Here is a 230686-nt window from a genome sequence, read left to right on the forward strand (position 1 = left end):
AGGTGATGGACGTGCCCTCCCAGGAGGTCATCACCAAGGACAATGCCACCGTCACCGTCGACGGCGTGGCGTTCTACCAGGTGTTCGACGCGGCGCGGTCGAGCTACGAGGTCACCAACCTCACCCATGCCATCCTCAACCTCACCACCACCAACATCCGCACGGTGATGGGCTCGATGGACCTCGACCAGCTGCTGTCGCACCGCGACGAGATCAATGAGCGGCTGCTCCGGGTGGTGGATGCAGCGGCGGCGAACTGGGGCGTCAAGGTCAACCGCATCGAGATCAAGGACATCGTGCCGCCGGCCGACCTGGTGCATGCGATGGCCCGCCAGATGAAAGCCGAGCGCGAGAAGCGCGCGCTGGTGCTGGAGGCCGAGGGCCACCGCCAGTCGGAGATCCTGCGGGCCGAAGGGGCGAAGCAGTCGCAGATCCTGGAGGCCGAGGGCCGGCGCGAGGCCGCGTTCCGCGACGCCGAGGCGCGCGAGCGCCTCGCCGAGGCCGAGGCGGTGGCGACCAAGATGGTGTCGGACGCCGTGGCCCAGGGCGACCTCAATGCGCTGAACTACTTCATCGCCGACAAGTACGTGAAGGCCTTGGAGTCGATCGCCTCGGCGCCGAACCAGCGCGTGCTGGTGCTGCCGGTCGAGGCCACCGCCATTCTTGGCTCGCTCGCCGGGGTGTCGGAACTGTTCAAGTCGGCCGAAGCCGCCAAGGAGGCGCGCAAGCCGACACGGCCGACCGGTCCGGCCACCAGCGGCGGCAGCAGCGGCGGCCCGATGGTCGGCCCGATCGGGTGAGGCCGCGATGTCCGCCCTCTCCGCTCTCGGCGTCTGGAGTTGGTTCATCCTCGGCCTGGTTCTGCTCGGCGTCGAGGTGGCGATGCCGGGCTTCTTCATGCTGTGGCTTGGCGCCGCCGCCATCGCCACCGGCCTGATCACGCTCGCCTTCGGGCTTTCCTGGCAGGCCGAGTTCATCGTGTTCGCGGTGGTGGCGGTGGTGGCGCTGGTGGTGTGGCTGCGGCTCGCCAAGCGCTCGACGGAAGCCCCCGCCGACAATCCGTTCCTCAACCGCCGGGCGGCGAGCTATGTCGGCCGCGAGTTCGTGCTGGAGGAGGCGATCGTGCGCGGATCGGGCCGGGTGCGCATCGACGACAGCATCTGGCGCCTCTCGGGCCCCGACCTGCCGGCCGGCGCCAAGGTGCGCATCACCCGCGCCGATGGCGGCCTGCTGCATGTGGAGGCGGCGGCGGGGTGATGAGGCGCCTTCCCTCCCCGACGATGGAGGGAAGCGATCGACCTGCGCGCCAGCATTCCCTTACGTCAACCCGGAGCGCAGGATGTCGTGCAGGTGCAGGATGCCCTCCGGGCGGCCGTCGGTCACCGCGAACAGCGCGGTGATCTTCTTGGCCTCCATCAGCTCCAGCGCCTCGGAGGCGAGCTGGTCGGGGCGCGCGGTCTTGGGCGAGCGGGTCATCACCTGATCGACCGGCCGCACCATCAGGTCCGCCGCCATGTTGCGGCGCAGGTCGCCGTCGGTGACGATGCCCACCAGCCGGCCATCCGCGCCGACGACGCCGACGCAGCCGAAGCCCTTGGCCGACATGGTGACGATCGCCTCGGACATCGGCGTCCCCAGCGCGATTAACGGTATCTCGGAACCTGCGTGCATCAGGTCGCGCACGAACCGCAGATTGGCGCCGAGCTTGCCGCCGGGGTGGAACACCTTGAAATCGAGCGGGGTGAAGCCGCGCGCCTCCAGCAGCGCCACCGCCAGCGCGTCGCCGAGCGCCAACTGCAGCAGCGTCGAGGTGGTGGGCGCCAGCCCCATCGGGCAGGCCTCGGTGACCTTGGGCAGCACCAGCGCCACATCGGCGGCGAGGCCGAGCGTGCTGGCGGGATTGGAGGTAATCGCCACCAGCGGCACACGAAACCGGCGCGAATAATTCACCAGATCGCGCAATTCGGTGGTCTCGCCCGACCAGGACAGGCCCAGAATGACGTCGTCGCGGCCGATCATGCCGAGATCGCCGTGGCTGGCCTCGCCCGGATGGACGAAATGCGCCGGCGTGCCGGTCGAGGCGAGGGTCGAGGCGATCTTGCGGCCGACATGGCCGCTCTTGCCCATGCCGGTGACGATCACCCGCCCGGCCGCCGCCTGCATCACCGCCACCGCCGCCGAGAATGCGGCGCCGAGCGCGCCGTCGAGCGCCTGGGCGAGCGCCGCGAGCCCTGCCGACTCGGTGTCGATCGTGCGCCGGGCGGAAGCGATATGATCCTGAATCACATCGCTTTTTTCTGTGCGCGTCTGGCCGGTCGCCGCTGCCGTCATGCCGACTCGCCTCCTTCCGATCTCAGGGACCGGCATAGCACGCGGCCCGCCCCCTCTCCACACCGCCAGGAAGGGCCCGAAAAGGTTGCGTTAACCGAACCGGTTTTAGGTTTGTTAACCATACCGGAGCCGTCCGTTCGTGCCGCACACCCGTTTCACCCTGCTCTGCTTCGCCGCGCTCGGCGCGCTGGCGGCCGCCTGCGGCCAGCCGCAGGCGCAGGAAGCGCAGGCGGCGCGCGAGCACGCGACGGTGGCGTTGCGGCGCTCGATCGACGACACTCCATCGGTCCAGGCAAGCGTTGCGGCGCCGGATGACACCGTTGCTGCGCCGCCGTCCGGCGCCGGAACCACCGGCTTCGTGGCCGAGGGCACGCGCCGGAAACCCCAGCGGGCGGCCCAGGCGGCCCGTCCCGTGCAGCCGGCCGGCCGGGTACGGCCGGAGCCGAAGCTGAACCGCCGCGCCTTCGACGACACGATCAACGCGGTGACCGCCCGGTCGTCCCAGTTGCGGGCGGCGCGTCTGCAGGCCTGGGGCGATACGCCGGTCGAGCCCACCGAGCCGTTCGACCCGCTGGGCATCCGCGCCGGCAGCTTCCTGCTCAAGCCGTGGTTCGAATCCGGCATCGGCTACGACACCAATCCGCTGGCCGCCAACACCAATCCCAAGCCCTCTCTGTACCAGCAGTTCGCGTCGGGCCTGAGCGCGCAGTCCGACTGGTCGCGCCATGCGCTCGCTGCCGATATCCGGGGCTCCTACACCCAGTACGACACTGTAAGCGGCAACAACCGGCCCGAGGTCGATGCCATCCTGCGCGGCCGCATCGATGTCAGCGATCGTACTCGCTATGCGCTCGAAGGGCACTTCCAGCTCACCACCGAGAGCGCCGGCAACCCGGACGCGCCGACCGACGTGGTGCGTCCGCCGCCGATCGTCACCACCGGCGGCAGCGTCGGGTTCGCCCACCGCTGGAACCGGCTCGATGTGGCCGCCGCCGCCGGGCTCGACCATGTCGTCTACGAGAACGGCGAGCTGCTGAACGGCGAGACGCTCGACCGCTCGGACCGCAATTACGACCAGCCCTCGGTGCGGCTGCGCACCGGCTACGAGCTCAGGCCCGGCGTCACGCCGTTCGTGGCCGCCGAGTTCGACAGCCGCGAGTTCGCCAACGAGATCGACAGCTCCGGCTATCAGCGCGCCTCGACCGGCATGGAGATCCGGGCCGGAACGAGCTTCGAGCTGTCGCGGCTGCTCACCGGCGAGGCGTCGCTGGGGTGGATCGCCCGCAACTATGTCGACCCGCGGCTGGCCGACATTTCCGGCCTCCTGGTCGATGCCTCGCTGGTGTGGGTGGCGAGCGGGCTGACCACCGTGCGCTTCACCGCCGTGACGACCATCAACGAGACGTCGTTCGAGGACACCACCGGCGTGCTGGAGCGCATCCTTGCGCTGCGGATCGACCACGCCTTCCGGCGCTGGCTGATCGGCACAATCCGGCTCGGCTGGGAGTTCGACGACTACGGCCAATCCGGCCGCCGCGACAACCGCTTCGTGGTCGGGGCCCAGGCCAGCGTCAAGCTGGCGCGCGAGCTGTGGCTCACCGGCGAGGTCCGCCAGGAGACGCTGGACTCCAACGAGCCGGTCAACGACTACACGGCGAACATCATGATGGTGGGGCTGAGGCTGCAGCGCTGACCGGAACGTGTCCGGGCCAACCTTGCCCCGCCGCTCCCGGCGGCGCGGCGTTTTCATCGCCGGCGGGTCGGGTTATGCGGGCAAACCGAGACCGGTTCACGCCGATTTCTGGGTTCTGGCTTCGCTGCGCCCCCTCGAAGCCTCCCACCCCCGACCCCTCCCCACCATTCACTGCGTTCATGGGGGGAGGGGAGAAGAGGCGCCCCTTTTCTCCCCTCCCCCCGCGAGCTTCGCGAGCGGTGGGGAGGGGTCGGGGGTGGGGGGCTTTGAGTGCGCGGAACGTCCCGGCGCTCGTCGTCTCTATCCCGCCTCGCCGTCTGCCTCGCCGCGTTTCCGGCCGGTCGCTTCAGGGTTCCCAGCCTCCAACGCATTCTCCGCAAAAGCGGTACCCACTCTTGCGGAGAATGCTCTAAAAATGTCTTTGGAGACAAAGCCCTGGATGGCCGGGACAAGGCCCGGCCAGGACGACGGCGGGTCAGCGGCAAAGGCCGCAGGCATGACCCGTCGAGACGACCCTATCCCCGCCACGGCTCGACGCTGCTGGCGCGGCGGAAGAACCAGACCAGGGCGGCGACGCCGAGCGCCAGGCTGAGGGCCTCCAGGATCCAGGTGCCGATATCGCCAAACCCGAGCCAGCCGGCCATCGCCCAGCCGAAGGCAAGCGCGGCGCCCACGGTTTCTGTGCCGAGCAGGATGGCGGCGCTGACCACGGTGATGAGGTTCGTCCAGTTGATGCGGCCCGAGGCCGGGGCGCTCGCCGTCTGCGACATCCGATGCTCCAACGTCACGTTTGATTTCGGTTCCGGTCGATCGGGCCGGCCCCTCCCCTCTCCCCTTGTGGGAGAGGGTGCCGAGCGATCGAAGATCGCGAGGCGGGTGAGGGGTGATATCGAGCAGCTTGTGAGAAGCCCCCTCACCCGGCTCGATCTCGCTTCGCTTGGTCTCGCCACCCTCTCCCACAAGGGGAGAGGGAAAGAAAGAGCGCGGCGTCCACGTCGCGGCGCGATGCCGCCGGCCGCCCTGCCCGGTTCGGCGGCACTGTGGCCCGCGCCGCCGCCCTGGGCAAGAGCCGCTCGAGCATTCTCCGCAGAAGCGGGGACCGGTTTTGCGAAAGAGAATGCGATAAACCAGAAACTTAGAGCGTCCGATCTGATGCAGTCAGATCGGATCACGCTCCAGATTACGCCCCTGTCGCCCCGGCCGGCTCCCGGCGCGCCCGCCGGTACAGCAGGCAGGCGCCCAGGGCGAAGGCCCCGGCGCCGAGCGCGGTGAGGCTCTGCTCCAGCCAGTGCAGCGACAGGGTCATGGGCTCGATGCGGGCGATGCGCTGCAGCGCGAACACCATGGCCAGATTCACCAGAAACAGCGGGGCGAGCCACACTGCCCGGCGGCGCCAAGTCTCGCGCAGCAGCAGGACGGTGAGCGTGAGATTCGCCACACTGGCCAGCGCCAGCAGCGGCAGGAACCACCCGCGCTCCACCGCGAGACCCCAGTTGCGCAGGGCGGCGATGCCGTAGGCGAGGCCGATCAGCACGAGCGGCACGAGCCAGGGCCGCCGGGGCAGTGCCGCGCTCCGGCGCTGGGCCCGCCACACGGCGAGCGCCAGCAGGCTGAAGCCCGGCGCCATCAGCGGGAACAGGGCACTGGCCAGCCACGGCAACTCCGGGCCGCCCAAAGCGAGGATCAGCTTCCAGGTGGCCTTGCACAGGCCCGCCAGAACCACCAGCGCCGCCCCGGCCAGGGCCATAAGCGCGCTTGACGGCGCGAGAGCGCGGACCAGACGGGCGATGCAGACGAGGGCCAGAGCGGTGAGCAGCACCGGCACGAAATTGAAGAGGGCCAGATCCAGGCCGTACTGGGGCATTGGGACCGCGGGCATGATGGCGAGGCGGGATGCAGACGACGGGCGCCGGGACGTTCCCTTGTTCAACCGGGAAGATGGTCGACACTTTGGACCGGAATGATGGTCGACAGGTCTGGGTTGGAGTTTGCAGTTTGTTCCGCCGCTTCGCGGAGCCCCCACCCACCCCCGACCCCTCCCCACCGCTCGCGAAGCTCGCGGGGGGAGGGGAGAAAAGGGGCGCCTCTTCTCCCCTCCCCCCATGAACGTAGTGAATGGTGGGGAGGGGTCGGGGGTGGGGGGGCTTCAAGGGGTGGGCCGGAGGCCCGCCGGCTCAGCCCGCCTTCTTCAGCCTTACCAGCTTGAAGAAGCCGATGGGGAAGCAGTTCTCGGGCTGCGACACGGTGAAGTCGCCGCGCTTGGCCGCCCAGGCCTGCAGGCGCGAATATTTGAAGGTCGAGCTCCATCCGATCGCCTTCACCAGCGGCGCGATGGCCGCTTCGAGCTGGGCCTGCACGCCGCTGTCGGCGCCGAGCTTGGAGGCGATGACGATCTCTCCGCCCGGCCGCAGCACCCGCGCCGCCTCGTCGAGCGCGCCCTCCGGATCGGGAACAAGCGTGATGACGAAAGGAAAGCCGACGGCATCGAAGCTGCGGTCGGGGAAGCCGAGCCGGCAGGCATCCATGGCGGCAAGCCCGCGCACCTGCGTCAGCTTCTGCCCGGAGACCTTCTCGATCGCCTTCTGCAGCATCGGCTCGGACAGGTCGACCCCCACCACCCGGGCGGTCTGCGGGTAGTAGCGCAGCACCAGCCCGGTGCCGACGCCGACCTCCAGGATGTCGGGCCCGCAGGCCGAGGCGGCCGCCGCAAGCTTGGTCTGCGAGTCGGCGAGCAGTTGCAGATAGAAGCGGTCATAGAAGGCCGCCCATTTGGCATAGGCCCGTTTCTGGCCGGCAAGATCATAGGTGATGGTCACGGGTCGGGTTCCGGTGTTGATCGGTTAAGCGACGGCGGGAGACAGAGTCGGCTTGGCAAGCTCGGTGCGGCAGATCACGCCGCCGCCGAGTACGCGCGCACCCCCGCCGGGGGAGTCGTAGAAGACGCAGGCCTGGCCCGGGGCGATGCCTTCCTCGCCATCGGCGAGCCGCACCTCGGCGCCCTCGGGGCCGTGCGCCAGGACCGCCCGCTGCGGCGGGCGGGTGGAGCGGACCTTGACATGGACGTCCTGCCCGGCGGCCATCGCGGCCTCCAGCGTGCCGTCGCCCAGCCAATTGACCTCGCGCAGCACGATGCGACGCGCCGCCAGCGCCTCGCGCGGCCCCACCACCACGCGCCGCCGGGCGGCATCGAGCGCCACCACATAGAGCGGCTCGCCGGCGGCAAGTCCCCCTGCGAGGCCGAGACCGCGGCGCTGGCCGACCGTGAAGCGCATGATGCCGGCATGGCGGCCGAGCACGCGGCCATCGAGATGGACGATGTCGCCCGGCTCGGCGGCCTCCGGCTTCAGGCGCTCGACCACATCGCTGTAGCGGCCCTGCGGCACGAAGCAGATGTCCTGGCTGTCGTGCTTCTCGGCCACCGGCAGGCCGATGGCGCGGGCGATGGCGCGGGTGTCGGCCTTGCTCAGATCGCCAAGCGGGAAGCGCAGCAGATCGAGCTGCGTCTGGGTGGTGGCATAGAGGAAATAGCTCTGGTCGCGGTCCTCGTCGCGGGCGCGGAACAGGCCGCGCCGGCCGTCCGGCAGGCGGCGGGTGGAGACGTAGTGGCCGGTGACCAGAACGGCGGCGCCGAGATCGCGCGCGGTGGACAGCAGATCGGCGAACTTGATGCGCTGATTGCAGTCGACGCAGGGAATCGGCGTCTCGCCGGCGGCGTAGCTGGCGGCGAAGCGGTCGATCACCGCATCGCGGAACCGCGTCTCGTAATCGAGCACATAATGCGGGATGCCGATGCGCTGGGCCACCTCGCGGGCATCGATGATGTCCTGCCCGGCGCAGCAGGCGCCCTTGCGGTGGGTGGCCGCGCCGTGATCGTAAAGCTGCAGCGTGACGCCGACCACGTCATAGCCGGCGCGCGCCGCCAGCGCGGCGACGACCGACGAATCGACGCCGCCGGACATCGCGACGACGACGCGATGGTCCTGGGGAGCGCCGCCAAGGTCGAGATCGATCGCGTCGATCATGCCGGGCCTTTCGGAAACGGAGGGCAGCGCCGGCCGCAGCCGCCCGCAACCGCCCTCGCGGGGGAAGCCTCGCTTTATTTACAGGAAGCCTCCCGCCGCCGGCAAACGAACTGAGGCCCGGCAGACGGCGCACGCGGCCGGCGCCCGGCAGATTCTGCCGGGTGGGCGGCTTCTGCACGGGGCGCCGGGCCCGATCGCGGACTCGCACCTTTGACATTCCATGCGTTTTTCGCGTCCGCGGCTGGCACGGGCCATGCTTCGGAGCCGGGGAATGGTGTGAGGTGCGTTGTGGCCAGCGTTGCGAGTATTGGTCGTGAAATCCGCCTGACGGCGGCACAGATGATGTCGGCGTCGACCCCCGGCAAATCCGGCGGCTTCGCCGATCTGCTCGACGCCGTTGCCCCGCCCGACCCCGCGACCTCGAACCCGGCGGCGGCGGCCCCGTCCTCCGTCGCATCGAGCCCGGCGGCGCAGCCCAAGCCCGCGCCCCAGCGCGCGCCCCGCAACGACGAACCGCAGGCCGGCGACGACGCCGAAGAGCCGGCCGAGACCGCCGACGCCGCCCCCGAGGAGACGGCGGAGGGTGCCGAGAGCGCGGAGACGGCCGAGGACGTCGGGACCGACGCCGCCGGCACCGGCGCGCCCCCTGCCCCGCCGCCCGAGACGGTGCCGGCGGACACGATCATCCCCCTCGCCGCCCCAGCGCCCGCGCCCCAGGCGGCCGAGACCGGCGCCGCCACCGCGCCGGCCGCCGATGCGGACCTTGTCGCAGCGGCCCCGGCCGCACCGCCGGCCCAACCGGCCGCGCCCATCGCGCCCGATACCGCCGGTCTGCCGGCAGCGAACGGTGCGGACGCGCCGGCACCCGGCCTGACAGCATCCGGCACCGCCGCGCCGGACGCCGCCACGGCGGACGCGGCCCCGCCGCAGGATACGTCGACCGCCGCGCCCGCCCAGCCGAAGGCGCCATCGACCCAGCCGGCCGCGAGCGAGGCGCCCTCCCCGGCCGCCCAGCCCTCAACCCGGGACGCGGCAAAGGACGCGGCGAAGGCCGCACCGGCCGGCGACGGCGGCACGGCGGCTGCCGCCGCCAGCCCGCAGGAGCGCGGCGCCGATCCCTCCAAGCCCGCCGCCAACACGCCGCCGGCCCCGCACGAGGCCTCGGCCGACACTACGAATCCGTCGACTGATCCGGCCCGCCCGGCCGCCGCGAATTCCGCGCAGCCGGCTTCGGCCGCACCGGTGCAGACCGCGCTCGGCCTCGCCCCCGGCCAGTCGATCGCATTGGCCACCGCGCCGGTGACGACCGATGCCGCACGATCCTCGGCGGTGGCGGTGAGCGATGTCGGGGTGGAGATCGTGGCGCGCTCGAAGGCCGGCGACAGCCGCTTCGAGCTGCGGCTCGACCCACCGGAGCTCGGCCGCATCGAGGTGCGTCTCGACGTCGACAAGGATGGCGGCGTGCGCTCGCGCCTGATCGTCGACCGCGCCGACACGCTCGACCTGCTGCAGCGCGACGCGCGGCAATTGGAGAAGGCGCTGCAGGCGGCCGGGCTCGACACCTCCAAGGGCGGGCTGGAATTCACGCTGCGCGACCAGAGCCAGTCGTTCCAGCAGAACGGCGAGCGCGACGGCTGGAAGACCACGGCGAGCGAGACGCTGACGGCGGTCGAGGAGACCGCGCCGGCCGATCCGCGCGCCAGCAGCTATGGCCGGCTGGTCGGGCGCAGCGGCGGGCTCGATATCCGGGTGTGAAGGCTGCGGCTGTGCGTGCAACGCCAGCATCCGCGACCGGCAACGGCGGTGCCGATTTCCGAATCGGCCGTAGCGAATCGTTCACCTTATGATTGGCGGCGGCGGAATGCCTCTGCTGGGCAGCAAAATGGTAAAGGAGATTTAAATCTTTATTTTCCATCCGCTTAGGGAAATGTTCAGGGTTCATCTTTAGCCTCGGGCACAGTCCTTCAGTTGCGTTGGCGTGAGAGTAACGATGTCCGAGCCGCATCGCCCAAGGGTGAAGTATGTCATCGGCCCAGATGGCAGCCCGCTCACCATCGCCGATCTGCCCCCGCCCGATACCAAGCGGTGGGTGATCCGGCGCAAGGCCGAGGTGGTGGCGGCGGTCCGCGGCGGCCTGCTGTCGCTCGAGGAAGCCTGCAGCCGATATACGCTGACCGTCGAGGAATTCCTGGCGTGGCAGATGTCGATCGACCGCCATGGCCTCGCCGGGCTGCGCACCACGCGCATCCAGCAATATCGCGCCTGATCGCCTCGGCGACGACGCGTTCGAGCCTATCTGAAAAGCGCCGGCCCCTCGGGCCGGCGCTTTTCGTTTTGGCGTTCGTTAAACGGTTTCCGGTTGATCCCTTCGGGATACCGGAAACGACCTCGCCGAAAACCCCTTGTTCGATAACGGGGTTTTCGGCGATCGGAATACGGTTCTCCGGCTTGATCAGCCGGAAACCGTATTAACCGGGCGTGGCCGAAATTAACCGAATGTTAGGCCAACACACGGCATTTTTTGCCCACTGACGGGGCGAATGGGCCGCGGCTGGGGGCTGGCGTGAACGGGATCGTCGCACTACTGAACAATCTGGGACCGGCCCGTCTTGGGGCCATGGCGGCCGTGACGGCGGCACTGATCGGATTCTTTGGATTCGTGATCGTGCGGTTCTCGCAGCCGCCGATGGCGACGCTCTACAACGATCTGGCGCTGCAGGATTCGGCCGCCATCGTGAAGGATCTGGAGCGCGCCGGCGTCGCCTACGAGCTGCGCGGCGACGGCTCGACCATCCTGGTGCCGAAGGCCGACGTGGCGCGGCTGCGCATGAAGATGGCCGAGGCCGGCCTGCCGCGCGGCGGCAGCGTCGGCTACGAGATCTTCGACAAGTCCGATTCCCTCGGCACCACCAGCTTCGTCCAGAACATCAACCAGCTTCGCGCGCTCGAAGGCGAGCTGGCGCGCACCATCAGCGCCATCGAGCGCATCCAGCAGGCGCGGGTGCATCTGGTGATCCCGGAGCGCGCGCTGTTCTCGCGCGACAAGCAGGATCCGTCGGCCTCGATCGCGCTGCGGGTCCAGGGCGAGCTCGATCCCGGCCAGATCCGCGCCATCCGCCACCTCGTCGCCTCCGCGGTGCAGGGCCTGAAGCCCGAGCGCGTGTCGATCGTCGACGAGGCCGGCCGCCTGCTCGCCGACGGCGCGGGCGACGACACCATGACCGATCTCGCCAGCGACGAGCGCACCGCCGCCTATGAGCGGCGCATCAAGAAGCAGATCGACGAGATCGTCTCCAGCGTGGTCGGCCACGGCCGGGCCCGCGTGCAGGTGAATGCCGAGTTCGACTTCAACCGCATCACCCAGACCTCCGACAGCTACGACCCGGAAAGCCGGGTGGTGCGCTCCACCCAGACCCGCGAGGAGACGCAGGTCTCCTCCGAAGGCAACGGCCAGGTCTCGGTCGCCAACGAGGTGCCCAATCCCGCCGCCCAGGGCGGCGCTCCACAGGTGCGCGACCAGAGCAAGAAGAGCGAGGAGACCGTCAATTACGAGATCTCCCGCACCACCCGCACCGAGGTGGTGGAAGGCGGGCGCATCAAGCGCGTGTCGGTGGCCGTGGTGGTCGACGGCGCCTATTCCCGCGACGGCGCCGGCAACGTCACCTACACGCCGCGCACCAATGAGGAGCTCGACCGCATCACCGCGCTCGTGCGCTCGGCGATCGGCTTCGACCAGAAGCGCGGCGATCAGGTCGAGGTGGTCAATCTGCGCTTCGCCGAAGGCCCGCCGCCCGGCCTGCCGGCGGACGAGGGCTGGCTGTCGCAGCTCAAGTTCGGCAAGGAAGACATCATGCAGGCGGCCGAGACCGGCGTCTTCGTCTTCCTCACGCTGATCGTGCTGCTGATGGTGGTGCGGCCGATGGTCCGCCGCATCCTCGCCGGCGACGAGGACAAGGCGGCCGCCGCCCTCCCCGCGCTGGAAGCGGCCGGGCAGCTTCCCGAATCCGAATCGCCGCCGCTGTCGCCGAAGGAGCTGGAGGAGAGCGAGACCGCCCGCCGCATCGCCTACGCCAAGATCCAGGGCCAGCTCCACGCCCAGTCGATCGCCAAGGTCGGCGAGCTGGTGGACCAGAACCCGCAGGAGACCGTCGGCATCATTCGCCAGTGGATGCAGCAGGACGCCAAGCCATGAGATCTGCCATGACATCACCTGCCATGACCTCACCCGCAGCGACCTCGTCCGCAAAGACCACTGAAGGCCGGCCGTCATGAGCATCGTCTCGACCATCGCAGGCGCGATGTCGCGCACCGGCAAGCACCCCGAGGCGGAGAGCGCCGCCAAGACCGGTCTGGCAACCGTTTCCGTGCCGCCGCCGCCGCGCCGGCCGCTGACCGGCGTCGAGCGCGCCGCGGTGCTGATGCTGTCGCTCGGCGAAACCCACGGCGCCAACATCTGGAGGCTGCTCGACGACGACGAGATCCGCACGCTGTCGCTCGCCATGTCGACGCTCGGCAACATCCACGCCGAGGAGGTGGAAGGCGTGCTGGTGGAGTTCGTCAGCCGCCTGTCGGCGACCGGCGCGCTGATGGGCAATTTCGATTCGACCGAACGGCTGCTGCAGCAGTTCCTGCCGCCCGACCGCGTGAACCTGATCATGGAGGAGATCCGCGGGCCGGCCGGCCGCAACATGTGGGAGAAGCTCTCCAACGTGCAGGAGCAGGTGCTCGCCAACTACCTCAAGAACGAGTACCCGCAGACCGTCGCCGTCGTGCTGTCCAAGATCCGGTCCGAGCACGCTGCGCGCGTGCTGGCGATCCTGCCCGAGGAGCTCGCGCTCGACGTGGTCAACCGCATGCTGCGCATGGAGTCGGTGCAGAAGGAAGTGCTCGACCGCCTGGAGGAGACGCTGCGCACCGAGTTCATGTCGAACCTGTCGCAGACCACGCGCCGCGACTCGCACGAGCAGATGGCCGACATCTTCAACAATTTCGACCGGCAGACCGAGGCGCGCTTCATCACCGCGCTGGAGGAGAACAATCGCGAGAGCGCCGAGCGCATCAAGACGCTGATGTTCACTTTCGACGATCTGGTGAAGCTCGACACCGGCTCGGCCCAGACGCTGATCCGTCAGGTCGACAAGGACCGGCTCGCCATCGCCCTCAAGGGCTCGAACGAGACGGTGCGCGACTTCTTCCTCAAGAACATGTCCACCCGCGCCGCCAAGATGCTGGCCGACGACATGCAGGCGATGGGCCCGGTGCGGCTGAAGGACGTCGACGAGGCCCAGGCGATGATGGTCAATCTTGCCAAGGACCTCGCCGCCAAGGGCGAGATCACCATCTCCAAGAACCGCGGCGACGACGAGCTGGTCTATTGAGCGGCAGGGTGGAGGCGAACGTGGCGGCAGCCAAGGCACGATTCCTGTTCGACACCGATTTCGGCGCACCGAAGCGCGAGGCCGAGGTTCGCGTGCCGCAGGCCGACCACGAGGCGGCGCTGGCCGAGGCCGAGGCGCGCGGCTATGCGCGCGGACGCGACGAGGCGACGGCCGAGCGGGTGGCCGAGGCCGAACACCTCGTGGCGCTCGGGCTCGAACGGGTCGCCGGCGAGGTCGAACGCCTGCTCGCGACGCTCGCCGCCATCGAGGTGCGGCTTGAGCGCGAAGCCGTCGATGTCGCGGTGGCGGTGGCCCGCAAGCTGGCCGAAGGCCTGATCGCGCGCGAGCCGCTGGCCGAGCTGACCGCACTGATGACCGAGTGCTTCGGCGAGCTGCGCTCCACGCCGCATGTGGTGGTGCGCGTCAATGACGCGCTGCTGGCGCCGCTCAAGGAACGGCTCGACCGCGTCGCCGCCGACGCCGGCTTCGCCGGCCGTCTCGTCATCCTGGCCGAGCCGACGATCGCCGTCGGCGACGGCCGCATCGAATGGGCCGATGGCGGCATCGTGCGCGACAGCGCCGCGCTGCGCGCCAAGGTCGACGATCTCGTTCAGCGCTTCATTGGCGCCCGCGCCGCGGGCCGTGCCGGAGGACAGTCCTGATGGTGGGCGACAACGACAAGATGCCTCTTCCCAATCTGGAGACCGACCTGCAGCTCGTCACCTCCGACGACGCCGGCGCGATCGCGCCGGAGCCGACCGAGGCCGGCGCGCGCACCGCGGACGATCTCGAAGCGGTGTTCGACGTTCCGGTCCAGGTGTCGGCGGTGCTGGGGCGCACCCGCATGAATGTCGGCGACATTCTCAAGCTCGGCCCCGGCACCGTGCTCGAACTCGACCGCAAGGTCGGCGAGGCCATCGACATCTTCGTCAACAACCGTCTGGTGGCGCGCGGCGAGGTGGTGCTGGTCGAGGACAAGCTCGGCATCACCATGACGGAAATCATCAAGGCCGACCGCTGACGCGAACCGGCCGGCATCTGTCTGACACGCGCGGCCACGCCAGGGAGCAGCGACGCTCGGACACCGCTGAAAGGAAACCTCCGCCATGCGCCTTCTCATCGTCGGATCGCTCAAGGGTCAGCTCAACGCCGCAACCAAGATCGTGATGGATCGCGGCGCGTCGGTCACCCATGCGCTCGACAGCGAGCAGGCGCTGAAGGTGCTGCGCGCCGGCAAGGGCGCCGACCTGCTGATGGCCGACGTCGCCATCGACATCGGCGATCTCATCGCGCGGCTGGAGCAGGAACACATCGTCATTCCGGTGGTGGCCTGCGGCGTCGATGCCGATGCGCGCACCGCGGTTGCCGCCATTCATGCCGGCGCCAAGGAATACATCCCGCTGCCGCCCGATCCGGACATGATCGCGGCGGTGCTGGCGGCGGTGGCCGACGACCGCTGCGAGCTGATCTATCGCGACGAGGCGATGGCCCGCGTCGTCGAGCTGGCGACGCGCGTCGCCGCCTCCAACGCCTCGATCCTGATCACCGGCGAAAGCGGCACCGGCAAGGAGGTGATCGCCCGCCACGTGCACCGCCGCTCGCCGCGCTCGGCCAAGCCGTTCATCTCGATCAATTGCGCGGCCATCCCCGATGCGCTGCTGGAGTCGGAGCTGTTCGGCCACGAGAAGGGCGCCTTCACCGGCGCGGTGGCGCGGCGCGTCGGCAAGTTCGAGGAGGCCGACGGCGGCACGCTACTGCTCGACGAGATCTCCGAGATGGATGCGCGCCTGCAGGCCAAGCTGCTGCGCGCGCTGCAGGAGCGCGTCATCGACCGCGTCGGCGGCACCCGCCCGGTCGCCGTCGATATCCGCGTGATCGCCACCTCCAACCGCAATCTGGCGGAGGAGGTGCGCAAGGGCACCTTCCGCGAGGACCTGCTCTACCGGCTCAATGTGGTGAACCTGAAGGTGCCGCCGCTGCGCGAGCGCCCGGCCGACATCATCGAGCTTGCCAACCATTTCGCCCGGCGCTTCGCCCAATCGAACGGCCTGCCGGAGCGGCCGCTGTCGGCCGAGGCGCGGCGCGAGCTCCTGGCGGCGCGGTGGCCGGGCAATGTGCGCGAGCTCGAAAACACCATGCACCGCGCGGTGCTGCTGGCGGTGGACAGCGAGATCGGCGTCGATGCCATCCGCAATCCGGAGGGCGGCCGGCTCGGCGCCCAGGGCGGCAGCGTCAGCAGCGGCCCGGCGGCGCAGGCGGCCATGGCGGCGGAGGCCGCGACGCGGGTGCTGGTAGGTCAGACCGTCGAGGCGGTGGAGCGCCAGCTCATTCTCGACACGCTCGGCCACTGCCTGGGCAACCGCACCCACGCGGCCAACATCCTCGGCATCTCGATCCGCACGTTGCGCAACAAGCTCGCCCAGTACAGCCAGGAGGGCTACGCCGTGCCGCCGCCCTATCAGGGCGAGCCGCGGGCGGTGCCGGGGTTCTGAGCGGCAGGCGGCGGGCCGCCGGGGACGTCACCCCTCGGCGGTGTCGTAGCGCGTCACGTCGTCCTCGCCGAGATAGCTGCCGGTCTGCACCTCGATGACCTCGAGCGGAATGCGCCCGGGATTGGCGAGGCGGTGCACCGTGCCGGCCGGGATGAAGGCCGACTGGTTCTCGTGCAGCACGCTGTCCTGGCCGTCGATGGTGATCCTGGCGACGCCGCTGACCACCACCCAGTGCTCGGCGCGGTGCAGGTGCATCTGCATCGACAGCGCGGCGCCCGGCCGCAGCACGATGCGGCGCACCTGGAACCGCTCGCCCTGGTCGAGCAGGTCGAGAATGCCCCACGGCTTGTAGAGGCGGCGGTGCTGGTGGGCCTCCACCCGGCCGGCATCGGCAAGCCGGTTGACGAGCGTGCGCACGTCGTCGGCATGGTGGATGTCGGCGACCAGCACGGCGTCGGGCGTGGTGGCGACCACGACGTCCTTGACGCCGATCAGCGCCGTGAGGCGGCCGGCGGCGTGCACCACGCAGTTGCGCGAATCCAGCAGCGCCACATCGCCCGAGACGGCGTTGCCGTCCTTGTCGCGGGCCGAGGCGGCGAGGATCGAGTCCCACGAGCCGATGTCGGCCCAGCGGAAATTGCCCTCCAGCACCACGGCGGTCTTGGTGCGCTCCAGCACCGCATACGAGATCGAGATGCGGGGCGCCTCGGCGAACGCCTCATGGCCGAGCCGCAGGAAGCCGAGATCGTCCTCGGCGCTGGTCACCGAATCCTCGGCCGCCGCCAGCAGCTTGGGGGCCAGATGCAGCAGCTCGCCGCGCATCACCTCGGTGCGGAACACCAGATTGCCGCAGTTCCACAGATAGCCTTCGCCGATATAGCGGGCGGCGCTCGCCGCATCCGGCTTCTCGATGAAGGCGGTGGCCTTGAACGCGCCCGGCTCGTTCAGCGGCTCGCCGCAGCGGATATAGCCATAGTTCGTCTTGGGCTCGCTCGGCTTGATGCCGAAGGTGACGATGTGCCCCTCGATCGCCGCCTCGCGCGCCGAGCGCACCGCGCCCTTGAAGGTCTCGATGTCCTGCTCGGGGATGACGTGGTCGGCCGCCACCATCATCACCACCGCGTTGGGGTCGCGCCGCTCGGCGATGAGCATGCCGGCGGCCACCGCCGGGGCGGTGTCGCGCCGCTCGGGCTCCAGCACGATGGTGGCCTTGAGCCCCATCTGTTCGGTCTGCTCGCGCACGAAGAAGCGGAACGCCTCGTGGGTCATCACGATCGGCGGCTCGAACAGCTCCGGATCGGACACCCGGGCCAGCGCCTGCTGGAAGGTCGAGCGGTTGCCCACCAGCGGCAGGAACTGCTTGGGCATGCCATCGCGCGAGACCGGCCACAGCCGCGTCCCGGAACCGCCGGCAAGAATGAGGGGAACGATACGCGGAATGGCTTGGGACGGGAACACGGCATGCATCCCGAATTGGTGGCGTCGACGAGAAGTAGACCCTGGCGCCGGGCGGCGCAACGGCCCTGACCGATTTTCCGGCCGGGGCGGCCCCTTTTACCATCCGCTTACCATAAAGGGGGTTTTTGTTGCCCGTTACGGCAGGTTTTGTCGGTTTGAAAGCGGTTTCCCGCGATGATCCGACACGAATCCGGGGCCGTGATTATTGCGGGATTTACCATGCCGGTCAGCGAGGCGGCACGCGCCGAACCGCCCGAGGACGATGGGGCCGAGGGAAGCTGCGCCGGCATGGCGCATCTCTCGGCATCGATCGATATTGCGGCAACCATGGCCGCCCGCAATGCCGACGACCTCGGCAAGGCGTCGGGGGCGCTCGGAGTCTGCCTCGAAACCCTCGAATACATGATGGTGCTGTCGACCAGCATCTCCAACGTGCTGGACGAGGTCGCCGCCTCCGAGCTCGCCCGCGCCGACCTGGAGCATCATTTCGAGCAGATCGTCCGCATCATCGGCGCGTTCGCCTCGCTCACCGGAACGGTCGCGCGCGACATCGCCGGCGACGCCACCATGCCGATGCAGGCGCAGGGCTGGGCCGAGAAGGTGAACCTGCTGCTGGAGCGCGCGCGCCAGACCACCGACGACATCTCGCCCGCTTTGGCCCAGGTGACCGAGCAGGTGCGCCAAGTGGCCGGCGGGCTCGACCGCTCGCGCGAGGTCGCCGAGCGCAGCGTGCGCAAGGCGAAGTCGGCGCACGGCTTCATCTCCTCGCTGCGCGACCAGTTCGACCGCAACGGCCGCCACATGCGCGACCTCGCCACGACGCTGAACCGCAGCCTGAGCCAGATCGGCGCCAAGGCGGAGCAGGTGGCGCACACGCCGCCGCAGGTCCGGCGCGGCAGCGTGTTCGCCCATACGGTGATCGACGATGTGGCGGACGCCACCATGTCGGACCTCGAACGGGTGGCGATGTCGGTCACCGATCTGTTCGTGTCGTCCTCCGACAAGCTCGACACCGGTCATGTCGACGTGTTCGGCACGCTGCTGTCGCGGCTGGCCAATGATCTGGCCACCGCCGCGCGCCGACGGCTGTCCGAGCGCCTCGCGCCCATTCCCAACGCCCCGCACGTGGTGGTGGCCAATCTGGCGATGGACCACGACATCGCGGTGGCGCGCCCGGTGCTGGTGCTGTCGGAGGCGCTCGACGATGCCGACCTCGTGCGCGTCGCCCGTGAGCGCGGCGAGGACCACATGATGGCGATCGCCGCCCGCGCCACCCTGTCGGAGGCGGTCACCGACACGCTGGTCGACCGCGGCAGCAGCCGCGTCGTCCGCGTCGTCGCCGCCAATGAGGGCGCGCGCTTCTCGGGCCGCGGCTACGCCGCTTTGCTGGAACACGCGCGCACCGATGCGGTGCTGGCCACCACGCTGCGGGCGCGCCAGGATCTGCCGCCCGCCGCGTTCGAGAAGCTGCTGGCCCAGGCCGCCGCCGTCGCCGCCCGCGACATCGACGCCGGCAGCGACGACGTGCGCGCCGCCGTCGACGAGATCGCCCATCGCGCCGCCGAGGAGATCGAACTGCGCACCCGCGCCTTCCAGGCGGTGCGCGGCGAGGTCCACACGCTTGCGCTGTCCGGCAAGCTCGACGAGTCGGTGGTGACGCAGTTCGTCAATGAGGGCCGCCACGACCACGTGCTGGCGGCGATCGCCGAGCTGTGCAGCGTGCCCGACGACGTGGTGCTGCGCTTTGCGCAATCGAACGGGCTCGACCTGCTGCTGATCGTCGCCAAGGCCGCCCATCTCGGCTGGCCGACGGTGCAGGCGGCGCTGCGCGCGCGCATCGGCGGCGCCGAGCTGAGCGCCAAGGACATCGGTGCCGCGAAGGAGAAGTACCAGCGGCTGATCCCGGCCACCTGCGAGCGCGTCGTCGGCTTCTGGAAGAGCCGCAACGGCGGCGTGCCGGGCGGGAAATAATACCAACGGCCGCGAAAGCGGACCGTTGGTTCCGGTCGCGGATTTTCGCGAAATCTTTGATTTCCCGAGAGAAAATCCGCGAGAGTCAACGACCCCACGCGTCAGCGTCTGGGGCCGTTGGCATAACGCCTTCTCTGCGGACGTGGGAACCGGTTCTGCGGAGAACGCTCTGGAGGCTGGGAAACCTGAAGCGACCGGCTGGAAACACGGCGAGGCGGGATGGAGACGACGCGCGCCGGGACGTTCCGCGCACTCGTGTTCAACCGGGAAGATGGTCGACAGTTTGGACCGGGAGGATGGTCGACAGGTCTGGGTTGGGGTTTGCGGTTTGTTCCGCCGGTTCGCGGAGCCCCGGACGGGGCGGAGCGAAGCGGCGGAACAAACCGCGGCGATCGATCAGGCCGACGTCGTGCGCGCAGAAGCGCACCACATGGTCGCCCGTCTCGAGCTCCTCGAGGCCGAGCAGCTCGCCCGCGAAGGCTTCGCCGATGAAGACGTGCTCGCCCTTCCACTTGATGTCGCCGGCCGGCCGCACCCGGCGCACCTGATGATCGGCGTCGTACCAGGGGTCCTCGACGGTCTCCGGCATCGCCCGCGGGGATGCGACGTAGAGATCGGCCGGGGGATGCTGCGCGATTGCCTCGTGCGGTCGCTCCTCGTTGTAGTGCCGGCGGAACGCATCGAAGCGCGCCTGCTGCTCGGCCGCCGTCGCCGCCGCGGGATCCGTCGTCTGCTCCTTCAGCGTCCGGTGCATGCGCTCGTGCCGGCCGTTCTCCTGCGGCGAAGCCGGCCGAATGAAATGCGGCTCGATGCCGAGCTTGAGCCACCACACCGACAGCCGCGTCAGTCCGCCCGCACCGGTCGAGCCGAACGGCGGCCCGTTGTCGCAGCGGATCGCCTTCGGCAGGCCGTGCTCGCGGAACGCCTGCGCGAACACCGGCCGAACCCCCGCCGTGGTCGGTGGCGCCACCCGCACCTCGATCAGGAACCGCGTGACCCCGTCGGTCAGCGTCAAAGGATCGATCCGGCGCCCGTCCCGCGTGCGGAACCAGCCCTTGAAATCCGCACTCCACTCGTCGTTCGGCGCCACCGCCGCGACGAACGAGCGAGCCTGGTCGATCGGACGCCGCCGCCGCTTCACCGGCGCGACCAGCCCGGCCGCCTTCACGATGTCGCCGATCGTCGAGGCCGCCGGCCACGTCACCTCGGGAACGTCCCGCTGCAACCGCGCCAGAAGCTTGCGCGGCCCGAAATACGGAAACCGCCGCCGAAGCCGCACGATCTCCGCCGCCAGCGCCGCCGGGGTGCGGTGCGGACACCGCAGCGGCGCGTGCGACCGCTCCACGAACCAGTCCGCAGCCCCGCTCGCCCGCCGCGCCCGCCACGCATAGAACGTATCCCGGCTCACCTCGTAGCGCCGGCAGAGCTCCGATACGCTCCATGCCCCTGTGTCGTAATCCGACAGCATCCGGATCCGCTGCTCCATCCGACAGGTCTCCAAGAATGGCATCGAAGGTCCTCCCTCCAATGCAACGTGACCTGTCGACCATCTGCCCGGTCTGAACTGTCAGGACTCTACCCGGTCCGTACCCTCGAAGCCCCCCACCCCCGACCCCTCCCCACCGCTCGCGAAGCTCGCGGGGGGAGGGGAGAAAAGGGGCGCCTCTTCTCCCCTCCCCCCATGAACGCAGTGAATGGTGGGGAGGGGTCGGGGGTGGGGGGCTTCGCGGGGCGCGCGGCGAAGCCGGAAAGCAGAAATTGGCCGGAAGCCGTCTCGGTTTGCCGCCGGAAACCCGACACGTCGACGATGAAAATGCCTCGCTGCCGGGAGCCGTTGCGGTGGGATTGGCGCACACACTTTCTGTTCAGAGCGTCCGCTCAGACTGCATCAGATCGGACGCTCTAAGTTTCTGGTTTGTCGCATTTTCTTTCGCACAACCGGTATCCACTTGTGCGGAAAATGCTCTAGCCCAAACCCTGCCATTCCGGCGCGAGGCCGGCGTCGATATCGAACAGCCGGAGGATGCGCCCCACCGTGTGGTCGATGATGTCGTCGACCGTCTTCGGCCTTGTGTAGAAGGCCGGCACCGGCGGGGCGATGATCGCGCCGGCCTCGGCGAGGCTGGCGAGATGGCGCAGATGCAGCGCGTGCAGCGGCGTCTCGCGCACCGCCAGCACCAGCCGCCGCCGCTCCTTCAGCGCGACGTCGGCGGCCCGCGTCAGCAGGCTGGAGGTCACGCCGGCAGCGATCTCCGACATGGTGCGGATCGAGCACGGCACCACCGCCATGCCGAGCGTCGGGAACGAGCCGGAGGCGATCGAGGCGCCGACATCGGCGGGCTCATGCACGCGGTCGGCGAGTTGGCGCACCGCATCCGGCGTCAGGTCGGTCTCCTGGGCGATGGTGAGCTCGGCCGCCCGCGACACCACGAGATGGACCTCGACATCGAGCGGCTGCAGCACCTGCAGCAGGCGAATGCCGAGCATGGCGCCGGATGCCCCGGAAATGCCGACCACGAGACGCTTTCGAGATGCCATGCTTCCGCCCGCTGTTGAGCCCTGCGACGCGCCATCCTACAGCCGGCGCGCTCAAGGGTCATCCCGGGCGCGACGATCGGCGAGAGAGGGACCGTTCTCGTTGTGATGTCATCCCGGGCGAGCAAAGCGAGACCCGGGATCGTTCTCCGAAAAAGGTCCCCTTCCTGCAGACGGTCCCGGGTCGCGCGGCTGCGCCGCTTGCCCGGGACGACAGTCTCTCCCCCGCGCCGTCCGGGACGACGTGAAGCGGAAAACGGCGCCTCAAATGCTCGAGATCGTCTTCAGCCGGGCGCGCGGATGGATCTCGGCCTGCGACATCACCGGCGTCTGGGCGCGGAAGCGCTCGACGATCGAGCGGATGAACGGCCGCGACGCCGGGCTGGTCAGCAGCACCGGGAACTCGCCCTGGCGGGCGGCATCCTCGAAGCGGTCGCGCACCAGCGTGACGAATTCCTGCAGCCGCGAGGGCTGCATCGCCAGGTGGCGGTCGTCGCGCTCGCCGATGATCGATTCGGCGAAGGCCTGCTCCCAGCGCGGCGACAGCGAGATCAGCGGCAGATAGCCGGCGGGCGAGGTGTATTGCGCGCAGAGCTGGCGGCCGAGGCGCACCCGCACCACCTCGACCATCGCCTGCGGATTGCGGGTGGAGCCGACCGCCTCGGCGATGCCTTCCAGCACCGTGCCGAGATCGCGGATCGACACGCGCTCGGCGAGCAGAAGCTGCAGCACGCGCTGGATGCCGGTGATCGAGATCTGCGCCGGCACCAGATCCTTGACCAGCTCGGCCTGATCCTTCGGCAGCTCCTTGAGCAGCTTCTGGACCTCGGCATAGGAGAGGAGGTCCGGCATGTTGGTCTTGAGGATCTCGGTGAGGTGGGTCGAGACCACGGTGGCGGCGTCCACCACCGTGTAGCCGCGCAAGCTCGCCTCCTCGCGCCGGTCGGCCTCGACCCAGGTGGCCGGCAGGCCGAAGGTCGGCTCCACCGTGTGGATGCCGGGCAGGTTCACCTGACCGCCCTGCGGATCCATCACCATCCACTGGTCGGGCCACACCTTGCCGGTGCCCGACTCGACCTCCTTGACGCGGATGACGTAGGCGTTCGGCTCAAGCTGCATGTTGTCGAGGATGCGCACGGCCGGCATCACGAAGCCCATCTCGCCGGCCACCGAACGGCGCAGCGCCTTGATCTGATCGGTCAGCCGGTCGGCGCCGTCCGGGCTGTTGACGAGGCTGAGCAGGCCGTAGCCCAGCTCGATCTTGAGGTCGTCCATCTTGAGCGAGGCCGAGATCGGCTCCTCGGCCGGCGCCGCGGCCGGCGCGGCCTTCTCGAGTTGCTCGGCGGCGCGGCTCGCCTTGTTGCGCTTGTCCATCATCCAGGCCAGCGCGCCGGCCCCGGCGGCGAGGCCGAGGAACGGGATCATCGGAATGCCGGGCAGGAGCGACATCACCGCCATCACCGCCGAGGACATGCCGAGCGCCTTGGGATAGCTCGAAAGCTGCTTCATCAGCGCTTCGTCGGCGGCGCCGGTGACGCCGGCCTTCGACACCAGCAGGCCCGCCGCGGTCGACACGATCAGCGCCGGGATCTGCGACACCAGCCCATCGCCGACGGTGAGGATGGTGAATGCGCGCGCCGCCTCGCCGAACGGCATGCCCTGCTGCGCGACGCCGATGATCAGGCCGCCGATGACGTTGATGAACACGATGAGCAGGCCGGCGATGGCGTCGCCCTTGACGAATTTCGACGCGCCGTCCATCGCGCCGAAGAACGAGCTCTCGTCCTCCAGCGTCTTGCGCCGCCGCCGCGCCTCGTTCTCGTCGATCAGGCCGGCGGAGAGATCGGCGTCGATCGCCATCTGCTTGCCGGGCATGGCATCCAGGGTGAAGCGCGCCGCCACCTCGGCGATGCGGCCCGAACCCTTGGTGATGACCACGAAGTTCACCAGCACCAGGATGGCGAACACGATGATGCCGATCACGAAATTGCCGGCCATCACGAAATTGCCGAAGGCCTGGATGACGTGGCCGGCGGCGTCCGTGCCCTCGTGCCCGTGCGCCAGGATCAGGCGCGTCGAGGCGAGATTGAGGGCCAGCCGCAGCATGGTCGAGATCAGCAGCACCGTCGGGAACGACGAGAACTCCAGCGGCGTCTGGATGAACAGCGCCGTCATCAGGATCAGCACCGAGAAGATGATCGACAGCGCCAGGAACAGGTCGAGCAGCAGCGGCGGCAGCGGCAGGATCAGCACCACCAGGATGGTGAGCACGCCGATGGCCAGCGCGAGGTCGCCGCGCCGCGCCGCAGTGGCCATCTGGCCGAACGAGGGCAGCCGGAAGCCGGTTCCGCCTGCGCCGGTAACGGTCGTATCGGTCATGCCAAACCCATGCCTTGGCCGGTCTGCGCCGGCTGATCCACCACCCGGCAAAAAATGCCGGCCGCAGGGTTAAGGACGGGTTAAGCCGGTCACGGCAGGTCGTCGATGCGGACGCTGACGCTGTCGGAGGCGCCGCCGGCATCCACCACCGAGATGCGGGCCATGCCGGGGCTGGCGAGCCAGGACGTCTCGCGCCGCAGCTTCGCCAGAGCCACCGGCACGCCATTGACGAACCATGAATAGGGCGGCCGGCCGCCGGCCGCCTTCAGCGCCAGCTCGGCCGGCTCGTCGTCGCCGGGATCGACCCGCATCGTCAGCCGCGCGCCGTCCAGCGGAAAGGCGATGCGCAGCGGCCGCACCGCGCTGCCCAAGGCCGGCACGTCCTTGCGCAACTGACGCAAGGGCGGCGGCAGCTTGGCGGTCGTGGCGACCAGCACGCCCGGCGGGGCGGGCACCGGCTCGATCTCGATGCCGAGCCGGGAAAAGGCGTCGAACAGGATCGGCGCCGCCGCGAGCCGCCCGACCAGCCCGGGCACCGCCGCGCCATCCGGCCGGCCGGCCCACACCGCGACCGTGACGTTGCGGTCGAAGCCGATCGCCCAGGCATCGCGAAAGCCATACGAGGTGCCGGTCTTGAAGGCGATGCGCCCGCCCGCGGCATTGGCCGGCGGCGGCGCGCCGCGCAGGATGTCGGCGACGTACCAGGCGGCGACAGGCTCGACCATGCGGGCGTGGTGCAGGGGCGCCGGCTCGCCCACCCGCCAGACGAGTTCGGGCACGTCGCCGCCGCGGGCGAGGCCGGCATAGAGCCGGGCGAGGTCGGTGAGCCGGGTGCCCAGGCCGCCGAGCGCGATGGCCAAGCCGGGCGGCGCCTCGCGCGGCACCACCAGCTCGACCCCGGCGCCGCGGACCCGCGCCAGCAGGTTGGCCGGGCCGAGCTCGGCGAGAATATCGACGGCCGGGACGTTGAGCGATAATTGCAGAGCGCGGCGTGCCGTCACCATGCCCTGATAGGTGAGATCGAAATTCTCGGGCGCATAGAGGCCGTAGCGCGAGGGCCGGTCGTCGACCACCGTCTCGGGGTGGGCGAGCCCGCTCTCGAACGCCAGGGCATAGATGAACGGCTTGAGCGCCGAGCCGGGCGAGCGCAGCGCCTGGGCGGCATCGACGGCGCCCGCCCGGTCGGCCGCCAGATAGCCGGCCGAGCCGACGTGCGCGCGCACCTCGCCGGTCGCATTGTCGAGCACGACGATCGCCGCCGACAGATTTGGGCCGAGCCGCGCCACCCGGTCGGCGGCGAGGCGCTCCAGCGTCGCCTGCCACGTGGCGTCGATGGCGAGGCGGTGGACGCGCTCGGCCGGACGCGCGGCCACGGCCGCATCGGCGGCGTGGGCGGCCAGCATCGGCACCGGCCGGCGCGCCACCGGCACCGGCTCGTTGCGGGCGATTGCCGCGTCAGATGCCGGGATCAGCTTGCGCTCGGCGGCGCGTTCCAGCACGCGGTCGCGGGCCTTCAACGCCGCCTGCGGCGCACGGTCGGGCCGGCGCGCCTCGGGCGCCTGCGGCAGCGCCACCAGCAGCGCCGCCTCGGCGATCGACAGGCGCTTCGGCTCGCGGCCGAAATAGCTGAGCGACGCGGCGCGCACCCCCTCCAGATTGCCGCCATAGGGGGCAAGCCGCAGATAGAGCGTCAGGATCTCGGCCTTCGAGAACCGCCGCTCAAGCTGCACCGCCCGCACCATCTGGCGCAGCTTGGCCGACAGCGTGCGCGCGCCGCGCGGCTCCAACAGGCGCGCCACCTGCATGGTCAGGGTCGAGCCGCCGGAGACGACGCGGCCATGGCGGACGATCTGGATTGCGGCGCGGCCGAGCGCCAGCGGATCGACGCCGCGATGGTCGTAGAAGCGGCGGTCCTCCAGGGCGATCAGCAGGTCGAGAAAGCGCGGATCGACATCCTCGGGCTCGACCGGCAGGCGCCAGCGGCCGGCGTCGGTGAGGTAGGGACGCAGCAGCCGGCCGTTGCGGTCGAGCACCACCGAAGAGCGGCCCTCGGCGACGGCGAGATCGAGCGGACCGAGCGATTGGACATAGAGCGCCAGCGCGGCGGCGAGCGCGAGGGTGACGCCGGCAAGGCTCGCCGCCAGACCGGCGAGCCGGCGGTGCCTTGAGACCCAGGTCGAGACGCGAGACCGCAACGTCATCATCGCAACCGCTTGTCACCCTGTCGTCCCGGGCAAGCGGCGAAGCCGCGCGACCCGGGACGACGAGTCTCGTAGGGCGCAATAGCGAAGCGTATTGCGCCAATGGGGAAACGGGCAGCGCAAGTGGCGGGATACGCTTCGCTATCCCGCCCTACGTCCGCCCGCCCCTCCTCACCGGGCCGGCAGCACCTCGAGCGTGCCGAAGCCGCTGCGGCCGAAATGCTCGGGCCGGTACATGTCCTCCACCACCGCCGCCGGATGCACGTAGCGGCCGGGCGAGACCGCGCGCGCCACATAGGCCACCGAATAGGTCGCCGCCTTGCCGGAGCGCTCGAACGCCGCGACGAAGCGATCATCGCGAAACTCGGTGTGGACCGGCTCGATGTCGCGCTTGAGCCAGTCCAGCCCCTCGACGTCGCTGCCCTCCACCAGCGACGGGCTGTCGATCTCCAGCCCCGCCGGCAGGCGGTCGACCAGCAGCACGCGGGCGAAGCCCTCCTGGTGCTCGGCGACCGTCAGCACCACCACCACGCGCTGGTTCTGGCGAAGCTCGCGCAGTTCGAGCTTGGTGCCGTCGAGCGCATAATAGGCGCGGTCGATGGTGTAGCCCTCGCTCACCGCCGGCTCGGGCGTCTGCGGATTGCCGTTGACGCCGACCACCAGCCGGATCGTCTCCTTGCCGGTGTTGGTCACCGGGATCGACCGGCCCTGCAGCGCCGCCATCGGCATGGCGCGGTAGAAGGCGCCGGTCTTGGCCTCGCCGGCCACGCTGAGCTCGACGCCCTCGAACGCCTTGGCCGCAGCATTGGCCGCCAGCACCAGCCAAGCGTTCTCCTGGGTGGTGGTGGTGCGGGTGGCGTCGCGGGCCTTCTCGATCACGCTGCCGGCCTCGCGCATCAGATCGCGTTCCGGGATGCCGCTCTCCAGCGCCAGCGCCAACAGGCCCGCGCCGTCGCGCAGCCGCGAGCCGTAATCGGAGCGCGCCTCCGCGCCATCGGTCGCCGCGGCCAGCCGGACCAGCGCCGAGCCGAACGCGCGCTCGGCGCGGCCGCGGTCGCCGAGCAGGCCGAGGCCGGCGGCGATCTGGGCGCGCGCCAGCGGACTGTCGAACGCGCCGATCTTGGTGTCGGCGAGGTAGCGCAGATCGCCCATCACCGGCCGGCCGTTGCGGGCCAGCACATAGACCGCATAAGCGAGGCCGGCGGCGCTCTCCGGCTTCACCTCGGTCTGGTTGACGACGAAGTTGCGCAGCCGGTCGAGCGCGAGATCGAACGCGGTCTTGGGCACGTTGTAGCCGCGCTCGCGGGCGCGGGTGAGGAAGTCGGTGACGAAGGCATCGAGCCACACGTCGTTGCCGCCGACCGACCACAGCCCGAAGGTGCCCGAGGAATCCTGGCGCGCCAGCACCCGCTCGATCGCCTCGCGGATGCGGGCGTCCGAATCGCCGTCGAGCGCCAGCCCCTCGGTCTTCTCCAGCCGGCTGACATAGAGCAGCGGCAGCGCGCGGCTGACGATCTGTTCGGAGCAGCCATAGGGGTAGCGGTCGAGCGCCTTCAGCAGCGCCGGCACGTCGAGGGCGGCAAGCGGCAAGGCCGCGACCGACACCACGCCGGTGCCGGGCACGAGGTCGGCGCCGAGATCGGCGGTGACCTCCAGCGTCTGGCCCGGCTCCAGCGGCAGCACGCGCCGCCGCACCACCGCCAGCGTGCCGGGCTGCACCGGCAGCGCGTAGCTCTGGGCGATGTCGAGATCGGGGCCGGTGATGCGCACGTCGATGGTGGCGATGCCCGGTGCGGTGGCGGTGACCGGCACGGTGACCTCGCGCTTGGCGCGGGCGTCCATGCGGACCTGCCGGCGCACCGGCTCGGCCTTGACCGGGCCGCCGGCCTCCACCGCCACGGTGTAGGTGCCGGCCGCACCCTCGATATTGTCGAGGGCGAGATGCAGCCACGACGTGTCGCCGATGGCGAGGAAGCGCGGCAGCGTGGCGGTGACCGCCACCGGATCGCGCACGATGACATCGGCCGAGGCCTGACCCACCTTGCCGGCGCTCCAGGCGACCGCCATCACCCGCACCGTGCCGTTAAAGGCCGGAATGTCGAAATCGACCTGGGCGGTGCCGTCCGGCCCGACCTTGACCACGCCGGAATAGCGGGCGAGCGGCGCCTGGGCCGGCGGGCTGCCCTCAAGCGCGGCCGGCGGCATGTCGCCGCCCGAGCGGATGGCGCCCTTGGCCGCCTGCATGCCGTCGATCAGGAAGCCGTAGAGATCGCGTACTTCGGCCGCGAGCTTGCGCTGTCCGAGGAAATGGCCGACCGCGCTCGGGCTCTCATAGCGCGTGAGGTTGAGGATGCCGACATCGACGGCGGCGATGGTGACGAACGCCTCCTCACCCGGCGTGAGATTGCCGATGGTGACCGGCACTGAGAGCGCCTGCCGCGGCCGCATCACCGCCGGTACGGCGAGCGACACCGGCAGAGTGCGCGCCTCGCGGTCGATCGAGAACCAGGCAAGGCCGAGCGCGCGGCCGGGCATCAGCTTGGCGGCCGAATCCATCGGCCGGTGGGCCAGCGCCACCACATAGGCGCCCGCACCCCAGTCCGCCTTGACCGGAACGGTGACGGCGGCGCCCGCACGCTCGACAGTGATGACGCGGAGATCCGACACCGCATCGCCGACCACCGCCAGGGTGGCGGTGCCGGCGAAGCGCGGATCGAGCTTCACCGTCATGGTCTCGCCGGCGCGATAGCTTGCCTTGTCCAGCGTCACCGCCAGCAGGTCGGGCGTGTCGGCGGTGGCATCGCCGCCCCAGCCGACATTGAACAACAGGCTGGTCTGGGCCGCGTCGCTGCCCTCCGTCTTGACGTCGAGCCGGTAGCGCCCGAAGCCGCCGACCGGCGCCGAGATGCGCGCGGGCTCCTCCGCCGAAATGTCGAACGTTCCGTCGGCGACGCGGCGCGTCTGCTTCACCGCCTCGTATTCGAAGCGGCCGTCCTGGCGGAACCATTGATAGCGCGTGTCGATGCGCGACAGCGTCCAGCTTGCGCGCGGACGGGCGATGCGGGTGCCGTCGGCGGCGGCGGCAATCACGTCGAAGGTGGCGGCCGCGCCCTCGCCGAGGCTGCCCTCGCCGAACAGCGGCTTGACGCCGATCGCCGCGCCGGCCGGGCGCACCGGCAGCATGACGCTGCGTGAGATCGCGCGGCCGCCCGGCTCGGCGACCGACAGGGTGATCTTCGCCTGCAGCGGCCGGCGGGCCTCGGTCTCCGGCAGTTCGGCGATCACGCTGGCGCGGCCGCGGGCATCGGTCACCGCGTCGATCTCGAGATCGCCGCGCACGGTGTCGAACGCCTGATCCTCAAGCCCGACGGCGTAGCCCTCGAACCCCGGCAGCACGCCGCGCGGCGCCGCCTCCAGCACCACCTCGCCGGTGACGGGAAGGCCGGTGGCGAAGGCGCCGTAGAGATACTTCACCGCGACGTTGATCTCGGCCGGCTCGCCGCGCTTGAGCGCCGCCTGGGCCGGCTCCAGCGTCAGCTCCAGCCGCTCGGGCAGATAGTCCTCGACCAGAAACGTGGTCTCGCCGATCGCCGGCCCCTTGGGATCGGCGAAGGCCGAGATGCGCCACGTGCCATAGGGCACGCCCGCGACCAGCGGCACCGACAGCGACCGGCCGCCCTGACCCTGATCCTCGACGCTGACGCGGCGATATTCGACGCCGTCGGGCCGCTCCACCACCAGCGTCAGCGGCACGCCCTTGGCCGCAGCGCCCTTGGCATCGCGCACCAGCGCGGTGGCATGCACGGTCTCGCCCGAGCGGTAGACGCCGCGCTCGGCATAGACGAAGGCATCGAGCGCGGCCGGCGCGTCGCGGCCCTTGACGCCACGGTCGGTGAGGTCGAGCGGGTTCTGCGCCAGATCGAGGAAGGCGTAGTCGCCTTTCGCGTCCGTGGCGATGGCGAGGCCGGGGGCGAGCCCGCCCTTGCCCTTGGCGAACCCGGCGGCAAAGCTGGCGATGCCGCGCTTGTCGGTGGTGGCGGTGGTCAGCACCTCATTGTTGCGGGCGACGAGCTTGACCTCGACACCGGCAAGCGGCTGGGCGCTGGCCAGCGAGCGCACCAGCACCTCGACGCCGCCCGAGCCGCTGATCGCCGACAGGCCGAGATCGGAGACCACGAACCACTGCGTGGCCAGCGTCTCGTAATCCTCCTCCTCGGCCTTGGCGGAGCGGCCGTCATCGGCCTTGGCCGTCATCACATAGACGCCGGCTTCCAGCGTGCCGACCGCCTCCAGCACCGGGAAGGCGGCGGTGACGTCCTTGTTGAGCTCGTTCGGCAGATCGAGCGTGCCCGACCACACCTTCACGCCCTGCTCGTCCTGGATGCGCGCCTGCTCATAGGGTTCGAGCTGGGTGAGGAAGCCGCCGCCGTGCAACGTCGAGATCAGATTGCGGTCGCCGATGCGGCTGATGGCGATGCGGGCGCGCGGCGCATTGACCGAGACCAGCGGAATGCCGGTCTGGCCGGTGCGCGGCAGGATGTAGCTCTTGCCGGTGAAGCGCACCTGCGGGGCGCGGTCGCGGACATAGATTTCGTAGTCGGCGGCCTTGAGCAGCGCCTCGCCGACGGTCGAGGGCAGGCCCTGGCGCAGCACGATGGCGTAGCGCTCGCCGTGGGCGAGACCATCGACGCACAGCTCCTTGCCCGAGACGGAAACCGCCGGGTTCGGCTGGCCGGAGACCGTGACGAAGCTCGCGAGATCGCGCGAGGCCAGCGCCTCGGAGAACTGGAAGCACACCTGGGGTGCTGCGGCATCGGCCGCCACCGTGTAATCGACGATGCGGAAGCCGTGCTCGGCGCGCAGCGTCTCGTAGGCCGAGCGGTTCTCGGCGGTCTCGACCAGCTTGAGGCTGGCGAGATAGGCGTCCATCGCCGGCCGCCACATCTGCCGCTTGGTCAGCGCATCGCCGAGCAACGTCAGCGCCGCCGCCTCGTCGTTGCGGGTGGTGGCGCGGCGGTAGGCGGCATAGGCGGCGATCGATGCGTTCTCGAGAAGCTGGAAGCGCTCGCGGCCGTCCCCGGGATCGATGGCGAGGAAGGCCCGCGTCGCCGCCAGCCACGCGCCGGCATCCTTGGGCTCGGCCGCGACCGCCGCACTCGCATCGAGCAGCGCGGCGCGGGGATCGGCAATGAGCCGCGACTCGGCGGCGCGCCGCAACTGCTGCACGCTGCGCCCGGCGATCTGCGAGGCGCCCTCGCGCCTGAGCTGATCCTCCAGCCGCAGCGAGGCCGCCGCCAGATCCTGGCGCACCAGCTCCTTGGGCATGACCGGCTGCACGGGGGCGGACTGCACGGGTTTGGGCACCGGCAGCGGCGGCGTCTGGGCAAGGGCGGCAACGGGCAGGATCAGCAGCAGCGCGGCCAGGGCGGCGCGGACGACAGGGCGCATGCGAACCTCCGGGAAAACTTCGCCGCAACGATACCCGTATTTGACGCCGAACGGTCGCGACAGGTTCGGTCAGAGGATACACGTATACCGTTCGGCCGAAACCCCGTCGACATTGCGGCATCCCCTCGGCGGACGCTACGATGGCCGCCTGCCCCACGGACATCGCGCCCTGTGACGCCATCGCCGGAGTTCAAGGATCAAAGCATGCAGCAGATTGGGACGGATTGCGTTGCGGCATCGGCCGGGACGCTGGAGCATGTCGTGCTGCTCGACGCTGCCGACCAGCCGGCCGGCACCGCCGAGAAGCTCGACGCCCATCGCAAGGGCCTCAAGCATCTCGCCATTTCGGTGATCGTGCGCGACCGCGACGGGCGCTGGCTGCTGCAGCAGCGCGCCGCCGGCAAGTATCATTCGGGCGGCCTGTGGACCAACACCTGCTGCAGCCATCCGCGGCCGGGCGAGACCGTGCCCGCCGCCGCCAGCCGCCGGCTGGTCGAGGAGATGGGCATCGCCTGCGCGCTGGAGCCGGCGTTCGTGACCACCTACCGCGCCGCGGTCGATCCCGACCTGATCGAGCACGAAGTCGTGCACGTGTTCATCGGCACCTATGACGGCGCGATCTCGCCCGATCCCGACGAGGTGGAGTCCTGGCGCTGGGTTTCGGTCGAGGATCTGGTGGCCGACATCGCCGCCCGGCCGGACGCCTACACAGTGTGGTTCCGCCACTATGTCGAGGACTTCCTCGACCGGATGACGAGCTGACCGCGCGGATGGACCACGTCGAGGCGATCGTCGTCGGGGCCGGCGTGGTTGGGCTCGCGGCGGCGCGTGCGCTGGCCGAGGCCGGCCGCGAGGTGGTGCTGATCGAGGCCGAGAGCGCGATCGGCACCGGCGCGTCCTCGCGCAATTCCGAGGTGATCCACGCCGGCATCTATTATCCGCCGGGCAGCCTGAAGGCGCGCCACTGCGTGGCCGGCGCCCGCGCGCTCTACGCCTATTGCGCCAGCCGCGGCATCGATCACCGCCGCATCGGCAAGCTGATCGTCGCCACCAGCGACGCGCAGGTGGCGAAGCTCGAAGCGCTCAAGACGCAGGCCGAGGCCAATGGCGTCGGCGACCTCGCTTGGCTCGACCAAGGCGAGGCGCACGCGCTGGAGCCGGAGGTCGCCTGCGTGCGGGCGCTGTGGTCGCCGTCCACCGGCATTCTCGACAGCCACGGCTACATGCTGGCGCTGCGCGGCGACATCGAGGCCGCGGGCGGCATGCTGGCGCTGGCCACGCCGCTTGCCGCCGCCGAGGCCACCGGCCGTGGCTTCATGGTCGAGACCGGCGGCGCCGAGCCGATGCGGCTTTCCTGCGATGTGCTGGTCAATGCCGCGGGTCTCGTGGCGCCCGATCTCGCCCGGCGGATCAGCGGCTATCCCGGCGCGCGGGCGCCGCAGGCGCGGCTCTGCAAGGGCAATTATTTCGCGCTGGCCGGCGGCAAGGCGCCGTTCCGCCACCTCGTCTATCCGATCCCCGAGCAGGCCGGGCTCGGCATCCACGCCACCATCGATCTCGGCGGGCAGGTGCGGTTCGGCCCCGATGTCGAATGGACCGACGTGCTCGACTACACGCCCGACGCCGGCCGCGCCGCGGCGTTCGCCGCCGCCATCCGCACCTATTGGCCGGGCCTGCCGGAGGGCGCGCTGGTGCCGGCCTATGCCGGCATCCGCCCCAAGATCACCGGCCCCGGCGAGCCGGCCGCCGATTTCGTGGTGGAGGGGCCGGCCGACCACGGCGTGCCGGGGCTGGTCAATCTGTTCGGCATCGAGTCGCCAGGGCTCACCGCCTCGCTATCGCTCGCTCTGCAGGTGCGCGACCTCCTCGACGCCGGCCGCTGACGGCCGGCTGCCGACGTGGGGCGGGCCGCCGCCGCAGGCGGGTTTCGCCGCCGCGGCCAAGGCATCGAAGCGGGCCTGCGCCGCCTCGATCTGGAGCGCGTTCTGGCGTGCCCAGTCGCGGATCGCCAGCACCGGCGTCAGCAGCGAGCGGCCAAGCTCGGTCAGCGCATATTCCACCTGCGGCGGCACGGTGGGATAGACGGTGCGGGTCACCAGCCCGTCGCGCTCCAGGCTGCGCAGGGTCAGCGTCAGCATGCGCTGCGAGATGCCGCCGATCTCCCGGCGCAGCGCGTTGAAGCGCATCGGCCCGCGCCCGAGGAAGGTCACCACCAGCACCGTCCATTTGTCGCCGATGCGCGACAGCACCGGCGCCACCCGCGCGCAATCGGCAGTGACGTGGTTGGCGGTGACGTGGTTGGCGGGCGTGCCGCCGTTGGGCGTGCCGCCGGCAAAAGCCTGGGTTGCAGGTACATTGCTGTGACCGGGTTTCATCGATGTGCCTCCTTGCGCCGGCTCCGGGCCGGTCACATAGTCATCGTTGGTTACAATAGTATACCAACCCACCGATCACCAGGAGTGGAACGATGGCCCCTCGCCTGCACATCATCACCACCTCGACCCGCCCCGGCCGCATCGGCCCCTCGATCGCCGCATGGTTCCACGACGTCGCCAAGGCGCATGGCGGGTTCGAGGCGGTGCCGGTCGATCTCGCCAGCTTCAACCTGCCGATCTATGACGAGCCGCAGCATCCCTCGACGCAGATCTACGAAAAGGCCCACACCAAGGCGTGGTCGGCCAGCGTCGCGGCGGCGGATGCCTATGTCTTCGTCCTGCCCGAATACAATTTCTCGCCGCCGCCGTCGCTGATCAATGCGCTCGATTTCGTCTACAAGGAATGGAACTACAAGCCGGCGGGCATCGTCTCGTACGGCGGCATTTCCGGCGGCCTGCGCAGCGCGCAGATCGCCAAGCTGCACCTGACGACGCTGAAGATCGTGCCGCTGGTCGAGGCGGTGGTGGTGCCACTGGCCGGGCAGCAGATCGACGCCAACAAGACGTTTGTGCCCAACGACATGCAGAAGGACTCGGCCACCGCGCTGCTCAACGAGCTTCTGCGCTGGACCGAAGCCCTGAAGCCGCTGCGCGCCTGACCCCCCGAACCATCCCTGCCCCCCGGCTGGACATGCCGCGCGGTCCCCGCGCGGCATGTCTGTTTTCATACCGCATTGCAAACTATTCGTGATCGTAACCCCTCGTTCAGAACCCTTTTGCAATAAGTTTTCTGCTTGTCGCGGGAAGAGGGGATAAGACAGTGGCCAACGCAACCGCTCAACTCAAAGCAGAGCCGGCCGCGGATATCACCGCCGCCGCGGAAAGCCTTGCCGGCATGATCGGCAAGGCCGGCGAGAACGGAGATTCGCTCGCTGCGGTGTGGAAAGATTTGAAGACGACGATCGGCAGCGATCTCGCCGACTTCTACACGGGGCTGCAGCGTCTTCCCCAATTGCAGCCGCTCACCGGCGACGGCAGCGCCACCGCCCAGCAGGTCGCCGCCCGGATGGCCCATCTGGAGGCGCTGTTCACCGGCCGCGCGCCGGCCGCGGCCGAGGCTCCTGCCGGCGCCGAAGCACAGGCGGGGCTGCCGCCGATCTGCCACGTCGCCGCCCAGGGCTGGCTGCTGATGCGGCTGGTGCCACAGCTTACCCGGCGCCACCGGCTGAACCGCCGCGCGCTCGACCGGGTGCTGACCGCGCTGATCGCCCGCCTGTTCGAGGACATCCTGCGCACCAGCGCCGCCGGCGAGGCGCAGACGCTGGCGCACGGCGCGCGCACCATCCAAAGCGAGAGCAATCTTTCCAGCCTGCGCTCGCTCGCCGGCACCGTCAGCGACGTCAACAATCTCGCCTTCGACCTCGCGCATCTGTCGCGCAACACCCGCAACCTGTCGTCGGGCGCGCAGACCATCGCCTCGGCCGCGGCCGAGCTCGTCGCCTCGGTCGAAGACATCGCCCGCAACAGCGAGGGCGCGGCGAGCGACGCCGCCGAGACCAACCGCAACGTGCTGGCCGGGCGCACCGCCGTCGAGCAGGTGAACGGCGCGATCACCAACATCGCCGCCGCGGTGGAGGAGACCGCCCGCTCGGTGGACGAACTGTCCGTGGCCTCCGAGCAGATCGGCCAGATCCTGACGGTGATCGAGAGCATCGCCGGCCAGACCAATCTGCTCGCGCTCAACGCCACCATCGAGGCGGCGCGGGCCGGCGCCGCCGGCCGCGGCTTCGCGGTGGTGGCGAGCGAGGTGAAGAACCTCGCCACCCAGACCTCGAAATCGACCGAGGACATCACCCGCCGCATCGCCTCGCTGCGCGAGGGCATGGGCGTCATCCTGTCGACGATGGAGCGCTCCAAGTCCGCCGTGGTGGACGGCCAGACGGCGATCGCCGAGGCCGCCAGCACCATGACCGTGGTCGCCGATCAGGTCGGCAATGTCTCGGCGCGCATGCAGGGCATTTCCGACATCCTGCATCAGCAGAAGGGCGCCAGCGCCGAGATCGCCGCCTCGATCGACAAGGTGGCGATCATCGCCGGCGACAATCACGATCTCTTGGTGTCGATGGCCGGCCATCTGCACAGCTCCAACAGCCGCTTCTCGGAGAACGCCAAGGCGTGGTTCGCCGCCGGCTCGCACCGCTCGCTGGTGGAGATGGCGAAGATCGACCATGTGATGTTCAAGAAGCGGGTGATGGACGTGCTGATGGGCCGCGACACCTGGCCGGTGGCCGAGGTTCCCGACCATCACAATTGCCGCCTCGGCAAATGGTACGATGCCATCACCACAGCCAACATCAAGGCGCTGCCCGCCTACGCCAAGCTCGTGGCGCCGCACCAGCGCGTGCACGCCGCCGGCATTCGCGCCATCGCCGCCCATGGCGAAGGCGACATCGACGGCGCGCTGGCCGCGCTCAAGGATCTGAACGACGCCTCGATCGAGGTGCTGGCGATCCTCGAGGAGATGTCGCAGGCGCTGAGCGGCCGGCTGGCCCATCTCGACGCCGCGACCCCGCGTGCCCCAGCCTCGCAAATCCCGGCCGCTGGCGCGCCCGCGCCTCACAGCCACGGCAGCGCGTGCTGCGGCGGCAAGCACTGATGGGTTATCCGGTTTCCGACTGATCTACCCGGCTCTCCGGTCCTTCTCGCGGCCGGGCCGGTCAGCCGAAAACCGTGTCAGCCCTCGCCGCGGGCGCGCAGCCGCTTCACCAGCGCGGCGATCTCGCCGACCACGCCGCGGCGGAACAGCAGCACGGCGGCCACGAACACCACGCCCTGGGTGACCAGCACCCACTCGCCGATGCCGGAGAGATAGTTCTGCATCGCGACGATGATGCCGGCCCCGACCACCGGGCCGAACACCGTGCCCATGCCGCCGACCAGCGTCATCAGCACCACCTCGCCGGACATCTGCCAAGCGACGTCGGTGAGCGAGGCGAGCTGGAACACCACCGTCTTCATCGCCCCGGCCATGCCGGCCAGCGTCGCCGACAGCACGAAGGCGAGGAGCTTGTAGCGCTCGACGCGATAGCCGAGCGAGATGGCGCGCGGCTCGTTCTCGCGGATCGCCTTCAGCACCTGCCCGAACGGCGAATGCACGATGCGGTAGATGAGCAGGAAGGCGGCGAGGAACAGCGCCAGCACGATGAAATAGAGCACCGTGTCGTCGGTGGTCGGGATGACGCCGAACAGCGGCCGGCGCGGAATGGCCTGGATGCCGTCCTCGCCGCCGGTGAACGGCGTCTGCAGGCAGAAGAAGAAGAACATCTGCGCCAGCGCCAGCGTGACCATGGCGAAATAGATGCCCTGGCGGCGGATGGCGAGCCAGCCGACCGCGGTGCCGAGCAGCCCCGCGAACGCCATGCCGGCGAGAATGCCGAGCTCCGGCGTCAGCCCCAGCGTCTTGATGCCGTAGCCGCACACATAGGCGGCGCCGCCGAAGAACATGGCGTGGCCGAACGACAGCAGGCCGACATAGCCGATGAGCAGGTTGAAGGCGCAGGCGAACAGCGCAAAGCACAGCACCTTCATCAGGAACACCGGATAGGCGAAGAACGGCGCGACGACGCCCACCGCCACCATCGCCGCGAGCAGCCACAGGAAGGTGGCGCCGCCGCCCTGGCGCCGGGCCGCGGCCGGCGCACCGGCCGGCGTCCCGGTCGTCTCCTCGGCCCTCACCAGCATCGTCTCCATCCTCGAAACTCTCGCGCACCCGTTATTATTTCGCCGTTCCGAACAGGCCCGCCGGCTTGATCAGCAGCACGATCGCCATGATCACGAACACCACGGTGTTGGAGGCCTCGGGGTAGAACACCTTGGTCAGTCCCTCGATCAGGCCGAGCCCGAAGCCGGTGACGATCGAGCCCAGGATCGAGCCCATGCCGCCGATCACCACCACCGCGAACACCACGATGATCAGGTTCGAGCCCATCAGCGGGCTCACCTGATAGATCGGCGCCGCCAGCACGCCGGCAAGGGCGGCGAGTCCGACGCCGAAGCCGTAGGTCAGGGTGATCATGCGCGGCACATTGACGCCGAACGCCTGCACCAGATCCGGCCGCTCGGTGGCGGCGCGCAGGTACGAGCCGAGCTTGGTGCGCTCGATCATGAACCACGTGCCGAGGCACACCACCAGCGACAGCACCACCACCCAGGCGCGGTAGTTGGGCAGGAACATGAAGCCGAGATTCTGGCCGCCCGGCAGCGGGTTCGGATAGGGCTGGCCGCCCGAGCCGAACTGGCTGCGGAAAACTCCCTCCAGGATCAGCGCCAGCCCGAAGGTGAGCAGCAGGCCGTAGAGGTGGTCGAGGTGGTAGATGCGCGACAGCAGGAGCCGCTCGACGACGATGCCGGTGGCGCCGACCAGCACCGGCGCCACCACCAGCGCCGCCCAATAGGGAATGCCGGCGAAGGTGAGCAGCATCCACGCCGCGAACGCGCCCATCATGTATTGGGCGCCATGCGCGAAATTGATGACGTTGAGCAGGCCGAAGATCACCGCGAGCCCGAGCGACAGGATCGCGTAGAACGCGCCATTGATCAGGCCCAGCAGGAGCTGGCCGAACAGCACCGCCGGCGGCACGCCGATCAGCTCGAACATTTTGGCGGCTCCTCAAACGGTCTTCGGCCGACGGTCGCGTAATAATCGTGGCTTGGAGCTTCGCTCTCTTTCCCTCTCCCCTTGCGGGAGAGGGTGGTGAGCGATCCCTAAGATCGCGAGGCGGGTGAGGGGTGACATCGAGCGGCTCGAAAATACCCCTCACCCGGCTCGGCCTTCGCTTCGCTCATCCTCGCCACCCTCTCCCACAAGGGGAGAGGGAAGGCGCGGCGGCGATCCGTGCGTCAGCTCCGCTTGACCAGCGGGCAGTCGCCCTGGTCGAGCGGCCGGAAGGCGTCCGCGGCCGGAATGGTGGCGCGCAGCTTGTAATAGTCCCACGGCGCCTTCGACTCGGCCGGCGTCTTGACCTCGAACAGATAGATGTCGTGGATCTTGCGGCCGTCGGCGCGGACCTGGCCCTTGCCGAACAGCTTGTCGTCGGTGGGCATCTCCTTCATCTTGGCCACCACCGCGGCGCCGTCGGCATCGCTGCCCAGCGCCTCGACCGCCTTGAGATAGTGCATCACCGCCGAATAGACGCCGGCCTGCACCATGGTCGGGTGCATGCCCTTGTTGTCGGCGGCGAACGCCTTGGCGAAGGCGCGGTCGTCGTCGGTGAGATCCCAGTACCACGCCGCGGTGAACACCAGGCCCTGCGCCGTCTTCAGGCCGAGCGAGTGGACGTCGGTGAGGAACACCAGCAGCGCCGCGAGGTTCTGCCCGCCCTGGGTGATGCCGAACTCGGCCGCCTGCTTGACCGAGTTGATGGTGTCGCCGCCGGCATTGGCGAGGCCGATGATCTTGGCGCCGGAGCCCTGCGCCTGCAGCAGGAAGGACGAGAAGTCCTGGGTCTGCAGCGGGTGGCGCACCTTGCCCAGTACCTTGCCGCCATTGGCCAGCACCACCGCCTCGGTGTCGCGCTCCAGCGCGTGGCCGAAGGCGTAGTCGGCGGTGACGAAGAACCACGTGTCGCCGCCGGTCTGCACCACCGCCTTGCCGGTGCCGTTGGCCAGCGCCCAGGTGTCGTAGGTCCAGTGGATGGTGTTGGGCGAGCACGCCTTGCCGGTGAGGTCCGAGCTCGCCGCGCCCGAATTGAGGAACACCTTGTTCTTTTCGCGGGTGATCTGGTTGACCGACAGCGCCACCGACGAGTTCGGCACGTCGACGATCATGTCGACGCCGTTCTGGTCGTACCATTGCCGGGCGATGTTGGAGCCGACGTCGGCCTTGTTCTGGTGGTCGGCGAACACGATCTCGACCTTCATGCCCTTGGCCGCCGCGCCGAAATCCTCGACCGCCTTGCGCGCCGCCCACACCGAGCCCTGGCCGGACATGTCGGCATAGAGCGCGGACTGGTCGTTGAGCACGCCGATCCTGACGACGCCGTCGGAATTCTGCGCGTTGGCCGTGGTGGCCGCGAGCGTCGCCGCGGCCGCCAACAGGATCGTCCGTATGCGCATGTGGTCTCCTCCCGATGGTTGTTGTTGAACGTCTGCTGCGGCGCGCGTCACACGCCGAGATAGGATGCGAGCTTGTCGCGGTTGGCCTCGATGTCGTCGTTGCGGAACATGTCGATCACCCGGCCGTGCTCGACGACGTAGTGGCGGTCGGCGACGGTGGAGGCGAAGTGGAAGTTCTGCTCCACCAGCACGATGGTGAAGCCCTTGTGCTTCAGCGTGCGCACCAGCTCGCCGATCTGCTGCACGATCACCGGCGCAAGGCCCTCCGTCGGCTCGTCGAGCAGCAGCAGCTTGGCGCCGGTGCGCAGGATGCGGGCGATCGCCAGCATCTGCTGCTCGCCGCCGGAGAGCTTGGTGCCCTGGCTGTAGCGCCGCTCCAGGAGGCGCGGAAACAGCTCGTAGACCTCGGCATCCGACAGGCCGCCCGGCTTGACCACCGGCGGCAGCAGCAGGTTCTCCTGCACGTTCAGGCCGGCGAAGATGCCGCGCTCCTCCGGACACAGCGCGATGCCGAGCCGCGCCACCTTGTTGGAGGGCAGGCCCACGGTCTCGACGCCATCGAAGCGGATCGAGCCCTTGCGGCTCTTCAGCATGCCCATGATGGCGCGCATGGTGGTGGTCTTGCCGGCGCCGTTGCGGCCGAGCAGCGTCACCACCTCGCCTTCGGGCACGGTGAAGGTCATGCCGTGCAGCACATGGGATTCGCCGTAATAGGCGTGGAGGTCCGACACTTCGAGCAGCGGCCGGTGCGCCGCCGCCACCGAGCCGGCTACACCGGCGTCCAGCGTGCCTGTCTGCATCGCGCCCGCCTCAGGCATGGCCGGTCCCCATATAGGCTTCCACCACCTCGGGATTGCTGGAGACCTCCGAATAGGGCCCCTCGGCCAGCACCTGCCCGCGCGCCAGCACGGTGATGGTGTCGGAGAGACCCGCCACCACCGACAGATTGTGCTCGACCATCAGCACGGTGCGGTTCTTGCCGCTCTGCCGGGCGACGCGCTGGATCAGCTCGGCGATGCGCCCGACATCCTCGTGGCCCATGCCGGAGGTCGGCTCGTCGAGCAGCAGCATCTCGGGGTCGAGCGCCAGCGTGGTGGCGATCTCCAGCGCCCGCTTGCGGCCATAGGAGAGGTCGGCGGCCGGCACATCGGCGAACTCGGCGAGGCCGACATCGTCGAGCAGCTCCATCGCCCGGCCGTCGAGCCGGCTGAGCGAGGCGTCCGAGCGCCAGAAATGGAACGAGGTGCCGAGCGGCCGCTGCAGCGCCACCCGCACATTCTCCAGCGCCGTCATGTGGCCGAAGGTGGCGGAGATCTGGAAGCTGCGCACCATGCCCAGCCGGGCGACGTCGGCGGGCCTGGTGTGGGTGATGTCGCGGCCATTGTAGAAGATCGCGCCGCGCGACGGCTCCAGGAACTTGGTCAGCAGGTTGAAGCAGGTGGTCTTGCCGGCGCCATTGGGGCCGATCAGGGCATGGACGGAGCCGCGCCGGATGCGCAGCGACACCGAGTCGACCGCGGTGAAGCCCTTGAAAACCTTGGTAAGGCCATCCGTCTCGACAATGAAGTCGCTCATGTCCTGCCTACGCTCTCCGCCGGCGTCTGGCGCGCCGCTGTCTGGAAAGCCCGCGTGTCATCCCATCCGGAAGATTACCATTAGGTCGCCCGGCAAGGTCAAGCCTGTTGCATCTGAAACCTTCGTCGCGGATCGGCGCGGCCAACGGCGGCCCGGGACGGCCTGGGGCGGCCTTTCCACCGTCCTTTGCCGCTCGCGCCCCCGCGATCCGCGCTATACCGGGCGCGCGGGCGAGCCGGCGTTGCCGGCTGGGCCGCGGCGGGGTCGAATGCGCAGGGTACCCGGTTCCGGACCCTGGTTTCATGGTCGTGTCGCGCGGCGGCGGCAAAGCTGCCGCCGGGCGCGTTCCGCGACGGATCGATCGGCGCCGGGAATGGGCGTCAGGAAAGGCCGCATGCCGTTTATCGAGAACAAGACCTATGACGAGATCGCGATCGGCGATTCCGCGCAGCTCGTCCGCCGGCTGACACTGCGCGACATCGAGATGTTCGCCGTGCTGTCGGGCGACGTGAACCCGGCGCATCTCGATCTCGAATACGCCAAGCACACGGTGTTCGGCGATCTGATCGGCCACGGCATGTGGGGTGCGGCGCTGATCTCGACGGTGCTCGGCACCCAGCTTCCCGGCCCCGGCACCATCTATCGCAGCCAGACGCTGTCGTTCAGCCGCCCGGTCAAGATCGGCGACCGGCTCACCGTCAAGGTCGTGGTGGCGCGCAAGGATCCGGAGAAGAAGCGCATCGGGCTCGACTGCACGGCGGTCAATGAGAGCGGCGAGACGGTGATCAGCGGCACGGCCGAGGTGGTGGCGCCGACCGTGAAGGTGAAGCGGCCGCCGGCCGAGCTGCCGACCGTGCGGCTGGAGCACCGGCGCCCGCGCCTGCAGCGCCTGCTCGATCTCGCCGCCGATCCGGCGCCGGTGCGCGCCGCGGTGGTCAATCCAATCGATGCCGATGCGCTCGACCTGGCGCTGCGGGCGGCGGAGGCCGGCCTGCTCAAGCCGGTGCTGGTCGGCCGCGCCGCGGTGATCCGCCGGGTCGCCGCCGATGCCGGCCTCGACATCGCCCCGTTCGATCTGGTGCAGGCCGACGACGAGCCGGCGGCGATCGACGCCGCCTTTGCGCTGGCCCGCGCCGGCAAGGTCGAAGCGATCGTCAACGGCTCGGTGCCGGAGGACGAGCTGATCGCCGCGGCCGCCGGCACGTTCGCCGGGCACGGCGCCCTCAGCCAGGTCATGGTGATGGACGTGCCGACCTATCCGCGGCCGCTGCTGATCACCGATACCGGCGTGCACGTGGCGCCGACGCTCACCGTCAAGCGCGACATCGTTCAGAACGCCATCGACCTCGCGCTCGCCATCGGCATCGCCTGCCCGCGGGTGGCGCTGCTGTCGGCGGGGGAGATGGTGACGCCGCGCGTGCCCTCGACGCTCGACGCCGCGCAACTGTGCAAGATGGCCGAGCGCTGCCAGATCGTGGGCGGCCAGCTCGACGGGCCGCTGTCGTTCGAGACCGCGGTGAACGAGGCGGCGGCGCGCGCCAAGGGGCTCACCTCGCCGGTGGCCGGCAATGCCGACATCCTGGTCGTGCCCAATCTGGAGGCCGGCGACATGCTGGCGATGGAGCTGCGCCATCTCGCCGATGCGCAGGCCGCCGGCATCCTGCTGGGCGCGCGCGTGCCGATCGTGCCGGCCGGCAGCGCCGAGACCGTGCCGAGCCGGCTGGTGTCGTGCGCGCTGGCGCTGCTGGTGGTGCAGGCGCGCGCCCGCGCCGGCTGACCCGCTCTACCCCATGCGGCGGCTCAAGAGGCGCGGCAGTGCGGCGATGTTGCCCGCCGCCAGCGTCTCGATCGCCTCGCGCCGGCGCAGTTGCGCGGCATCGAGCAGCATCTGGCCGGCCCAGCGATAGACGTTGCGGGTGCGCACCAGCGCCCGCATCTGGCGCATGCGCGCCTCCTGCTCGGCCACCGGCATGGTCAGCGCCCGGTTCATCGCGTCCGCCATGTCGTAGGCATAATAGGGATTGACGATCAGCCCCTCGACCAGCTCGCGCGATGCGCCGGCGAAGGTGGAGAGCACCAGCACGCCGCGCTCGTCGTCGCGGGCGGCGACGAACTCCTTGGCCACCAGATTCATGCCGTCGTGCAGGCTGGAGACCACGCAGAAGTCCGCCGCGCGGAACAGCTCGAACACCTCGGACGGCTGGTGGTGGCGGATCGACAGCACGACCGGCCGCCAATCGGGCGTGCCGTGGCGGGCATTGATCTCGTCGGCCAGCGCCACCGCCTCGTCCTGCAACGCGCGGTAGGAGGCGATCTTGCTGCGGGTGGGGGCCGCCGCCTGGATGAAGGTGAAGCGGCCGAGCCATTCCGGATGGTTCTGCAGCAGCGCATCGACGGCGTGCAGCCGGTCGACGATGCCCTTGGTGTAGTCGAAGCGCTCGATGCCGACGCCGATGCGCACGCCCTCGCCGAGGCCGAAGCGGCTGCGCACCGCCACGCCGCAGGCCGCCGCCGGCTTCTGGCCGGCCAGCGCCGAGGGCGGCCATTCGATCGAGATCGGATAGGGACGCACCAGCGTTTCATGGCCGCCGAGCGTGATCGAGCGCCGCTCGCGGTCGATGCGGCTCTCAACGAAGCGGTCCACCGTCTCGAAGAAGTTGTTGCAGTGGAAGTCGGTGTGGAAGCCGAGAATCGACGAGCCGAGCAGGCCGTCGATGATCTCCTCCTTCCACGGGCAGATGCCGAAGGTCTCGGCATTCGGCCACGGGATGTGCCAGAAGGTGACGATGGTGGCCTTGGGCAGGCGGTTGCGCACCATGCGCGGCAGCAGCGCGAAGTGATAGTCCTGCACCAGCACGATGGGATCGGGCGTCTTCGCCTCGCGCACCACGGCCTCGGCGAACATCTCGTTGACCTCGCGATAGTAGCGCCAGTCGCTCTCGCGGAAGGTCGGCCGCACGAAGGCGATATGGCACAGCGGCCACATGCCTTCGTTGGAGAAGCCGTAATAGTAGCCGTCCTGCTGCTCCTCGGTGAGCCAGAGCCGCCGCAGAGCGTAGCTCGGCGCGTCGGGCGGCACGGCAATGCGGTCGGCGGCGTCCACCGTGTCGCGGTCGGCGCTGCCGCTGCCATGGGCGATCCAGGTGCCGCCGCAGGCGCGGATCACCGGCTCGATCGCCGAGACGAGGCCGCTCGCCGGAATCTGGACGCTGATGCCGCCGCCCTCGATGTGGTTGTGGATGTAGGGCTCGCGGTTGGACACCACCAGCACCTCGGCGCCGGGCAGTTCGCTGCCCAGCGCCCGCTGCAGCGTCTCCGGCGTCCAGTCGATGTGGACGCCGTCGATGGTGCGGCGCACGAGATCGTACTGGTCGAGCGCCTCGCGCAACTCCGCCGGCAGGGCGGCCTCGGTATGGGGCGCATCGACCCGGCCGGCCCTGAGATCCTCCAGCGTGGCGCGTAGCGCCGTGCGCCAGTTGCGCACCAGCACCAGCATCGCCAGCCCCACCGCTCCGCTGACCAGCAGCGCCGCGATCACGGTCGCGGCCAGAATGTAGATTCGCGCCTTGTCGGAGCGCGCCTTGGCGTAGGTCAGGTCATGGACGATGACGACATGGCCCAGCGCGCCCTCGGCGAGCGGAAACGCCGAGACCAGCAGATCCTGGCTGTCGAGCCGGATCGGCATCGTGGTCTCGGCCTTGCCGCGCCGAATCGAGGCGCACAGCAGGCGCGACGGCATGGTCGAGGTCGGCGCCCGCATGCGGCCGTCCGGCTCGCAGATGCCGACCGCCTGCAGCCGCTCGTCGGTGATCAGGCGCGCAAACAGCGCCTGAAGCTCGGCGGCGGCCTCGGGCGAGGGATCGCGCGCCAGCTCCTCGATCTGGTCCTTGGCCGACAGCAGCACGATGCGGGCCCGCAACTGCACGTCGCCGCGGCTCCAGGTCTCGACCGCGACGCCGACCAGCGACGAGACGGTGAAGAGCACGCCCGCCCCGGCGATGGTGCCGAGCGCGATGAACACCGCCGGCCGCGGCACCCGCGCCAGCACCCGGTCGCGGAGGAATGACAGCGCACGCCACAGGGATGTCAGCGCCAGTTGAACACTGCTTTTCGAGGCATTCCAAACGTTGTTCGAAATCGTCATCGACCGGCCCCCCTGGTCCTGCTCCGGCCCCGGAGCATTTTCGGATCAGGCATGCCGCCGGTCATCTGCCCTCGACACGGGAGGACGATGACGCCGCGGCTGGCCTCGCGAGAGCCGACTGTCGATCGAGCCCCGGCTTCATGGAGCAATGTCGCCTTCTCCCGGTCACCTTCCTGATCACGTCGGGTCGTCTTATGTCGGGATTGTGGCAGAACGCCGGGCCGGTTCAGCCCAGGCTATGCCCCCGGACGCGAAGCGCCGCCAACAGCGCGGCGGTGCGCGGCGCCCGCCCCCCCGGCAGGGCATGCGCAACCTCCGGTGGACGGCCGGCAAGCTCGGCCGCGAGCAGCGCCAGCGACGGCGGATCATCAACGTCGTACCAGCCCGGCAGTTCGGTCAGGTCGAGCCCCGCCGCCTGCGCCCGCTGCCGGGTCAGCGCCGCCACCTGGCCCGTGCTCCAGGGCATGCCGGAAAACAGCGCCGGGTGCGGCCGGTCGAGCGCCAGCACGCCGTAGCCGCCATCGCGCATCGGCGCCATGGCGATTCGGCCGGGGACATCGAGGGTGCGCACCGCCTGCTCGATGATGGCGTCCGGCAGCGTCGGCGCATCGGTGCCGAGCAGCACCACGCCGCGGTGGCCATGGGCGCACAGCGCCGCCACCACGCCGGCCATGCGGGCGCCGAGATCGCCTTCCCCCTGCGGGATCAGGGGCAGCGGCAGCGGGAGAGCGGCGGCCATCGCCGCAGCCTCGCCGGCCGGCGCATGGGCGACATACGCCACCGCGCCGAGGCGGTGGGCCAGATCCGCCAGCCGGCCGGCGACATCGGCCAGGAACGCCGCCGCGAGCGCCGCCGCATCGGCCGGCGTCAGCGGCGGGCAGAGCCGGGTCTTCACCCGCCCCGGCGCCGGCACCTTGGCCATGATGGCGATGGCGACCGGGCCGGAGGCCGGCACGTCAGCCCCGGGCCGGGTCGGCCGCGGCCTGCTTGAGGTCGAACGACGGGTCGGCGATCTCGGCGGCGCTGAGGCGCGTGCCGGCGGTGACCAGCCGGCGGCCGATCATGTGGTCGGCCGGCTTGTTGAGGGTGTCGACGGCGATCACCCGGCCGCCCCGGAGCAGGAACACCGAGAAGGCGAGGCTGTCGGGATCGCCGCGCACCACCGCCTCCTCGACATCGAAGGCGAGACCCGTCGTCTGCAGCTTCATGTCGAACTGGTCGCTCCAGAACCACGGCACGGCGTCATAGGGCTTGGGCTTGCCGAGGATGGTCGCTGCCACCGCCTTGCCCTGGTCGATGGCGTTCTGCACCGATTCGACCAGCACCGGCTTCGGCGCAAAGCGGGTGGGGAAGCGCGCCACGTCGCCGATGGCGAACACATCGGGCGCCGAGGTGCGCAGAAGCTCGTCGACGACGATGCCGTTGTCGGTGGCGATGCCCGCCGCCTGGGCGATGCCGGCCGCCGGCACCACGCCGATGCCCACCACCACCAGATCGGCCGGCAACTTGGTACCGTCCGACAGCACGACGGCCGAGACCGCCCCCTCGCCCTCGATGCGGGACACGCCGGCACCGGTCCTGATCTCGACGCCCTTCTCGCCGTGGCGGCGCACGATGGCCGACGCCATCACCGGCGCGGTGGAGCGCGCCAGCACCCGCGGCAGCGCCTCGACCACCACCGCCTTCGAGCCGAGCTTGGTGGCAGAGGCCGCCACCTCCAGCCCGATGAAGCCGCCGCCGATCACCACCACCTGCCGCGGCCGGGCCAGCGCCTCCTTGAGCTTCAGCGCATCGTCGAGCCCGCGCAGGTAGAGCACGCCCTCCAGCTCGGCGCCCGGCACCGGCAGCTTGCGCACATCGGCGCCGGTGGCGATGATCAGGTGGTCGTAGGGGATGGTGTCGGGGCCAGCGGTGACCGTTTTGGCGCCGGGGTCGATGGCCTCGACCCGGCGGCCGGTGACGAGGTCGAGCCGGTTGTCGGCGAAGAAGGCAGGGGCGCGCAGCGGCACGGTGTCGACGCCGGCCTCGCCCGACAGGACCGCCTTCGACAGCGGCGGCCGCTGATAGGGCGAATAGGGCTCGGCGCCGATGATGCGGATGGCCTCGCCATAGCCGCCCTGGCGCAGGCTGGTGGCAAGCTGCAACCCCGCCTGCCCGCCGCCGACGATGACCACTCCCGCGCCCATGGCTGAACTCCCCTCACCGGTTTGATGTTGCCCGACGATTAGCGCGCCGCGGCGCGGGGGGGAAGCGGCAGGCGTGCGCAGGCCGCCGCCAATGCCGGTCATACCGCCTGCCTCCTGCTCCGGTCTTGCATCGGCGTGCCAACGGGTGCAGTTGGACATTTCCCCTTTCAAGCGCCCGTGACCGATGCCCACGACCCCCTTCGACGATCTCCACCCCGAGACCCGGCTGGTGCATGGCGCCATCCAGCGTTCGCAGTTCGGCGAGACCTCGGAGACGCTGTTCCTGACCCAGGGCTTCGTCTACGACCGCGCCGAGACCGCCGAGGCGCGGTTCAAGAACGAGGATCCGGGCTACCAATACACCCGCTACGCCAACCCGACCGTGGCGATGTTCGAGGACCGGCTCGCCGAATTCGAGGGCGCGGAGATGTGCTGCGCCACCGCCACCGGCATGGCGGCGGTGCACGGCGCCATGGTCGGCCTCCTCAAAGCCGGCGATCATGTGGTGGCGCCGCGGCTGATGTTCGGCGCCTGCCGCTGGATCATCGAGGATTTTCTCCCCCGCTTCGGCGTCGCCTCGACCCTTGTCGACGGCACCGACCTCGATGCGTGGCGCGCCGCGATGCGGCCGAACACCAAAGCGTGCTTCCTGGAAAGCCCGGCCAATCCGACGCTGGTGGTGATGGACATCGCGGCCATCGCCGAGATCGCGCACGCCGCCGGGGCGCTCGTCGTGGTCGACAATGTGTTCGCCACGCCGGTCTTCCAGAAGCCGCTCAAGCTCGGCGCCGACGTGGTGGTCTATTCCGCCACCAAGCATATCGACGGCCAGGGCCGCTGCCTGGGCGGGGCGATCCTGGGCGGCCGCAAGCTGCTCGAAGAGAAGATTCAACCCTTTTTGCGCATGAGCGGGCCGACGCTGTCGCCGTTCAATGCCTGGGTGCTGCTGAAGAGCCTGGAGACGCTGGTGCTGCGCGTCGAGCGCCAAGCCGCCACTGCCGCCAAGGTCGCCGACGCGCTGGCGGCCTTGCCGGGCGTGACGCGGGTGTTCTTTCCCGGCCGCGCCGACCACCCGCAGGCCGAACTGATCGCCCGGCAGATGCTGGGGCCCTCGACCATGGTGGCGTTCGAGGTCGCGGGCGGCAAGGCCGGCGCGTTCGCCTTCCTCAATGCGCTGAAGGTGGTGCGCATCTCCAACAATCTCGGGGATGCCAAGAGCCTGATCACCCACCCGGCCTCCACGACCCATTCGCGCCTCAAGCCGGAGGAGCGCGCGGCGCTCGGCATCACCGACGGCATGCTGCGGCTGTCGGTGGGGCTGGAGCACGCCGACGACCTGATCGCCGATGTGACGCAGGCGGCGGGGGTGGTGTGAGCGCCGCGGTCATCCCCGGCGAGCACCGCGAAGCGGTGCGAGGGAAGGGGATCCACAAAGCAGACCGGCAGCTTCGAGTGCGCAGTTGATAGGCCCCCTTCCCGACCGCCTGACGGCGGTCGCCGGGGGCGACAGCGAGCGGCTCACCGCCCCCGTTTGCCCGCATCGCGCTGCGCCGCTGCGCGGGCCAGCGCCTCGGCCAGCGCACCGCCGCCCGAGGATTCCTGCCGCTGCTCGCGGCGCGGCGGCTTCGGACCCGATGACGCGGACGGACGGCTGCCGGCGGGCGAACTCGCGGCATCGGGCAGCGGATCGTCGAGCCGCATGGTGAGCGCGATGCGCTTCCTCGCCAGATCGCAGGAGAGCACCTTCACCTTCACCACGTCGCCGGGCTTCACGATGGTCGACGGATCCTTCACGAAGGTCTTCGACATCGCCGACACATGCACCAGCCCGTCCTGGTGGACGCCGATATCGACGAAGGCGCCGAACGCCGCGACGTTGGTCACGCTGCCTTCCAGGATCATGCCGGGCTTCAGGTCCGACAGCTTCTCGACGCCCTCCTGGAAGGTGGCGGTCTTGAACGACGGGCGCGGGTCGCGGCCGGGCTTCTCAAGCTCGCGCAGAATGTCCGACACCGTGGGCACGCCGAAGCGCTCATCAGCGAAGGCGTGCGGCTTCAGCCCGCGCAGCGTGATCTCGTCGCCGATCAGCGCCTTCGCGGTCTTGCCGGTGGCCTTGAGGATCTTGCGCACCACGTCATAGGCTTCCGGATGCACGCCCGAGGCATCGAGCGGATCCTCGCCGTCGCGGATTCGCAGGAAGCCGGCGCACTGCTCGAACGCCTTGGGGCCGAGCCGCGGCACGTCGCGCAGCTTCGCCCGCGAGGTGAAGGCACCGTTGGTGTCGCGGTGGACGACGATGTTGCGGGCGAGCGATTCCGACAGCCCCGACACGCGCGCCAGAAGCGGCACCGACGCGGTGTTGAGATCGACGCCGACGCCGTTCACGCAGTCCTCCACCACCGCATCGAGCGAGCGCGCAAGCTGGTGCTCGTCGACATCGTGCTGGTACTGGCCGACGCCGATCGATTTGGGATCGATCTTGACGAGTTCCGCCAGCGGATCCTGCAGGCGCCGGGCGATCGACACCGCGCCGCGCAGCGTCACGTCGAGCTCCGGCAGTTCCTGCGAGGCATAGGCCGAGGCCGAATAGACCGAGGCGCCGGCCTCCGACACCACCGCCTTGATCAGCTTGAGGTCGGGCTTGTCCTTGATCAGATCGGCGGCGAGCTTCTCGGTCTCGCGCGAGGCGGTGCCGTTGCCGATCGCCACCAGCTCCACCTTGTGCTTCTTCACCAGGGCGGCGAGCACGGCGAGCGATTCATCCCAGCGGCGCTGCGGCTCGTGGGGATAGATGGTGGCGGTGTCGACCACCTTGCCGGTGGCATCGACCACCGCGACCTTGACGCCGGTGCGATACCCCGGATCGAGCCCCAGCGTCGGCCGCGGCCCGGCCGGCGCGGCGAGCAGCAGCGCGCGCAGGTTGGCGGCGAACACGCGCACGGCTTCGGCTTCCGCCATCTCGCGCAGGCGCAGCCGCAGATCGACCGCCAATTGGTGCTGAAGCCGCGTGCGCCAGGCGAAGCGCACGGTGTCGGCCAGCCAGCGGTCGCCGGGGCGGCCGCGGTCCGAGATATCGAAGCGGGCGGCGATGCGCCGCTCATATTCGCTCGGCCCCTTGACGTCGGCTTCGGCCGGCGGCTCCGGGACAATGGAGACATCAAGGATCTCCTCCTTCTCGCCGCGCAGCATTGCCAGCACGCGGTGCGCCGGCAGCTTGGGCAGCGGGTCGGCGACGTCGAAATAGTCGGAATACTTGACGCCCTCGGTGGCCTTGCCGTCGCGCACCTTCGAGACGAAGCGGCCGCGCGCCCACATCTCCTCGCGCAAGGATCCCACCAGATCGGCGGTCTCGCTGAAGCGCTCGACCAGGATGGCGCGGGCGCCTTCCAGGGCTGCCGCGGCGTCTGCCACCTTCTTCTCGGCATCGACGAAGGGCGCAGCCTGGGCGGCAGGATCCTTCTCCGGATGGGCGAGCAGGAGATCGGCCAGCGGCTCCAGCCCCGCCTCGCGGGCGATCTGCGCCTTGGTGCGGCGCTTGGGCCGGTACGGCAGATAGAGATCCTCCAGCGCCGCCTTGGTGTCGGCGGCCTGGATCGCCGCTTCCAGCTCCGGCGTCAGCTTGTCCTGGGAGCGGATCTCGGTCAGCACCGCCTCGCGCCGCGCGTCGAGTTCGCGCAGGTACGTCAGCCGCTCCTCCAGCGTGCGCAACTGCGCATCGTCGAGACCGCCGGTGACTTCCTTGCGGTAGCGGGCGATGAACGGCACGGTCGAGCCGCCGTCCAGCAGCGTCACCGCCGCCTCGACCTGCTGGGACCGGACGGCGAGTTCGGCGGCGATACGGGCGGTGATGGTCGCGGGCATGGCGGCGGTGTCCTTCAGCTTTGTGGATGAAACCCGGTGCCCGCTACCTGCACGGCACGCGGCGCCGGAAAAACTTCATCCACAATCTCAATATCTTGTGAGCCGACTTGGCCTGACATCCGCGAGGGGCAAATGCCAGGGTCGGGCCACGGGGGTCGGCCTGAGTAGTCGATTCGTGTAGAGGAAGAGAGCCGGCCGGTGAACCCCGTCCACAGCGACTGCCTGCCTCGCGCAGCGGACCGTGGCGGGTCATTATGGCGGTTCTGTTTCTGTCGGAGTGTCGGTCGTGCGTGTCGATGTCGTGGTGCTGGGGGCGGGAATCGTCGGGTCGTCGGCTGCGGCCCATCTGGCGCGGCGCGGCGTCAGGACCGCGCTGGTGGACCGCCGCGCGCCGGGCAAGGAGACCTCGTTCGGCAATGCCGGGCTGATCGAGCCCTCCGGCGTGGTGCCGATGGCGTTTCCGCGCGATCTCGCGACGCTGGCCAAGGCGGCGCTGGGCCTGTTGCCGCAAGCCAACTACCACCTCAGCGCCCTGCCCTCGCTGCTGCCGTTCCTGTGGCGCTACCGCCAGCAGTCCACCCGCGCCAACCGCCTGCGCTCAAGCGTGGCGCTCCATCCGCTGCTGTCGCGGGCAGTGGCCGCCCATCGCGAGCTGCTGACGGCGGCCGGCGCCGCCCACCTGCTGCACCCCACCGGCTTCTACCGGCTGTTCCGCGCGGCGGAGAGCTTCGAGAGCTATCTGGCGTTCGAGTTGGCGGTGGAGGCCGGCTACGGCTCGCCCTACGAGATCCTGTCGCCGGCCGAGGTGGCGGCGCGCGACCCGGCGATCCGCCCGGTATTCCACAAGGCGGTGTGGTGGAAGGATGCGGTGGCGGTGCGCTCGCCGGGCGAGGCGGTCACCGCGATCGCCGGGCTGGTGCCGCGCCATGACGGCCTGCTGCTCAAGGGCGATGCCCGCTCGCTCCGCCGCGACGGCTCAGGCTTCCGCGTCGACACCGACAGCGGCCCGCTCACCGCCGACACCGTGGTGGTGGCGCTCGGGCCGTGGTCGACCGACGTCACCGAGCAGTTCGGGCTCAAGCTGCCGTTCGCGGTCAAGCGCGGCTACCATATGCATTTCGAGCCGGGCAGCGACGCGAAGTTCGACACGCCATTCGTGGATATGGAGGGCGGCTATTTCCTGGCGCCGATGCCGCGCGGCATCCGGCTCACCACCGGCGTCGAATTCGCGCTGCGCGACGCGCCGCCGACGCCGGTGCAGATCGAGCGCACCCGGCCGATGGCCAACGAGCTGGTGCCGCTCGGCGCGCCGCTCGATCCCGAACCGTGGATGGGGCGGCGGCCGTGCCTGCCCGATTCGGTGCCGGTGATCGGCCGGCTGAAGGGGGCCGAGAGCGTGGTGCTGGCCTTCGGCCACCAGCATCTCGGCCTGACGCTCGGGCCGATCACCGGACAACTGGTCGCCGACATCGTCACCGGCGCCGAGCCGGTGGTCGATCCCGCCCCCTATCGGCCCGAGCGGTTCGCGTGAGGCGACGCGCCGACCCGCCCATCACGCCGCGCGCACCGTCGCCAGGAAGTTCGCCACTTCGAGGCGCAGGCGCTCCGACTGGCGGGCGAGGTCGCCGGCCGACGACAGCACCTGGGTCGAGGCGGCGCTGGAATCGGAGGCGGCGCGGCTGACCGAGACGATGTTGCTGGTCACCTCGCCCGCCCCCTGCGACGCCTGCTGGACGTTGCGGGCGATCTCCTGCGTCGCCGCCCCCTGCTCCTCCACCGCCGAGGCGATGGTGGCGGCGATCTGATTGACCTCGCCGATGGTGGTGGTGATGCCGGCGATGGCGGCCGCCGAGTCCGTGGTCGCCGCCTGGATCTCGGCGATCTGCGCGGCGATCTCGCTGGTGGCCTTGGCGGTCTGGGTGGCGAGGTTCTTCACCTCGGCCGCCACCACCGCGAAGCCGCGGCCCGCCTCGCCGGCCCGCGCTGCCTCGATGGTGGCGTTCAGCGCCAGCAGATTGGTCTGGCCGGCGATGTCGGAGATCAGCTTCACGATGTCGCCGATCTTCTGCGAGGCGTCGGCCAGCGCCCGGACCTTGGCGTTGGTGTCCTCGGCATCGCGGGCGGCCTGGCTGGCGATGGCGGTCGAGCGCTCGACCTGGCCGCCGATCTCGCGCGTCGAGGCGGCAAGCTCCTCGGTGGCGCTGGCCACCGTCTGCACGTTGCTCGCCGCCTGCTCGGCGGCGGCCGCCACCGCCGTCGACTGGCGGGTGGTCTCCTCCGCCGACGACGACATGGTCTGCGCCGCGGCCTGCAATTGTGTCGCCGCGCTCGACACCGTGCCGACGATGGCGCCGACCGCCGACTCGAACGCATCGGCAAGCTGGCGCATCTCGCCCTTGCGCTGCTCGGCGGCGCGGCGTTCGGCTTCCTTCTGTTCGGCTTCGAGACGTTCCATGTGCAAGAGATTCTCCTTGAAGGTCTGCGCCGAGCGCGCGTTCTCGCCAACCTCGTCCCTGCGGTCGGCATAGGGCACCTCGACCGCCTTGTTGCCGTTGGCGAGCTCCATCAGCACGGCGCCGATGCGGCGGATCGGCACGGAGATGGATCGGCCGATCAGCCATGCCAGCAGCGCGCCGGCGGCGAGCGCGCCGATGGCCAGGAACAGGATCGTCCGGCCGGTCGTTTCAATTTGATCCACCATTTCGCGTTCGATCTTGCGCTCCTCGGCAATCCCGCTGTCCTTGATGAAGCGGGCGTCCGTCGCAATGGCCTCGGCCTGCTTCGGCATCTCGTTCCCCACCAGGGCGGCGATGGCCTGTTCCTCGGCCGCCACCTTGGCGAACGTGTCGCGATAGCTCGCAACCCCGGCCTCGATGGCGGCGAAGCCGCGGCGCACCTCCTCGCCGATGGCCGCGGACCGGAAGGCTGCAGACGCGGCTTCGAGATCGCCGAACGCCTTGTCCACCGCCTTGCGCGCCGCCTCGGCCGCCGCTTCCTCATGCTGGCCGAACACCTTGGCGACGCTGAGCTGGACCAGCGCGAGACGCCGCGCCACCTCATCGGCAAGCGCCGAGACCGCGCCGGCCCCGGCCGTGGCGGCCTGCAGGCGTTCGGCGTCGGCGAGAAGCCTGTCGCCGAGCGGATCGAGCACGCGGTCGCGCAGCCGGTCCTGCTCGCGCCACAGATCGACCAACCGGTCGAAGTCCTTGGCATAGGCCTTCAGCTGCTCGGAGATGGCCTTCATCCGCGCCAGCCGTTCCGGGTTCCTGATGGTCTCGATGCCGCGGGCGATGGCCGCCTGCGCACTGTCGCGGCGCTTCAGCCCGGTCTCGCGCGCCTCTTCGCTGCCGGTGGTCGCGTACTCGCGGACGTAGCGCCGGAAGGCCAGGAACTCGCGATCGACATCGCGCGCGATGCCGACCACCTCGACGCGCTGGGTGTAGTCATGCACGCGGCTTTCGACGTCCTTGAACGCGAAATAGGCGACGCCGGAACTGACCACGGTGAGCACCAGCACGCAGGCGAAGCCCAGCGAGATCTTGGTGCCGATCTTGCGGTCGGCGAACAGGCGGCCGAGCCCGGCCGTTCCGCGCGGCGTCGCGGTCGAGGCAGTCATCGTCATGACGGGGGATCCTTGGGGGTCTGTGGTGGTCGGGAGGACGTGGAACGGGCGCCGTGGCGGCGTCCGCACCTTTGGTGTCGGTTCGGCCGGAAACCCGCCGACCGTCGCGTGGACGTTGCGCCGTAACCTCCGGGCATCGAGCACGGGGTCTCGGCGAAACCGTTTCCGAGGTCGGAAAGGATCATCCGCACGCAGGCGTTCGCATCCGTTACGAACGCAACCAAGCTAGGTGATATCCCCTAAAGGAAACGTAAATTCGCAAATATTCTGGAATCTGACGCCAGCAACCCGCAGCGTCGGCCGCACATCCGTATTGCATCGCAACATTTATGTCATAATAGCGGCCGGATCATCTTTATCTTCGATAGCTGGCCGGCATCTATTCGTGCATTGCGGCAACGGGCCGGCGCCTTCTGCCAATCCGCGTGTACGTTTGACTGACACCGGATGGCGCAATATTGTGCACGCCACAATCATTGAGTGCCGTTCCGTCGCGCCGGAAACCCTGGCCTGCAGCGACGGGCCCTGCGCGGGCCCCGGTCGAAGCCTGGGGCGCTCCCCATAGATTACATTTGCCGCTCAACTGAACGACATCGATGCCGATACTTCAGTTGCGCAGCAGATGCCCCGATGTCCGCTCGCCATCTCGCCGAAGCGCGTGCGAGTCCCGGCACTTGCCGCGCGCTGTGTGAACCGCCGCACAGCCCGGCAAGGCGAAGGCTTGACGGGGCTGGAAGAATTCATTAACGCTCTATTAAGTCTTTTAATCAAATGACGAGGTAATTGGCATGCCCATCGATGAAACCGATACGATCACCCCGCCGTCCTACACTGATGGTAATTTCAGCAATGCTTACCTCCTTACGGTTGTGGGTGGCGATTTTCGTATTCTCGATGGCAACATCTTCTCGCGTGGTATTGACCCCATTGCCACGGATGTCGTTCTTGAGGACAAGGACCAAGGCCGGCACGACGACCCCAGTGTTCTCGGCGATGTCGCCGTTGACCGCGTGACGATCGGCGGCGCCGGTCCGCTGCTCAACGGGCAGTATACGTTCGTGACCGCGGCGACGGTCGGCACCGGCGAGGGCGCCGCCACCGGAATTATTGTCAAGAAGGGCTTGGTCTACCTCTTCCTGACCGACGACGAATACCAGCCCCAGGCGATTGGCGACCGGGTTCTGCAACCCATAGAGGGTGAAGTCTCGCTCTGCTTCATGCCCGGCACGCTGATCCGCACCCCGGCCGGCGATGTCGCGGTCGAGACGCTGAAGACCGGCGACGCCGTGACCACCACCGACGGCCGCGCCGTGGCCGTGCGCTGGATCGGCCGGCAGACCGTCGCCACCCGCTTCTGCGACGAGCTGAAGCTGCCGGTGCGCATCCGGGCCGGCGCGCTCGGCGACAACCTGCCTCAGCGCGATCTTCTGGTGTCCGGCGACCACGCGCTGTTCCTCGACGGCGTGCTTGTCCATGCCGGCGCCCTGGTGAACGGCACGACGATCGTGCGCGAGCGCGACGTGCCGGCCGTGTTCACCTATTTCCATGTCGAGACCGAAGGCCACGAGCTGATCCTGGCCGAGGGCGCAGCCGCCGAGACCTTCATCGACAATGCCGGCCGCCGGGCCTTCGACAATTTCGCCGAGTTCGAGGCGCTCTATCCGAACGGCGTCGATCTGGTCGAGATGCCCTACCCGCGCGCCAAGTCCTATCGCCAGATTCCGTCGTCGCTGCGCCAGCGTCTGTGGGCCGGGTCGGCCGAGCCGGACGCCAGCGTGGCCGCCGCCGCCTGACAGGCTTGGGTTTTCTTCGAGCGGCGCCCCCTCGCAGGGGCGCCGTTCCCGTTTGTCGCGGGGGCCGGTTGATTTCCCTGCAATTTCCGGAAATAGCCCGGCAAATTCGTTGTTCGCGAAAGGGATTTTTGGCGATCGGACTGCAAAACTCCGGCTCGCGGACGGGGTTCGCATCATTGGTTGTAGCCGCGGCGCCCCTCCCGTGTCAGGCTTTCGTCACACGAATTCCGCCGTGCGCGGCCGGGTTTCCGGTCCTGGCGGACGGGCGGGCTGCATTCGAGCCGCGTCATCAAGGCCGGCTGCCGCGCCTGCGGAGAATGCTCACATGAACGCGCAGCGGAGGGCCGCGATGGCTGAGACGAAGCAGACCGAAGGCCGGCCCGCGGCGAGCGCCGCGCCTGCCAAGCGCGTGCTCAATGCCGGCAGCGGCGGCCGCGCCTCGCGCCAGCTTCATCCGGTGTTCCGTCGCAGCGGCTGGGCCGAGGTTCGGCTCGACATCGACCCGCAGGCCCAGCCCGATCATGTCGGCTCGTTCACCGACATGAACGACAATTTCCATTCCGCCAGCTTCGATGCCGTGTGGTCGTCGCACGCGCTCGAGCACCTGCACGCCCACGAGGTGCCGGCGGCGCTGGCCGAGTTCCGGCGCATCCTCAAGGATGACGGCTTCGTGCTGATCCGGTGCCCGGACATCGAGATCGCCGCTGCCCTCCTGGCCCAGCACGGCCCCGACCATGTGGCCTACACCTCGTCCGCCGGCCCCATCACGCCGCTCGACATGCTGTTCGGGCACGGCGCCTCGATCGCGCGCGGGCGCGTGCACATGGCGCACCGCACCGGCTTCACCAGCGCCAGCCTGGCCAAGCTGCTTCTCGATGCCGGCTTCCCGACGGTGGTCACCAAACGCGAATATTTCGACCTGTGGGCGCTGGCGCTGATGCCGTCCTCCGACCTGCCGCGCATCCAGGAGGAGCTCGCCGCCGCCGGGCTCGATCTCAGCGACGCCGAGGATGACGTTCCGTAGGCTGCGGCTGCGCCTCACCCTTTCACACCAGTCGTGCTAGCTTCGCCGCAGCCATGCTGAGCGAAAGTCCGATTCCTCTCGAAGGCGATGTGCTGGCGCGCCGCATCTATGCGCCACAGGCCTACCGGCTGGTGCGCGAGATCCAGATCGTCCCGATCGTCCACACCGAGGCGCTGAAGCTGTCGACGTGGTTTCCGATCGCGTGGCGGCTGGCGGCGCACGGCCCCGAGCTTGTCGTCCTGCGCGCCCTCCTTGCCGACAATCGTGCGCTGCCGCCGCCGGCCCGCGGCCTGCTGCCGCTGCTGCTTTCCGCCTATCCCTTCGTGTTCGATCCCGACACGCTGCCCGGCCCCGATTGCCGCTGGATGTTCGACAATGTGTTCGCCGACGAGCCGACCGACATCGGCGCGCCGATCATCACGCTCGAACGCAAGCCGGCGCTGGCGACGAGGCTGCGCCTCGATGCGCTGGAGACCTTCTCCAACGAGTTCGCCCTCACCCGCGACATCGGGCTGGCGCTGGCCGAGGCCGACCTGCTGGAGCCGTGGAGCCTCAGCTTCGATGTCGAGGGGCAGCGGATCGAGGTGGCGGGCCTCCACATCGCCCTCCAGAGCGCGTTCGAAACCGGCCGCTATGCGCCGCTGCTCGCCCGCCACGGCTTCGCCGCCGCCCAGCTTCTGGGCCTGCATCGCCTGTCGCTGTTCCGCGCCGGCCTGCTGCTCACCATGGCGAAGTCGACGCTCGCCGCCGATCGCGGCCCGCGTCCCGCCGCGCTGGAGCGCCTGCCATGAGCGACACGGCTGCCGCGGGCGCGCCCCCGGGTGGGCTGAAGCCGCTGCGCGGCACGGCCCGCCCACGCCACGCCGTGCCGGCGCACAGCCGCTGGGTGCCGGCGCTTGGCTGGCAACCCATCGCCTATTCCGAACTGCACCTGTGCGCCCACTATTACCCGCTCGCCATCCGCTTCAGCCGCGGCCTGCCGCTGCTCGGCGTGATCCTCGATGAGGCCTATCTGACGCGGCCGCTGGTGGATGCGGCGGGCACGTGGCAGGGCGGCTACATGCCGATGGCGGTGCGGACGTTTCCGTTCCAGGCGACCGGCAACAGCGTCGATCCGTTCGACGATCTGGTGGTGCCGGCCGACACCGACTTTTTGTCGGCCGAGACCGGCACGCTGCTGTGCCGCGAGGACGGCGCCCCGAGCAGTCATCTGCAGACGCTGCACCGGCTGGCGCGCCAGCTTCTGGACAGCCGGCGCAGCCTCGCCGCCGCGCTCGATCATCTGCTGATCGCCGGGCTGCTGGTGCCGCTGCGCCCGCCGCCGAACGGCACCGCGCAGCCCACCACGCCGAAGCTCTATTCGATCGACCGCACGCGGTTCGCCGAGATCGAGCCCGCCGCGTTCGCGGCGATGGCGCGGCAACGGTTCGCCAGCGTCGATATCGCGGTCGCCTGCCAGTTCTCGCTGCACCGCCTGCGGTCGGAGTGCCAGCCCAAGAGCACGCGCTCCGCCCTCGCGGCGTCCGCCGCCGGCGGGCGGGGCCTCGATTTCCTCGGCATGGAGGATATCGCGATCGACGATGGCGACCTGTTCTCGCTCGGCGACCTGGAGGCGACGCACAGCGGCCTCGATGCGCCGGACGGCGACGCGCGCGACGATCTGCCGGTTTGATGCGGCCGGTGCCCGCTCAGCGCTCGCGCATCGACAGCGCGAGATTGTGCAGCATCGGCCCCATCAGATAGCTCAGCACAGTGCGCGCCTCGGTGGGGATCACCACGTCGACCTGCATGCCGGCGGTGAGCTTGTCGGCCAGATCGGGCGGAATCGACGCCTTGTCCACCACCACCTCGGCGGCGAAATACATCTGGCGCGTCGCCTCGTCGGGGATGCTGTCCTGCGACACCGCGCGAAGCTGCCCGGTGATGGGCGCAAGCTGATACTTGGCGAACTGCGGCACGCGCACCTCGACCGGCAGGCCGACATGGACGCGGTCGCGGTCATAGGGCGAGATCTGCGCCCGCACCACGAGACTGTCGGCCGCCGGCACGATATCGACGATCGGATCGCCCGCCCGGATCACGCCGCCGATGGTGAAGATCCGCATCTGCTGCACCGTGCCGGTCACCGGCGCCTTGATGTCGATGCGGCGCAGCGCATCGCTGGCGATCACCAGTTGCTGGCGGGCGTCGCCGATGGTGCGCTGCACGTCGGGCAGCAGGTTCGCGGCCTCCTGGCGGTACTCCTGGCGAAGCTGCTCGATGCGCGCCTGATATTCGCCGGTCTTGGCCTTGCCCTTGTCGATCGACAGCCGCCCATTGTCGAGCGCGCCCTGGGCCTGCGACAGTTCGCGCTCCAGCGCCGTCACCCGCGGCAGCGGCACGAGGCCGCGCTCCAGCAGGCGGCGCAGGTTCGGCAATTCGCGATTGATGGTGGCGACGCGCTCCTGGGCAGACCGCACATCGACCTGCGACTGCTCGATCTCCTGGCGGACCTGCACGATCTGACGCTCGATGACGTCGATGCCGCGCGTCAGCGTCTCGCGGCGGTTCTCGAACTGGCGCTGATTGTCGCTTATCGCGACGGCGACCTGCGGGTCGCCGCGCATGTCGAGCACCTCCTTGGGAAACGCCACCTTGTCGAGCATGTCGCGCTGGGCGGCGAGGCGCGCCTCCAGCGCCAGCGCGATGGCGAGCTGCTGACGATAGGCGCGGCTGGTCGCCTCGCTGCGCGTCGGATCGAGCCGCACCAGCACGTCGCCTTCCTTCACGGCGTCGCCGTCGCGCACCAGGATTTCCTTCACGATGCCGCCTTCGAGGTGCTGCACCGTCTTGCGGTTGGACTCCACCGAAATCTTGGCGGTCGCCACCACGGCGGCATCGAGCCGCGCGATCGCCGCCCAGCCGCCGAGCACGAAGAAGGTGAAGAACACCACGGCGAAGCCGATCAAGAGCAGCCTGCGCCAATCGGTCGAGACGGGCGGCGCCGGAAGAAGCTCGATGCGCTGCTCGTCCATGTCAGGACCTCCGTCCTTCCGCCGATCCCTCGATGACCATCAGGTTCGGCTGGCTGCGGATGCGCGGGATGCGGTCGACGATCTGGTCGCGGGTGCCAAACGCCTGCACGGTGCCGGCATTGAGCACCAGCACGTCGTCGCAATAATTGAGGATGTTGAGCTTGTGCGTCACGATCAGCACCGTGCTCTGCATCGCCTGCAGCTTCTGCAGCATGGTCATCAGCGACTGCTCGGCGAGCGCGTCGAGGTTCGAGTTCGGCTCGTCCAGCACGATGAAGCTCGGCATGCCGTAGACGGCGCGGGCGAGCGCGATGCGGCTGCGCTGGCCGCCCGACAGCACGTGGCCGCCCGGTCCGACGCGGGTATTGTAGCCCTCGGGCAGCAACTTGATGAGATCGGTGATGCCGGCGAGCTCGGCGGCGGCGATGATGCCGGAGCTGTCCTCGGCCGCCTTCGGATCGAAGCGGGCGATGTTCTCGGCGATCGTGCCGGGCAGAAGCTCGACGTCCTGCGGCATATAGCCCATCTGCTGGCCGAGATCGTCCTCGTTCCAGTGGGACAGATCGTGGTCGCCGATGGCGATGCTGCCGCGGCGCGGCGGCCAGACGCCGACCAGCACGCGCGCCAGACACGACTTGCCGGCGCCGCTGGGGCCGACGATGCCGACGGTGCGGCCCTGCGCCACCGAGAACGACACGTCGGTGAGGATCGGCTTGTCGCCGCCCGGCGCGCTGGCGAACACGCGCGAGACCACCAGCGGGCCGGACAGGCCGGGCAGCGAGATCCTGTTTGTCTGCTGGGTGGCGTCCTTGAGAATGGCATCGACCCGGCTGAGCGCCGAGGCGAAGCCGGCATAGGAGCGCCAGTTGGTGATCAGCGAGTCGATCGGCCCCATCGCGCGCAGCATCACGATCATGGCGATGAAGACCACCGACGTCGACACCTCCTGCTGCAAAAACAGGATGATGCCGATGACATAGATCAGCACCATCTGGGCGTTGCGCACGAAGCGCACGACGGCTGCGATGATGTCGTTCGGCCGCGCCGCCGCCTGCTGCCAGCCCAGCATGCGGCCGTGCAGGTCGTACCAGCGGTCGCGCAGGCGCGGCAGCATGCCGAGCGCCCGCACCGTCTCGACATTGCGCGTCACCGCGAAGCCGAATTCGGCCGCCTTGCCGGACATGCGCTGGAAACGCTCATTGTCGTTCTTCACCAGCGCGGCGTTCAGCAGGCTCATCGCCGCGGAGAACACCACCATCAGCAGGGCGTAGAGGCCGAACACCCAATGGACCAGCGCCATCGCAATGATGAACAGCGGCGACCAGAACGCGTCGAACACCGCCGACACCGACGTGCTGGAGAGCGTGTCGCGCACAATGTTGAAATCGTTCAGCGTCGAGGGCGAGGCGTTCAACCCCGCCGCCGGGCGCGGCCGGTGCATCGCGTCGAACAGGACGAGGCCAAGACGCTGGTCGATGTCGGCGCCGATCCGCCGCAGCGCCTTCTGGCGCACCCATTCGAGAAAGGCGTGAACCGACAGCAGGAACAGCGCGATGATGGCAAGGAAGAACAGCGTCAGCTCGCTGCGGCTGGTCGTCACCCGCTCCATGATCTGCGACACGAACAGCGGCGCGGAAAAATAGAGAAACGGCAGGAACAGGCTCAGCGCGAACAGGCCGGCATAGGCCGGCAGCAGCGGCCGCAGGGCGTTGAGCGTCGGCGAAGCGAGCTTCGGTTTCACCCCAGCCTCCCGTAGTGACCGAACCCCGGCATAAACCCTGAAATGGAAACCCCGGCGCGGGCAGCCGCTCGGCGCCCCGCCGGCGGGACCGGCCCTCTCCCGCACGGGACAGGACAGGACGGCTGGCTCCGGCCGGCGGCCGGTCCAAGCCGGTCATCCGGAGACCGTATCATGAAGGATCCGCTGGTCCGCCCCATCCGCCGCGCCACCGCCGCAAATCAAACGACGCACACTACATGCAAGACGATGGTGATCCCATGGTGATCCTTGGCGCCGTCTTGCCACGATCCGCAGCCACGGCGAGATTTTCGACCGCTGGTTTATGAAGTGCTGAGCCGCGGACCGGCATTCGCGTCATAAAATCGCGTCGTACGATACGAACTGTGCACGCGCCCGGCGCGCGATCCGGTCGCGGCGGCGGTGTGACATCCCGCAAGCCGGTCCGGCGGTCACACCAGCCGGCTCTGCACCACCGCCGCCGCGATGAAGGAGGCGAACAGCGGGTGCGGATCGAACGGGCGCGACTTCAACTCGGGGTGGAACTGCACGCCGACGAACCACGGGTGCTCGGGATATTCGATGATCTCGGGCAGGATGCCGTCCGGCGACATGCCGGTGAAGGCGAGGCCCACCTGCTCCAGCCGGTCGCGGTAGGACATGTTGACCTCGTAGCGATGGCGGTGGCGCTCCGAGATTTCGGTCTTGCCGTAGATGGCGGACACCCGGCTGCCCGGCCGCAGCAACGCGGCATAGGCGCCGAGCCGCATGGTGCCGCCGAGGTCGCCGCCGGCCTTGCGCCGCTCCAGGTCGCTGCCGCGCAGCCACTCGGTCATCATGCCGACCACCGGCTCATTGGTGGCGCCGAACTCGGACGAGCCGGCGTCCTCGATGCCGGCGAGATTGCGCGCCGCCTCGATCACCGCCATCTGCATGCCGAGGCAGATGCCGAAATAGGGCACCCGCCGCTCGCGGGCGAAGCGGGCCGCCCGGATCTTGCCCTCGGTGCCGCGCACGCCGAAGCCGCCGGGCACCAGGATGCCGTTGACGTGCTCCAGGAACGGCGCCGGATCCTCGTTCTCGAAGATCTCGCTCTCGATCCAGTCGAGCGACACTTTCACATTGTTGGCGATGCCGCCGTGGCTGAGCGCCTCGATCAGCGATTTGTAGGCGTCCTTCAGCCCGGTGTACTTGCCGACGATGGCAATGGTGACCGAGCCTTCCGGATTGCGGATGCGCTGGGTGATCTTCTCCCAGCGCGTGAGGTCGGGCTCCGCGCCGGGGTCGATGCCGAAGGCGTGCAGCACCTCCACGTCGAAGCCCTCGGCGTGATAGGCGAGCGGCACGGCGTAGATCGAATCGACGTCGCGCGCCTCGATCACCGCCGTCTCCCGCACATTGCAGAACAGCGCGAGCTTGCGCCGTTCCTCCTTGGGGATCGGCCGGTCGGTGCGGCAGAGCAGGATGTCGGGCTGGATGCCGATCGAGCGCAGCTCCTTCACCGAATGCTGGGTCGGCTTGGTCTTGAGTTCCCCAGCGGACGGGATGTAGGGCAAGAGCGTCAGATGGATGTAGACGGCGTGGTTGCGCGGCAGCTCGTTGCCGAGCTGGCGGATCGCCTCGAAGAACGGCAGGCCCTCGATGTCGCCGACCGTGCCGCCGATCTCGACCAGCACGAAGTCGAAATCGTCGTTGCCGGCCAGGATGAAGTCCTTGATGGCGTTGGTGACGTGGGGAATCACCTGGATGGTGGCGCCGAGATAGTCGCCGCGCCGCTCCTTCAGCAGGATCTCCTGATAGATCCGGCCGGTGGTGATGTTGTCCATGCGGGTGCACGGACGCCCGGTGAAGCGCTCGTAATGGCCGAGGTCGAGGTCGGTCTCCGCCCCGTCGTCGGTGACGAACACCTCGCCGTGCTGATACGGGCTCATCGTGCCCGGGTCGATGTTCAGGTACGGGTCAAGCTTGCGCAGGCGGACCTTGTAGCCGCGCGCCTCCAGAGTGGCGGCGAGTGCGGCCGAGGCAAGACCCTTGCCGAGCGAGGAGACCACGCCGCCGGTGATGAAAACGTACCGCGCCATGGGAGTCAGGTTTTAGCCCGCCCATCTCGTTTTGGCGAGCGGCAGGGCCGCTTGCCGGATGAATTTGGAGACCCTGCGGAAGACCCGCGGGCGTTCAGCGCGAGACCGGCGGCTGCGGCGGTCCCGGCGGCTTGATCTGGTCGAGGATGCCCTGACCTTCAGCCGGTGCCGATGCCGGCGCCCCGGCCGGCGCGCCCGCCTTGTCGAGGATCGACGTGGGCTCGCGGCTGTAGCCGGCCAGCATCGACAGCGCCAGGCTGGTGCTGAAGAAGATGGCGGCCAGGATGGCGGTGGTCCGGGTCAGCACGTTGGCGGTGCCGCGCGAGGACATGAAGCCGCCGCCACCGCCCATGCCGAGGCCGCCGCCCTCCGACTTCTGCAGGAGCACGACCCCGACCAGCGCGAGCACGACCATCAGGTGGATGACGATGAGAACGGTCTGCATGACTCAAAGCAAATAGGCCGGGGCGGACCCGATCGGAAGGGCACGCCCGCGGCCGGACCACGGTTGGTGCGGCTCTTACACGATCGCTTCGGGCATTTCCACCCGCGCGAATGCGGTAGCAGGGAGAATGCCGGGATCAGGGACCCGGCACCGGGCATGGGTCCCCTTCCCGCGCCTCGCTGTCGCGAGGCGCGCCGGGGACGACCAGCCGCCTTTACCGGTAGACCCCGGCAATCGCCAGGAAATCGGCCGCCTTGAGGCTGGCGCCGCCGACCAGGGCGCCATCGACATTGGCCACCGCCATCAGCTCGGCCGCGTTGTCCGGCTTCACCGAGCCGCCATAGAGGATGCGGATGCCCTGCCCTTCGGCGCCGAAACGCTCGACCAGCCGGTCGCGAATCATGGCGTGGACCTCGGCCACGTCGGCGGTGGTGGGGGTGAGGCCGGTGCCGATCGCCCACACCGGCTCGTAGGCGATCACCGTGTCGGCGGCGGTGGCGCCCTCGGGCACCGAGCCGTCGAGCTGGCGGCGCACCACCTCCAGCGTGTGGCCGGCCTCGCGCTCGGCGCGGGTCTCGCCGACGCAGACGATGGCGACGAGCCCGGCCCGGCGGACCGCCGCCGCCTTGGCGTGGACCACCGCGTCGCTCTCGCCATGGTCGGCGCGACGCTCGGAATGGCCGACGATGACCGCGCCGGCGCCGGCATCCTTCAGCATTTCCGCCGAGATATCACCGGTGTGGGCGCCGGAGGGCTTGGCGTGGCAGTCCTGGGCGCCGACCTCCACCGCCTCGCGCGGCTCGGCGGCAAACTCGGCCACCAGCGTGAAGGGCGGGCACACCAGCACCTCGGCGCGCCCGGCCGCCCCGCCGGCCACCGCCGCCGCCACCGAGCGGAATTCGGCGATCGAAGCCCGGAACCCGTTCATCTTCCAATTGCCCGCAACCAGCGGGCGGCGCGGCGCCACCATGATGTCTCCCCCACCTCTTTATCGCTCAGGCATAGCCGGTCTTGCGGCCGCGAGCACGTCGGATTGCTCCTGGCGCAGCGTGCCCCTATGGTAGGAACCAAAGGGCGGCGCGCGCCGCCTGTTTTCATTTGGAATCCGGATTTCGGTCAATGCTCCAGTCCTTGCGAAAAGGCGCGGCGAGCTGGGTCGCCAAGATTTTCCTCAGCCTCCTGGTGGTGTCGTTCGCCATCTGGGGCATCGGCGACATCTTCCGCGGCTTCGGCCAGCGCAACGTCGCCACGGTCGGCTCGACCGACATTTCGACCGAGAGTTTCCGCCAGATCTACAATCAGCGGCTTCAGGCGCTCGGCCGTCAGGCCGGCCGGCCGATAACGCCGGATCAGGCGCGGGCGTACGGCTTCGACCGGCAGATGCTCGCCGAAGTGCTGGCCGAGGCCGCCCTGGACGAGCGCGCCCGCCAGCTTCGTCTCGGCATCGGCGACGAGGAGCTGATCCGCCGCATCCACGACAATCCGTCCTTCCGTGGGCCGAGCGGCCAGTTCGACCGCAATCTGTTCGATCAGGTGCTGCGCTCCAACGGCTATTCCGAGCTGACCTACATCGACGCCGAGCGCAAGCTCGCGCTGCGCCAGCAGCTCGCCCGCGCCATCGGCGGCTCGGCCGAGGTGCCGCACACGCTCGCCAGCCTCGTCGACACCTTCCGCAACGAGACGCGCAAGGTCGAGTTCGTCACCCTCGACCGCACCGCCGCCGGCACCATCGCGGCCCCGGCCGACGATGTGCTCAAGGCCTATTTCGAGGAGCGCAAGGCCGCGTTCCGGGCGCCGGAATACCGCAAGGTGGTGGTGCTGCCGGTCACCGTCGAGACGCTGTCGAAGGCGGTCGAGGTGACCGACGCCGACGTGCGCGCCTATTTCGACGCCCACCGCGACCGGTTCGGCGCGCCCGAGCAGCGCACCCTGCAGCAGATCGTGTTCCCCACCGCCGACGAGGCCAAGGCCGCCAGTGCCAAGATCGCCGGCGGCGAGAGCTTCGAGAGCGTGGCGGCCGCCCGCGGCCTGAAGCCGGCGGACATCGAGCTGGGCACGGTGACCCGCGCCGGGATTCTCGACCCCACGGTCGCCGAGGCCGCTTTCGCGCTGGCCGAGGGGACGGTGAGCCAGCCGATCCAGGGCCGGTTCGGCCACGTGCTGGTGCGCGCGCTCAAGGTGCAGCCGGCGCAGTCCAAGCCGTTCGAGGAGGTGTCCGGCCAGATTCGCCAGCAGATCGCCGGCGAGCGCGCCAAGCGCGAGCTGCTCGACCGCCACGACAAGGTGGAGGACGAGCGCGCCGCCGGCCTGACGCTGGCCGAGGTCGGCGCCAAGCTCGGCCTGCCGGTCGAGACCGTCGAGGCGGTCGACCGTTCCGGCCGCGACATGGATGGCAAGCAGGTTCCCGCCTTCCCCGCCCGCGACGAGGTGCTGGAAGGCGTGTTCAAGACCGAGCTGCGGGTGGAGAACGACCCGGTCCAGCTCGGCAGCAACGGCTTCGTCTGGTACGAGGTGGCCGGCATCACCAAGGCCCGCGACCGCAGCTTCGACGAGGCCAAGGCGCAGGTGCTGGCGCGCTGGCAGGAGGAGCAGGCGGCCGAACGGGTGAAGGCCAAGGCCGATGACCTGCTCGAACGGCTCGAGTCCGGCCAGACGCTGGAGACGGCCGCCAAGGCGCTCGGCCTCACCGTCTCGACCGTGGCCGAGGTGCGCCGGGCCGGCACCAAGGAGCTGCCGGAGGCCGCCGTCGCCGCGGTGTTCACCACCGCCCCGGGCACCGCGGTCTCCGCGCCCGGCGAGGACGCGGTGTCCCGTCTGGTGATCCGCGTCGTCGAGGCGCGCACGCCCGATGCCAGCAAGATGCCCGAGCGGCTGCAGGCCGATCTGCGCCGCGCCCTGGAGGACGACCTGCTCGCCCAGTTCGTCACCGGGCTGGAGATCGAGCTCGGCGTGACGGTCAACACCCGGATCCTCAACCAGATCGTCGGCCGCGACGCCGGCTCCTGATCCGCCCCGGCCACGCGCGCGGGCAGGCGATCCGCCCGCCTGCGCCGTTGCGCCCGCGAAGGCGCGACACGCCGCAGCCAAGAAAAGCCTCGCTTCAAGCCCCATTCCAAGCCCAAACCAAGACCAGCCCAGACAAGCCGAAGTCATGCCATGCTGAAGATCGAGCCCGCCATCGAGGCGTTTCCGGCCGACCGGCCGAGCGTGGTGTGGACGACCCTGGTCGCCGACCTCGAAACCCCGGTCTCCGCCTTCCTGAAGCTCGCCGACGGGCGGCCCAATGCGGTGCTGCTCGAATCGGTGGAGGGCGGCGCGGTGCGCGGCCGCTACTCGATCCTGGCGCTGGCGCCGGACGTGATCTGGCGCTGCCGGGGCACGTCCTCCGAGATCAACCGCCACGCCCTCACCCGGCCCGACGCCTTCGAGCCGTGCGCCGAGCCGCCGCTGCAGGCGCTGCGGGCGCTGGTCGGCGAATCGGCGATCGACCTGCCGCCCGGCCTGCCGCCGATGGCGGCCGGCATCTTCGGCTATCTCGGCTACGACATGGTGCGGCTGATGGAGAAGCTGCCCTCCGACAAGCCGGACCCGATCGGCGTGCCCGACGCCATCCTCATCCGCCCGACCGTCGTCGTGGTGTTCGATGCGGTGCGCGACGAGATCACGATGGTGACGCCGGTGCGCCCGGCGGCGGGCGTGAGCCCGAGCCAAGCCTATGCCCGCGCCGTCGACCGGCTGACCGAGATGGTCGAGCGGCTCGATGCCGCGCTCGACAAGACGCCGCCGGCCGCCGACCTCTCCTGCCTCACGGCGGAGATGACGTCGAACACCACGCCGGAGGAGTATCACGCGATGGTGGCGAAGGCGAAGGAGTACATCCTCGCCGGCGACATCTTCCAGGTGGTGCTGGCGCAGCGGTTCGAGGCGCCGTTCACGCTGCCGCCGTTCGCGCTCTACCGGGCGCTGCGCCGGGTCAATCCGGCGCCGTTCCTGGTCTATCTCGCCTTCGACGACTTCTCGGTGGTGTGCTCGTCGCCCGAGATCCTGGTGCGGCTGCGCGACGGCAAGGTGACGATCCGGCCGATCGCCGGCACCCGGCCGCGCGGCGCCACCCAGGCCGAGGACCACGCGCTGGAAGCCGAGCTTCTCGCCGACCCCAAGGAGATCTCCGAGCATCTGATGCTGCTCGATCTCGGCCGCAACGATGTTGGCCGGGTGTCGTCGATCGGCTCGGTCTCCGTCACCGACAAGTTCTTCATCGAGCGCTACAGCCACGTCATGCACATCGTCTCCAATGTCGAGGGGCGGCTCGATCCCAAGCGCGATGCGCTCGATGCGCTGGTGGCGGGCTTCCCGGCCGGCACGGTGTCGGGCGCGCCCAAGGTGCGGGCGATGCAGATCATCGACGAGCTGGAGAAGGACAAGCGCGGCCCCTATGCCGGCGCCATCGGCTATTTCGGCGCGGACGGCGACATGGACACCTGCATCGTGCTGCGCACCTCGGTGGTGAAGGACGGCCGCATGTATGTGCAGGCCGGGGCCGGCATCGTCCATGACAGCGTGCCGGCGAGCGAGCAGGCCGAATGCGTCAACAAGGCGAAGGCGCAGTTCCGCGCCGCCGAGGAGGCGCGCCGCTTCGCCGCCGGAGCCGGCCGCGGGCAGTGAGGCAGCGCCTGGGCGATTGATACGGCCTACTCTTTCCTCTCCCGCCCGGGCGCAGGCGCTTGTGGGAGAGGGAAAGGGAGCGCGGCTCCCGGCCATTAGGCCTTTCGAGCAACTCCGCTGGAAACCGTGTGAAGCTCCGGCCCTTGCGGGCCGGGGCCTCGCACAGTTCGATCACACGAAGCGGAAGTCGTCGGCGGTGAGCTGGGCCGCGGTGACGCCCCACAGCCCCACGCCATTGGTGCCGTAATCGGCCCAGATCGCGAGATAGCCGCTGCCGGTATCCACCATCGCCGCCTGGACCGCGGCGAAGTCGGCGAACACCTCGGTCGAGAACTCGATCTTGTCCGTGCCCGCCGCGAAGTCCTTCACCTGATCGATGCCGAAGCCGGCGTTGAACACGAAGGTGTCCGCCCCCGCATCGCCGATCAGGATGTCGTTGCCGGTGCCGCCATCCAGCCGGTCATTGCCGGCACCGCCCTTCAGCGCATTGTCGGCGCCGTCGCCGATCAGCGTATCGGCGTGCTCGGAGCCGATGACCTGCTCGATGCCGCTGAAGGTGTCGCCCTCGGCATCGCCGCCGCTGCCCTGCGCGGTGGCGAGGTTCACCGTCACGCCCGTGGCCGAGGCGGAGTAGACCACGCGGTCGATGCCCGCGCCGCCATTCTGCGCGTCCGCGCCAGCACCGGCATAGATGATGTCGTTGCCGCCGCCGCCATTCACCGTGTCGTTGCCGGCCCCGGCCTGGAAGACGTTGTCGCCGTCGTCGCCGGTGAGCGTGTCGCCATAGGCCGAGCCGATGATCTGCTCGATGCTGTCATAGGTGTCGCCCTCGGCGTCGCCGCCGCTCCCACGCCCAGTCGCGAGGTTGACCGTGACGCCCGAGCCGGCGGTGGAGAAGACCGCCGTGTCGATGCCCGCTCCGCCGACCAGCACGTCGGCACCGGCGCCGCCGATCAGATAGTCGTTGCCATCATATCCGATCAGCGTGTCGTTGCCGGTGCCGTCCCACAGGATGTCGTTGCCGAGCGCGCCGGTGAGCGTGTTGTTGCCGGCATCGCCGTGCACCGTCTGGGCCGCGGCCTGCAGCACCGTGTCGCCGCGATAGTCGAGGTTCTGGATGCGGGTGTCGTTCGCCCGGTCGGTGTCGGCGACAGCGTAGGGCGTGTCGGAATAGGTCGCCGCCATGTATTCGGCGAACGCATCCTGCTCGGTGCCCTCGGCGGCGAAGGTCGCCACCTGCCCGGCATCCGGCACCAGATCCGGCGTCAGATTGACGACGTTGGCGAAGGCCGGATCCGCGGCGATGAAGCTCGCGAACGGATAGCTGTCGCCGCCGGTGAGCAGGAAGCTCAGGGTGACAACCCGGATCGCCATGTCGGCATCGACGACAAGCTCGCCATTCGCAACCAGGGCGATGGCCGGAACGCCGTCATCGTTGAGAATCGCCGCCGACAGCACGCGGTTGCCGGCCGGCAGATCCTTGTCGAACGAGAAGGCGATGCCGCCGATCTGCGCAAACTGGCCCGGCGTGGCGGTCGCCGTGGTGGCGGCCACCGCGTGCTCGAGAACCAGCAGAAGCTGGGCGGCGGTGACGGTGACCAGCGACAGCGAATTGTTGAAGCGCAGCGAGTTGGCGATGTCGAGCTGCGAGACATCGCCTTCCTGCTTGCCGACCTCCGCATTGGCGACCGGCGGGCTCTCCACCGCATCGTCGCCGACCGCGTAGACGGTGCCGATCGAGTCGCGGATGCCGCCGCCATTCTTGATCGACACCATCACCGTGGCATCGACCTTCTGCGCGTACCACAGATTGGCGTCGGCGGTGAGATCGCCGAGATTGGTCTCCTCGGTGCGCGCCTCCGAGCGGCGGCCTTCGAGATAGACGTCGGTGGAGCCGAAGATGTTGCCGTCCTGCGCGTCGATCACCGCGCCGACCGCCTGGGCGATGTCGTCGACGAGATCGCCGCGGCTGCCCTCGGCGAACGGATTGGCGTCGTCGGCATCGATGTCGCCATCGGCATCGACGTCGATCACGTCCGCATAGAGGCTGTCGACCACCTCGTCGGTGGTGGCGTAGGCGCCGTTGACCGCGGTGTTGGGCGTGTAGACGACGTCGCCATTCTCGTCGAAATCGACCACGAGGCGGCCGACATAGGAGTATTCGCCGTCGGTGTTGACGATCAGCGTGGTCTTGCCGTCGGCATTGGTGGTGACGATCGGATATTCGCCGGCCGCGCTGTCGCCGGTGCGCAGCGTGTCCTGCTCATCGGCCAGCAGCGTGTGCGAGCCGCCGGCGACGATGACGTCGACGCCGTGCAGCAGCGGCGCCAGCTCCTGTTCGAGCGCAAGCTGCTGCAGGTGGCTGACCAGGATGATCTTGTTGATGCCCTGGGCGAGCAGGGCGTCGATGGTCGGCTGCAGGATGGCCGCCAGCGCCGCCATGTCGTTCACGTCATCGCCGATCACCTCGACGCCGCCGGTCGAGGAGATGGCCTCGACGATCTGGGTGGTGGCGCCGACGATGCCGATCTTCTCGCCGCCCTCCTCGATGATGGTGGCGGGCGCGATCTTCTTGCCGATCGTGGCGGCCGGCGGGAAGCCGGAATAGTTCGCCGCATCCTGGATGGTGCCGGTGTAGACCGAGGCCAGATTGCTGTCGCCGGAGAAGGTCAGATTGGCGGCGAGATACGGGAACTGCGCGCCGGGGTAGGTCGCGGTCTGCTTGATGATGTCGGCGAACGCCTTGGTGCCGGCGTCGAACTCGTGATTGCCGATCGCCGACGCCTGCACGCCGATGATGTCGAGCATCGTCATGTCGGCGGTGCCGAAGCCGGGCGAGATGTTCAGCGTGCCGGTGGGCAGGCCGTAATAGGTTTCAAGCGCGGTCTCGTAGACCTCCTTCAGCGAGGCGTCGCTGCCGGCGCTGAAGAACGGGCTGGGGATGAAGTTGTCGCCCGACGACAGGGTGATCGAGTTGGCGTAGGTCTCTTCGAGATAGTCGACGATGGCGGCGAAGTTGCCGGCGCGGTCGACCGCCTTCAGACCGGCCTCGAAGTCCGAGGCGTGCAGGATCTGGAGCGTGTAGGTCACTTGCGGGGTCTCCGTGAGATCGAGTCCAATGATCAGCGGATCGTGGTCGGAGACGCGAACAGCGGTGTCCGCATCGTAGATGGCGGTGTCGCGGCCATAGTCGGTGTTGTAGTCGAGGGCGTCGGCCTCATCGGCATTGATGTGCCAGGTGGTGACGCCGGTGACCTGCGAAGCAAGGCTCGTGCTGGCGAAGATGTAGTCGAGCGTGCCGGTCTGGCCGTCGAACACGTAGGAATAGGCGTTGCCTTCGCGCGCCTGCAGATCCTCGTAGCCGGCGTCCTCGATGATGCCGATCGCATCCTCCATAGCGTAGGCGTTGAAGTCGCCGAGCAGGAGGATGTCGGTATCGCCCGAGCCGGTGGGATCGCTCGCCGCCCAAGCGGTGAGCGCGGTGGCCGCCAGCTCGCGCTGATTCTGCCAAGCGCCCTGGCCGTCGAGCTGGTCGGCATCGGCGCCGGTGCCGCTACCGCTCTTCGACTTGAGATGATTGGCGATGGCGGTGAATTCCTCGCCGGTCGCGAGTTCGGTGAAGGTCACCGCCAGCGCGTTGCGGCTGGTGTTCGCGCCGTCGAAGATGCCGCCGACCGTGCTCAGTCCCAAGAGATCGCCAAGGCCGAGCGCCGCCAGATCGGAGTCGTCGAGGATCTCGATCGTGGTGCCGATCGACACCTCGACCACCGAGGGCTTGTAGATGAAGCCGACGGCGATGGCGTCGGTACCGACGAACTGCTGGCCGGGCCGCACCCAGTCGTAGGTGCCGGCGCCGAGCACGGCGTTGAGCTCATCGACGAGATATTCGATCGCGTTGCCGGACGAGCCTTCGCGGAAGTCGTTCTCCAGCTCGATCAGCGCCAGCACGTCGGCGTCGATGGCGATCAGCGCATTGACCAGCTTGTCGGTCTGGCGGGCGAACTCTTCCGCCGTGTTGGCACCGCGCGGCTCCGCACCGATCGCCGTGGTCGCGCCATTGTCGAGCGTGACGAAGTAGTTCAGCACGTTGAAGCAGGCGACCTTGAGGTCGCCGCCGACATCGGCCGGCGTGTCGGTGCGCGCATTCGCGCCATCCTCGAAGGTGTTGGTGCCGTCCTCGACCGAGCGGACGCGCCAGGTCGCGCCCGAGGCGGAGTTGCCGGCCCACTGATAGTCGAGCACGCCGGTGAGCCCGGTCACGGTGTCGCCCATGCGCGGCGCCGTGTCGGTGTTGTAGACCGGGCCGAAGCCGTCGAGATTGGTGATGGCGGTGTTCTGGACGTTGAGGCCGTCATCATAGGTGATGGTGCGGGCGCCGAGCGCCTGCAGATAGGCCTGGTAGGCTTCGGCGTCCGGCGCGTTCTCCTGGGTGAACTGCTCGGGGCGCTCGCCCGCCACCAGCTTGATCTCGTTGAAGCGGTCGAGATTGTACTGCTCGGTGACGGTCAGCGTCTCGGGAATGGTGACCAGCATGCCCTCATAGGCTTCGAGGTCAGGCTGCCAGTCGCCGTCCTGGCTCAGCGTCGCATCCGCCGCCGGCAGGTCGATCTCGACCGCCATCGTGTTGATGTCGGCAACCGCGTTCGCTTCCAGAACGGTGATGCTGGAGGCTGTGATTTCGGTGAGGCCGTAATACTCGCTCACCTTGCCGGTGACGCGCACGCGGTCGCCGACATTCACGTCCACCGAGCCGCCATAGATGAAGATGCCCTCGGAGGTGAGCGGGTTGCCGTCGGCGTCGAACGCCTCCTCCTGCAGGTAGAAGCCGTTGAGGTTGCGCGCGCCGTCGGCGTCGCCATTCTGGAAGTCGCCGACCACGATGGCCTCGACCGTCACGGTCTGGCCGGCCATGGCGCTGGACGCGCCCTCGCCCTGGATCGCGCTGATCTTGGTCACCGCCGGGTCTTCGAGGTCATAGACGGTGACGGAGCCCGAAACCTCGTTGGCCGTCATCACGAAGGCGCGGCCGGTCGGGCTGTCGGCGGCCGAGACGAAGGTGATCACCTCCGGGCCGTAGTCCTCGCTGGTCGGCGCGAGATAGGTGACGTACTTGGCATCCGACGGCGTGGAGACGTCCCAGACCATGATGCCGCCGATGCGCTCCAGCGCGACGAAGGCGTAGGTCTTGCCATTGACCTCGCCGACCGCGACGCCTTCCGGCTCGGCGCCCTTGTTGTCGGAGCGGGTGTCGAAGCCGCCGCCATTCTCGCCGTTGAACACCGCCGAGGCGTTGGGAAGCGCGGCGATGATCTGCTCGAAGTCGCCGCCGGTCTCCTCGATCTTGACGATGGTGCCGTCGTCATTTTGCTGGAAGATCGAGAAGCCGCGGCCGCCGAACGAATAGAGATCGGTCGCGCTCGACCAGGTGGTGTCGAGATTGAGCCGCGCATAATCCGCCGGCGCCGTGCCGCCGGTCACCGCCGAGGCCCGCGCCTCGTTGTAGCCGTCGGCGCCGCCATTGACGATGCGCGAGTCGCCCTCATTGGCGGTGATGAAATAGGTCACGCCGCCGATCTCGAACGAGGCGATGGCGTCGGGCTGCAGCAGGCCCTTCACCGGGTCGTTGCCGACCGAGATCGAGGCCGTGTTGCCCGCACCGTCGCGGTCGGAGAAGTCGGCCTCGTTGCCGGGCAGGCTGAAATCGACATAGCCCAGCGGCAGGATCGACACCGGCTTGTCGGCCGCGGCGTCGGCGAGGTCGATCACCGCCACCGCATCCACCTCCTGCAGCGTGACATAGGCCTTGGTGCCGTCCGGCGACACCGCGATGTATTCCGGCTCGATGTCCTGCGAGGCGGTCGGCACCGCGCCGGCCGCCGTGCCGGTGTAGGTCTTGATGCCGAGGGTGGCGAGCAGCGCCTCGCTGCCGTCGAGCGCCGTGAAGCCGATGGTGTTGCGCACATCCGCCGTGGCGGCGCCGCCGGACATATCGATGATCGTCACCGAGCCCGAGGCATTCTCGATCACGCCGGCCGCCGTGTCGTTGTAGGGCTCGGCCTCGTTGGCCACCAGCAGCAGCGTTCCATCCTTGTTGAAGGTGAGCTGGTCGGGCAGCACGCCGACCGTGATGGTCTTGATCAGCGTGCCGGTGGCGTCATAGAGCGCGACCAGGCCCGACTCGCCGCCATCGATGTTCTGCACGGCGACGGCGATGATGCCGTTCTTCACCGCCACTGAATTGACCTCGCCATAGGCGGGCAAGGTTGAAAGGTCGATCTCGCCGATCTTGGTCGGGGCGAAGGGGTTGGAGAGGTCGAGGATGGAGACCTTGTCGGCCGCGGCATTGGTGACATAGGCGCGGGCATTGGCGGCGTCGAAGGCGATCGACTCGGCGCCCCCTGCCCCGTCGCCGGAGACCCAGCCGCCCTTGCGCGTCACGGTGAGCGACTCGGTGGCGACCGGGGTCTCGACCGAGCCCTGCAGCGACTCGGCCATGTCGAGAATGGTGATGCCGCCGACATCGACGCCGATCGCCGCGTCATCGTCGAGGATGGTCGCCTGGGCGGTGGCCGCCGCGCTGTCGATCGAGATGTCGATCGCCGCGTCGTCATTGGCGACGGTAGTGAGGGTGAGCGAGAACGACTCGGCGTCCTCCGGCACGGTGTCGCCGGCCACGCTGACGGTGACGGTGGCCGAATTGGCGCCGGCCGGAATCGTGCCGCTGAAGGTGGTGGGCGCGCCGCCCGCGAAGTCGGCGGCATCTGCGCCGGCAAGCGCGACGGTGCCGGAGAAGCTGACCTCGCCGGTGGTGCCGCCGCTGCGCTCGACCGTGAAGGTGAAGACGGTGGTGCCGGCATCGCCCTCGGTCGCGCTGACGCTCAGCGACCCGTCGGCGAAGCCGACCGTCTGGGACGCAACCTCGGATGTCACCGCGAAATCGGCGGTGATCTGGGTCAGGCTGCTGTTGCTGCCGGACCAGTTGGCGGCATTGCCGATCGCCGCGAGAATCTCAGTCTTGGTGCCGCTGGTCGGGCCGGTATAGACGACGTTGTCCCATTCATCGCCCGGCGCGCCGGCGCCACGCGCCAGGGCGGTGACGTTCTCGACGAGCCCGGCCGGCAGCGCCGTCGACTGCGCGTCGGTGGCGTCGCTGAAGGCGTTGCCGTGGATCGACAGCGCGAACAGCAGCGTCGGCGCGGACGAGGTGCCCTGGAAGGCGATGAGCTGGTCGCCGTCGGTCGACAGGCTCAGGCCGGAGGTGCCGACATAGCTGTCATTGGCGGTGGTGAACTGGGCGGCGTCGGCCGTGAAATTGATGACGGTGCCGGCCGAAAGATCGGTCGCGGCAGTCCATTTCTTGGCGCCCTCATTGGCGCGGAACCCGCCGGACGCCTTCCAGCCGGAGTCGGTGAAGGTGATCTCGGTGCCCGCCGTCACGTCCGTCAGCAGAACGAACGAGAAGTCATCCGGGTTGTCGGCATTCATGCCGATGATCGCGATATCGCCGGCGCTGAGGGTCGTGGACATGAGCGGGCCTGTCTCGTCGCATGGCACGCGTCGGGAGAGGGCCGGCGCGCACGCGAGCGCACGCCACCCCGCGCCGACAGCGCACGGTTAAGGAACGGTTAATGCGAACAGACGGTAGGAAAGGCCCGCAACAGATCGATGACCGCAATCTGAAGGATGTATGACGTTGAGCGCACAGGGAAATCCGGCGGGACCGGCCTACCGCCGCGCGTTCGTGCCCGCTCCGGCGGGCGGCGGGCGGCGGTCATGCCGGCCGCCGCCACCTGCTGGTTCAGTTGTCGCGGACCGCGATGCGGCCTTCGACCTTCGGCGCCAGCGTGCCGAGGCTGCGCAGATAGGCCATCACGTCGGCGATCATCAGCTTGCCGTCGCGCGCGCCGGAGAGCGGGCGGGCCGCCTGCAGCATGTCGTAGCCGTCGCCGCCATTCATCAGGAAGTCGTTGGTGGCGAGCCGGTAGCGGGCGGCATCGTCGAGCGGCGCGCCCTTGATACGGATGGCGACGATGCGCTGGCCGGCCGGGCGCGACCCGACCGCCGCGATCTCAAGGCCCGACACCTGCGGGAAGCGGCCGGACGCCTCGCCGAGCTTGCCCAGCCCGTGCTCCAGCGCGGCGCGCAGCTCGGCGCCGGTCACCTCCAGCACCACGGTCTTGTTGCTGAACGGCAGCTCCTTCAGCACGTCGCGGCGGGTGATCTCGGTCCCTGCCTCGTAGCGCCGGTTGCCGCGGAAGCCGCCGCCATTGAGCAGGGCGGCGTCGGCGCCGCTCGCCTTGCGGATGGCATCGGCGAACAGATTGCCGATCGCCGCCTCGCCGGTCCGCACCGTGGCGTTGAGGCTGTCGAAGGGAGCCGCGACCTTGGCCAGCGGCACGTCGAACTCCTGGGAGAGCTCGGCCTCGAACGCCTTCACCAGCGCGGCGACCTGCGGCTCGGCTTCGGCGCCTTTGGTGTCGATGATGCGGAAGTCGGGCCACCATGTCACCGCCCGCTTGGCGGCGCCCTCCTCCACCTCGACCGCCAGATCGATGGCGATGACGTACTCGCCGTCCTGCTTGGCTTCGGCGGCGGCCACCCGGCCGTCATACTGGACCCACAGATCGTGGTCGTCGCCGGACAGCAGGATGTCGGCGGCGCCGGAGGCGTAGAGCTTGAGGTCGATGTCGCGGTTGGCGTGGGCGAGCGCCACCACGAGGTCGACGCCCTTCGCCCGCAGGTCGGCCGCCTGCCGGCGCAGCATCTCGACGCTGTCGGCGAACTGGAGGTCGCCGGGCTGGGACTTCTGGGGCGAGTCGGTCGCGGTCAGGCCGACCACGCCGACCTTGAGGCCGTCGACCTCGAACACCCGGTTGTCCTCGATGCCCGCCAGCGGCCGGCCGTCGCGGTCGCGCAGATTGGCCGCCACCACCGGGAAGCGGGCCTCGCTGACGCGCTGGGCGAACACCTCGGGGCCGAAATCGTACTCGTGATTGCCGGGCACGAACACGTCCGGCCGGATGGCGTTGAGCAGCTCGATGACGTTGCGCGCCTGATCGAAGCCGGACAGCATGGTCGGCGAGAAGGCGTCGCCGGCATGGGCGAGAATGACGTTGCGGCCCGACGCCCGCTCCGCCGCCACCACGCCCGCCACCTTGGCATAGCCGCCGCGTCCGTTCTGCGGCGACAGATTGTACATGTCGCACATCAGAAGAAGCGTGAGATTCACCGTTCTCGCCTCGGCGAAGGAGGCAAGCGGCGCGAGCCAGCCTAGAACCGCAACAAACAGAAGCGCGACAAAACGCATGAATGTCCTCTGGAGAAACTTGCCGGGGCGATGAGACCGCCGGGAATGTCTCGGAATGGCCGGAGTCGAGCCGGCGCACAAGGCGAAAGAAGGCGGAGGACGCCGCAGGCGGCCGGGCGCGCCGGTGGCCGCATCCGGGCTCATGGCCCGCCGTGGCCGGATGAGCCCGGCGATGACGACCGCGTAGCGCTTGCGGGCGCCAAGCCCAGGCGCTACAGCCTGAGAGGGTGGGTAGCGCATGATCCTTCTGATCGACAACTACGACAGTTTTACCTGGAATCTGGTCCAGTATCTCGGCGACCTCGGCGCCGAGCTCAACGTGATCCGCAATGACGAGATCACCGTCGAGGCGGCGATGGCGGCCGATCCCGACGCCATCGTGCTGTCGCCCGGCCCCTGCACGCCCAACGAGGCCGGCATCTGCTGCGAGCTGATCGCCAAGGCCAGCGGCACCATACCCATGCTCGGCGTCTGCCTCGGCCACCAGGCAATGGGGCAGGTGTTCGGCGGCAAGGTGATCCGGGCGCCGGCGCCGATGCACGGCAAGATCAGCGAGATCCGCCACGCCGGCGCAGGCGTGTTCCGCGGCATCAACGGCCCGTTCCAGGGTGCCCGCTACCATTCGCTGATCGTCGAGCGCGATTCCCTGCCGGCCGACCTCGCCGTGACCGCCGAGACGGCGGACGGGCTGATCATGGGCCTCGCCCACCGTCAGCTTCCGGTCCACGGCGTGCAGTTTCATCCCGAGTCGATCGCCTCCGAGCACGGCCACGTGCTGCTGAAGAACTTCCTCGATCTCGCCGCCGACTGGAACGCACGGAGCGGGCGCCGCCCCGTCCGGCAGAGGGGCCACTGATGAACCGCTTGAAGGAACTGATCGGAAAGGTCGCGACCGGCGCCGCGCTGACCCGCGAGGAAGCGGCCCATGTGTTCAGCCTGATGATGTCCGGCGAGGCGACCCCCTCGCAGATGGGCGCGCTGCTGATGGGCCTGCGGGTACGCGGCGAGACGGTGGAGGAGATCACCGGCGCGGTCTCGGCGATGCGCGCCAAGATGCTGCCGGTCGAGGCGCCGCCCGGCGCGGTGGACGTGGTCGGCACCGGCGGCGACGCCTCGGGCTCCTACAACATCTCCACCTGCGCCGCCTTCATCGTTGCCGGCGCCGGCGTGCCGGTGGCCAAGCACGGCAACCGGGCGCTGTCCTCGCGCTCGGGCGCCGCCGACGTGCTGACGGCGCTCGGCGTCAAGATCGATCTGCCGCCGGCCGGCATCTCGACCTGCATCAAGGAGGCCGGCATCGGCTTCATGTTCGCGCCGGCTCACCACCCGGCGATGAAGAATGTCGGGCCGACCCGGGTCGAGCTCGGCACCCGCACCATCTTCAACCTGCTCGGGCCGCTGTCCAACCCGGCCGGGGTGAAGCGTCAGATGGTCGGCGTGTTCTCGCGCCACTGGTGCGAGCCGCTGGCGCACGTGCTGGCCAATCTCGGTTCGGAGCGCGCCTGGGTGGTGCACGGCTCCGACGGGCTCGACGAGATCACCACCACCGGGCCGACCGCGGTCGCCGCCCTCGACAAGGGCGAGGTGACCACCTTCGAGATCAAGCCGGAGGACGTGGGTCTTGCCCCCACCAGGCCGGATTCGCTGCGCGGCGGCGATGCCGCCGAGAACGCCGTGGCGCTGCGCAAGGTGCTGGAGGGCATGCCCGGCCCCTATCGCGACGTGGCGCTGATGAACGCCGCCGCGGCGCTGGTGGTCGCCGGCAAGGCCGACACGCTGGCGCAGGGCTTCGCCCTGGCCAAGACCTCGCTCGATACGGGTGCGGCAGAAGCCCGCCTTGAACGGCTCATCACCGTGTCCAATGGTTGAGGCCAGATGAGCGACATTCTCTCCCGCATCGGCGCCTACAAGCGCGACGAGATCGCCAAGGCCAAGCGCGAGCGGCCGTTCTCGGACATCGAGGGCGAGGCGCGCCATGCCGGGCCGGTGCGCCCGTTCGCCGGGGCAATCCGCGAGAAGATCGCCGCGGGCCACACGGCGCTGATCGCCGAGATCAAGAAGGCGAGCCCGTCCAAGGGTCTGATCCGGCCGGACTTCGATCCGCCGGCGCTGGCCTCGGCCTATGAAGAGGGCGGCGCGGCCTGCCTGTCGGTGCTGACCGACGGCCCCTCCTTCCAGGGGGCGCCGCTTTTCCTCACCCAGGCGCGCACGGCCTGCGCGCTGCCCGCCCTGCGCAAGGACTTCCTCTACGATCCCTATCAGGTGGTCGAGGCGCGGGCGCTCGGCGCCGACTGCATCCTGGTCATCATGGCGGCGGTCGATGACGGCTGCGCGGCGGAGCTTGCCGCCTGCGCCCGCGAGTGGCGGATGGACGTGCTGGTGGAGGTCCATGACGGGCGCGAGCTCGACCGGGCGCTGCGCCTGGAATCCGAGCTTGTCGGCATCAACAACCGCAACCTCAAGACCTTCGAGGTCGATCTCGCCACCTCCGAGCGGCTGGCGCCGGCCATTCCCGAGGGCTGCATCCGGGTCGGCGAGAGCGGCATCTTCACCCCCGTCGACGTGACGCGGCTGGCCGAGGTCGGCATCCGCACCCTGCTGGTGGGCGAGAGCCTGATGCGCCAGGAGGACGTCGCCGCGGCGACCAAGGCCCTGCTCGCCCCGGCAGGCGCCGCCGCCGCGTGAGCCCGGCCGTGGCGAAGGGCTCCTCGCTCACCCATCTCGCCGCCACCGGCGAAGCCCGCATGGTCGACGTGTCGGGGAAGCCCGACACCGACCGGGTGGCCATCGCCGAAGGCCGGGTGATCATGACGGCGGAGACGCTGGCGATCGTGCTGCGCGGCGACGCCAAAAAGGGCGACGTGCTGGGCACCGCGCGCATCGCCGGTATCATGGCGGCCAAGCGCACGCACGAGCTGATCCCGCTGTGCCACCCGCTGCTGCTGACAAGGGTGGCGGTGGATCTCGTGCCCGACGAGACCCTGCCCGGCGTGGTGGTGACCGCCGAGGTCAAGACCCGCGGCCAGACCGGCGTCGAGATGGAGGCGCTGACGGCCGTATCGGTGGCCTGCCTCACCGTCTACGACATGGCCAAGGCGGTCGAGCGCGGCATGCGCATCGAGGGCATCCGGCTGATCGAGAAGTCCGGCGGCGCCTCCGGCCGGTTCGTCGCCGGCGAGGACGCGCCGTGACGCTGATCGCGCTCGACGACGCCCAGCGCCGAGTGCTCGACGGCGCCCAGCCCTTGCCGGCCGAGGACGTCCCGCTTGCCGCCGCCCATGGCCGGGTGCTGGCCGCCGATGTCCGCGCCCGCCGCACCCAGCCGGACCGCGACGTCTCGGCGATGGACGGCTATGCCGTGCGCCACGCCGACCTTGCGGCGCCTCCCTCGCGGCTGCGGCTGGCCGGCGTCTCGGCCGCCGGACGGCCGTTCGCCGGGCGGCTGGCGCCGGGCCAGGCGGTGCGCATCTTCACCGGCGCGGTGGTGCCGGAGGGCGCCGATACCGTGGTGATGCAGGAGGACTGCACCGCCGAGGGCGACGCCGTGCTGATCGCGGCCGTGCCGCACCCCGGCCGCCACATCCGCCAGCGCGGGCTCGATTTTTCCGAAGGCCGGGTGCTGCTGCCGGCCGGGCGGCGCCTGTCGGCCCGCGACATCGGCTTGGCCGCGGCGATGAACCACCCGACCCTGCCGGTGCATCGCCGGCCGCGCGTGGCGCTGGTCTCGACCGGCGACGAGCTGGTGCCGCCCGGGGTGATCCCGGCCGAGGGGCAGATCGTCGCCTCGAACGGGCCGTATCTCGCCGCAGCCCTGGAAGGCGAAGGCGCCGAAGTGGTCGATCTCGGGCTGGTGCCGGACCGGCTTGAGGCCACCGTGGCCGCCGTGCAGGCGGCGCACGGCATGGCCGCCGACGTGCTGGTGACCACCGGCGGCGCCTCGGTGGGCGAGCACGACATGGTGCACCGGGCGCTTGAGGCCGATGGCATCGATCTCGGCTTCTGGCGCATCGCGCTGCGCCCCGGCCGGCCGCTGATCTTCGGCCGGCGCGACGGCATGCGGGTGCTGGGCCTGCCCGGCAATCCGGTCTCGGCCTTCACCTGCGCGCTGCTGTTCCTGCTGCCCTTGGTGCGCGCGCTCGGCGGGCGCGCCGACATCCTGCCGCAGACCGAGCCGGCGCGGCTGGGCGTGAGCCTGCCGGCCGGCGACCAGCGGGCGGAACTGCTGCGCGGCACCCTCGCCCACCAGCCGGACGGCACGCTCACCGCCACGCCGTTCGCCGAGCAGGATTCCTCGCTTCTGTCGCTGCTCGCCGCCGCCGACTGCTGCATCCTGCGCGAGCCGTTCGCCCCGGCGGCGGCGGCCGGCGAGCCCTGCCGAATCATCCGGCTCGGACTTTGATGCGGTTTCCTGAGGATCACTTCGTGATCCCGGAAACAACCTTGACGTGCCTGCGCACCGGCGCGATCACGCTGCCATGACATCGGCGCCCGGCTTCAAGGATCATTTCTCGGGCCACGCCGCCGGCTACGCGGCGCACCGCCCGACCTATCCGCGCGAGCTTGGCGACGTGCTCGCCGGTCTGGCGCCGGGGCGCCAGCGCGTGCTCGATGCCGGCTGCGGCTCCGGCCAGCTCTCGGTGCTGCTGGCCGGCCACTTCGCCGAGGTGGTGGCAACCGACGCCAGCGCCCAGCAGATCGCCCAGGCGGCGCCGCATCCCAGCGTCGCCTATCGCGTGGCGCCGGCCGAAGCCTCGGGCCTGCCGGCGGCGAGCGTCGACCTCGTCACCGTCGCGCAGGCGGCGCACTGGTTCGACCTCGACGCCTTCTATGCCGAGGTCCGCCGCATCGCCCGGCCGAATGCGGTGCTGGCGCTCATCGCCTATGGCGTGTTCTGCGCCGAGCCGGATATCGACCCGGTGCTGCAGCGCTTCTACCGCGAGGACACCGCGCCGCACTGGCCGCCCGAGCGGCGGCACGTCGAGGCCGGCTACCGCACCCTGCCCTTCCCCTTTCCCGAGATCGCGACGCCAGAGCTGGCGATCACCGTCGATTGGCGGCTCGCCAATCTCCTCGGCTACATCGACACATGGTCGGCGGTGCGGGCGATGGAGACGGCCGCCGGCCGCGGTGCGATCGAGCGGTTCGCCGCCGACCTCGCGGCGGTGTGGGGCGCGCCGGAGCGGGCGCGGCCGATCCGATTCCCGCTGTCGCTGCGGGTCGGCCGGGTGGGGTGATACGGTTTCCGGCTGATCAAGCCGGTGAACCGTATCCCGATCGCCGAAAATCCCGTTATCGAACAAGGGATTTTCGGCGAGACCGTTTCCGGTATCCCGAAGGGATCAACCGGAAACCGAATGAGCTACCGCGTGAGCCAGCGCACGAGCGCGGCGGTGACGGCGTCCGGGTTCTCCAGCGGCGACAAATGGCCGGCGCCGGGCACCACCACAAGCTCGGCATCCGGCATGGCATCGGCCATCTCGCGGGCGAGATCGAGCGGCGTGATCTGGTCGTCGGCGCCGACCACCACCAGGGCCGGCACGGTGATGGTGGGCAGGATGGGCCGCGAATCGACGCGGCCGAGGATCGCGCGCTGCTGGCGGACAAAGGCCTCCGCCCCCACCTGCTGCAGCATGCGGCGGACGACGATCTCCAGCCCGCGATCCTCGCGCCGGGCGGGCGCGATCAGCCGCGGCCACATCGCATCGTGGATCTTGTCGAGCTGCCCCTCCTCGCCAAGCTCGATCATGCGCTTGCGCACGTCGGCGGCGGCCGGGGTGTCGGGGCGCGCCTGGGTGTCGATCAGCCCGAACCGGGCGATGCGCTGCGGCGCCTGCCGCCACAGCTCGAAACAGACATAGCCGCCCATCGACAGGCCGGCGACGGCGAAGCGGGGCGGCGCGTCGGCCAATATGGCGGCAGCGATCGCCGCGATAGTGTCGTGGCCGCTGGTGTCGGCGACCACGATGTCGCGGCTGGCGAACGCGGCCGTCTGCGCCGCGAACAGCTCCGCGGTGCAGGCGAGACCCGGAACCAGAACCAGCGGCAGCGTTTCAGACATCGCAACCCCATCATTCTTGGGAATTCGCCCGCAAGCCGAGATCAAGCAATCCATGGATACTGGTGGGCGGTGGCGAAGTCAAATTATACGATCCTGCAATGGCTTGGCGCAGAGCGCAGGAGATTGTAGCGCATCGAGGCAAAAGAGGAATTTTTCACGTGTCCTTCCCCAATCCCGTGAAGGCACACGGTCAACAGCAGGCCCGTGATAGACTTTCAAAATAGCGGCGGATTATGGCGCCTCGCGCCAAATCCGCCCTACGCTTGCTCGCCGCCAAGCTGTTTCCAACCAGCCACCTGGATGAGCCGGGCCGCTGCAGTGTGCTCACCCTGGGGGCGCTTCCAAAGGTCGGAAACAACCCACTAGAATAGGCTCGTCGGGACATAGTGGGCTTCCCAATGGGTATCAGCGACCTAAACCGTCGTCAGTTCGCCGCCCTCACCGCAGCGACTGCCGCCACGTGGCCGTCCGCGGGCGAAGCCGAGCCGGCAACTCCGGTCCTCTATCCGGGCGAGGCGTTGACCGAAGCATCCGGTCATCCGGCGCTGGTGCGCTTCGAACCCGGCCGACCCGGCTTTCCGCTTGTCGTCTTCATCACGGGTGGAGGGGTGCTCGGGCGCATCGCCTATGGGCCGCCCGCCGGAAGGGCCGCCGACTTCCTGTGTCATTGGCTGCACGAGGAGGGCTTTGCCACTTTGGCACTGTCCTATCCGATCGACACGAGGGGCGTGTTCGACGTCGCGTTCCCCCGGTTTTCGATCCTGGACTGGGCGGAGCAGAGCGCCGAGATCATCGCCCGCCACGTGAACGGGAATGGTCTGGCCGGAAACGTCATCGTCTTGGGGTGGAGCATGGGCGGGCGAATCGCCGAGCCGCTTCAGGCCGCGTTGCGGAGGCGCGAAAAGAGCATCGAGCTGTTCGTTCCGATGGCCGGTGCAACCGCGCTCCCCAATATTTTGCCGGGCCTGAAGGGACTGCAACCCTCACCGAGCGGTCTCGCCTCGATCCGGGGAGCCTACTTGGATTGGTTGCTCCTCTGCCTTGCGGATCAGAACCGGATTGCCGGCCGCGTCGTGCTGGACGCGGAGACCTTCACGACCGAGATGACCGGCGACTTTCCGATCGGGCTCGCGGCCTCGGCGATGCGCTTTCGGAACGGAACCTTCGTGTCCGATGCCGCGGCCGACGCTCGTGAGGTCGGCGCCTCGCAATATGACGCCTTTCCGCCGCTCGCGCTGATGACGCACGCCTCCCCCATCGACGCCCGGCACGCCCTCACGGATCGAGCGACGTGGGGCATGTTCATCACCCAGCAGCTTTGCGAAACGCACATCTTCCCTCGCGCGAGCAATCTCTCGGCGCTTGAACCCGAGAAGTGGGCGCTGCTGGTCCAGCACGTCAGAGACGCTGCGGTTCGACTGAGCGTGACGCTGCCGGGCAATCACATGTTCTTTGTCGGGGAGAACGGCGCGAGGCGAACCGTCCAGGCGCTGAAGCAGCTCAGGCAAACCGCTGCTGAGATTGCGCGCGAAACTGCTCGTCTGGCCACATGACCACGGCGGCCGGTTGGTGGGCGGTGACGGGATCGAACCGCCGACCTACTGGGTGTAAACCAGTCGCTCTAACCAGCTGAGCTAACCGCCCGACACTGCGCCCCGCCTGCCGGCGAAGGGGGCCGGATGCCTGCTTTCGGGCGGCATGCCGCCGCCAGCCTCGCGCATCCGTCCGCCGCCTCTTCTCTACCCCCGGCCACGCCGGACCGGCAAGCACATGGCGGCCTTCGTCCGGAAGAGAGTAACGGCCGCCGCAGGGCTTGCGGAGCGGAACGCGGCAGAGCCAGGGCGCGCGGGCGCCTGCGGCAGGCCGGCTCAGCGGTCAGCGGTCGACCATCTGCTTCAGCACCTTGCCCGGCGTGAACTTCGGCGCCTTCGACGCCTTGATCTTCACCGGCTGGCCAGTGCGCGGATTGCGGCCCTCGCGCGCGGCGCGCTTGACCACCGAGAAGGAGCCGAACCCGATCAGCTTGACGTCCTCGCCCTTCTTCAGCGCCTCCGAGATCACGTCGAAGGTCGCCTCAATGGCAGCAGCGGCGGCCGTCTTGGTCGAATCAAGACGATCCGCAACGGCAGTGACCAATTCATCCTTGGTCATACGCGTCATCCTCCATCGAATCACCGGCGCCCGCCGGACCGCCTCTCAAGGATTGGCCAATTCCCCGGAAAATCAAGCGCCGCAACGGTTCGCGGCGGTACTGCCATCCCGCGGCGCGGCGCGCGAAGGTCGTCCGGGCCGCTGTGGCGCCATCCGGGCTCCAAGCATATTTCTTTGATTCGATTTTGATTTTTCTGGAGCGCGCGCGCCAGGCGGCGCGTTCACCTTGCATTAACGACAACGGGCGGCCACCGGCCGCCCGTTGTAAAGGTTTTATACGGCTACCACGTGATCAGATCGGCCTCTTCTTCCCTCTCCCCTTGCGGGAGAGGGTGGCGAGACCGAGCGCAGCGAGGTTGAGCCGAGTGAGGGGTATGTACGGCTCACGCTTGAGAATTCACCCCTCACCCGCCTCGCGATCTGACGATCGCTCGGCGCCCTCTCCCGCAAGGGGAGAGGGAAAGAGGGCGGTTCCCGCACAGACGGCTCTCCCGCCCGCCGGGCACCGCGGCGGCCGGCCGCCCGGTCAGTGCGCCACCATGCCCGCCGGCTCCTCGTCGGCGATCACCTGACCGTCCTTCTCGGCCGCCGCGTTCTCGTCCCAGACGATCGGCGTCGGCTTGGCGGTCAGCGCGTGGGCCAGGACCTCGTCCATCCGCGACACCGGGATGATCTCGAGGCCCGACTTCACGTTCTCCGGGATTTCCGCCAGATCCTTGGCGTTCTCCTCGGGGATCAGCACCGTCTTCAGCCCGCCGCGCAGCGCCGCCAGCAGCTTCTCCTTCAAGCCGCCGATCGGCAGCACGCGGCCGCGCAGCGTCACCTCGCCGGTCATGGCGATGTCGCGCCGGATCGGGATGCCGGTGATGATCGACACGATCACCGTGGCCATGGCGATGCCGGCGGACGGCCCGTCCTTCGGGGTCGCCCCCTCCGGCACGTGGACGTGGATGTCGCGCTTGTCGAACATCGGCGGCTCGATGCCGAAATCGACGGCGCGCGAGCGCACATAGGACGCCGCCGCCGAGATCGATTCCTTCATCACGTCGCGCAGATTGCCGGTCACCGTCATGCGGCCCTTGCCGGGCATCATCACGCCTTCGATGGTGAGCAGCTCGCCGCCGACCTCGGTCCAGGCCAGACCGGTGACGACGCCGACCTGATCCTCGGTCTCCGCCTCGCCGTAGCGATACTTCGGCACGCCGAGATACTCGCCGATATTGGCTTCGCCGACCGTGATCTCGGTCTTCTTGGTCAGCGTCAGCTCCTTCACCGCCTTGCGGACGAGCGTGGAGATCTCGCGCTCGAGATTTCGCACGCCCGCCTCGCGGGTGTAGCGGCGGATGAGCATCAAGAGGCCGGCATCGTCGATCGACCATTCCGACGGCTTCAGGCCGTGCTTGGCGAGAACGTTCGGGATCAGATGCTTGCGGGCGATCTGCACCTTCTCGTCCTCGGTGTAGCCGGCGATGCGGATGACCTCCATGCGGTCCAGCAGCGCCGGCGGAATGTTCAGCGTGTTGGCCGTGGTGACGAACATCACGCTCGACAGATCGTAGTCGACCTCAAGGTAGTGGTCGTTGAAGCTGTTGTTCTGCTCGGGGTCGAGCACCTCGAGCAGCGCCGAGGACGGATCGCCGCGGAAATCGGCGCCCATCTTGTCGATCTCGTCGAGCAGGAACAGCGGGTTCGACTTCTTGGCCTTGCGCATCGACTGGATGACCTTGCCGGGCATCGAGCCGATATAGGTGCGCCGGTGGCCGCGGATTTCCGCCTCATCGCGCACGCCGCCGAGCGAGACGCGCACGAACTCGCGCCCCGTCGCCCGGGCGATCGACTTGCCGAGCGAGGTCTTGCCGACGCCGGGCGGGCCGACGAGGCACAGGATCGGGCCGGTCAGCTTGTTCGAACGCTGCTGGACGGCGAGGTACTCGACGATGCGCTCCTTGACCTTCTCCAGGCCGTGGTGCTCGGCGTCGAGCACCTCCTGCGCGAACGGCAGATCCTTCTTGACCTTGCTCTTGATGCCCCACGGGATGGAGAGCAGCCAGTCGAGATAGTTGCGCACCACCGTGGCCTCGGCCGACATCGGCGACATCTGGCGCAGCTTCTTCAGCTCGTGCTGCGCCTTCTCGCGCGCCTCCTTCGACAGCTTGGTGCGCTTGATCTTGTCTTCCAGCTCGGTCAGCTCGTCGCGGCCTTCCTCGTCGCCGAGCTCCTTCTGGATCGCCTTCATCTGCTCGTTGAGGTAGTACTCGCGCTGGGTCTTCTCCATCTGCCGCTTGACGCGGGTGCGGATGCGCTTCTCGACCTGCAGCACCGAGATCTCGCTCTCCATCTGCCCGAGCACCTTCTCCAGGCGCTGGGCGACGTCGGTGATCTCCAGCACGCCCTGCTTGTCGGCGATCTTGACGGCGAGATGCGAGGCCACCGTGTCGGCGAGCTTGGAGTGGTCGTCGATCTGCGCGACCACGCCCACCACCTCCGGCGAGACCTTCTTGTTGAGCTTGACGTAGTTTTCGAACTCGGTGACCACCGAGCGGGCCATCGCCTCGGCCTCGACCTGGTTGCCGCCGGTCTCCGGCAGCACCACCGCCTCGGCCTCGAAGAATTCGGGCCGGTCGGTGTAATGGCCGACGCGGGCGCGCTCGACGCCCTCGACCAGCACCTTGACGGTGCCGTCCGGCAGCTTCAGAAGCTGCAGCACGGTGGCGAGCGTGCCGACCTGATAGATGGCGTCGGGCGCGGGCTCATCGTCGCCGGCGTTCATCTGGGTCGCCAGCAGGATGTAGGTCTCGCTGCGCATCACCTCTTCGAGCGCGCGAATGGATTTCTCCCGACCGACGAACAGCGGCACGATCATGTGGGGGAACACCACGATGTCGCGCAGCGGCAGCACCGGAAACGTCTGGGTCACGCCTGGAGCGAGAGGGGGGCGCGGCTTTGCAGTGGTCATGGCCCTGTCCTTTCTTGGTCTGGGCAGGTTCCTGCTATGGGGCTTGTCGCGCAGGAGCCCGCGTCGGGCCGGTCGGTCGTAGGGACACTCCTGCTGGGCAAAACGCTCGTGCCGACTCAGGCGTCCTGTTCGAAACCGGATCGTTGACAAATTAGGTGGCGACCCACCCTGGGGGTGTCAAGCCGGCGGCACTCACGCCGGGTCACGCCGCTGTGCGAAGCCGACATGCAGGCCGTGCCGGCCGATGAACCGGCCAAGGCCCCCGCACATGATCCCCGCACCCGATCCAAGAGATGAACACCCCGGACAGGGTCGCCCGCAAACGCATACGCACGAACGAAAACACGTGCAAGTTGGAACGCTTAAACTCTAACACCGGACCGCGCGAGCGCGGCCCGGCATTGGTCGTCGTCACGCACTGGCGCCGGCTTCGGCGCGGTCGGCGTAGATGTACAGCGGCCGGGCGCCCGCGGTCACCACCTCGTCGGAGATCACCACCTCTTGAACGCCCTCGAGCCCAGGCAGATCGAACATGGTGTCGAGCAGGATGCTCTCCATGATCGAGCGCAGGCCGCGCGCGCCGGTCTTGCGCTCGATCGCCTTCTTGGCGATGGCGTTGAGCGCATCCTCGTGGATGCCGAGGTCGACCCCCTCCATCTCGAACAGCCGCTGATACTGCTTGACCAGCGCATTCTTGGGCTCGGTGAGGATCTTCTTCAGCGCGTCCTCGTCCAGGTCCTCCAGCGTCGCCACCACCGGCAGGCGGCCGACGAATTCGGGGATGAGGCCGTATTTCAGCAGATCCTCGGGCTCGACCTCGCGGAAGATCTCGCCGGTGCGGCGGTCTTCCGGCGCCACCACCTTGGCACCGAAGCCGATCGAGGCGGTGCGGCCGCGCGCCGAGATGATCTTGTCGAGCCCCGCGAAGGCACCGCCGCACACGAACAGGATGTTCGTGGTGTCGACCTGCAGGAACTCCTGCTGCGGGTGCTTGCGCCCGCCCTGCGGCGGCACGCTGGCCACCGTGCCTTCCATGATCTTGAGCAGCGCCTGCTGCACGCCCTCGCCCGACACATCCCGGGTGATGGAGGGATTGTCGGATTTGCGGCTGATCTTGTCGATTTCGTCGATATAGACGATGCCGCGCTGGGCGCGCTCGACATTGTAGTCGGCCGCCTGGAGCAGCTTGAGGATGATGTTCTCGACGTCCTCGCCGACATAGCCGGCCTCGGTCAACGTCGTGGCGTCGGCCATGGTGAAGGGCACGTCGAGGATGCGGGCCAGCGTCTGGGCGAGCAGCGTCTTGCCCGAGCCGGTCGGCCCGATCAGCAGGATGTTCGACTTCGCCAGCTCGACATCATTGTGCTTGGACTGGTGATTCAGCCGCTTGTAGTGGTTGTGCACCGCGACCGAAAGCACCTTCTTGGCGTGGTCTTGGCCGATGACATAGTCGTCCAAAACCTTGCGGATCTCACGCGGCGTCGGAATACCATCACGCGACTTCACCAGCGAGGACTTGTTCTCCTCGCGGATGATGTCCATGCACAGCTCGACGCACTCGTCGCAGATGAACACGGTCGGTCCCGCGATGAGCTTGCGCACCTCGTGCTGACTCTTGCCGCAAAACGAGCAGTAGAGGGTATTTTTCGAGTCGCTGCCGCCGACTTTGCTCATTCCACTTGGTCTCCCGAAGCGCCGCCGCGCTTCGCAATATGTCACCCTGCCGACCTGTCACGGCGATCCGTAAATGTCCGGACCGAAGCGACGATTCCGACAACGTACCGACATTCTAGTCGATCACGATATGGCTCGGCGGATCAATACCGCGTTAAAATGACCCGATCGGAACAAGGCTTGTCGACCCCGCCCGCGCCGGATCCATGACAAATACGATGCAAAATCGAGGCCGGTTCATGGCGTTCCGGCCCGGCGAGCGTCAAATTGTTGCGTCGCACGACTTCCGATGCGGAAGTCAGGACCTGCCCAAATGATGCCGAGAGCCGCCGGACGACACGCGTGACCCCGCCTCCGGTTGATCCCTTCAAAGTACCGGAAGCGATCACTTGAAGCAAAGACGCGGATGGCCGGGACAAGCCCGGCCATGACGACGGCAATCAGCAGCAAAGGCCAGAGGTCTCCGGCCCTTTCGCCCGGCTCTTTTCTACCGGCTCTATTTTCAGGGCTTGACCGGCTCTTCGGGGCGCTTGTCGAGCACCTGATCGATCAGGCCGAAGGTCTTGGCGCCTTCGGCGGTCATGAAGTTGTCGCGCTCCAGCGCGTCCTCGATCGCCTTCACGTCCTGGCCGGTGTGCTGGACATAGATCTCGTTCAGCCGGCGGCGCAGGCCCTCGATCTCGCGGGCGTGGATGAGGATGTCGGTGGCCTGGCCCTGGAAGCCGCCGGAGGGCTGGTGGACCATGATTCGCGCATTCGGCAGCGCGAACCGCATGCCCTTCTCGCCCGCCGCCAGCAGCAGCGAGCCCATCGAGGCCGCCTGCCCGACGCAGAGCGTCGAGACCTGCGGCCGGATGAACTGCATGGTGTCGTAGATCGCCAATCCCGACGTCACCACCCCGCCCGGCGAGTTGATGTACATCGAGATCTCCTTCTTCGGATTCTCGGCTTCGAGGAACAGGAGCTGGGCGACGATGAGCGACGCCATGCCGTCCTCGACCGGCCCGGTCACGAAGATGATGCGCTCCTTCAGCAGACGCGAGAAGATGTCGTAGGCACGCTCGCCACGATTGGTCTGCTCGACCACCATCGGGACAAGATTCATGTAGGTTTCGACGGGGTCGCGCATCATCATCCTCGTAAAGGCAAGGCCGCAACGCGGGGGCGATTGAGGAAAAGCCTCAGGCGGCGGGTTTGTCGGCGTCCTCTTCGCGGAACAACTCGTCCTTCGTCACCCGCTTCTCGGTGAGCTGCACCAGACTCAGCAGATGATCGACGACCTTCTCCTCGAAGATCGGCGCGCGCAGGCTGGCCAGCGCGTTGGGATTCTTGCGGTAATAGTCCCAAACCTGCTGCTCCTGGCCGGGGAAGCTGCGGGCCCGCTCCACCAGCGCGCGGGTGACCTCGTCGTCCGTCACCTTGATATCGGCCTTCTGGCCAAGCTCGGCAAGGACGAGGCCGAGGCGGACGCGCCGCTCGGCGATCTTGCGGTATTCGTCGCGGGCGGCCTCTTCGGTGGTCTTCTCGTCCTCGAAGGTGCGGCCGCCCTGCTTCATCTCGCCGGTGATCTGGGCCCAGACACTCTCGAATTCCTGCGACACCAGCCCTTCCGGCAGCGCAAAGCTGTGGCGCGTGTCGAGCGCATCGAGCAGGGCGCGCTTGAGGCGGGCGCGCGACAGGCCCTCGCGCTCGCCGGTCAGCCGCTGGCGGATGGCGTCCTTCAGCGCGTCGATGGTGTCCATGCCCAGCGTCTTGGCGAAGGCATCGTCGATCTCGACGTGGCCCGGCGCGGCGATCTCCGAGCAGGTGACCTCGAAGGCGGCGTCCTTGCCGGCGAGATGCGCCGCCAGATAGTTGGCCGGGAAGGTGACGTTGACGGTGCGGGTCTCGCCCGCCGCGATGCCGACGAGCTGGTCCTCGAAGCCGGGAATGAAGGAGCCCGACCCCACCACCACCGGCACGTCGTCGGCGCTGCCGCCGTCGAAGAGTTCGCCGTCGATGGTGCCCTTGAAGGAGATCGTCACCCGGTCGCGCTGCTCGGCCTTGCTGCCTTCGGGGCGCGGCTCGTAGGGGCGGTTCTGGTCGACCAGCCGGTCGATCGCCTGATCGACGTCGGCGTCCTCGACCGGCGCCACCGGCTTCTCCAGCGCGATGGCCGAGAAGTCGGCCAGCACGATCTCGGGCAGGATCTCCATCGCCACGGTGTAGGCGAGGTCGCTGCGGCCCTCGAGCACGGCCTCGATCTCGCTCTGCTCCTCGGGGAAGGTCACCTTCGGTTCGAGCGCCAGCTTGAAGCTGTTGTCAGTGACGATCTGGCTGTTGGCCTCGGCCACCGCCTGCTCGATCACCTCGGCCATCACCGAGCGGCCATAGAGGCGCTTCAGGTGGGAGGCCGGCACCTTGCCGGGCCGAAAGCCATTGATGCGGACGCGGTCCTTGAGTTCCTCAAAGCGGGAGGCGGCGCGACCATCGAGGTCGCTGGCCTCAAGAACAACGCGAAACTCGCGCTTCAGGCCTTCGTCACTGGTTTTGGTTACCTGCATGATCGCGCTCTTCTCGAATCGACGGTTCGCCCGGCCGCCCCGCGCGGGCCGAGCGTCGGCCGCTCCCCCCGTTGTGCCTGGGCGTCCCGACCGGATTCGCGGGGGTGGTGCGGGCGGAGGGGCTCGAACCCCCACGACTTTCGTCACTGGAACCTAAATCCAGCGCGTCTACCAGTTCCGCCACGCCCGCTAACGGCACGGGCTTGCGCACGTGGCCGGTCGGGACGCGGCTTATAGCACGCGTCCGCCACGACGCCAGCGGGAAATGCGTGGCAGTCCCCCGCCGGACGCGGAACCGCTGGCGGAACGGACATTTTGAAGCCATTTGAAGCGGGCCCGATGCTCCGCAACCCGCCGAACCGAGGTTCGTGATGACCGCATTCCGCCCGACCCGACGCACCGTCCTCGGCGGCACCGTTGTGACCCTCGCCGCGCTCGGTCCGAGCCGGACGCTGCGGGCCGAGACCGGCGGAACGCCTCCCGGCGAGGCACGGCGCCTCACCCTCAAGCCGGGGGCTGCGCAATTGCGCGGCCCCGATCTGCCGCCATCGCCGGTCTGGGGCTTCGACGGTCAGGCGCCGGGGCCGATCCTGCGGGTGCGCCGCGGCGGCGAGGTATGGGTGCGGGCCGAGAACGGTCTCGACCAGCCCACCGCCATCCATTGGCACGGCATCCGCCTGACCAACCCGATGGACGGCGTGCCGCCGCTGACCCAGGCGGCGATCCCGCCCGGCGGCGCCTTCGACTACCGCTTCGCCTGCCCGGATGCCGGCACCTTCTGGTACCACGCCTTCGCCGGCACGCCCGAGCAGCTCGACCGCGGACTGGCCGGCGCGCTGATCGTCGAGGAGGAGACGCCGATCGCCGTCGATCAGGACATCGTGCTGCTGCTGCAGGACTGGCAGTTCGACGACGGCGCGGCCAAGGAGGGCGAGGCCAAAGCCGAGGCCAAGGATTCTGAAACCAAGGGTGCCGAGGCCAAGGAATCGGAGGCCGGCGCCCGCCACGCCACCGTCAACGGCCGCCCGGCCGAGGACATCGCGGCGAAGGGCCACGACCGGATCCGCCTGCGGCTGATCAATGCCGCGGCGTGGCGCATCGCGGCGCTGGCGTTCGAAGGCGGGCTGCGGCCGGTGCTGGTGGCGGTCGACGGCCAGCCGTCCGAGGCCTTCGAGCTCGGCCGGCCGCGCGTGGCGCTGCCGCCGGGCGGCCGGGTCGACCTGATCCTCGATATGCCGGCTGCCGCCGACCCGGCGGCGGAGCCGCCGGCCATCCGGCTCCACGGCTATGGCACGGACAGCGTGCTCGCCACCTTCCGCCTCGAGTCCGGGCCGCCCCGGCGCCCCGAGCCGCTGGGCACGGTCAGCCAGCTTCCCGACAATCCCCTGCCCCGCCATATCGAGCTGAAGGGCGCCCACCGGCTCGATCTGGCGCTGGATGCCGGCAACCCGCAGCCGGCGGCGGCCTCGCTTTGGACCTTCCGCGGCGGCGACGGGCCGGCCGGTCCGCCGCTGTTCCGCGTGGCGCGCGGGCGCACCGTGGTGCTGGCGCTGGTCAACAAGACGCCGCTGCCGCACGCCGTCCACATCCACGGCCATCATGTCCGGCTGCTCGACAGCCTCGACGACGGCTGGAAGCCGTGGTGGCACGACACGCTGCTGGTGCCCGAGGCGAAGACCAGCCGCATCGCCTTCATTGCCGACAATCCCGGCAAATGGCTGCTGCCCTGCCGCGCCGTTGAGCAGCCGGCGGACGGAACGGGATCGGCGAAGGCGGCGTGGTTCGAGGTCACATAGAGCATGAACAATAAGCCACCAACCTTGCTCGAAAAAACCGTCTAGGGTTATTAATGTTATTCTAGGTTGCAATTACCGCATCGAAATCCAAAATAATAACTATATACCAAAATTTATAAAAACCTAATTATAATTATTCAATCTCTATGATTTATAAATATTATTCTCCTAACTATAGGATATTATCATATATTTTTTCTACAAATTTCGAATTATAGAAATAATTATCAATATCTAGCATAACCTTTCCTTTTTTGTTGTTATAAGTTTGATAGCGAATTCCTCGGCCATCCGTATATCCAACGTTCACATTAATCCAAAAACGAAACTCACACGCATCAAAGCAACAAATATTATCGTCAATTGTCTCGGCATTGAATTTTTCCCGAATTCTTTGCAATTTACAGACTGTCATAACGAGATCAACAGGATTATCTCCAGACTCACCCCAAAGGAAATCGTCACAATCAAACGCGTCAAGATCGGCTTCTGAGAATTCCCAGCCACGACAGTCCTTCACCTCCCTTAGATCTCGGTAAGGATGAGTGTGAAAACTGCCAAGAAATGACAGATGTGGGGACCATAAATTAATTAAGGTATTTTTTATTTTAGCCGCACTTTTGTTTGGTGTAACATACCTATTATTTTTTTCTGCAGATATGCTAGTGCTCGACCTATCTAGATAAATAACTATTTCACCATCTCCAATGCATCTTTTTACTCCCCAGATGTACCCAAACGTTTCAACGGACTTATTTCGCTTTCTTGATCCCGCATTCACTGAATCTCCAAGCACGTATGCCTCAAGAGCAGCCAGCGTCATGGATTCGATTAACTTCTGAGAAAGTTGAATTCTAAAGAACACACTCGTACTCCCTGGATTCTAATCCTGCCTTCTCGCACTGTTACATACATAAATTTACATTCCCTTGCGTGCGCGCGCGCAACTCCCAATGCGTTCGCATGCATAGATCAAACGAACATAGGCTATCGGCGCACCGGTGGCTGAATAGGATATAATTTATCACAAACCGTCGACATGAGCTCTCGCAGCGTGAGCCCCGGTAGGACGCGAAATGGTCGCGCTGGGTCTGCGGCCTCAACGCCCGGCCGAAGGCCGCCATCCCGTCGCGAGGTCGACGTCGAGCCGCTCGTAGAGCGCGCGAGTCACGCGCGGCAGCACCTCGGGCAGATCCTCGGCGATCAGGCCGGGGCCGGCCTCGCGGCCGCTTTCGCCGTGCAGCCAGGTCGCCGCGGCCGCCGCCTCGAACGCCGGCATGCCCTGGCACACCAGCGCGGTGGCGATGCCGGCCAGCACGTCGCCGGAACCGGCGGTGGCGAGCCAGGGCGGCGCGTTGTTGGTGATGGCGGCGCGGCCGTCCGGCGCGGCGATCACGCTGTCGCCGCCCTTCAGCACCACGACGGCGCCGAGCCGGGCCGCGGCGCGGCGGGCGCGCTCCAGCTTCGACCCCTGACCGACCTCCTCGCCCGCGAGCAGCCTGGCGAACTCGCCCTCGTGCGGCGTCAGCACCACCGGCCGCTCCGGCTGGGCCTGGATGCGGTGAGCGAGATCGCCGGCGCGGCCGGCGAAGATCGTCAGCGCGTCGGCATCCAGCACGGCCGGGCGGCCCGAGGCCAGCGCGGCATCGACCAGCGCGAGCGCCTCCGGCCCGGTGCCGAGCGCCGGCCCCAGGCCGACGGCCCGGAAGCGGGAATCCGCCAGCAGGTCCGACAGCGCTGCGGCCTCGGCGAGCGGGCGCACCATCACCGCGGTGAGGCCCATGGCGTTCTCGTCCAGCGCGTCGAGGGGGCTTGCCACCGTCACCAGCCCGGCGCCAGCCCTGAGCGCCGCCCGCGCCGCCATGCGGATGGCGCCGGTGCGCCCGCGCGGCCCCGACACCATGACGGCGTGGCCACGGACATATTTGTGGTCGAGCAGCGTCGGCACCGGGAAATGCCCGCCCCACAGATCGGGGTCGTTGGCATAGGCGCGGGGGCCGACCGAGGCCACGGTGTCGTCGGCGATGCCGATGTCGGCAACGCGGATGCGGCCGCAATGCATGCGGCCGGGCAGCAGCAGGTGGCCGGGCTTCCGCCGGCAGAACGTCACCGTCTCGACCGCGCGCACCGCTGCGCCCATCACCGCCCCGGTGTCGCCATTGATGCCCGAGGGCAGGTCGACCGCCACCACCGGCACGCCGGAGCGGTTGATGCGGGCGATGAGATCGGCGGCCGCGCCCTCGACCGGGCGGTCGAGTCCGGCGCCGAACAGCGCGTCGATGATGAAGCCGGCACGCACGCTGTCGAACGCCTCCGGCGGCTCGATGTCGCCGCGGAAGCGCGCGGCCGCCTCGGCGGCGTCGCCCTTCAGGCGCTCGCGCCCGCCGAGAAGGATCAGTCGCACCGGGTAGCCGCGCTGGGCGAGGATGCGGGCGGCGACGAAGCCGTCGCCGCCATTATTGCCGGGGCCACACACCACAAGTGCCGGCGTCGCCAGCGGAAAGCGGCGCGAGGCGGTGTCGGCGACGGCGAGGCCCGCCTGATCCATCAAGGCGATGCCGGGCGTGCCGGCGGCGATGGTGCACCGGTCGGCCTCGGCCATCTCGGCGGTGGTGAGAAGATCGATCAGCATGACACCGGCTCCGGATACCGCTTTGCCCAGCCGCCCGTCAGAATGGCATTGTGCACAAACAAAAGGCGCAAATCAGTTCCCCTGATTGACCGCGGCCGGACGCGAGGCCTATTTTTTGGGCGCCCCGCCTGTTGGTTGGGCAAGCAACTGGGAACAATTGGGCAAGACATTTCGACCGTCCGCGCAAATCATTGTTCCGCAAGCACTATCTTAACCAGCCCCGTTGGCATGGGATCTGCTAACGCGCTGTCGGCCTGACCGGAGCGGGGCCGGCCGGCCAGGGAGACGCGAGCGATGAAAAAAATCGAAGCCATCATCAAGCCGTTCAAGCTCGATGAGGTGAAGGAGGCATTGCAGGAGGTCGGTCTCCAAGGCATCACTGTCACCGAAGCCAAGGGATTTGGACGCCAGAAAGGGCATACCGAACTCTATCGGGGCGCGGAATACGTTGTGGACTTTCTGCCGAAAGTGAAGATCGAAGTGGTCCTTTCCGACGACATGGTCGAGAAGGCGATCGACGCGATCCGGCGGGCGGCGCAGACCGGCCGCATCGGTGACGGCAAGATCTTCGTCTCCGACGTCGAGGAAGCCATCCGTATCCGGACCGGGGAGTCCGGGCTGGACGCTATCTAATGCGACAGCTCATTGCCTATTTGCGCGATACCTTTTTGCGCAATCTCTCAATCCTGCCACCACGACCCGTCGAAATCAGAGGAACAGACATGAAGACGGCACAAGATGTGCTCAAGACCATCAGCGACAATGACGTGAAGTACGTCGATTTCCGCTTCACCGATCCCCGCGGCAAGTGGCAGCATGTTACCTTCGACATCTCCCAGATCAACGAAGAGGTCTTCTCCGAAGGCGTGATGTTCGACGGCTCCTCGATCGCCGGCTGGAAGGCGATCAACGAGTCCGACATGTGCCTGATGCCGGACCCGGCGACGGCCACCATCGACCCGTTCTTCGCCGAGACCACGCTCAACATCGTCTGCGACGTGCTCGAGCCGACCACCGGCGAGCCCTACAATCGCGACCCGCGCGGCATCGCCAAGAAGGCCGAAGCCTTCGTGAAGGCCTCCGGCGTCGGCGACACCATCTATTTCGGCCCCGAGGCCGAGTTCTTCGTGTTCGACGACGTGAAGTTCGCCTCCGACCCGTACAATACGGGCTTCGTGCTGGACTCCACCGAGCTGCCGATCAATGCCGACACCGACTATGAGGGCGGCAACCTCGGCCACCGCGTCCGCACCAAGGGCGGCTACTTCCCGGTGCCGCCGGTCGACTCGGCCCAGGACATGCGCTCCGAGATGCTCGGCGCCATGGCCAAGATGGGCGTCAGCGTCGAGAAGCACCACCACGAGGTGGCGTCCGCCCAGCACGAACTCGGCATGAAGTTCGACACGCTGACGCTGATGGCCGACCAGCTGCAGATCTACAAGTACTGCATCCATCAGGTCGCGCACGTCTACGGCAAGACCGCCACATTCATGCCGAAGCCGGTGTTCGGCGACAACGGCTCGGGCATGCACTGCCACCAGTCGATCTGGAAGGCCGGCAAGCCGGTGTTCGCCGGCAACAAGTACGCCGACCTCTCCGACGAGTGCCTGTGGTACATCGGCGGCATCATCAAGCACGCCAAGGCCGTCAACGCCTTCACCAACCCGCTGACCAACTCCTACAAGCGTCTGGTCCCGGGCTATGAGGCGCCGGTGCTGCTCGCCTATTCGTCGCGCAACCGCTCGGCCTCCTGCCGCATCCCCTACACCAACAACCCGAAGGCCAAGCGCGTCGAGGTCCGCTTCCCCGATCCGGGCGCGAACCCCTACCTCGCTTTCGCGGCGATGGTGATGGCCGGCATGGACGGCATCAAGAACAAGATCGATCCCGGCCCGGCGATGGACAAGGACCTCTACGACCTGCCGCCGCGCGAGCTGAAGGAGATCCCGACGGTGTGCGGCTCGCTGCGCGAGGCCCTCGAAAGCCTCGACAAGGACCGCGCGTTCCTGACCGCCGGCGGCGTGTTCAACGACGACTTCATCGACAGCTACATCGAGCTGAAGATGGCCGAGGTGATGCGGTTCGAAATGACCCCGCACCCGGTCGAGTTCGACATGTACTATTCGGTCTGATCCGACCGGACTCCGGTCTCCGGCCTGCGGGCCGGAGACCTCCTGACGTATTCTCTCTCGATCCGACGTATTCTCTCAAAACCCTTGCGGGGCGCCACGGCGCCCCGCTTTTTTATGCGCGGTGCCTTTGGACGTGGGGCTGTTGGATTTGGTGCTGTTGGCGTGCCGCCAGCGCAGCCGCTCTCTGATATTGGGCTTCACACCAACGGCCGCGAACGCGGACCGTTGGTTCCGGTCGCGGATTTTCGCGAAATCTCTGATTTCCCGAAAGAAAATCCGCGAGAATCAACAACCTCACGCGTCAGCGTTCGGGGCCGTTGGTATCACCGGGTCATCGCCGGGCTTGGCCCGGCGATCTCGATGGGAACGCGGCGGTGTCGGACAAAAGAGCGGCAGGCGGGATGATCCGGGTGTCGGGATCGCCGGGCCAAGCCCGGCGATGACGAGGCGACTGTCCCAGCCATACCGCCTGGACCCGGGATTCCCGTCCACGCGGGCCGGCCTCACCCCTTGTCGCGCAGCAGGCGGCCCTTCTCGCGCGCCCAGTCGCGGCTCTTCTCGGTCTCGCGCTTGTCGTGCGCCTTCTTGCCCTTGGCCAGCGCCAGCAGAACCTTGGCGCGGCCCCGGGCATTGAAATAGACCCGCAGCGGCACCACCGTCATGCCCTCGCGGGAGACCGCGCTCATCAGCTTGAACACTTGGCGCTTGTGCAGCAGCAGCTTGCGCGGCCGCTTGGGCTCGTGGTTGAAGCGGTTGGCCTCCAGGTATTCGGGAATATAGGCGTTGACCAGCCAGATCTCGCCGTCCTTGGCGTCGGCATAGCTCTCGCCGATCGTCGCCTTGCCGCCGCGCAGCGACTTGACCTCCGTGCCGGTCAGCACGATGCCGGCCTCGAAGGTCTCGCCGATCTCATAGTTGAAGCGGGCCTTGCGATTGTCGGCGACCACCTTGCCGGTGGTTTCGTCCTTGCCCTTCGCCATGGTTCGCCTGTCGGGCCGCTCAGTTGAGCAGGCCGGCGTGGGCCATCGCCTCGCGCACCGCGCGCCGCGTCGGCTCGCCGACCGGCACCATCGGCAGCCGCACCTCGTCCGTCATCTTGCCGAGCAGCGACAGCGCATACTTCACCGGCGACGGGTTGGTCTCCATGAACAGCGCGGTGTGCAGCGGCATCAGCCGGTCCTGAAGCTCCAGCGCCTTGGCGTAGTCGCCGCGCAGGCAGGCGGCCTGGAACTCGGCGCACTGGCGCGGCGCGACATTGGAGCTGACCGAGATGCAGCCATGGCCGCCATGGGCCATGAAGCCGAGCGCGGTGGCATCCTCGCCGGAGAGCTGGTTGAAGCCCGGCCCGAGATGCTGGCGCTGCAGCGAGGCGCGCGCCACATTGGCGGTGGCGTCCTTGACCCCGGCGATGTTCTTCAGCTCGAACAGCCGCTTCATGGTCTCGACCGACATGTCGATCACCGAGCGGGCCGGAATATTGTAGATGATGATCGGGATGCCGATGGCGTCGTTGATCGCCTTGAAGTGCTGGTAGAGCCCTTCCTGGGTGGGCTTGTTGTAATAGGGCGTCACCACCAGCACCGCATCGGCGCCGGCCTGCTCGGCGTGGCGCGACAGCTCGATGGCCTCGATGGTGGAATTCGACCCGGTGCCGGCGACCACCGGCACGCGCCCGGCCGCCTCCTGCACGCACCACTCCACCACCTGCTTGTGCTCGTGATGGCTCAGGGTCGGGCTCTCGCCGGTGGTGCCGCACGGCACCAAGCCATTCGTGCCCTCCTCCACCTGCCAGGCGGCGTGCGCCCGAAAGGCGGCCTCATCGACCCTGCCGTTCTTGAACGGGGTCACCAGTGCGGTGAAGGAGCCGCGGAAATTCGTCTTGGCCGTCATGGATGGATCCTCGGGTCGTTCGTCGCCGCCAATGCCGGTCCCCGCCGCGGCACTACGGTAACCAACCTTCATAGAGGCGATCCGCCGCGGGCGGAAGGATTTTCGACGCCCTCGTTTCGCCGCATGCGGCCGACAGGGTCCGCCCCGGCCAGGCCGTGCCGCCGTTTGGTCAACGATTCGTCAACGAGATCGCCGGAAGGTGGCTCGATCCGGAGCACGCCATGCGCACAGCCGCGACCCTCGCCCTTATTGCTGCCGTCCTGTCCCCCCTGCCCGCCGCCGCCAGCAGCGAAGCCAATGCGGTCGCCCAGGCGATCCAGCTGATCGAGCGCGGCCGCGGCGCGGAGGCCGACCAGATCGCCGCGACCTTGCGCGATCCGGCGGCGCGCAAGACCATCGAGTGGATGCGGCTGCGCCGCGACACCAGCGGCGTCGGCTTCGAGCGATTCGCCGCCTTCGCCCGCGAGAACCCGGGCTGGCCGAGCGTCGGCCTGATCCGCAAGCGCGCGGAAGGCAAGCTGTGGGAGGACAAGGCCTCCGCCCGCACCATCCTGGCCTATTTCGGCCAGAGCCGGCCGACCAGCGGCAAGGGCAAGCTGGCGCTGGCCCGCGCCAATCTGGAGACCGGCAACCAAGCCGCCGCCCAGGCGCTGGTGCGCGAGGCCTGGCGCGAGGAGCCGTTCTCCAAGGACGGCGAGGACGACATTCTGCGCGTGTTCGGCCCGATGCTCGGCCGCGCCGACCACAAGGCCCGCACCGACATGTTCCTCTATGCCGAGGACGGGGCGGACGCGCTGCGCAACGCCGCCCGGGTCGGCTCCGACATGGTGGCGGTGGCCAAGGCCCGCATCGCCGCCATCAAGAAGGACAAGGCGCTACCCAAGCTGCTCGACGCCGTGCCGGCCTCGGCCCGCAGCGAGCCCAGCTACATCTATGCCCGCTCGCAGTTCCACCGCCGCGAGGACAAGATCAAGCTCGCGGCCGAGTGGGTGTTCAAGGCGCCGAGCGACCCCAAGGCGCTGGTCGATACCGACCAGTGGTGGATCGAGCGGCGCCTGCTGGTGCGCCACCTCATCGAGGAAAACGATCCCCGCACCGCCTACCGCATGGCCGCCGGCGCGGCGATGCCGGAAAAGGAGAACTACAAGGTCGAGCGCGAATTCCTCGCCGGTTGGGTGGCGCTGCGCTTCCTCAACGACCCGGCCACCGCCCGCCGCCATTTCGCGCGCATCCTGCAGCTCACCGACAACCCGACCAGCGAAGCGCGCGGCCACTACTGGCTCGGCCGCGCCGCCGAGGCGATGGGCGACCGCGGCGAGGCCCGCGCCGCCTATGAAAAGGGCGCGCGCGTGGTGTCGGCCTATTACGGGCAATTGTCGCGCGCCAAGCTCGGCCGGACCGACCTGCCGGTGCCGGGCCTGCCGCGGCCCTCCGCCCAGGGGCGGGCGGCGTTCCTGAATTCCGACACCGGACGGGCGCTGCAGATCCTGCACGATATCGGCCGCTCCGACCTGACGGTGCCGATGTATGCCGAGCTAGGGGAACGCATGCGCGACCCCGACCAGCTCGCGGCGCTCGCCGAATTCGTCAGCCAGCGCAAGGACGCCCGCGCGATGCTGCTGGTCGGGCGCGATGCGCTGAACCGCGGCCTGCCGTTCGAGGCGGCGGCGTTCCCCGCCGTGGGCCTGCCGTCCTTCCCGGCCCGGGAGCCGGCGGCCGACCTGCCGGTGGTCTATGCCATCGCCCGCCAGGAAAGCGCCTTCAACCCGGCCACGGTGTCGAGCGCCAACGCGCTGGGCTACATGCAGGTAACGCCCGAGGCCGGGCGCTACGTGGCCAGGAAGTTCGGCCTGCCGTTCGACGCCAAGCGGCTGTTGTCCGACCCGGTCTACAACATGCAGATGGGGGCGCTGGAGATCGGCGACCTGATCCGCGACTACGACAACAACATGATCCTGGCGTTCGCCGGCTACAATGCCGGGCGCGGCCGGGTGCGCGACTGGGTGGCCCGCTTCGGCGACCCGCGCGACCCCAAGGTCGATCCGGTCGACTGGGTGGAGAGGATCCCGTTCTTCGAGACCCGCAACTATGTGCAGCGGGTGCTGGAGAACCTGCAGATCTACCGCGTGCGGTTCTCCGGCCGGCAGGCGCTGCACATCGAGGCCGACCTGCGCACGGGGCGGTGAGCGGCTCTTAAGCGGTTTCCGAACAGTACCGCGTCTGCCGGGCGATGAGGCCCGCCCTTTTCCCTCTCCCACCCGGGCGCGCGCAAGCGCGGCCCGGGTGGGAGAGGGAAGGATGTGCGGCTCCCGGCCAGCGCTTGTTCCAGGCTAATCATCGGGAAACCGCGCACAGCCCGTCGTCCCTGGCCTCGCGCAGCAGAACCGCGCTTGGCTGCCGCCATCTCGGCATCCTGGCGCGAAACTCGCCAAGAGACCAAACTTGCCAAGAGACCGAATCGGGCGTTTCGGCGCCGCGACCGCTGTCAGACAGGCAACCGGTTTGCCGTGGCGGGTGATGACGATGCTTTCTCCACCTTCGACTTGATCCAGCAACTCGCTCAAGTGGGCCTTGGCCTGGGCCAAACTGACCGTGACCATGTCGTCCCCGGGAATGACCAGAAAATTGATCATCGTTTAGCGAACGGTGTGGCTGCTGCAATGGCTTCGCGGGATTCTGCCAGACCCCGCATTGGCGTCCTTTCCGCCGAGCCGCGTCAGCGGCAAGCGATTGGATTCCGTGTCCGCTGGTCGTTCCCGGCGAGCGCACCGAAGGTGCGCGAGGGAAGGGAACCTACGAACCATGGGCCGGACGCGCGGTTTCCGCTTTGGACGCAAGCCGGGGCCTCGCTGGCGCAAATGTGACTGACGTGGAGAAGCCCATGGGTCCCCTTCCCTCGCATGGCTTCGCCATGCTCGCCGGGGACGACGGGTGGCGGCGCCCAACGCCTTGAGTTCATCGCCCCGCCAAGGCCACATACGAAAACCCCGGCGGTTGCCCGCCGGGGTTTCCTTCAAGGCCGAGTCTTCGTCGGATCAGAAGTTCCGCTGAACGCGGACCATGCCCGAGAAGATGTCGTCGTCGTGGGTGTAGGAGTTGGCATAGTCAGCCGCCGCCTGATCGCCCGCGAAGTCAGCCGCGACGTAGTTCTTGTAACCGCCGGTGTCGATCTTCGTGTAGAGCATTTCGAGACCGATATCGAGGTTCTTCACCGGCGACCAGGTGGTGTTGAAGCCAATCTGCCACAGGTTGAAGTCACGGACGGTCTGGTTAGCCGCGTTCGTACCGATCGTGCCGGCAGTGATGCCGTCGATGTAGGGCACATCAACCGACGTGTAGCCGCCGAACAGGGTCGAACGGAGGGTCGGGGTCCAGAAGTGACGGAAGTCGGCGCGGATGGTCCAGGCCTCGACCGTCGAGAGCGAACCGGTGACCGGATCGATGAACGCGTCGGCCAGGTCGACGATGGCGCCCTGGGTGCCGCGAATGATGCCGAGGCCGGAAACACCCGAGTTCTGGTTCTTGCCCGACACGCCGGTGTATTCGATCGCACCGTCGGCGTAGCTGCCCTGCAACATGAACTGGTCGCCCTTGGCCAGCATGTCGAGGTTGAAGGTCACGCCAGCGCCGATGGCGAAGCCATAGTCGGTGTCGTTCGCGCTGAAGCCGTCCGGCTGGATCGCAGACCAATCGGTGTCAGCACGAAGCTGATGGATCGCACCCGACAGCTGGGCGGAACCCCAGGACTGGTCGATGCGGAGATTCGCGACGATCTCCGGCATGGCCATGCCGCCCTGAGCCTGGAAGCCGTCGGTGTACGAGAACTGATCGAACACCGGGTCCACCCAGGTCGTCACAGTACCGGCCGACGCCTGGATCTGGTTGCGACGGTTGAAGGAGTCTTCAACCGAGATCGTCGCCGACAGGCCGTTGCCGAGCGAGGCGGTGTAGGCGAACAGGTTGTTGATCTTGTTCGAGCCGACATTGGCGGTGGCGAAGGTGCCGAGGCCGGTCGAGTAGTCGAAGAACGACTGCACGTAGCCGAAGGTGAAGCCAGCGAACTGGATGAACGCGCGGTCCATCGAGGCGCCGAGAACACCAGCGCTGCCGTTCGGGTTCGAGCCGTTCCCGGTGGCGTCGTTGGTCACGTAGAAGCGGCCATACGAGCGCAGGGTGCCGTACTCGGTGCGGGTGCGGGCGTCGAGGTCGACCGCAGCGCGGGCGCGGATGCTGAAGAGGTCGTCTTCGCGATCGTAGGACGCGTTGCCGCCCTGACGGATGTTGTTGTGGCTGCTGCTGCCGCTCAGCCAGATCGGGGCGGTCGCGCCGTCCGCGTAGTTGCTGTAGTAGTCGACGCGCAGATAGCCGCCGACCTTCAGGCAGATGTCGGCGCCCGGGATGTAGTAGAAGCCGGCGCCGTAGGCGTCGCAAACCTTGACGTAGTCAACGGCCTTGGCCTTGGCCGGCAGGTCGGCAGCCTGAGCGCTGGCAACCGCCACGAGACCCGCCGCGGAGCCGAGGAGAAGGCTCTTCACGATAGACATAGATAACCTCCGTTTTCTCTCTCGTTCTGATGGAGCGGGTTCTTGCCGTCAGGTGTTGTCACCCGGGGAAGTTCCCCAAACCCCTTGCCCAGTCCTTCCAGGTGCTTTCGGCCTTGCAGCTTCCGGCACCCTTGTTCCGGGGCGAGGCGGGGTTCCCCCCTCCGTCGCGTTGTCACCATGACGCGACAAGGTTTCACGATCAATGATTCGAGGGGCTTCGACGGGGGGCAAGTGCCGCATTTCCCGGCACTGTTGCAAGAGTGCCACGGGCCGTTAATCAACCGCAAACCATAAGGTTTCTCCGCCTGCGGTCTTGGAACGGGTACCACGGTCCCGGCGCTCGAACGGCGCCGCGGCGGGGCGCTTCCCCCGTCATCGCCGGCTTGGCCCGGCGATGACGGCACCGCGGCCGCCCCGCCTGCCGGTCTCTTGTCCATCCCTGCCGCCGGACCGTTCGAATCGAGATCGCCGGGACAAGCTCGGCGATGACGACGGAGAGGCGGAATCAGCCAGCCCGAAATCTTCGCATTCCGGGCCGCTGGGCATTCTTACGCGAAGTCGCCGTCGTCGAACCCGCCATCGTCGAAGCCGATGTCGTCCTCGTCGGCGGAGGCGTCCTGCCAGCCCTTGTCGCCGCCGGAGGCGTCGCTGCCGGCGTCGGCCGGGGTGGCGTTCGCGGATTCCTTGCCGGACTCGCCCAGGCCGAGTCCGCCGGCCAGCTTCGAGGCTTCATCGCCGCCGGAGAAGGCGCTGGACAGCGCGTTGGCGATCATCATGCCGCCGGCAACGCCGAGCGCTGTCGACATCGCCCCGGCCAGAAAGCCGCCGCCGCCGAAACCGCCGGCACGCTGGCCGGGCGCGGCCTGCTGGCCCCACGGGCCGGCGGCGGGCGCCGGCTGTGACCGGCCGCCCCACGGACCGGACGACGCACCGCCCACGTCCGGCTGCATGGGCGCGGCCGGCCGGCCGGGCTGGGACTGATAGGATTGGTATTGCGGCTGGGGCTGGGGCGCGCCGCCGCCGAACAGGCCCGACAGGAAGCCGCCCGAACCCTGCGGCGCCGGCTGCGGCCGCCGCGACAACTCTTCGACCTGGGCGCGGAGCTGCTCGACCTCCTGGCTCAGATTGGTCAGCGCCTGTTCCTGGACGTAGATCGCCTGCGCCATGACATAGGGCGCATAAGGCTGGGTGCGGATGCGCTCGGCGATGAAACGTTCCGCCTCGGCATCGCGCTGCTGGCCTTCGGCCTGCGCAAGACGGTCGAAAATCCCGGCGATGACGGTCTTTTCCTCGGGCGACATAGCGACGAATTCCCCTTTCCATGCAGCCGGTCGGCCGGCCCGCGCGTCAGATAGGAAGCGCGGGCGCGGTTTGCGAGGGGTTCGGCGACGTTACGTCTACGGTTACCGGCCGGCCTCCGGGATCATCCGGAAACGATCACCCGCCGGTAGAGGTGCCAGGTGGCGTGCCCCAGCACCGGCAGCGCCACCGGCAGCAGCAGGAACAGCGCGGCCGCCGCACTGACCAGGGCGCTCGCCACGATCAGGGCAAAGGCGAACATCGGTCCCGGATTGGCCAGCACCGCGCGTACCGACACCGCCATGGCGGTGGCGAAATCGACGTCGCGGTCGAGCAGATAGGGGAACGACACCACGCTGATCGAAAACACCACGGCGGCGAGCATGGCGCCGACGACGTTGCCGAACACGAAGAAGCCAAGCCCGGTCGGGGTGGTGAGGATGACGTCCAGCAGCTCGCGCGGGGCCACCGGGTGGAGGCCGAAGGCGATGGCATAGATATAGGTGGCAAGCTTGACCCAGATGATCAGCGCGAACACCTGCACGACGCCGAGCATCGCGATCTCACGCCCCGACTGGCCGTGGATGGCGCCGAGAATGGCGCTCCAGGTCAGCGGCAGGCCGCGCTCGCGGCGGCGGCTGACCTCATAGAGGCCCACCGCGACGAACGGGCCGATCAGCACGAAGCCGGCGGTCATCGGGAAGACCAGGAAGGTCCAGTCCATGAAATACTCGAACGCCACGATGGCCAGCCCGGCGGCGGCATAAATGCCTCCGAAGAACAGGCCGAACTGCGGCGCGGCCTTGAAATCGTCGATGCCGGCGGCGATCACCGCCTTGATGTCGGCGCGGGTCAGCCGGCGGATGGACGGCAGCGCCCTTGCCAGCGGTCTGGCGTTCTGGACCGGTCCGTCCGTCGCGTTCACGTGCATGGTCATCGCTCTCTCCCTCGATATCCCTCCCCCCTTTGCCGCCGCCCTGACTTGCGACTGACTGGCAGTTTGGGTGGTATCTTGAGACGGCGTCAACCGACGTTGCCGTGAGAGGGGCGCGGCCAAACGCCCCAAACGCAAGCGGCGCGCCGGAGACCGGCGCGCCGCAAACGTCACGTCAAGGCAGTGCCTTGAGCTGATCTTAAGCTCACTTCAGGCTGTCGAGCGTGAGATCGACCGACAGCTTGGCCAGGAAGGTGGCACCGCACCACTTGGACTGACCAAGGTCGTTGGCGCCGAAGTCGCCGGTGATCAGGTAGCAGTCGGTCTTGCTCAGGTCGGTGTCCGAGTAGCGCAGGTCGAGCGTGAACACCTTGTAGGTGAAGCCGATGCCGGCGTTCCAGGTGGTGTAGGACGGCAGCGACACATAGCCGTAGAAGTCGTCGGTGGTGCCGAGATCCTGGTAGCCGACCTCGCCGGACACGTAGACGCCGACGCCGTTCGCGAACGACGGGAAGACGTACTTGGCGACACCCGAATAGTAGATGCCTTCGGCGCCCGTGTTCACGTACGAGTCCGTGTAGTAGATATTGGCGCCGATGCTGAAGGCATCGGTCAGAGCAAGGTTGGCCTTGCCGTAGACTTCGAAGAAGCTCGCATCTTCCTTGGCGAGCGTGGCAACGCCGTACTTGTTGAATTCAAGCGTGCAGCCCGGAACCTGGGAGTAGGCAACGCCATCGAAGTTGTAGTTGTAGCACTCGCCGCCCGGATACCAGTAGTAGATGCCACCGATGTCGAGGGCGAGCTTGCCGAAGGTCGGGCGGATACCGCCATAGAGGTCGATCTCGGCCGCGGCGCGGTTCGGGAAGTCGATGCTGGCGCCGGCGATGCCGAGGTAGGCCTGGAAGTTCGGCGTAAAGTTGAGGCGCGGCTCGAAATAGGCCGACACCGACGGCTGGTTGTCCGACTGGGAAATGCCGCGGAAGAGATAGTTCGAGCTCAGCGCCGCACCGAAGGCAATATCAAACATCGACGGCGGCGGCGGCACCTCGACGGTCTTGGTCTTGGCCTGCAGGTCGGCAGCATTCGCCGAGTTGGCGGCCAGCAGGACGGCGGCAGCGGCCGTCAGCGTCGTGAAGGTCTTCATCATGGTACTCATCCCCTGCTTCCTCCGCGGCGAGGCCCCAGCCCCCACGAAGCGTCGCGCCATTTGTGACAAATCCACTGCACGCAGAGGAAGGATAAACAGCGGGCACTTGCCTAATAAATGAGCAAAAAACGCCTTGTTTTGAACTTTACAAACTGCTGTTGCCGAACCGCAACAGCCATGCTGCCGCTCCCTGCTGCCGCCCCGACGGCTCCACGCCACCCTGGAGGGCGGCGCGGGGCAATTTACAGTTTCAGGTTGATCAAGCTGACGGTATCGCGAATCAAATTCGCTGGAGAAGCGGGCAGCGCCGCACGGAGTCCGGCCGGGGTCCGCCTGTTCTGCGGTCGCGGCGATCGGAACGCGGCATCTCGGCCCTGCAGGCCGGAAACCGCATCTTCCGGAGCCTGAGGCTCACGCCCCGGTCTGCGCGGGCGGCCGGGAGCGGCCGCCAAGCCCACCGCCAAGCCAGCCGCCGACACGGCGGCGCCCGACCCCGAAGATCAGCGAGGCCAGCGCCACGCCGATGACGAATCCGGCGCCGGCATGCACCGCGCCCTCAATGGTCGCCGGCACGGCCGGGCGGAAATCGGCGAAGGCAGCGCGCCCGACCTCGCGGTCATAGGTGCGCACGAACACCGCCAGCCGCTCCAACGGCGCCGCCGTGTCCAGCGCGGTCTTGGTGGCGTCGAACGCCTCGAAGCGGCGGATCATGAAGGCGGCGTCGGCGCCACGGTCTCGCAGGAAGGTGGAGCCCGGCTTGGCGAATTCGGCGAGCCCCTGCTCGCGGGTCAGCCCGGCGCGGGCGGCGTCGGCATCGAAGCGCTCGACGAAGCCGCGCAACTCGTCCAGCCGGCCGCCGAGGCGCTGGCTGTACTGCTGGGCGAACTCGGGAAACTGCGCCAGCGCGATGGCGCAGAGCGCGCCGGCAGCGAAGGCGAACAGGCGGTTGAGCATGGCGGCCTCCTGATACTCGACCAGCATGACGAGAAGCCGGGCGGAATGTTCCTCCGCCCGCGGCTACAGCGTCAAGATGCCCGCTGCGCCGTCCTCGGTGCCGTAGAGGAGGGTCGATCCCTTCTCGGCCCAGGCCAGCGCGCTCACCGGCCCGCCGCCGGGCGGGCGGACCAGGATCTCGGCGCCGTCCGACAGGCGGACGAGCAGGATCAGCCCATCTTCGAAGCCGATGGCGGCGATCTCGGTGGTGGGGTGGCAGGCCACCACCGCGATGCGGGTCGCGCCCGGCGCGAACATCGCCGGCTGCTTGCCCATCGGCCCGTCCTTGGCCGCAAACGGCCAGATGATCAGCGCCGTCGCGCCACCGGTGGCGAGGCCGTTGCCGGTGGCGGTCCAGCTCATCGAGCGCACCCGGCCGGGATAGCCGGACATGCGCATGTTGGCGCCATCGGCCACCCGCCAGCCGTGAAGCTGGGGCTCGTGCATGGCGGTGACGACGAAGCGCCCGTCCGGGCTCCAGGTCACCGGCAGGTGCGAGCCCTTCCATTCGAGAAGCTCGGGCTTGGCCGCGGCGTTGGGGAACCACAGCGACACCCCGCCATAATGCGCCACCGCCAGCCGCACCCCCTTGGGCGCGAAGGCGAGGCCGCCGGGCGTCGAGGGCGCGGCGAAGGTCTTCGGGGCCCCCTTGCCGGGCTCGATTTTGCCGGTATCGGCATGAACGGTCTTGCCCGCCGACCACGCCCGCGCGCCGGCCGGGCCGAGCGCCACGGTGTCGATCCAGGCCTTGCCGGAGAACACCTCGTGCGCTGTGCCCTCAACCGTGGTTTCGACCACCCGGCCGTCGTCGCCGCCGGTGAGGAGGCGGCTGCCGTCGCAGGCGGCGCACAGGATCACGCCGCCGGGATGCGCGGCCACCCGGCGCTCGTCGGTGCCGGCGAACAGGATCCCGCCCTCGGCGAGCACCAGCACCGGCGTCTCGCCGAGAAAGCCGCAGGCGGTGACCGTATCGCCGGGTGTGAGGATGCGAACGCGGTCGGCCACCGAAGGGGTCGGCGGGGTACCAGGATTGGCCGTCATGCTCATGCGGCGACGCAGGCGGAGAAGCCGGACTCGATCTTGGCGCGGTCGAGCTTCCTGCCGATGAACACGAGGCGGCTCGTCCGCCGCTCGCCGTCGTTCCACGGCCGCTGGTGGGTGCCGTCGAGGATCATGTGCACGCCCTGGAACACGAATCGGTCGGGATCGTCCTTGAACGACAGGATGCCCTTCGAGCGCAGGATGCTGGGGCCATCCACCGCCACCAGATTCTGGATCCAGGGAAAGAACTTCTCGGGATCGAGCGGCGCCTCGAGTTCGAGCGCGACCGAGTCGATCTCCTCGTCGTGAATGTGCTTCAGCCCGCCGTGGCGGTGGATGATGCGGCCGGCCTCGTCGCGCTCGCTGCAGCCACAGCCGCAATCCTCGCCGTGCTCGTGATTATGGGCGTGATCGTGGTCATGGTCATGCGCATGCTCGTGGCCGTGCTTGCAGCCGCAGCCTTCGTCATGGCCATGTTCATGCGCATGGTCATGGCCTTGGCCATGTTTGCAGCCGCAACCCTCGTCATGCGCGTGGTCATGGTCGCAGCCACACCCCTCGCCGTGCTCGTGGTCGCAGGCGTGCTCCTCTTCGGCTTCCAGGAAACCCGGTTCCAGCGACAGAATGCGGTCGAGGTCGAAGGCGCCGCGGCCGAGCACCCGGTCGAGCGGAACGGCGCAGCGCTGGGTGCGGTGGAGCGTGGCGTAGGGGTTGAGGCCGCGGATGCGCGCCTCCACCTCGGCAAGCTCGTCCAGGGTGACGAGGTCGGTCTTGTTGAGCAGCACGACGTCGGCGAAGGCGATCTGGTTCTTGGCCTCCGGCGCATCCTTCAGCCGCTCCGACAGCCATTTGGCGTCGGCCACCGTAACCACCGCGTCGAGCCGCGTCTTGGCCGAGACGATGTCATCGACGAAGAAGGTCTGGGCCACCGGGGCGGGATCGGCGAGGCCGGTGGTTTCGATCAGGATGGCGTCGAACTTGCCCTTGCGGCGCAGCAGGCCGTCGATGACGCGGATCAGGTCGCCGCGCACCGTGCAGCAGACGCAGCCATTGTTCATCTCGAACACTTCCTCGTCGGCGCCCACCACGAGGTCGTTGTCGATGCCGATCTCGCCAAACTCATTGACGATGACCGCGAACTTCTGGCCGTGCGGCTCGGAGAGGATGCGGTTGAGCAGCGTGGTCTTGCCGGCGCCGAGATAGCCGGTGAGGACGGTGACGGGAACCTTGTCGGACATCGGGGCTTCCAGAAAATCGGGGGCAAATCGGGGACGAGGCAGGCATTTGCGCCCTCCCCTCTCATCAAGAGGGAAGAGCGCGACAGACGCCGGCCGTCAAGCGCAACCTCGCGCCAGCAGGGTTGCTCAGCTCGTGGCCAGCGCGCCGGTCAGAGCTTCCATATTGTGTCGCATCATGTCGATGTAAGTGGGCGCCGGGCCGTCGGTTGCGGTCAGGGCGTCGGAATAGAGCGTGCCGCCGATCTTCGCGCCGGTCTCGTCGGCGATGCGCTTGACGAGGCGCGGGTCGCTGACGTTCTCCAGGAACACCGCCGGGATCTTCTGCTTCTTGATCTGGGCGATGATCCTCGACACCGCCTTGGCCGAGGCCTCGCTGTCGGTCGAGACGCCGGTCGGCGCCACGAACGCGATGCCATACGCTTTCTCGAAATACTGGAAGGCATCGTGCGAGGTGATGATGCGCCGCCGGTTGGCCGGGATGCGGGCGATCGCCGCCTTCACCTCGGCCTCCAGCGCATCGAGCCTGTCGAGATAGGCCTTGGCGTTGGCCTCGTAGGCGTCCCGGCCGGCCGGATCGGCCTTGATGAGCGCGTCGCGGATATTGGCGACGTAGATCTTCGCATTGCCGACCGACTGCCAAGCGTGCGGATCGAACGCGCCATGGTGATGGCCGGCACGGTCGTGATCGTGATCATGGTCGTGATCGCCGTCCTCGGACTTGAGCGGGCTCACGCCATTGGTGGCGACCACCAGCGCCGCCTTGGTGCCGGACGCCTTCACCAGCCGGTCGATCCAGCCCTCGAAGCCGAGGCCGTTGACGAAGACCAGATCCGCGCCGGCCAGCGTCCGGGCGTCGGCGGGCGAGGGCGCGTAGACGTGGGCATCGCCATTGGGGCCGACCAGGGTCGTCACGTCGAGCCGGTCGCCGCCGACCGTCTTCACGAAATCGCCGAGGATCGAGAAGCTGGCGACGGCCTTGATCTTCGCCGGGGCGGCGGGCTGATCGGCGCTGTCCTCGGCGGTGGCGGGCGCAGCCGCCAGCAGCAGGGCGGCGGAGGCGAGAAGGATGGAGCGTCGGTCGAGCATCGAATTCTCCTGCATCGGAGTCTCTTCGGGGGTCAGGCTTCGAGGTGCCGGGCCGGGATGAGCCGGCGGAGAATGCCGCCGACCGGGCCGACCAGGATCGAGACGAGGCAGATGCCGCCCGCGACCAGGATGATCGAGGGGCCGGAGGGCAGCTCGGTGTTGTAGGAGACGAGAAGTCCGGCATAGCCCGAGACCATGCCCACCAGAATGGCGATGGCGGCAAGCGCGGTGATGTCGCGCGCCCAGAACCGTGCCGCCGCCGCCGGCAGCATCATCAGCCCGACCGCCAGAAGCGTGCCGAGCGCGTGGAAGGCGCCGACCAGATTCATCACCACCAGCGCCAGGAAGACGAGATGGACGGGCCCGCCCGCGCCCGACACCGAGCGCAGGAAATTGGGATCGACGCACTCCATCACCAATGGCCGCCAGATCACTGCCAGCGTGACGAGCGACAGCGAGGCGACCGACGCGAGCAGCAGCATGGCGGCATCATCGAGCGCCAGCACGCTGCCGAACAGGATGTGGAACAGATCGACATTCGAGCCGCGCAGCGACACGATCACCACGCCAAGCGCCAGCGACACCAGATAGAACGCCGCCAGCGCGGCATCCTCCTTCAGCTCGGTGCCGCGCGCGACGAGGCCGGCGAGAACCGCCACCACCACGCCGGCGATGAGGCCGCCCAGCGTCATCGCGAACAGATCGAGCCCCGCCACCAGAAAGCCCACCGCCGCACCGGGCAGGATGGCGTGCGACATGGCATCGCCGGTGAGGCTCATCCGCCGCAGCATCAGGAAAACGCCGACCGGGGCGGCGCCAAGCGCCAAGGCCAGCGTGCCGACCAGCGCGCGGCGCATGAACTCGAAATCCTGGAACGGCGCGATCAGAAGGTCGTGGAGCATCTGCCGGGATCGCAAAAATTGTCGCGCAGCATGGCTGCTTTCTTTCCCTCTCCCCTTGCGGGAGAGGGTGCCCGAACGAAGTGAGGGCGGGTGAGGGCTTCATCAGGCCGTGGGAAACACCCCTCACCCGGCTCGGATCTCGCTCCGCTCATCCTCGCCACCCTCTCCCACAAGGGGAGAGGGAAGAAAGAGAATCCGCTCACGCCGCGCGCTCGCAGACGCCGGCCTCGTCGTCCCACGCCTCGGTGATGTGGCGGGCGCGCAGCAGATTGTCCGGCGTCAGCACCTGCGGCGTCGGCCCCCAGGCGACCGGCTCGCGGGCGAGCAGCAGCGTGGTGGGAAAGTGCGCCCGCACGATCTCCAGATCGTGCAGCACGGTGAGGATGGTGCGGCGCTCGCCGTGCCAGCGCTTGATCAGCGCCAGCAGGTCGGCCGCCGTCCGGGTGTCGATGGCGGTGAACGGCTCATCGAGCAGGATGAGGCGCGCATCCTGCAGCAGCAGGCGCGCGAACAGCGTGCGCTGCATCTGCCCGCCCGACAGCGTGCCGATGGTGCGGTTCTCGAAGCCCGCCAGCCCCACCGCCGATATGGCGGCCTCGATGCGTGCGCGATCGCTGCCGGTGATGGCACCGAACAGGCCGGCGCGGCGCCACAGCCCCATCGCCACCATGTCGTAGACGGTGATCGGGAACGAACGGTCGATCTCGGCGATCTGCGGCAGATAGGCGATCTCGCGCGCCTTCACACCGAAGCGCTCGATGCGGCCGTCGAGCGGCCGCAGCGCACCGGCAATGCCCTTGAGCAGGGTCGACTTGCCGGCGCCATTGGGGCCGACCACCGCCAGCAGCTCGCCCTCGGCCACCGTGCCATCGAGGTGGTGGACGGCCGGGTGGCGCTCATAGCCGAGCGTGAGGGTGCGAAAGGTCAAGGCCGGCATGCTGCGTCCCCGCTCACCCGATCAGGACCCCGGCGACCGCGAGCCAGATCGCCGCCACCAGCACCCCGGCCACACCGAGACGCGCTGCCAGCGACAGCCGCAGCAGCGAGGGGGCGACGGAGACGGCACGGCGATGCGCGTGATGGTGGCGATGCACACTCATGAACGGTCCGGGCAAGTCGGGGATACTGTTATACTATAACACTACGCTTGTCGAGCCCGCCGGCGGGGCGCCCTCGTTCCGGCCAAGCGGCGAAGGCGCGTGACCCTCGCCCCGTCGTCCCCGGCGAGCGGCGCCTTGCGCCGCGAGGGAAGGGGACCCATGACCCACGGCACGCCCGAAGGAACGACAGAATGCGCTTTCGCCTGTCTACTCCGCATCTGGGCATCGGGGTCTCTCGGGTTGCGGTTTCCTGGGTTCCCTTCCCCTCGCCGCTGACGCGGCTCGGCCGGGAACGACCGGTGGCGCCACCCATCCCTCACAGCCCGCTTTTCCAGCGCTTGAGCAGCAGCGAGTTGGAGACCACCGACACCGAGGACATCGCCATCGCCGCCCCCGCCAGCGCCGGGGTGAGGAAGCCCAGCGCCGCCAACGGCAGGCCGCTGACATTGTAGATGAACGCCCAGAACAGGTTCTGGCGGATCTTGGCCACCGTGCGCCGGGCGATGTCGAGCGCCGCCGGCACGAGGCGCGGATCGGGCCGCATCAAGGTGACGCCGGCCGCGGCAATCGCCGCGTCGGTGCCGGTGCCCATGGCGATGCCGAGCGAGGCGGCAGCCAAGGCCGGCGCGTCATTGATGCCGTCGCCGACCATGGCGACGCGGCGGCCCTCCCGCTCCAGCGCCGCCAGCGCCGCCGCCTTGCCCTCGGGCTTCACCTCGGCGTCATAGCCGTCGAGCCCGGCCGCGCGGGCGATCGCTGCGGCGACCGCCGGATTGTCGCCGGTCAGCATGCGCACAGTGAGGCCGCGCGCCTTGAGCGCCGCCACCGCCTCGACGGCGCCGGGGCGCAGCGGATCGGCAAAGCCGAGCACGCCGCGCGCTGTCCCATCGATCGCAACGATGGCGGCGGTGCGGGCCTCGCCTTCGATCCGCGCCAGCGCAGCGGCGACGGGGGCCGGATCGACGCCGCGCTCGGCCATCAGCTCGCGATTGCCGATCGCGACCCCCTGCCCCGCAACCTCCCCCACCAGGCCGCGGCCGATGGCGGCGGCAACACCGTTGGCCGGCTGGAGCGCGAGGCCGCGCGCCCGCGCCGCCTCGACCACCGCGCGGCCCAGCGGGTGCTCGCTTCCCGCCTGCAATGCGGCGGCGACGGCCAGCAGCCCGGCCTCGTCGCCATCGGCGGCGAACATGTCGGTCAGCGCCGGGCGGCCTTCGGTGAGCGTGCCGGTCTTGTCGAACACCACGGTGTCGATGGCAGCCGCCCGTTCCAGCGCCTCGATGTCCTTGACCAGGATGCCAGCCTTCGCCGCGGCGCCGGTGCCGGCGACCAGCGCGGCCGGCGTCGCCAGCCCCAGCGCGCACGGGCAGGCGATGACCAGCACCGAGACGGCTGTCATCAGCGCCTCCTCGAAGCCGGCGCCGCCGGCGAGCCAGCCGACCATGGCGGCGAGCGCGATCGCCACCACCGCCGGCACGAACACGGCGGCGACGCGATCGACCAGAAGCTGCACCGGCGCCTTGCCGGTCTGGGCCACCTCGACCAGGCGGGTGATGCGGGCGAGCGTGGTGTCCTCGCCGACCGCCACCGCCCGCACCAGGAGGCGCCCTGCCCCGTTGAGCGCGCCGGAGGCGACGCGGTCGCCCGGCCGCTTGGCCACCGGCAGGCTTTCGCCGGTGATCAGCGATTCGTCGGCCTCGCTCGTGCCCTCCTCGACGATGCCGTCGACCGGCATGCGGGCGCCGGGGCGCACCACCACCAGATCACCGCCCGCCACCGCCTCAATGCCGACCTCGTGCTCGACGCCGTCGCGCAGCACCAGCGCCCGCTCGGGCCGCAGCGTCATCAGCGTGCGCACCGCCTCGGTGGTGCCGCGCCGGGCGCGGGTCTCCAGCCATTTGCCGAGCATCACGAAGGTGATGACCGCCGCCGCCCCCTCGAAATAGAGGTGGCCGGTGGCATGCTCGCCATGCAGCGCGATCATCCACAGGCTGAAGGCGTAGGCGGCGGAGGTGCCGAGCGCCACCAGCACATCCATGTTTGCCGAGCCGGCGCCGAGCGCCTTGGCGGCGCCGCGATAGAACCGGGCACCGACCAGCACCTGCACCGGTGTCGCCAGGAGAAGCTGCGTCCAGGAGCCGAGGTGCAGATCGAAGCCGAACGGCGCCAGCACCATCGGCGCCACCAGCGGCAGCGTCAGCACGACCGAGACGATGAGGGCGAGCAGCGTCTGGCGCTCGTCGGCGAGGCGGCGGGCCTCGCGCTCGGCCTCGGCCAGCTTGCGGGCGTGAGCATCGCGCAGGCGGGGGGTGGCGGAAAAGCCGGCCCGCTCGACCGCCTCGGCCAGCGCTCTCTCGTCCGGCCCGCCCGGCCCCACGCGGACATCAGCGCGCTCCAGCGGCAGGTTGACGCTGACGGCGGCGACGCCGGGCAGGCGGGCCAGCACCCGCTCCACCCGCGCCGAGCAGGCGGCGCAGGTCATGCCGGAGATGTCGAGCACGATGGTGCGGGCGGGCTGCGCCCCGGCAGCGGCCGGGGACGGATCGGCGGCAAGGTGGGTGGCGGCGGTCATGGCCCATCATATAGGCCGCCGCTGCCGGACGGGAACGCCGGGCGGATCCGCCGGTGGCGGAGAATGCGGCGGCACGGGCCGGCTCGCCCCTCCCCGGCGTCTGTCACACGATGCACATCTTCCGCCGCACAGCATCTGGACAGCGCGAAAACCTGCCCGTATAACCCGCCCACTTCGCGGTGACCGGCCTGCCGGCGCCGCGGGCCCAGGTAGCTCAGTTGGTAGAGCACGTGACTGAAAATCACGGTGTCGGTGGTTCGATTCCGCCCCTGGGCACCATCCCATTTCTCCTCCACCTTACGAAAAACTGCGATCGATCAAAGGCTTGACCCCGGCGTCGGGATGCGATCCGGCACGCGATCGTACGCCGCGATATCCGGCGACTTTCATTCTGAGCCTTGCCGAGACCTTGCCGGACTGCACAGCCGTGCCCCAGTGGTCCGACCCTGACATTCGCATCCGCAAATGTCAGGACAAGTCGGCCCACAAGATATTGAGTTTGTGGATGAACTTTTTTTCAACCCCTGGCACCAAACAGGTACCAGGGGTTGGATTTCATCCACATGACTCCACGTCCTGGAGCCACCAGACGGGTACTGGGATGCGCGGAAAGCTGACCAGCGATCGGTCGAGGCGTCGCGTCCCCGTTGATGGTTTGGCTCGGCGGTGGCGGGGCGGCGGCCGCAAGCGCACTGCCACTCACAGCTCGCGGATATGATCGGCGACATTGATCTCGCGCGCCGGCGACGGCGGTGCCGCCGCGGTGCCGAGATAGAGGAAACCGACGATCTGATCCTCGTCGCCGAGGCCCAGCGCCGTGTGCAGGTGGCGGTTGAACATCGGCCAGCCGGAACGCCAGATGCCGCTGAACCCCAGGGCGAGCGCCGCCATCTGCATCGCCATCACCGCGCAGCCGGCGCTGAGTTGCTGCTCGAGCTTGTGGACCACCGGGTGCGGCTTGAAGCGCGACACCACGACGATCACGACCGGCGCACGCAGCGGCATGCGCAGCGCGCGTTCGATCACTTCGTCCGGCTCGCCGCCCGCCACCGCCGCCTGCTGCAGCATCTCGCCCAGCCGGTCGCGCCCATCGCCGGTCGCGACGATGAACTCCCACGGGCGCAGACATTGGAAATCCGGCACCTGCATGCCCGCGCGCAGGATGGCGCCAAGCTCGTCACCCATCGGCCCCGGCGCTTCGAGCTTGGCGCAGGAACGCCGCTCGAGAAGAAACGTCAAAGCGTCCACTATCCCTCTCCCAACCCATCGTCCGGTCGAGCGGCACCTCGATCCGTTAGAGCATTTTCCGCAAAAGTGGATACCGGTTTTGCGAAAGAAAAAGCGACAAACCAGGAACTTAGAGCGTCCGATCTGATGCAGTCAGATCGGATCACGCTCTAGCTGCGCCGCCGGTCTCGCGACGTACCGTCGCCAAGTCCGTGACGCGCCGCGCACCCGCACCGGCACGTCGCCGGGAAAATCCCGGCCGCGCGGCGCGTCACGCCGCTGGCCCGCATCCCTGAACGACCGCGACGGCGGGCCGTTGGTTCCGGTCCGGTTTCCAGCGAATCGCTTCGAGAGGCCGAAAACGGTCTTGCCGAAGAATTCCCGGCACGAAAATGATCTTCCGGTGACCGGACATTGAGACTCCGGCCAGATCGGCCGGAACCCGTCTCAGGGCTTCTTCGAGAACACCAGTTCGGGCGCGCCGAGTGCCGGGGTCAGCGGCGCCGACTGGATCTTCTTGGCGAGGGGATCGAAGCTCGGCAGGTCGATGGCGCGCAGCACCTGATCGTCATAGGTCTTGACGTAGTAGCGCAGGCTGGCGAGGTCGGCGATCACCGACCATTGGGTGAACTCCATCGCGGTCGCATCCCCCTGGCCGGGCCGCACCCAGCCCTGCGGGATGTCGAAATTGTTCAGGATGTGCTCGGCCAGCCGCACGCTCTCCATGCCGCCGGCCTTGGGCTGCACCGACATCGCGTAGCCCAGCGCGCGGATGAAGCGCGAAGGCGGCGTCGGGTCGCCGGGAATGCCGAGCAGGCCGGAGCCCTGGCCGAGCGGCGCGACCGTCTGCCCGCCGACCTGCAGCGGCGGAGCGTTGGTGGGCGAGATCTTCACATAGTTGCGCAGATTGCTGAGGTGCCAATCGAACGTCGGCGAATTGGTCATCACCCCGAACGGATTGTCGTGGACCTTGAGCACCCCGTCCACCGGCTCGATCACCACCGCCGCGCCCGAGGCGTCATGTAACGTGTAATGGAGCGGCGGCGTAACGCCCATGTCGGGGGTCTTGACCCCGATCACCGACATGCCCGCCAGCGCCGCCTTCACCTCGGCGACGGAGGCGAAGCTGGTCAGCGCCCAGGTGAGGAAATCCCATTGCGCCAGCGAGTGCTTGGGGTTGGCCTTGGCCGGGTCGGCGTAGCCGACATAATCGGGGAAATACAGGGCGCCGCCAGCCAGCCCCTTCTCATTGAGCCCGTCGACCAGCACCGGCATGCCGAAGGCGTTGAGGCCGACGGCGGCGTATTTGCTGGTCCAGGTCATGGCGCCCGGCTTGCCGTCGGGGCCGGTGGCCGTGAAGGCGAAGTTGCGCGGCACGACGATGGCTGCGGACTTCAGCAGGAAGCCCATCTCCATGGTCCGCCCATAGATCACGCCGCCATCGGTGGTGGGGATCACGAAGCTGGTGCAGGCGCCGGCCGGCGTGCTCGCCGCCACCGCGCCCGCCAAGGCCGGGGCGAGCGCCCAGGCCACCGCCTTCGAGCGGATACGTGTCATCCAGGACATTGATTCCTCGCTTGTTTTCTCGGCGCAGCGCCGGGCCCTGCCGGTCCCGGCCTCTCTCCCGGCGTCACCGGGGCAATGGCAGGCGTCTCGCACAAGCTCTAGCAGCACCGGCTCGCCAATACGTTAAGCCGAGCGGGCGGCACGAGGCCGGGTTGCATCCGCCCCCACTCCCCTGTCGCACCCGCTCACGTTCGGCGGTGGTCGCTGCCCGGTCGGTCCTGGACCTGACGCCATGGCCGGACTGAAGAGCCGGCCGGCTGGCGAGCACCGTACAGCATCCGCGGCAGGAGCGACAGATGCTCAGGCCGTGTCGTCAGTTGACCTCCGAGCGAAACGGCCCGAAGGCACGTCGCCCACCGTCATTGCGCTGTCTATGACTGCCAGCTGCGGGGCCACGGCCATCTTTCGACAGGGCGCTGTTGGCGGATCGGTAGCGCGACGACAGGCAGACGTAGGATGACTGACACTTCCGAACCCCCATGCCAATGCGGTGAAGGCTGGCCGCCGGCCCGGACCGCGATCCTTCACACAGCTCTTGATGTTGCAAAATAAATCCAACAGATCTCAGCATTTTGTTGTCAAGCATGACATTACATCCGATGACGGATGCACACCCTATTCTGAAAACTATTAAATTTGTCGACATATTCTATTCCAAGATCGCCCAGACCGACTGCCAACCAATCGACATCTCCCGCCGCTCTCTTGGCGCACCCGCCCGTGCAGGAATCGGCCACAGCCTCGTCTTGACACTCATTCTGACACCAACTCGCAGATACACGGGCGGCCTCGCGAGATCTGGCGCAAGGTCATCGGCGCGGAAATGAAATCATGCGCGTTACCTGCGGCGGACGGCATATTTTCGTTGACTTTTCGCACCCGCAAAAATGTAATCGCTTCCGCAACGGATTGCTCGTCATCGGCAAAGGCTGACCTCTCCCCCGGGCCAGCATAGCGAGCGAGAGGGGGAAATGACGCGACAATACAAGACCTTGGGCCGGCGGCGTGCGCCGCGGCAGCGATGGCGCCTGGGCTGATGCCAGCCCGGCCCGCCGGTCGCGCCGCGGGCTTTGGCTTTGCTTGGCCGGTCCGATCGGGGCCGGGCGGCGGCGTCTGCCGCACCGCCGAAGGCCCCGGCCGGCGAAGCTCTGCTGCCGGGCGAGACCTTGGCCTGCCGGGCGAGACCTTGCCGCCGGGCGTGCCAGCGGCACCGGACGACGCCGTTGCGGCGGTGTTTCGGGCCGTTGCGGCGCCGTTCGCAGCCGTTGCGGCGGCGTACGGGAGCGTTGCGGCGCGTTTCGACCGGACGGCGATCGGAGACCGGGTGGCGGACTTTGGCGCCCGGACCCGACGCCTCCGGAACCTGCCGTTCGGAACCTTGCCTGTCCGCACCCTGCCCCGCCGGAACCGAGCTTCCGTATCCGGAACGGAACTTGCTTCCGAGCAAACGCCGATCGGCCAAACGTCGATCGGCCAACCACCGATCGACGAAGCGCCGATCGGGGACGCGCCGAAGACCTCGACGCCGCCCGGACCCCGCCGGAGACGGACGCGGCCTTTGCCGGCGGGCAAGGGCCCGGCCGCCGGACACGCCGTGTCGGATCTGTCGCGATCCGCACACGGCGCCGTCGGGTTTCCCTCGCCCCGCCTTGGCGCGACCGCCGATCGTCCGCACGCCGACTGGAGCCGACACTGCAAAAGCCGACACCGCAAGAGTGGAACCCGGTTTTACGAAACAGACTGCCGCACCTCGAACCGACTGCCGCACCTCGGAGATTTGGACCTTCCAATTGGACCGTCCGCTTGGAGCTTCCAACTGGAGCTTCCAACTGGAATTTCCACTTCGAGCTTCCCCTTCAAGCTTCCGCCTGAAGCGCCCGCCGGGTTCCGCCCGGCCGGCGGATGCTCCAGGCCGACCAGACGACCCCAACGCCAACGGACCGTTCTCCCCCGCCGGTCTGGACGAAACGACCCCGTAGCGCCGGTGCCCTCCGGCGGTGGAGACATGCCATGTTGCTGACGGAACAGGACAAGCAGAAGGCGCAGATTTCCCAGCTCGCCGATGCGCACGCCCGCAAACGTTCGGCCCTGATTCCCATCCTGCAGACCGTGCAGCGCGATTATGGCGAGGTGTCGCAGTTCGCCCTGCAGCACATCGCCGACGTACTCGGCCTGCACGCCGCCGATGTCTATTCGGTCGCCACCTTCTACCAGTTCATCAACACCGCGCCGAAGGGCAAGTTCATCATCCGGCTCAGCCGCGACATGTCGTCGATGATGAAGGGGGCCAAGATCGTCGCGCGCCAGCTCGAGAACGATCTCGGCATCAAGTTCGGCGAGACCACGCCCGACGGCATGTTCACGCTCGAATGGACGAGCTGCATCGGCATGAACTACCAGGCGCCGGCGATGCTGATCAACAATGAGGTGTTCTCCAACCTCACGCCGCAGCGCGCCCATCTGATCATCGAGGACTGCCTGCAGGGCTTCCGCTCGCACCGGCCGACCGTCGGCAAGATCGGCGAGACCTACTCCTCCGCCCTCACCTATGCCAGCCACGAGGCCGAGGCCGGCCTGCGCCGGGCGCTGACGATGAGCCCGGCCGAAGTGGTGAGCGAGGTCGCCGCCTCCGGCATCCGCGGCCGCGGCGGCGCCGGCTTTCCGACCGGCACCAAATGGCGGCTCGCCGCCGCCGCCAAGGGCGACCTCAAATACATCGTCTGCAATGCCGACGAGGGCGAGCCCGGCACCTTCAAGGACCGCATCCTGCTCAGCCGCTTCGCCGATGTGGTGTTCGAGGGCATGACGATCGCCGCCTATGCGGTGGGGGCGCGCGAAGGCGTGATCTATCTGCGCGCCGAATACACCTTCCTCAAGACGCAGCTCGAAGCCGCACTGGCAGCACGCCGCCAGACCGGCCTGCTCGGCAAGAACATCCTCGGCCGCGACGGCTTCGATTTCGACATCCGCATCCATATGGGCGCCGGCGCCTATGTGTGCGGCGAGGAGACCGCGCTGATCGAATCGCTCGAAGGCCGGCGCGGCCATCCGCGCAACCGCCCGCCCTACCCGATCGATGTCGGCCTCAACGGCATGCCGACGGTGGTCAACAATGTCGAGACGCTGTCCTCGATCTCCTGCATCCTGGCCCGCGGCGCGGCGTGGTTCGCCTCGATCGGCACCGAGCGCTCGAAGGGCTTCAAGCTGTTCAGCGTGTCGGGCGACTGCACGCGCCCCGGCGTCTACGAGCTGCCGTGGGGCATCACCGTCGAAGAGCTGCTGGAGACGGTCGGCGGCGGCAACGCCAAGGCGGTGCAGGTCGGCGGCTATTCCGGCCAGCTCATCCCCGCCTCGCAGTTCGACCGCCGTCTCGCCTATGAGGACCTCGGCATCGGCGGCTCGGTGATCGTCTACGGCCAGGACCGCGACATGCTCGACGTCGCCGAGAACTATTTCGAGTTCTTCGTCGACGAATCCTGCGGCCAGTGCACGCCGTGCCGCGACGGCAACGTCAAGCTGCTCGAAGGCATCCGGGCGCTGCGCCAGGGCAAGTGCTCGAGCCGCTATCTCAACGAGCTGATCAGCCTGTGCGAGACCATCCAGGTGTCGTCCAAATGCGGCCTCGGCCAGCTCAGCCCCAACATCCTGATCGCCATCAACACCCACTTCCGGGACGAGATTCTCGCACGTCCCGTGATGGGCCAGCACTGACGCGACGCCGGAGGATCAAGTCCATGGACACCGCAAGCCACACCGCCAGCCCGGCCGCCGCCAGCCCCGCGTCCGCCCCGCGCAGCCATTCCCACAGTCATCCCGCCGTCGATCCCAATGCCGCGCCGGTGAGCCTCACCATCGACGGCATCGAGGTCACCGTGCCGAGCGGCACCACCATCCTCGCCGCGGCCGAGAAGGCCGGCGTCCGCATCCCGACGCTGTGCCACCACGCCGATCTCGCGCCGGCCGGCGTGTGCCGGGTGTGCGTGGTCGAGGTCGAGGGCTCGCGCGCGCTGCAGGCGTCGTGCGCCTATCCGATCACCCAGCCGATCAAGGTCAACACCACCACCAAGGCGGTGCGCAAGGCGCGGCGCCACATCATCGACCTGATGCTCGCCAACCATTATGGCGATTGCTACACCTGCGCCCGCAACGGCAATTGCGAGCTGCAGGCGCTGGCCAAGGAATACGGCGTCGACGGCCTCAAGTTCGGCCACACCACGGAGGCGAAATACGAGATCGACCGCTCCAGCGGCACCATCGTGCGCGACATGAACAAGTGCGTGCTGTGCCGGCGCTGCGTGCGCACCTGCAACGAGCTGCAGGAGGTCGGCTGCCTCACCCTCGATGGGCGCGGCGCCGAATCCAAGATCTCCACCTTCGCCGACAAGGCGCTGGCCTCGGTGATCTGCATCAGCTGCGGCCAGTGCATCAATCGCTGCCCGACCGGCGCGCTGAGCGAGCTCGACCAGACCGACGAGGTGTGGGCGCTGCTCGACGATCCCGCCAAGCACGTGGTGATCCAGACCGCGCCGGCGCCGCGCGCGGCGATGGGCGAATGCTTCGGGCTCGAGCCCGGCACGCCGGTGACGTTCGAGATGAACTCGGCGCTGCGGCGCATCGGCTTCGACGGGGTGTTCGACACCAACTTCACCGCCGACCTCACCATCATCGAGGAGGGCACCGAGCTGATCCTGCGGCTCTACAAGGCGCTGGTGAAGAAGGATCCCGCCATCATGCTGCCGATGTTCACCTCCTGCTCGCCGGGCTGGGTGAAATACATCGAGCACTTCAACCCGGACATGCTGGCGCACCTGTCGACGGCCAAGAGCCCGCAGCAGATGTTCGGCGCGCTGATCAAGACCTACTACGCCGAGAAGAAGGGCATCGATCCCGCCGACATCGCGGTGGTGTCGCTGATGCCCTGCACCGCCAAGAAGTACGAGTGCAACCGGCCGGAGATGGTCTCCAGCGGCTTCAAGGACGTCGATTACGCGCTGACCACCCGCGAGCTCGCCAAGATGGTGAAGGAGGCGGGCATCGACCTGCCCAAGCTGCCGAAGTCGGACTTCGATCCGCCGTTCGGCTCGGCCACCGGCTCGGGCGTCATCTTCGGCGCCACCGGCGGCGTGATGGAGGCGGCGATCCGCACCGTGATCGAGCTGGTCACCGGCAAGACGGTGGAGAACTTCTACGACCATGCCGACATCGTGCCGCTGCGCGGCTTCGAGGGCGCGCGCATGGCGGAGCTCACCATCGGCGAGGTGGGCGAGGTGCCGGCCATTCTCAAGCACCTCGTGCCCGACTGGAACTGGCTGAAGGGCGCGACGCTGAAGGTCGGCGTCGCCCACGGCACCGCCAATGCCCGCAAGGTGCTCGACGACATCAAGGCCGGCGGGCCGTTCAGCCAGTGCCACTTCATCGAGTTCATGGCGTGCCCGGGCGGCTGCCTCGGCGGCGGCGGCCAGCCGATCCCGACCGATGCCGAGATCCGGGCGGCGCGCGCCAAGGCGATCTATGCCGAGGACCGCGGCGCGCCGGTGCGCAAGTCGCACGAGAACGCCGCCGTGCTGCAGCTCTACACCGAGTTCCTGCTCGGCGGACCGGGCGGGCACGAGGCGCACCAGCTGCTGCACACCCACTACACGCCGCGCGGCAAGTTCATCGCGTGACGCGGCTTCCGGCTGGCAGGCCTGGGAACATCCGCTGGCCCGCAGCCGCGCTTTTACCCTCTCCCCTTGTGGGAGAGGGTGCCGAGCGATCGAACGATCGCGAGGCGGGTGAGGGGTGAATTTGAGCGAACTCGAAGAGCCCCCTCACCCGGCTCGACCTCGCTGTCGCTCGGCCTCGCCACCCTCTCCCGCAAGGGGAGAGGGAAGAAGAGGCCGAGCCGATTAGAGCATTCTTCGCAAAAGCGGGAACCGGTTTCGCGAAAGAGAATGCGACAAACGAGAAACTTGGAGCGTCCGCTTGATCCAAACAGATCGGCGGACGCTCCAGCTTGTCGCTCACATCACATGCGCATCATCGGGCCGTGGGGCGGGCCCTTGCCGTCGGGGCCCGAGGGGCCGAACCGGCGCTCGCTGAACCGCAGCAGCGCGCCGAGCCGGCGCTTCTGGGCGTCGTCGAGCTTGGCGTGCAGCGGCGTCACCGCCTCGATGAGCTGCTTGAGATCGGCCGCCGACTCCGACATCCGGTCGGCGCGCAGCTTCAGGCGCTCCAGCACGTCGAGCGGCCCCTTGCTCTCGGCGCGCAGCTTGCGCATCTCCTCCATCCGGGCCTGACGCTTGGCCGCTTCGTCGCGAATGGCCTTCTCCACCGGCGGCCACAGCTTCTCCTGCTCGGGCGTGAGCTTGAGGCCGGCCTTGAGCGCGGCGAGACGGGCATCGAGCATGGCGGCGCGGTCGGCCGCATCGGGCTGCCAGCGGCTGGCCCCCGGCGGGGGCGAACCGGTCTGGCCCGGCGCCGGCTGGGCCTGCGCGACACCGCCGGCCAACGTGGCAGCCAGCGCCGCGCCGAGCACCATCGTGGAAATCTTCATGCTGTCCTCCTTGCGAAGATGATGGGCGCAGCATCGCCGTTCAGACCCCGCGAGGCAATTTAAGCTTTTGTAATAATGGAAGAATTTCGCCTCGTTCCTGAATGGCTGTTCATCTTGGGAAGGGGGAGTGGCGGCCTGACGCGTGTGCGGGCGCGAGACTCGCGCCGGGACGAAATATGGCTGAATCGTGTCCAGCCGTTTGAATGCGGATGCTGCCCGAACCCATCGGGTGCATATTTCCGTTCAAAGCACGCCCGTCGCGGCACTGGTTAGTCGGGTAGCGCAGGCGGTGTGGTTCGAGAGGTCGTCAGGGGCATCCTTGAAACGGGCGTTCGTTCGCTCGTGTCGATCCGATGCTAAAGGGCGCGACTTTGCGCCGACGGCGGTACCTGTCCCGCACCGATCCGCCCGAGTGGTCATCCCGCCCTCTATCGGGATCGACCGTCGAGGTGTCAGCGATGGGCGTGCTACCCGGGGGGATGACATCCACCCGCGTGAGAGGTCGCAGGCATCGTCCGCAATAGGGACGCGGATGCTGGCCGCGATGAATGCGCAGGAGTCGTCCGCGACGAGGATGCGGGTGTTTTCTGCGACGACGCAGATGGGCCGCTGTCACGGCGCGTCTGCGACGACGGAAGTGTCTGAAGATCGTGTCTGCTGAAGAACGTGTCTGCGCTGAAGAGCCCGGGGATCGCACGGCGATCCGCCGGGTTTTTCATGTGCTGCGGAGGGCCGTCAGAGCATTCTCCGCAAAAGCGGGGACCGGTCTTGCGGAAGAGAATGCGACAACTCAAACGCTTAAAGCGTTCATCCGGTTCAGTCGGATCGGCGGACGCTTTAGCGCCAGTCGCCGCGGATCGCCTGCACCAGCGCCAGCGCGGCGACGGCGGCGGTGTCGGCGCGCAGGATGCGCGGGCCGAGCGACAGCCGCACCACGCCGGGCAGCGCGCGCAGGCGCTCGCGCTCGATCGGGTCGAACCCGCCTTCCGGCCCCACCAGCACCGCGAGCGGCCCCTCGGGCGCCGCGGCGAGCGCTGTCGGCGCGCCGCCCGGCGGGGCGTCCTCGTCGCAGAACACCAGCGTGCGCTCGGCCGGCCACGCCGCGAGGAGATCGTCGAGCGCGGCCGGCGGCCGCACCTCGGCGACCGACAGGATGCCGCACTGCTCGGCCGCCTCGATGGCGTTGGCGTGCATGCGCTCCAGATTGACGCGCGAGGCCTGGGTGCGCCGCGTCATCACCGGCTGGAGCAACGAGGCGCCCATCTCCACCGCCTTCTGCACCATGTAGTCGAGCCGCGCGTGCTTGAGCGGCGCGAACAGGTACCAGAGATCGCACGGCGCGGTCTGCGGCCGGGTCCGGCCGGCCAGCACCAGCGTCGCGCCGCGCTTCTTGAGATCGGCGATGCGCGCCCGCCATTCGCCGTCGCGGCCGTTGAAGAGAAGAAACTCATCGCCGACCCGCAGCCGCAGCACATTGGCGAGGTAATTGGTCGCATCCGGTCCAATCGAAATCTCGGCGTCGGGCGCGAACGTCCCTTCGGCGAACAGCCGGACGGCGTCGAACTCATATGCGGCCATGGCGGGATGCTCGATCGGATACACGTGAACGACTCATACGGTTTCCGGTTGATCCCTTCGGGATACCGGAAACGGTCTCGCCGAGAATCCCTTGTCCGATTGAGGGATTTTCGGCGATCGGAATACGGTTCTCCGGCCTTGCAGGCCGGAAACCGTATCACCGCGCCGTTCGGCAGCGGCTGCGGCGCCGCCCGGCCCGGGCCGGGTCCGGCTCTGCCTTGCCGGGGCCACGATATCGCGTTAGAGCAAAATTCAGGAACGTGGAATTTCGTTTCGCGTCGAGCCGCGTTTTGGAGCCGCGTTTTGCCTGCCGCCGCGTCTTGCGAGTCGGGCGGGAAACACGGGTGCACCCGGTTTCATGCGGGCGGGTTGCCGTTCAGGCGGGTTGCCCGTGTCCGAGCCCTCACGAGCTGGAACCTTGTCATGCGTCACCTCCGCATCCTGACGATCGCCGCCGCGTTCGCCTGTTCGGCAACTGCGGCCCACGCCCAGCAGAACTGCGTCGAGGATTTCGCCCGGCTGCGCCAGGACGCCGAGAAGTTTGCCGGCGCCGTCAAGGCGGCCGGCGAGCGCAAGGCGCCGCCGCCGGAAATGTGCCAGGCGATCCGCCGCTTCGCCGAGAGCGAGGCCAAGGTGGTGAAGTACCTGGAAGAGAACCAGCCCTGGTGCCAGATTCCGCCGCAGGTGGTGGCCCAGGCCAAGGCCGGCCACGACCGCACCCTCAAGGCCCGCAACCAAATCTGCTCGGCGAAGCCGGTGGCCGCCCCCGACCGTCCGGCGAAGCCCTCGGGCCCGGGCATCGGCTCGCTCAGCGGGCCGACCGGCATCGGCGGCGGCTCCGCCAACCCGACCAATCCGGGCACGCAGGGCTCGGGCATCTTCTCAACCTTGGGTGGGTCATCGCGGTGAGCGGACAGACAGCGCACGACCTCCGCGTCGCCGACGCGGTTCCCGACCATTGGGCGGACAAGTACACGCCTCTCGGCGTGAGGCCCTATCTGCGGCTGGCGCGCATCGAGCGGCCGATCGGCTGGTGGCTCTTGCTGCTGCCGTGCTGGTGGTCGGCGGCGCTGGCCGCCATCGCCGGCGGCGCGGCCTATCCGAACCCCTGGCACCTCGTGCTGTTTTTGATCGGCGCCATCGCCATGCGCGGCGCCGGCTGCACCTGGAACGACATTCTCGACCGCGACATCGACGTGAAGGTCGAGCGCACCCGCCAGCGGCCTCTCGCCTCGGGCCAGATCCGCACCCGGGCGGCCGCCGCCTTCCTGGTGCTGCTGGGGCTGATCGGGCTTGCCGTGCTGGTGCAGTTCAATGGCTTCACCATCGTCCTCGGCCTGATCTCGATGCTGGTGGTGGTCATCTACCCGCTGATGAAGCGCATCACCTGGTGGCCGCAGGCGTTCCTCGGCATCGCCTTCTCCTGGGGGGCGCTGATGGGCTGGGCCGGCGCCTTCGGCCGGCTCGATCCGGCGCCGCTCCTGCTCTATGCCGGCGCGATCGCCTGGGTGATCGGCTACGACACCATCTATGCCCACCAGGACCGCGAGGATGACGAGCTGGTCGGCGTCAAGTCGACCGCGCGGCTGTTCGGCACCCGCTCGCGCGAGGCGCTGATCGCGCTCTATGGCGCGGCGGCGGTGCTGATCGGCGCGGCGGTGGTGCTGGCCGGCGGCCATGCCATCGCGCTGATCGGGGTCGCGGCCTTCGCCGGCCATCTGGCGTGGCAGATCCGCCGACTCGACATCGCCGACCCGGCGCTGTGCCTCAAGCTGTTCAAGTCGAACCGCGAGGCCGGGCTGATCCTGTTTCTCGCCCTCAGCCTCGATGCCGCGGTGCAGGCGCTCGCCTGACGCACGTCGTCCCGGGCAAGCGGCGTCAGCCGCGCGACCCGGGACCGTTCTCAGGACGGGGTGCTTTATCTGGATGACGATCCCGGCTCTCGCTGACGCTCGGCCGGGATGACGAGGCCCGAACATGACGGTCCCGGCTCGGCGCTGCGCGCCGTCCGGGACGACGTTCTCACTCAAATCACCCTACGTCCGTGCGATGATCTCGCGCTCGTCGCGATAGACCAATGCGGTGAGCGCCGGGCGGCCGGGCTTGCGCCGCATCAGGGCGCGCGGGCGGCGCTTGACGTGGGCCGAGCGGCGGCGGCGGCGCGGCACGGCCGGGGTGACCACCAGGGCGCCGAGGCGGGACATCGGCTCGCGCCACGCCCCCTCGCCGTCGCCGACCAGCATCGGGCAGCCGAGGCTCTTCGACCACGCCTGCCAGTCGGCGATCACGTCGTCGCAATCGCCGGCCGCCGACAGCGTCACCGACAGCGCCGGGTCGCGATGGGCCAGCACCACGGCGATGTTGCCGTAGGACGGCGCCGGGCCGGGCTCGATGCGCACCACCACGCCGAGATAGCTCTCGATCGGCACATTGAGCCGCATGCGGATGCCGGCCACCGCCCGCCGCACCACCACGCGGTTGCGGTCGATCTCGATGTCGCGCACCCGTCCATCGGCCGCCGGGTCGACCGCGGCGAAACGCGCAGGCAACGCGAAGGGATCGACCCATGACGTACAAGTGGCGCCGGCGGTTGCACTTCCGCCGTACTCGGTTTGACGCTTCATTGCACTCCTCGCCGAGTTATTATTGGCTTCATTTGACGAGAAGACTGCCACTGCGAGTTCGCCACCCGCTTAAGAAGATGGGTTAATCAAACCTAAGCTTTATCCTCTTGATTCTCATGCTTGATGAAAGCTTTCCGGGGCCACGGGCCGCCCGCACACCACCCCGCCGGCCACAACCATCCCGTCATCGCCGGGCTTGCCCCGGCGATCCCGATCGGAACGGCGCGGCGGCGGTGATGGCGGCGCGGCCGGCAGGCGGTGCGGCCGGGGGTCGAGATCGCCGGGACAAGCCCGGCGATGACGACGGGGAGCGCCCGCAAGGCGATGGGCGGCGGCAGGCGATGACGGCGGGGAGAGCCCAAGCGCAATGACGACGACGCCGGCCGGCGGCGCGGCGGTCTGCGCCTCGCGCCAGCGCCTTCGCCACTGACGCAGCGTCATACGGCCGGCGCTGCAGGCGTTTCGCAAAACCGGTATCCCCTTTGGCGGAAAATGCTCTAAACCGGACTCGAAAGGACACCCATGACCGATCTCGTCGACCTGTCGGCGCTGGAAGAGCGCGTCCAGAATCTCCTCACTGCCGCCCGCAAGGCGGGCGCCGATCAGGCCGATGCCGTCGCCATCCGCAGCGTGTCGCTGTCGGTCAATGTGCGCGAGGGCCGGGTCGAGGAAGGCACCCGCTCCGAGAATGACGAGTTCGGCCTGCGGGTGTTCGTCGGCCGGCGGCAGGCGGTCGTCTCCACCAATGACGCGATCCACCTCAATCCCGACCGGCTGGCCGAGCGGGCGGTGGCGATGGCGCGCGCCGCGCCCGAGGATCCGTTCGCCGGCCTCGCCGATCCCGGCCGGCTGGCGCAAAGCGTGCCCGACCTCGATCTGCTCGATCCCGTCCTGCCCGGCGCCACGGCGCTGGAGGCGCTGGCCCGCGCCGCCGAGGAGGCCGCCCTCGCCATGCCCGGCGTCACCAAATCGAGCGGCGCCTCGGCGGCGGCCGGGCTCGGCGGCTTCGTGCTGGCGACATCGGAGGGGTTCCGCGGCGCCTATGTGGAGTCCCAGCACAGCCTGTCGATGACCGCCATTGCCGGCGAGGGCACGGCGATGGAGCAGGACTGGGACTACAGTTCGGCGCGCCATGCCGCCGACCTCGCGGACGCCGCCGCCATCGGCCGCAAGGCCGCCGAGCGGGCGGTGCGCCGGCTCAACCCGAAGAAGATCGCCACCACCCGCGTGCCGGTGATCTTCGATCCGCGCGTCGCCAACAGCCTGGTCGGCCACATCGCCTCGGCGATCAACGGCGCGGCGATCGCCCGCCGCACCAGCTTCCTGCTCGACAAGCTCGGCACAGCGATCCTGCCTCCCGGCACCCGCGTCATCGACGATCCGCTGCGCCCGCGCGGCCTGGGCTCGCGCCCGTTCGACGGCGAGGGCGTGGCCGGGGCGCCGCTGGCGGTGGTCGAGGACGGGGTGCTCGCCTCCTGGCTGCTCGACAGCGCCACCGCCCGCGAGCTCGGCCTCGCCACCACCGGCCATGCCCGGCGCGGAGCCGGCGGCTCGCCCAGCCCCTCGCCCTCCAACCTCTACCTCGCCGCCGGGCACGTGAGCCCGCGCGAGCTGATCGCCGACATCCGCGACGGCTTCTACATCACCGACCTGATCGGCATGGGCGCCAGCATCGTCACCGGCGACTATTCGCGCGGCGCGTCGGGCGTGTGGATCGAGAATGGCGAGCTGACCTATCCGGTGGCGGAGGTGACGATCGCCGGCAACCTCGCCGACATGTTCCGCGCGCTGACGCCGGCCGACGACCTCGAATTCCGCTATTCGACCAATGCGCCGACGCTGCGGGTGGAGGGGCTGACAATTGCCGGCCGCTGACCCCCTCGCCGATCCCGAGGCGGCGCGCGCCGCCCTCATCGAGGCGGTGGCCGAGGCCGGCGACATCGCGCTGCGGTTCTTCCGCGCCGACCCGCGCTCCTGGACCAAGGGCGCCGCCAAGTCGCCGGTGACCGAGGCCGACGTCGCCATCGACGTGTTCCTGCGCCAGCGGCTGATCGCCCGCGCCCCCGCCTATGGCTGGCTATCGGAGGAGACCCAGGATTCCGCCGAGCGGCTGACCCGGCGGCGGCTGTGGATCGTCGATCCGATCGACGGCACCCGCGCCTACATGGCCGGCGGCACCGACTGGACGATCTCGGCGGCGCTGGTGGAGGACGGCCGGGCCATCGCCGCGGCGCTGTTCGCGCCGGTCTCGCGCGAGATGTTCTCCGCCAGCCTCGGCCGCGGCGCCACCCGCAACGGCGTGCCGATTTCGGCCGGCGAGCGCACCGACCCGGCCGGCGCGCGCATGGCCGGCCCCAAGCAGGGCTATCCGGCGGTGACGACGATTTTGGAGAACGCCGGGCAGGTCGAGCGGATACGCTCGCTGGCGCTGCGCATCGCCCGGGTGGCGGAGGGCACGCTCGACGCCGCCTTCGCCGGGGCCGGCGGCAACGACTGGGACCTTGCGGCGGCCGACCTTTTGATGCACGAAGCCGGTGGCCGGCTGACGACGCATGCCGGCGCGGATCTGGTGTTCAACCGTCCGAAGCCCGTGCATGGCGCCCTGGTTGCAGCCGGCGCCGCGTTGCACCCGCCACTGCTCGCCCGTCTCGCCAGCTTCGCCCCCCCTCCCCTCGCCGAGCGCTCCCTATGACGGCAGCCGACCCCGCCCCGATGCGCGATTTCATCGTCCACCTGTTCACCGTCCACCTGCACCGCCTGCTCGATCCCGAGCACCAACCGCGGATCTGATCCCGTGTGGAAGCGTCTTGCCCGCTCGCCGGCATTCCGGCGGGCCGCCGGTGCCTTTCTCGCCGGCTATCTGCGCCTTGTCGCCCGCACCGGCCGGCCGGTGTGGGAGCCGCTCGACATCTACGACCGGCTCGACCCCGATCTGCCGATCATCCTGACCTTCTGGCACGGGCAGCATTTCCTGTCGCCGTTCGTCATGAAGCCGGGGATGAAGGCCAAGGTGCTGGTGTCGCGCCACGCCGACGGCGACATCAACGCCATCGCCGCCGAGCGCTTCGGCGTCGGCACCATTCGCGGCTCGGGCGACCACAAGGGCCGCTTCCACCGCAAGGGCGGGGTCTCGGCCTTCCTGGAGATGGTCGACAGCCTCGCCGAGGGCTACAACATCGCGGTGACCGCCGACGTGCCGAAGGTCTCGCGCAAGGCCGGGCTCGGCGTGGTGATGCTGGCGCGCGCCAGCGGCCGGCCGATCTATCCGCTCGCCATCGAATCGAGCCGCCGCATCGTGCTGCCCTCCTGGGACAAGGCCAGCGTCGACCTGCCGTTCGCGCGGCTGGCCTTCGTGGCCGGCGAGCCCATTCGAATTTCCGCGGATGCTGACGATACGGAACTGGAAGCCTGCCGCCGTCTGCTGCAGGATCGCCTCGAAGCCGCGCACCAGCGCGCGGCCGAGTTGACCGGCCGAGGACCACGCTGACCGATGGGCAGACCTGTCTGGAGTGGGCTCGCGCTGGCCGCCTATCGCGGCCTCGCGGCGGGTGTGCGGCCGTTGGTGCCGCTCTATCTCGACCGCCGGGCGCGCCGCGGCAAGGAAGACGCCAAGCGCCTCGGCGAGCGCTACGGCCGCGCCTCGGCCGACCGGCCACCCGGCCCGCTGATCTGGACGCACGGCGCCAGCGTCGGCGAGACGCTGGCGATCATGCCGCTGCTCGACCGGCTTTGCGGCCGCGGCTTCAACGTCCTGCTCACCTCGGGCACGCTGACCTCGGCGCAGCTCGCCGCGCGCCGGGCGCCGCCGGGCGTCATCCACCAGTTCGCGCCGCTCGACGTGCCGGCCTATGTGGCGCGCTTCCTCGGCCACTGGCAGCCCGATCTGGCGCTGTTCGCCGAATCCGAGCTGTGGCCCAATCTGATCGTGCAGACAACCGGGCGCGGCACGCCGGTGATCCTGGTCAACGGCCGGATGTCGGAGACCTCGTTCCGGCGGTGGTCCAACCTGAAGACGGTGTCGGGCTCGCTGCTGTCGCGCATCGACCTCTGCCTCGCCCAGAGCCGCGAGGCGGCGCGGCGCTACGAGACGCTGGGCACGCCGCGGGTGACCACCACCGGCAATCTCAAGTTCGACACGCCGCCGCCGCCCGCCGACGCCCATGAGGTGGCGGCGCTGGCCCAGCGCGTGGCCGGGCGGCCGGTGGTGCTGGCCGCCTCCACCCATCCCGGCGAGGAGGACGCGATCTACGCCGCCCACCGGGCGCTGCGCGACCATTCGCCGGGGCTGCTCACCATCGTCGTGCCGCGCCATCCCGAGCGCGGCGCCGAGGTGACGGCGCTGGCCGAGCGGGAGGGGCTGGTGGCGCTGCAGCGCTCGCGCGGCCATCTGCCCGACCAGGGCACCGAGGTCTATGTCGCCGACACGATCGGCGAGCTCGGCCTGTTCTACCGGCTGGCGCCGATCGTGTTCATGGGCGGCTCGCTGGTGAAGCGCGGCGGGCAGAACCCGATCGAGCCGGCCAAGCTCGAATGCGCTGTGGTGCACGGCCCGCACGTGTTCAATTTCGCCGAGGTCTACGAGGCGCTCGATCAGGCGCGCGGGGCGATGGCGGTCGCCGATGTCGGCGCGCTCGCCCGCGCCCTTGCGCTGCTGCTCACCAGCCCCGACACGGTGAGGCGCATCGCGCTCGACGGCCGGGCCACGGTCGAGCAGTTCACCGGCGCGCTCGAACGCACACTGGCGGCGATCGACCCCTATCTGATCCAGCTTCGCCTCGGCCGCACCTGATGCACGCCCCGGCCTTCTGGTGGCGCGATCCGGGCGCGGCTGCGGCCCTGCTGCGGCCGGCGGCGGCGCTCTATGGCGCCATCGCCGCCTCCCGGCTCGGGGGCCAAGGCGCCCGCGCGGCGCGGCCGGTGATCTGCGTCGGCAACCCGACGCTGGGCGGCGCCGGCAAGACGCCGACGGCGATCGCGCTTTCCGGCCTGCTGGCCGGGATGGGCGAGGAGCCGGTGTTCCTGTCCCGCGGCTATGGCGGCAGGCTTCAAGGGCCGCACGTGGTCGATGCCGGGCGCGACACCTCGGCCGAGGTCGGCGACGAGCCGCTGCTGCTCGCCCGTTCGGCCCCCACGGTGGTCGCCCGCGACAGGCCGGCCGGCGCGGCGCTGGCGGCCTCACTCGGCAGCGTGGTGGTGATGGATGACGGGTTCCAGAACCCGTCGCTGTCGAAGGATCTGTCGCTGCTGGTGATCGATGCCGCGGTCGGCCTCGGCAACGGGCTGGTGTTCCCGGCCGGGCCGCTGCGGGCGCCGCTTATGCCGCAGCTTGCGCGCACCGGCGCCCTGGTGCTGATCGGCGCGGGCCGGGCCGGCGATGCGCTCGCGGCACGAGCGGGCCTGCCGGTGCTGCGCGCCCGGCTCGAGCCCGACGCCCGCGCCCTCGACGGGCTGGGCGATCTTCTGGCGTTCGCCGGCATCGGCCGGCCGCAGAAGTTCGCCGACACGCTTCAAAGCCTCGGCCGGCCGGCCAAGCGTTTTGTCGCCTTCCCCGATCACCACCGCTACAGCGCGGCCGACGCGGCGCGCCTGCTCGATCAGGCTGCTGCCGAAAGGCTGGCGCTGGTCACCACCGAGAAGGATCTGGTGCGCTTGCGGGGCGATGCGGCCTTGGCGCGGCTCGCCGACGCCTGCCGGGCGCTGCCGGTGCGCCTGGCGTTCGAGGCGGTCGAGACGGTGCGCGGGCTGCTGGCGGCGGCGCTGCAACGTGCGAAAAGGTAAGCGTCAGCCCGCGCGGTCGGGATGCAGCCGGGTCAGCACCGCGGCCGGGGTGGCGTAGGCCTCCTGCCGGTCGACGCTCCAGTATTTCAGCTCGTCGAGCGGGATCGGCTCGCCGGTGACGGCGCAGCGCACATAGGCGCCCGGGCGGACGACCCGGAAGTCGCCGTCCAGATATCTCACCTCGGCCTCGCCCACCGGATGGGGCGATCTGTCGTAACGGTTGAGCACGGTACCCTCCCGGCTGCGGCGTTTGCCTCATCTTGGCCCATGCGGCCGGCGCATGACCAGACATAATACCAACGGCCCCGAACGCTGACGCGTGGGGCCGTTGACACTCGCGGATTTTCTTTTCGGAAATCAAAGATTTCACGAAAATCCGCGACCGGAACCAAGGTCGGCTGTCGCCGACCTTGGTATAATGCCGCGCGCGGCCGGCGCCAAGCGTCTGTCACCTTACCGTCATACGGTTAGCCGGCCCCGCAGGCCGGAAACCGCGTCACTCGAACAGCGAGCCCTGGTCCGGGCCGCCGCGGCGGCGGGCCGGGCGCGGCGCCACACCGCCCGCCACCACCGGGGTGCGGCCGTCGGCGAACTGGATTTCCAGCCGGTCGCCGGGCTTGACCGCGGCGGCGGCGCGGACGGCGCGGCCCGAGGCATCGCGCACCAGGGCGAAGCCGCGCGCCAGCACCGCGTGATAGGACAGCGCGTCGAGCAGCGCCGCCCGGCCCTCCAGCCGCTCGCGCCGGCCGGCCAGCGCCCGCGCGAAGGCGGGCGCGAGCCGCGCGCCGAGCGCCTCGGCGCGCTGGCGGTCATGGGCGATGCGCTCGCGGGCGGCGCGCATCTGCGTCACCCGGGCCAGGGCCAGCCGCTGCGCCAGCGCGTCGATGCGGCTCGTCTCGCGATCCAGCCGCCAGGATAGCGCCTGCGGCACGAGCCGCCCGGCGACGCGCAGCAGCGCCGCCCGGTGCAGATGGGTGTTGGCGGTGAGCGCCCGCGGCAGGCGGGCTTCGGCCGCATCCAGCCGCTGGCGGGGGCCGGCCAGCAGCACATCGGCCCGCGGCAAAGCGCGGGCGGCGGCGCGCAGCAGGTCGCGCCGGCGCTGGACGAGGCGGACCAAAGCGCCGGTGAGCCGGCCGCCACGATCGGCGACCTGGGCCAGAAGCTCGGCCCGCACCGGCACCGCGATCTCGGCCGCGCCGGTGGGGGTGGGCGCGCGCACGTCGGCGGCGTAGTCGATCAGGGTGGTGTCGGTCTCGTGGCCGACCGCGGCGATCAGCGGAATGTCGCTGCCGGCGGCGGCGCGCACCACGATCTCCTCGTTGAACGACCACAGATCCTCCAGCGAGCCGCCGCCGCGGGCGACGATCAGCAGGTCCGGCCGGGGGATCGGCCCGCCCGGCGGCAAAGCGTTGAAGCCGGCAATCGCGGCGGCGACCTCGGCGGCCGAGGTCTCGCCCTGCACCCTGACCGGCCACACGATCACGCGGCGCGGAAAGCGGTCGGCGAGGCGGTGGAGAATGTCGCGGATCACTGCGCCGGTCGGCGAGGTGATGACGCCGATGACGGCCGGCAGGAACGGCAGAAGCTGCTTGCGGGCGGCATCGAACAGCCCCTCCTTGGCCAGCATGGCCTTGCGCTGCTCCAGCAGCGCCATCAGCGCGCCGGCCCCGGCCGGCTCGATCGACTCGATGACGATCTGGTACTTCGAGGAGCCGGGATAGGTGGTGAGCTTGCCGGTCGCCACCACCTCCAGCCCCTCCTCGGGCTTGAAGCGCAGCCGGCCGTAGGTGCCCTTCCACACCACCGCCTCGATGCGGGCGCCGGCATCCTTGAGCGCGAAATAGGCATGGCCGGACGCATGCACGCCGCGAAAGCCGGTGACCTCGCCGCGCACCCGCACGTAGGGGTAGGCATCCTCCACCGTGCGCTTGAGCGCGGCGGAAAGCTCGGTGACGGAGAATTCGGGCAGATTCGGGCGGGGCGCGTCGGTCATGGGCGGAATTTAGCGTTGGGGATGGGGCGCGGGCCAGCCGGGGAACAGCTTCAACGGCTCGCCTCACCCAAACGCGGCAACCACCGTCTCGATTGGCAGAAACAGGATTCGGCTGTCGGCGGGATATTCGAGGAACTCGGCGCAGGCGAGGTAAAAGCGTTTCGCCCGCTCGTCCTTGGCATGGATCAGCACCGCACCAATGCCGATGCTCTGCGAGGCCACGGCGATGCGGCGCAGCGCATCCATCAACAGGTCGGCACCGATCCGTCGGCCGGCGAAGGTGCGATCAACCGCCAGCCGCCCGATGACCGAGACCGGAATGGTGTCAGGCGCGTTGCGCCGCATCTTGCTTGGCGCCGCCGCCCGCTCCACCGCCCCGGCGGAGATGCAGTAATATCCGACGACGCGCTGGCCATCGCAGACCACGTAGGTGCGAGAAAACCGGCTTTCGTTCTTCAGGGCGCGGTTCTTCAGCCAATCATTCAGCGCCGGCTCGCCGCAGTCGAAGTCGGCGAGCCCGTGGTCCGTAGTCAGGGGAACTGGCGCCGAGAGCTTCATGGGCTGCGGGTCGGAGGTCATGCATCCCAGGATGGTACACGACGCAGCAGAGCGCGCAGTTTCGGCCCCGGTGCCGGGGGATTGTCGAGCGCCGCGACGAAGGCGTCGTAGCGCTGCGGATCGAGCACAAACAGCCGCTGATCCAGCAGCACGTCGACCGCAGCCTTACGGGCACTGTCGATCATGAACTCGGTCCGCGTCTTGCCCAGCGCGGCAGCGGCGTCATCGATGAGCTGGCGGGTCTGAGCCTCGATGCGCAGATTGATGGTGCCCTTGGCATCCGCGCCGGCCGGACGCTCAGCGATGGCGACGGCCGAATCCGGCGTAACGGTAGAGATCGTGCGGCGTTTGATCATACAACTATTATCAGTCGCCGTATCCACACCGTCAATACGCCCGCCAAGCGTCACCCCTCCCCACCCTCCTCCTGCGGCGTCTCGTCGTCCTCGACCACCGGCACGGCATAGGCGCCGGAGAGCCAGCGGTTGAGGTCGATGTCGGCGCAGCGCTTGGAGCAGAACGGCCGCCAGCGCACCTCCGCCGGCTTGCCGCAGATCGGGCAGCGTCTCGGCGCATCAGCCTCGGGCGTTGCGGGTTTCGGCGGGTCGGGCTTGGCGGGGTCGGTCATCGTCGTCGGCCGCTAGATGTGGAGCCTCAACAGGTTGTCCTCGGTCAGACCGAGGCGGCTGATGGGTGTCTTGGCTTGCAAGCTACCATGGGGCCTGTGCCAATTGTAGCGATGCAGCCAGATCGGCAGCTCTGCGGCGCGCTGATCGGAGTGCAGATAAGCTTTGGCGTAGGCCCATTCGCGCAAGCTCGTTTGGACGAAGCGCTCGGCCTTGCCGTTGGTCTTGGGCGTATACGGCTTGGTGCGCAGGTGCTTGATCTCGAGTAGGCGCAGCGCCCTGGCATAGCGGAAGGAGCGGAAGCTGGCGCCGTTGTCGGTCATCACGCGCTGAACCTTGACGCCATGGGCCCTGAAGAAGCGCAGTGCATTGAACAGAAAGCGCAGACAGGACGGGCGCTTTTCGTCGGGCAGGATTTCCGAGTAGGCGACCCGCGAATGATCGTCGATGGCGAGATGCAGGCACTCCCAGCCGACCCCGCGGCTGTTGCTTTGCCCGCTGCGATCGCCGGTGATGCGGTGGCCCACCGTGTTGAACCGGCCGAGCTTTTTGATGTCGATGTGAATGATCTCGCCGGGATGCTGGCGTTCGTAGCGCCGGACCGGTTCGGCCGGCTCCAGGGCGCTGAGCTTGTTCAAGCCGCGCCGCCGCAGGATACGGCTGACGGTGGCCGGCGAGAGGCCGAGCTCGGCCGCGATCTGCTTGCCGGTGCAGCGCTGGCGGCGCAACGCCTCGACCGCAGCGCACGTGGCGGGCGCTGTTTGGCCTGGCGATGAAAGCGGCCTGGAGGAGCGGTCGCGCAAACCATCGACACCCTCGGCGCGGAAGCGCCCGACCCATTTGGCGACCGTCTTCGGCGTGGTGTTGTAGCGACGCGCGGCCTCGGCATTGGTCAGTCCGCCATCCACCACGGCGCCCACCATCACCTCTCGACCTTTCGGGGTCAGGCGAGCATTCTTGTGAGTGTCCATTCGGTCCTCCGCGAATCACTGACGTCTGGCGACATCAGCGTTCCCGGCCAGGGCCGAATGGACAACCTCCTGAAAGCCCACAGCTAGAGCATTCTCCGCAAAACTGGGAACCGGTTTTGCGAAAAGAGAATGCGACAACTCAATAGCTTGGAGCGTCCGCTTGGCTCAACGAGATCGGCGGATGCTCTAAAGCCGCGTGGTCCAGCCGGCATGGACCGGATAGCCCTCGCCGGCCAGCAGGCCCAGCGTCTCATAGAGCGGCAGGCCGACCACGGCGGTGTAGGAGCCCACCAGCTTGACCACGAAGGTGCCGGCCAGCCCCTGCACGGCGTAGCCGCCGGCCTTGCCGCGCCATTCGCCCGAGCCGAGATAGGCCTCGACATCCTCGCGCGACAGCCGCTTGAAGCGCAGCCGCGTCTCGGCCAGCCGGGTGCGCACGTGCCCCGAGGCGCCGGCCAGCGCCACCCCGGTATAGACGCGGTGCGAGCGGCCCGACAGCAGCTTGAGGCAGGCGGCGGCCTCGTCGACCAGCTCCGGCTTGGGCAGGATGCGGCGGCCCACCGCCACCACGGTGTCGGCGGCCAGCACCAGCCCGCCGCGATGCTCGGGATCGCGGGCCAGGATTTCGAGGGCCCTGGCGGCCTTCTCCGCCGCAAGGCGGGTGGCCAGCGTGCGCGGCAGCTCGCCGCGCTTGGGCGTCTCGTCGATCTCGGCGGGCATCAGCCGGTCGGGCACGATGCCGGCCTGATCGAGCAGCGCCAGACGGCGCGGGGAGCCCGAGGCGAGGATCAGGTTCGGGCGGCCGGGTGTGGGCGCACTCATTGCGGGTTCCGGACCCCGCGCCGGGCGCGGGCAAAGGCTGCTTGAGGTGAAGTTTCTACGCTCCGGGCGTCCCCTCCCGCGCCGGAGCGGGTGAGACGGCGGCGAGTCGGCCGACGGCCCCGGCAGGACTTCGCCCACAGCGGCGGGAAATTCAAGCGGTTCTTCGACGGGCGTCGCGGCCGGACGGCCTCCAGCCGCCTCAAGCGCGCTGGGCCGCGGCGGCGGGCGCAGCCTGATCGATGAACTCGACGCCGACCTCGGTCTCGGTGCGCCAGGCCACCTGGCAGCGCTGGATGGAGCCATCGCGCTGATGCAGCAAATGAAACACCGAGGGCACGCCGACCGTGGAGGGCACGCGCAGGCGGGCGCCGCGGGACGTGAGATCGCGGACCACGCAATCGATGGTGATGGACATGTTGCCGAACGCGATGCGCGCGCCGCGCAGCGTGCGTTCCCTGCGTTGCAGCCGACGTTCCGTCATTGTCTCCTCCGCCGGTCGCGGACCGATGATCTATCCGACTGGAGTCGAGGATGATCGATCGGATTTGACGAAAGGTTATGACGATTGTCGAAACTCGGGAATATTCCGGAAATCTGGCTGTTGACCAACAAATCTTGCACGGATTCGGTGTAACAACAGGTCGCGCACCTCACGGTAGGCGGCAAGGCACTGTTCACGGCTGCCCGCCTGCTGGTCCGGCTCGGGCGTCGGCCAGTATTCGATCTCGACCGACAGCGTGCGGGTCATCTCGATGGCGCGGTGGTGGGCCTCCGGCGACAGCGTGATCACCAGATCGAAGTTCAGCCCTTCCAGCTCCTCCAGCTCGTCGAAGGTCTTGGGCTTGTGCCTGGAGGTGTCGATGCCGATCTCGGCCATCACCACGTCGACGAACGGATCGTGCGTGCCCTTCAGGATGCCGGCCGAGGTCACGTACATCAGGCGGCGGAAGACGTGGCGCAGAATCCCCTCCGCCATCGGCGAGCGGATGGAATTCATGCGGCAGGCGAACAGTACCGACTGCGGCAGCTTGCCCCCGGCCCCCGGCACGGCCTCATCCTTTCCAGTGCAGGGCGCAGATCAGCGTAAACAGGCGCCGCGCCGTGTCGAAATCGATCGCGACCTTGTCCTTCAGGCGCTCGGCCAGCAGCTCGGAGCCCTCGTTGTGCAGCGCCCGGCGGCCCATGTCGACCGCCTCGATGTGGCTCGGCGTCTGGGTGCGGATGGCCGTGTAATAGCTGTCGCAGATGAGGAAATAGTCCTTCACCACCCGCCGGAACGGCGTCAGCGACAGCAGGTGCGCCACCACCGGCTGGCCGTCGGCGCGGCGGATGTCGAACACCAGCCGGTTGTCCTGGATCGACAGATGCAGCGCGTAGGGGCCGCCGGAATGGCCGACCGGCGCGAACACATTGTCCTCGAGCAGGTCGTAGATCGCGGTCGCCCGCTCGTGCTCGACGTCCGGGCTGGGGCGGCCGATCGAGTCCTCGTCCAGCGTGACTGCGATCAGCCGCCGGCTGGGATCGCGGGCAGGCCGGGTCATGCGTGGTCCGGATTGAGGCGGATCGCCACCGAGCGCGCGTGGGCGTCGAGCCCTTCGGCGCGGCCGAGCGCGATCGCGGCCGGCCCGAGCGCCCGCAGCGCCTCGGCGTCGCAGCGCAGCAGCGAGGTGCGCTTCATGAAGTCGAGCACGCCGAGCCCGGAGGAGAAGCGGGCCGAGCGCGCAGTCGGCAGCACGTGGTTGGAGCCGGCGACATAGTCGCCCACCGCCTCGGGCGTGTGGTGGCCGAGGAAGATGGCGCCGGCATTGGTGATGCGTGCGGCCAGCGCCTCGGCATCCTCGGTGGCGATCTCCAGGTGTTCGGCGGCGATGCGGTCGGCGAGCGGGATCGCCTCCTCGAAGTCGCGCACCAGGATCAGCGCGCCGTAATCGCGCCAGGACGCGCCGGCCGCCTCGGCCCGCGACAGCGTCTTCAACTGACGTTCCACCGCCGCCGCGACCGCGTCGATCAGCGAGGCGTCGTCGGTGATCAGGATCGACTGGGCGGAGGGGTCGTGCTCGGCCTGGGCCAGCAGGTCGGCGGCGATCCAGTCCGGATTGCCGTGGCGGTCGGCCAGGATCAGCACCTCGGAGGGGCCGGCGATCATGTCGATGCCGACGCGGCCGAACACCAGCCGCTTGGCGGCGGCGACGAACGCATTGCCGGGCCCGACGATCTTGGCGACCGGGCGGATGGTCTCGGTGCCGTAGGCCAGCGCGGCGATCGCCTGGGCGCCGCCGACGCGGTGGACCTCGTCGACGCCGGCGAGCTTCGCCGCCGCCAGCACCAGCGGGTTCAGCACCCCGCCCGGCGCCGGCACGGTGACGACGAGGCGCGGCACCCCGGCCACCTTGGCCGGCACCGCGTTCATCAGCACCGAGGACGGATAGGCGGCGGTGCCGCCCGGCACGTAGAGGCCGGCGGCCTCGACCGGCGTCCAGCGATAGCCGAGCTCGACGCCGAGCGCGTCGCGCCAGCGGTCGTCCTTGGGAAGCTGGCGCTGGTGGTAGGCGGCAATGCGGTCGCGGGCGAGTTCGAGCGCCGTCAGCGTCTCGGCATCGACGGCGCCGAGTGCCGCGTCGATCTCGGCCTGCGGCACGCGGATGCCGAGCGTTTCAAGGTCGATGCGGTCGAAGCGCCGCGAATAGTCGATCAGCGCCGCATCGCCGCGGGCGGCGACATCGGCAATGATGGCGCGCACCACCTGCTCGACATCCTCGGCGGTCTCGCGCTTGGTCGCCAGGAACGCCGCGAACCGCGCGGCGAAGTCGGACTCGGTGGTGGCAAGGCGAACCGGCATGTCGTCCACTTTCTAGAACGCGGGAACTGGATTCCAAGGACCTTTCGCGTCCCGAGGCCCTTCAAACTGTGCGAGGTCTTCGACGTCGCGAGCCGGCGGGGTCCCGCCGGCCTCATGCGGTTTCCGGCCTCAGGCGTCTTCCTCGTGGGCCGGCGTCCGCTTGGCCGCCCAGACGGGGCCGAGATCGGACAGCGCCACCTCGATGCATTCGACATCGAGCCGCACCGCGGCACCGGCGGAGAACACCAGGGTGATGGTGCCGGCGGGCGGCTCGGCCGGCGCGAAGGTGATGGCGAGCAGGTTGAGCACCCGCCCGCTGTCGGCCGGCGAGAAGCCGTGGGTGGCGGCCCGCAGCACGCGGTGGACCTGCAGGCCGGCGCGGCGGCGGCGGGCCTCGGGCCGCAGGCCCTGGGCGGCCAGCCAGTCGAAGCGGTTGACCACCATGGCGAAATGCCGCTCGCGCGGCAGGTAGGCCATGTCGCCCACGGTGACGACGGCATCCTGCAGATGGGCCGAGATCGTCTCGAGATCGTCGGCGTCGAGGGCGGCGAGCTTCAGAAGGTCAACCATGGGAGCAGCCCGGTGTCGAATGCGCTGTCCTAACCCACAATCGCCAAAGGGAAAACCCGGCCTGTCGCGAAAGGGCGCATCGCCGGCCGCCGTCCCGGGCGGCTTGCGGGTGAGCGACTCCCTTCTTCCCTCTCCCCTTGCGGGAGAGGGTGGCGAGACCGAGCAAAGCGAGGTCGAGCCGGGTGAGGGGTGCATTCGGGTGGATGCAGGACGATTCACCCCTCACCCGCCTCGCGATCTGACGATCGCTCGGCACCCTCTCCCGCAAGGGGCTACGGTATTCATGGATCTGATTCTGTGTTGATCTATCAATGGCTTAATGGACAGGCTGCGGATGTCTCATCGAGAACGCGGTGGATCGGCAGTTACCGGGGGCCGCAGGATTGAACTCGTCATGCCCGCGCTTGCAGCCAAGCTTGCGCAGGCTGCATGAATTTGCCTGCGCGGGCATCCACGTCTTGAAAACCTATTTGAAAACAAAGACGTGGATGGCCGGGACAAGCCCGGCCATGACGACGGCGGGCTTGTGCCAGACGCCGCAGGCGCAAATCACGCCGAAAGAGATCGCGTTTCGGCTCGATCTCTCTCGGCCCAGGCGATTCAGATCCGTGAATGCCGTAGCCCGCAAGGGGAGAGGGAAGAAAGGGAGCGCGCCGCCCGTCACCCGCTGATGCGATCGATGTCGGCGCCGCAGCGCGACAGCTTCTGCTCCAGCCGCTCGAAGCCGCGATCGAGGTGATAGACGCGGTGGACGAGGGTCTCGCCCTCGGCGGCGAGCCCGGCGATGACCAGCGACACCGAGGCGCGCAGATCGGTGGCCATCACCGGCGCGCCCTTGAGCTTGGCGACGCCCTCGATGGTGGCGCGCTCGCCGTCGAGCTGGATGCGGGCGCCGAACCGCGCCAGCTCCTGCACGTGCATGAAGCGGTTCTCGAAAATCGTCTCGGTGATCACCGAGGTGCCGTCGGCGCGGGTCATCAGCGCCATCAGCTGGGCCTGCAAATCGGTGGGGAAGCCCGGGAACGGCTGGGTGGTGACCTCCACCGGCAGGATGCCGGCGCCGTTGCGGCGCACCCGCACGCCGTCATTGGCCGGGATGATCTCGGCGCCGGCCTGCCCCAGCACCTCGAACGCCGCCTGCAGCAGCTCGGCGCGGGCGCCCTCCAGCAGCACGTCGCCGCCGGTCATCGCCACCGCCATGGCATAGGTGCCGGTCTCGATGCGGTCCGGCAGCACGGCGTGGCGGGCGCCGGTGAGCCGCGGCACGCCGCGGATGGTGAGGGTCGAGGTGCCGACGCCCTCGATGTGCGCGCCCATCTTGATCAGGCACTGGGCGACGTCGCCGATCTCCGGCTCGCGCGCGGCGTTCCGGATCACCGTCTCGCCCTGGGCGAGGACGGCGGCCATCAGCGCGGTGTGGGTGGCGCCGACCGAGACCTTGGGGAACTCGATCTCGGCGCCCCTGAGCCCGCCCTTGGTCGAGGCCACGACATAGCCCGACTCGATGTCGATCTTGGCGCCCAGCCGCTCCAGCGCGTAGATGTAGAGGTCGACCGGCCGCGTGCCGATGGCGCAGCCGCCCGGCAGCGACACCCGCGCCTCGCCCATGCGGCCGAGCAGCGGCCCGATCACCCAGAACGAGGCGCGCATGCGCGACACCAGATCGTAGGGCGCGGTGGTGTCGACGATGGCGCGGGCCGAAAGCTGCAGCGTCTGAGGCGATTCCTCGCTGCCGCCGGCCCGCCGGCCGGGCACCATGACATCGACGCCGAGATTGCCGAGGATGCGCTGCAGCAGCGCAACGTCGGCGAGCCGCGGCACATTGTCGAGGATCAGGATGTCGTCGGTGAGCAGGCTCGCGATCATCAGCGGCAAAGCGGCGTTCTTGGCCCCGGAAATCGGGATGGTGCCGTTGAGCGGGTGTCCGCCCCTGATGCGAATCCGGTCCAAATCAGTCTCCGATGCGCGCCGAGAGGTAATAAATTGCCAACATGGCCAGCTGCCCCCGTCTAGCGCGCCGGCCCGGGCGAAACAATGGCAAAGCCAGCGGCCGCGTGGGCCGGGGGCGCCCTTACCCTCTCCCCGGCCGGGCTACGGTATTCATGGATCTGATTCTGTGTTGATCTATCAATGACTTAAGGGACAGGCTGCGGATGTCTCATCGAGAACGCGGTGGATCGGCAGTTACCGGGGGCCGCAGGATTGAACTTGTCATGCCCGCGCTTGCAGCCAAGCTTGCGCAGGCTGCATGAATTTGCCTGCGCGGGCATCCACGTCTTGAAAACCTATTTGAAAACAAAGACGTGGATGGCCGGGACAAGCCCGGCCATGACGGATGACCGACCTATGTCGGTCTCCGTCGAAACCTGCCCGGCCATGACGACGGCGGGCTTGTGCCAGACGCCGCAGGCGCAAATCACGCCGAAAGAGATCGCGTTTCGGCTCGATCTCTCTCGGCCCAGGCGATTCAGATCCGTGAATGCCGTAGCCCACAAAGGGAGAGGAAGAGAAAGGAGCTCCGGCTGCGCCGCTTCAAGGTAAGATTGCCCTGCCGGGCGGTTGGGGGCATGGTGCGCGGCCTCGCGCTTCGGATTGGAATGACTATGCCTCAGTATCGCTCCCGGACCTCAACCCATGGCCGCAACATGGCGGGCGCCCGCGGCCTGTGGCGCGCCACCGGCATGAAGGACTCCGACTTCGGCAAGCCGATCATCGCGGTGGTCAACTCCTTCACCCAGTTCGTGCCCGGCCACGTCCACCTGAAGGACATGGGCCAGCTCGTCGCCCGCGAGATCGAGGCGGCCGGCGGCGTGGCCAAGGAGTTCAACACCATCGCCATCGACGACGGCATCGCCATGGGCCACGACGGCATGCTCTACAGCCTGCCCTCGCGCGACCTGATCGCCGACAGCGTCGAATACATGGTCAATGCGCACTGCGCCGACGCCATGGTGTGCATCTCCAACTGCGACAAGATCACGCCCGGCATGCTGATGGCGGCGATGCGGCTCAACATCCCGGCCGTGTTCGTCTCCGGCGGGCCGATGGAGGCCGGCAAGGTGACGCTGGCCGGCAAGGCGCACAAGGTCGATCTGATCGACGCCATGATCGCCGCCGGAAACGACAAGGTGTCGGATGCCGACGTGGCGGTGATCGAGCGCTCGGCCTGCCCGACCTGCGGCTCGTGCTCGGGCATGTTCACCGCCAATTCGATGAACTGCCTCACCGAGGCGCTGGGCCTGTCGCTGCCGGGCAACGGCACGGTGGTGGCGACGCATGCCGACCGCAAGCGGCTGTTCGTCGAGGCCGGGCACCTGATCGTCGATCTCGCGCGGCGCTACTACGAGCAGGACGACGCGTCCGTGCTGCCGCGGGCGATCGCCAGCTTCGCGGCGTTCGAGAACGCCATGACGCTCGACATCGCCATGGGCGGCTCGACCAACACCGTGCTGCATCTGCTCGCCACCGCGGCCGAGGCCGGCGTGAACTTCACCATGGAGGACATCGACCGGCTGTCGCGCCGGGTGCCGTGCCTGTGCAAGGTGGCGCCCTCGGTGGCGGATGTGCATGTCGAGGACGTCCACCATGCCGGCGGCATCATGGCCATTCTCGGCGAGCTCGACCGCGCCGGGCTGCTCGACACCGCGACCCGCACCGTCCACGCCGAAAGCCTGGGTGCCGCGCTGGATCGCTGGGACGTGCGCCGCACGTCGAGCGAGGCGGTGCATACCTTCTACCGCGCAGCACCCGGCGGGGTGCCGACCCAGGTCGCCTTCAGCCAGGAGGCGCGGTTCGACGCCGTCGATCTCGACCGCGAGAAGGGCGTGATCCGCGATCTCGAGCACGCCTTCTCCAAGGATGGCGGCCTCGCTGTGCTGACCGGCAACCTCGCCACCGATGGCTGCATCGTCAAGACCGCGGGCGTCGATGCCTCGATCCTCACCTTCTCGGGCCCGGCCAAGGTGTTCGAGAGCCAGGATGCGGCGGTCGCCGGCATTCTCGGCGGCAAGATCCAGGCCGGCGACGTGGTGGTGATCCGCTATGAGGGGCCGCGCGGCGGGCCGGGCATGCAGGAGATGCTGTATCCCACCAGCTACATCAAATCGAAGGGGCTGGGCAAAGCCTGCGCGCTGATCACCGACGGCCGGTTTTCCGGCGGCACCTCGGGCCTGTCGATCGGCCACGTCTCGCCGGAAGCGGCGGAAGGCGGGCTGATCGCGCTGGTCGAGGATGGCGATCGCGTTGAGATCGACATCCCGAGCCGCACCATCCGCCTCGCGGTGCCGGACGCCGAGATCGCCCGCCGTCAGGCGGCGATGGAGGCGCGCGGCGAAGCGGCCTGGCAGCCCAAGGACCGCACCCGCGTGGTGTCGGCGGCGCTGCAGGCCTATGCGGCGATGACCACCTCGGCCGCGCGCGGCGCGGTGCGCGACCTCAAGTCGCTGAAGCGCTGAAAACCCGGAAGCGTGAAGACGGCTGCGCCCTGCCTTTGCGGCAGGGCGCAGACGGCGGCCGCCCGACGGATGGCGGCGCAAACAAAAGATTGTGACCGGACGCAACCAGCGCATTCGGCTTCCCTCGGCGCCCGGCCTTGTCCAGAATGGTGAACCTGAACCGGGGGCTGGGAGACCAATCACTGACGTGCAAATCCGGCGGCTGTTCCGCGTGTGGGGTCCATCCCGGATTGCGTCTACAAGAATGCATTTTTCTGCTTCAAGTAGAGCGCGGGTGATGTATGAGTGAGAACGAATGCGTCTTCCCCGGCAGTGTGGCGGAAGCGGCCGATGGCCGTGATGCCAGTGGCCGTGATGCCAGTGGTCGCGATCCCAATGGCCGCGATGCCAGTGATCGCGACTCCAACGGTCATGATGCCAGCCGTCATGATGCCAGCCGCCGCGGGACCTCGGACACTCAGGACAGCGTGGGCTCTCGCGAGACCGCGGCGTGTACGGTGCGTGCCATGGAAGCCCGCAGCCGGCTGGAGGCGCTGGCCGAGACCGGCCTCCTCGACTCGGAGACCGAGGAGCGGTTCGACCGGCTGACCCGGATGGTGGCGCGCACGCTCGGCGTGCCGATCTCGCTGTTCTCGCTGGTCGATGACCGCCGGCAGTTCTTCAAGAGCGCGTTCGGGCTCGGGGAGCCCTTGGCCAGCCGGCGCGAGACGCCGCTCAGCCACGCCTTCTGCCGCCATGTCGTCGCCAACGACGCGCCGTTCCGGGTCGATGACGCCCATGTCCACCCGGTGGTGGCGCAGAACCCGGCCATGCTCGAGCTTGGCATCGTCGCCTATCTCGGCGTGCCGGTGCGCACGCCGAAGGGCCACGTGCTGGGCGCGCTGTGCGCCATCGATGTCAGCCCGCGCGTGTGGTCGCAGGACGCGCTCGTTTTGCTGGAGGATTTCGCGGCGCTGGTCGAGGGCGAGATCGACCTGCGCGCCGAGGTGCTGCGCCGCACCGAGGCCGAGGAGATGCTGACGCTCGCCGTCGAGGCCACCGGGCTCGGCCTGTGGTGGCTCGACCGGCCGGACGGCAAGGTCATCTGCTCGGACTCCTGCCGCACCCTGCTCGGGCTGCCGGACGCCGGCCCGGTCGCCTACGCCGACTGGCTGGCCCTGGTGCACCCGGGCGACCGGGCGAAGGCCGATCAGTTGCTGCGCGCCGCCTTCGAGCCGGCGGACGAAGGCCTGTTCCAGCACGAGTTCCGCATCCTGCGCCCGGACGGCGACATGCTGTGGGTGGCCGCCACCGGCCAGACCGAGAAGAGCGAGAGCGCAGCCGAGGCGGGCGGCCCCAGGCGCCTCGTCGGCACGGTGCGCAACATCACCAACCGCAAGCGGACCGAGGAGCTGCTGGCCCAGAACGAGCGGCGCTGGCGCGAAATCCTCAACACCATGCCGCAGATGGTGTGGTCAGCCCTGCCGGACGGCCGCAGCGACTATTACAATGATCGCTGGTACGAATATACAGGCACACCGCACGGCAGCACCGACATCGACGAGATGCGGGCCCTGCTCCACCCCGACGACGCGGCGCGCGTCTGGGAGGGCTGGAGCCATGCGCTGGCCAGCGGCGAGCCGTTCGACATCGAGTGCCGGCTGCGCCGCCATGACGGCCAGTACCGCTGGACGCTCGGCCGCGCGCTGCCGATGCGCAACGACGCGGGCGAGATCGAGCGCTGGTTCGGCACCTGCACCGACATTCACGATCTCAAAGTCGCCGAGGAACAGCGCGAGCTGATCGCCCGTGAGCTGTCGCACCGCATCAAGAACATTTTCGCGGTGGTCAACAGCCTGGTGACGCTGTCGGCGCGGGCCGACCCGCTGGCCCGGCCGTTCGCCGACGCGGTGCGCTCGCGCATCGAGGCGCTGGCGCGCGCCCACGACTATGTGCAGCCCTATGGCGGGCCGCACCGCGAGAACCCCAACGAGACCAGCGTGCTCGGGCTGCTGGAGACGCTGCTCGCCGCCTATCAGGAGGATGGCCGGGCGCGGATCGAGGTCTCGGGCTCCGACCATCCGACCGGCATCCACGCCGCCACCGCGCTGGCGCTGCTGGTGCACGAGCTCGCCACCAACGCCATCAAATACGGCGCGCTGTCGGCGCCCGACGGGCAGGTGACGATGACCTGCGAGGCGGCGGGCGACACCTACTGCATCACATGGAGGGAACGGGGCGGCCCGCCGGTGGGGCCACCGCCGGCCCGCAAGGGCTTCGGCACCATCCTGTCCGAGCGGGCGGTGGCGGTGCAGCTCGGCGCCACCATCACCCAGGACTGGGAGCCCGAAGGGCTCAAGGTGCGCATCGTCGCCCCGTTCGAGCGGCTCACCCGCTGAAGGGGCCCGCGCGCCGGCGCAGCAGATAGCTGTCCATGATCCAGCCCTTGGCGGCGCGGCGCTCGGCGCGCAGGCGCAGGATGTCGCCGGTCACCTCGCTCGCGGGACCTGAGACCAGCACCTCGTCGGGCGTGCCGAGATAGGCGCCCCAGAAGATATCGAAGTCCTGGCGGGGGAAACCCTCCAGCGACGAGCCATCGTCGAGCATCACCACGATGGTGTCGGCGCCGGTGGCGACCGCCTCGGCGATGCGCCGGCCGGTGGTGACGTGCACCGCGCCGCCGATGGTGTTGAGCGGGATGCGGTGGGCGGCCGTCAGCGCCTGCACCGCGCTGATGCCGGGGATCACCCGGTATTCGAACGCCGTGCGCCCCTGCGCCAGCACCCTGTCGAGGATGCGGATGGTGCTGTCATAGAGCGCGGGCTCGCCCCAGACCAGGAAGGCGCCGGTCTGGCCGTCCTCAAGCTCGCGCTCGATCGCCGCTGCGTAGGCCTCCGCGCGCTCCTGGTGCCAGGTGTCGACGGCGGCGAGATAGTCGGCGGGCGCACGGTCGCGCTTGGGGTCGGCGATCGCCGCCACGCGGTAGCGCGGCTGGCGGATGAAGCGGGCGCAGATGTCCTCGCGCAGCCGGATCAGGTCGGCGGTGCGCGCCCCCTTGTCGACGACGAAGAACACGTCGGCGGCGTTCAGCGCCTCGATGGCCTGGACGGTGAGGTGGTCGGGATTGCCGGCGCCGATGCCGATGAGAAGGATGGTTTTCATGCGCTCTTGGCGAATGCCGTTCCCACGTTTCGCGAAAAATGGTCTAGAGGCCCCATCGTCCGCCATCAAGGAGGCCCGCCATGATCGCCCGCATCGGCATCGTCACCGTCTCCGACCGCGCCGCCAAGGGCCTCTATGAGGACGAGGGCGGGCCGGCGATCGCCGGCTTCCTCGACGAGACCATCGTGTCGTCATGGCAACGGGTGGTGCGAATCATCCCCGACGGATTCGAGGGCGTGCGCGACACGCTGATCGACCTTGCCGACCGCGAGCGCTGCGACCTGATCCTGACCACCGGCGGCACCGGCCCGGCGCCGCGCGACGTGACGCCCGAGGCCACCGCGGCGGTGATCGTCAAGGAGCTGCCGGGCTTCGGCGAGCTGATGCGGCGGAAAAGCCTGGAGCAGGTGCCGACCGCCATCCTGTCGCGCCAGATCGCCGGCACCCGCGGCACCAGCCTGATCATCAACCTGCCCGGCCGCCCGGCCTCGATCCGGCTGTGCCTGATGGCGGTGTTCCCGGCCGTGCCCTATTGCCTCGATCTGATCGGCGCCTCCCGCATCGACACCGACCCGGCCGTGTGCGCGGCCTTCCGCCCGGCGGTGTGAGGGGAAAGCCCATCACCCCTCGTGTTCCGAGTGCTTCTTGCGGATGCGCGAGACGAGGCGCCACAGCACCAGCACGACGATCGGCACCGCGCCGGCGGTGACCAGCTCGGGCGTGACCGACATGCCGAAATCATAGGCGCCCTTGGCGAGATAGCTGATCAGCCCGACGACGTAATAGCTGACGGCGGCGATCGACAGCCCCTCGACCGTCTGCTGCAGGCGGAGCTGCAGGCGCGAGCGGCGGTTCATCGATTCGAGCACTTCGAGGTTCTGGCGCTGCACGTCGATGTCGACGCGGGTGCGCAACAGGCCGGCGGCGCGGGCGAGCTTGACCGACAGGTCGGCCTCCCGGTCGGCGATCGCCTGGCAGGTGCGCACGGCCGGCGCCATGCGGCGGGACAGGAACGTCGCCCAGGTCGGGAAATCGGCCACCGGGTGCTCGTCGATCGCCTGCAGGCGCTGCAGCAGGATGTCGTTATAGGCGCGCGACGCGCTGAACCGGTAGGAGGTGGCGGCGGCCGCCGCCTCGATCTCCGACGACAAGGTGATGAGGCGGTCGAGCTGCTGGTGGTTGGCGGCAAGACCCTCGGTCATGCGCATCGATTCGGTGAGGTCGGCCAGTGCGCGCTCGATGCGGCGCACCTGCGGCGTCACCCGCTGCGCCTCCGGCAGGCCGAGCAGCGCCAGCGTGCGGTAGGTCTCGATTTCCAGCAGCCGCTGCACCAGCGAGCCGGCACGCGCCGGCCCCAGCGCCCGATCGAGCACCAGGATGCGGATGTAGCCGGCCGGATCGAGCAGGAAGTCGGTGGCGATCTCGGCCGCCCCGCCATAGACCACCGAGCGCGCGAGGCTGGTGCGGTCGAACAGCCGCTCGGGCGCGATGCCGGCGCCGGCATCGGCGATCAGGTGCAGGTCGGCCGCCACCAGAAGCGGCCCCGGCTGCGGCACCAGCCGCATCGGGTCCGACACGTCCGCCGCCGGCGGATGGAACGGCACCGGCACGCCGGCCAGCCCCTCCGAGGGCAGGTCCCAGGTGTAGGTGGTGAATTCGGCGTGCTGCTCCCAGCGCAGCAGCGTCGCGCCGAGCGAGGCGCGGAAATATTTGACGTCGGGCTTGGGCGCATCGAGGCCGCGCGCGGAAAGGTAGCGCGAGAGCGCCACGCGGTCGGCCTGGGCGTGCTCGACGTCGGTGAGGAAGGTGAAATGCAGCACCCGCCGCGGCGTCTCCATCAAAGTGAAGGGCCGCGCGTGAACCTCGCTCAGGACGGCGGTGCGCAACGGATGGGCCGCGAGCGTCCGTTCCTCGCCGATCGCAACTGCTCCCGTCACCCATCGCCTCCCCTGTTGCGGCCTGCCCCGGTGCGGCCGTCGTTCGCGCCGCCGCCGCAACCGCAGCGGGCGGCGCATTGCAACCCTCTCCGCGTCCCGTCCGGTGCGTCGCCGATACCGGAGAATGCCCTGCGGTCCCGGCAATCGGCAACACTTTCGTGCCGCGGCGCACAGAAGCTGTTGATCATGACAATTCCTCAACAGAACCTCTGATTGACTCGCCCGAAATTCCGGCATCCCATGCCATGATACGGTTTCCGGCCTAGAGGGAGGGACAACCGTCGTCCGATCGCCGAAAGCCCCGCTGTCGAACGCGCGGATTTCGGCGAGACCGTTTCCGGCATCCCGAAGGGATCGACCGGAAACCGTGTGACAGCGTGCAGCGGGGGGAACGGCATGCGGATCGGTGCGGTGGTGGTCGCCGCGGCGGCGCTCGCTTTGGGCGGGTGCGCCGGGACGGGATCGGATTTCGACATCTTCGGATCGTCGGCGACGGAACTTCAGGTCACCTCGGAGCCGGCCGGCGCGCAGGTCCAGGTGTCGACCGGCGAGAGCTGTGCGGCGACGCCCTGCACGATCAAGGTTCCGCCCGGCGCCGAGCAATATGTCGTCACCGTCAGCAAGGCCGGCTTCCTCGACCAGTCGGTCGAGGTCGGCTGGGTCGCGTCGGCCGGCAGCGACAGCGCCAGCATGATGCAGCCGCAGCTCGCCCCCAATCCGGTCAGCGTGACGCTGGAGCCGGCCCCGGCGAAGAAAAAGAAGAAGTCCAAGGCGAACGCGAACTGACCCGCGCGAACTGACCAGCGCAGACTGAGCCGCGCGAGCCGGCCGGTGCGCGCGGGCGTTCGGCGTGATGCGCACTTGACCTTCGGTGAGCGCGCGGTTTGCGCCCTTGCATGGCTCGGGGCGTTCCGTCACAGTCCGCCACGCCGCGGGCGGCAGGAGCGTGCCGCACGGCGCCACTGCCCCCGGGAGAGACCCGCATGAATTCGCAGACCCCGGCGCGTCCGCGCGTCGGACTGTTCGTCACCTGCCTTGTCGATCTGATGCGGCCGAAGATCGGCTTCGCCGCCGCCAAGCTCCTGGAAGACGCCGGCTGCACGGTCGAGGTGCCGAGCCAGACCTGCTGCGGCCAGCCCGCCTTCAATGCCGGCGACCGCGCCACCGCCCGCGATCTGGCGCGGCAGGTGATCGAGGCGTTCGAGCCCTACGATTATGTGGTGGTGCCGTCCGGCTCGTGCGCCGGCATGATGAAGACCCATTATGTCGAGCTGTTCGACGACCCCGAGGAGCAGGCGCGGGCCGGCCGCTTCAGCGCCCGCACGTTCGAGCTGACGTCGTTCCTGGTCGACGTGCTGAAGGTCGAGCGCATCAACGCCATCTATGAAGGCACCGTCACCTATCATGACGGCTGCGCCGGCCTGCGCGAGCTCGGCATCAAGGACCAGCCGCGCAAGCTGCTCGGCCACGTGGTCGGCCTGACGCTGGCCGAGATGGCCGACACCGAGGCCTGCTGCGGCTTCGGCGGCGCCTTCAGCGTCAAGTATCCCGAGATTTCCGCGGCCATCGCCGACCGCAAGACCGCCAATATCGGCGCCACCGGCGCGCCGATGGTGGTGGCCGGCGATCTCGGCTGCCTGATGCACATCGCCGGCCGGATGCAGCGCGAGGGCCGGCCGGTCCAGGCCCGCCACGTCGCCGAGATGCTGGCGGGCATGGGCCACGAGCCGGCGATCGGCGAGCCGGACCGGAGCTAGCGCCGTGGCTGTCCGCATCACCTCCCCGGCCTTCAAGGCCAATGCCCGGCAGGCGCTGGCCGACGCGCCGCTGCAGACCTCGATGCGCAATCTCGAGGTCAATTTCATCGGCCGCCGCCGCGCCGCCGCCGAACGCCTGCCCGAGTTCGAGGCGCTGCGCGATGCCGCGCGCGACATCAAGGACCACACGCTGGCCCATCTCGACCTCTACCTCACCGCCTTCGAGGACAAGGTGGTCCAGGCCGGCGGCCACGTGCACTGGGCGGCAACCGCGGAGGATGCGCGCACCATCGTGCTCGACATCTGCAAGCGGCTCGGCGCTCGCACCGTCACCAAGGGCAAGAGCATGATCTCGGAGGAGATCGCGCTCAACGAGCACCTGGAGCAGAACGGCGTCACCCCGGTCGAGACCGATCTGGGCGAATACATCATCCAGCTTCGCGGCGAGATGCCCTCGCACATCATCGCCCCGGCGGTGCATCTGACGCGCGAGCAGGTGGAGGGCGACTTCCGCCGCGCCCACACCCATCTGCCCAAGGACCGCAATCTCGACGAGGCGGCGACCATGCTGGCGGAGGCGCGCGGCGTGCTGCGCGGGCGCTTCCTCGCCGCCGATGTCGGCATCACCGGCGCCAATTTCCTGATCGCCGAGACCGGCACCTCGGTGATCGTCACCAATGAGGGCAATGGCGACCTCACCCAGACGCTGCCGAAGGCCCACATCGTGCTGGCCTCGATCGAGAAGGTGGTGCCGACGCTGGAGGACGCCACCACGCTGCTGCGGGTGCTGGCGCGCTCGGCCACCGGCCAGGAACAGGCGGTCTACACCACGTTCTCGACCGGGCCGCGCCGCGCCGCCGATCCCGACGGGCCGGGCGAATATCACGTCGTGCTGCTCGACAATGGCCGCTCGCGCATGCTCGGCACGCCGTTCCAGCCGATGCTGCGCTGCATCCGCTGCGGCGCCTGCTTCAACCACTGCCCGGTCTATCAGCGGGTCGGCGGCCACGCCTATGGCTGGGTCTATGGCGGGCCGATGGGCGCGGTGCTGACGCCGACGCTGATCGGCATCCATCAGGCCGGCCACCTGCCCAACGCCTCCACCTTCTGCGGCCGCTGCGAGGACGTCTGCCCGATGCGCATTCCGCTGCCGAAGATGATGCGGCACTGGCGCGAGCGGCAGTTCGAGAAGAGCCAGATGCCGCTGGCCGAGCGCTACGCCCTCGACGCCTGGGCCTATTTCGCACGGCGCGGCTGGCTCTACCGGCCGGCGAGCCGGCTCGGCGTGGCAGCGCTGCGCCTTCTCGCCTTCGGCCGCGGCCGGCTGCGCTGGCTGCCGTTCGCCGGCGGCTGGACCTCGCAGCGCGACCTGCCGGCGCCGGCCGGCACCACCTTCCAGGCCGCCTGGAAACAGCACGTCAAGGCACGCCGGAGGGCCGCCCGATGAGCGACAGCGAGTCCGCCCCCACCCTCAAGCCGGTCAACCGGCCGCCGCGCGCCACCAGCCGCGACCGCGTGCTGGGCACGCTGCGCCACGCGCTCGATGCCGCCGCCTTCGAGGAATTGCGGCGCGACGTGGTGGCGTCGCGGCTTGCCAGCCATCCGCGCGGGCCGATCCCGGCGCGCGGCCAGATCGATCGGGCCGGCCGCCTCGCGCTGTTCCGCGATCAGGCGATCGCGGCCGGCGCCACGGTCGAGCCGCTGGCGAGTCTGAACGCGGTGCCGGCCGCCGTCTGCGCCGTGCTGCGCGCCCACAATCTGCCGCTGCAGGTGCGGATGGGCGCCGATTCCAGGCTTGCCGCCCTGCCCTGGCACGCCGAGCCGGCGCTGGAGATCGGGCTCGGCCCCTCCGACGGCGGCGACCTCGCCGCGGTGTCGTTCGCCTTCGGCGCGGTCGCCGAATCCGGCACGCTGGTGCTGCTGTCGGGGCCGAACAACCCGACCACGCTCAACTTCCTGCCCGACACCCACATCGTGGTGCTGGCGGCCGACGACGTGGTGGGCGACTACGAGACGGTGTGGGACGCGCTGCGCGCCCATTTCGGGCCGGCGGTGATGCCGCGCGCCATCAACTGGATCACCGGCCCGTCGCGCTCCGCCGACATCGAGCAGCGGCTGGTGTTCGGCGCCCACGGGCCCCGCCGGCTGCATATCCTGGTCGCGGGGTAGCGGCGGCGGCCCTTCGCCGTGTCCGGGGGCGACCCCTCGTCGTTCCCGGCGAGAGTTCGACTCGCCCGTCCGGGCTCGGGTCCGGACGGGCGAGCTGGCCGCACCCGATCAATTCTGCCGGTTGCGGCCCATGCCGCGGCCACCGCCAGTGTTGTCGAGCGCATTGCGGCAATCCGCCGTCAGCTTGTCGCGGTTGCTCTCCAGGCAGGCGCGCGCCTCGCCGCCGCCGTGCGGAACCTTGGCGCAGTATTTGGCGAGGTCGGCCGAGCACATCTGGCCGACCGGCCCGGCACCGGTGCCGCCGCCCATGCCCCCCCCCATTCCGCCACCCATTCCGCCGCCCATGCCGCCCTGCGCGCCGGCCGGGACGGCGATCAGCAGCGCCGCACCGAACAGAGCAACGGGCGCCATCGCACGGACTGCGATCTTCGAAAGGCTGCGTGTCATGACATCCTCCTGGGGTTTCGGGTTGGATCCCCTCATTCGGTTTCCGGTTGATCCCTTCGGGATACCGGAAACAGTCTCGCCGAAAACCCCAGGTCCTCAAGAGAGTCTCGATAACGGGTTTTTCGGCGATCGGAATACGGTTCTCCGGCTTGATCAGCCGGAAACCGTATTGCGCGTTGATCAACGCCGCTGGGGCCTCCGGTGATCCCGAACGGAAGCCTCGCACAAAGCGGCTGACGGGGATCTGATCCTGGCCGTCAGACGGCTGTCAGCGAGCTGGGAGCCGATTCCCTTGCGGCCGGCGCGGCGGGCGCCTATATCGGCTCCCGGTCGGCAGTTCACCGAGGCGTCGCCGTCCCGAAAGGGAAGCTGAACCTGCCATCTGTCATGTGATCGACACCGCGCACCCCGTGCCCGTGTCGCAAGCCGGCGACCACGACGCTCCGATCCCGGAATGGCACGAAGGGGATCAGCGATGTCCAGACCGATCTTTCCGTTCCATGCGGAGGATATCTCCGCGCTCGCCCGCGCGCTGAAGAGCCAGCTCGACAGCCGCGAGGCGCCGCCCGGCCATGTCGAGCTGCTCAACATGCTGGCGCGCGGCGCCGGCTGGAAGAACTTCCAGCACTTCCGCGCCCAGTTCGAGGCGCAGGAGCGCGTCGAGCTGCGGCTGGCCGAGCCGCCCGCCCCACCGCCCAAGATCGATTGGCGGCGGATCGAGCGGCTGTCCTGGCTGTTCGACCTCGACGGCCGGCTTGCGCGCTGGCCGAAGAAGTTCAACCAGCAGCAGACCTGCCTGTGGGTGCTGTGGTCGCGGATTCCGGCCCGCCGCGCCCTGACCGAACGCGAGGTCAATGTGGCGCTGCTCGACCAGCACACATTCGGCGACTACGCCCTCATCCGGCGCGAGATGATCGACGCCGGGATGATGACGCGCACGCCGGACGGCCGGGTCTACCGCCGCATCGAGCAGGCACCGCCGGCCGACGCGCTGGCGCTGATCCGGGTGCTGGCCGGCCGCGGCGCGCGGGCCGCGTAGGCTTTCCGACAAAGCCTGTCGTCCCGGATTCCCCGCGAGACCCGGGACGACAGTGCGCCGCGGATAACGGCACGGTGCTTGCTTTCGTCCCGACAAACGCCCTGGCGCGTCCGCCGATCCGATCGGATCGGCCGGGCGCTCCAGGCTTTGGTTGTCGCATTCCCGTTCGCGGCGGATGCTCCAAGGGACTTGAGATGGATCAGCGTACCGACCGTTACGTAACGTTCAAGAACATCGATTGCGACGGCAGGACCCGTCTGGTGATGGCGCGGATCGAGGACTACGTCGCCACGAGCGACAACCCGTTCTGGGGCTATTTCCGCCAGCAGCGCGAGCTCGCCCACGGCCGGGGACTCGACGACCTGCGCGTGCTGCACAATTATCTGCCGACGCTCCGCGAGATCCTGGAAGAGATCGACGACCAGGAGACGCTGGAGATGCTGGAAGACCTGGAGCGCACCTGCATGTGACGGAACGGACGGCGAGCGCGCGGCTGGTTTCGTCACGAAAAGACGCGCGCCTTCGGACCGAATCGGCTCTGCTGGCGACCTTCGGGTTCGGGGCGTTCCCGGCCCGACCCACATTCCGCCGAGACCCAGGCCATGGTCCCGATCCGCCGTCTTCCGATCCGCCGTCTTCCGTTCGGCCGTCTTGCCCGCTCCCTGCCGCTTGCGGCGCTGATCGCTGGAGCGCCGATCACCTTGGCGCTGGTCGTTTGGGCGCTGCCGGCGCGCGCCCAGTGGGACGCCCTGACGCCGCTGGCCGCCGACAGTTTTCAGACCGATACCATCGATTCCCGCGCCGCCGCGCCGAAGCGGACGGGCGTGGCTCAGCCGGTGGCGCCGCAGCCGCAGCCCCCGGCGCCGCCGCGCGCCAACGGTCCCGAGCAGGCCACCGTCTCGCAGTCGCCGGTCCCCACCTTCTCGCCCGACAGCCTGCGCGCGACCGAACGCACGCTGATGCTCTACCGCGACATCGCCGCCCGCGGCGGCTGGCCGAGCGTGCCGCCGCCCGCCCCCGGCACCACGCTGGCGCTCGGCGCCACCGGGCCGGCGGTGGCGGTGCTGCGCCAGCGGCTGGCCATCTCCGGCGACCTCGCCCCCCGGGCGGCGATGGGCGGCGCGTTCGACATGGAGGTGGAGGAGGCCTTGCGCCGCTTCCAGCTTCGCCACGGCCTCACCACCACCGGTGCGGTCGGGCCGATGACGCTGAAGGCGCTCAACGTGCCGGCGGCCGAGCGGGTGCGCCAGCTCGAAGCCTCGCTGGCGCGGCTGGCCGAGCGCGATTTCGTGTTCGCCCAGCGCTACGTGGCGGTGAACCTCGCCGCGGCGGCGGTGGAGGCGGTGGACGGCGGCCGGGTGGCGCGACGCTTTCCGGCGGTGGTCGGGCGGCCAGAGAACGCCTCGCCGGAGCTGGTGGCCCGCATCACCGCGGTCAATCTCAACCCGACCTGGACGGCGCCGCTCTCCATCGTCAAGAAGGAGATCCTGCCCAAGCTGGCGCGCGACCCCGGCTATCTCGCGCGCGCCAACATGCGGCTGATCGACGGCGACGGCCGCGAGATCGATCCGCGCTCGGTGAACCCGAACGGGCCGGTCAATTTCAGCGTCCGCCAGGATTCCGGCGCGTCGAACTCGCTGGGCTTCCTGCGCATCGACATGCCGAACAGCTATTCGGTCTACATGCACGACACGCCGCGGCGCGACCTGTTCCGCTCCGACTACCGCTTCCACTCGCACGGCTGCGTGCGGGTCGGCGATGTGCGCGACCTTGCGGTCTGGCTGCTCACCGACACGCCGGGCTGGGACCGCAAGCAGATCGACGCGGCGATCGCCACCGGGCGGCGCACCGACATCCGGCTCACCAACGCCCTTCCGGTGGTGTGGATCTATCTCACCGGCTGGGGCACCACCGACGGCCTCGCCCATTTCCGCGAGGACGTCTACGACCTCGACGACAAGCGCCGGCTCGATCCCTCCATGCTGGTGGCGGCGCGCCGGCCGGACGCCACCGGCGCGGCCGGCTTGGCGCTGCAGAGCGCAAAGCGCCCGCTCGACCTCAAGCCCAGCGCCAACCGGTTGGACGACATGTAGGCGGCAGGACGCGGGGGCGAGGGTGTCGTCCCGGGTGGGGGAAAGGCTGTCGTCCCGGGGGGAAAAGATCGTCGTCCCGGGCAAGCAGCCTTGGCTGCGCGACCCGGGACCGTTCGCAGGAAGGTCGCGTCCCTTTTCGGAGGACGATCCCGGCTCCTCGCTTCGCGAGGTCCGGGATGACGCTCGCCCGGGATGACGATGCGAGGCCCAGCCTCAGATCCAGCCCTTGAGCTCGCGCTCGACGAGGTGGCGAATCACCCGGATGCCGCCCGCGCCGTCATTGAGGCTCGGCAGATAGGCGAACGCCTCGCCGCCATGGTGCAGGAAGATCTCGCGGTTCTCGACGTCGAGCTCCTCCAGCGTCTCCAAACAGTCGATGGCGAAGCTCGGCGCCACGATGGCGAGCTTCTTCACGCCGCGCTCGGCCAGCGCCTTCACCGTCTCGTCGGTATAGGGCTGCAGCCATTCCTCATTGCCGAACCGCGACTGGAAGCTGAACATCACCCGCTCGGTGTCGAAGCCCAGCGCCTCGCGGATCAGCCGCTTGGTCTTGGCGCAGTGGCAGTGATAGGGGTCGCCCTTCATCAGGTAGCTTTTCGGCACGCCGTGGAACGAGATCAGGATGATCTCGGGCTCGAAGGTGAGCTTGGCGAGCGACGCCTTCATGCCCTCGACCACGGCGTCGATGTAGACCGGGTCGTCGTAATAGGGCGGCAGCACGCGGATGGAGGGCTGCCAGCGCATCTTCATCAGCGTCTGGAACGCCTTGTCGCAGGCCGACGCGGTGGTGGCGGCCGAATACTGCGGATAGAGCGGCGCCAGCAGGATGCGGTCGCAGCCGGCCTCCTTCAGCGATTTCAGCCGCTCGTCGATCGAGGGGTGGCCGTAGCGCATCGCCCAATCGACCACGATGCGGCCGTCGACGCCCCCCAGCTCGGCGCCGAGCTTCTCGGCCTGCGAGCGGCTGATGGTCTTGAGCGGGCTCTCGTCGCGGTCGTTGTTCCAGATCGAGGCGTAGGCCTTGCCTTTCACCGCCGGCCGGCGCGGCAGGATCATGGTGTTGAGCACCACCCACCAGTAGATGGGGTTGACCTCGATCACCCGGCGGTCGGTGAGGAATTCCTTCAAATAGCGGCGCATGGCCCAGTAGCCGGTGCCTTCGGGCGTGCCGACATTCAGCAATAGGACTCCAATCCTGCCGAATTTGACGGGCGGGTGGTCGACCGGCAGGTGGGCGGAGGTGGCCATGTCGAACCGGCTGGGTTGCATATTCATGCGTCCGTGTCCTTTCGCGCCACGACATAGGACTGCCGCAGCGCGACGTCGAGCAAGCGGGCGACCCGCCAACGAAATTGTGACAGCAATTGCGCCCGACCCAAAGTCTGGACCGATTCGGGGCCGGCAGGACACGCCCGTGGGCTCATGAGGCGACGGGACGGGTATCGAGGATCACCTTGCCGTCATTGGCCAGGGTTCCGGGTGCAACCAGTTCCACCGCGCCCTTGAGCTTGGTCACCGCCGCCAGCGTCGCCCCCAGCGCCTCGGCCAGTGCCGCATCGCCGGCCGCGGCCTCCGCCTTCAGCGTCATCACGTCCTGCTCGCCGGCCCGGGCGACCACCAGCTGCAGCCGGCCGATGTCGCGGTGGCGCCGCGCTACCTCGGCGATCTGGGCCGGGGTGACGAACATGCCCTTGACCTTGGTCGACTGCTCGGCGCGGCCCATCCAGCCCTTGATGCGGCGGTTGGTGCGCCCGCACGGCGAGGTGCCGGGCAGGATCGCCGACAGATCGCCGAGCGAGAAGCGAATCAGCGGCCGGTGGATGTCGAGCGAGGTCACCAGCACCTCGCCGACCTCGCCGTCGGCGACCGGCTCGCCGGTGCCGGGGCGCACGATCTCCAGCACCACGTCCTCATTGACCACCATGCCGGCGCGGGCCGGCGTCTCATAGGCGATGCAGCCGAGATCGGCGGAGGCATAGAGCTGGTAGGCGGCGATGCCGCGCCCGGCCACCTCGGCCTGCAGCGACGGCGGAAACGCCGCGCCGGATACCACCGCCTTGGTCAGCGACGGCGCGACGCCCTTTGCGGCGGCGGCATCGAGCAGGATCTTGAGGAAGTCCGGCGTGCCGCAATAGGCCACCGGGCGGAACGCCGCCATCACCTGAAGCTGCTGCTCGGTGTTGCCGGGGCCGGCCGGAATCACCGGGCAGCCCAGCGCGCGCGCCGCCTGATCGAGCATCAGCCCGCCGGGCGTGAGATGGTAGGAGAAGGTGTTCAGCACCACGTCGCCGGGGCGGAAGCCGGCGGCATAGAGGCTGCGCGCCACGTTCCACGGGTCGGCATGGGCCGGTTCGGGCTCGAAGATCGGCCCCGGCGAGGCGAACAGCCGGCCGAATGCCGCCAGCCGCTCGGCGACCAGCCCGCCGAACGGCGGCTCCGCTGCCTGCCGCTCAGGCAGTGACGATTTATAGAGCACCGGCAGCTTGGCGAGCGCGGCGCGGCTGGTCACCGCGTGCGGGTCGATGCCGTCGAGATGCCGCGCCCAGCCCGGCGCCGTCATCGCCTTGGCGATCACCGCCGGCAGCCGGGCGGCGAGGTCGGCCTCGCGCGCCTCGGGCGACCGCGTCTCCAGCGCGTCGAAATGTTCGGCCTCGCTCATCGCTCCCTCCCCCGATGCGTGGCTGCATTGAAATATAGGCACGCCGGGCCGTCCAGGCAGGGCCGGAGGGAACCGGATGGCCCGTCGCCATCGCGGCCTTCGGGCGCGCGCCTCGGTACCCGGCTCTTTCTTCCCTCTCCCTCCCGGGCCACGCTCGCGCGCCCGGGCGCAGGCTCTTGTGGGAGAGGGTGGCGCTCCATCCCTCTCCCCTTGTGGGAGAGGGGGCCGAGCGATTGTCAGATCGCGAGGCGGGTGAGGGGTGAATCTTCCAGCAAATGCCGTATGTACCCCTCACCCGGCTCGACCTCGCATGCGCTCGGTCTCGCCACCCTCTCCCGCAAGGGGAGAGGGAAGGGCGTGCGACTCCCGGCCGGCAGATGTTCCGATGCCGTCACCCGGAACCCGCGTCACGCCAGCCAGCGCTTGCGGCGCTTGTAGTGCTTGCCTTCGCGGAACGACTTCTGCTTGCCCTGGGCGATGCCGAGATAGAATTCCTTGACGTCCTCATTGTCGCGCAGCGCCTGGGCCGCGCCGTCCATCACCACCCGGCCGTTCTCCAGGATGTAGCCGTAGGTGGCGTATTTCAGCGCCATGAACGTGTTCTGCTCGGCCAGCAGGAACGACACGTTCTCCTGGGCATTGAGCATCTTCACGATCTCGAAGATCTCCTCGACGATCTGCGGCGCCAGCCCCATCGACGGCTCGTCGAGCAGGATCATCTTCGGGCGCGCCATCATCGCCCGGCCGATCGCCACCATCTGCTGCTCGCCGCCGGAGGTGTAGCCGGCCTGCGAGCTGCGCCGTTCCTTGAGGCGCGGGAAATAGGCGTAGACGCGCTCGAGGTCGGCCTTGATCGCCCGCTGGCCGTCGCGGCGGGTGAAGGCGCCGGTGAGCAGGTTCTCCTCCACCGTGAGGTGGCCGAAGCACTGGCGGCCCTCCATCACCTGGATGCAGCCGCGCCGCACCAGCAGATTGGGCGACAGCGCCTTGACCTCCTCGCCCTCGAACAGGATCGAGCCCTTGGTGACCTCGCCGCGCTCGGCGTGCAGCAGGTTGGAGATCGCCTTCAAGGTGGTGGTCTTGCCGGCGCCGTTGCCGCCGAGCAGCGCGACGATGCCGCCGCGCGGCACCTCCAGCGACACGCCCTTCAGCACCAGGATGACGTGATCGTAGATCACCTCGATATTGGTGACGGTCAGGATCTTGTCCGGAGCAGCGGCGGGCTGGATCGTCTCGGCGGCGGTCATGGCTGGTGTCTCCGCTACAGTCTCGTCGTTGCGTCTCGTCGTCCGGTGTCGTGGTTGCCGGCTTGTCGTCCCGGGCAAGGGCCGAAGGCCCGCGACCCGGGACCGTCCTCAGAAAGAGGTCCCCGCTCGGAAAACGATCCCGGGTCTCGCTGACGCTCGCCCGGGATGACGAATTCCGCAGTGCTTCGCTCCGCGCATGCGGCGGGGCGGGTGAGGGGCAAACCTTGGGGCTGGGCAACAGGAACAGGTTGCCCCTCACCCTGGACGCGCCGCGGCTCCACCCTGCAGGGATGGGCGATCGCCGCGGCGCGCTTCGGGATCAGCTCCGTCCGTCGCAGGCTTCGGTCCGCTTCGGCCAGCCGGCATTCTTCTCGGCATAGTCCTTGGCGGCGGACTCGATCATCGGGCGCACCAGATCCTTCATCGGCTCGATATAGTCCGAGCCGCGCACGAACTTGCTGCCGTCCCACTGGGCGATGAACACGCGGTTGTGGCCCGAATGGTCGTCGCACGAGATGTTCACCGGCGCGGCGAAGCCCGCGAAGCCCATCTCCTTCCAGCGCTCCTCGGAGATGTTCATCGACTCGAGCCCGCGCCGCACGTCCTCGCCGGTGACCACCTTCTTGCCGGTGACCTGCTGGGCGGTGCGGATGGCCTCGGCGATCAGCGCCGAATTGTACACGCCGCGCGAATAGAGGTTCTCGCCGACCTTGGCGCGGTCGCCGACCGCGAGATTGCGGTCATAGACATATTTCAGGATGTCCTGCACCGCCGGATAGTCGGCGCCGGCGCCGTGGAAGCTGAGCGTGCGGTAGCCCTTCGCCTCCGGCCCGCCGGCCCGCGCGTCGTCGTCGCCGCCGGCCCACCACACGCCGACCAGCTTGCTGATCGGGAAGTTGGTGCGCACCGCCTCCTTCACCGCGGTGGGGTTCATCGCGCCCCAGCCCTGATTGTAGATCCAGTCGACGCGGTCGCGGCGGATGGCGAGCCAGGTCGAGGCCTGATCCTGCATCGACTGCGCCGGCACCGGATAGAGCTTGAGGTTGAAGCCGTAGCGCTTGGCCAGATCCTCCATCACCGGGATCGGCTCGCGGCCGAACGGCGCATCGAGATGGACGAGGCCGATGGTCTTGCCCTTCAGCTTGTCGACGCCGCCCTCCTGCTCGGCGACGAAGCGCACGAACACCGAAGCGCCGTCCCAATAGGTCAGCGGCGGGTTGAAGACCCAAGGGAACACCCGCCCGTCCGCCGCCGCCGACAGGCCGTAGGCCATCGTCAGCAGCGGGATCTTGTCGACCGAGGCGCGCGGGATGAGCTGCAGCGTCAGGCCGGTGGAATAGGGATTGTGGACGACCGGGTTCTTGCCCTTGGTCGACTCGTAGCATTCGACACCCTTCTTGGTGTCGTAGCCGGTCTCGCACTCCTCGATGATGAGCTTGACGCCGCCGATGCCGCCGTCGCGCTGGTTCAGCATCTCCAGATAGTCGCGCATGCCGTTGGCGATCGGCGTGCCGGAGCCGGCGAAATTGCCGGTGCGATAGGTGAGGAGCGGCACATAGATGCCCTCCTCCGCCTTGGCCGGCGGCGCGCCCGCGGCAAGCACGACGGCGAGCGCCGTGCCGAAGATCCAGCCTGTCGGTGTCCTCATGTGGTTCTCCCAGGTTTCGGCGTCGTCGTTCGCGTTGCCGATTATGCTTGTTTGCGGTCTCAGTAGGGAAAGGGCCAGACCCGAAGCTTCTGCTTGGCGATCTGCCACAGCCGGGCGAGGCCGTGCGGCTCGACGATCAGGAAGGCGATGATCAGCGCGCCGATGGCGAAGTGGGTCAGATGCTCGACGCTGGCGCTGCCGATATGGATGCCGATCAGCGGCAGGCCGAATTTCAGCAGCGTCGGGAAGCTGGAGATGAAGGCGGCGCCGAAGAACGAGCCGATGAGGCTGCCCAGCCCGCCGATGATCACCATGAACAGGATGTTGAACGACTGGTTGATGTTGAAGGCGTCCGCCGCCTCGCCGCCGCCGTACCACAGGAACATCATCACCGCGCCGGCGACGCCGCAATAGAAGGACGACACCGCAAAGGCGAGCAGCTTGGTGTTCAGGAGGCGGATCCCGATCAACTCGGCGGCGATGTCCATGTCGCGCACCGCCATCCATTGCCGGCCGATGCGGCCGTGCACGAGATTGGAGGCGACCCAGGTCATCCCCACCACGATGGCGAGGATGAGATAGTAGCGCACCTCCGGCGTGGCATTGGCGCCGGTGACGTCGATGCCCATCAGCGTGCGCACCGGCACCTCGATCGCGCCCGAGGCGTTGTTGTTGTAGAGCCACGGAATGCGCACGAAGCACCACTGCAGGAAGAACTGCGCCGCCAGCGTCGCCACCGCCAGATAGAAGCCCTTGATGCGCAGACTCGGCAGGCCGAAGATCACGCCGATGGCGGCCGAAAAGAAGCCGGCCGACAGGATGTGGACGACGATCGGCACGTTGGGGAAGATGGTGGTGAGCTTGTAGCAGGCATAGGCCCCCACCCCCATGAAGGCGCCGGTGCCGAGCGAGATCAGCCCGGTATAGCCGGTGAGGATGTTGAGCCCGATCGCCGCCAGCGAGAACACCAGGAACGGGATCATCACCGAGCCGACGAAGAAGTCGCTGGCGACGAGCGGCAGCGTGAACGCTACGAACAGGATCACGGCGACGCCGATCCGATCCTGCAGGATCGGGAAGATCGCCTGATCGGCGTAGTAGCTGGTCTTGAACTGACCGGCCTCACGATAGAACACGCCTGCCTCCCGTCAGAGCCTTGCCGAACCGGTCGACCGGACGGTGGCTCCCCTGTTGTTGTGTCGCGCCTGCCGAAATCGCGCCCCGCACTCGCGGAAATCGTTCCGGAGCGCGATCCGATCCGACGGCATCAGATCGCTTGCTTCACGTCGTCTTCGCTTCGCATTTTCTGACGCAAAACCGGTTCCCACCTTTGCTGAAAATGCTCTAGATCCGCTCGATGATCTTCTCGCCGAACAGGCCCTGCGGCCGGAACAGCAGGAAGGTCAGCGCGATCATGTAGGCGAGCCACGCCTCGATGCCCTTGCCGAGCAGCGGCCCCCAGTAGAACTCGCCCACCTTCTCGCCGATGCCGATGATCAGCCCGCCGACGATGGCGCCGGGCACCGAGGTGAAGCCGCCGAGGATCAGGACCGGCAGCGCCTTGAGCGCGATGATCTGCAGCGCGAACGACACGTCCGAGCGCGCGCCCCACATGATGCCGGTGATCAGCGCCACGACGCCCGCCGTGAACCACACGATCACCCAGATCTGCTCCAGCGAGATGCCGACCGACAGCGCCGCCTTGTGGCTGTCGGCGACCGCGCGCAGCGCCCGGCCGATGCGGGTGTACTGGAAGAACAGCGACAGCGCCGCGATCATCACGAAGGCGATCACCGCCGCGGCGATGTCGAGCTTCTGCAGGCTGACGAAGCCGCCGAACACGTTGAGGTCGATCGATCCGCGCGGCAGGAACAGCTCCTCGGTGATCATCACCTTGGGATTGCCGCCGAAGATGAATTCGCCGAGCCCGATCAGCGCATAGGTGAGGCCGATCGTCGCCATGAACAGGATGATGTCGGGCTGGTTGACCAGAGGCCGCAGCACCACCCGCTCCACCGCCACCGCCAGCACCAGCATCACGCCGAGCGTGAGCAGCAGCGCCAGCCAAGCGTTGATGCCGAACTCGTGGAGCCCGACCAGCGTCAGCGCCGCGAACACCACCATGATGCCCTGGGCGAAGTTGAACACGCCCGACGCCTTGAAGATCAGCACGAAGCCCAGCGCGATCAGCGCATAGAGCATGCCGGCGACGAAGCCGTCCCACAGCGTCTGGATCAGCAGATCCGGCATGTCGGCCATCTGGACGAAGGGATCGACCAGCACGGCATAGAGCACGTCGCCGCGGGTCAGCGCCCCGGCCTGCACGGCAAGCGCGGTGACGACAGCGACCAGCGCAAAGCCGATCAGCACCCACGCGCCGGCGCCGAGCTTGAGGTTGAACACGCCGCCCTGCGCGGAATCGAGGCTCGTCATCTCATCGACTCCATCAATGCGCCACGCCGAGATAGGCGTCGATCACCGCCTGATCGGTCTTCACCTCGGCCGGCGTGCCGTCGGCGATCTTGCGGCCGTATTCGAGCACGACCACCCGGTCGGACAGATCCATCACCACGCCGATATCGTGCTCGATCAGAGCGATGGTGGTGCCGAACTGGTTGTTGACGTCGAGGATGAAGCGGCTCATGTCCTCCTTCTCCTCCAGATTCATGCCGGCCATCGGCTCGTCGAGCAGCAGAAGCTCCGGCTCCATCGCCAAGGCGCGGCCAAGCTCGACGCGCTTCTGCAGGCCGTAGGGCAGCTTGCCGACGGGCGTCTTTCGGATGTGCTGGATCTGCAGGAAGTCGATGATCTCCTCGACCGCCTTGCGGTGCTCGACCTCCTCGTTCATCGCCGGGCCATGGCGCAGCAACTGCCAGAAGAAGCCGCGCCGCATCTTCAGCGCCCGCCCGGTCATGATGTTGTCGAGCGTGGTCATGCCCTTGAACAGCGCCACGTTCTGGAAGGTGCGGGCGATGCCGCCGCGGGCCGCCTCGTAGGGCCGCATCTTCGGCCGCGTCACGCCCTTGAAGGTGATGCGGCCCTCGGTCGGGTGATAGAAGCCGTTGATGCAGTTGAGCATCGACGTCTTGCCCGCGCCATTGGGGCCGATGATCGCGCGGATCTCGCCCTTGCGGATGTCGAAGCTCACATCGGTCAGCGCGCGCACGCCGCCGAAGCGGAGCGACACCCGCTCGACCGCCAGCAGCGTGTCGCCGGCGACGATCTGATCGGTCGACGGCGCCCTCATGCCGCGTGCTCCATCATGCGCGCCGCCGCGGCCTCGGCCTTCGGCGGATAGGTCTTCGAGTCGCGGATGGCGACGCGCGCCGAGATCGAGCCCTTGCGGCCGTCCTCGAACGTCACCTCGGTGGTGATGTCGCACAATTCGGCGCCGGAATAGAGCGCCTCGACCAGCGGCGCATAGCGCTCGGCGATGAAGCCGCGGCGGACCTTCTGGGTGCGGGTCAGTTCGCCGTCGTCGGCGTCGAGCTCCTTGTGCAGCACCAGGAAGCGCTTGATCTGGCCGCCCGCCATCATCGGCTCTTCGCTGAGCGAGCGGTTCACCTCGTCGACGTGCTCGGCGATCATGTCATAGACCAGCCGGTGGCCGGCGAGCTCCTGATAGGAGGCGTAGACGATTGCGTTGCGCTCGGCCCAGCTTCCCACCGCCACGAGATCGATATTGAGCATCACGGTGACGAAGTCGCGGTCCTGGCCGATCGCCACCGCTTCCTTGATGGTGGGATAGAATTTCAGCTTGTTCTCGATGTATTTCGGCGCGAACAGCGCGCCCGAGGCGAGCTTGCCGACATCCTTGGCGCGGTCGATGATGCGCAGATGGCCGGTGGCCTCGATGAAGCCAGCGTCGCCCGAATGCACCCAGCCGTCCGCGGTCTTGGTCTCGGCGGTCTTGTCGGGTTCCTTGTAGTAGCCGAGGAACACGCCGGGCGAGCGGTAGAGTACCTCCCCCGACTCGGCGATCATGATCTCGACCTCGGGCGAGGGACGGCCCACCGTCTCGGCGCGGATCTCGCCGTCGGGCTGGGCGGTGACGTAGACCGAGGCTTCGGTCTGGCCGTAGAGCTGCTTCAGATTGATGCCGAGCGAGCGGTAGAAGCGGAAGATCTCCGGGCCGATCGCCTCGCCCGCGGTGTAGCCGACCTTGAGCCGCGTCATGCCGAGCCGGTTCTTGAGCGGGCCGTAGACCAGGAATTCGCCGAGCCAATAGATCATGCGGGCCGACAGCGGCACGCTCTCGCCGTTCAGCATCTTCTCGCCCCAGCGCCGGGCGTGGGCGATGAAGGCGTTGAACATCTTGCGCTTGAGGACGCCGGCATCCTCCATGCGCACCATGATCATGGTGAGCAGCGTCTCGAACACGCGCGGCGGCGCGAAGAAGAAGGTCGGCGCGATCTCGCGGCGGTCGTCGGTGACGGTGGCTTCCGACTCCGGACAATTGACGCAGAAGCCGGCGGTGAACGACTGCGCATAAGAAAAAATGTGGTCGCCGACCCAGGCCAGCGGCAGATAGGCGATCACGTCCTCGGTCTCGTCGAGCCGGTCGAACGCATTGCCGTTGCGGGCCGAGCGGATGACATTGTCGAACGACAGCATCACGCCCTTTGGCCGGCCGGTGGTGCCGGAGGTGTAGAGGATCACCGCGAGGTCGCGGCCGGTGCCGCGGCCGATCGCCTGCTCCCACGCCTCGCCGATGTCGGGCGCGCCGGCCAGCACGGCACGGCCTTGCGCCTGCACGTCCTCGAAGGATTTGAGCCGCGCCGGATCGTAGTCGCGCAAGCCGCGCGGCTCGTCATAGATGGTGAGCGTGAGATTGGGCAGCCGGTCGGCGATGGAGAGCAGCTTGTCGACCTGCTCCTGGTCCTGCGCCATGGCGAAGCGCGCCTCGGCGTGCTCCAGCACATAGGCCATCTCGTCGGCCACCGAGTCGGCATAGACCGGCACCGGCACCGCGCCCAAGGCCTGGGCCGCGCACATCGCCCAATAGAGCCGCGGCCGGTTGCGGCCGACGATGGCGATCTTCTCGTGTTGGCGCAAACCGAGCGCCTGAAGCCCGAGCGAGAACGCCCGGACTTCATCGAGTGCTTCGGCCCAGCTCCAGGTCTGCCAGATCCCGAGATCCTTCAGACGCATCGCCGGGCGGCCGCCGCGCGAAGCGGCGTTCTGCAGCAACAGCTTGGGAAAAGTGTCGGCAAAGCCGTTCGCAGCGGCGGCCACGATGCGTCGTCCTCCCGTAAAGGCCGGCTTGCGCCGGCCATCGTTTCCTCTCGGCTCTCTTGCGGAGCCTTGGCCCTTTGCTGGACCGTTGGCCCTCTGGTGGGGCCTTTTGATTTGCCGTCCGGATCTTACGCCCGGTGTGGCGCTGGATCTGCATGAGGTGCATGCTCGTGAAGCGGATGCTTGAGCATTGCCTTCAGGCAATTCCGTAGGTCTAGATTAGCGGATCGGTGGTGTGGCACAAGAGCCGTTGCGTTGGCAACCATCGTCCATTGGTCTGATGACACAGCGATTTTCGCTGCACCGCACACAAGCGTCACGGAGTTCATGATGACTCTCGAAGCCGGCCGCTCCTCGCTGCTGCTGATCGATTTCCAGGAAAAGCTGATGCCCGCGATCGACGCGGCCGAGGCCAGCGTGCGCGAGGCGCTGCGCCTTGCGCAGAGCGCGCGCCTGCTCGACGTGCCGGTGCTGGCGACCGAGCAGACGCCGGACCGGCTGGGGCCGACCATTCCGGCGCTGTCGGAATTCGCAGCCGACACGCTGGCCAAGAGCACGTTCGATGCCTGCCGCGGCTGCGACATCGAGGGCGCGCTCGGCGCCCGCCAGCAGGTGGTGATCACCGGCTGGGAATCGCACGTGTGTGTGCTGCAGACGGCGTTCGGGCTCATGGCCGCCGGCCGGCGCGTCCATGTGGTGGCGGACGCGGTGTCCTCGCGCACGCCGGCCAACAAGGCCGCGGCGCTGGCGCGCCTGTCGGCGGCCGGCGCGGTCATCGTCACCGCCGAGATGGTGATCTTCGAATGGCTGACCGACGCCAAGAACCCGCGCTTCCGCGACGTGCTCAAGCTGGTGAAGTGAGGGGGCGGTTCGCCGCAGGCTTGATGGATTTGCCGGCGCAGGCACCGACGACCTGCACGAAAGGCAGCAAAATGAAGCTCGTCATGCCCGCGCTTGTCGCGGGCATCCACGTCTTAAATCTGTTTCAGAAAAAGACGGTTTCCGGACTGATCGGCCGGAAACCGTATAAGACGTGGATGGCCGGGCCGAAGCCCGGCCATGACGACGAGAATGCAATCGGTCGTTTGCCTCAATCGATCAGCGCATAGGCGGGGATGGTGAGGAACTCCTCGAACTCCGCCGCCAGCGACAGCTTGTGGAACAGCGCGATCGCCTCGGCGAAGCGGCCGTATTCGAACGCGTCATGGCCGACCTCGCTGCGGATGCGCTCGCTCTCCTCGTGCAGCGCCTTCTCGAACAGAGCGGGCGTGAGCTGCGTGCCGTCCTCCAGCTTGGCGCCGTATTTCAGCCACTGCCAGATCTGGGCGCGGGCGATCTCGGCGGTGGCGGCATCCTCCATCAGGTCGTAGATCGGCACGGCGCCTTTGCCGCCGAGCCACGCCTCGATGTAGCGAACGCCGACGCGGATGTTCTCGCGGAAGCCCGCCTCGGTGCGCGTGCCCTGCGGCACATCGAGAAGCTGGGCCTGCCCGACATCGACATCCTCGCGCAGCTCATCGAGCTGGTTCCTGCCCGGCATCAGCCGGTCGAACACCTCCATCGCCACCGGCACCAGATCGGGGTGGGCGACCCAGGTGCCGTCATGGCCGTCGCCGACCTCGCGCTCCTTGTCGGCGCGCACCTTGGCCAGCGCCGCGGCATTCCTGTCGGGATCGCTGCGATTGGGGATCTGCGCCGCCATGCCGCCCATCGCGAACGCGCCGCGCATGTGGCAGGTCTGGATCAGGAGGTGCGAATAGGCCTTCAGGAACGCCTTGCCCATCACCACCTGGCTGCGGTCGGGCAGGATGTAGCCGTGGTTCTTGGCGAGCGTCTTGATGAAGGAGAAGATGTAGTCCCACCGCCCGCAATTCAGGCCGGCGACGTGGTCCTTCAGCTCGTGCAGAATCTCGTGCATCTCGAACGCCGCCGGCAGCGTCTCGATCAGCACGGTCGCCTTGATGGTGCCGCGATGCAGGCCGAGCGCGGACTCGGTGTGCAGGAACACGTCGTTCCACCACCGCGCCTCGATGTGGCTTTCGAGCTTCGGCAGATAGAAATACGGCCCCGAGCCCTTGGCCAGCGCGGCCGCGGCATTGTGGAAGGCGTAGAGGGCGAAATCGAACAGGCTGCCCGCCACCGGCGCCCCGTCGATCTCGACGTGACGCTCGACGAGATGCAGCCCGCGCGGGCGCACCATCAGCACCGCCGGATGGTCGCCGAGCACATAGCGCTTGCCGGTCGCGGGGTCGGTCCAGTCGAGCCCGTCGGCGTGCCAGCGGTCCTTGAGGTTGATCTGGCCGTCGATGAGATTGGCCCAGGTCGGCGAGGTGGCATCCTCGAAATCGGCCATGAACACCTTCGCCCCGGAATTGAGGGCGTTGATGACCGTCTTGCGGTCGGTGGGGCCGGTAATCTCGACCCGGCGGTCGAGCAGATCGTGCGGGATCGGCGCCACCTTCCACGGGTGCTCGCGCACGTGCCGGGTCTCGGGCAGGAAGTCGGGCAGCTCGCCGGCATCGAAGCGCTTCTGACGCTCGGCGCGGGCCTTGAGGAGATCGCGGCGGCGCGGCTCGAACCGGCGATGCAGCGCGGCGACGAAATCGAGCGCCTCCGGCGTCAGGATCTCGTCCGAGCGGGCGATCGACTTGCCGAGCACGGCGATGCCTTCCGCCGGCGCGAGGCCGATGTCCGGCTGCGGCGCGGCGGCCTTCGCCGCACGCTTCGCGGTGCCTTTCGCGGTGCCCTTCGGCGCGCCTTTGGCGGGAGCTTTCGGCGCGGTCTTAGATTCGGTCTTGGGTTCGGTCTTGGAATCGGCTTTCGCCTTGGTCTCGACCACCATCGGCGGCGGCGCGGCGCGGCGCACCGTGGGCAGCGCCGGGGCGCGGCGCGGCGCCGGCGGCAGCGGTGTCGGGCGCACGGCCGGCACCGAGGCCTTGGGCGGCTTGGCCTTGGGCGTCTTGGCGGTCGCCGGCTGCTCCTCGCCCGCCGGCTTGGGCGGAATCGGGCGCGCGGCAAGGCTGGTCCGCCGTGCGGCCGAAGCGGCCCGCCGCGCAACCGGCGAGGTGCGGCCGGCGCGCGGCGCCGGACGGCTGGCCGGCAGGGCCGGCGCCGTCACCGGGGCGGCAGCCTTCGCCCTGGTGGTCTTGGTGGCCTTGGTCTTGGCGGCCGTCGTCTTCGCAGTCGTCGTCTTGGCTGTCGTCGTCTTGGCCTTCGTGGCTTTGACGGTCTTGGGTTTGGCGGCCTTCGCCGCCTTGCCCTTGGCTGCCGCCTTGCCCGCGGCCGGCTTCCCGGCCTGCTTGACCGCCACCGCCTTCGACGCGGTCTTCGCTGCCGCCTTGGCGGGGGTCTTGGCAGTCTTGGCCTTTGTCGTCTTGGCCTTGGCGCTCTCGGTCTTGGCGCTCTCGGCCTTTGTGGTCTTGGCCTTTGTGGTCTTGGCCGCTGCCTTGGCTTTGGTCTTGGCCTTGGCCGCAGCCTTTCCGGCCGCCTTCACGTTCGCCGCCGCCTTGGCCTTCGCAGGTGCCTTGGCCTTCACGGGCGCCTTGGATTCCGCCGTCTTCGGCTTCGTGGTCTTGGCTCTGGCCGTGTTGGCCTTGGCCGTCTTGGCGCTCGTCTTGGCGGCGGATTTGGCAGTGGACTTGGCAATGGACTTGGCCGACTTGACGGTCTTGGCGGTCGCCTTCGCCGGCTTCGCGGACTTGCCGGCGCTCTTGCCCACGCCCTTGGCAGGTGCTTTGGCAGGCGCCTTGGCACCGGTCTTCGCGGCGGCCTTGGTCGTGGCCTTGCCGGCGGATGTCGCCGACGTCTTTGCGCGCGACGATTTCGCGGAGGAGTTGGAATCAGCCGCCGCAGCGGATTTGGCGGCGCGGACCTTGCCCTTTCCGGGCGTCTTGGTCTTGGCAGGCGCCTCGGCCTTCGCAGACGCCTTGGTCTTCGCGGGCGTCCTGGTCTTGGCAGTTGTCTTGGCCTTGGCCGTTGTCTTGGCCTTGGCCGTTGTCTTGGCCTTGGCCGTTGTCTTGGTCTTGGCCGTTGTCTTGGTCTTGGCCGTTGTCTTGGCCTTCCCCGGCGCCGCTGCGAGGTCCGTATCGCTGGCCGAAACCTTCTTCCTGGATTTCTTCGCCTTCGTCGCCATCGTGTCTCCTCCTAAAGCATTCTCCGCAACGGTGGGGACCGGTTTTGCGGAAGAGAATGCGACAGCTCAATAATTTGGAGCGTCCGTCCGGATCAATCGGATCGGCGGATGCTGTGGAGACCTGCCGCAGTGGTCCGTGCACCGCCACGATTCGGGACGCCGGTCCGGTTTACCAACCATTTACCATGCCCGATGGGCGCACCATAAGGTAGGTGGCGACCCTTGCGGTCAAGTCCAAGGGAGGTCCGCGATTTTTGCGCCGCGGAAACAAAGTGCGGCGCCCGCAGTTTGGAACGATATTGCGGTTCGCGGCCGGTCGGTGCATTACTCGCATGCGCCGGCGCGGGGCCGGCAGCAACGCTCGGGGATAATGTCATGCGGAAATTGGTGTTGGGACTGTTCGTTCTGGCGGCGGGTGTCACGTCGGCGCAGGCGCAGGACGCTGCGAAGGGCGAGCAGATCTTCAAGCAGTGCCTGGTCTGCCACTCGATCGGCCCTGGCGCGAAGAACAAGGTCGGCCCTGTGCTGAACGGCCTGTTCGGCCGCAAGTCTGGCACGATCGAAGGCTTCAACTACTCGGAAGCCAACAAGAATTCCGGCATCACGTGGAACGAGGACGTCTTCCGCGTGTACATCAAGGACCCGAAGGCCAAGATCCCGGGGACCAAGATGATCTTCGCAGGCGTCAAGGACGAGCAGCAGATCTCGGACCTGATCGCCTTCATCAAGCAGTTCAAGGCTGACGGCTCCAAGTAAGCCGCAACCCATTGCCGCCCGCGTCGCCCCGTGCGCGGGCGGCGTCGGGCGGCGTGGTGGCCCATGTGTCGCGGCCCATGTGTCGCGGCGCGCGTGTCGCGGCCCACGTCCAGCGCCTGCCATCGAGAGGGGCAGCCCTACCAGGGGCCGCCGAGCGCCGACATCGCGCGCAGCACCACGCCCTCCAGCGGCCCCGCGGCATCGACCCGCGGCCAATCGAGCGGCCCGATCTCCAGATCCTCCTGAAACGCGGCCACCGACGCATCGGCATCCGACGCATCGCCGCGCCGGTCGGACACCCGCGCCTGCCGCACGTCGAGCGGCGCCTCCAGCCACACGCCGCGCACCGCGACGCCGCACGCCACCCCGAGCGCCGCGAGCGCCGCCCGCTCGTCCGGGCGGGCGAACACCGCATCGATCACCACCGAATGGCCGGCTTCGAGCGCCCGCCGCGCCTGCTCGACAAGCCGCCGGTAGACCTGCGCCGTCACCTCCGGCTGATAGGCGTCCGCCGGCAGGCGCGCGGTCGCGGGCACGCCGTGAAGCCGCTTTCGCTCGATGTCCGACCGCAGGACCAGCGCGCCCGGCAGCGGCAGCAGCCGCCCGGCGATGGCCCGCGCCACGCTCGTTTTCCCGGTGCCCGACAGGCCGCTGACCACGAACAGATGCGGCGGCGGCGGGGCGAGTGCTGCCACCGCGAGGCGGAAATAGCGCATCGCGTCGTGTGCCGCTGCGCTCGCCGCAGCACCCGAGGTCAGAGCCCGGCGCGCCACCGCCACCTTGGCGCGGATCTGCGCGCGCAGCGACAGGAACAGCGGCAGCGCCGCCAGCGCATCGAGATCGCCGTCGCGGCCGGCCACCAGCAGATACTGGTTGAGCAGCCGGCAGGCGCTGCGCCGGCGGCCGCGCGCCACCAGATCCATCAGCAGGAAGGCAAGCTCATAGAGCACGTCGCCGGTGGCGATCAGCGGATCGAACTCGATGGCGTCGAACGGCAGCGGCCGGCCGTCGACCAGCGCGACATTGGCGAGGTGCAGGTCGCCATGGCAGCGGCGCACCAGCCCGAGCCGGCCGCGTGCCAGGATGAGCCCTGCATTATGGTGCAGCGCCGCGGCGGTGGCGGTGTCGAGCCGCGCCGCCTCGTCGGGCGGGAACAGGTCGGGCGCGGTGCGGAACGTCTCGCGGTCGTCGGCGGCGTAGCGCGCCAGCGCCTGAAGCCAGGCCGACGCATCGGCCGCCGGCATGCGGGCGTGGCCGGCGGCGACCGTCTCGGCCAGGGCGTCGATCATCGGCTCCGGCAATTCGCCGGCCTCGGCCAGATGGTCGAGCGTCGTGGTCTCGTCGAAGCGGCGCATCTCGACCAGCCACTCGACCACCTCGCCCGCGCCGCCGAGCGCAAGCGCGCCGGACGCCTGCCGGGTGACCGGCACCACCCCGAGATAGAGATCGGCGGCGAACGGCGCATTCACCGCGAGCTCGGCCCGGCAGGCGGCCTCGCGCGCGGCCAGCGTGCCGTAGTCGAGATAGGAGTAGCGCACCGGCCGCTTGACCTTGAAGGCGCGGTCTCCGGCCAGGAACACCGCGGCGGCGTGGGTGTCGATGCGCGTGACCGGCGTGCCGGGGGCAAGGCCGTAGGTCGCGGGATCGGCCAGCAGGGCGGCGACTGCCGGGTCGAGGCTGCCATCTGCCATCGCGTGCGTTCCTCGCGCTGCTCTGCTGCTGCTCCCCTGGCGGGAAATGGGCGCTATATCCGTTCAAGGCAATGTCGATAAAGGGCAATGCGGATGCGCTTGCGACGCGCGTTCTGGAATGCTCACACTTGAGGCCGAACAGCATCTGCTTGGCCGAAGGCGGTCCGCAGGGCCAAAAGCGCTCCAAGGAAGCCGTGCCCTTAAGGGGCTGAAGACAATCTGGACGAGGACCATGACCAAGCTGCCGCAGGACCTCAAGCGAATCCGCCTCAACCTCGCCCGGTCCAAGGACCACCCGGAGGGGTCGGCACGGCACGGCTACGAGTTCGTGGCGCCGCTCGACGACACCGGCCACATCGACGCGACGGCGTGGAAGAAGAACCGCGAGCATTGCCGGGTGCGGCGATTCTGGGCCGGCGAGCCCGACCAGATCGGCCATGTCCTGCACCGGCCGGGCGGCAAGTCCGGCAGCACCTGGGCCTTCCATTACGACATCGTCGATGCCGACAACGACCCCGACGACGACGAGGCCGGCTACCGCTTCGGCGCCCACGCCTTCGTGCCGGGCGAGTACGTGTCGATCCGCGACGAGGACGGCGAGCTGCACACCTTCGTCGTGGTCTCGGTGGCCCCGGTCGGCTGAGCGCATCGGAACGCTCACGGGCTCTTGCAGCCGCCGTCGCCCGCCCCATATCGAAACCGTGGGTCGCGTCAGCGTCCAGTCGAATGCGTGGAACGCGATGCGATCCCGGTTTCGATGGAGGATGACAATGACTCGTTCCATGCTGCCTTCGCTGTTCGGCCGCGGCGACGAGCCGATCGGGTCGCTATTCCGCGAAGTCGAACGCGTCTTCGATGATTTCACCCGGCGCGCTCCGTTTGCCGGGGTGGTCTCCGGCGGAGCGAACGGGATGCTGCTGCCGCGCATCGACGTCGCCGAGACCGCCGACGCGCTCGACATCACCGCCGAACTGCCGGGCGTCTCGGAGAAGGACGTCGAGGTGAGCGTCGCGCGCGGCATTCTCACCATCCGTGGCGAGAAGAAGGTCGAGCGCGACGAGAAGGGCAAGGACTGGCAGGTGATCGAGCGCAGCCACGGCAGCTTCCAGCGGTCGGTGCAGCTCGGCTTCGATCCCGATCCGGCCAAGGTCGAGGCCAAGTTCGACAAGGGCGTGCTCACCGTCCACCTGCCGAAGCCGCCCGAGGACGTACGCGCGCCCAGGAAGATCGAGATCAAGTCCGCGGCGTGATGCCTGCGGTCCCGAACGCTGAGGCGCGGGGCCGGTGACTTGGCTCGGTGACTTGGCCCGGTTGCGCATGACATCGCCCGAGCCTCGCCGCGCGAGGCCCGGGGATGACCGGGTGAGAGTGTCGCCCCGGGCGAGCAATGCGAGACCCGGGGCCGTCATCCGAAGAAAGGTCTCCTTCCTGCACACGGTCCCGGCTCGGACGCTCCGCGTCCGTCCGGGACGACGTGACACGGGAAACGGTCCCAGCGCGCGCTCCGTTTGGCCGGGACGACGCGACTCACGAAGCGGTCCCCGGGATGTCGTCGCGTTGTGTAGGCCCCCTTCCCTCGCGTGGCTCAGCCACGCTCGCCGGGGGTGACCGGGTGAGAGTGTCGCCCCGGGCGAGCAATGCGAGACCCGGGGCCGTCATCCAAAGAAAGGTCCCCTTCCTGAGAACGGTCCCGGCTCGGACGCTGCGCGTCCGTCCGGGACGACGGTCTCTCCCCTCGTTCTCCCGCCTGTGTTCTCTCTCCCTGTGCTCTCCCTCCCTGTGTTCTTGGGGCCACAGCGGAAAACTTGCGTGGCATCCGAGAAAATCGCCCTTGAATGGGGGGGCGATTCGTCCTATCTGCCGGCTTGCCCAATTTCGCACGTGCCTGTGGCCGCGTGCCGGTCGGTGGGCATCCGGACAAGAGGCCGGACAGCCGCCCGGGGACCAAAGATCGAGAGGCGCCTCTCCGGCGCCGTGTCTTCTCGGTTTCCCCGTCTATCGACCGGCAGCTGGAGGCGAAACCAGCAATTCCCTGCTCTCCGCAGGGGTACGCGGCTTGAAGCAACGACGTAGCGGGCTTTTTTGGTCTCTGCCGGTCCGTCCATAGGCCGGCGACACTAAAGAGGCACTACTCTTGCCGGGCGCGTGGAGCGGGCCTTCCCACTCTCGCAAAGGCGTCTGAAACCGACCGAAGGACGCGGATTCCGCGTCCCTTCCTGCGTCGCTTCAGCGCCGGATACGGCTCACGGTGAACGCCGGTCTCGGCCGGCTTTGCGGGCGGCGCGTTGCGTCGCGGGTCTTGGCGTCTCCATCGCGCCGGCCCGCGGTTTTGCGCGCTGTCCTGGGCTCATCTGGCCTTGGGAGGACCGACCCCATGACCGACCGCATCCGCGAGTTTCTTGCCGCCCGACGTCCCGAAGGTCCGTGCCTCGTGCTCGACCTCGACGTGGTGCGCGACAACTACACCGCCTTCGCCCGCGCGCTGCCCGACACCCGCGTCTTCTACGCGGTGAAGGCCAATCCGGCGCCGGAAGTGCTGAAGCTGCTCGCCGAGCTCGGCTCGTGCTTCGACACCGCCTCGGTGGGCGAGATCGAGGCCGTGCTGGCGGCCGGCGCCTCGGCCGACCGCATCTCGTATGGCAACACCATCAAGAAGGAGCGCGACATCGCGCGCGCCTATGAGCTTGGCGTGCGGCTGTTCGCGGTCGATTGCGAGCCCGAGGTCGAGAAGATCGCCCGCGTTGCGCCGGGCTCGAAGGTGTTCTGCCGCATCCTGTGCGACGGCGCCGGCGCCGAATGGCCGCTGTCGAAGAAGTTCGGCTGCGCGCCGGCGATGGCGCCGCGCGTGCTGGAGCTGGCGCACCGGCTGGGCCTGCACGCCTATGGCGTGTCGTTCCATGTCGGCTCGCAGCAGAACAATGTCGACGCGTGGGACCAGGCGCTGGGCTCGGCCGCTTCGATCTTCCGCGAGATGGCCGAGCGCGGCATCGCGCTGTCGATGGTCAATATGGGCGGCGGCTTCCCGACCAAGTATCTCAAGCGCGTGCCGAAGGTGCAGTCCTATGGCAACGCCATCTTCCGGGCGCTGTCGAAGCACTTCGGCAACCGCCTGCCCGAGACCATCATCGAGCCGGGCCGCGGCATGGTCGGCAATGCCGGCGTGATCAAGGCCGAGGTGGTGCTGATCTCGCAGAAGTCGGACGACGATCCGACCCGCTGGGTCTATCTCGACATCGGCAAGTTCCACGGCCTCGCCGAGACCATGGACGAGGCGATCCGCTACCCGATCAAGACGCCGCGCGACCGCGACGCCAAGACGCCGTGCGTAATCGCCGGGCCGACCTGCGATTCGGTCGACGTGCTGTACGAGAAGGCGCCCTACGAGCTGCCGATCTCGCTCGCCATCGGCGACGAGGTGCTGATCGAGGCGACCGGCGCGTACACCACCATGTATTCGACGGTGGGCTTCAACGGCTTCGCGCCGCTGGCCTCGTACGTGATCTGAGGCCGTAACCGCCACGCTCGTCATGGCCGGGCTTGTCCCGGCCATCCACGACTTTGCGCCTCTGAAGACGTGGATGCCCGGAACAGTCTCGTTTGCGCAGCCTGCGCAAGCTTGGCTGCGAGAACGGGCATGACAAAAAGCTACGCCTTTTCATTCACTTCCCGGACGGCCCGCAATGCGGGTGCGAGGGCCAGTCTCCTAATGGAGGACCGGCCGATGAACCAGTTTGTCGCCAACCGGCTTGTCGCCGCCCAGCCTGTCGCCACCGGCGCCGCCGGCTTCGTCATCGACAGCGAGCGCCCTGCCGACGAAAAGGCGCGCGAGCGCCTGCTCGACCGCGCCATGGGACCGGAGCGCCGCCGGAAGACCTGCGAGCGGCTGCGCGCCGGCCGGCTGCCGGCGGACGGGCTGGCGCTGGTGGCGCGCGATGCGCTCGGCCGGATCATCGGCACGGTGCGGCTGTGGCATGTGCAGGCTGCTGGAGTACAGGCGCTGATGCTGGGGCCGCTGGCGGTCGATCCGTGGTGGCAGGGCCATGGCGTCGGCGGAGCCCTGATGCGCGAGGCGCTGGCGCGCGCCAGCGCCCGCGGCCATGGCGCGGTGATCCTGGTGGGCGACGCGCCCTATTATGCGCGCTTCGGCTTCTCGCCTCGGCTCACCGCGGCGCTCGATCTGCCGGGGCCGGTGGACCGCGCCCGCTTCCTCGCCCTGGAACTGAAGCCCGGCGCGCTCGACGGCGCGCGAGGCTGCCTCCGGGCCAGCGGCGCCAAGGCCGCGTTTGCCCGCGTTTCGCGCCGGCCCGCGTTGACGATGCCGGCGCGGCGTGCCTCATAGCGCCCAGCAGGTCCGCCCCATCCCGTTTCACCCGTCCCGCGCACGTGCGCAGGCCGCGAACCCTCGTGACGTCGTTTGGAGAAGAATGCCATGACCGACTGGCCGGTTTATCACCGCATCGATGGCCCGATCGTGATGATCGGCTTCGGCTCGATCGGCCGGGGCACCCTGCCCCTGATCGAACGCCATTTCGAGTTCGACCGCTCGAAGCTCGTGGTCATCGACCCGCGCGACGACGACCGCAAGCTGCTCGACGAGCGCGGCGTGCGCTTCATCCATCAGGCGGTGACGCGCGACAACTACCGTGACCTCCTGGTGCCGCTGCTCACCGCCGGGCCCGGCCAGGGCTTCTGCGTCAATCTCTCGGTCGACACCTCCTCGCTCGACATCATGGAGATGTGCCGCGAGGTCGGCGCGCTCTACATCGACACGGTGGTCGAGCCGTGGGCCGGCTTCTATTTCGACCCCAACATGAAGCCCGAGGCGCGCTCCAACTACATGCTGCGCGAGACCGTGCTGGCGGCGCGGCGCAGGAACCCCGGCGGCACCACCGCGGTGTCGTGCTGCGGCGCCAATCCCGGCATGGTGTCGTGGTTCGTCAAGCAGGCGCTGGTCAATCTCGCCGCCGATCTCGGCCTGACGCGCCCCGAGCCCAAGACCCGCGAGGAGTGGGGACGGCTGGCGATGGACCTCGGCGTCAAGGGCATCCACGTCGCCGAGCGCGACACCCAGCGCGCCAATTTCCCCAAGCCGTTCGACGTGTTCGTCAACACCTGGTCGGTCGAGGGCTTCGTGTCGGAGGGCCTGCAGCCGGCCGAACTCGGCTGGGGCACGCACGAGCGCTGGATGCCGGACAATGCCCGCACCCACGACACCGGCTGCGGCGCGGCGATCTATCTGCTGCAGCCCGGCGCCAACACCCGCGTGCGCTCGTGGACGCCGACGGCGCAGGCGCAATACGGCTTCCTGGTCACCCACAATGAATCGATCTCGATCGCCGATTTCCTCACCGTGCGCGACGAAGCGGGCAAGGCGGTCTACCGGCCGACCTGCCACTACGCCTATCACCCCTGCAACGACGCGGTGCTGTCGCTGCACGAGATGTTCGGCGCCGCCGGCAAGCGCCAGTCGGACTGGCTGATCCTCGACGAGAAGGAGATCGTCGACGGCATCGACGAGCTTGGCGTGCTGCTCTACGGCCACGGCAAGAACGCCTATTGGTACGGCTCGCAGCTCTCGATCGAGGAGACGCGGCGCATCGCCCCCTATCAGAACGCCACCGGCCTGCAGGTGTCCTCCGCCGTGCTCGCCGGCATGGTGTGGGCGATCGAGAACCCGAACGCCGGCATCGTCGAGGCCGACGACCTCGACTTCCGCCGCTGCCTCGAAGTGCAGATGCCCTATCTCGGCCCGGTGATCGGCGCCTATACCGACTGGACGCCGCTCGACGGCCGGCCCGGCCTGTTCCCGGAGGACATCGACACCTCCGATCCCTGGCAGTTCCGCAACGTGCTGGTGCGGGACTAGAGCATTTTCCGCACAGGCGGATACCGGTTGCGCGAAAGAAAATGCGACAAACCAGAAACTTGGAGCGTCCGATCTGATGCAGTCAGATCGGACGCTCCAAACCGAACGTGGCCGGGCCAATCTCACCCCAACGGCTCCCGGCGGCGAGGCGCTCTCGTCGTCGGCGTGTCGGGTTTCCGGTGGCAGATCATACGTTTTCCGGTTGATCCCTTCGGGATACCGGAAACGATCTCGCCGAAAAATCCTTGATCGGATGAGGATTTTTCGGCGAACGGCATACGGTTCTCCGGCTTGATCAGCCGGAAACCGTATGAGACGGTTTCCCGGCCAATTTCTGGCTTCCAGCCTCGCCGCGCGCCCTTTGAGGCCCCCCACCCCCGACCCCTCCCCACCGCTCGCAAAGCTCGCGGGGGGAGGGGAGAAAAAGGCCGACTCTTCTCCCCTCCCCCCATGAACGCAGTGAATGGCGGGGAGGGGTCGGGGGTGGGGGGTGTGCGGTTGTTCAACTGGGAAGATGGTCGCGGAATGCCCCGGCGCGCGTCGTCAGTGTGTCGGGTTTCCGGTGGCAAACCGTTTCATGCAGGTCTGTGGAGGTGGCGCGCGGTCAGGCGTCAACCAGGGTCACCTCCCCGGCCTCGGGTTCCCGGCATTTGACCGGGCACTGCTGTTCGCGGCAGGTGTCCTTGGTGATGCGCCGAACCCACTCCAGGCCGACGCGGCTCTCCCGCCGCCAGATCACCCGCCCGACGCGGCAGAGCGGCCCGGTGACCGAGAAGCAGATGATGACCTCGTCCGGAAGCGAGGGCGCCGCGGCGGTTTCGATGCTCGCCCCGCCGGCCGAGACGTCGCTGACCGTGCAGCGCGAGCGGGTGTCGCCCGCAATCAGATCGGCCGGATAGTGCAGATCCCGCCGGATCGCCGTGCGCCTGTTCGACCCCATTTGCCCCCCGGCATTCATCAATACGGTTTCCGGACGATCCCTTCGGGATGCCGGAAACGTGACCTCGACCGCAAGCCAGTAGGAGTCAGTCGCAAGCGTAACGCAACGGAAATGACCCGTGATCGCTTGACCTGATTGGATGTTTTTTCGCGCTTGGTGAAGCGCGCGTTAACCGAACGCCGGATCAGCCGGAAACCGCCTCACTCCGCCGCCTCGCGCAACAGCGGCGCGCCGGAACGAAGCCGGGCCAGCAGCACCGCCTCCTCCGCCTTGGCGCTCGACAGATGGCGCGCCTTGACCGGGCCATAGCCGCGGATCTTGTCGGGGATGGCGGCGAGGCCGACCGCGAGCGCGTGCGTCTCGGGCACCAGGCGCTCGACGATCTCGTCCATCAGCGCGAAATAATCCTCGATCAGCTGGCGCTCGATGCGCCGCTCCTCGGTCCAGCCGAACGGATCGAACGGCGTGCCGCGCAGGCCCTTCATGCGCTTGAGCAGCTTGAAGACGAACATCAGCCACGGGCCGAAGGTCATCTTTTTGGGCTCGCCGGTGATGGCGTCGTGCCGCGCCAGGAAGGGTGGCGCGAGGTGGAAGTCGAGCCGCACCCGGCCCTCGAACTGCTCGGCCACCCGGGCGGCGAAACCGCCATCGGCAAAGAGCCGCGCCACCTCGTATTCGTCCTTGTAGGCCATCAGCTTGAAGGCGTTGCGCGCCACCGTCTCGGCGAGCCGGCTGGCGCCGCCCACCCGCGCCGCTTCCGCCTCGCGCACCCGCGCCACCAGCGCTTGGTAGCGCGCGGCATAGCCGGCGTTCTGGTAGGCGGTGAGAAATTCCACGCGGCGGGCGACCGTCTCGTCGAGCGAGGCCGAGAGCCGGCGCGGGCCGGAGGGTGCCGCGGGCTTCAACAGCTCGGCGATCGCATCCGGATCGTGCGCCGCGCGCCGGCCCCAGCGAAAGGCCGCGACGTTCATCTCCACCGCCTCGCCATTGAGCTCGATCGCCCGCTCGATCGCCTCACGCGAGAGCGGAATCGCGCCCTGCTGGAACGCCACGCCGACCAGGAAGATGTTGGCGCCGACCGAGGTGCCGAACAGCGCCTCGGCAACCGACGACGCGTCGAGAAGCTGGACCGCCTCCGGCCCGGCGGCGGTGGCGAGCGCCCGCTTCAGCCGCGCCGCCGGCAACGAGAAATCGGCATTGCGGGTGAAGTCGCCGGGCAGCATCTCGTGGGTGTTGACGATGACGCGCGTGTGCCCCGGCCGCATCGCCGCCAGCACCTTGCGGCCGCCGGCCACCACCAGATCGCCAGCCAGCACCAGATCGGCGCTGCGCGCGCCGATGCGGATGGCGTGGATGTCGGCCGGCGTCTCGGCGAGGCGCAGATGGCTGAACACCGCCCCGCCCTTCTGGGCAAGGCCCGCCATGTCGATGATGCCGCACGCCTTGCCGTCGAGATGCGCCGCCATGCCCAGCACCTGGGCGATGGTGACGATGCCGGTGCCGCCGATACCGCAGACCAGCACGTTGAACGTGCCCTGGATGGGGGCTGGCGCCGGCTCGGGCAGATCGGGCAGCGCCTCGCCTGCGCCGGCCGCGCGCGGCCGCGCTTTGAGCTTCCCGCCACGCACGGTGACGAAGGACGGGCAGAAGGCGTTGATGCAGGAGAAATCCTTGTTGCAACTCGACTGGTCGATCCGGCGCTTGCGGCCGAACTCGGTCTCGAGCGGCTGGATCGACACGCAGTTCGACTTGACGCCGCAATCGCCGCAGCCTTCGCAGACAAGGTCGTTGATCATCACCCGCACGTCGGGATCGGGGAACTCGCCGCGCTTCCTGCGGCGGCGCTTCTCGGCGGCGCAGGTCTGGTCGTAGATCAGCACGGTGACGCCGTCATATGTGGCAAGCTCGCGCTGCACCTCCTCGAAGTCACTGCGCGGATGCAGGGTGCAGCCATCCGGCCAGCCCTCGTTGCGGCCGTATTTCCATGGCTCGTTCGACACCACGGCGATGCGGCTCACGCCTTCCGCCGCCACGATGCGGGCGATCTTCGAGGCGGTGAGCCCGCCATCAAGGCGCTGGCCGCCGGTCATGGCGACGGCGTCGTTGAACAGGATCTTGTAGGTGACGTTGACCCCGGCGGCGAGGGAAGCGCGAATGGCGAGCGAGCCGGAATGGTTGAAGGTGCCGTCGCCGAGATTCTGGAACACGTGGCGGCGCTTGGAGAACGGCGCCTCGCCGATCCAGTTGGCGCCCTCCCCGCCCATCTGGGTGAAGCCCTGCGTCGCGCGGTCCATCCACTGGACCATGTAGTGGCAGCCGATGCCGGCATAGGCGCGCATGCCCTCGGGCACCTTGGTCGAGGTGTTGTGCGGGCAGCCCGAGCAGAAATAGGGCGTGCGCACCGCGACATCGGCGGCCTGCGCCATCGCCCGCTGCGCCTCCTCCAGCTGCGCCACGCGCGCCACAAGGTCCTCGTCACCGACATAGGTCAGCAGCCGCCGGCCGATGGCCACGGCGATGTCGGTCGGCTCCAGCGCGCCCTTGATCGGAAACAGCCAGTCGCCGTGCTCGTCCTTCTTGCCGATGACGATGGGCTGGTGGGCGGTGCCGTAAAGCTCCTCGCGCACCTGCACCTCGACCAGCGAGCGCTTCTCCTCGACCACCATGATCAGATCGAGGTCGTGCGCGAACTCCATCAATTCCAGCTTCGCCAGCGGCCACGGGCAGGCGATCTTGAAGAGGCGGATGCCGAGATCGTTGGCGCGCACCTCGTCGATGCCGAGCTCGTCGAGCGCCAGCCTGACATCGAGATAGCTCTTGCCCAGCGTGGCGATGCCGATTTTCGGGTTTCGCCCGCCCGAGGTGATCCAGCGGTTGAGCCGGTTCGCCCGCACGAAAGCAAGAATTGCGTCGCGCTTGTATTCCTGCAGCCGCGCCTCCTGGGCGAGCGGCGTGTCGGTGAGGCGGATGTTGAGCCCGCCCTCGGGCAGCCGCACGCCCTGGGGCGTGGCGATGCCGATGCGCTCCAGCCGGCCATCGACCACCGCTGTCGATTCGATGGTGTCCTTCAGCCCCTTCAGCGCCACCCAGGTGCCGGCGAAGCGGCTCAGCGCGAAGCCGTAGAGGCCGTAGTCGAGGATCTCCTGCACCCCGGCGGGGTTGAGGATGGGGATCATCACATCGACGAAATGGAACTCGGACTGGTGGGCGGTGGTGGAGGATTCGCAGGTGTGGTCGTCGCCCATCAGCGCCAGCACGCCGCCATGCTTCGAGGTGCCGGCGAAATTGGCGTGGCGGAACACGTCGCCGGTGCGGTCGACGCCCGGCCCCTTGCCGTACCAGATGCCGAACACGCCGTCGAAGCGGCCCTCGCCGCGCAGCTCGGCCTGCTGGCTGCCCCACAGCGACGTGGCGGCGAGATCCTCATTGAGGCCGGACTGGAAGCGGATGTCGCGCGCTTCAAGCAGGCGCTTGGCGCGCAGGAACTGCTGGTCGAGACCGCCGAGCGGCGAGCCGCGATAGCCGGTGACGAACCCCGCGGTGTTGAGGCCGACGCGCTGGTCGCGCGCCTTCTGCATCAGCGTGAGGCGCACCAGCGCCTGCGTGCCGGAGAGCAGCACCCGGTCCTGGGCCACTCGCTCGGGCGAAAGCTCGTATCGCTCGTCCAGCGATGCCACAGCACGCCTGGTCGACATCGAGGTCTCCCGTGCCATTGCGGAACGTGGTTGTCCAACGCCCGCGCCGCCCGGTTGATCCGGAACGATTTATGACAACAAGGCTGACTTATGTTCCGGCGCCGTCAATTCCAGTCGGACGATTGGTCGCGGCCGCGCGTCCGACTCAGCCCTGCTCTCCGAGCGCATCGACGGCGTCCCGTTCGAGCTCGCGTGCCAGCCTGGGCTTGTGGACCGGCAGCAGGCCCGGGCGGGCGTCGGCGCCCGCCCGGCGAATCATCAGGCCTGGGCGGCGCGGACGCCCGGCAGCATGCGGCCGAGCGCGCCGTCGCGCAGCACCGTCTGGTGGAAGATCGCCGCCGCCGCGTGCAGGCCGGCCAGCACGATGATGAGGTTGCCCGCGAACTCGTGCAGCTCCTCGACCGTGTGGGCGAATTCGCGGTCGGGCGCGACCAGCGGCGGCAGCGCGAACAGGCCGAACACGCCGACCTCGCGGCCCTTGGCCCACACCATCACCATGCCGGTGAGCGGCACCGCGATCAGCGCGGCATAGAGCGCCCAGTGCATGGCGCGGGCGGCATACTGCAGCCAGGGCGAGCCGGGCAGCGGCGTGGGCCGGGCGGCTGCCATCTGCCAGGCGAAGCGAATCAGGGTGAGCGCCATCACCAGGACGCCGACGGAGATGTGCAGGCCGACCAGCTCGGTCTTGGCGGGGCCCTTGGCCATCTCCTCGAAGATCTGTGCGGTGGCGAAGGCGCCGATCACCGTCAGCGCGGTCAGCCAGTGCAGCGCCTGGGAGAACGGGTCGTAGCGGAGGGCGGGTGTCGTATCAGCGGTCATTTTCAGGCTCCTTGGTCAGGCTCCATGCGAGACTGGAGCCACCATTGCCCGGCGCCGCTGATGTCCCTCTGACCGGCCCCGTCAGCAATCCGTCAGGCGGCCCGGGCTGCGTCCACCGCGCGGCTGTGATGACGGTGCGACAAAAGCGTCGTTTGTCGCTTGCAGGGGCCGAATGCGTTCGCTATAAGCCCGCCTCCAGTCGGAGTGTAGCGCAGTCTGGTAGCGCACCTCGTTCGGGACGAGGGGGTCGCAGGTTCAAATCCTGCCACTCCGACCATTCTTCTCAGGCGTTAGCTGATTTCCCGACAGCTTAACCCACGCCAGCGGACAGAAACCGGACAAAACCGCCCGCAAGATTGCGGTCGCAGCATCGCTGCTCGGGCATCAGCGCTCGTGCGGAGCGCCGGTCGCCGCCAAACGCTTTGGGGCGAGCGTCGTCCCGATCCCTCTGTCGTCGCCGCCATCGGCTGACGCTGGCGGCACTGCCCCGCAAGTGCATCGCATCCCGACATCTCGCCGGCGATCGCAACGAGAATCCGCTCCCTGGGATCGAGCGACAGCGGCTTCAACGTCCCTGCCGGCTGCGGTCCCGGCCACGCGGATCCGGGCCATAATCGTCCAAGCAGTGGCTGGCCTGGGCAAGCCTGAGCGTCCCAAGGCGGCGTTATACGGTTTCCGGCTGATCAAGCCTTCGAGTCGTATTCCGATCGCCGAAAATCCCGTTATCGAGAACGTCTTGCAGATCTGGGGTTTTCGGCGAGACCGTTTCCGGTATCCCGAAGGGATCAACCGGAAACCGTATTGGGTGAGTGTTCGTTGGCTGAACGCCCGTATTGCAATTTGCACTACGTCACGCCATTCTTCGACGTGGGAGGTGCCGATGGCCGCCAATGCTGAACGCAAGGAACACCCGATCTCGATGCGCCTGCCAGAGGCCGACATCGCGATGATCGATCGTGCGGCTGGTCTGCGCGGCCGGTCGCGCACGGATTTCGTCCGCGAGGCAGCCGTTCGCGCAGCCGAGGACGTGCTGATGGAAAACCGTCTGATCCGCATGAGTCCGGAAGGCTTTGCCGATTTCATGGCGGCGTTGTCGGGGCCGGCGACCGCAGTGCCTGAAATGGTGGATTGTGCGAAGCGGCCGGCCCCGTGGGAACCCGGCTACGTCGCGAAGCGCTGAGCCGTGACACTCTCTGTCCCCGAACCGCTGACGGAGGTCCACGACGTTTCCGAATTCACCTGCGGAAAGCCAACGCTTGACCATTGGCTGAAGACGCGGGCGCTCTCCAATCAGGAGAAAGGCTTCACAGCCGTCCTGGTTGTCCACGCGGTCGGCCGCGTCGTTGGCTACTATGGTCTCTCGCCGACTGCGGTCGTTCCGAGTGTTCTGCCGCGATCAATCCGAACGGGTCAGCCACCTGATCCTGTCCCGTGCCTGCTGCTTGGTCAGCTCGCGACCGATATCGGCTGGGCCGGACGCGGGATCGGGACGGGCTTGGTGAAACACGCGCTCGAGCGCTGTGTGCAGGCAGCGGCACTCGTCGGCGGCCGCGCCCTCATGGTCAATGCAATCGATGCCGAAGCCGCCGCATTCTGGCAGCGGCGTGGCTTCATTCCCTCAAAGGATGACCCGCTTGTGCTGTTTCGCGCGATCGCCGCGATCGCCGCATCGCTGGCGGCGGCCCGACGATGACGACGCCGGGGATGTCCCGCTCGATATTGAAATCGGGAGCGTCCGACCAACCCGGCGCGGTGACGTCGGGACTTCACGTCCTTGTCACGCCGTTCCCTGCCCATTGCCCCGCGAGGCGATTTACATGCCGGCTTGTTTGGTTGTAGCGTTTAATTACGTATGACCTCACAAGGCTGAAAGAGAGACCATGATCCAGATCACCTACATCAGCCGGGCGACGGCGCCGATGTCGGCGGAAAATCTGCTGGCGCTCCTGCAGCAATGCTTGCCGAACAATGCCAGCCGCGGCGTAACCGGCATGCTGCTCTATGGCAACGACGCCTTTCTGCAGGTGCTGGAGGGCGACGAACAGGTTGTCGAAGACCTGTTCGAAACGATCAGGAAAGATACACGCCACACCGACATCCAATTGCTGCGCCGCAGGCCGATCGAGTCCCGCCAGTACTCCGACTGGAGCATGGGCTTCAAACGGATCTCGGGTCAGGATCTGCAGAACATCCACGGCCTGAGGAATTTCGGCGAAAGCGATTTCAATTTCGACTATCTGGTCCAGCACGGCAATATTGTCGAAGCGCTCATGGATCACTACCGCACGCCCTACTGGGATCCGCTGGTCCGGGAACTGGATGCGAAGGAAAAGGTCGTCGAGCATCTGAGGAAGGCGCTCGCAAGCTCCAGATCGAGCGTTGAGATCGCCAGCCTGATTCTCGAGAGCGTGATCGATGCGAGCCGGAAGGGCAGCCTGAGCGAGGCGCATCTGCGCCTTTGCGAGTCGGCCCTGAGTTCCCTGAAAGCCCGTCCCCAGGCGTAGTCTTCAACATCATCGGCTTGCGGCGAACAGATTTGCGGCGAACAGGCTCGCGATAACGGGCGCGGGCGAGCGCGTTCGCCGCGGCCGGTGCCAGGGGCCGGAGACGGGGGGCGGTGCCAGGGGGGCGATGCCGTGTGCAATCTCTACGCCCTCACCAAGGGCCAGACGGCGATTGGCGACTTCGTGCGCGCGGTGCGCGACCTGACCGGCAATCTGCCGCCGCTGCCGGCGATCTTCCCCGATCAGGCGGCGCCGGTGGTCCGGCAGATCGGCGATGACCGCGAACTGCTGATGATGCGGTGGGGCATGCCCAGCCCGCCGACGATCGCCGGCCCGCCGGTCACCAACATCCGCAACACCGGCTCGCCCTATTGGCGCCGCTGGCTCGCCCCGGCGCACCGCTGCCTGGTGCCGGCGACGAGCTTCTGCGAATACGCCGACACCAAGCCGCGCAAGACGCCGGTGTGGTTCGCGCTCGCCGCCAGCCGGCCGCTCTTCGTGTTCGCCGGGCTGTGGACGCCCTGGCACGGCGTGCGCGGCCCCAAGGCGGAGCCGGTGGCGGGCGAGCACCTGCTCTACGGCATCCTGACCTGCCCGGCCAATGCCGAGGTCGGCGCCATCCATCCCAAGGCCATGCCGGTGATTCTCACCACGGCGGACGAGATGGATGTCTGGCTGCGCGCGCCCTGGCCCGAGGCGGCGGCGCTGCAGCGGCCGCTGCCGGACGGTGCATTGCAGGTGGTGGCGCGCGGCGCCCGGCAGGACGAGGGCGAGCCACTGTGAGCCTGCGCATGCCGCCGTTGCGGCAGTCCGGTTTGCCGGCGTCGGCCTCCTGTGCGATGGCTGGCGCGGCAGACGTGCATCAACCCCGAGGGCGTCCGGCCCCGGCGGCTTGCCCGCCGGCCGCGCCCTCCCCCGCCCGGGAGACGCCCCCCGTGTCCAACACCGACGACATTCCCTTCGACCGGACGCCGGTTGCCGCCGGCACCCTCGAGGCCGTGGCGCCCGGCGTGCGCCGCCTGATCGCCGCCAATCCCGGCCCGTTCACCTATACCGGCAGCTGCAGCTACATCGTCGGCCGCGGCAAGGTGGCGATCATCGACCCCGGGCCGGACGATCCCGCCCACATCGCCGCGCTGCTCGATGCGGTGCGCGGCGAGACGGTGACGGACATCTTCGTCTCCCACACCCACCGCGACCACAGCGACGGCGTCGCCGCGCTCAAGGCCGCAACCGGCGCACGCGTGCTGGCGGCAGGGCCGCACCAGACGGCCCGGCCGCTCCATATCGGCGAGACCAACCCGCTCGATGCCGCGGCCGATCACGACTTCCGCCCCGACCTCGCGCTGCCGGACGGCGCGGTGGTGACCGGCCCGGACTGGACGATCGAGGGGGTGGCCACCCCCGGCCATACGGCCAACCACATGGTGTTCGCACTGCGCGAGGCCGGTGTGCTGTTCACCGGCGACCACATCATGGCGTGGTCGACCTCGATCGTGGCGCCGCCGGACGGCGCGATGGCCGACTACATGGCCTCGCTGAAGAAGCTGCGCGGCCGGCCGGAGACGGTCTACCTGCCCGGCCACGGCGCGCCGGCCCGCGAGGCGCCGCGCTTCCTCGAAAGCTACATCCGCCACCGCGAGGGCCGCGAGGCCTCAATCCTGCACCGGCTGCGCAAGGGCGAGGCCGACATCCCGACGCTGGTGCGGGCGATCTATATCGGCATCGACCCGCGGCTGATGGGACCGGCCGGCCTGTCGGTGCTGGCGCACCTGGAGGATCTGGTGGCGCGCGGCGTGGTGCTCACCGAGGGTGCGCCCTCGATCGCCGGCCGCTACCGGCTGGGGTGATACCACCCCACTGACGTCTTGCTGACACGGCGCTGACAGCGCCGGTCAGGGCACCGTCAGCCCCCCTCGGGCAAGGATGCTGCACAGGCCACGCCGGGCCGGCATCGCCGAGGGGAGCCCATCATGACGAGACACGTCCGCCCGCAGGAGGTTCGCGCCGTCGCGGCCGAGAATCCCGCACCGCAGGCCGGCGAGGTCATGGTGTGGGACCGCGCGGTGCGGCTGTTCCACTGGCTGCTGGCGGCCGCGGTGTTCGCGGCGCTCGCCACCGGCTTCGTCGCGCCGCGGCCGTGGCTCGATGCGCATGTGGTGCTCGGCACCGCCGCCGCCGCGCTGGTGCTGTTCCGGCTGGTGTGGGGCGTGCTCGGGCCGACCTACGCACGCTTCGCGAGCTTCCCGCCCGATCCGCGCGCCGCCCTCGCCCATGCCGGCGCCATGCTGCGCGGACGAACGATTCATGATGCGGTTTCCGGGAGATCACTGCGTGATCCCGGAAACGAACTCGCCGAAAATCCTGGCCCGGAAGGCGGATTTTCGGCGAGCGGAATGCGGATCTCCGGCTTGATCAGCCGGAATCCGCATTTCCTCGGCCACAATCCGCTCGGCGCGATGATGGTGGCGACGCTGCTCGTCGTCATCGCCGCGCTCACCGTCACCGGCGTCGTCATGCTCGGCGGGCTCGCCAAGGAGGGGCCGCTCGCGGCAACGACCAGCTTCGCCGCAGGCACCACCGCCCGCGACATCCACGCGGCGCTGGGCTGGCTCATCCTGGCGCTGGCGGTGCTGCACATCACCGGCGTGCTGATCGAGGGCCGGCGCGAAGGGCAGAGCCTGGTTTGGGGCATGGTCACCGGGCGCAAGGCCGCGGTGCCGGGCGCGGTGACGGCGCCGGAGCGCGCGGCACGCCCGCGCCTTGCCGCCGCCATTCTCGCCGCGCTCGCGGCGGTGCTGGTGCCGGCGATCGTGATGGCCTCGCGCCAGCCGGCGGCCGGCGTGCCGACTGCGCCGCTCGATCCGTTCTATGTGCGCGAATGCGGCTCCTGCCATTCGCCGCACCATCCCAGCATCGCGCCGGCCGCCACCTGGGCCGGGATCGTCGACCACCTCGCCACCCATTTCGAGGAGGATGCGAGCCTCAGCGAGGCCGATACCGCGCGGCTTTCCGCCTATCTCGCCGACAATTCGGCCGAGCGGTTCGACACCAAGGCCGCCAATCTGCTGCGCACGCCGAGCGCCGATGCGCCGCTGCGCATCACCGCCACCGCGGGCTGGACGCGGTTGCACCGCGGCGTTCCCGCCAGCGCCTTCACCGCCCGCGCGGTGGGTGGCCGGCTCAACTGCTCCGCCTGCCACGCCGACGCCGAAACCGGCCGCTTCGCGGCCCGCGCCATCGCATTGCCAAAGGAGACACACTGACCATGCGACTGCTCATTCCCGCCGCCATCCTGCTCGGCTCGACCGTCACCGCCTTCGCCCTGACCCCGTCGCAGACCACGATCCTCAAGCCCTACGTGTCCAGCGCCCAGCCGGGCTTCACGCCCTCGGCCGAGCGCGGCCGCGCCTTCTTCTTCGCCAATCACGGGGGCGGCAAGGCCGACACGCCCGCCTGCACCTCGTGCCACACCACCGACCTGAAGAAGCCCGGCCAGACCCGCGCCGGCAAGGCGATCGACCCGATGGCGCCCTCCGTCGTGCCCACGCGCTACAGCGATGCGGCGGAGGTCGATAAGTGGTTCCGGCGGAACTGCAAGGACGTGCTCGGCCGCGAATGCACCGCCGAGGAGAAGGCCGACGCGCTGGTGTTCCTGTTCGGATTGTGAGGAGAGACCGATGCCGACCCTGTCCCGCCGCATCGCGTTTGGCGTGCCGCTGATCGCCGGCCTGCTGACCGCCACCCCGCTCTTCGCCGATGGCCTGCGCGTTCCGCCGGTGAACGATCCGGTGGTGGCGAAGGAATGCGCCTCCTGCCACATGCTCTACCCGGCCGGGCTGTTGCCCGCCCGCTCGTGGAGCGCGCTGATGGCGAACCTGAAGGATCATTTCGGCGACAATGCCGAGCTCGACGCCGACACCACCAAGCGCATCACCGATTATCTCGTCGCCAATTCCGCCGAGACCGTGCCCGGCCGGCGCGGTCGCGACCGCCATTCGTGGCTCGGCGACTGGTGGCACGGCGACCGCCACCACGACGAAGGCCGCCACGGCGAGCGCGTGCGGTGGCGCGATGACGATGGACGCGACGCGAGCCGCAATCCCGCTGGCACCGCGACGCCGTCGGTGGTGCCGACCCGCATCACCCAGCTCGACTGGTTCAAGCGCAAGCACGAAAAGCGCGACCGCATCGCACCGGCGACGCTGAAGAAGAAGGGCGCGAAGTTCGCCGGCGACTGCAAGGCCTGCCACCAGGACGCCGAGCGCGGCATCTTCGAGGATGATGACTGAAACGGCTTTCGGGTGATCGGCTCGGCCTTCCTTCCCTCTCCCGCAAGGGGAGAGGGAAGGAAGCGGCATCCGGCCGATGATCCTTCCAGCCCATTCAACCGAATTCCGCGTCACGCCTTCCTGCGTTCGGGGCGATAGAACCAGCGCCCACCTTGCTTGCGGAACAGCGAGCGTTCGCGGTGCGTCTCCTCGCGGCCGCCGTTGCGGCGGAAGCTGGCGATGAACTCGACCACGCCCTTGTTGCCCTCCTCCGAACTCGCCTGCACCTTGAGGCCGGTGAAGGTCGAGGTGCGCATCCACGCGCGGGCGACGTCGTGGTCGAAATCATAGCGGCGCTGCGGATCGGTGGTGGCGAGGATGTAGTCGAAATCGCCGCGGGCATAGGCCGTGTAGCGCGAGCGCATCAGCGCCTCCGGCGAGCCGGCCTCTACCTCTCCCGCCAAGAGCGGCCCGCAGCATTGGTCGAACGGCCGGCCGGAACAGCACGGGCACTCCATAGGACACTCCTTGACTCCGAAATTCCCTGAACCGTCGCGGAATGGCCTTTCCGCGTACCCGTCCGATCCGGCCTGCTCCGGGCTCGAAGGGACGGCGGTCCGCCGCCCCGGCGAGACGAACAGTGCCAAAACCGGCGCCCCGGCCGCAAGGCGGGCGAGCGCGCCCCACGCCTCCCCCGCTTGGCCCGATCGGGCAACCCATGTGCTCGAGCCCGGGCCGACGGGTGGGCTTTGCCGGCCGGACATCGTATAGGTTGCGCCGCTCTCCCCGGCGCGCCCCCGGCTCGGGGTCTTCGCTTCACCTCGGCGCCGCCGGGTCTTTCCTCCCGGCCCGCGGCATTTCATGATGCGCGCGATGGAACAGTTCGCACATCATCGGCGGCGCGGCATCGCCCATTCGACCAATCTCGTGGGGCGGTCGCCGGACTGGCTGGGAAGTTGCGCCTTCAACGATGCGCCGACGCCGCTGCACATCTGGGGCGTGCGCGAGATGAACCCCAGCCTGTTCACCATGCTGGAGCAGGCGGGCGACCTCGCCGAGGCGGGCGAAGCGTTCTTCTGCTACATGAATGCAATGTTCGGCCTCGATCCCGAGCAGCGCAACGCCACCCCCGGCGGCAAGCGGCGCTACCGCTCGTCCTTCCTGCGGCTGATCCAGGGCTGGAGCTTCGACAGCAACGGCCCGGAGGGCGCCGTGCTGAAGGGCTGGGTGGAGAGCCGGTTCGGCGTCTGCCCCTCCTTCCACAAGGAGGCGATCGAGCAGGTTTCGGGCCCGGCCTGGGAAACCTATGTGGAGGAGAAGATGTCGAGCCTCTTCCACAACAACGCCATCTGGGTGCAGCTCGACCTGCTGTTCGAATTCTGCCAATGGGCCATCCGGCGCTTCGCCTTTCCCGGCGAGACGCATCTGACGCTCTATCGCGGCGTCAACGCCTTCGACGAGCATTGGGTGGTCGAGCGGACGGACAAGCACGCGGCGGTGGTCCGGCTCAACAATCTCGTCTCGTTCTCCTCCGAGCGCGACGTCGCCGACTGCTTCGGCGACAGGATCCTGACCGCGCGCGTGCCCGTCAGCAAGATCGTGTTCTTCACCGGCCTGCTGCCCTCGCATCTGTTGAAGGGCGAGCGCGAGTATCTGGCGATCGGCGGCGAATTCCGGGTGAGCGTCGACTATGTTTGAGGACATCGCCGCATGAGCGCGCCAGAGACCGGACCCGGCATCGAGGACCGCGCGCTTGCGGCCTATCTCGGCTTCGCCATCGGCGACGCGCTCGGCGCCACCGTCGAGTTCATGACCAAGGGCGAAATCGCGGAACGGCATGGCGTGCATCGCGACATCGTCGGCGGCGGCTGGCTGCGGCTGAAGCCCGGGCAGGTGACCGACGACACCGAGATGACACTGGCGCTCGGCCGCTCGCTCATCCGCAAGAGCGGGCTGGACATCCGCGACGTGTGCGAGGAATTCGCGGCGTGGCTCAAGACCGGCCCGGCCGATGTCGGCAACACCTGCCGGCGCGGCATCCGCCGCTACATCCTGGAGGGAACCGTCGAGGGCGTGTTCTCGGAAGGCGACGCCGGCAACGGCGCCGCCATGCGCGTGCTGCCGGTGGCGCTGGCGACGCTCGGCGAGCCCGGCCGGGCCGAGGCCTGGACGCTGGCGCAGGCGCGCGCCACCCATCATCACCCGCTGTCGGACGATGCCAGCCTCGCGCTGGTCCGCATGATGCACGGCCTGCTCAATGGGCAGGGCAAGGAGGTCGTACGCGACGAGGCCGAGGCCCTGGTGGGCCGGCACCGGGCGTTCCGCTTCGCGCCCTATCCCGGGCAGTGCTCGGCCTTCATCGTCGACACCATGCAGACCGTGCTGCACCACTATCTCGGCGCGGAGTCGTTCGCCGAGTGCGTCGTGCAGACCGTCAACCAGGGCGGCGACGCCGACACCACCGGCGCGATCGTCGGCATGCTGGCCGGCGCCACCTATGGGCTCGACGCCATTCCCGAGCGCTGGCTCACGCGGCTCGACCGCACCGTGGCCGGCGCCATCCACGCGCAGGCGCCGCGGCTGCTGGCGATCGCGCAGACCGCCGGCCGCGAAGGGATTTGATACGGTTTGCGGGTGATCGGCTCGGTCCCCTTCTTCCTTCTCCCCTTGCGGGAGAGGGTGCCGAGCGATCGTCAGATCGCGAGGCGGGTGAGGGGTGAAATCGAGCCAGCTTGAAGAAACCCCTCACCCGGCGCGACCTCGCTTCGCTCGGTCTCGCCACCCTCTTCCACAAGGGGAGAGGGAAGGAAGAGGTGTCCGGCCGGCCATTGGTCCGAAGGGATCACTCGGAAACCGGTTCACCCCACCTGCTTCGCCATGTCGGCCTTGCGCGCGATCATCTTGTCGGCCAGCGCGCTGCTGCCGCCATTCTCGGTGACGACCCTGCGGATCGCCTCGTCCGGAATCCGCACCACCACGGCGATGGCGTCCTCGATCCCGGCCGGGCTCATGTCGCCGAACAGCCGGATCGCATGCGGATTGTCCGCATCAGTGCGCAGCGTGTCGAGCTCGCGCACGCTGGTGCCGAACGCCCGGCCCTTCGGGTCGCCCTGGGCCCGGAACTCCAGCGCGCCGCCGACATCGAGCGTCAGCACCACCCCGCCCGCGACGCCCTGATTGTCGCCATTGAAGCCCACGGCATCCCAATTGGCCGTCCAGGCATGCACGCCGAGCCAGCGCTGCGCCTGACGGCGCTCGCTGTCGTCGAGCTGCGACACGTATCTCTTGTCGAGATCGACGAACTGGGTCGCGACCTCGTTGGGATCCGTCGCGCGCACATAGGTCAGCGTCGGCGCGCCGGCCAGCTGATAGAGCTTCGCCGCCAGGATCTCGTTGCGCGCATGGGCGGGCGACTCCAGCGACTTGACATAGAACCGCCGGCCGCGTCCGTCCTGGTAGACGCCGCCCGGATTGCTCCCCATCCGCCGGCCGACCTTCTCCATCGCCGCCGTGTCTATGACGTCGGTGTCGATGACATCGGCGTCGATCACCGCCGTGGTCCGCCGCACCAGCGCGAGCTGCGACGGCGTCTCGATCGCGCCCTTGCGGGCGCGGCGGACCTCGCGGACCGCATCCTCGGGCGCCACGCCCAGCTCGACGAGAAGGCGGGCGGCCATCATGCCGGCCCGGCCGAGCCCGCCCCGGCAATGCACCAGCACGTCGGCCCCGCCGCGCAGCAGCGCGCGGATGTCGCGGCCGTGCGTCGTCCAATCCCGCTCGAACGCGTCGCTTGGAATCGAATAGTCGGCGATCGGCAGATGCCGCCAATCGAGCCCGCGGCGGCGGATTTCCGCGCCGAGATGGGGCACCCTGAGCAGATCGAGCTCGTTTGGCTCGACCAGCGTCACCACCAGCCGCGCGCCCCAGGCGGCGATGACGTCGAGATCGGCCGCCAGATCGCGCGCCCACGCCCCGGTGCTGGCGGCGCTGTCGTGCTTGCCGGGGCAGAAGGTGATGCCGATCCGCCCATGCGCGGGGCTGGCCCGCACCTCGGCGATCTCGAGGGGGTGAGTCTGGCTTGTCCGCGCCCCGGCCATGCTGCCTTCCCGGAAACGAAACTGGCGTCCGCGGCAGAACACTAACGCAGCGGCCGGGCCTTCACCATGCTGCGCTGCGGCGCCGGAAACGCCGATCCACGCCATTTCCGAGAACCGGGGTCGTTGAATCCGCAGCACGATCCGGCCCATCCGACGAAAGTCTTCGGGTTCGTCGCTTGCGGTGCACAACGGGCTGGCCTAGTCGTCGCCTCGCAATAGTTTCACGCGGTTCAAGCGCAAAACGACCCAAGGAATCCCAGCATGTCGGAACAGAAACTCGGCAATCCGGCCGTCGTCGGCCTGGCCGGCTTCGGCCTCACGACGATGGTCCTGCAATTCCACAATGTCGGCTGGATGGGCCTCGGCCCGGTGATCTGGCTCGGCCTGATCTTCGGCGGGCTGGCGCAGATGATTGCCGGCCTGCAGGAGATGAAGACCGGCAACAATTTCGGCTACTGCGCCTTCACGGCCTATGGCTGCTTCTGGATCGCGCTGGCGGCCATGCTGATCGGCAACCAGTACGATCTCTACGTCTCCAGCAAGACCGATGTGGGCTGGTTCCTGATCGCCTGGACGCTGTTCACCGCCATTCTCTGGGTCGGCTCGATGCGGATCTCGGGCGCGCTCGCCCTCACCTTCACGCTGCTGCTCATCGGCTTCATCCTGCTCGACCTCGCCCATTTCGGCTTCCCGGCGCTCACCGTGGTGGCCGGCTACGAGCTGATGGCCTGCGCCGCGATGGCCTGGTACATCATGGCCCACCTGATCTTCGCCGACGTGTTCGGCCGCGACGTCCTCCCCGTCGGCAAGCCGTGGCTGCGCCCGCGCAGCGCGCCTGCCGCCACCCTGAAGACCGCGCAGGCCTGAGCGGCCCCGAGCCGCGCATTCGAACATCGGAGAATGATCATGGGTGCAGGAAAATCGGCTGCAGGAAAGCTGTTCGCGGCGCTCGCCGTGGCCTCGTCGCTCGCCATGGGCGGCGTCGCCAATGCTGGCGAGGAGAACGCCACGCCGGAGGAGGTGGTCGCCAAGGTGTGGGCGGCCTCGCGCTTCCTCCACGACAAGGGCGCCTCCGGCCTCGCCGAGTTCAACAGCAAGGACGGCCAGTGGGTGTGGAAGGACTCCTACGTGTTCGTCTACGACTGCCGGCTCGACCGGATGGTGGCGCACCCGCTGCGCCCGGACCTGGTGGGACGGCCGGTGATGCAGATCACCGACAACAACGGCCGGTTCATCTTCAAGGAACTGTGCAAGGCCGGCGACGAAAAGCGCGGCGGCTGGGTCGAGTATCTGTGGACCCGCCCGGGCGCCGGCAACGTCTCGCGCAAGATCACCTACGCGCTCGGCGCCGAAATGGCGTTCTCGAGCGGGCTGCAGGTGGCGGCCGGCGTCTATGACGACAAGGCCAGCGCCGCCGATCTGCTGGCGCTGACCGAGAAGATGACCGACCCGAAGAAGTTCCCGGCGCACTGACGACGGACTTTCGCATCCGGCCTGACATCTTCAGGCCGGATGCGGCAGGGTCTTGAAGCGCCGCATAATTTTGAAAAAACATTATCTCGCGAAGAGCATTCTCTTGCGAAGAGCATTCCTGTTTCCTGAATAATCGCATTGCCTTGCCGCGACTGCTCCCGGCAGCTCCCTCTTGTACGCCCCGCCGCGGCCGGGCCGCGGGGTGCGGGGACCGGGCCGCCATGGTCCCCCTCGCGAATCGACCGGCCCGGCGGTGCGTCGTGACGCCCGTGGCGCAAATTCGCGAACTGCGGTATCTGCTGCGATGCACGCGCCCGGCATGACCGGCCGGAGCGGCGGTGCAGGACGCAGGGGGTGCCGACATGAGGCGATGGGCTGCCATCGTTGCCGTAGTGGCTGCGTTGTGCCCACTGCCTGCGGACGCCTCGCCGCGCGGCATCATCTATATGGGCCTCGGCGACGAGCTGTTCGCCGGCCCACTTCTCAAGCTCAAGGCCGAACTCGAGCGGCGCGGCGCCATCGTCGAAATGCGCCCGTGGTGGTCGCCGTCCTCGGAGCATTACGACTTCGCCATCGGCCAGTCGTTCGGCGTCGGCCCCGCCAGCAAGGCGGATGCCGACCGCCGAATCGGCATCGACCCGGTGCAGGTCGACTGGGCCGGCATCCAGGTCAATTTCTGGACGCCGCCGAAACTGGGCTATGCGCCGGGGCGACCGCTCTCCAACGCCAGGAACATCCGCGTGGACGAGGCGACGCACGTCTCGCTGCCGGAGGTCGCGGCGACCCGGATCGCCGACGAGGCGCTGCCTGAGCCGATCCCGCCGCAGCCGATCCTGCCGCCCGAGGGCGAAGCCCCCGGCGAGCCGATTCAATTGATCGGCGCGGCCCGGGCCAGCGAGTGACGCCGTCTCCACGGCGGCGGCTGCGGACATCCGCGAATTCGTCGACGAGCACTGCCCCGGCCAATCGAGCCAGGGGACAAGCTGCTGATTTTGCTTGGAGAATTTGGCGCGCCCAAGGGGACTCGAACCCCTGTTTTCGCCGTGAAAGGGCGACGTCCTAGACCGCTAGACGATGGGCGCCTCGCCGCTCCGTATAGGCAAACCCGACGGTCTCAGCAAGGCCGGCTTTGCCGAAAGCCCCACAAAACCTTGGGACCCACCGGATTCCGCTGCCGGACCAAACCCTGGGCCTGCACCACGGCCCGATGCAACCGGCCGGACGGCGCTGCCGGACGCTTGCGGCGTCCCCGCGATCCCCTCGCAGCCGGACCCTGCATCAGGCGGCACGGACTCCGGCGGTCGCGGCAAGCTGCCCCCACGCGCCCATGGCCATGGTCCGGCCCGAGCGGCGCGGCCGAACGGCCCGGCGCGAATCGGCCTGCAAGAATCTGATTCTTGGCCGGCAAGCATCTGATTGAATGAATGAAATTCGCCAGGATGGCGGGGGCGCCATGCGGTGCCCGCGGCTCGTGCCTTGCCCACCAGAGCATCCGCCGGTCTCGATGGACCGGCCGGACGCTCCGGGTGTCTGGTGAAGAGAATCTTCTGCCGCAGGATCGCGCCCCGCGGCCGCGGAAGATGCTCCGGGCCTCATGCGGTCTCCGGCTGCCCCCTTCGGCATGCCGGAAACGGTCTCGCAAAAAATACCTGTTCGGAAACGCGGTTTCCGGCGGTCAGGCGGCGGAACGCCGGCCCTGCAGGCCGGATCCCGTGTCAGCCGCCACCGAACAGGATGACCAGCACGCCGATGATGCCGACGACGCAGAGAACCAGCACGGCCGCCACCTCGACCGGCCCGCCCTGGCCTGCCCGCTCGCGCGAAGACATGTTCAGCACATGCTCCTTGGACGGCGTGGCCTTCGCCTGCGGCTTGGCCGCGCTCGGGGCCTGGGGCTTGGTCTCGGGTTTGGCCGGCGCCTGTCCGTTGGCGCTCACGGCCGGGGTTGCCGCCGGTGCCGGCGGCGCGACCGCGGGATCGGAAGCTGCGACCTTCCCCCCGGTCTGTCCTGCTTCGGCGTCACGCCGAACCTGCTCAGCGTCCTTCTCCATGCGGGTCTCCTTGTCTCTTCTCTAAGGGCAGCAGCACCCGCGGTGTTGAATCGATATCTTTCCAGGTTTGTCAAATGCCGACGGGCACCCGGGCACCGCGCCGGACAGGGGCCTGCCCGGAGCCATCAGGGATCTACCTGAGACGCGTCCGCCGCAGCATCCCGCCCGCGGAGCCATCGCCTCACCGCCGGGTCTGCGCTTCGAGGTTGGGGGGCGCCTGCTTGCAGTCGACCAGCCACACGTCATAGATCGCGTGCTCGACCGCGTGCAGGCCGGGCGAGGCGGCGAACATCCAGCCGGTGAAGATGCGCCGCATGTCGCCCTGGAGCGTGATCTCGTCGACCTCCAGGAAGCCGGTGGTGTTGGGCGTCTCGCTGGGCGGGCGGGTGTAGCAGGCGCGCGGGGTGACCTGCAGCGCGCCGAACTGCACCGTCTCGCCGATCGCGGCATCGAACACGATGATGCGGCCGGTGATCTTGTCGAGGCCGTTGAAGGTCGCCGTGCGGTTCTCGATGCGCTGGGCCGGCGGCGCCACCACCACGAAATCTTCCGAGCCCGGCGGCACCGCGCCGGCCGGCGAGGGCGGCGTCTGGGTCTGGATGCCGGGGGCGGACGGCTGCGGCAGCGCACCCGGCCGGACGGTCTGGGACGGCGGCGTCTGGGGCGGCAAGTTCTGGGCCGGCAGGTTCTGGGCCGGCTGCGGCGGCGCCATGATGCTCGGCACGTCCGACGCTGCGGGCGGCGGCGGCAGCTCCTGCCGCTCGACCGGCGAATCATAGCTGCCGCGCGCCGGCGGCTGGTATTGATACTGGGGCTGAGGCTGGGGCCGCGGCGCCGGCGGGCGCTCGATCTCCGGCTCCTCATAGATGCGCGGCACGGGCTGGCTGCGGCGCGCGCCCGGCACGTCGGCCGGCGGCAGCAGCACCTGCGCCAGCGCCGGAGCGGCCGACAGGGACAAGGCAAGCAGCGCGACGGCGCGAGCGATCATGACCTTCACGGATGAACTCAAACGGCGGCGGCACGACGGGGCCGACAAGGGGGCCGACAAGACGGGGCGGCTGCGCCACGGGCGTGCGGACCCTTCAAGCCGGCATCACGCCCAGCCGGACCGCCGGCGGCGACAGCGCGCGAAACCGCCGCGCCCCACGCTTAGCACGGCAAATGAGGCACCGGAAAGGCGGCTCACTCGGCCGGCGTCCATGCCTTGTAGTCGCCGGTGGCGGCGGGCCGCTGGCCCTCGGCCTGGATCGAGCCCTTGGGCCGGTAGGCGCGCGGCGTGCCGGTCATGTTCGGGCGGTGCGGCTTCTGCCAATCGCGCGGCACGTAGGTCTCGGCCACCGGCGGGGTATCGGTGGTGTGGTGCATCCAGCCCCACCAGCCGGGCGGAATGGTCGAGGCCTCGGCATAGCCGTTATAGACCACCCACCGCCGCTCGCGCTTGAAGGCGGGGTTGCGCTTCGGGTCGTTCGGCATGCGGTAATAGACGTTTCCGAACTCGTCCTCGCCCACCTTCTCGCCGCGCCACCACAGCGTCACGCGGCTCATCAAGGTGGTGCCGTTCCACCAAGTGAACCAGCTCAGGAACCAGCGCTTCAGCATCGACATCCTCGCCCTCGGCCGCCTCATGTTGTGGAGCGGGCGCCCCGGCTTGTCCAGTTTGTACCGGCGGCGGCGGCCACCGCAACCCCGCCCGGCCGATTCGAGGCCTGCTGCGGGCGGCCGAATCGACGGCTGCCGGAACCCGCCACCACCGGCTGCAACTGCCCCTTCGGCAAGCCGCGGTGATTAAATACCTTTTCCCCGATCAACCTGTCGCGCCGGAGATGCTTGACAGCGGCCGCGTCCGCCGTTCCGGCCGGGCGCGATCGCACGAACGTGACGGCGCCCCAAGCACTTGCGGCGACTCGCCGACTTGTCCCCACAATCCACGGCATCATACTACATTTAGGGCTTCGTTCACGGTTGGCAGCTAATCCTTGACGCGTTGCGCTGAGTCGACCTAGCTTCCCGGTCCGTGCCGGGCGCCCCCGCAAGAGACGCCCGGCCGACAATTTCACATGCGTAGCGGGTCGAGACGCGGCCGGACCGGAACCGTCGATGAGGACGGACGGGACGAAGACGCGGCGCGCCCATGCCTGCCGGTGCCGTTCAACCCTGCGGCGCCGGACGTTGGGATTTGCGAGAGCAGGCGCCCCGGCGCCGGCCGAAGAGGACGAGAGCGATGCGGATCGAGCGGCGTTACACCAAAGCGGGCCTGTCGCCCTATGCGGACATCGCGTTCCGGACCACGGTGAGCGAGATTCGCAATCCCGACGGCTCGGTGGTGTTCCGGCTGGAGGGCATCGAGGTGCCCGAGGGCTGGTCGCAGGTCGCCGCCGACGTGCTCGCCCAGAAGTATTTCCGCAAAGCGGGCGTGCCGGCGAAGCTGAAGCCGGTCGAGGAGAGCACCGTCCCCTCCTGGCTGTGGCGCAAGACCGCAGATGCCGCGGCGCTGAAGGCGCTTCCCGAGAACCAGCGCAGCGTCGGCGAGACCAAGGCGACCGAGGTGTTCGACCGGCTCGCCGGCACCTGGACCTATTGGGGCTGGAAGGGCGGCTATTTCGATTCGGAGGACGACGCCCGCGCCTTCTTCGACGAGCACCGCTACATGCTGGCGATGCAGATGGTGGCGCCGAACTCGCCGCAATGGTTCAACACCGGCCTGCACTGGGCCTACGGCATCGACGGGCCGAGCCAGGGCCACTACTACGTCGATTTCGAGACCGGCAAGCTCACCAAGTCCAAGACCGCCTACGAGCACCCGCAGCCGCACGCCTGCTTCATCCAGTCGATCGCCGACGACCTCGTCAATGAGGGCGGCATCATGGATCTGTGGGTGCGCGAGGCACGGCTGTTCAAGTACGGCTCGGGCACCGGCTCCAACTTCTCGCGGCTGCGCGGCGAGGGCGAGAAGCTGTCGGGTGGCGGCCGCTCGTCCGGCCTGATGAGCTTCCTCAAGATCGGCGACCGCGCGGCCGGCGCCATCAAGTCCGGCGGCACCACGCGCCGCGCCGCCAAGATGGTGGTGGTCGACATCGATCACCCCGACATCGAGGCCTATATCGACTGGAAGGTGAAGGAGGAGGAGAAGGTCGCGGCCCTCGTCGCCGGCTCGCGCGCCTGCCACAAGCACCTCAAGGCGGTGCTGAAGGCCTGCGTCAATTGCGAGGGCGACAATGGCGACTGCTTCGAGCCCGACAAGAACCCGGCGCTGAAGCGCGAGATCCGGCTGGCGCGCCGGGCCGGCGTGCCGGACAATCTGATCAAGCGCATCATCCAGTATGCGCGCCAGGGCTTCACCGACATCGATTTCCCGGTGTTCGACACCGATTGGGACGGCGAGGCGTATCTCACCGTCGCCGGCCAGAACTCCAACAATTCGGTGCGCGTCACCGACGAGTTCCTGCACGCGGTCGAGCACGACGGCTCGTGGAACCTCACCTGGCGCAACCAGCCCGGCATCGCCAAGACGCGCAAGGCGCGCGAGCTGTGGGACAAGATCGGCTACGCCGCGTGGGCCTGCGCCGATCCCGGCCTGCAGTTCCACACCACCATCAATGACTGGCACACCTGCCCCGCCGACGGACCGATCCGGGCCTCGAACCCGTGCTCGGAATACATGTTCCTCGACGACACGGCGTGCAATCTCGCCTCGCTGAACCTGCTCGCCTTCCTGGAGAAGGACGCCCCGACACCTCCCCCGGCAAGGGGGAGGTCGGCGAGCGACGCGAGCCGGGTGGGGGTCGACCCCTCCCCGGACCTGCGGTCCGACCCTCCCCTTTCCGGGGAGGGTCACGGCAGCCGCACTGCCCGCTTCGACGTCGAGTCCTACGAGCACGCCATCAAGCTGTGGACCGTCGTGCTCGAAATCTCGGTGCTGATGGCGCAGTTCCCGTCGAAGGAGATCGCCGAGCGCTCCTACGAGTACCGCACGCTGGGGCTCGGCTTCGCCAATATCGGCGGGCTCCTGATGTCGTCGGCGATCCCCTACGATTCCGACGAAGGCCGGGCGATCGCCGGCGCGCTCAGCGCCATCATGACCGGCGTCGCCTATGCCACTTCGGCGGAGATGGCGTCCTTCCTCGGCGCCTTCCCCGGCTATGGCCGCAACGCCGAGGCCATGCTGCGGGTGATGCGCAATCACCGCCGCGCCGCCCATGGCTTCCGCGAGGGCTATGAGGGCCTGTCGATCATCCCCGTGCCGCTCGACCACGCCGCCTGCCCCGACCCGCGGCTGATCGACCACGCCAAGCGCGCCTGGGACCGCGCGGTGGTGCTGGGCGAGGCGCACGGCTATCGCAATGCGCAGGTGTCGGTGATCGCGCCGACCGGCACCATCGGCCTCGTCATGGATTGCGACACCACCGGCATCGAGCCCGATTTCGCGCTGGTGAAGTTCAAGAAGCTCGCCGGCGGCGGCTACTTCAAGATCATCAACCGCGCGGTGCCGACCGCGCTGCGCCAGCTCGGCTATTCGGAGGCCGAGATCGCCGAGATCGAGGCCTACGCCGTCGGCCACGGCTCGCTGAAGCAGGCGCCGGGCATCAACCCGGTGACGCTGGCCCAGCGCGGCTTCACGCCGGAGGCGATCGAGAAGGTCGAGGCCGCCGTGAAGGGCGCGTTCGACATCAAGTTCGCCTTCAACAAATGGACGCTGGGCGAGGCGTTCTGCACCGACACGCTCGGCATTCCGCATGAGGCGCTCGATGCACCGGGCTTCGATCTGCTCAGCGCGCTCGGCTTCGGCAAGCGCGAGATCGAGGCGGCGAACCTGCACGTCTGCGGCGCGATGACGGTGGAGGGCGCGCCGCACCTGAAGGAGGCGCACTATCCGGTGTTCGACTGCGCCAATCCGTGCGGGCGCATCGGCAAGCGCTATCTGTCGGTGGAGAGCCACATCCGCATGATGGCTGCGTCGCAGCCCTTCATCTCGGGCGCGATCTCCAAAACCATCAACATGCCGAACGACGCGACGGTGGAGGACTGCAAGAGCGCCTACATGCTGTCGTGGCGGCTCGGCCTGAAGGCGAATGCGCTCTACCGCGACGGCTCGAAGCTGTCGCAGCCGCTGTCGGCCCAGCTCATCGCCGACGATGCCGACGAGGACGACATCGAGGCGCTGCTGGAGAAGCCCTCGGCGGCGCGCGCGGCCCAGGTCGCCGAGCGCATCGTCGAGCGCGTGGTCGAGAAGGTGCAGGTGCAGGTCCAGAAGGTGCGCGAGCGCGAGAAGCTGCCCGACCGCCGCAAGGGCTACACCCAGAAGGCCATCGTCGGCGGCCACAAGGTCTATCTGCGCACCGGCGAATACGAGGACGGGCGGCTCGGCGAGATCTTCATCGACATGCACAAGGAGGGCGCGGCGCTGCGCTCGCTCCTCAACAATTTCGCCATCGCCATCTCGCTCGGCCTGCAATACGGCGTGCCGCTCGACGAATATGTCGATGCCTTCACCTTCACCCGCTTCGAGCCGGCGGGCCCGGTGCAGGGCAACGACATCGTCAAGTACGCCACCTCGATCCTCGACTACGTGTTCCGCGAATTGGCGGTGTCCTATCTCGGCCGCTACGACCTCGGCCACGTGCAGCCCGACGCCTCGTTCGATGCGCTGGGCGCGGGCGTGGCCGAAGGCAAGGGGCCGACGCCGGCCCCGGCCTCGCGCGTGGTCTCGAAGGGGCTGGTGCGCGGCCGCACGCAGAATCTTCTCGTCGTGCCGAAGGGCGAAACCCCGCGCGGCGGCACCGGCACGGTGGCGATGCTGAAGACGGTGGGCGCCACCGCCCTGAAGCCCAGTCTCGACGACCACGAGGACGCCGATCTCGGCATCGGCGAGGCCGAGGCGTCGGAGCGAACCGAGGGCGAGGCGTCCGGCACGCCGCGGGCGCGCGACGCCAAGACCGGCGTCAAGGAGGCGGGTGCACGCGAGACCGGAGCGGCCGAGGGCAAGGCCGTGCTGGCCGACCGGCGGGCCGAGGCCAAGGCGCGCGGCTATGAGGGCGAAGCCTGCCCCGAATGCGGCAACTTCACGCTGGTGCGCAACGGCACCTGCATGAAGTGCGACACGTGCGGCGGAACGACGGGGTGCAGTTGAGGGGCGAGCAACCGCCGGCCGCTGTGGGCGACAGACCTTACCTACAGCGGCTCACCCTCATCTCCTAAGTCTTCGCCGGAAAGATGGGATGACTTTGAATTTATACTTAGATAGTTCCGACTTTTCAGATCTATCCCTTCCGTCGGCGCTACGCAAACCTCTCGACGGAGACACTCTCAACTTCCTACGCGAAGGAATTTATAACAATTCAATAACTTTATTCTATTCTCCAGTCCACATCTGCGAGATAATCCCCGAGGGATCTCACGCAAATGAACTGTCTATTGGACGCGCCAGCCTAATTTCCGAGCTTTGCGGCGATAACTTGTTATTAGTTCCATCGGAAATAATGTCGATGGAAATAAGCAATTTGAATAATGGAATCAAAATGCAAAATTGCGCGTCATCCATATTGGCCCCAAGAGATAAATTCTTAGGCGTTTGCAGCATAAACCCCTCGCTTATCGAACATCGCCAGCATATTTTGAGCTTATTTGAAAAGGAGATAGCTCATCTCCCTAGGCGTGACAGGCGAAAAATTCAATCAACATTTAACTTTGAAAGCAGCTCTGGCCGAAATAAATGGCGACAGCTATTTGCTGGCAAGATAGACAATGTCAAACTGACATATCCATTTGACGTTCTCCCAAAGAAATTACTCATTGACTGGCTCGTAGGAGACGCAGATCAAAAACATATTGCATATCATTTGCTATTAATCGCCAATGACGCAAAGAGACTCGTTTCATCTCTACAACACATGCCGTCCGTTAGCAAACAACTATATGAACTCGTCCGTGATCACGGTGAAAAATGGCAAAATCATCAGATAGATATTATTTCAAAACTGCGACCGTCGCTTATCGCTGCAAATGATACCCGCGCACCAATCAGACCATTCATTCGTAACATTATCAAACAATCAGATTTTTTCTCGTCGGCTCTCCTCTCTCAAACCGATGGCGCCCTTAGCCTCACCGAGACCGAAGCTTTTAACTTCATCAGCCAATGCCATGGATTTAATATAATTATTAATTTGTTTCTTGAGAACATCATATCTTTAATTGAAGCAAATTATTCTTCTTTTATGTCAGGAAAAGATAAAATAATAGTCGGAAAAGCAAGCGACTTTGCGGACTTCATGCATTCCGTATATATACCTTATGTTGACAAGCTCCGATGCGATTCACGAACAGGCTCATTTTTAAGGCGCATCAATCTATTTCCAGACAGAATAATTGATAAGAGAATAAATCTGCTCAATTTATAGGCGAATTTTCGGAACAATGAATCATAGCAATCGTGGGGCGGAATAGCGAAGCGTATTCCGCCATTTACGTGGCGGCGCCCAGCTGGGCCGGCGCAATACGCTGACGCGATTGCGCCCTACAGAGCGACGAGATCCGTGACGACACGACGACGGCCGGTCTGGGTCCCCTTCCCTCGCGCGGCTGATGCCGCGCTCGCCGGGGACGACCGCGGCGTGGTTCGCCCTGCTCGCCGGGGACGACCGCGCGCGCCGCTCGCCCGCACCGGCCGACGCAATGATGCCGGAACCGGACCGGTCGTTCCCGGCGACCGCCGCAGGCGGTCGGGAAGGGAACCCAAGACCGCGCCGGGCCGGGAGACACGATTGGGACCGGACGGCGACGCGGTGTCGGCGCGATGGCGTCTTGCACGGCATCCATCCTGCGCCGCACACTCAATCCCGTTCGATGAGGCTGGAGCGCCCATGACCGTCTCGCCAATCAACGTACGGTTCGACGCCGGGATGATGTGGGTCGAGTTGTCGGACGGACGCACGCTCGGCGTGCCGCTGGCATGGTTCCCACGGCTGCTTCATGCGTCCCGCGAGCAGCGCGCCGAGGTCGAGATCAGCCGAAACGGGCTGCATTGGGATGTGCTCGACGAGGATATCTCGGTCGCCGGCCTGCTGGCCGGACGTGCCGGCACGACGACGGCCGGCGTGCCCCCCTCCCCCGCGCGGGCCGCGCTCGCCGGGGACGACCGGCACCCTCTCCCCGCTCGTCGTCCCGGCCGCGACGGCGGCTGCGGCAGTCCAGGATCCGCAATCGAGGGGTTGCAGAACGGTAACACAAATCGCCTACAGCTTCCGGGCCGGGCGAGCATCGTTCATCACGCCATCGGACACGACAAATGGTCGGAAAGACATTGCTGAAGCGCATGGCCGCGACGGTCGGTGCCGGCACGTATCGCCGCCTGCTGCCCTATGCCATCCTCAAGACGAGGTTCGCCGAGATCGCGTCGATCCCGACGTTCGAGACCCGGGAGCAACTCTGGGACCATGGTCTCGACACGGTGGCGAACCGCAAGGTGACCTTCGTCGAATTCGGCGTCCACGAAGGGTATTCGATCGGCTATTTCGCCCGGCGGCACCCGAACCCGGACTCCGAATTCATCGGCCTGGACAGTTTCGAGGGGCTGCCCGAGGACTGGGGGCCGGCCCCGAAGGGCACGTTCAGCACCAACGGCGCGGTGCCGGCGATCGGCGACGCCCGCGTGAGCTTCATCAAGGGATGGTTCCAGGACTCGTGGGACGAGCTGGCGGCGCGGCTTCAGGGCCGCGACCTCGGGTCGCTGATCGTGCATTACGACGCCGATCTCTATACCTCGACGCTCTATGCGCTGTCGAAGATCGACTCGCTCGGCATCGGCTACATGGCGATATTCGACGAGTTCACGGGGCAGGAGCTGCTGGCGCTGGACGACTACTGCAATTCGCATTGCGCCTCGGTGTCGTTCCTCGGCAAGACCCTGCTCGACGGCTTCCCGCTCCAGGTCCTGTGCCGCATCGAGCCCCGGCGCAGCGCCGTCCGGTGAGCCGCGCGCCCTGGCGCTCCCCGCACCCTACCCGCCGAATGTGCCGGCGTAGAGTTCGGGCTTGAAGCCCACCACCAGCCGGCCGTCCACCTCCAGCACCGGGCGCTTGATCATCGCCGGCTGCGCCGCCATCAGCGCCAGCGCCTTGGCCTCGGTGAGGCCGGCCTTGGCGTCCTCGGGCAGCTTGCGGAACGTGGTGCCGGCGCGGTTGAGCAACGTTTCCCAGCCCACCTGCCGCGCCCACGCCGCAAGCTGCGCCGGCTCGATGCCGGCGCTCCTGTAGTCATGAAACGTGTGGGCGACGCCGTGCGCCTCCAGCCAGGCGCGCGCCTTCTTCATCGTGTCGCAGGCCTTGATGCCGTAGATGGTGACGGACATTGGCGCCTCCCCTGCCGCTTGCCGATGACTGCCCTGATAGAGCGTCCGGCGCGCTGAGGCGAGGGAGGGCCGCGATCCACGCCAAGTCTCACGGCCCAAGCCAAGTCTCACGGCCCACGCAGGTCTCGCGGCGCGATCCCGGGCGCGGCGATCAGCGCGCTTATCGTAGCCGGTTACCTCACCCACAAGTGGAACCTTCCGCCCGGCGCGCGCGTCGTCTCAGGTTCCGTGTCCAGTCTGTCGCGTTTTCGGTTCGTCCTGCAGCAGGAGGAAGGCCATGGCTTCGTTTTCCAGCAAGACGTCCTTCAACGGCGAAGTCTTCCGGATCGCCGGAACGGCGGACGGCTCCGTCAGCATGTCCAGCAAGTATGGGAAAGACGGCCTCACATTCGAGATCAACAGCCGGAAGGCCATCGACGCCGACATCACCGGCAATCTCGATGCCAAGGTGATCGGCAGCAACTCCGCCGATACGTTCGACTTCTCGTGCGCCACCGGGAACTACATCGTATGCACCCGCGGCGGCAATGACCGGATCATCGACGGCACCGGCAACAACACGTTCGACGGCGGCGCCGGCCAGGATACGTTCGTGTTCAATGTGGTCGAGGGGCCGGATTCTCCGGACGAGATCGACACCATCGTCAATTTCAGCCTCGCCGAGGACGAGATCGTAACCGGCGGCCAGACCTACACGGTGGCGGACGGCGCAACGGATGAGGCCATCATCACCTTCGACGACGGCGATCAGGTCGTGGTGCGGGGGGCCGGCGTCACGGCCGACAGCATCGTGGGCGCGATCGCCTGAGACGAAGGCCGGCGCCGGTGGCCCGTGGGCGTTTGACATCGCGGGCACGCTGCGGCTCCCTGTCCGCATGCGATCGATTCCGTCTGCCCTGCCCGCACTCGCCGCCGGCCTCGCGGCCATCGTCCTGATCACGGCACCGGCCTCAGCGGCGCCGCGCCTCTTCTCCACCGAGCCGGCGCTCGGCACCCTGCGCGTCGGCCAGCGCGTGCTGGTCGACGACGGGGTGTGCAAGGCCGGGGAGATCCGCGAGGTGGTGGTGAACAGCCGCAAGAGCGGCGACACCAAGTCGTACCCCGATGGCGGCCCGCGGGTGCGCCGCTGCGTCAAGCGCTGAGCAGCGGCGCCGGCCGGCCCTGCCAGCGGCCGCGAAGGCGGGCCGCTGGTTCCGGTCGCGGATTTTCGCGAAATCTCTGATTTCCGAAAAGAAAATCCGCGAGTGTCGACGGCCCCACGCGTCAGCGTCCGGGGCCGTTCGCATCAGGCTGCGCGGCGGCCGTCCTCTGCCAGGGCGGACAGGAAGCGCGTCACCTCGGCCGAGAGGTGGGCGGCCTCGCGGGCGAGTTCGTCGGCGGAGGCCAGCACCGCATCGGCCGAGCGGGTGGTTTCGTGGATGGCGCTCGCCACGTCGCCGACATTGTCCGACACCGTCTCGGTGCCGCGGGCGGCGGTCTGCACATTCTGGGTGATCTCGCGGGTTGCCGCGCCCTGCTGCTCGACGGCGCCGGCGATGGCCGCCGTGGTGCGGTCGATCTCCTGCAGCGTCACCGCAATCTCGCGAATGGTCCCAACCGCGCCCTTGGTCGACGTCTGGATGCCGGCGACCTGCTGGGCGATCTCGTCGGTGGCCTTGGCGGTCTGACCGGCCAGATTCTTCACTTCCTGGGCCACGACGGCAAAGCCGCGCCCGGCCTCGCCGGCGCGGGCAGCCTCGATGGTGGCGTTGAGCGCCAGCAGATTGGTCTGGGCGGCGATCGCCTGGATCAGATCGACCACGGCGCCGATGCGCTCGCCGGCCGAGGCCAACGCCTCGATCTGCTGCGCCGACGCCTCACTGGCCGCAGCGACACGCCGCACCGTATCGGCGGCGGTCGACACCTGGCGGGAAATCTCCTGGATCGAGGCGGAGAGCTCTTCCGTCGCCGCCGCCACGGTCTGCACGCCGGAGGCGGTGTCCTGCGAAGCCTGATCGACCGCGCCGACCCGGCTCGCGGCTTCGCCGGCGACGCCGGCCAGCGTGCGCGCGGTGGCCTGCATGGTGCCGGCGCTCGCCTCGACAACGCTCAGCACCCGCGCCATCGAACCCTGGAATTCCGTCACTGCGGCCTCGACATGGCGGGCGCGCAGGTCCTTGGCCTGCTGCTCGGCGGACGCTTCCCGCTCCAGCCGCGCGCGCTCGATGGCATTGTGCTTGAACACCTCCACCGCCTGGGCCATGCGGCCCATCTCGTCGGTGCGTTCGCGCGCGGGGATGTCGAGCGACGTGTCGCCGGCGGCGAGCCGCTGCATGGCGCTTGTGAGCGCCGATATCGGCCGGCCGACGCCGCGCACGATGGTCCAGATGCCGGCGCACACACCGGTCAGAACCAGCGCCAGCACGCCGCTCACCACCAGCAGGCGGGCCCGCATGTCGGCGGCGTTGCGCTCGAACAGGGCGTCGGCGCGGGCGGCATAGGTGGCGGCCAGCGCATCGACCGCCTTGTTGAAGGCCTGGCGGGTGGTCCGGTTGGCGTCGTTGTCGCCGATCTCGCGGGCGGCGGCGCTGCCGTGCTCGCGGCCGGCCTTGACCAGATCGGACCGCAGCCTGGCGAAGATCTCATACTGCTGCTTGAAGGTGGCGAAGGCCGCCCGGTCCTGCTCGGCGATGTCCGCCTCCCATTCGCCGACCACCTTGGCCATCTGGCCGAGATAGGATTCCAGCGACTTGGCGAAGCGATCGAGCTGCTCGGGACGGTCGGCCATGTAGACGCCGCGCGACTCCATCACCACCGCGAACACGAGACCGTTGATCTTCTCGATCCGCGCCGAATTCGAGCGCAAACCATCAAGTTCGGCGATCACGCGTTCGTCCTGATAATTGGCCCACAGGACGGCGCCCGACAGCGCCAGGGCGGCGAATGCCAGCGCGGCAAACAGCACCTGAAGACGAACGACGATGGATTGGGAAAACCGGCGCATGTCCCGCGAGCCTCTTTCACAGCCTCCGAAATCCAACCCTGACCGAACGACGCTACGTCATTCCGGCCGGGCGAACTCGGCATCATTGGTGGCGTGAAATTGACCCTTGCCGGCAAACAGTCTCTTACCCGGCCAGAAATACGCGCGCTGTTTCCGTTACTTCAAGAGGTTATCCAGGTCGAAAGGCCGTTGAATCGCTGACCTGAACAGAGGGTGCCCAGGCCGATCCCACCGCAAGGACTGCCGCGCCGGCCCGAGCGCTCCGGCGAGAGGCGGAGAATCATCGGGCTGTCCGGGTCATGCGCAGGGCGCCTGCCCTCTGTGTCGGCCCCGAAATCTTTGCCGAATCGACGTTCCTGGTGCATTTTTGTTCGGTTGCAGGGTGCCCGCAGCGAAGAGCGTGTGGCGGCCGTTGAAATGGCTTGTTCTCGCCGGCAGCCGCGCTACCCTTCCTGCGATCGGTTCCCGGCCGGCGAGCGGACAGAGGCGCCGTCGCCGCGGCCCCGTGGAGGCAATTCATGCTCGTTTCAATGCCGCGACGCCGCGTGCTCTTGGCAGCAACGGCGGCAGCCATGCTGGCGATGGTCCAGCCTTCCCCCGACGCCGCCGCCCAGACCGCGCCGGTGGTGCGCGGCCCGAGCGCGCCGGCCCTGATGCCGGCCGAGTCCAGCGGCGGGCCGACCGCCACCCAGCCCGCGGTGCGCGGGTCGGGCGCCCCGGCCCTGCTCGCCAAGCCGCCCGCGGCCCCGGCCGCCGCGGCGGAGCCCGCCCCGACCCTGGAGGCGGTGCCGGCGGCGAGCGCGGCGGTCAACTGCCCGGGCAACCCGAATGCGCTCGGCGTGTCGCGCACTGTCGAGATCGACACCACCGGCGGGCCGGGCTTCGGCTTCGAGCACTTCAAGGCCTATGACTTCCTGCGGCCCGGCGAGGTGGTGCTGACCTTCGACGACGGGCCGTGGCCGCGCAACACGCCGGCCGTGCTCGCCGCCCTCGCCAATCACTGCACCAAGGCGACCTTCTTCCCGATCGGCAAGCACGCCTCCTGGCATCCGGAAATCCTGCGGCAGGTGGCGGCGCAGGGCCACACCGTCGGCTCGCACACCTGGTCGCACGCCGACCTGAGCAAGAAGGCTGTCGACGGCAAGGCCGAGATCGAGAAGGGGGCGAGCGCGGTCAAGCTGGCGCTCGGCGGCGCGCCCGAGACGCCGTTCTTCCGCTTCCCGGCGCTGCGCCATCCGCCGGAGATGCTGGCCTATGTCGGCGAGCGCAACATGGCGGTGTTCTCGTGCGACGTCGACTCCTTCGACTTCAAGACCAAGAAGCCGGAGGCCATGGTTAAGACCGTGATGTCCAAGCTGCAGAAGACCGGCAAGGGCATCATCCTGATGCACGACTTCCAGGCGGTGACCGGCAAGGCCATGCCGATGCTGCTCGACGCCCTCAAGGCCGGCGGCTACCGGGTGGTGCACCTCACGGCCAAGGAGCAGCTCCAGACCCTGCCCGAGTACGACGCCGAAGTGGCCAAGGAGATCAAGGGGCCGGCCTCGGCCGGCGGCACCGGCAAGCCGACCTCCTCGGTGGTGCGGACGATCGACGGCTACTGATCGCCGGGCAGGCGGCCTGTTGGGACCGGGAGGCGCCGATGCCGGTCAAGCCGGTCGCGGCCATGACAAGCGGGCTGGGACGCTTTTCGGGCAGTCCCGGCCTCGACTACGAGATCGCCCAGGAGAAGGCCGCTTCGCTCGGCCGCATGGGGCGGCGGCTGGAGGCGGCGCTGGCGGCACTCGCTGCGTTCGATGCCGCCCCTCGCGATGCCGCCACCGCTGCCGGTCCGGACGGCAATGGTAGCCGGCCGGCGCTGGTCGCCGAGGCGGCCGAGGCGCTGTGGATGCTGGCGGTGCAGCGCGAGGCGGTGGGCCTGTGCAGCTTTTCCGCTTTGCTGCGCGACTATGCGGTGCCGGCCGAGGTCGCCGACCGCATGGGGCCGCGCGGGGCGTGATACGGTTTCCGGGTGATCCCTTCGCGATACCGGACACGGTCTCGCCACCCGATCCGTCCGTTGCGGCGCGGGAGCGATGACATGTCCGTGTCGGCCCCCCGACGAAGTACGGGGATGCCAAGCCCACCCGGCGGACCATAACAATAGATGGCCCCGCAACAAGTGGGGTGCGATAACTGACAAAACCAGAAGCGTACGGGAGGCACGGTCCGGTTCATGTCCACCTTGCTGGTGTCCAACCCCCTGTGCCTGAACCACATGACCCCGCTCGGCCACCCCGAGCGCGCCGACCGGCTGCGGGTGGTCGAGCGCATTCTGGAGCATGAGCGCTTCCAGGTGCTGGCCCGCGAGCAGGCGACGCCGGTCGACCTCGACATCGTCGCCCGCGTCCATCCGAGCCACTATCTCGATCGGCTGCAGGAGGCCTCGCCCGAGGAGGGCATGGTGCAGCTCGACAGCGACACCTCGATGTCGCCGGGCACGTGGCAGGCGGCGCGGCTGGCCGCCGGCGGCTCGGTGATCGCGGTCGACGAGGTGATGACGCGCAAGGTGAGCAACGCCTTCGTCGCCGTCCGCCCGCCCGGCCACCACGCCGAGAGCTTGAAGCCGATGGGCTTCTGCTTCATCAACAATTCCGCCGTCGCCGCCCGCTACGCCCAGTTCGCCCACGGCGCCGAGCGGGTGGCCATCGTCGATTTCGACGTCCACCACGGCAACGGCACCCAGGAGATCTTCTGGACCGACCCCTCGGTGATGTACTGCTCGACGCACGAGATGCCGCTCTATCCCGGCACCGGCGCCGCCAGCGAGACCGGCGTCGGCAACATCGTCAACGTGCCGCTGGCGGCCGGCGACGGCGGGCCCGAGTTCCGCTCGGCCTATGAGGGCATCATCTTCCCGCGGCTGAAGGCCTTCTCGCCCGACCTCGTGGTGATCTCGGCCGGGTTCGACGCGCATGTGCGCGACCCGCTGGCCAACATCAACCTGATCGAGGCCGATTTCGCCTGGGTGACCAAGCGGCTGATGGAGATCGCCGACCAGAGCTGCGGCGGCCGGCTGGTCTCCATCCTGGAGGGAGGCTACGACCTCGAAGGCCTCGCCCGCTCCACCGCCGCGCATGTCATGACCTTGATGGGGGCGTGACGGGAACTTGTTGCGATACTGAAGACTGTTACCATATGGCCTTGAGTGCGACCCACCGCGCGCCCCTCGAAGCGGTGTTTGCCGAGCCGGTGCGCGCCGGGATTGCGTGGCGCGACATCGAGGCGCTGTTCGTCGCGTGCGGTGCGCAGATCAGCGAAGGGCAGGGCTCACGGGTTCGCGTCGCTCTGAACGGCGTGCGTGCGGTGTTCCACCGGCCGCATCCTCGCAAGGACACCGACAAGGGAGCGGTGAAATCGGTGCGGCGCTTTCTGACAGAAGCAGAGATCCGGCCATGAGCGTGATGCGGCACGAAGGATATGAGGCGGCGGTCGAATACGACGAGGACGCCTCGATCTTCCACGGCGAGGTGCTGAACCTGCGCGATGTGATCACGTTTCAGGGGCGCTCGGTGGACGAGCTGAAGCAGGCGTTCGCAGATTCCGTCGAAGACTATCGGGCCTTCTGCCGGGCGCGCGGCGAGGAGCCGGAGAAGCCGTACTCCGGCCAGTTCTTGGTGCGCACCGAACCGAGCCTCCACCGCGCCGCGGCATCGGCCGCACGGCACGCCGGGGTCAGCTTGAACCGGTGGGTGACGGCGGCGCTGCAACGGGCGGTCGACTCCCGCTCATGATCGCGCGGCCGGCTGGTCTCCATCCTGGAGGGCGGCGACGACCTCGAAGGCCCCGCCCGCTCTACCGCCGCCCATGTCATGACGCTGATGGGGGCGTGACGATCGGTCCGTCGGGCGCAATAGCGCAAGCGTCTTGCGCCGAAGGCAGTCCGTAGGGCTGAAATAGCGAAGCGTCTTGCGCCGAAGGAGGCAGCGAGGCGCGGCGGCAGAAATGGCGGAATACGCTGCGCTATTCCGCCCTACGTTCACCGAAGACGATACCAAGATTTCGAAGATCGGAAGCTCGTAGGGCGCAATAGCGCGAGCGTATTGCGCCGAAGCATGAAGCGGCAACGAAAATCGCGGAATTTTCTTTCTCTATTCCGTCCGCCGCTCCCAAATCCCCGGCCCCATGCGAAGGGGCCGGCGCGGCGGCCGGCCCCCACCGGATGGAGCAATGTCCGCTCAGGCGTTCTCGTAGGCGCGCTCGCCATGGGTGGCGAGGTCGAGGCCGGCATATTCCTCCTCGGCGCCGACCCGCAGCGGCGTGACGAAGCCGAGCAGCCAGGCGATGACCACCGTCGCCAAGGCCGACCACACCAGCGTCACCAGCACCGCCAGCGCCTGCAGCCCCAGCATGCCGAACAGCTTGCCGTCGCTGGCGCCGGTGCCGCCGAAGGCGGTGAGCGCGAACACCGGCAGCAGGATCGAGCCCAGCATGCCGCCGCAGCCATGCACGGCGAAGACGTCGAGCGAATCGTCGATCTCGAGGCGGTGTTTGACGAACAGCGTCGCGGCGTAGCAGACGAGGCCGGCGGCGAAGCCCACCAGCATCGCCCCAGCCGGGCCGACGAAGCCGGCCATCGGCGTGATGGTGGCGAGGCCGGCGATGCAGCCGGTGGCGATGCCGATCGAGGTCGGCTTGCCGGCCTTCATCCATTCGGCGACGATCCAGGTCATGGCGCCGGCGGAGGCCGCGAGGTGGGTGGCGACGATCGCCGAGGCCGCGGCGCCGTCGGCGGCCAGCGCGCTGCCGCCATTGAAGCCGAACCAGCCGACCCACAGCATGCCGGCGCCGGTCATGGTAAGGCCGGGGCTGTGCGGCGGCGTCAGGCCGTGCGGGAAGCCGCGGCGGCGGCCGACCATGATGGCCAGCACCAGCGCCGAGACGCCGGCCGTGGTGTGGACGACGATGCCGCCGGCGAAATCGAGCGCGCCCATCGCCGCGAGCCAGCCGCCGCCCCACATCCAGTGCGCCACCGGCACATAGACGCCGAGCAGCCACAGCGCGCTGAAGGCGATGACGAAGGCGAAGTTCACCCGCTCGGCAAAGGCGCCGACGATCAGCGCCGGGGTGATGACGGCAAACGTCATCTGGAACAGCGCGAAGGCGGTCTCCGGCAGCGGCGTGGTGCCGAAGGTGCCCGAGGCGCCGGCCAGGAACATGCGGTGAAGGCCACCGATCAGCGCGCCGTCGCCGTCGAAGGCGAGGCTGTAGCCCACCGCCACCCACAGCAGCGACACGACGCAGCAGATCGCGAAGCACTGCATCATGATCGAGAGCAGGTTCTTGGCGTGGAGCAGCCCGCCATAGAACAGCGCCAGCCCCGGCAGCGTCATGAACAGCACGAGCACCGACGAGGTGAGGATCCAGGCGACATGGCCGGCTGCGTCGCCCGACTCGGCGAAGGCCGGCCCGGCGGCGAAGACGCCGGCAAGCGCGAGCGCGGCGGTGAAGCCAAGGCGATGACGGAGGATTGATGTTTTTGTGGGCATTCCGCCCACAACTTCACCGGCACCCGCCTCCGCAGAAGGCGTCGCCGTGTGGTATCTGGCGTAAAGCGCTGACAAGACTGGCATCCTTTGTTCATCTGGGAGGCAGATGAACGCTTCGTATGCAAGAAGCCGGCCGCGCTTACGCCTACCGATTGGGCAATTTTGACCATGCGGTGACCGTTGCCGCTTTCCGCGCCACCGGCTATCACTCGCCCCTTCCGCAGCTTGGGCGCCCGACCTGACGGCGTCAGGCGGACGATCCGAAGCCCTTGAGTTGTCGCATTTTCTCTCGCAAAAGCGGGTCCCACTTTTGCGGAAAATGCTCCGAGGAGGCGCCCGTGACCGCAGCCGCCAATGCCGATGTCGCCGCCCTGTCGTTCGAGAAGGCGCTGGACGAACTGGAAAAGATCGTCGGCCGGCTGGAGCGCGGCGATGTGCCGCTGGAGGAATCGATCGCCATCTACGAGCGCGGCGAGGCGCTGAAGGCCCGCTGCGGCCAGCTGCTCGCCGAGGCCGAGGCGCGCATCGAGCGCATCACCCTCAGCGCCGACGGCAAGCCCACCGGCACCGCGCCGCTCGATCCGGAGTGAGGGCCGGGCGTGATGACGCCCAATTTGACGCCCTCCATGCGTCGGGTCCGTGTCCGGTGTGGGCCTGCCCGCATTGCGCCCGCCCCTCCGGACCGCTAAGTCTCCCGCGCCGAACCGGCTTGGTCCGCTTGTGGTTTCTGGTGTCCCCGTGTCGAAAACCCCTTTGCTCGATCGTATCCGCACTCCGGCCGACCTGCGTCAGTTGACCGAAGATCAACTGCCCGAGCTCGCCCGCGAACTCCGCGAGGAGATGATCGAGGTGGTCTCGCAGACCGGCGGCCATCTCGGCGCCGGGCTCGGCGTGGTCGAGCTCACCGTGGCGCTGCACTATGTGTTCGACACGCCCTACGACAAGCTGATCTGGGACGTCGGCCATCAGGCCTATCCCCACAAGATGCTGACCGGCCGGCGCGACCGGCTGCCGACGCTGCGCCAGGGCGGGGGCCTGTCCGGCTTCACCAAGCGTTCGGAGAGCGCCTACGACCCGTTCGGCGCCGGCCACACCTCGACCTCCGTGTCGGCGGCGCTCGGCTTCGCGGTGGCGCGCGACCTCAAGGGCGAGGCCAACAACGTCATCGCGGTGATCGGCGACGGCTCGATGTCCGGCGGCATGGCCTATGAAGCGCTCAACAATGCCGGCGCCATGGATTCGCGCCTGATCGTGGTGCTGAACGACAACGACATGTCGATCTCGCCCTCGGTCGGCGCCATGTCGTCCTATCTGTCGCGGCTGCTGTCGGGCAAGACCTACCTGTCGCTGCGCGACATCGGCAAGCAGCTGTCGCGCCGCTTCGGCCGCACCATCGACCGCACCATCACCCGCGCGGTGGAGCATGCCCGCGGCTTCCTGATGGGGGGCACGCTCTTCGAGGAGCTGGGCTTCTATTATGTCGGGCCGATCAACGGCCACGACCTCGACCACATCCTGCCGGTGCTGAAGAATGTGCGCGATGCCGGCGTCGGCCCGGTGCTGCTGCACGTGGTGACGCAGAAGGGCAAGGGCTACGGGCCGGCGGAATCCTCGGCCGACAAGTATCACGGCGTGGTCAAGTTCGACATCGCCACCGGCTCCCAGGCCAAGTCCAAGCCGGCCGCGCCCTCCTACACCAAGGTGTTCGCCGAGGCGCTGATCAAGGAGGCCGACCGCGATCCCAAGATCGTGGCGATCACCGCCGCCATGCCGAGCGGCACCGGGCTCGATCTGTTCGCCAAGGCGCATCCCAAGCGCTGCTTCGATGTCGGCATCGCCGAGCAGCACGCGGTGACCTTCGCCGCCGGCATGGCCGCCGACGGCATGAAGCCGTTCTGCGCCATCTATTCCACCTTCCTGCAGCGCGCCTACGATCAGGTGGTCCACGACGTCGCCATCCAGAAGCTGCCGGTGCGCTTCGCCATCGACCGCGCGGGGCTGGTCGGCGCCGACGGCGCCACCCATGCCGGCGCGTTCGACGTCGCCTATATGGGCGTGCTGCCAGGCATGGTGGTGATGGCCCCGGCCGACGAGGCCGAGCTCGTCCACATGGTCGCCACCGCCGCTGCCCATGACGACGGGCCGAGCGCGGTGCGCTATCCGCGCGCCGACGGCCTCGGCATTCCGCTGCCCGAGGCCGGGATGCCGCTTCCGATCGGCAAGGGCCGGATCGTGCGCGAGGGCACCAAGATCGCGCTGCTGTCGCTTGGCGCGCGCCTCGGCGAATGCCTCGCCGCGGCCGAGGAGCTGGAGCGCTACGGCCTCTCCACCACGGTCGCCGACGCCCGCTTCGCCAAGCCGCTCGACCACGAGCTGGTGCGCCAACTCGCCCTCAACCACGAGGTGCTGCTGACGGTCGAGGAAGGCGCAATCGGCGGCTTCGGCTCGTTCGTGCTGCACGCGCTGGCCGACGACAGCCTGCTCGACGGCTCGCTGCGGGTGCGGGCGCTGACGCTGCCCGACGCCTTCCAGGACCACGACACCATCGAGCGCCAGTACGCCCAGGCCGGGCTCGACGCCCGCAGCATCGTCGCCAAGGTGTTCGAGGTGCTGGGCCGCGACCTCACGGACGCCGCCCGCCGGGCGTGATCCATCCGCCTCGTCGTCCCGGACGCCGCGCAGCGGCGAGCCGGGACCGTCCCGAGGCTTCGTGCCTGTCCTGATGACGGTCCCGGGTCGCGCAGCTTCGCTGCTTCCCCGGGACGACGTTTCGTCACTTCATCTGCTTCGACCAGAACACCGCCAAGAGCGCCGCGAATTGCCGGCCGAGCCCGGCGCGGGTGTCCGACACCACGTCGAGGAACTCCGACAGCGGCTGCGAGCGGCGCAGCACCACATAGGTGAGCAGCGTGGTGCTGGTGAGCACCAGGAAGAAGACCGAAAGCTGGAACGCGGTGGGCTGGTCGGCCATGGCGAACAGGTTCATGCCGAGGAAGCCGGTCGACACCGTGCCGAGGATCGACAGCATGGTCACCACCGTCAGCCGCACGATGGTCGCCGACTGGCGGCGCAGCATGTCGGAATCGAGATAGTGGCTCATGTCGCCGATCTCGTCGCGCAGGCCGGCATAGAGGCTCTTCAGCGTCAGGTGCTCCGACCACAGGCGGAACAGGTCGCGCACCATCGCCTGATCCGACACCTCCGAGAACCAGTAGCGGTGCGAGAAGCGCAGGAACACCTCCTGCATCTCGCGGATGTCGCGGCGGAACGCCCGCACCGTCTCGGGCATGTGGATGTCGAGCCGGGTGATGATGCTGACCAGCCGGTCGGCCATCATCAGCAGCGCGGCGCGGTGGAAATGGGCGATCAGGCCGACCAGGAAAATCTGGTGGCGGAACTGGGCCAGGAAGCCGCGGTCGGGATCGGTGTAGACGCTCTGGCCGGCATCGCCGATCGCCACCAGCGTGTGGCCGGTGCAGATGATGCGGGTATCCACCCAGTCGCCGCTGCGGGCGGGGTCGTGGTAGCGGTCGTAGCAGTAACGCGTCTCGAAATCGCGCAGGAAGCTCTCGGAATAGGGCAGGCCGGTGCGGTTGAAGGCCGGCACCACCAGCCCGAGCCGCACATAATCGGCGCGGGTCAGGCGGCTTGGAGCGTCGACCGCCAGATAGACCATCATCGGCATGCGGTAGTGCTCGAGCTGGCGGTAGCGCAGCGGCCCGGCCGGCTCGGCGTGGTTCAGCCGCAGCGGCTCAAGCAGGAACTCCCAATGGGCGGCGATGGCCGGGGCGATCGACCGACACACCGAGGCGGTGAACTTGGCGCGGTCCTCGTAGTCGGAGGCCGCCAGCACACGGCCCTCGGCGCCGAGCCATTCCACCTTGGCCGGGCAGTTGGTGCCCTCGCCGCCGGCACCCCAGCCGGAGGGGTAGGCGCGGCCGAAGCGGTGGATGAGATCCTGGGCGGCGACCAGCGGAATGTCGTTACCGTGCATCTCGAACACCAGCATGACGACATCGACGTCGAAGAAGAAATAGAGGTCGACGTGGGCGATCTGCAGCGTCAGCGGCACCGCCCCGGCCGTGAGCGTCACCCGCACCTCGCGGATGTCGTCGCGGCGGTAGATCTTGATCGGCGAGTCGCCATAGGACAGGCGCCCGGTGCGCGCGGCGCGCTCGCCATAGAGGAAGCGCTGGGCATGCGGCAGGAAAGTCACGAACTCGCGGTAGTGCCGCTCCTGGAAGGCGGCGGGATCGTCCGGAAACTCGTCGGTGAGCGCCTGCCAGAGCGGCGCGGCCGCGCCGTTCGCGCCAGCGCCCTGGAGCGTCTCCAGAAGCTCCCAATGGGTGCGGACCTTCGCGTCCTCCTTCAGCGGCATCAGCTGCAGCGGCCAGATCAGGATCTGGCGGAACTGACGCACGATCGGCGGGCCGGACTCCGCCGCGGTTACGGTCGTCTGCGCCATGGGCGGCCCCCCTGCC

At 68.6% G+C, this 230686-nt stretch carries 183 protein-coding genes, 5 tRNA genes and 3 pseudogenes (1 of these 191 running past the window's edge); 91 read left to right on the plus strand and 100 right to left on the minus strand.

Features of this window, described 5'->3' with window-relative positions:
* On the plus strand, positions 1-800 hold the 3' portion of the coding sequence (locus tag BLTE_RS11160) for an SPFH domain-containing protein (RefSeq protein WP_126402163.1). 202 nt of this gene lie to the left of the window's left edge; 800 of the gene's 1002 nt are visible here — the last part of the coding sequence; the start codon falls outside the window, past its left edge; its stop codon occupies positions 798-800.
* Between the two features lie 7 nt (positions 801-807).
* Positions 808-1257: an NfeD family protein gene (locus tag BLTE_RS11165; protein WP_126400551.1), complete on the plus strand. Its 450-nt coding sequence runs from the start codon at positions 808-810 to the stop codon at positions 1255-1257.
* 60 nt (positions 1258-1317) lie between these two features.
* On the opposite strand, the gene BLTE_RS11170 is transcribed toward BLTE_RS11165, so the two are convergent.
* A complete protein-coding gene (locus BLTE_RS11170; protein WP_126400554.1) occupies positions 1318-2331 on the minus strand; it encodes a KpsF/GutQ family sugar-phosphate isomerase in 1014 nt (337 codons plus the stop codon).
* 139 nt (positions 2332-2470) lie between these two features.
* Here BLTE_RS11170 and BLTE_RS11175 point away from each other — a divergent pair, with 139 nt between their 5' ends.
* Entirely contained in the window at positions 2471-4024 is a 1554-nt protein-coding gene (locus BLTE_RS11175; protein WP_126400557.1) for an outer membrane beta-barrel protein, read from the plus strand.
* A gap of 515 nt (positions 4025-4539) precedes the next feature.
* Here BLTE_RS11175 and BLTE_RS11180 read toward each other — a convergent pair.
* The 4 genes from BLTE_RS11180 to mnmA all read right to left on the minus strand — a co-directional run bounded on the left by BLTE_RS11180 (position 4540) and on the right by mnmA (position 8046).
* Positions 4540-4794 carry a hypothetical protein gene (locus BLTE_RS11180; protein WP_126400560.1) on the minus strand — a complete coding sequence of 85 codons (255 nt, stop codon included), beginning with the start codon at positions 4792-4794 and terminating at the stop codon, positions 4540-4542.
* A 410-nt stretch (positions 4795-5204) separates the two neighbouring features.
* Positions 5205-5888, minus strand: coding sequence for a hypothetical protein (locus BLTE_RS11185; RefSeq protein WP_126400562.1), 684 nt, complete (start codon positions 5886-5888; stop codon positions 5205-5207).
* A gap of 310 nt (positions 5889-6198) precedes the next feature.
* On the minus strand, positions 6199-6840 hold the full coding sequence (locus BLTE_RS11190) for a class I SAM-dependent methyltransferase (protein WP_126400565.1): 642 nt from the start codon (positions 6838-6840) through the stop codon (positions 6199-6201).
* 24 nt (positions 6841-6864) lie between these two features.
* On the minus strand, positions 6865-8046 hold the full coding sequence (mnmA, locus tag BLTE_RS11195) for a tRNA 2-thiouridine(34) synthase MnmA (RefSeq protein ID WP_126400567.1): 1182 nt from the start codon (positions 8044-8046) through the stop codon (positions 6865-6867).
* 339 nt (positions 8047-8385) lie between these two features.
* On the opposite strand from mnmA, the gene BLTE_RS11200 reads away from it, so the two are divergent.
* The 7 genes from BLTE_RS11200 (at position 8386) to flbD (ending at position 15916) form a co-directional block, all read left to right on the plus strand.
* On the plus strand, positions 8386-9801 hold the full coding sequence (locus tag BLTE_RS11200; protein ID WP_126400570.1) for a flagellar hook-length control protein FliK: 1416 nt from the start codon (positions 8386-8388) through the stop codon (positions 9799-9801).
* 235 nt (positions 9802-10036) lie between these two features.
* Entirely contained in the window at positions 10037-10312 is a 276-nt protein-coding gene (gene sciP, locus BLTE_RS11205) for a CtrA inhibitor SciP (protein WP_126400572.1), read from the plus strand.
* 297 nt (positions 10313-10609) lie between these two features.
* Complete coding sequence (gene fliF / locus BLTE_RS11210; protein WP_126400575.1) at positions 10610-12238, plus strand: flagellar basal-body MS-ring/collar protein FliF; 1629 nt, start codon at positions 10610-10612, stop codon at positions 12236-12238.
* A 76-nt stretch (positions 12239-12314) separates the two neighbouring features.
* Positions 12315-13424 (plus strand): flagellar motor switch protein FliG, encoded by a 1110-nt coding sequence (fliG, locus tag BLTE_RS11215; protein ID WP_244599962.1) that lies wholly within the window; start codon positions 12315-12317, stop codon positions 13422-13424.
* A gap of 20 nt (positions 13425-13444) precedes the next feature.
* Positions 13445-14086: a FliH/SctL family protein gene (locus BLTE_RS11220; protein WP_126400578.1), complete on the plus strand. Its 642-nt coding sequence runs from the start codon at positions 13445-13447 to the stop codon at positions 14084-14086.
* Positions 14087-14088: 2 nt separating this feature from the next.
* Positions 14089-14445, plus strand: coding sequence for a flagellar motor switch protein FliN (gene fliN / locus BLTE_RS11225; protein WP_244600225.1), 357 nt, complete (start codon positions 14089-14091; stop codon positions 14443-14445).
* 85 nt (positions 14446-14530) lie between these two features.
* Complete coding sequence (gene flbD / locus BLTE_RS11230; protein ID WP_126400581.1) at positions 14531-15916, plus strand: sigma-54-dependent transcriptional regulator FlbD; 1386 nt, start codon at positions 14531-14533, stop codon at positions 15914-15916.
* Positions 15917-15943: 27 nt separating this feature from the next.
* Here flbD and BLTE_RS11235 read toward each other — a convergent pair whose 3' ends face one another.
* Positions 15944-17374: a mannose-1-phosphate guanylyltransferase/mannose-6-phosphate isomerase gene (locus BLTE_RS11235; protein WP_244599963.1), complete on the minus strand. Its 1431-nt coding sequence runs from the start codon at positions 17372-17374 to the stop codon at positions 15944-15946.
* 219 nt (positions 17375-17593) lie between these two features.
* Here BLTE_RS11235 and BLTE_RS11240 point away from each other — a divergent pair, with 219 nt between their 5' ends.
* Complete coding sequence (locus tag BLTE_RS11240; RefSeq protein ID WP_160140593.1) at positions 17594-19345, plus strand: DUF2336 domain-containing protein; 1752 nt, start codon at positions 17594-17596, stop codon at positions 19343-19345.
* Positions 19346-19604: 259 nt separating this feature from the next.
* Here the strand turns inward: BLTE_RS11240 and BLTE_RS11245 are convergent, their stop codons facing one another.
* The 5 genes from BLTE_RS11245 to BLTE_RS11265 form a co-directional block, all read right to left on the minus strand.
* Complete coding sequence (locus tag BLTE_RS11245) at positions 19605-20831, minus strand: integrase core domain-containing protein (protein WP_244599964.1); 1227 nt, start codon at positions 20829-20831, stop codon at positions 19605-19607.
* Between the two features lie 479 nt (positions 20832-21310).
* Positions 21311-21883 carry a UbiX family flavin prenyltransferase gene (locus tag BLTE_RS11250; RefSeq protein ID WP_126400590.1) on the minus strand — a complete coding sequence of 191 codons (573 nt, stop codon included), beginning with the start codon at positions 21881-21883 and terminating at the stop codon, positions 21311-21313.
* Positions 21884-22144: 261 nt separating this feature from the next.
* Positions 22145-24259 (minus strand): flagellar biosynthesis protein FlhA, encoded by a 2115-nt coding sequence (gene flhA, locus BLTE_RS11255; protein WP_126400592.1) that lies wholly within the window; start codon positions 24257-24259, stop codon positions 22145-22147.
* A gap of 89 nt (positions 24260-24348) precedes the next feature.
* Positions 24349-26460, minus strand: coding sequence for a penicillin-binding protein 1C (gene pbpC / locus BLTE_RS11260; protein WP_244599965.1), 2112 nt, complete (start codon positions 26458-26460; stop codon positions 24349-24351).
* 171 nt (positions 26461-26631) lie between these two features.
* Positions 26632-31908 carry an alpha-2-macroglobulin family protein gene (locus BLTE_RS11265; protein WP_126400598.1) on the minus strand — a complete coding sequence of 1759 codons (5277 nt, stop codon included), beginning with the start codon at positions 31906-31908 and terminating at the stop codon, positions 26632-26634.
* 204 nt (positions 31909-32112) lie between these two features.
* Here BLTE_RS11265 and idi point away from each other — a divergent pair, with 204 nt between their 5' ends.
* Both idi and BLTE_RS11275 read left to right on the plus strand, forming a co-directional pair.
* Positions 32113-32670, plus strand: coding sequence for an isopentenyl-diphosphate Delta-isomerase (gene idi / locus BLTE_RS11270; protein ID WP_126400601.1), 558 nt, complete (start codon positions 32113-32115; stop codon positions 32668-32670).
* A gap of 8 nt (positions 32671-32678) precedes the next feature.
* Positions 32679-33791, plus strand: a complete 1113-nt coding sequence (locus BLTE_RS11275; protein ID WP_126400604.1) for an NAD(P)/FAD-dependent oxidoreductase — start codon at positions 32679-32681, stop codon at positions 33789-33791.
* Between the two features lie 60 nt (positions 33792-33851).
* Here the strand turns inward: BLTE_RS11275 and BLTE_RS11280 are convergent.
* Positions 33852-34283, minus strand: a pseudogene (locus BLTE_RS11280) (winged helix-turn-helix transcriptional regulator); the annotation flags it as partial.
* 92 nt (positions 34284-34375) lie between these two features.
* Here BLTE_RS11280 and BLTE_RS11285 point away from each other — a divergent pair.
* Entirely contained in the window at positions 34376-34942 is a 567-nt protein-coding gene (locus tag BLTE_RS11285; RefSeq protein WP_126400610.1) for an NADPH-dependent FMN reductase, read from the plus strand.
* Positions 34943-35103: 161 nt separating this feature from the next.
* Positions 35104-36939, plus strand: coding sequence for a methyl-accepting chemotaxis protein (locus BLTE_RS11290; RefSeq protein ID WP_126400613.1), 1836 nt, complete (start codon positions 35104-35106; stop codon positions 36937-36939).
* Positions 36940-37016: 77 nt separating this feature from the next.
* On the opposite strand, the gene BLTE_RS11295 is transcribed toward BLTE_RS11290, so the two are convergent.
* From BLTE_RS11295 to BLTE_RS11315, 5 genes are all read right to left on the minus strand, one after another.
* Positions 37017-38024: a branched-chain amino acid ABC transporter permease gene (locus BLTE_RS11295; RefSeq protein ID WP_126400616.1), complete on the minus strand. Its 1008-nt coding sequence runs from the start codon at positions 38022-38024 to the stop codon at positions 37017-37019.
* 34 nt (positions 38025-38058) lie between these two features.
* Complete coding sequence (locus BLTE_RS11300) at positions 38059-38940, minus strand: branched-chain amino acid ABC transporter permease (RefSeq protein ID WP_126400619.1); 882 nt, start codon at positions 38938-38940, stop codon at positions 38059-38061.
* A 242-nt stretch (positions 38941-39182) separates the two neighbouring features.
* Positions 39183-40397, minus strand: coding sequence for an ABC transporter substrate-binding protein (locus BLTE_RS11305; protein WP_126400621.1), 1215 nt, complete (start codon positions 40395-40397; stop codon positions 39183-39185).
* Positions 40398-40444: 47 nt separating this feature from the next.
* Complete coding sequence (locus BLTE_RS11310) at positions 40445-41197, minus strand: ABC transporter ATP-binding protein (RefSeq protein ID WP_244599966.1); 753 nt, start codon at positions 41195-41197, stop codon at positions 40445-40447.
* A gap of 10 nt (positions 41198-41207) precedes the next feature.
* Complete coding sequence (locus tag BLTE_RS11315; RefSeq protein WP_126400628.1) at positions 41208-41972, minus strand: ABC transporter ATP-binding protein; 765 nt, start codon at positions 41970-41972, stop codon at positions 41208-41210.
* Between the two features lie 394 nt (positions 41973-42366).
* Between BLTE_RS11315 and BLTE_RS11320 the strand changes: the two genes are divergently transcribed.
* Entirely contained in the window at positions 42367-43749 is a 1383-nt protein-coding gene (locus tag BLTE_RS11320; RefSeq protein WP_126400631.1) for a bifunctional enoyl-CoA hydratase/phosphate acetyltransferase, read from the plus strand.
* 6 nt (positions 43750-43755) lie between these two features.
* Here the strand turns inward: BLTE_RS11320 and BLTE_RS11325 are convergent, their stop codons facing one another.
* The 3 genes from BLTE_RS11325 to BLTE_RS11335 all read right to left on the minus strand — a co-directional run bounded on the left by BLTE_RS11325 (position 43756) and on the right by BLTE_RS11335 (position 48302).
* Positions 43756-46116: an alpha,alpha-trehalose-phosphate synthase (UDP-forming) gene (locus tag BLTE_RS11325; protein WP_126400634.1), complete on the minus strand. Its 2361-nt coding sequence runs from the start codon at positions 46114-46116 to the stop codon at positions 43756-43758.
* 226 nt (positions 46117-46342) lie between these two features.
* Positions 46343-47071: a TIGR04282 family arsenosugar biosynthesis glycosyltransferase gene (locus BLTE_RS11330; RefSeq protein WP_126400637.1), complete on the minus strand. Its 729-nt coding sequence runs from the start codon at positions 47069-47071 to the stop codon at positions 46343-46345.
* Position 47072: 1 nt separating this feature from the next.
* Positions 47073-48302, minus strand: coding sequence for an NAD(P)/FAD-dependent oxidoreductase (locus BLTE_RS11335; protein WP_126400640.1), 1230 nt, complete (start codon positions 48300-48302; stop codon positions 47073-47075).
* A 184-nt stretch (positions 48303-48486) separates the two neighbouring features.
* Here BLTE_RS11335 and metZ point away from each other — a divergent pair, with 184 nt between their 5' ends.
* On the plus strand, positions 48487-49677 hold the full coding sequence (gene metZ / locus BLTE_RS11340; protein ID WP_126400643.1) for an O-succinylhomoserine sulfhydrylase: 1191 nt from the start codon (positions 48487-48489) through the stop codon (positions 49675-49677).
* A 143-nt stretch (positions 49678-49820) separates the two neighbouring features.
* Here metZ and BLTE_RS11345 read toward each other — a convergent pair whose 3' ends face one another.
* Positions 49821-52163 (minus strand): Tex family protein, encoded by a 2343-nt coding sequence (locus tag BLTE_RS11345; protein ID WP_126400645.1) that lies wholly within the window; start codon positions 52161-52163, stop codon positions 49821-49823.
* Positions 52164-52449: 286 nt separating this feature from the next.
* Between BLTE_RS11345 and BLTE_RS11350 the strand changes: the two genes are divergently transcribed.
* Positions 52450-53694 (plus strand): NAD(P)/FAD-dependent oxidoreductase, encoded by a 1245-nt coding sequence (locus BLTE_RS11350; RefSeq protein ID WP_160140594.1) that lies wholly within the window; start codon positions 52450-52452, stop codon positions 53692-53694.
* Positions 53695-53715: 21 nt separating this feature from the next.
* Here the strand turns inward: BLTE_RS11350 and BLTE_RS11355 are convergent, their stop codons facing one another.
* The gene (locus tag BLTE_RS11355) at positions 53716-55785 is read right to left on the minus strand and encodes a HAMP domain-containing methyl-accepting chemotaxis protein (RefSeq protein ID WP_126400651.1); all 2070 of its coding nucleotides are present in this window, start codon (positions 55783-55785) and stop codon (positions 53716-53718) included.
* A gap of 788 nt (positions 55786-56573) precedes the next feature.
* On the opposite strand from BLTE_RS11355, the gene BLTE_RS11360 reads away from it, so the two are divergent.
* From BLTE_RS11360 to BLTE_RS11375, 4 genes are all read left to right on the plus strand, one after another.
* Complete coding sequence (locus BLTE_RS11360) at positions 56574-57578, plus strand: Hint domain-containing protein (RefSeq protein WP_126400653.1); 1005 nt, start codon at positions 56574-56576, stop codon at positions 57576-57578.
* Positions 57579-57927: 349 nt separating this feature from the next.
* Positions 57928-58602: a class I SAM-dependent methyltransferase gene (locus BLTE_RS11365; protein WP_126400656.1), complete on the plus strand. Its 675-nt coding sequence runs from the start codon at positions 57928-57930 to the stop codon at positions 58600-58602.
* Positions 58603-58655: 53 nt separating this feature from the next.
* Positions 58656-59393 carry a SapC family protein gene (locus BLTE_RS11370; protein ID WP_126400658.1) on the plus strand — a complete coding sequence of 246 codons (738 nt, stop codon included), beginning with the start codon at positions 58656-58658 and terminating at the stop codon, positions 59391-59393.
* Positions 59390-60274: a SapC family protein gene (locus BLTE_RS11375; protein WP_126400661.1), complete on the plus strand. Its 885-nt coding sequence runs from the start codon at positions 59390-59392 to the stop codon at positions 60272-60274. Before BLTE_RS11370 ends, BLTE_RS11375 begins: the two co-directional genes overlap by 4 nt.
* Before the next feature lie 16 nt (positions 60275-60290).
* On the opposite strand, the gene BLTE_RS11380 is transcribed toward BLTE_RS11375, so the two are convergent.
* The 5 genes from BLTE_RS11380 to tpiA form a co-directional block, all read right to left on the minus strand.
* A complete protein-coding gene (locus BLTE_RS11380; RefSeq protein WP_126400664.1) occupies positions 60291-61616 on the minus strand; it encodes an HlyD family type I secretion periplasmic adaptor subunit in 1326 nt (441 codons plus the stop codon).
* Position 61617: 1 nt separating this feature from the next.
* Entirely contained in the window at positions 61618-63357 is a 1740-nt protein-coding gene (locus BLTE_RS11385) for a type I secretion system permease/ATPase (RefSeq protein ID WP_160140595.1), read from the minus strand.
* A gap of 449 nt (positions 63358-63806) precedes the next feature.
* Complete coding sequence (locus BLTE_RS11390) at positions 63807-65435, minus strand: CTP synthase (protein ID WP_126400668.1); 1629 nt, start codon at positions 65433-65435, stop codon at positions 63807-63809.
* A 94-nt stretch (positions 65436-65529) separates the two neighbouring features.
* Positions 65530-65880, minus strand: coding sequence for a preprotein translocase subunit SecG (gene secG, locus BLTE_RS11395; RefSeq protein ID WP_126400671.1), 351 nt, complete (start codon positions 65878-65880; stop codon positions 65530-65532).
* Between the two features lie 214 nt (positions 65881-66094).
* A complete protein-coding gene (gene tpiA, locus BLTE_RS11400; protein ID WP_126400674.1) occupies positions 66095-66850 on the minus strand; it encodes a triose-phosphate isomerase in 756 nt (251 codons plus the stop codon).
* Between the two features lie 149 nt (positions 66851-66999).
* Here tpiA and BLTE_RS11405 point away from each other — a divergent pair, with 149 nt between their 5' ends.
* On the plus strand, positions 67000-68886 hold the full coding sequence (locus BLTE_RS11405; protein ID WP_126400677.1) for a SurA N-terminal domain-containing protein: 1887 nt from the start codon (positions 67000-67002) through the stop codon (positions 68884-68886).
* 150 nt (positions 68887-69036) lie between these two features.
* Entirely contained in the window at positions 69037-70545 is a 1509-nt protein-coding gene (trpE, locus tag BLTE_RS11410; RefSeq protein WP_126400680.1) for an anthranilate synthase component I, read from the plus strand.
* Between the two features lie 171 nt (positions 70546-70716).
* Here trpE and BLTE_RS11415 read toward each other — a convergent pair whose 3' ends face one another.
* Both BLTE_RS11415 and BLTE_RS11420 read right to left on the minus strand, forming a co-directional pair.
* Positions 70717-78072, minus strand: a complete 7356-nt coding sequence (locus tag BLTE_RS11415) for an ExeM/NucH family extracellular endonuclease (protein ID WP_126400683.1) — start codon at positions 78070-78072, stop codon at positions 70717-70719.
* 271 nt (positions 78073-78343) lie between these two features.
* Complete coding sequence (locus tag BLTE_RS11420) at positions 78344-79852, minus strand: bifunctional metallophosphatase/5'-nucleotidase (protein WP_126400686.1); 1509 nt, start codon at positions 79850-79852, stop codon at positions 78344-78346.
* Between the two features lie 238 nt (positions 79853-80090).
* Here BLTE_RS11420 and BLTE_RS11425 point away from each other — a divergent pair, with 238 nt between their 5' ends.
* From BLTE_RS11425 to BLTE_RS11450, 6 genes are all read left to right on the plus strand, one after another.
* On the plus strand, positions 80091-80708 hold the full coding sequence (locus BLTE_RS11425; RefSeq protein WP_126400688.1) for an anthranilate synthase component II: 618 nt from the start codon (positions 80091-80093) through the stop codon (positions 80706-80708).
* Positions 80708-81721: an anthranilate phosphoribosyltransferase gene (gene trpD / locus BLTE_RS11430; protein ID WP_126400690.1), complete on the plus strand. Its 1014-nt coding sequence runs from the start codon at positions 80708-80710 to the stop codon at positions 81719-81721. The genes BLTE_RS11425 and trpD overlap by 1 nt, the downstream gene beginning before the upstream one ends.
* Before the next feature lie 6 nt (positions 81722-81727).
* Positions 81728-82537, plus strand: a complete 810-nt coding sequence (gene trpC / locus BLTE_RS11435; RefSeq protein WP_126400693.1) for an indole-3-glycerol phosphate synthase TrpC — start codon at positions 81728-81730, stop codon at positions 82535-82537.
* A gap of 59 nt (positions 82538-82596) precedes the next feature.
* Complete coding sequence (gene moaC / locus BLTE_RS11440) at positions 82597-83043, plus strand: cyclic pyranopterin monophosphate synthase MoaC (protein WP_126402166.1); 447 nt, start codon at positions 82597-82599, stop codon at positions 83041-83043.
* Complete coding sequence (locus BLTE_RS11445) at positions 83040-84251, plus strand: molybdopterin molybdotransferase MoeA (RefSeq protein WP_126400696.1); 1212 nt, start codon at positions 83040-83042, stop codon at positions 84249-84251. The genes moaC and BLTE_RS11445 overlap by 4 nt, the downstream gene beginning before the upstream one ends.
* A gap of 76 nt (positions 84252-84327) precedes the next feature.
* Entirely contained in the window at positions 84328-85086 is a 759-nt protein-coding gene (locus BLTE_RS11450) for a class I SAM-dependent methyltransferase (protein ID WP_126400699.1), read from the plus strand.
* A 125-nt stretch (positions 85087-85211) separates the two neighbouring features.
* Here BLTE_RS11450 and BLTE_RS11455 read toward each other — a convergent pair whose 3' ends face one another.
* On the minus strand, positions 85212-85910 hold the full coding sequence (locus tag BLTE_RS11455) for an alpha/beta fold hydrolase (protein ID WP_126400702.1): 699 nt from the start codon (positions 85908-85910) through the stop codon (positions 85212-85214).
* A gap of 398 nt (positions 85911-86308) precedes the next feature.
* On the opposite strand from BLTE_RS11455, the gene BLTE_RS11460 reads away from it, so the two are divergent.
* Positions 86309-87463: a dienelactone hydrolase family protein gene (locus BLTE_RS11460; RefSeq protein WP_126400705.1), complete on the plus strand. Its 1155-nt coding sequence runs from the start codon at positions 86309-86311 to the stop codon at positions 87461-87463.
* A gap of 14 nt (positions 87464-87477) precedes the next feature.
* Here BLTE_RS11460 and BLTE_RS11465 read toward each other — a convergent pair.
* From BLTE_RS11465 to BLTE_RS11495, 7 genes are all read right to left on the minus strand, one after another.
* Positions 87478-87554, minus strand: a tRNA-Val gene (locus tag BLTE_RS11465).
* A gap of 231 nt (positions 87555-87785) precedes the next feature.
* On the minus strand, positions 87786-88061 hold the full coding sequence (locus tag BLTE_RS11470; RefSeq protein ID WP_126400708.1) for an HU family DNA-binding protein: 276 nt from the start codon (positions 88059-88061) through the stop codon (positions 87786-87788).
* A gap of 526 nt (positions 88062-88587) precedes the next feature.
* Positions 88588-91017 carry an endopeptidase La gene (lon, locus tag BLTE_RS11475; protein ID WP_126400711.1) on the minus strand — a complete coding sequence of 810 codons (2430 nt, stop codon included), beginning with the start codon at positions 91015-91017 and terminating at the stop codon, positions 88588-88590.
* A gap of 411 nt (positions 91018-91428) precedes the next feature.
* Positions 91429-92691 carry an ATP-dependent Clp protease ATP-binding subunit ClpX gene (gene clpX / locus BLTE_RS11480; protein ID WP_126400714.1) on the minus strand — a complete coding sequence of 421 codons (1263 nt, stop codon included), beginning with the start codon at positions 92689-92691 and terminating at the stop codon, positions 91429-91431.
* Between the two features lie 502 nt (positions 92692-93193).
* On the minus strand, positions 93194-93820 hold the full coding sequence (clpP, locus tag BLTE_RS11485; protein ID WP_126400717.1) for an ATP-dependent Clp endopeptidase proteolytic subunit ClpP: 627 nt from the start codon (positions 93818-93820) through the stop codon (positions 93194-93196).
* Between the two features lie 52 nt (positions 93821-93872).
* Positions 93873-95234 (minus strand): trigger factor, encoded by a 1362-nt coding sequence (gene tig / locus BLTE_RS11490; RefSeq protein ID WP_126400720.1) that lies wholly within the window; start codon positions 95232-95234, stop codon positions 93873-93875.
* 105 nt (positions 95235-95339) lie between these two features.
* Positions 95340-95424, minus strand: a tRNA-Leu gene (locus BLTE_RS11495).
* 181 nt (positions 95425-95605) lie between these two features.
* Between BLTE_RS11495 and BLTE_RS11500 the strand changes: the two genes are divergently transcribed.
* Positions 95606-97030 carry a multicopper oxidase family protein gene (locus BLTE_RS11500; protein ID WP_126400723.1) on the plus strand — a complete coding sequence of 475 codons (1425 nt, stop codon included), beginning with the start codon at positions 95606-95608 and terminating at the stop codon, positions 97028-97030.
* Positions 97031-97202: 172 nt separating this feature from the next.
* On the opposite strand, the gene BLTE_RS11505 is transcribed toward BLTE_RS11500, so the two are convergent.
* Positions 97203-97853 carry a hypothetical protein gene (locus tag BLTE_RS11505; protein ID WP_126400725.1) on the minus strand — a complete coding sequence of 217 codons (651 nt, stop codon included), beginning with the start codon at positions 97851-97853 and terminating at the stop codon, positions 97203-97205.
* 276 nt (positions 97854-98129) lie between these two features.
* Positions 98130-99656, minus strand: a complete 1527-nt coding sequence (locus BLTE_RS11510) for an NAD(P)H-hydrate dehydratase (protein WP_126402167.1) — start codon at positions 99654-99656, stop codon at positions 98130-98132.
* 300 nt (positions 99657-99956) lie between these two features.
* Between BLTE_RS11510 and BLTE_RS11515 the strand changes: the two genes are divergently transcribed.
* Positions 99957-100295 carry a P-II family nitrogen regulator gene (locus tag BLTE_RS11515; RefSeq protein WP_126400728.1) on the plus strand — a complete coding sequence of 113 codons (339 nt, stop codon included), beginning with the start codon at positions 99957-99959 and terminating at the stop codon, positions 100293-100295.
* A gap of 89 nt (positions 100296-100384) precedes the next feature.
* Positions 100385-101794 carry a type I glutamate--ammonia ligase gene (gene glnA, locus BLTE_RS11520; RefSeq protein ID WP_126400731.1) on the plus strand — a complete coding sequence of 470 codons (1410 nt, stop codon included), beginning with the start codon at positions 100385-100387 and terminating at the stop codon, positions 101792-101794.
* A gap of 503 nt (positions 101795-102297) precedes the next feature.
* On the opposite strand, the gene smpB is transcribed toward glnA, so the two are convergent.
* A complete protein-coding gene (gene smpB / locus BLTE_RS11525; RefSeq protein WP_126400733.1) occupies positions 102298-102774 on the minus strand; it encodes an SsrA-binding protein SmpB in 477 nt (158 codons plus the stop codon).
* Positions 102775-102793: 19 nt separating this feature from the next.
* Positions 102794-103684 carry a 4-hydroxy-tetrahydrodipicolinate synthase gene (dapA, locus tag BLTE_RS11530; protein ID WP_126400737.1) on the minus strand — a complete coding sequence of 297 codons (891 nt, stop codon included), beginning with the start codon at positions 103682-103684 and terminating at the stop codon, positions 102794-102796.
* 221 nt (positions 103685-103905) lie between these two features.
* Between dapA and BLTE_RS11535 the strand changes: the two genes are divergently transcribed.
* On the plus strand, positions 103906-105870 hold the full coding sequence (locus BLTE_RS11535; RefSeq protein WP_126400740.1) for a lytic transglycosylase domain-containing protein: 1965 nt from the start codon (positions 103906-103908) through the stop codon (positions 105868-105870).
* A gap of 144 nt (positions 105871-106014) precedes the next feature.
* On the opposite strand, the gene BLTE_RS18790 is transcribed toward BLTE_RS11535, so the two are convergent.
* The 13 genes from BLTE_RS18790 to BLTE_RS11595 all read right to left on the minus strand — a co-directional run bounded on the left by BLTE_RS18790 (position 106015) and on the right by BLTE_RS11595 (position 120540).
* Positions 106015-106317, minus strand: a complete 303-nt coding sequence (locus BLTE_RS18790; RefSeq protein WP_425290273.1) for a type II toxin-antitoxin system Phd/YefM family antitoxin — start codon at positions 106315-106317, stop codon at positions 106015-106017.
* A gap of 402 nt (positions 106318-106719) precedes the next feature.
* On the minus strand, positions 106720-108228 hold the full coding sequence (locus BLTE_RS11545) for a porin (protein ID WP_126400743.1): 1509 nt from the start codon (positions 108226-108228) through the stop codon (positions 106720-106722).
* 548 nt (positions 108229-108776) lie between these two features.
* Positions 108777-109529: a DUF2076 domain-containing protein gene (locus tag BLTE_RS11550; protein WP_126400746.1), complete on the minus strand. Its 753-nt coding sequence runs from the start codon at positions 109527-109529 to the stop codon at positions 108777-108779.
* A 122-nt stretch (positions 109530-109651) separates the two neighbouring features.
* The gene (locus tag BLTE_RS11555) at positions 109652-110464 is read right to left on the minus strand and encodes a DUF2189 domain-containing protein (RefSeq protein ID WP_244599967.1); all 813 of its coding nucleotides are present in this window, start codon (positions 110462-110464) and stop codon (positions 109652-109654) included.
* A gap of 202 nt (positions 110465-110666) precedes the next feature.
* Complete coding sequence (locus BLTE_RS11560; protein WP_342211490.1) at positions 110667-111617, minus strand: TorF family putative porin; 951 nt, start codon at positions 111615-111617, stop codon at positions 110667-110669.
* 402 nt (positions 111618-112019) lie between these two features.
* Positions 112020-112589 (minus strand): DUF2937 family protein, encoded by a 570-nt coding sequence (locus tag BLTE_RS11565; RefSeq protein ID WP_126400749.1) that lies wholly within the window; start codon positions 112587-112589, stop codon positions 112020-112022.
* A 36-nt stretch (positions 112590-112625) separates the two neighbouring features.
* Positions 112626-113648 (minus strand): WD40 repeat domain-containing protein, encoded by a 1023-nt coding sequence (locus BLTE_RS11570; protein WP_126400752.1) that lies wholly within the window; start codon positions 113646-113648, stop codon positions 112626-112628.
* The gene (locus BLTE_RS11575; protein WP_126400755.1) at positions 113645-114880 is read right to left on the minus strand and encodes a CobW family GTP-binding protein; all 1236 of its coding nucleotides are present in this window, start codon (positions 114878-114880) and stop codon (positions 113645-113647) included. Before BLTE_RS11575 ends, BLTE_RS11570 begins: the two co-directional genes overlap by 4 nt.
* 126 nt (positions 114881-115006) lie before the next feature.
* Positions 115007-115966, minus strand: a complete 960-nt coding sequence (locus BLTE_RS11580) for a metal ABC transporter substrate-binding protein (RefSeq protein WP_126400758.1) — start codon at positions 115964-115966, stop codon at positions 115007-115009.
* A gap of 32 nt (positions 115967-115998) precedes the next feature.
* Entirely contained in the window at positions 115999-116868 is an 870-nt protein-coding gene (locus BLTE_RS11585) for a metal ABC transporter permease (protein ID WP_126400761.1), read from the minus strand.
* 199 nt (positions 116869-117067) lie between these two features.
* Positions 117068-117805 carry a zinc ABC transporter ATP-binding protein AztA gene (aztA, locus tag BLTE_RS11590; protein ID WP_126400764.1) on the minus strand — a complete coding sequence of 246 codons (738 nt, stop codon included), beginning with the start codon at positions 117803-117805 and terminating at the stop codon, positions 117068-117070.
* 13 nt (positions 117806-117818) lie between these two features.
* The gene (locus tag BLTE_RS18135; protein WP_160140596.1) at positions 117819-117968 is read right to left on the minus strand and encodes a hypothetical protein; all 150 of its coding nucleotides are present in this window, start codon (positions 117966-117968) and stop codon (positions 117819-117821) included.
* A 316-nt stretch (positions 117969-118284) separates the two neighbouring features.
* Positions 118285-120540, minus strand: coding sequence for a heavy metal translocating P-type ATPase (locus tag BLTE_RS11595; protein ID WP_126400766.1), 2256 nt, complete (start codon positions 120538-120540; stop codon positions 118285-118287).
* Positions 120541-120743: 203 nt separating this feature from the next.
* Between BLTE_RS11595 and BLTE_RS11600 the strand changes: the two genes are divergently transcribed.
* Positions 120744-120819 (plus strand) — tRNA-Phe (locus BLTE_RS11600).
* A gap of 420 nt (positions 120820-121239) precedes the next feature.
* Here the strand turns inward: BLTE_RS11600 and BLTE_RS11605 are convergent.
* Together BLTE_RS11605 and BLTE_RS11610 are read right to left on the minus strand one after the other, a co-directional pair.
* On the minus strand, positions 121240-121788 hold the full coding sequence (locus BLTE_RS11605; protein WP_126400770.1) for an NAD(P)H nitroreductase: 549 nt from the start codon (positions 121786-121788) through the stop codon (positions 121240-121242).
* Between the two features lie 426 nt (positions 121789-122214).
* Positions 122215-123333 (minus strand): choloylglycine hydrolase family protein, encoded by a 1119-nt coding sequence (locus tag BLTE_RS11610; RefSeq protein WP_126400772.1) that lies wholly within the window; start codon positions 123331-123333, stop codon positions 122215-122217.
* Positions 123334-125343: 2010 nt separating this feature from the next.
* Here BLTE_RS11610 and BLTE_RS11615 point away from each other — a divergent pair.
* Both BLTE_RS11615 and BLTE_RS11620 read left to right on the plus strand, forming a co-directional pair.
* Complete coding sequence (locus BLTE_RS11615; protein ID WP_126400775.1) at positions 125344-127044, plus strand: NAD(P)H-dependent oxidoreductase subunit E; 1701 nt, start codon at positions 125344-125346, stop codon at positions 127042-127044.
* A gap of 23 nt (positions 127045-127067) precedes the next feature.
* Entirely contained in the window at positions 127068-128999 is a 1932-nt protein-coding gene (locus BLTE_RS11620) for an NADH-dependent [FeFe] hydrogenase, group A6 (protein WP_126400778.1), read from the plus strand.
* A 341-nt stretch (positions 129000-129340) separates the two neighbouring features.
* Here the strand turns inward: BLTE_RS11620 and BLTE_RS11625 are convergent, their stop codons facing one another.
* Together BLTE_RS11625 and BLTE_RS11630 are read right to left on the minus strand one after the other, a co-directional pair.
* Positions 129341-129868 carry a Spy/CpxP family protein refolding chaperone gene (locus tag BLTE_RS11625; protein WP_126400780.1) on the minus strand — a complete coding sequence of 176 codons (528 nt, stop codon included), beginning with the start codon at positions 129866-129868 and terminating at the stop codon, positions 129341-129343.
* A gap of 837 nt (positions 129869-130705) precedes the next feature.
* Positions 130706-131446, minus strand: a complete 741-nt coding sequence (locus BLTE_RS11630) for a 16S rRNA (uracil(1498)-N(3))-methyltransferase (protein ID WP_126400782.1) — start codon at positions 131444-131446, stop codon at positions 130706-130708.
* A gap of 423 nt (positions 131447-131869) precedes the next feature.
* On the opposite strand from BLTE_RS11630, the gene BLTE_RS18570 reads away from it, so the two are divergent.
* Entirely contained in the window at positions 131870-132355 is a 486-nt protein-coding gene (locus tag BLTE_RS18570; protein ID WP_244599969.1) for a hypothetical protein, read from the plus strand.
* Positions 132352-133299 carry a 4-hydroxybenzoate octaprenyltransferase gene (ubiA, locus tag BLTE_RS18575; protein ID WP_244599970.1) on the plus strand — a complete coding sequence of 316 codons (948 nt, stop codon included), beginning with the start codon at positions 132352-132354 and terminating at the stop codon, positions 133297-133299. The genes BLTE_RS18570 and ubiA overlap by 4 nt, the downstream gene beginning before the upstream one ends.
* A 183-nt stretch (positions 133300-133482) precedes the next feature.
* Here ubiA and BLTE_RS11640 read toward each other — a convergent pair whose 3' ends face one another.
* On the minus strand, positions 133483-133995 hold the full coding sequence (locus BLTE_RS11640) for a DUF6101 family protein (protein ID WP_244599971.1): 513 nt from the start codon (positions 133993-133995) through the stop codon (positions 133483-133485).
* Between the two features lie 597 nt (positions 133996-134592).
* Between BLTE_RS11640 and BLTE_RS11645 the strand changes: the two genes are divergently transcribed.
* From BLTE_RS11645 to lpxK, 6 genes are read left to right on the plus strand one after another with little or no spacing between them, the layout of a single operon-like run.
* Positions 134593-135945, plus strand: coding sequence for a TldD/PmbA family protein (locus BLTE_RS11645; protein WP_126400787.1), 1353 nt, complete (start codon positions 134593-134595; stop codon positions 135943-135945).
* Complete coding sequence (locus BLTE_RS11650) at positions 135932-136762, plus strand: 3'(2'),5'-bisphosphate nucleotidase CysQ (protein ID WP_126400789.1); 831 nt, start codon at positions 135932-135934, stop codon at positions 136760-136762. Before BLTE_RS11645 ends, BLTE_RS11650 begins: the two co-directional genes overlap by 14 nt.
* On the plus strand, positions 136759-136860 hold the full coding sequence (locus BLTE_RS18580) for a DUF4170 domain-containing protein (protein WP_145988189.1): 102 nt from the start codon (positions 136759-136761) through the stop codon (positions 136858-136860). Before BLTE_RS11650 ends, BLTE_RS18580 begins: the two co-directional genes overlap by 4 nt.
* A 4-nt stretch (positions 136861-136864) precedes the next feature.
* Entirely contained in the window at positions 136865-137557 is a 693-nt protein-coding gene (locus BLTE_RS11655) for a lysophospholipid acyltransferase family protein (RefSeq protein WP_126400791.1), read from the plus strand.
* A 3-nt stretch (positions 137558-137560) separates the two neighbouring features.
* The gene (locus tag BLTE_RS11660) at positions 137561-138859 is read left to right on the plus strand and encodes a 3-deoxy-D-manno-octulosonic acid transferase (RefSeq protein ID WP_126400793.1); all 1299 of its coding nucleotides are present in this window, start codon (positions 137561-137563) and stop codon (positions 138857-138859) included.
* Positions 138859-139848, plus strand: a complete 990-nt coding sequence (lpxK, locus tag BLTE_RS11665; RefSeq protein ID WP_126400795.1) for a tetraacyldisaccharide 4'-kinase — start codon at positions 138859-138861, stop codon at positions 139846-139848. The genes BLTE_RS11660 and lpxK overlap by 1 nt, the downstream gene beginning before the upstream one ends.
* A gap of 3 nt (positions 139849-139851) precedes the next feature.
* Here lpxK and BLTE_RS11670 read toward each other — a convergent pair whose 3' ends face one another.
* From BLTE_RS11670 to murA, 13 genes are all read right to left on the minus strand, one after another.
* Positions 139852-140076, minus strand: a complete 225-nt coding sequence (locus BLTE_RS11670; protein ID WP_126400797.1) for a DUF2093 domain-containing protein — start codon at positions 140074-140076, stop codon at positions 139852-139854.
* A gap of 268 nt (positions 140077-140344) precedes the next feature.
* A complete protein-coding gene (gene xseA, locus BLTE_RS11675; protein WP_126400799.1) occupies positions 140345-141841 on the minus strand; it encodes an exodeoxyribonuclease VII large subunit in 1497 nt (498 codons plus the stop codon).
* A gap of 63 nt (positions 141842-141904) precedes the next feature.
* Entirely contained in the window at positions 141905-142420 is a 516-nt protein-coding gene (locus BLTE_RS11680; RefSeq protein WP_126400801.1) for a GNAT family N-acetyltransferase, read from the minus strand.
* Entirely contained in the window at positions 142417-142755 is a 339-nt protein-coding gene (locus BLTE_RS11685; RefSeq protein ID WP_126400803.1) for a type II toxin-antitoxin system TacA family antitoxin, read from the minus strand. The genes BLTE_RS11680 and BLTE_RS11685 overlap by 4 nt, the downstream gene beginning before the upstream one ends.
* Positions 142756-142805: 50 nt before the next feature.
* A complete protein-coding gene (gene yacG, locus BLTE_RS11690; protein WP_126400805.1) occupies positions 142806-143027 on the minus strand; it encodes a DNA gyrase inhibitor YacG in 222 nt (73 codons plus the stop codon).
* Between the two features lie 12 nt (positions 143028-143039).
* Positions 143040-143996, minus strand: a complete 957-nt coding sequence (locus BLTE_RS11695) for an IS481 family transposase (RefSeq protein WP_126400165.1) — start codon at positions 143994-143996, stop codon at positions 143040-143042.
* Between the two features lie 186 nt (positions 143997-144182).
* Positions 144183-144818: a Maf-like protein gene (locus BLTE_RS11700; RefSeq protein ID WP_126400807.1), complete on the minus strand. Its 636-nt coding sequence runs from the start codon at positions 144816-144818 to the stop codon at positions 144183-144185.
* Between the two features lie 199 nt (positions 144819-145017).
* A complete protein-coding gene (locus BLTE_RS11705) occupies positions 145018-145299 on the minus strand; it encodes a hypothetical protein (RefSeq protein WP_126400809.1) in 282 nt (93 codons plus the stop codon).
* A gap of 75 nt (positions 145300-145374) precedes the next feature.
* Positions 145375-145815 carry an arsenate-mycothiol transferase ArsC gene (locus tag BLTE_RS11710; RefSeq protein ID WP_126402171.1) on the minus strand — a complete coding sequence of 147 codons (441 nt, stop codon included), beginning with the start codon at positions 145813-145815 and terminating at the stop codon, positions 145375-145377.
* Between the two features lie 55 nt (positions 145816-145870).
* The gene (locus BLTE_RS11715) at positions 145871-146359 is read right to left on the minus strand and encodes a UPF0262 family protein (protein WP_126400811.1); all 489 of its coding nucleotides are present in this window, start codon (positions 146357-146359) and stop codon (positions 145871-145873) included.
* Positions 146356-147657, minus strand: a complete 1302-nt coding sequence (hisD, locus tag BLTE_RS11720; protein WP_126400813.1) for a histidinol dehydrogenase — start codon at positions 147655-147657, stop codon at positions 146356-146358. The genes BLTE_RS11715 and hisD overlap by 4 nt, the downstream gene beginning before the upstream one ends.
* Positions 147658-147786: 129 nt before the next feature.
* On the minus strand, positions 147787-148227 hold the full coding sequence (locus BLTE_RS11725) for a DUF2948 family protein (RefSeq protein WP_126400815.1): 441 nt from the start codon (positions 148225-148227) through the stop codon (positions 147787-147789).
* Between the two features lie 660 nt (positions 148228-148887).
* Positions 148888-150177 (minus strand): UDP-N-acetylglucosamine 1-carboxyvinyltransferase, encoded by a 1290-nt coding sequence (murA, locus tag BLTE_RS11730; protein ID WP_126400817.1) that lies wholly within the window; start codon positions 150175-150177, stop codon positions 148888-148890.
* A 653-nt stretch (positions 150178-150830) separates the two neighbouring features.
* Here murA and ilvD point away from each other — a divergent pair.
* A complete protein-coding gene (ilvD, locus tag BLTE_RS11735; RefSeq protein ID WP_126400819.1) occupies positions 150831-152681 on the plus strand; it encodes a dihydroxy-acid dehydratase in 1851 nt (616 codons plus the stop codon).
* A 236-nt stretch (positions 152682-152917) separates the two neighbouring features.
* On the opposite strand, the gene BLTE_RS11740 is transcribed toward ilvD, so the two are convergent.
* Positions 152918-153109 carry a hypothetical protein gene (locus tag BLTE_RS11740; RefSeq protein WP_126400821.1) on the minus strand — a complete coding sequence of 64 codons (192 nt, stop codon included), beginning with the start codon at positions 153107-153109 and terminating at the stop codon, positions 152918-152920.
* 78 nt (positions 153110-153187) lie between these two features.
* Here BLTE_RS11740 and BLTE_RS11745 point away from each other — a divergent pair, with 78 nt between their 5' ends.
* On the plus strand, positions 153188-155059 hold the full coding sequence (locus BLTE_RS11745; RefSeq protein WP_126400823.1) for a PAS domain-containing protein: 1872 nt from the start codon (positions 153188-153190) through the stop codon (positions 155057-155059).
* On the opposite strand, the gene cobF is transcribed toward BLTE_RS11745, so the two are convergent.
* Positions 155049-155822 (minus strand): precorrin-6A synthase (deacetylating), encoded by a 774-nt coding sequence (gene cobF / locus BLTE_RS11750; protein ID WP_126400825.1) that lies wholly within the window; start codon positions 155820-155822, stop codon positions 155049-155051. The genes BLTE_RS11745 and cobF overlap by 11 nt on opposite strands.
* An 80-nt stretch (positions 155823-155902) precedes the next feature.
* Here cobF and mog point away from each other — a divergent pair, with 80 nt between their 5' ends.
* Positions 155903-156430: a molybdopterin adenylyltransferase gene (mog, locus tag BLTE_RS11755; RefSeq protein ID WP_174769546.1), complete on the plus strand. Its 528-nt coding sequence runs from the start codon at positions 155903-155905 to the stop codon at positions 156428-156430.
* A 12-nt stretch (positions 156431-156442) separates the two neighbouring features.
* Here mog and BLTE_RS11760 read toward each other — a convergent pair whose 3' ends face one another.
* Positions 156443-157759 (minus strand): DUF3422 family protein, encoded by a 1317-nt coding sequence (locus BLTE_RS11760; RefSeq protein ID WP_126400827.1) that lies wholly within the window; start codon positions 157757-157759, stop codon positions 156443-156445.
* 396 nt (positions 157760-158155) lie between these two features.
* On the opposite strand from BLTE_RS11760, the gene BLTE_RS11770 reads away from it, so the two are divergent.
* From BLTE_RS11770 to BLTE_RS11785, 4 genes are all read left to right on the plus strand, one after another.
* Positions 158156-158545 carry a PEGA domain-containing protein gene (locus BLTE_RS11770; protein WP_126400829.1) on the plus strand — a complete coding sequence of 130 codons (390 nt, stop codon included), beginning with the start codon at positions 158156-158158 and terminating at the stop codon, positions 158543-158545.
* Positions 158546-158742: 197 nt separating this feature from the next.
* Positions 158743-159516, plus strand: coding sequence for a (Fe-S)-binding protein (locus BLTE_RS11775; RefSeq protein WP_126400831.1), 774 nt, complete (start codon positions 158743-158745; stop codon positions 159514-159516).
* A 4-nt stretch (positions 159517-159520) separates the two neighbouring features.
* A complete protein-coding gene (locus BLTE_RS11780) occupies positions 159521-160963 on the plus strand; it encodes a LutB/LldF family L-lactate oxidation iron-sulfur protein (protein ID WP_126400833.1) in 1443 nt (480 codons plus the stop codon).
* Positions 160960-161685: a LutC/YkgG family protein gene (locus BLTE_RS11785; protein WP_126400835.1), complete on the plus strand. Its 726-nt coding sequence runs from the start codon at positions 160960-160962 to the stop codon at positions 161683-161685. Before BLTE_RS11780 ends, BLTE_RS11785 begins: the two co-directional genes overlap by 4 nt.
* Positions 161686-161793: 108 nt before the next feature.
* On the opposite strand, the gene BLTE_RS11790 is transcribed toward BLTE_RS11785, so the two are convergent.
* Complete coding sequence (locus tag BLTE_RS11790) at positions 161794-162132, minus strand: cysteine rich repeat-containing protein (protein WP_244599972.1); 339 nt, start codon at positions 162130-162132, stop codon at positions 161794-161796.
* A 475-nt stretch (positions 162133-162607) separates the two neighbouring features.
* On the opposite strand from BLTE_RS11790, the gene BLTE_RS11795 reads away from it, so the two are divergent.
* The 3 genes from BLTE_RS11795 to BLTE_RS11805 all read left to right on the plus strand — a co-directional run bounded on the left by BLTE_RS11795 (position 162608) and on the right by BLTE_RS11805 (position 165264).
* Complete coding sequence (locus BLTE_RS11795) at positions 162608-163171, plus strand: DUF2087 domain-containing protein (RefSeq protein WP_126400837.1); 564 nt, start codon at positions 162608-162610, stop codon at positions 163169-163171.
* Positions 163172-163365: 194 nt separating this feature from the next.
* Positions 163366-163641, plus strand: coding sequence for a N(2)-fixation sustaining protein CowN (cowN, locus tag BLTE_RS11800; RefSeq protein ID WP_126400841.1), 276 nt, complete (start codon positions 163366-163368; stop codon positions 163639-163641).
* A 132-nt stretch (positions 163642-163773) separates the two neighbouring features.
* A complete protein-coding gene (locus BLTE_RS11805) occupies positions 163774-165264 on the plus strand; it encodes a L,D-transpeptidase family protein (protein ID WP_126400843.1) in 1491 nt (496 codons plus the stop codon).
* Positions 165265-165477: 213 nt separating this feature from the next.
* On the opposite strand, the gene hemH is transcribed toward BLTE_RS11805, so the two are convergent.
* The 8 genes from hemH to BLTE_RS11845 all read right to left on the minus strand — a co-directional run bounded on the left by hemH (position 165478) and on the right by BLTE_RS11845 (position 175969).
* A complete protein-coding gene (gene hemH, locus BLTE_RS11810; protein ID WP_126400845.1) occupies positions 165478-166539 on the minus strand; it encodes a ferrochelatase in 1062 nt (353 codons plus the stop codon).
* Positions 166540-166684: 145 nt separating this feature from the next.
* Positions 166685-167923, minus strand: coding sequence for a phenylacetate--CoA ligase family protein (locus BLTE_RS11815; protein ID WP_126400847.1), 1239 nt, complete (start codon positions 167921-167923; stop codon positions 166685-166687).
* A 407-nt stretch (positions 167924-168330) separates the two neighbouring features.
* The gene (locus tag BLTE_RS11820) at positions 168331-169170 is read right to left on the minus strand and encodes an ABC transporter ATP-binding protein (RefSeq protein WP_126400849.1); all 840 of its coding nucleotides are present in this window, start codon (positions 169168-169170) and stop codon (positions 168331-168333) included.
* 319 nt (positions 169171-169489) lie between these two features.
* Entirely contained in the window at positions 169490-170818 is a 1329-nt protein-coding gene (locus BLTE_RS11825; RefSeq protein ID WP_126400851.1) for an ABC transporter substrate-binding protein, read from the minus strand.
* A gap of 59 nt (positions 170819-170877) precedes the next feature.
* Positions 170878-171954, minus strand: a complete 1077-nt coding sequence (locus BLTE_RS11830) for a branched-chain amino acid ABC transporter permease (protein ID WP_126400853.1) — start codon at positions 171952-171954, stop codon at positions 170878-170880.
* 208 nt (positions 171955-172162) lie between these two features.
* On the minus strand, positions 172163-173077 hold the full coding sequence (locus BLTE_RS11835) for a branched-chain amino acid ABC transporter permease (RefSeq protein ID WP_197723296.1): 915 nt from the start codon (positions 173075-173077) through the stop codon (positions 172163-172165).
* Positions 173078-173264: 187 nt separating this feature from the next.
* Positions 173265-174065 (minus strand): ABC transporter ATP-binding protein, encoded by an 801-nt coding sequence (locus BLTE_RS11840; protein ID WP_126400854.1) that lies wholly within the window; start codon positions 174063-174065, stop codon positions 173265-173267.
* Complete coding sequence (locus tag BLTE_RS11845; RefSeq protein ID WP_244600227.1) at positions 174062-175969, minus strand: AMP-binding protein; 1908 nt, start codon at positions 175967-175969, stop codon at positions 174062-174064. Before BLTE_RS11845 ends, BLTE_RS11840 begins: the two co-directional genes overlap by 4 nt.
* Before the next feature lie 411 nt (positions 175970-176380).
* Between BLTE_RS11845 and BLTE_RS11850 the strand changes: the two genes are divergently transcribed.
* Positions 176381-176914 carry an isochorismatase family protein gene (locus tag BLTE_RS11850; RefSeq protein ID WP_197723229.1) on the plus strand — a complete coding sequence of 178 codons (534 nt, stop codon included), beginning with the start codon at positions 176381-176383 and terminating at the stop codon, positions 176912-176914.
* A 23-nt stretch (positions 176915-176937) separates the two neighbouring features.
* Positions 176938-177162, plus strand: coding sequence for a hypothetical protein (locus BLTE_RS17940; RefSeq protein WP_145988190.1), 225 nt, complete (start codon positions 176938-176940; stop codon positions 177160-177162).
* On the opposite strand, the gene aceB is transcribed toward BLTE_RS17940, so the two are convergent.
* Complete coding sequence (gene aceB, locus BLTE_RS18585) at positions 177144-180185, minus strand: malate synthase A (protein WP_244599973.1); 3042 nt, start codon at positions 180183-180185, stop codon at positions 177144-177146. The genes BLTE_RS17940 and aceB overlap by 19 nt on opposite strands.
* 375 nt (positions 180186-180560) lie before the next feature.
* Between aceB and BLTE_RS11865 the strand changes: the two genes are divergently transcribed.
* On the plus strand, positions 180561-180941 hold the full coding sequence (locus tag BLTE_RS11865) for a c-type cytochrome (RefSeq protein ID WP_126400858.1): 381 nt from the start codon (positions 180561-180563) through the stop codon (positions 180939-180941).
* A 137-nt stretch (positions 180942-181078) separates the two neighbouring features.
* Here BLTE_RS11865 and BLTE_RS11870 read toward each other — a convergent pair whose 3' ends face one another.
* A complete protein-coding gene (locus BLTE_RS11870; protein ID WP_126400860.1) occupies positions 181079-182632 on the minus strand; it encodes a bifunctional aminoglycoside phosphotransferase/ATP-binding protein in 1554 nt (517 codons plus the stop codon).
* Between the two features lie 232 nt (positions 182633-182864).
* Here BLTE_RS11870 and BLTE_RS11875 point away from each other — a divergent pair, with 232 nt between their 5' ends.
* The 5 genes from BLTE_RS11875 (at position 182865) to BLTE_RS11895 (ending at position 188498) form a co-directional block, all read left to right on the plus strand.
* Positions 182865-183275 carry a hypothetical protein gene (locus BLTE_RS11875; RefSeq protein ID WP_126400862.1) on the plus strand — a complete coding sequence of 137 codons (411 nt, stop codon included), beginning with the start codon at positions 182865-182867 and terminating at the stop codon, positions 183273-183275.
* 127 nt (positions 183276-183402) lie between these two features.
* On the plus strand, positions 183403-183882 hold the full coding sequence (locus BLTE_RS11880; protein WP_160140597.1) for an Hsp20/alpha crystallin family protein: 480 nt from the start codon (positions 183403-183405) through the stop codon (positions 183880-183882).
* Positions 183883-185006: 1124 nt separating this feature from the next.
* A complete protein-coding gene (locus BLTE_RS11885) occupies positions 185007-186137 on the plus strand; it encodes a type III PLP-dependent enzyme (RefSeq protein WP_126400866.1) in 1131 nt (376 codons plus the stop codon).
* A 216-nt stretch (positions 186138-186353) separates the two neighbouring features.
* Complete coding sequence (locus BLTE_RS11890) at positions 186354-186971, plus strand: GNAT family N-acetyltransferase (RefSeq protein ID WP_126400868.1); 618 nt, start codon at positions 186354-186356, stop codon at positions 186969-186971.
* A gap of 90 nt (positions 186972-187061) precedes the next feature.
* A complete protein-coding gene (locus BLTE_RS11895; protein WP_126400870.1) occupies positions 187062-188498 on the plus strand; it encodes a homospermidine synthase in 1437 nt (478 codons plus the stop codon).
* 604 nt (positions 188499-189102) lie between these two features.
* Here BLTE_RS11895 and BLTE_RS11900 read toward each other — a convergent pair.
* From BLTE_RS11900 to BLTE_RS11910, 3 genes are all read right to left on the minus strand, one after another.
* A complete protein-coding gene (locus BLTE_RS11900; protein ID WP_160140598.1) occupies positions 189103-189438 on the minus strand; it encodes a PilZ domain-containing protein in 336 nt (111 codons plus the stop codon).
* Positions 189439-189638: 200 nt separating this feature from the next.
* Positions 189639-193133: an indolepyruvate ferredoxin oxidoreductase family protein gene (locus BLTE_RS11905; protein WP_244599974.1), complete on the minus strand. Its 3495-nt coding sequence runs from the start codon at positions 193131-193133 to the stop codon at positions 189639-189641.
* Between the two features lie 258 nt (positions 193134-193391).
* Entirely contained in the window at positions 193392-193952 is a 561-nt protein-coding gene (locus tag BLTE_RS11910) for a cytochrome b (protein WP_126400875.1), read from the minus strand.
* A gap of 200 nt (positions 193953-194152) precedes the next feature.
* On the opposite strand from BLTE_RS11910, the gene BLTE_RS11915 reads away from it, so the two are divergent.
* Positions 194153-194229 (plus strand) — tRNA-Pro (locus tag BLTE_RS11915).
* A gap of 114 nt (positions 194230-194343) precedes the next feature.
* Here BLTE_RS11915 and BLTE_RS18590 read toward each other — a convergent pair.
* Positions 194344-194521, minus strand: a pseudogene (locus BLTE_RS18590) (IS630 family transposase); the annotation flags it as partial.
* Positions 194522-194832: 311 nt separating this feature from the next.
* Between BLTE_RS18590 and BLTE_RS11920 the strand changes: the two are divergent.
* The 8 genes from BLTE_RS11920 to BLTE_RS11955 all read left to right on the plus strand — a co-directional run bounded on the left by BLTE_RS11920 (position 194833) and on the right by BLTE_RS11955 (position 200748).
* Positions 194833-195132, plus strand: a complete 300-nt coding sequence (locus tag BLTE_RS11920) for a type II toxin-antitoxin system TacA family antitoxin (RefSeq protein ID WP_126400877.1) — start codon at positions 194833-194835, stop codon at positions 195130-195132.
* Positions 195133-195135: 3 nt separating this feature from the next.
* Entirely contained in the window at positions 195136-195645 is a 510-nt protein-coding gene (locus BLTE_RS11925; protein WP_126400879.1) for a GNAT family N-acetyltransferase, read from the plus strand.
* A gap of 187 nt (positions 195646-195832) precedes the next feature.
* Positions 195833-196456, plus strand: coding sequence for a BLUF domain-containing protein (locus BLTE_RS11930; protein ID WP_126400880.1), 624 nt, complete (start codon positions 195833-195835; stop codon positions 196454-196456).
* Between the two features lie 132 nt (positions 196457-196588).
* Entirely contained in the window at positions 196589-197239 is a 651-nt protein-coding gene (locus tag BLTE_RS11935) for an SOS response-associated peptidase (protein WP_126400882.1), read from the plus strand.
* 152 nt (positions 197240-197391) lie between these two features.
* Positions 197392-198306: an MBL fold metallo-hydrolase gene (locus BLTE_RS11940; protein ID WP_197723230.1), complete on the plus strand. Its 915-nt coding sequence runs from the start codon at positions 197392-197394 to the stop codon at positions 198304-198306.
* A 123-nt stretch (positions 198307-198429) separates the two neighbouring features.
* A complete protein-coding gene (locus BLTE_RS11945) occupies positions 198430-199722 on the plus strand; it encodes a cytochrome b/b6 domain-containing protein (protein ID WP_126400886.1) in 1293 nt (430 codons plus the stop codon).
* A 2-nt stretch (positions 199723-199724) separates the two neighbouring features.
* Positions 199725-200126, plus strand: coding sequence for a DUF1924 domain-containing protein (locus BLTE_RS11950; protein ID WP_126400888.1), 402 nt, complete (start codon positions 199725-199727; stop codon positions 200124-200126).
* Between the two features lie 10 nt (positions 200127-200136).
* On the plus strand, positions 200137-200748 hold the full coding sequence (locus BLTE_RS11955) for a hypothetical protein (RefSeq protein WP_160140599.1): 612 nt from the start codon (positions 200137-200139) through the stop codon (positions 200746-200748).
* A gap of 110 nt (positions 200749-200858) precedes the next feature.
* Here the strand turns inward: BLTE_RS11955 and BLTE_RS11960 are convergent, their stop codons facing one another.
* On the minus strand, positions 200859-201152 hold the full coding sequence (locus BLTE_RS11960; protein ID WP_244599975.1) for a YchJ family protein: 294 nt from the start codon (positions 201150-201152) through the stop codon (positions 200859-200861).
* 448 nt (positions 201153-201600) lie between these two features.
* Between BLTE_RS11960 and BLTE_RS11965 the strand changes: the two genes are divergently transcribed.
* Together BLTE_RS11965 and draG are read left to right on the plus strand one after the other, a co-directional pair.
* Positions 201601-202425 (plus strand): NAD(+)--dinitrogen-reductase ADP-D-ribosyltransferase, encoded by an 825-nt coding sequence (locus tag BLTE_RS11965; RefSeq protein WP_174769547.1) that lies wholly within the window; start codon positions 201601-201603, stop codon positions 202423-202425.
* Between the two features lie 12 nt (positions 202426-202437).
* Positions 202438-203349: an ADP-ribosyl-[dinitrogen reductase] hydrolase gene (gene draG, locus BLTE_RS11970; protein ID WP_126400896.1), complete on the plus strand. Its 912-nt coding sequence runs from the start codon at positions 202438-202440 to the stop codon at positions 203347-203349.
* Between the two features lie 236 nt (positions 203350-203585).
* Here draG and BLTE_RS18335 read toward each other — a convergent pair whose 3' ends face one another.
* The gene (locus BLTE_RS18335) at positions 203586-204824 is read right to left on the minus strand and encodes a cyclin-dependent kinase inhibitor 3 family protein (RefSeq protein WP_197723231.1); all 1239 of its coding nucleotides are present in this window, start codon (positions 204822-204824) and stop codon (positions 203586-203588) included.
* A gap of 261 nt (positions 204825-205085) precedes the next feature.
* Between BLTE_RS18335 and BLTE_RS11985 the strand changes: the two genes are divergently transcribed.
* The 3 genes from BLTE_RS11985 to BLTE_RS11995 all read left to right on the plus strand — a co-directional run bounded on the left by BLTE_RS11985 (position 205086) and on the right by BLTE_RS11995 (position 207199).
* Positions 205086-205691, plus strand: a complete 606-nt coding sequence (locus tag BLTE_RS11985; protein WP_126400898.1) for an acetate uptake transporter — start codon at positions 205086-205088, stop codon at positions 205689-205691.
* A gap of 39 nt (positions 205692-205730) precedes the next feature.
* A complete protein-coding gene (locus BLTE_RS11990; protein ID WP_126400900.1) occupies positions 205731-206297 on the plus strand; it encodes a cache domain-containing protein in 567 nt (188 codons plus the stop codon).
* 362 nt (positions 206298-206659) lie between these two features.
* A complete protein-coding gene (locus BLTE_RS11995; protein WP_126400902.1) occupies positions 206660-207199 on the plus strand; it encodes a hypothetical protein in 540 nt (179 codons plus the stop codon).
* A 104-nt stretch (positions 207200-207303) separates the two neighbouring features.
* Here BLTE_RS11995 and BLTE_RS12000 read toward each other — a convergent pair.
* From BLTE_RS12000 to BLTE_RS12015, 4 genes are all read right to left on the minus strand, one after another.
* Positions 207304-207379 (minus strand) — tRNA-Glu (locus tag BLTE_RS12000).
* A gap of 633 nt (positions 207380-208012) precedes the next feature.
* Complete coding sequence (locus tag BLTE_RS12005) at positions 208013-208348, minus strand: hypothetical protein (protein WP_126400904.1); 336 nt, start codon at positions 208346-208348, stop codon at positions 208013-208015.
* A 181-nt stretch (positions 208349-208529) separates the two neighbouring features.
* A complete protein-coding gene (locus BLTE_RS12010) occupies positions 208530-209336 on the minus strand; it encodes a DUF2155 domain-containing protein (protein ID WP_145988191.1) in 807 nt (268 codons plus the stop codon).
* A 194-nt stretch (positions 209337-209530) separates the two neighbouring features.
* Complete coding sequence (locus tag BLTE_RS12015) at positions 209531-209944, minus strand: NADH:ubiquinone oxidoreductase subunit NDUFA12 (RefSeq protein ID WP_126402180.1); 414 nt, start codon at positions 209942-209944, stop codon at positions 209531-209533.
* Between the two features lie 625 nt (positions 209945-210569).
* On the opposite strand from BLTE_RS12015, the gene BLTE_RS12020 reads away from it, so the two are divergent.
* From BLTE_RS12020 to BLTE_RS12035, 4 genes and pseudogenes are all read left to right on the plus strand, one after another.
* On the plus strand, positions 210570-214475 hold the full coding sequence (locus BLTE_RS12020; protein WP_126400908.1) for an adenosylcobalamin-dependent ribonucleoside-diphosphate reductase: 3906 nt from the start codon (positions 210570-210572) through the stop codon (positions 214473-214475).
* Between the two features lie 88 nt (positions 214476-214563).
* A complete protein-coding gene (locus tag BLTE_RS12025) occupies positions 214564-215745 on the plus strand; it encodes a hypothetical protein (protein ID WP_126400910.1) in 1182 nt (393 codons plus the stop codon).
* Positions 215746-216207: 462 nt separating this feature from the next.
* Positions 216208-216432 (plus strand): annotated as a pseudogene (locus BLTE_RS18595) (DUF2442 domain-containing protein); the annotation flags it as partial.
* Between the two features lie 200 nt (positions 216433-216632).
* Positions 216633-217316 (plus strand): class I SAM-dependent methyltransferase, encoded by a 684-nt coding sequence (locus tag BLTE_RS12035; protein ID WP_126400914.1) that lies wholly within the window; start codon positions 216633-216635, stop codon positions 217314-217316.
* 27 nt (positions 217317-217343) lie between these two features.
* Here the strand turns inward: BLTE_RS12035 and BLTE_RS12040 are convergent, their stop codons facing one another.
* Positions 217344-217694 (minus strand): ArsC family reductase, encoded by a 351-nt coding sequence (locus BLTE_RS12040; protein ID WP_126400916.1) that lies wholly within the window; start codon positions 217692-217694, stop codon positions 217344-217346.
* Between the two features lie 277 nt (positions 217695-217971).
* Between BLTE_RS12040 and BLTE_RS12045 the strand changes: the two genes are divergently transcribed.
* Positions 217972-218502 (plus strand): hypothetical protein, encoded by a 531-nt coding sequence (locus BLTE_RS12045; protein ID WP_126400918.1) that lies wholly within the window; start codon positions 217972-217974, stop codon positions 218500-218502.
* Positions 218503-218569: 67 nt separating this feature from the next.
* Entirely contained in the window at positions 218570-218836 is a 267-nt protein-coding gene (locus BLTE_RS12050) for a DUF6719 family protein (RefSeq protein ID WP_126400920.1), read from the plus strand.
* Positions 218837-218979: 143 nt separating this feature from the next.
* Here the strand turns inward: BLTE_RS12050 and BLTE_RS18700 are convergent, their stop codons facing one another.
* Positions 218980-220677, minus strand: coding sequence for a methyl-accepting chemotaxis protein (locus BLTE_RS18700; RefSeq protein ID WP_126400922.1), 1698 nt, complete (start codon positions 220675-220677; stop codon positions 218980-218982).
* A 653-nt stretch (positions 220678-221330) separates the two neighbouring features.
* Here BLTE_RS18700 and BLTE_RS12060 point away from each other — a divergent pair.
* The 5 genes from BLTE_RS12060 to BLTE_RS12080 all read left to right on the plus strand — a co-directional run bounded on the left by BLTE_RS12060 (position 221331) and on the right by BLTE_RS12080 (position 224450).
* Complete coding sequence (locus tag BLTE_RS12060; RefSeq protein WP_425290301.1) at positions 221331-222281, plus strand: polysaccharide deacetylase family protein; 951 nt, start codon at positions 221331-221333, stop codon at positions 222279-222281.
* Positions 222282-222319: 38 nt separating this feature from the next.
* A complete protein-coding gene (locus BLTE_RS12065; protein WP_342211491.1) occupies positions 222320-222676 on the plus strand; it encodes a DUF6665 family protein in 357 nt (118 codons plus the stop codon).
* A gap of 216 nt (positions 222677-222892) precedes the next feature.
* On the plus strand, positions 222893-223819 hold the full coding sequence (locus BLTE_RS12070) for a histone deacetylase family protein (RefSeq protein WP_126400924.1): 927 nt from the start codon (positions 222893-222895) through the stop codon (positions 223817-223819).
* A gap of 35 nt (positions 223820-223854) precedes the next feature.
* Positions 223855-224115, plus strand: coding sequence for a type II toxin-antitoxin system HicA family toxin (locus BLTE_RS12075; protein ID WP_126400926.1), 261 nt, complete (start codon positions 223855-223857; stop codon positions 224113-224115).
* On the plus strand, positions 224112-224450 hold the full coding sequence (locus tag BLTE_RS12080) for a type II toxin-antitoxin system HicB family antitoxin (protein WP_126400928.1): 339 nt from the start codon (positions 224112-224114) through the stop codon (positions 224448-224450). The genes BLTE_RS12075 and BLTE_RS12080 overlap by 4 nt, the downstream gene beginning before the upstream one ends.
* 444 nt (positions 224451-224894) lie before the next feature.
* Here the strand turns inward: BLTE_RS12080 and BLTE_RS12085 are convergent, their stop codons facing one another.
* Positions 224895-226205: an ammonium transporter gene (locus BLTE_RS12085; protein ID WP_126400930.1), complete on the minus strand. Its 1311-nt coding sequence runs from the start codon at positions 226203-226205 to the stop codon at positions 224895-224897.
* Positions 226206-226543: 338 nt separating this feature from the next.
* On the opposite strand from BLTE_RS12085, the gene BLTE_RS12090 reads away from it, so the two are divergent.
* Both BLTE_RS12090 and dxs read left to right on the plus strand, forming a co-directional pair.
* Positions 226544-226795: an exodeoxyribonuclease VII small subunit gene (locus tag BLTE_RS12090; RefSeq protein WP_126400932.1), complete on the plus strand. Its 252-nt coding sequence runs from the start codon at positions 226544-226546 to the stop codon at positions 226793-226795.
* 148 nt (positions 226796-226943) lie between these two features.
* Positions 226944-228854 carry a 1-deoxy-D-xylulose-5-phosphate synthase gene (gene dxs / locus BLTE_RS12095; RefSeq protein ID WP_162499894.1) on the plus strand — a complete coding sequence of 637 codons (1911 nt, stop codon included), beginning with the start codon at positions 226944-226946 and terminating at the stop codon, positions 228852-228854.
* A gap of 124 nt (positions 228855-228978) precedes the next feature.
* Here the strand turns inward: dxs and BLTE_RS12100 are convergent, their stop codons facing one another.
* Entirely contained in the window at positions 228979-230670 is a 1692-nt protein-coding gene (locus BLTE_RS12100; RefSeq protein WP_126400936.1) for a magnesium transporter CorA family protein, read from the minus strand.
* Positions 230671-230686: the final 16 nt, after the last annotated feature.

Origin of the sequence: Blastochloris tepida (assembly GCF_003966715.1) — a bacterium.
Lineage (GTDB): Bacteria > Pseudomonadota > Alphaproteobacteria > Rhizobiales > Xanthobacteraceae > Blastochloris > Blastochloris tepida.

Bases quoted from the DNA above. Each gene is read 5' to 3' on its own strand.
- BLTE_RS12050 (WP_126400920.1), top strand. From the start codon at position 218,570: ATGCGATCGATTCCGTCTGCCCTGCCCGCACTCGCCGCCGGCCTCGCG.
- hisD (WP_126400813.1), bottom strand. From the start codon at position 147,657: ATGCCGGTTCGCCTTGCCACCACCGAGTCCGACTTCGCCGCGCGGTTC.
- BLTE_RS11515 (WP_126400728.1), top strand. From the start codon at position 99,957: ATGAAAAAAATCGAAGCCATCATCAAGCCGTTCAAGCTCGATGAGGTG.
- lon (WP_126400711.1), bottom strand. From the start codon at position 91,017: ATGACCACTGCAAAGCCGCGCCCCCCTCTCGCTCCAGGCGTGACCCAG.
- BLTE_RS18135 (WP_160140596.1), bottom strand. From the start codon at position 117,968: ATGAGTGTGCATCGCCACCATCACGCGCATCGCCGTGCCGTCTCCGTC.
- BLTE_RS12005 (WP_126400904.1), bottom strand. From the start codon at position 208,348: ATGGAGAAGGACGCTGAGCAGGTTCGGCGTGACGCCGAAGCAGGACAG.
- BLTE_RS11545 (WP_126400743.1), bottom strand. From the start codon at position 108,228: ATGTCTATCGTGAAGAGCCTTCTCCTCGGCTCCGCGGCGGGTCTCGTG.
- BLTE_RS11595 (WP_126400766.1), bottom strand. From the start codon at position 120,540: ATGACCGCCGCCACCCACCTTGCCGCCGATCCGTCCCCGGCCGCTGCC.
- BLTE_RS11835 (WP_197723296.1), bottom strand. From the start codon at position 173,077: ATGGCCGACATGCCGGATCTGCTGATCCAGACGCTGTGGGACGGCTTC.
- BLTE_RS11885 (WP_126400866.1), top strand. From the start codon at position 185,007: ATGACCGACCGCATCCGCGAGTTTCTTGCCGCCCGACGTCCCGAAGGT.
- trpC (WP_126400693.1), top strand. From the start codon at position 81,728: ATGAGCGACATTCTCTCCCGCATCGGCGCCTACAAGCGCGACGAGATC.
- BLTE_RS12010 (WP_145988191.1), bottom strand. From the start codon at position 209,336: ATGATCGCTCGCGCCGTCGCGCTGCTTGCCTTGTCCCTGTCGGCCGCT.
- BLTE_RS12040 (WP_126400916.1), bottom strand. From the start codon at position 217,694: ATGTCCGTCACCATCTACGGCATCAAGGCCTGCGACACGATGAAGAAG.
- BLTE_RS11245 (WP_244599964.1), bottom strand. From the start codon at position 20,831: ATGGAGCAGCGGATCCGGATGCTGTCGGATTACGACACAGGGGCATGG.
- BLTE_RS11680 (WP_126400801.1), bottom strand. From the start codon at position 142,420: ATGACCTCCGACCCGCAGCCCATGAAGCTCTCGGCGCCAGTTCCCCTG.
- BLTE_RS11820 (WP_126400849.1), bottom strand. From the start codon at position 169,170: ATGACCGCCGCCGAGACGATCCAGCCCGCCGCTGCTCCGGACAAGATC.
- BLTE_RS11990 (WP_126400900.1), top strand. From the start codon at position 205,731: ATGGGTGCAGGAAAATCGGCTGCAGGAAAGCTGTTCGCGGCGCTCGCC.
- BLTE_RS11775 (WP_126400831.1), top strand. From the start codon at position 158,743: ATGAATTCGCAGACCCCGGCGCGTCCGCGCGTCGGACTGTTCGTCACC.
- tig (WP_126400720.1), bottom strand. From the start codon at position 95,234: ATGCAGGTAACCAAAACCAGTGACGAAGGCCTGAAGCGCGAGTTTCGC.
- BLTE_RS11285 (WP_126400610.1), top strand. From the start codon at position 34,376: ATGGCCCCTCGCCTGCACATCATCACCACCTCGACCCGCCCCGGCCGC.
- BLTE_RS11275 (WP_126400604.1), top strand. From the start codon at position 32,679: ATGGACCACGTCGAGGCGATCGTCGTCGGGGCCGGCGTGGTTGGGCTC.
- BLTE_RS11660 (WP_126400793.1), top strand. From the start codon at position 137,561: ATGGGCAGACCTGTCTGGAGTGGGCTCGCGCTGGCCGCCTATCGCGGC.
- smpB (WP_126400733.1), bottom strand. From the start codon at position 102,774: ATGGCGAAGGGCAAGGACGAAACCACCGGCAAGGTGGTCGCCGACAAT.
- BLTE_RS18570 (WP_244599969.1), top strand. From the start codon at position 131,870: ATGCGTCACCTCCGCATCCTGACGATCGCCGCCGCGTTCGCCTGTTCG.
- BLTE_RS11805 (WP_126400843.1), top strand. From the start codon at position 163,774: ATGGTCCCGATCCGCCGTCTTCCGATCCGCCGTCTTCCGTTCGGCCGT.
- BLTE_RS11695 (WP_126400165.1), bottom strand. From the start codon at position 143,996: ATGGACACTCACAAGAATGCTCGCCTGACCCCGAAAGGTCGAGAGGTG.
- BLTE_RS11180 (WP_126400560.1), bottom strand. From the start codon at position 4,794: ATGTCGCAGACGGCGAGCGCCCCGGCCTCGGGCCGCATCAACTGGACG.
- BLTE_RS11165 (WP_126400551.1), top strand. From the start codon at position 808: ATGTCCGCCCTCTCCGCTCTCGGCGTCTGGAGTTGGTTCATCCTCGGC.
- tpiA (WP_126400674.1), bottom strand. From the start codon at position 66,850: ATGGTGGCGCCGCGCCGCCCGCTGGTTGCGGGCAATTGGAAGATGAAC.
- BLTE_RS11705 (WP_126400809.1), bottom strand. From the start codon at position 145,299: ATGACGGAACGTCGGCTGCAACGCAGGGAACGCACGCTGCGCGGCGCG.
- BLTE_RS11580 (WP_126400758.1), bottom strand. From the start codon at position 115,966: ATGCTCGACCGACGCTCCATCCTTCTCGCCTCCGCCGCCCTGCTGCTG.
- BLTE_RS11610 (WP_126400772.1), bottom strand. From the start codon at position 123,333: ATGTCCTGGATGACACGTATCCGCTCGAAGGCGGTGGCCTGGGCGCTC.
- BLTE_RS11790 (WP_244599972.1), bottom strand. From the start codon at position 162,132: ATGACACGCAGCCTTTCGAAGATCGCAGTCCGTGCGATGGCGCCCGTT.
- BLTE_RS11550 (WP_126400746.1), bottom strand. From the start codon at position 109,529: ATGTCGCCCGAGGAAAAGACCGTCATCGCCGGGATTTTCGACCGTCTT.
- lpxK (WP_126400795.1), top strand. From the start codon at position 138,859: ATGCACGCCCCGGCCTTCTGGTGGCGCGATCCGGGCGCGGCTGCGGCC.
- BLTE_RS11725 (WP_126400815.1), bottom strand. From the start codon at position 148,227: ATGGTTGACCTTCTGAAGCTCGCCGCCCTCGACGCCGACGATCTCGAG.
- flbD (WP_126400581.1), top strand. From the start codon at position 14,531: ATGCGCCTTCTCATCGTCGGATCGCTCAAGGGTCAGCTCAACGCCGCA.
- BLTE_RS11900 (WP_160140598.1), bottom strand. From the start codon at position 189,438: ATGGGGTCGAACAGGCGCACGGCGATCCGGCGGGATCTGCACTATCCG.
- draG (WP_126400896.1), top strand. From the start codon at position 202,438: ATGAGCGCGCCAGAGACCGGACCCGGCATCGAGGACCGCGCGCTTGCG.
- BLTE_RS11460 (WP_126400705.1), top strand. From the start codon at position 86,309: ATGGGTATCAGCGACCTAAACCGTCGTCAGTTCGCCGCCCTCACCGCA.
- trpE (WP_126400680.1), top strand. From the start codon at position 69,037: ATGCTGAAGATCGAGCCCGCCATCGAGGCGTTTCCGGCCGACCGGCCG.
- BLTE_RS12075 (WP_126400926.1), top strand. From the start codon at position 223,855: ATGGCCTTGAGTGCGACCCACCGCGCGCCCCTCGAAGCGGTGTTTGCC.
- BLTE_RS11455 (WP_126400702.1), bottom strand. From the start codon at position 85,910: ATGTCTGAAACGCTGCCGCTGGTTCTGGTTCCGGGTCTCGCCTGCACC.
- mnmA (WP_126400567.1), bottom strand. From the start codon at position 8,046: ATGATCGACGCGATCGATCTCGACCTTGGCGGCGCTCCCCAGGACCAT.
- BLTE_RS11740 (WP_126400821.1), bottom strand. From the start codon at position 153,109: ATGACGGCTGGCATCATGACCGTTGGAGTCGCGATCACTGGCATCGCG.
- aceB (WP_244599973.1), bottom strand. From the start codon at position 180,185: ATGGCGACGAAGGCGAAGAAATCCAGGAAGAAGGTTTCGGCCAGCGAT.
- BLTE_RS11295 (WP_126400616.1), bottom strand. From the start codon at position 38,024: ATGCTGGTGAGGGCCGAGGAGACGACCGGGACGCCGGCCGGTGCGCCG.
- BLTE_RS18790 (WP_425290273.1), bottom strand. From the start codon at position 106,317: ATGATCAATTTTCTGGTCATTCCCGGGGACGACATGGTCACGGTCAGT.
- clpX (WP_126400714.1), bottom strand. From the start codon at position 92,691: ATGAGCAAAGTCGGCGGCAGCGACTCGAAAAATACCCTCTACTGCTCG.
- BLTE_RS11845 (WP_244600227.1), bottom strand. From the start codon at position 175,969: ATGCGTCTGAAGGATCTCGGGATCTGGCAGACCTGGAGCTGGGCCGAA.
- xseA (WP_126400799.1), bottom strand. From the start codon at position 141,841: ATGACCGACGCGCCCCGCCCGAATCTGCCCGAATTCTCCGTCACCGAG.
- BLTE_RS11700 (WP_126400807.1), bottom strand. From the start codon at position 144,818: ATGAGTGCGCCCACACCCGGCCGCCCGAACCTGATCCTCGCCTCGGGC.
- mog (WP_174769546.1), top strand. From the start codon at position 155,903: ATGATCGCCCGCATCGGCATCGTCACCGTCTCCGACCGCGCCGCCAAG.
- BLTE_RS11770 (WP_126400829.1), top strand. From the start codon at position 158,156: ATGCGGATCGGTGCGGTGGTGGTCGCCGCGGCGGCGCTCGCTTTGGGC.
- BLTE_RS11945 (WP_126400886.1), top strand. From the start codon at position 198,430: ATGACGAGACACGTCCGCCCGCAGGAGGTTCGCGCCGTCGCGGCCGAG.
- BLTE_RS11390 (WP_126400668.1), bottom strand. From the start codon at position 65,435: ATGGCGCGGTACGTTTTCATCACCGGCGGCGTGGTCTCCTCGCTCGGC.
- BLTE_RS11420 (WP_126400686.1), bottom strand. From the start codon at position 79,852: ATGCGTTTTGTCGCGCTTCTGTTTGTTGCGGTTCTAGGCTGGCTCGCG.
- BLTE_RS11870 (WP_126400860.1), bottom strand. From the start codon at position 182,632: ATGGCAGATGGCAGCCTCGACCCGGCAGTCGCCGCCCTGCTGGCCGAT.
- metZ (WP_126400643.1), top strand. From the start codon at position 48,487: ATGCCCACGACCCCCTTCGACGATCTCCACCCCGAGACCCGGCTGGTG.
- BLTE_RS12045 (WP_126400918.1), top strand. From the start codon at position 217,972: ATGGCTTCGTTTTCCAGCAAGACGTCCTTCAACGGCGAAGTCTTCCGG.
- flhA (WP_126400592.1), bottom strand. From the start codon at position 24,259: ATGACCGATACGACCGTTACCGGCGCAGGCGGAACCGGCTTCCGGCTG.
- BLTE_RS12025 (WP_126400910.1), top strand. From the start codon at position 214,564: ATGACTTTGAATTTATACTTAGATAGTTCCGACTTTTCAGATCTATCC.
- sciP (WP_126400572.1), top strand. From the start codon at position 10,037: ATGTCCGAGCCGCATCGCCCAAGGGTGAAGTATGTCATCGGCCCAGAT.
- BLTE_RS11325 (WP_126400634.1), bottom strand. From the start codon at position 46,116: ATGACGATTTCGAACAACGTTTGGAATGCCTCGAAAAGCAGTGTTCAA.
- BLTE_RS11625 (WP_126400780.1), bottom strand. From the start codon at position 129,868: ATGAAGATTTCCACGATGGTGCTCGGCGCGGCGCTGGCTGCCACGTTG.
- BLTE_RS17940 (WP_145988190.1), top strand. From the start codon at position 176,938: ATGGATTTGCCGGCGCAGGCACCGACGACCTGCACGAAAGGCAGCAAA.
- pbpC (WP_244599965.1), bottom strand. From the start codon at position 26,460: ATGACGTTGCGGTCTCGCGTCTCGACCTGGGTCTCAAGGCACCGCCGG.
- cowN (WP_126400841.1), top strand. From the start codon at position 163,366: ATGGATCAGCGTACCGACCGTTACGTAACGTTCAAGAACATCGATTGC.
- BLTE_RS11355 (WP_126400651.1), bottom strand. From the start codon at position 55,785: ATGACGATGACTGCCTCGACCGCGACGCCGCGCGGAACGGCCGGGCTC.
- idi (WP_126400601.1), top strand. From the start codon at position 32,113: ATGCAGCAGATTGGGACGGATTGCGTTGCGGCATCGGCCGGGACGCTG.
- aztA (WP_126400764.1), bottom strand. From the start codon at position 117,805: ATGCCGGCCTTGACCTTTCGCACCCTCACGCTCGGCTATGAGCGCCAC.
- BLTE_RS11345 (WP_126400645.1), bottom strand. From the start codon at position 52,163: ATGCCCGCGACCATCACCGCCCGTATCGCCGCCGAACTCGCCGTCCGG.
- BLTE_RS11535 (WP_126400740.1), top strand. From the start codon at position 103,906: ATGCGCACAGCCGCGACCCTCGCCCTTATTGCTGCCGTCCTGTCCCCC.
- BLTE_RS12035 (WP_126400914.1), top strand. From the start codon at position 216,633: ATGGTCGGAAAGACATTGCTGAAGCGCATGGCCGCGACGGTCGGTGCC.
- BLTE_RS11570 (WP_126400752.1), bottom strand. From the start codon at position 113,648: ATGAGCATGACGGCCAATCCTGGTACCCCGCCGACCCCTTCGGTGGCC.
- moaC (WP_126402166.1), top strand. From the start codon at position 82,597: ATGGTCGACGTGTCGGGGAAGCCCGACACCGACCGGGTGGCCATCGCC.
- BLTE_RS11425 (WP_126400688.1), top strand. From the start codon at position 80,091: ATGATCCTTCTGATCGACAACTACGACAGTTTTACCTGGAATCTGGTC.
- BLTE_RS12085 (WP_126400930.1), bottom strand. From the start codon at position 226,205: ATGCCCACAAAAACATCAATCCTCCGTCATCGCCTTGGCTTCACCGCC.
- BLTE_RS11910 (WP_126400875.1), bottom strand. From the start codon at position 193,952: ATGACCGCTGATACGACACCCGCCCTCCGCTACGACCCGTTCTCCCAG.
- BLTE_RS11955 (WP_160140599.1), top strand. From the start codon at position 200,137: ATGCCGACCCTGTCCCGCCGCATCGCGTTTGGCGTGCCGCTGATCGCC.
- trpD (WP_126400690.1), top strand. From the start codon at position 80,708: ATGAACCGCTTGAAGGAACTGATCGGAAAGGTCGCGACCGGCGCCGCG.
- BLTE_RS18580 (WP_145988189.1), top strand. From the start codon at position 136,759: ATGACGGCAGCCGACCCCGCCCCGATGCGCGATTTCATCGTCCACCTG.
- BLTE_RS12060 (WP_425290301.1), top strand. From the start codon at position 221,331: ATGCCGGCCGAGTCCAGCGGCGGGCCGACCGCCACCCAGCCCGCGGTG.
- ilvD (WP_126400819.1), top strand. From the start codon at position 150,831: ATGCCTCAGTATCGCTCCCGGACCTCAACCCATGGCCGCAACATGGCG.
- BLTE_RS11895 (WP_126400870.1), top strand. From the start codon at position 187,062: ATGACCGACTGGCCGGTTTATCACCGCATCGATGGCCCGATCGTGATG.
- BLTE_RS11575 (WP_126400755.1), bottom strand. From the start codon at position 114,880: ATGTCCGACAAGGTTCCCGTCACCGTCCTCACCGGCTATCTCGGCGCC.
- BLTE_RS11500 (WP_126400723.1), top strand. From the start codon at position 95,606: ATGACCGCATTCCGCCCGACCCGACGCACCGTCCTCGGCGGCACCGTT.
- BLTE_RS11315 (WP_126400628.1), bottom strand. From the start codon at position 41,972: ATGAGCGACTTCATTGTCGAGACGGATGGCCTTACCAAGGTTTTCAAG.
- BLTE_RS18700 (WP_126400922.1), bottom strand. From the start codon at position 220,677: ATGCGCCGGTTTTCCCAATCCATCGTCGTTCGTCTTCAGGTGCTGTTT.
- clpP (WP_126400717.1), bottom strand. From the start codon at position 93,820: ATGCGCGACCCCGTCGAAACCTACATGAATCTTGTCCCGATGGTGGTC.
- BLTE_RS11200 (WP_126400570.1), top strand. From the start codon at position 8,386: ATGATGTCGGCGTCGACCCCCGGCAAATCCGGCGGCTTCGCCGATCTG.
- BLTE_RS11715 (WP_126400811.1), bottom strand. From the start codon at position 146,359: ATGACCCGGCCTGCCCGCGATCCCAGCCGGCGGCTGATCGCAGTCACG.
- BLTE_RS11865 (WP_126400858.1), top strand. From the start codon at position 180,561: ATGCGGAAATTGGTGTTGGGACTGTTCGTTCTGGCGGCGGGTGTCACG.
- BLTE_RS11560 (WP_342211490.1), bottom strand. From the start codon at position 111,617: ATGAGTACCATGATGAAGACCTTCACGACGCTGACGGCCGCTGCCGCC.
- BLTE_RS11825 (WP_126400851.1), bottom strand. From the start codon at position 170,818: ATGAGGACACCGACAGGCTGGATCTTCGGCACGGCGCTCGCCGTCGTG.
- BLTE_RS11950 (WP_126400888.1), top strand. From the start codon at position 199,725: ATGCGACTGCTCATTCCCGCCGCCATCCTGCTCGGCTCGACCGTCACC.
- BLTE_RS11335 (WP_126400640.1), bottom strand. From the start codon at position 48,302: ATGGGCGCGGGAGTGGTCATCGTCGGCGGCGGGCAGGCGGGGTTGCAG.
- BLTE_RS11380 (WP_126400664.1), bottom strand. From the start codon at position 61,616: ATGGACGAGCAGCGCATCGAGCTTCTTCCGGCGCCGCCCGTCTCGACC.
- BLTE_RS11745 (WP_126400823.1), top strand. From the start codon at position 153,188: ATGGAAGCCCGCAGCCGGCTGGAGGCGCTGGCCGAGACCGGCCTCCTC.
- BLTE_RS11630 (WP_126400782.1), bottom strand. From the start codon at position 131,446: ATGGCCGCATATGAGTTCGACGCCGTCCGGCTGTTCGCCGAAGGGACG.
- BLTE_RS11505 (WP_126400725.1), bottom strand. From the start codon at position 97,853: ATGACGCTGGCTGCTCTTGAGGCATACGTGCTTGGAGATTCAGTGAAT.
- BLTE_RS11615 (WP_126400775.1), top strand. From the start codon at position 125,344: ATGTTGCTGACGGAACAGGACAAGCAGAAGGCGCAGATTTCCCAGCTC.
- BLTE_RS11265 (WP_126400598.1), bottom strand. From the start codon at position 31,908: ATGCGCCCTGTCGTCCGCGCCGCCCTGGCCGCGCTGCTGCTGATCCTG.
- BLTE_RS11875 (WP_126400862.1), top strand. From the start codon at position 182,865: ATGACCAAGCTGCCGCAGGACCTCAAGCGAATCCGCCTCAACCTCGCC.
- BLTE_RS11375 (WP_126400661.1), top strand. From the start codon at position 59,390: ATGAGCGACACGGCTGCCGCGGGCGCGCCCCCGGGTGGGCTGAAGCCG.
- BLTE_RS11960 (WP_244599975.1), bottom strand. From the start codon at position 201,152: ATGCGCTCGCGCTACACGGCCTATGCCCGCGGCGATTTCGACTACATC.
- BLTE_RS11920 (WP_126400877.1), top strand. From the start codon at position 194,833: ATGGCCGCCAATGCTGAACGCAAGGAACACCCGATCTCGATGCGCCTG.
- BLTE_RS11645 (WP_126400787.1), top strand. From the start codon at position 134,593: ATGACCGATCTCGTCGACCTGTCGGCGCTGGAAGAGCGCGTCCAGAAT.
- BLTE_RS11310 (WP_244599966.1), bottom strand. From the start codon at position 41,197: ATGCAGACAGGCACGCTGGACGCCGGTGTAGCCGGCTCGGTGGCGGCG.
- BLTE_RS11365 (WP_126400656.1), top strand. From the start codon at position 57,928: ATGGCTGAGACGAAGCAGACCGAAGGCCGGCCCGCGGCGAGCGCCGCG.
- yacG (WP_126400805.1), bottom strand. From the start codon at position 143,027: ATGACCGACCCCGCCAAGCCCGACCCGCCGAAACCCGCAACGCCCGAG.
- BLTE_RS11470 (WP_126400708.1), bottom strand. From the start codon at position 88,061: ATGACCAAGGATGAATTGGTCACTGCCGTTGCGGATCGTCTTGATTCG.
- BLTE_RS12080 (WP_126400928.1), top strand. From the start codon at position 224,112: ATGAGCGTGATGCGGCACGAAGGATATGAGGCGGCGGTCGAATACGAC.
- fliG (WP_244599962.1), top strand. From the start codon at position 12,315: ATGAGCATCGTCTCGACCATCGCAGGCGCGATGTCGCGCACCGGCAAG.
- BLTE_RS11795 (WP_126400837.1), top strand. From the start codon at position 162,608: ATGTCCAGACCGATCTTTCCGTTCCATGCGGAGGATATCTCCGCGCTC.
- BLTE_RS11305 (WP_126400621.1), bottom strand. From the start codon at position 40,397: ATGCGCATACGGACGATCCTGTTGGCGGCCGCGGCGACGCTCGCGGCC.
- BLTE_RS11555 (WP_244599967.1), bottom strand. From the start codon at position 110,464: ATGACCATGCACGTGAACGCGACGGACGGACCGGTCCAGAACGCCAGA.
- BLTE_RS18335 (WP_197723231.1), bottom strand. From the start codon at position 204,824: ATGGCCGGGGCGCGGACAAGCCAGACTCACCCCCTCGAGATCGCCGAG.
- secG (WP_126400671.1), bottom strand. From the start codon at position 65,880: ATGCAGACCGTTCTCATCGTCATCCACCTGATGGTCGTGCTCGCGCTG.
- BLTE_RS11995 (WP_126400902.1), top strand. From the start codon at position 206,660: ATGAGGCGATGGGCTGCCATCGTTGCCGTAGTGGCTGCGTTGTGCCCA.
- BLTE_RS11360 (WP_126400653.1), top strand. From the start codon at position 56,574: ATGCCCATCGATGAAACCGATACGATCACCCCGCCGTCCTACACTGAT.
- BLTE_RS11985 (WP_126400898.1), top strand. From the start codon at position 205,086: ATGTCGGAACAGAAACTCGGCAATCCGGCCGTCGTCGGCCTGGCCGGC.
- BLTE_RS11300 (WP_126400619.1), bottom strand. From the start codon at position 38,940: ATGTTCGAGCTGATCGGCGTGCCGCCGGCGGTGCTGTTCGGCCAGCTC.
- dapA (WP_126400737.1), bottom strand. From the start codon at position 103,684: ATGACGGCCAAGACGAATTTCCGCGGCTCCTTCACCGCACTGGTGACC.
- BLTE_RS11880 (WP_160140597.1), top strand. From the start codon at position 183,403: ATGACTCGTTCCATGCTGCCTTCGCTGTTCGGCCGCGGCGACGAGCCG.
- BLTE_RS11585 (WP_126400761.1), bottom strand. From the start codon at position 116,868: ATGCTCCACGACCTTCTGATCGCGCCGTTCCAGGATTTCGAGTTCATG.
- BLTE_RS11930 (WP_126400880.1), top strand. From the start codon at position 195,833: ATGATCCAGATCACCTACATCAGCCGGGCGACGGCGCCGATGTCGGCG.
- BLTE_RS11450 (WP_126400699.1), top strand. From the start codon at position 84,328: ATGACATCGGCGCCCGGCTTCAAGGATCATTTCTCGGGCCACGCCGCC.
- BLTE_RS12100 (WP_126400936.1), bottom strand. From the start codon at position 230,670: ATGGCGCAGACGACCGTAACCGCGGCGGAGTCCGGCCCGCCGATCGTG.
- BLTE_RS11850 (WP_197723229.1), top strand. From the start codon at position 176,381: ATGATGACTCTCGAAGCCGGCCGCTCCTCGCTGCTGCTGATCGATTTC.
- BLTE_RS11840 (WP_126400854.1), bottom strand. From the start codon at position 174,065: ATGAGGGCGCCGTCGACCGATCAGATCGTCGCCGGCGACACGCTGCTG.
- BLTE_RS11240 (WP_160140593.1), top strand. From the start codon at position 17,594: ATGCCGGTCAGCGAGGCGGCACGCGCCGAACCGCCCGAGGACGATGGG.
- BLTE_RS11185 (WP_126400562.1), bottom strand. From the start codon at position 5,888: ATGCCCCAGTACGGCCTGGATCTGGCCCTCTTCAATTTCGTGCCGGTG.
- BLTE_RS11785 (WP_126400835.1), top strand. From the start codon at position 160,960: ATGAGCGACAGCGAGTCCGCCCCCACCCTCAAGCCGGTCAACCGGCCG.
- BLTE_RS11710 (WP_126402171.1), bottom strand. From the start codon at position 145,815: ATGAATTCCATCCGCTCGCCGATGGCGGAGGGGATTCTGCGCCACGTC.
- BLTE_RS11965 (WP_174769547.1), top strand. From the start codon at position 201,601: ATGGAACAGTTCGCACATCATCGGCGGCGCGGCATCGCCCATTCGACC.
- BLTE_RS12065 (WP_342211491.1), top strand. From the start codon at position 222,320: ATGCCGGTCAAGCCGGTCGCGGCCATGACAAGCGGGCTGGGACGCTTT.
- BLTE_RS11415 (WP_126400683.1), bottom strand. From the start codon at position 78,072: ATGTCCACGACCCTCAGCGCCGGCGATATCGCGATCATCGGCATGAAT.
- BLTE_RS11370 (WP_126400658.1), top strand. From the start codon at position 58,656: ATGCTGAGCGAAAGTCCGATTCCTCTCGAAGGCGATGTGCTGGCGCGC.
- BLTE_RS11620 (WP_126400778.1), top strand. From the start codon at position 127,068: ATGGACACCGCAAGCCACACCGCCAGCCCGGCCGCCGCCAGCCCCGCG.
- glnA (WP_126400731.1), top strand. From the start codon at position 100,385: ATGAAGACGGCACAAGATGTGCTCAAGACCATCAGCGACAATGACGTG.
- cobF (WP_126400825.1), bottom strand. From the start codon at position 155,822: ATGAAAACCATCCTTCTCATCGGCATCGGCGCCGGCAATCCCGACCAC.
- BLTE_RS11320 (WP_126400631.1), top strand. From the start codon at position 42,367: ATGCCGTTTATCGAGAACAAGACCTATGACGAGATCGCGATCGGCGAT.
- BLTE_RS12020 (WP_126400908.1), top strand. From the start codon at position 210,570: ATGCGGATCGAGCGGCGTTACACCAAAGCGGGCCTGTCGCCCTATGCG.
- BLTE_RS11250 (WP_126400590.1), bottom strand. From the start codon at position 21,883: ATGGCATCTCGAAAGCGTCTCGTGGTCGGCATTTCCGGGGCATCCGGC.
- BLTE_RS11905 (WP_244599974.1), bottom strand. From the start codon at position 193,133: ATGTCGACCAGGCGTGCTGTGGCATCGCTGGACGAGCGATACGAGCTT.
- BLTE_RS12070 (WP_126400924.1), top strand. From the start codon at position 222,893: ATGTCCACCTTGCTGGTGTCCAACCCCCTGTGCCTGAACCACATGACC.
- BLTE_RS11170 (WP_126400554.1), bottom strand. From the start codon at position 2,331: ATGACGGCAGCGGCGACCGGCCAGACGCGCACAGAAAAAAGCGATGTG.
- BLTE_RS11890 (WP_126400868.1), top strand. From the start codon at position 186,354: ATGAACCAGTTTGTCGCCAACCGGCTTGTCGCCGCCCAGCCTGTCGCC.
- BLTE_RS11565 (WP_126400749.1), bottom strand. From the start codon at position 112,589: ATGCTGGTCGAGTATCAGGAGGCCGCCATGCTCAACCGCCTGTTCGCC.
- BLTE_RS11405 (WP_126400677.1), top strand. From the start codon at position 67,000: ATGCTCCAGTCCTTGCGAAAAGGCGCGGCGAGCTGGGTCGCCAAGATT.
- BLTE_RS11815 (WP_126400847.1), bottom strand. From the start codon at position 167,923: ATGAGCGAGGCCGAACATTTCGACGCGCTGGAGACGCGGTCGCCCGAG.
- hemH (WP_126400845.1), bottom strand. From the start codon at position 166,539: ATGAATATGCAACCCAGCCGGTTCGACATGGCCACCTCCGCCCACCTG.
- BLTE_RS11685 (WP_126400803.1), bottom strand. From the start codon at position 142,755: ATGATCAAACGCCGCACGATCTCTACCGTTACGCCGGATTCGGCCGTC.